This window comes from Paenibacillus ferrarius (assembly GCF_002027705.1).
In the GTDB taxonomy this organism is placed as follows: Bacteria; Bacillota; Bacilli; order Paenibacillales; family NBRC-103111; genus Paenibacillus_E; species Paenibacillus_E ferrarius.
Genome location: NZ_MBTG01000001.1, coordinates 167829 through 398514 on the forward strand (window position 1 = coordinate 167829; position 230686 = coordinate 398514).

251 protein-coding genes, 1 pseudogene and 1 riboswitch (2 of these 253 only partly in view) are annotated in these 230686 nt (G+C 43.3%); of the genes and pseudogenes, 230 read left to right on the plus strand and 22 right to left on the minus strand.

Annotated elements, in window-relative coordinates:
• The 39 genes from BC351_RS01130 to BC351_RS01310 form a co-directional block, all read left to right on the plus strand.
• A protein-coding gene (locus BC351_RS01130; RefSeq protein WP_079408872.1) for a hypothetical protein crosses the window boundary here: on the plus strand, nucleotides 1-144 show its 3' end. 243 nt of this gene lie to the left of the window's left edge; 144 of the gene's 387 nt are visible here — the last part of the coding sequence; its start codon lies off the left edge, out of view; it ends in the stop codon at nucleotides 142-144.
• Nucleotides 141-395: a hypothetical protein gene (locus tag BC351_RS01135; RefSeq protein ID WP_079408873.1), complete on the plus strand. Its 255-nt coding sequence runs from the start codon at nucleotides 141-143 to the stop codon at nucleotides 393-395. Before BC351_RS01130 ends, BC351_RS01135 begins: the two co-directional genes overlap by 4 nt.
• Nucleotides 396-716 carry a hypothetical protein gene (locus tag BC351_RS01140; RefSeq protein WP_079408874.1) on the plus strand — a complete coding sequence of 107 codons (321 nt, stop codon included), beginning with the start codon at nucleotides 396-398 and terminating at the stop codon, nucleotides 714-716.
• A 292-nt stretch (nucleotides 717-1008) separates the two neighbouring features.
• Nucleotides 1009-1332: a hypothetical protein gene (locus tag BC351_RS01145; protein WP_079408875.1), complete on the plus strand. Its 324-nt coding sequence runs from the start codon at nucleotides 1009-1011 to the stop codon at nucleotides 1330-1332.
• 3 nt (nucleotides 1333-1335) lie between these two features.
• Nucleotides 1336-1545: a hypothetical protein gene (locus BC351_RS01150; RefSeq protein WP_079408876.1), complete on the plus strand. Its 210-nt coding sequence runs from the start codon at nucleotides 1336-1338 to the stop codon at nucleotides 1543-1545.
• A 9-nt stretch (nucleotides 1546-1554) separates the two neighbouring features.
• Nucleotides 1555-1887, plus strand: coding sequence for a hypothetical protein (locus tag BC351_RS01155; RefSeq protein ID WP_079408877.1), 333 nt, complete (start codon nucleotides 1555-1557; stop codon nucleotides 1885-1887).
• Nucleotides 1888-2082: 195 nt separating this feature from the next.
• Nucleotides 2083-2271 carry a hypothetical protein gene (locus BC351_RS01160; RefSeq protein WP_079408878.1) on the plus strand — a complete coding sequence of 63 codons (189 nt, stop codon included), beginning with the start codon at nucleotides 2083-2085 and terminating at the stop codon, nucleotides 2269-2271.
• 149 nt (nucleotides 2272-2420) lie between these two features.
• The gene (locus tag BC351_RS01165) at nucleotides 2421-2648 is read left to right on the plus strand and encodes a hypothetical protein (protein WP_144028227.1); all 228 of its coding nucleotides are present in this window, start codon (nucleotides 2421-2423) and stop codon (nucleotides 2646-2648) included.
• 200 nt (nucleotides 2649-2848) lie between these two features.
• Nucleotides 2849-4348: a DHH family phosphoesterase gene (locus BC351_RS01170; protein WP_079408880.1), complete on the plus strand. Its 1500-nt coding sequence runs from the start codon at nucleotides 2849-2851 to the stop codon at nucleotides 4346-4348.
• Between the two features lie 47 nt (nucleotides 4349-4395).
• Nucleotides 4396-4632 carry a hypothetical protein gene (locus BC351_RS01175; RefSeq protein WP_079408881.1) on the plus strand — a complete coding sequence of 79 codons (237 nt, stop codon included), beginning with the start codon at nucleotides 4396-4398 and terminating at the stop codon, nucleotides 4630-4632.
• 186 nt (nucleotides 4633-4818) lie between these two features.
• The gene (locus BC351_RS41325) at nucleotides 4819-5418 is read left to right on the plus strand and encodes a hypothetical protein (RefSeq protein WP_144028228.1); all 600 of its coding nucleotides are present in this window, start codon (nucleotides 4819-4821) and stop codon (nucleotides 5416-5418) included.
• Between the two features lie 44 nt (nucleotides 5419-5462).
• Nucleotides 5463-5720, plus strand: coding sequence for a hypothetical protein (locus BC351_RS01185; protein WP_079408883.1), 258 nt, complete (start codon nucleotides 5463-5465; stop codon nucleotides 5718-5720).
• 45 nt (nucleotides 5721-5765) lie between these two features.
• Nucleotides 5766-6074 (plus strand): hypothetical protein, encoded by a 309-nt coding sequence (locus BC351_RS01190; RefSeq protein WP_079408884.1) that lies wholly within the window; start codon nucleotides 5766-5768, stop codon nucleotides 6072-6074.
• Nucleotides 6075-6123: 49 nt separating this feature from the next.
• Nucleotides 6124-6483, plus strand: a complete 360-nt coding sequence (locus BC351_RS01195; RefSeq protein ID WP_079408885.1) for a hypothetical protein — start codon at nucleotides 6124-6126, stop codon at nucleotides 6481-6483.
• 28 nt (nucleotides 6484-6511) lie between these two features.
• Nucleotides 6512-6832, plus strand: coding sequence for a hypothetical protein (locus tag BC351_RS01200; protein WP_079408886.1), 321 nt, complete (start codon nucleotides 6512-6514; stop codon nucleotides 6830-6832).
• A 41-nt stretch (nucleotides 6833-6873) separates the two neighbouring features.
• Nucleotides 6874-7353 (plus strand): hypothetical protein, encoded by a 480-nt coding sequence (locus BC351_RS01205; protein WP_079408887.1) that lies wholly within the window; start codon nucleotides 6874-6876, stop codon nucleotides 7351-7353.
• A 35-nt stretch (nucleotides 7354-7388) separates the two neighbouring features.
• Nucleotides 7389-7664 (plus strand): hypothetical protein, encoded by a 276-nt coding sequence (locus BC351_RS01210; RefSeq protein ID WP_079408888.1) that lies wholly within the window; start codon nucleotides 7389-7391, stop codon nucleotides 7662-7664.
• A 44-nt stretch (nucleotides 7665-7708) separates the two neighbouring features.
• The gene (locus BC351_RS01215) at nucleotides 7709-7951 is read left to right on the plus strand and encodes a hypothetical protein (RefSeq protein ID WP_079408889.1); all 243 of its coding nucleotides are present in this window, start codon (nucleotides 7709-7711) and stop codon (nucleotides 7949-7951) included.
• 38 nt (nucleotides 7952-7989) lie between these two features.
• Nucleotides 7990-8151: a hypothetical protein gene (locus tag BC351_RS42025; RefSeq protein WP_158081950.1), complete on the plus strand. Its 162-nt coding sequence runs from the start codon at nucleotides 7990-7992 to the stop codon at nucleotides 8149-8151.
• 26 nt (nucleotides 8152-8177) lie between these two features.
• Nucleotides 8178-8342 carry a hypothetical protein gene (locus BC351_RS42030; RefSeq protein ID WP_158081951.1) on the plus strand — a complete coding sequence of 55 codons (165 nt, stop codon included), beginning with the start codon at nucleotides 8178-8180 and terminating at the stop codon, nucleotides 8340-8342.
• Nucleotides 8343-8435: 93 nt separating this feature from the next.
• Nucleotides 8436-8603 carry a hypothetical protein gene (locus BC351_RS42035; protein ID WP_158081952.1) on the plus strand — a complete coding sequence of 56 codons (168 nt, stop codon included), beginning with the start codon at nucleotides 8436-8438 and terminating at the stop codon, nucleotides 8601-8603.
• Nucleotides 8600-8848, plus strand: a complete 249-nt coding sequence (locus BC351_RS01220; RefSeq protein WP_144028229.1) for a hypothetical protein — start codon at nucleotides 8600-8602, stop codon at nucleotides 8846-8848. Before BC351_RS42035 ends, BC351_RS01220 begins: the two co-directional genes overlap by 4 nt.
• Nucleotides 8848-9075 (plus strand): hypothetical protein, encoded by a 228-nt coding sequence (locus tag BC351_RS01225; RefSeq protein ID WP_144028230.1) that lies wholly within the window; start codon nucleotides 8848-8850, stop codon nucleotides 9073-9075. Before BC351_RS01220 ends, BC351_RS01225 begins: the two co-directional genes overlap by 1 nt.
• Before the next feature lie 46 nt (nucleotides 9076-9121).
• A complete protein-coding gene (locus BC351_RS01230; protein WP_079408891.1) occupies nucleotides 9122-9319 on the plus strand; it encodes a hypothetical protein in 198 nt (65 codons plus the stop codon).
• Between the two features lie 60 nt (nucleotides 9320-9379).
• Nucleotides 9380-9613, plus strand: coding sequence for a hypothetical protein (locus BC351_RS01235; protein ID WP_079408892.1), 234 nt, complete (start codon nucleotides 9380-9382; stop codon nucleotides 9611-9613).
• Nucleotides 9614-9646: 33 nt separating this feature from the next.
• Nucleotides 9647-9889 (plus strand): hypothetical protein, encoded by a 243-nt coding sequence (locus BC351_RS01240; protein WP_079408893.1) that lies wholly within the window; start codon nucleotides 9647-9649, stop codon nucleotides 9887-9889.
• 25 nt (nucleotides 9890-9914) lie between these two features.
• A complete protein-coding gene (locus BC351_RS01245; protein ID WP_079408894.1) occupies nucleotides 9915-10175 on the plus strand; it encodes a hypothetical protein in 261 nt (86 codons plus the stop codon).
• Nucleotides 10175-10546 carry a hypothetical protein gene (locus BC351_RS01250; protein WP_079408895.1) on the plus strand — a complete coding sequence of 124 codons (372 nt, stop codon included), beginning with the start codon at nucleotides 10175-10177 and terminating at the stop codon, nucleotides 10544-10546. The genes BC351_RS01245 and BC351_RS01250 overlap by 1 nt, the downstream gene beginning before the upstream one ends.
• Before the next feature lie 504 nt (nucleotides 10547-11050).
• The gene (locus BC351_RS01255; RefSeq protein WP_144028231.1) at nucleotides 11051-11317 is read left to right on the plus strand and encodes a hypothetical protein; all 267 of its coding nucleotides are present in this window, start codon (nucleotides 11051-11053) and stop codon (nucleotides 11315-11317) included.
• 70 nt (nucleotides 11318-11387) lie between these two features.
• Complete coding sequence (locus tag BC351_RS01260) at nucleotides 11388-12653, plus strand: ribonucleotide-diphosphate reductase subunit beta (protein WP_079408897.1); 1266 nt, start codon at nucleotides 11388-11390, stop codon at nucleotides 12651-12653.
• Between the two features lie 25 nt (nucleotides 12654-12678).
• Nucleotides 12679-14349, plus strand: coding sequence for a ribonucleoside-diphosphate reductase subunit alpha (locus BC351_RS01265; RefSeq protein ID WP_079408898.1), 1671 nt, complete (start codon nucleotides 12679-12681; stop codon nucleotides 14347-14349).
• A gap of 94 nt (nucleotides 14350-14443) precedes the next feature.
• A complete protein-coding gene (locus BC351_RS01270) occupies nucleotides 14444-14941 on the plus strand; it encodes a pyrophosphohydrolase domain-containing protein (RefSeq protein WP_158081953.1) in 498 nt (165 codons plus the stop codon).
• Between the two features lie 62 nt (nucleotides 14942-15003).
• The gene (locus BC351_RS01275; protein WP_079408900.1) at nucleotides 15004-15789 is read left to right on the plus strand and encodes a thymidylate synthase; all 786 of its coding nucleotides are present in this window, start codon (nucleotides 15004-15006) and stop codon (nucleotides 15787-15789) included.
• A 119-nt stretch (nucleotides 15790-15908) separates the two neighbouring features.
• The gene (locus BC351_RS01280; protein WP_079408901.1) at nucleotides 15909-16274 is read left to right on the plus strand and encodes a hypothetical protein; all 366 of its coding nucleotides are present in this window, start codon (nucleotides 15909-15911) and stop codon (nucleotides 16272-16274) included.
• A 277-nt stretch (nucleotides 16275-16551) separates the two neighbouring features.
• Nucleotides 16552-16860 carry a CPBP family intramembrane glutamic endopeptidase gene (locus BC351_RS44225; protein WP_425270896.1) on the plus strand — a complete coding sequence of 103 codons (309 nt, stop codon included), beginning with the start codon at nucleotides 16552-16554 and terminating at the stop codon, nucleotides 16858-16860.
• 393 nt (nucleotides 16861-17253) lie between these two features.
• Entirely contained in the window at nucleotides 17254-18012 is a 759-nt protein-coding gene (locus BC351_RS01295; RefSeq protein WP_279628292.1) for a metallophosphoesterase family protein, read from the plus strand.
• Between the two features lie 37 nt (nucleotides 18013-18049).
• Nucleotides 18050-18289, plus strand: coding sequence for a hypothetical protein (locus tag BC351_RS01300; RefSeq protein ID WP_079408904.1), 240 nt, complete (start codon nucleotides 18050-18052; stop codon nucleotides 18287-18289).
• 29 nt (nucleotides 18290-18318) lie between these two features.
• Nucleotides 18319-18465 carry a hypothetical protein gene (locus BC351_RS42040; protein WP_158081954.1) on the plus strand — a complete coding sequence of 49 codons (147 nt, stop codon included), beginning with the start codon at nucleotides 18319-18321 and terminating at the stop codon, nucleotides 18463-18465.
• A 264-nt stretch (nucleotides 18466-18729) separates the two neighbouring features.
• Nucleotides 18730-18936, plus strand: coding sequence for a hypothetical protein (locus tag BC351_RS01310; protein WP_079408906.1), 207 nt, complete (start codon nucleotides 18730-18732; stop codon nucleotides 18934-18936).
• 21 nt (nucleotides 18937-18957) lie between these two features.
• On the opposite strand, the gene BC351_RS01315 is transcribed toward BC351_RS01310, so the two are convergent.
• The 4 genes from BC351_RS01315 to BC351_RS01330 form a co-directional block, all read right to left on the minus strand.
• Nucleotides 18958-19545 (minus strand): hypothetical protein, encoded by a 588-nt coding sequence (locus BC351_RS01315; RefSeq protein WP_079408907.1) that lies wholly within the window; start codon nucleotides 19543-19545, stop codon nucleotides 18958-18960.
• 101 nt (nucleotides 19546-19646) lie between these two features.
• Entirely contained in the window at nucleotides 19647-19868 is a 222-nt protein-coding gene (locus tag BC351_RS01320) for a hypothetical protein (protein ID WP_079408908.1), read from the minus strand.
• 149 nt (nucleotides 19869-20017) lie between these two features.
• The gene (locus BC351_RS01325) at nucleotides 20018-20194 is read right to left on the minus strand and encodes a YjfB family protein (RefSeq protein ID WP_079408909.1); all 177 of its coding nucleotides are present in this window, start codon (nucleotides 20192-20194) and stop codon (nucleotides 20018-20020) included.
• Nucleotides 20195-20738: 544 nt separating this feature from the next.
• Complete coding sequence (locus tag BC351_RS01330; protein WP_079408910.1) at nucleotides 20739-21152, minus strand: hypothetical protein; 414 nt, start codon at nucleotides 21150-21152, stop codon at nucleotides 20739-20741.
• A 131-nt stretch (nucleotides 21153-21283) separates the two neighbouring features.
• Between BC351_RS01330 and BC351_RS01335 the strand changes: the two genes are divergently transcribed.
• Nucleotides 21284-21889 carry a Gabija anti-defense Gad2 family protein gene (locus tag BC351_RS01335; RefSeq protein ID WP_079408911.1) on the plus strand — a complete coding sequence of 202 codons (606 nt, stop codon included), beginning with the start codon at nucleotides 21284-21286 and terminating at the stop codon, nucleotides 21887-21889.
• Here BC351_RS01335 and BC351_RS01340 read toward each other — a convergent pair.
• Nucleotides 21886-22146: a hypothetical protein gene (locus tag BC351_RS01340; protein WP_079408912.1), complete on the minus strand. Its 261-nt coding sequence runs from the start codon at nucleotides 22144-22146 to the stop codon at nucleotides 21886-21888. The genes BC351_RS01335 and BC351_RS01340 overlap by 4 nt on opposite strands.
• Before the next feature lie 199 nt (nucleotides 22147-22345).
• Between BC351_RS01340 and BC351_RS01345 the strand changes: the two genes are divergently transcribed.
• From BC351_RS01345 to BC351_RS01365, 5 genes are all read left to right on the plus strand, one after another.
• On the plus strand, nucleotides 22346-26287 hold the full coding sequence (locus tag BC351_RS01345; RefSeq protein ID WP_144028232.1) for a PHP domain-containing protein: 3942 nt from the start codon (nucleotides 22346-22348) through the stop codon (nucleotides 26285-26287).
• Nucleotides 26288-26304: 17 nt separating this feature from the next.
• Nucleotides 26305-26550: a hypothetical protein gene (locus tag BC351_RS01350; protein WP_079408913.1), complete on the plus strand. Its 246-nt coding sequence runs from the start codon at nucleotides 26305-26307 to the stop codon at nucleotides 26548-26550.
• 346 nt (nucleotides 26551-26896) lie between these two features.
• Nucleotides 26897-27424, plus strand: coding sequence for a crossover junction endodeoxyribonuclease RuvC (locus BC351_RS01355; protein ID WP_079408914.1), 528 nt, complete (start codon nucleotides 26897-26899; stop codon nucleotides 27422-27424).
• 30 nt (nucleotides 27425-27454) lie between these two features.
• A complete protein-coding gene (locus tag BC351_RS01360) occupies nucleotides 27455-27775 on the plus strand; it encodes a hypothetical protein (protein WP_079408915.1) in 321 nt (106 codons plus the stop codon).
• A 66-nt stretch (nucleotides 27776-27841) separates the two neighbouring features.
• Nucleotides 27842-29533, plus strand: a complete 1692-nt coding sequence (locus tag BC351_RS01365; protein WP_079408916.1) for a recombinase family protein — start codon at nucleotides 27842-27844, stop codon at nucleotides 29531-29533.
• Here the strand turns inward: BC351_RS01365 and BC351_RS01370 are convergent.
• The gene (locus BC351_RS01370) at nucleotides 29514-30425 is read right to left on the minus strand and encodes a YifB family Mg chelatase-like AAA ATPase (protein WP_158081955.1); all 912 of its coding nucleotides are present in this window, start codon (nucleotides 30423-30425) and stop codon (nucleotides 29514-29516) included. The genes BC351_RS01365 and BC351_RS01370 overlap by 20 nt on opposite strands.
• A gap of 192 nt (nucleotides 30426-30617) precedes the next feature.
• Between BC351_RS01370 and BC351_RS01375 the strand changes: the two genes are divergently transcribed.
• From BC351_RS01375 to BC351_RS01890, 104 genes are all read left to right on the plus strand, one after another.
• Nucleotides 30618-30875, plus strand: coding sequence for a hypothetical protein (locus tag BC351_RS01375; protein WP_079408918.1), 258 nt, complete (start codon nucleotides 30618-30620; stop codon nucleotides 30873-30875).
• A gap of 373 nt (nucleotides 30876-31248) precedes the next feature.
• Entirely contained in the window at nucleotides 31249-32409 is a 1161-nt protein-coding gene (sucC, locus tag BC351_RS01380; protein WP_079408919.1) for an ADP-forming succinate--CoA ligase subunit beta, read from the plus strand.
• 48 nt (nucleotides 32410-32457) lie between these two features.
• On the plus strand, nucleotides 32458-33390 hold the full coding sequence (gene sucD, locus BC351_RS01385; protein ID WP_056832926.1) for a succinate--CoA ligase subunit alpha: 933 nt from the start codon (nucleotides 32458-32460) through the stop codon (nucleotides 33388-33390).
• 115 nt (nucleotides 33391-33505) lie between these two features.
• Nucleotides 33506-34597, plus strand: a complete 1092-nt coding sequence (gene dprA, locus BC351_RS01390; RefSeq protein ID WP_079408920.1) for a DNA-processing protein DprA — start codon at nucleotides 33506-33508, stop codon at nucleotides 34595-34597.
• A gap of 70 nt (nucleotides 34598-34667) precedes the next feature.
• Nucleotides 34668-36770 carry a type I DNA topoisomerase gene (topA, locus tag BC351_RS01395; RefSeq protein WP_079408921.1) on the plus strand — a complete coding sequence of 701 codons (2103 nt, stop codon included), beginning with the start codon at nucleotides 34668-34670 and terminating at the stop codon, nucleotides 36768-36770.
• A gap of 12 nt (nucleotides 36771-36782) precedes the next feature.
• Nucleotides 36783-38099, plus strand: coding sequence for an FADH(2)-oxidizing methylenetetrahydrofolate--tRNA-(uracil(54)-C(5))-methyltransferase TrmFO (gene trmFO / locus BC351_RS01400; protein ID WP_079408922.1), 1317 nt, complete (start codon nucleotides 36783-36785; stop codon nucleotides 38097-38099).
• Between the two features lie 193 nt (nucleotides 38100-38292).
• Nucleotides 38293-38847: an ATP-dependent protease subunit HslV gene (gene hslV / locus BC351_RS01405; protein WP_079408923.1), complete on the plus strand. Its 555-nt coding sequence runs from the start codon at nucleotides 38293-38295 to the stop codon at nucleotides 38845-38847.
• 80 nt (nucleotides 38848-38927) lie between these two features.
• The gene (gene hslU, locus BC351_RS01410; RefSeq protein ID WP_079408924.1) at nucleotides 38928-40325 is read left to right on the plus strand and encodes an ATP-dependent protease ATPase subunit HslU; all 1398 of its coding nucleotides are present in this window, start codon (nucleotides 38928-38930) and stop codon (nucleotides 40323-40325) included.
• A 38-nt stretch (nucleotides 40326-40363) separates the two neighbouring features.
• Nucleotides 40364-41149 carry a GTP-sensing pleiotropic transcriptional regulator CodY gene (codY, locus tag BC351_RS01415; RefSeq protein ID WP_079408925.1) on the plus strand — a complete coding sequence of 262 codons (786 nt, stop codon included), beginning with the start codon at nucleotides 40364-40366 and terminating at the stop codon, nucleotides 41147-41149.
• A gap of 230 nt (nucleotides 41150-41379) precedes the next feature.
• Nucleotides 41380-41787 carry a flagellar basal body rod protein FlgB gene (gene flgB / locus BC351_RS01420; protein ID WP_079408926.1) on the plus strand — a complete coding sequence of 136 codons (408 nt, stop codon included), beginning with the start codon at nucleotides 41380-41382 and terminating at the stop codon, nucleotides 41785-41787.
• A gap of 6 nt (nucleotides 41788-41793) precedes the next feature.
• Entirely contained in the window at nucleotides 41794-42243 is a 450-nt protein-coding gene (gene flgC, locus BC351_RS01425) for a flagellar basal body rod protein FlgC (RefSeq protein ID WP_079408927.1), read from the plus strand.
• A 20-nt stretch (nucleotides 42244-42263) separates the two neighbouring features.
• Complete coding sequence (fliE, locus tag BC351_RS01430; protein ID WP_079408928.1) at nucleotides 42264-42572, plus strand: flagellar hook-basal body complex protein FliE; 309 nt, start codon at nucleotides 42264-42266, stop codon at nucleotides 42570-42572.
• A gap of 43 nt (nucleotides 42573-42615) precedes the next feature.
• Entirely contained in the window at nucleotides 42616-44199 is a 1584-nt protein-coding gene (fliF, locus tag BC351_RS01435) for a flagellar basal-body MS-ring/collar protein FliF (protein WP_079408929.1), read from the plus strand.
• Between the two features lie 12 nt (nucleotides 44200-44211).
• Entirely contained in the window at nucleotides 44212-45228 is a 1017-nt protein-coding gene (gene fliG, locus BC351_RS01440) for a flagellar motor switch protein FliG (RefSeq protein ID WP_079408930.1), read from the plus strand.
• Entirely contained in the window at nucleotides 45221-46036 is an 816-nt protein-coding gene (locus tag BC351_RS01445) for a FliH/SctL family protein (RefSeq protein WP_079408931.1), read from the plus strand. The genes fliG and BC351_RS01445 overlap by 8 nt, the downstream gene beginning before the upstream one ends.
• A complete protein-coding gene (fliI, locus tag BC351_RS01450) occupies nucleotides 46036-47361 on the plus strand; it encodes a flagellar protein export ATPase FliI (protein WP_079408932.1) in 1326 nt (441 codons plus the stop codon). Before BC351_RS01445 ends, fliI begins: the two co-directional genes overlap by 1 nt.
• Nucleotides 47362-47370: 9 nt before the next feature.
• Nucleotides 47371-47814 (plus strand): flagellar export protein FliJ, encoded by a 444-nt coding sequence (fliJ, locus tag BC351_RS01455; RefSeq protein WP_079408933.1) that lies wholly within the window; start codon nucleotides 47371-47373, stop codon nucleotides 47812-47814.
• 23 nt (nucleotides 47815-47837) lie between these two features.
• A complete protein-coding gene (locus tag BC351_RS01460) occupies nucleotides 47838-48758 on the plus strand; it encodes a MotE family protein (RefSeq protein WP_079408934.1) in 921 nt (306 codons plus the stop codon).
• 33 nt (nucleotides 48759-48791) lie between these two features.
• On the plus strand, nucleotides 48792-50255 hold the full coding sequence (locus BC351_RS01465) for a flagellar hook-length control protein FliK (protein ID WP_079408935.1): 1464 nt from the start codon (nucleotides 48792-48794) through the stop codon (nucleotides 50253-50255).
• Nucleotides 50256-50289: 34 nt separating this feature from the next.
• Nucleotides 50290-50733: a flagellar hook capping FlgD N-terminal domain-containing protein gene (locus tag BC351_RS01470; protein ID WP_425270891.1), complete on the plus strand. Its 444-nt coding sequence runs from the start codon at nucleotides 50290-50292 to the stop codon at nucleotides 50731-50733.
• Nucleotides 50730-51116 (plus strand): TIGR02530 family flagellar biosynthesis protein, encoded by a 387-nt coding sequence (locus BC351_RS01475; protein ID WP_079408936.1) that lies wholly within the window; start codon nucleotides 50730-50732, stop codon nucleotides 51114-51116. The genes BC351_RS01470 and BC351_RS01475 overlap by 4 nt, the downstream gene beginning before the upstream one ends.
• Nucleotides 51117-51203: 87 nt before the next feature.
• Nucleotides 51204-52025, plus strand: a complete 822-nt coding sequence (gene flgG / locus BC351_RS01480) for a flagellar basal body rod protein FlgG (protein WP_079408937.1) — start codon at nucleotides 51204-51206, stop codon at nucleotides 52023-52025.
• A 60-nt stretch (nucleotides 52026-52085) separates the two neighbouring features.
• On the plus strand, nucleotides 52086-52307 hold the full coding sequence (locus BC351_RS01485) for a flagellar FlbD family protein (protein WP_079408938.1): 222 nt from the start codon (nucleotides 52086-52088) through the stop codon (nucleotides 52305-52307).
• Complete coding sequence (locus BC351_RS01490; RefSeq protein WP_079408939.1) at nucleotides 52308-52793, plus strand: flagellar basal body-associated FliL family protein; 486 nt, start codon at nucleotides 52308-52310, stop codon at nucleotides 52791-52793. It begins immediately after the preceding gene.
• A 35-nt stretch (nucleotides 52794-52828) separates the two neighbouring features.
• Nucleotides 52829-53827 carry a flagellar motor switch protein FliM gene (fliM, locus tag BC351_RS01495; protein WP_079408940.1) on the plus strand — a complete coding sequence of 333 codons (999 nt, stop codon included), beginning with the start codon at nucleotides 52829-52831 and terminating at the stop codon, nucleotides 53825-53827.
• Nucleotides 53817-55079, plus strand: coding sequence for a flagellar motor switch phosphatase FliY (fliY, locus tag BC351_RS01500; RefSeq protein ID WP_079408941.1), 1263 nt, complete (start codon nucleotides 53817-53819; stop codon nucleotides 55077-55079). Before fliM ends, fliY begins: the two co-directional genes overlap by 11 nt.
• Nucleotides 55080-55103: 24 nt before the next feature.
• Nucleotides 55104-55466, plus strand: coding sequence for a response regulator (locus BC351_RS01505; protein ID WP_028558282.1), 363 nt, complete (start codon nucleotides 55104-55106; stop codon nucleotides 55464-55466).
• A 47-nt stretch (nucleotides 55467-55513) separates the two neighbouring features.
• Complete coding sequence (locus tag BC351_RS01510) at nucleotides 55514-56143, plus strand: flagellar biosynthetic protein FliO (protein ID WP_144028233.1); 630 nt, start codon at nucleotides 55514-55516, stop codon at nucleotides 56141-56143.
• Nucleotides 56140-56913, plus strand: coding sequence for a flagellar type III secretion system pore protein FliP (gene fliP, locus BC351_RS01515; protein WP_079408942.1), 774 nt, complete (start codon nucleotides 56140-56142; stop codon nucleotides 56911-56913). The genes BC351_RS01510 and fliP overlap by 4 nt, the downstream gene beginning before the upstream one ends.
• 26 nt (nucleotides 56914-56939) lie before the next feature.
• Nucleotides 56940-57209 (plus strand): flagellar biosynthesis protein FliQ, encoded by a 270-nt coding sequence (fliQ, locus tag BC351_RS01520; protein WP_079408943.1) that lies wholly within the window; start codon nucleotides 56940-56942, stop codon nucleotides 57207-57209.
• Between the two features lie 12 nt (nucleotides 57210-57221).
• Complete coding sequence (fliR, locus tag BC351_RS01525) at nucleotides 57222-58022, plus strand: flagellar biosynthetic protein FliR (RefSeq protein WP_144028234.1); 801 nt, start codon at nucleotides 57222-57224, stop codon at nucleotides 58020-58022.
• Between the two features lie 14 nt (nucleotides 58023-58036).
• Nucleotides 58037-59131 (plus strand): flagellar biosynthesis protein FlhB, encoded by a 1095-nt coding sequence (gene flhB, locus BC351_RS01530; RefSeq protein ID WP_079408944.1) that lies wholly within the window; start codon nucleotides 58037-58039, stop codon nucleotides 59129-59131.
• Nucleotides 59132-59152: 21 nt separating this feature from the next.
• Entirely contained in the window at nucleotides 59153-61186 is a 2034-nt protein-coding gene (gene flhA, locus BC351_RS01535) for a flagellar biosynthesis protein FlhA (protein WP_079408945.1), read from the plus strand.
• Complete coding sequence (gene flhF / locus BC351_RS01540; protein WP_079408946.1) at nucleotides 61183-62502, plus strand: flagellar biosynthesis GTPase FlhF; 1320 nt, start codon at nucleotides 61183-61185, stop codon at nucleotides 62500-62502. Before flhA ends, flhF begins: the two co-directional genes overlap by 4 nt.
• Nucleotides 62499-63368 carry a MinD/ParA family protein gene (locus BC351_RS01545; protein WP_079408947.1) on the plus strand — a complete coding sequence of 290 codons (870 nt, stop codon included), beginning with the start codon at nucleotides 62499-62501 and terminating at the stop codon, nucleotides 63366-63368. The genes flhF and BC351_RS01545 overlap by 4 nt, the downstream gene beginning before the upstream one ends.
• A 48-nt stretch (nucleotides 63369-63416) precedes the next feature.
• A complete protein-coding gene (locus tag BC351_RS01550; RefSeq protein WP_079408948.1) occupies nucleotides 63417-64532 on the plus strand; it encodes a protein-glutamate methylesterase/protein-glutamine glutaminase in 1116 nt (371 codons plus the stop codon).
• Nucleotides 64533-64583: 51 nt separating this feature from the next.
• On the plus strand, nucleotides 64584-66659 hold the full coding sequence (locus BC351_RS01555) for a chemotaxis protein CheA (protein ID WP_079408949.1): 2076 nt from the start codon (nucleotides 64584-64586) through the stop codon (nucleotides 66657-66659).
• 27 nt (nucleotides 66660-66686) lie between these two features.
• The gene (locus BC351_RS01560; RefSeq protein ID WP_079408950.1) at nucleotides 66687-67148 is read left to right on the plus strand and encodes a chemotaxis protein CheW; all 462 of its coding nucleotides are present in this window, start codon (nucleotides 66687-66689) and stop codon (nucleotides 67146-67148) included.
• Nucleotides 67149-67184: 36 nt separating this feature from the next.
• Complete coding sequence (locus BC351_RS01565) at nucleotides 67185-67772, plus strand: chemotaxis protein CheC (protein WP_425270897.1); 588 nt, start codon at nucleotides 67185-67187, stop codon at nucleotides 67770-67772.
• Nucleotides 67769-68263, plus strand: coding sequence for a chemotaxis protein CheD (locus BC351_RS01570; RefSeq protein WP_079408952.1), 495 nt, complete (start codon nucleotides 67769-67771; stop codon nucleotides 68261-68263). Before BC351_RS01565 ends, BC351_RS01570 begins: the two co-directional genes overlap by 4 nt.
• 1 nt (nucleotide 68264) lies before the next feature.
• Nucleotides 68265-68696 (plus strand): hypothetical protein, encoded by a 432-nt coding sequence (locus BC351_RS01575; protein ID WP_079408953.1) that lies wholly within the window; start codon nucleotides 68265-68267, stop codon nucleotides 68694-68696.
• A 21-nt stretch (nucleotides 68697-68717) separates the two neighbouring features.
• A complete protein-coding gene (locus BC351_RS01580) occupies nucleotides 68718-69506 on the plus strand; it encodes a FliA/WhiG family RNA polymerase sigma factor (protein WP_079409189.1) in 789 nt (262 codons plus the stop codon).
• Between the two features lie 29 nt (nucleotides 69507-69535).
• A complete protein-coding gene (locus tag BC351_RS01585) occupies nucleotides 69536-70945 on the plus strand; it encodes a DUF342 domain-containing protein (RefSeq protein ID WP_079408954.1) in 1410 nt (469 codons plus the stop codon).
• Between the two features lie 19 nt (nucleotides 70946-70964).
• The gene (locus tag BC351_RS01590; protein ID WP_079408955.1) at nucleotides 70965-71288 is read left to right on the plus strand and encodes a hypothetical protein; all 324 of its coding nucleotides are present in this window, start codon (nucleotides 70965-70967) and stop codon (nucleotides 71286-71288) included.
• A 34-nt stretch (nucleotides 71289-71322) separates the two neighbouring features.
• A complete protein-coding gene (locus BC351_RS01595) occupies nucleotides 71323-71904 on the plus strand; it encodes a hypothetical protein (RefSeq protein ID WP_079408956.1) in 582 nt (193 codons plus the stop codon).
• Nucleotides 71897-72412, plus strand: a complete 516-nt coding sequence (locus BC351_RS01600) for a hypothetical protein (protein ID WP_079408957.1) — start codon at nucleotides 71897-71899, stop codon at nucleotides 72410-72412. Before BC351_RS01595 ends, BC351_RS01600 begins: the two co-directional genes overlap by 8 nt.
• 252 nt (nucleotides 72413-72664) lie before the next feature.
• A complete protein-coding gene (gene rpsB, locus BC351_RS01605) occupies nucleotides 72665-73363 on the plus strand; it encodes a 30S ribosomal protein S2 (RefSeq protein ID WP_056625008.1) in 699 nt (232 codons plus the stop codon).
• Between the two features lie 119 nt (nucleotides 73364-73482).
• Nucleotides 73483-74133, plus strand: coding sequence for a translation elongation factor Ts (gene tsf, locus BC351_RS01610; protein WP_079408958.1), 651 nt, complete (start codon nucleotides 73483-73485; stop codon nucleotides 74131-74133).
• Between the two features lie 91 nt (nucleotides 74134-74224).
• The gene (pyrH, locus tag BC351_RS01615) at nucleotides 74225-74950 is read left to right on the plus strand and encodes a UMP kinase (protein WP_079408959.1); all 726 of its coding nucleotides are present in this window, start codon (nucleotides 74225-74227) and stop codon (nucleotides 74948-74950) included.
• Between the two features lie 3 nt (nucleotides 74951-74953).
• Nucleotides 74954-75508 (plus strand): ribosome recycling factor, encoded by a 555-nt coding sequence (gene frr, locus BC351_RS01620; protein ID WP_079408960.1) that lies wholly within the window; start codon nucleotides 74954-74956, stop codon nucleotides 75506-75508.
• Nucleotides 75509-75572: 64 nt separating this feature from the next.
• Nucleotides 75573-76343, plus strand: a complete 771-nt coding sequence (locus tag BC351_RS01625; protein WP_079408961.1) for an isoprenyl transferase — start codon at nucleotides 75573-75575, stop codon at nucleotides 76341-76343.
• Nucleotides 76344-76431: 88 nt separating this feature from the next.
• Nucleotides 76432-77226 carry a phosphatidate cytidylyltransferase gene (locus BC351_RS01630; RefSeq protein ID WP_079408962.1) on the plus strand — a complete coding sequence of 265 codons (795 nt, stop codon included), beginning with the start codon at nucleotides 76432-76434 and terminating at the stop codon, nucleotides 77224-77226.
• Between the two features lie 23 nt (nucleotides 77227-77249).
• Nucleotides 77250-78395 carry a 1-deoxy-D-xylulose-5-phosphate reductoisomerase gene (locus tag BC351_RS01635; protein ID WP_079408963.1) on the plus strand — a complete coding sequence of 382 codons (1146 nt, stop codon included), beginning with the start codon at nucleotides 77250-77252 and terminating at the stop codon, nucleotides 78393-78395.
• Between the two features lie 268 nt (nucleotides 78396-78663).
• Complete coding sequence (gene rseP / locus BC351_RS01640) at nucleotides 78664-79923, plus strand: RIP metalloprotease RseP (RefSeq protein WP_079408964.1); 1260 nt, start codon at nucleotides 78664-78666, stop codon at nucleotides 79921-79923.
• Nucleotides 79924-79945: 22 nt separating this feature from the next.
• Entirely contained in the window at nucleotides 79946-81394 is a 1449-nt protein-coding gene (proS, locus tag BC351_RS01645; protein ID WP_079408965.1) for a proline--tRNA ligase, read from the plus strand.
• A 68-nt stretch (nucleotides 81395-81462) separates the two neighbouring features.
• A complete protein-coding gene (locus BC351_RS01650) occupies nucleotides 81463-85773 on the plus strand; it encodes a PolC-type DNA polymerase III (protein ID WP_079408966.1) in 4311 nt (1436 codons plus the stop codon).
• Between the two features lie 231 nt (nucleotides 85774-86004).
• On the plus strand, nucleotides 86005-86469 hold the full coding sequence (gene rimP / locus BC351_RS01655; RefSeq protein WP_279628294.1) for a ribosome maturation factor RimP: 465 nt from the start codon (nucleotides 86005-86007) through the stop codon (nucleotides 86467-86469).
• Between the two features lie 36 nt (nucleotides 86470-86505).
• Entirely contained in the window at nucleotides 86506-87603 is a 1098-nt protein-coding gene (nusA, locus tag BC351_RS01660; RefSeq protein WP_079408967.1) for a transcription termination factor NusA, read from the plus strand.
• 33 nt (nucleotides 87604-87636) lie between these two features.
• Nucleotides 87637-87954, plus strand: a complete 318-nt coding sequence (gene rnpM, locus BC351_RS01665) for an RNase P modulator RnpM (RefSeq protein ID WP_079408968.1) — start codon at nucleotides 87637-87639, stop codon at nucleotides 87952-87954.
• On the plus strand, nucleotides 87944-88273 hold the full coding sequence (locus BC351_RS01670; protein ID WP_244208849.1) for a L7Ae/L30e/S12e/Gadd45 family ribosomal protein: 330 nt from the start codon (nucleotides 87944-87946) through the stop codon (nucleotides 88271-88273). The genes rnpM and BC351_RS01670 overlap by 11 nt, the downstream gene beginning before the upstream one ends.
• Complete coding sequence (infB, locus tag BC351_RS01675; protein WP_079408970.1) at nucleotides 88263-91190, plus strand: translation initiation factor IF-2; 2928 nt, start codon at nucleotides 88263-88265, stop codon at nucleotides 91188-91190. The genes BC351_RS01670 and infB overlap by 11 nt, the downstream gene beginning before the upstream one ends.
• A 6-nt stretch (nucleotides 91191-91196) precedes the next feature.
• The gene (gene rbfA, locus BC351_RS01680) at nucleotides 91197-91556 is read left to right on the plus strand and encodes a 30S ribosome-binding factor RbfA (protein ID WP_079408971.1); all 360 of its coding nucleotides are present in this window, start codon (nucleotides 91197-91199) and stop codon (nucleotides 91554-91556) included.
• Entirely contained in the window at nucleotides 91553-92554 is a 1002-nt protein-coding gene (locus BC351_RS01685; protein ID WP_079408972.1) for a DHH family phosphoesterase, read from the plus strand. Before rbfA ends, BC351_RS01685 begins: the two co-directional genes overlap by 4 nt.
• Nucleotides 92551-93468, plus strand: coding sequence for a tRNA pseudouridine(55) synthase TruB (gene truB / locus BC351_RS01690; RefSeq protein ID WP_079408973.1), 918 nt, complete (start codon nucleotides 92551-92553; stop codon nucleotides 93466-93468). Before BC351_RS01685 ends, truB begins: the two co-directional genes overlap by 4 nt.
• A gap of 47 nt (nucleotides 93469-93515) precedes the next feature.
• Nucleotides 93516-94451 carry a bifunctional riboflavin kinase/FAD synthetase gene (locus BC351_RS01695; RefSeq protein ID WP_079408974.1) on the plus strand — a complete coding sequence of 312 codons (936 nt, stop codon included), beginning with the start codon at nucleotides 93516-93518 and terminating at the stop codon, nucleotides 94449-94451.
• Nucleotides 94452-94618: 167 nt separating this feature from the next.
• Nucleotides 94619-94888 (plus strand): 30S ribosomal protein S15, encoded by a 270-nt coding sequence (rpsO, locus tag BC351_RS01700; protein ID WP_029195252.1) that lies wholly within the window; start codon nucleotides 94619-94621, stop codon nucleotides 94886-94888.
• Between the two features lie 195 nt (nucleotides 94889-95083).
• A complete protein-coding gene (gene pnp, locus BC351_RS01705; protein WP_079408975.1) occupies nucleotides 95084-97186 on the plus strand; it encodes a polyribonucleotide nucleotidyltransferase in 2103 nt (700 codons plus the stop codon).
• Between the two features lie 151 nt (nucleotides 97187-97337).
• Nucleotides 97338-98390 carry a polysaccharide deacetylase family protein gene (locus BC351_RS01710; protein WP_079408976.1) on the plus strand — a complete coding sequence of 351 codons (1053 nt, stop codon included), beginning with the start codon at nucleotides 97338-97340 and terminating at the stop codon, nucleotides 98388-98390.
• 107 nt (nucleotides 98391-98497) lie between these two features.
• Nucleotides 98498-99754: a M16 family metallopeptidase gene (locus BC351_RS01715; protein ID WP_079408977.1), complete on the plus strand. Its 1257-nt coding sequence runs from the start codon at nucleotides 98498-98500 to the stop codon at nucleotides 99752-99754.
• On the plus strand, nucleotides 99741-100196 hold the full coding sequence (gene dut / locus BC351_RS01720) for a dUTP diphosphatase (protein ID WP_279628295.1): 456 nt from the start codon (nucleotides 99741-99743) through the stop codon (nucleotides 100194-100196). The genes BC351_RS01715 and dut overlap by 14 nt, the downstream gene beginning before the upstream one ends.
• A gap of 157 nt (nucleotides 100197-100353) precedes the next feature.
• The gene (gene dpsA / locus BC351_RS01725) at nucleotides 100354-101253 is read left to right on the plus strand and encodes a dipicolinate synthase subunit DpsA (protein ID WP_079408979.1); all 900 of its coding nucleotides are present in this window, start codon (nucleotides 100354-100356) and stop codon (nucleotides 101251-101253) included.
• Nucleotides 101250-101843 (plus strand): dipicolinate synthase subunit B, encoded by a 594-nt coding sequence (locus BC351_RS01730; protein ID WP_079408980.1) that lies wholly within the window; start codon nucleotides 101250-101252, stop codon nucleotides 101841-101843. The genes dpsA and BC351_RS01730 overlap by 4 nt, the downstream gene beginning before the upstream one ends.
• A gap of 35 nt (nucleotides 101844-101878) precedes the next feature.
• Nucleotides 101879-102916, plus strand: a complete 1038-nt coding sequence (locus BC351_RS01735; protein ID WP_079408981.1) for an aspartate-semialdehyde dehydrogenase — start codon at nucleotides 101879-101881, stop codon at nucleotides 102914-102916.
• A 46-nt stretch (nucleotides 102917-102962) separates the two neighbouring features.
• Nucleotides 102963-104180, plus strand: coding sequence for an aspartate kinase (gene dapG / locus BC351_RS01740; protein ID WP_079408982.1), 1218 nt, complete (start codon nucleotides 102963-102965; stop codon nucleotides 104178-104180).
• 26 nt (nucleotides 104181-104206) lie between these two features.
• Nucleotides 104207-105070: a 4-hydroxy-tetrahydrodipicolinate synthase gene (dapA, locus tag BC351_RS01745; RefSeq protein ID WP_079408983.1), complete on the plus strand. Its 864-nt coding sequence runs from the start codon at nucleotides 104207-104209 to the stop codon at nucleotides 105068-105070.
• A 169-nt stretch (nucleotides 105071-105239) separates the two neighbouring features.
• On the plus strand, nucleotides 105240-106916 hold the full coding sequence (locus BC351_RS01750; protein WP_079408984.1) for a ribonuclease J: 1677 nt from the start codon (nucleotides 105240-105242) through the stop codon (nucleotides 106914-106916).
• A gap of 190 nt (nucleotides 106917-107106) precedes the next feature.
• Nucleotides 107107-107841 (plus strand): ClpP family protease, encoded by a 735-nt coding sequence (locus tag BC351_RS01755; protein WP_079408985.1) that lies wholly within the window; start codon nucleotides 107107-107109, stop codon nucleotides 107839-107841.
• A complete protein-coding gene (locus tag BC351_RS01760) occupies nucleotides 107838-108074 on the plus strand; it encodes a YlzJ-like family protein (RefSeq protein WP_079408986.1) in 237 nt (78 codons plus the stop codon). Before BC351_RS01755 ends, BC351_RS01760 begins: the two co-directional genes overlap by 4 nt.
• Nucleotides 108075-108138: 64 nt before the next feature.
• A complete protein-coding gene (locus tag BC351_RS01765; protein ID WP_079408987.1) occupies nucleotides 108139-110697 on the plus strand; it encodes a DNA translocase FtsK in 2559 nt (852 codons plus the stop codon).
• A 124-nt stretch (nucleotides 110698-110821) separates the two neighbouring features.
• Nucleotides 110822-111610, plus strand: a complete 789-nt coding sequence (gene sleB, locus BC351_RS01770; RefSeq protein ID WP_079408988.1) for a spore cortex-lytic enzyme — start codon at nucleotides 110822-110824, stop codon at nucleotides 111608-111610.
• 101 nt (nucleotides 111611-111711) lie between these two features.
• A complete protein-coding gene (gene yfmF / locus BC351_RS01775; RefSeq protein ID WP_079408989.1) occupies nucleotides 111712-112992 on the plus strand; it encodes an EF-P 5-aminopentanol modification-associated protein YfmF in 1281 nt (426 codons plus the stop codon).
• 3 nt (nucleotides 112993-112995) lie between these two features.
• On the plus strand, nucleotides 112996-114285 hold the full coding sequence (gene yfmH, locus BC351_RS01780) for an EF-P 5-aminopentanol modification-associated protein YfmH (protein ID WP_079408990.1): 1290 nt from the start codon (nucleotides 112996-112998) through the stop codon (nucleotides 114283-114285).
• Nucleotides 114282-115037 (plus strand): elongation factor P 5-aminopentanone reductase, encoded by a 756-nt coding sequence (gene ymfI, locus BC351_RS01785; RefSeq protein WP_079408991.1) that lies wholly within the window; start codon nucleotides 114282-114284, stop codon nucleotides 115035-115037. The genes yfmH and ymfI overlap by 4 nt, the downstream gene beginning before the upstream one ends.
• Nucleotides 115038-115133: 96 nt before the next feature.
• Nucleotides 115134-115385: a DUF3243 domain-containing protein gene (locus BC351_RS01790; protein ID WP_079408992.1), complete on the plus strand. Its 252-nt coding sequence runs from the start codon at nucleotides 115134-115136 to the stop codon at nucleotides 115383-115385.
• 91 nt (nucleotides 115386-115476) lie between these two features.
• Entirely contained in the window at nucleotides 115477-116328 is an 852-nt protein-coding gene (locus BC351_RS01795; protein WP_079408993.1) for a hypothetical protein, read from the plus strand.
• Nucleotides 116329-116454: 126 nt separating this feature from the next.
• Complete coding sequence (locus tag BC351_RS01800) at nucleotides 116455-117198, plus strand: DUF3388 domain-containing protein (protein ID WP_373291262.1); 744 nt, start codon at nucleotides 116455-116457, stop codon at nucleotides 117196-117198.
• 49 nt (nucleotides 117199-117247) lie between these two features.
• Nucleotides 117248-118144, plus strand: coding sequence for a helix-turn-helix domain-containing protein (locus tag BC351_RS01805; RefSeq protein WP_079408994.1), 897 nt, complete (start codon nucleotides 117248-117250; stop codon nucleotides 118142-118144).
• Between the two features lie 140 nt (nucleotides 118145-118284).
• Nucleotides 118285-118776, plus strand: a complete 492-nt coding sequence (locus tag BC351_RS01810; protein WP_079408995.1) for a YajQ family cyclic di-GMP-binding protein — start codon at nucleotides 118285-118287, stop codon at nucleotides 118774-118776.
• 128 nt (nucleotides 118777-118904) lie between these two features.
• Entirely contained in the window at nucleotides 118905-120233 is a 1329-nt protein-coding gene (gene rimO, locus BC351_RS01815) for a 30S ribosomal protein S12 methylthiotransferase RimO (protein ID WP_079408996.1), read from the plus strand.
• The gene (pgsA, locus tag BC351_RS01820) at nucleotides 120230-120814 is read left to right on the plus strand and encodes a CDP-diacylglycerol--glycerol-3-phosphate 3-phosphatidyltransferase (protein ID WP_079408997.1); all 585 of its coding nucleotides are present in this window, start codon (nucleotides 120230-120232) and stop codon (nucleotides 120812-120814) included. The genes rimO and pgsA overlap by 4 nt, the downstream gene beginning before the upstream one ends.
• A gap of 91 nt (nucleotides 120815-120905) precedes the next feature.
• Nucleotides 120906-122156 (plus strand): competence/damage-inducible protein A, encoded by a 1251-nt coding sequence (locus BC351_RS01825; protein ID WP_079408998.1) that lies wholly within the window; start codon nucleotides 120906-120908, stop codon nucleotides 122154-122156.
• 174 nt (nucleotides 122157-122330) lie between these two features.
• A complete protein-coding gene (gene recA / locus BC351_RS01830; RefSeq protein ID WP_079408999.1) occupies nucleotides 122331-123374 on the plus strand; it encodes a recombinase RecA in 1044 nt (347 codons plus the stop codon).
• A gap of 74 nt (nucleotides 123375-123448) precedes the next feature.
• On the plus strand, nucleotides 123449-124138 hold the full coding sequence (locus BC351_RS01835; protein ID WP_079409000.1) for a regulatory protein RecX: 690 nt from the start codon (nucleotides 123449-123451) through the stop codon (nucleotides 124136-124138).
• A 387-nt stretch (nucleotides 124139-124525) separates the two neighbouring features.
• On the plus strand, nucleotides 124526-126067 hold the full coding sequence (gene rny, locus BC351_RS01840) for a ribonuclease Y (protein WP_079409001.1): 1542 nt from the start codon (nucleotides 124526-124528) through the stop codon (nucleotides 126065-126067).
• Nucleotides 126068-126180: 113 nt separating this feature from the next.
• The gene (locus tag BC351_RS01845; protein WP_079409002.1) at nucleotides 126181-126975 is read left to right on the plus strand and encodes a TIGR00282 family metallophosphoesterase; all 795 of its coding nucleotides are present in this window, start codon (nucleotides 126181-126183) and stop codon (nucleotides 126973-126975) included.
• A gap of 116 nt (nucleotides 126976-127091) precedes the next feature.
• Complete coding sequence (locus BC351_RS01850) at nucleotides 127092-127352, plus strand: stage V sporulation protein S (RefSeq protein WP_028558349.1); 261 nt, start codon at nucleotides 127092-127094, stop codon at nucleotides 127350-127352.
• Nucleotides 127353-127509: 157 nt separating this feature from the next.
• Complete coding sequence (locus BC351_RS01855) at nucleotides 127510-128451, plus strand: dipeptidase (RefSeq protein ID WP_079409003.1); 942 nt, start codon at nucleotides 127510-127512, stop codon at nucleotides 128449-128451.
• Nucleotides 128452-128658: 207 nt separating this feature from the next.
• Entirely contained in the window at nucleotides 128659-130407 is a 1749-nt protein-coding gene (locus tag BC351_RS01860) for a 2-oxoacid:acceptor oxidoreductase subunit alpha (protein WP_079409004.1), read from the plus strand.
• Nucleotides 130395-131261, plus strand: a complete 867-nt coding sequence (locus tag BC351_RS01865) for a 2-oxoacid:ferredoxin oxidoreductase subunit beta (RefSeq protein ID WP_079409005.1) — start codon at nucleotides 130395-130397, stop codon at nucleotides 131259-131261. Before BC351_RS01860 ends, BC351_RS01865 begins: the two co-directional genes overlap by 13 nt.
• Nucleotides 131262-131362: 101 nt before the next feature.
• The gene (pduL, locus tag BC351_RS01870) at nucleotides 131363-131932 is read left to right on the plus strand and encodes a phosphate propanoyltransferase (protein ID WP_079409006.1); all 570 of its coding nucleotides are present in this window, start codon (nucleotides 131363-131365) and stop codon (nucleotides 131930-131932) included.
• A gap of 194 nt (nucleotides 131933-132126) precedes the next feature.
• On the plus strand, nucleotides 132127-133551 hold the full coding sequence (miaB, locus tag BC351_RS01875; RefSeq protein WP_244208866.1) for a tRNA (N6-isopentenyl adenosine(37)-C2)-methylthiotransferase MiaB: 1425 nt from the start codon (nucleotides 132127-132129) through the stop codon (nucleotides 133549-133551).
• 38 nt (nucleotides 133552-133589) lie between these two features.
• Entirely contained in the window at nucleotides 133590-134054 is a 465-nt protein-coding gene (locus tag BC351_RS01880; protein ID WP_079409008.1) for a YlbF/YmcA family competence regulator, read from the plus strand.
• A gap of 149 nt (nucleotides 134055-134203) precedes the next feature.
• Nucleotides 134204-134938 (plus strand): phosphonate ABC transporter ATP-binding protein, encoded by a 735-nt coding sequence (locus BC351_RS01885; RefSeq protein WP_079409009.1) that lies wholly within the window; start codon nucleotides 134204-134206, stop codon nucleotides 134936-134938.
• A complete protein-coding gene (locus tag BC351_RS01890) occupies nucleotides 134935-135417 on the plus strand; it encodes a low molecular weight protein-tyrosine-phosphatase (protein WP_079409010.1) in 483 nt (160 codons plus the stop codon). The genes BC351_RS01885 and BC351_RS01890 overlap by 4 nt, the downstream gene beginning before the upstream one ends.
• 61 nt (nucleotides 135418-135478) lie before the next feature.
• Here BC351_RS01890 and BC351_RS01895 read toward each other — a convergent pair whose 3' ends face one another.
• Nucleotides 135479-135877: a hypothetical protein gene (locus tag BC351_RS01895; RefSeq protein WP_079409011.1), complete on the minus strand. Its 399-nt coding sequence runs from the start codon at nucleotides 135875-135877 to the stop codon at nucleotides 135479-135481.
• A 92-nt stretch (nucleotides 135878-135969) separates the two neighbouring features.
• The gene (locus BC351_RS01900) at nucleotides 135970-137217 is read right to left on the minus strand and encodes a sensor histidine kinase (RefSeq protein ID WP_079409012.1); all 1248 of its coding nucleotides are present in this window, start codon (nucleotides 137215-137217) and stop codon (nucleotides 135970-135972) included.
• Between the two features lie 216 nt (nucleotides 137218-137433).
• On the opposite strand from BC351_RS01900, the gene BC351_RS42045 reads away from it, so the two are divergent.
• From BC351_RS42045 to mgrA, 9 genes are all read left to right on the plus strand, one after another.
• Nucleotides 137434-137610, plus strand: coding sequence for a hypothetical protein (locus BC351_RS42045; RefSeq protein ID WP_158081956.1), 177 nt, complete (start codon nucleotides 137434-137436; stop codon nucleotides 137608-137610).
• Nucleotides 137611-137724: 114 nt separating this feature from the next.
• Nucleotides 137725-138735: a 2-oxoacid:acceptor oxidoreductase family protein gene (locus tag BC351_RS01905; RefSeq protein ID WP_079409013.1), complete on the plus strand. Its 1011-nt coding sequence runs from the start codon at nucleotides 137725-137727 to the stop codon at nucleotides 138733-138735.
• 34 nt (nucleotides 138736-138769) lie between these two features.
• Entirely contained in the window at nucleotides 138770-141073 is a 2304-nt protein-coding gene (locus tag BC351_RS01910; protein ID WP_079409014.1) for a thiamine pyrophosphate-dependent enzyme, read from the plus strand.
• Nucleotides 141074-141142: 69 nt separating this feature from the next.
• Complete coding sequence (locus BC351_RS01915; protein WP_079409015.1) at nucleotides 141143-141436, plus strand: hypothetical protein; 294 nt, start codon at nucleotides 141143-141145, stop codon at nucleotides 141434-141436.
• 172 nt (nucleotides 141437-141608) lie between these two features.
• Nucleotides 141609-142562 carry a C40 family peptidase gene (locus tag BC351_RS01920; protein WP_079409016.1) on the plus strand — a complete coding sequence of 318 codons (954 nt, stop codon included), beginning with the start codon at nucleotides 141609-141611 and terminating at the stop codon, nucleotides 142560-142562.
• 106 nt (nucleotides 142563-142668) lie between these two features.
• Nucleotides 142669-143262 carry a ribonuclease H-like YkuK family protein gene (locus tag BC351_RS01925; protein ID WP_244208851.1) on the plus strand — a complete coding sequence of 198 codons (594 nt, stop codon included), beginning with the start codon at nucleotides 142669-142671 and terminating at the stop codon, nucleotides 143260-143262.
• Between the two features lie 164 nt (nucleotides 143263-143426).
• Nucleotides 143427-143933, plus strand: coding sequence for an ADP-heptose synthase (locus tag BC351_RS01930; protein WP_079409017.1), 507 nt, complete (start codon nucleotides 143427-143429; stop codon nucleotides 143931-143933).
• A gap of 21 nt (nucleotides 143934-143954) precedes the next feature.
• Complete coding sequence (locus BC351_RS01935; RefSeq protein ID WP_079409018.1) at nucleotides 143955-144995, plus strand: phosphotransferase; 1041 nt, start codon at nucleotides 143955-143957, stop codon at nucleotides 144993-144995.
• Nucleotides 144996-145164: 169 nt separating this feature from the next.
• A complete protein-coding gene (gene mgrA / locus BC351_RS01940) occupies nucleotides 145165-146154 on the plus strand; it encodes an L-glyceraldehyde 3-phosphate reductase (RefSeq protein WP_079409019.1) in 990 nt (329 codons plus the stop codon).
• Between the two features lie 3 nt (nucleotides 146155-146157).
• Here mgrA and xerS read toward each other — a convergent pair whose 3' ends face one another.
• A complete protein-coding gene (xerS, locus tag BC351_RS01945) occupies nucleotides 146158-147240 on the minus strand; it encodes a tyrosine recombinase XerS (protein WP_079409020.1) in 1083 nt (360 codons plus the stop codon).
• A 148-nt stretch (nucleotides 147241-147388) separates the two neighbouring features.
• Between xerS and BC351_RS01950 the strand changes: the two genes are divergently transcribed.
• On the plus strand, nucleotides 147389-147643 hold the full coding sequence (locus BC351_RS01950) for a hypothetical protein (protein ID WP_079409021.1): 255 nt from the start codon (nucleotides 147389-147391) through the stop codon (nucleotides 147641-147643).
• 63 nt (nucleotides 147644-147706) lie between these two features.
• Nucleotides 147707-148387 (plus strand): DUF3892 domain-containing protein, encoded by a 681-nt coding sequence (locus BC351_RS43155; protein ID WP_244208852.1) that lies wholly within the window; start codon nucleotides 147707-147709, stop codon nucleotides 148385-148387.
• Between the two features lie 135 nt (nucleotides 148388-148522).
• Here BC351_RS43155 and BC351_RS01960 read toward each other — a convergent pair whose 3' ends face one another.
• Both BC351_RS01960 and BC351_RS01965 read right to left on the minus strand, forming a co-directional pair.
• Complete coding sequence (locus BC351_RS01960; RefSeq protein ID WP_079409022.1) at nucleotides 148523-148804, minus strand: hypothetical protein; 282 nt, start codon at nucleotides 148802-148804, stop codon at nucleotides 148523-148525.
• A 136-nt stretch (nucleotides 148805-148940) separates the two neighbouring features.
• Entirely contained in the window at nucleotides 148941-149804 is an 864-nt protein-coding gene (locus BC351_RS01965; protein ID WP_079409023.1) for an AraC family transcriptional regulator, read from the minus strand.
• A 148-nt stretch (nucleotides 149805-149952) separates the two neighbouring features.
• Between BC351_RS01965 and BC351_RS01970 the strand changes: the two genes are divergently transcribed.
• The gene (locus tag BC351_RS01970; protein ID WP_079409024.1) at nucleotides 149953-151137 is read left to right on the plus strand and encodes an MFS transporter; all 1185 of its coding nucleotides are present in this window, start codon (nucleotides 149953-149955) and stop codon (nucleotides 151135-151137) included.
• 173 nt (nucleotides 151138-151310) lie between these two features.
• Here BC351_RS01970 and BC351_RS01975 read toward each other — a convergent pair whose 3' ends face one another.
• Entirely contained in the window at nucleotides 151311-152042 is a 732-nt protein-coding gene (locus BC351_RS01975) for a YqjF family protein (protein ID WP_079409025.1), read from the minus strand.
• Between the two features lie 172 nt (nucleotides 152043-152214).
• On the opposite strand from BC351_RS01975, the gene BC351_RS01980 reads away from it, so the two are divergent.
• From BC351_RS01980 to BC351_RS02045, 14 genes and pseudogenes are all read left to right on the plus strand, one after another.
• The gene (locus tag BC351_RS01980; RefSeq protein ID WP_079409193.1) at nucleotides 152215-152418 is read left to right on the plus strand and encodes a YwbE family protein; all 204 of its coding nucleotides are present in this window, start codon (nucleotides 152215-152217) and stop codon (nucleotides 152416-152418) included.
• Nucleotides 152419-152441: 23 nt separating this feature from the next.
• Nucleotides 152442-152696: a YolD-like family protein gene (locus BC351_RS01985; protein ID WP_079409026.1), complete on the plus strand. Its 255-nt coding sequence runs from the start codon at nucleotides 152442-152444 to the stop codon at nucleotides 152694-152696.
• Between the two features lie 133 nt (nucleotides 152697-152829).
• Nucleotides 152830-153750 carry a tyrosine-type recombinase/integrase gene (locus tag BC351_RS01990; RefSeq protein WP_244208853.1) on the plus strand — a complete coding sequence of 307 codons (921 nt, stop codon included), beginning with the start codon at nucleotides 152830-152832 and terminating at the stop codon, nucleotides 153748-153750.
• Nucleotides 153751-154592: 842 nt separating this feature from the next.
• The gene (locus BC351_RS01995; RefSeq protein ID WP_079409027.1) at nucleotides 154593-155405 is read left to right on the plus strand and encodes an ABC transporter ATP-binding protein; all 813 of its coding nucleotides are present in this window, start codon (nucleotides 154593-154595) and stop codon (nucleotides 155403-155405) included.
• Nucleotides 155386-156201, plus strand: a complete 816-nt coding sequence (locus BC351_RS02000; protein WP_079409028.1) for an ABC transporter permease — start codon at nucleotides 155386-155388, stop codon at nucleotides 156199-156201. Before BC351_RS01995 ends, BC351_RS02000 begins: the two co-directional genes overlap by 20 nt.
• Complete coding sequence (locus BC351_RS02005) at nucleotides 156198-157070, plus strand: ABC transporter permease (RefSeq protein ID WP_079409029.1); 873 nt, start codon at nucleotides 156198-156200, stop codon at nucleotides 157068-157070. Before BC351_RS02000 ends, BC351_RS02005 begins: the two co-directional genes overlap by 4 nt.
• A gap of 82 nt (nucleotides 157071-157152) precedes the next feature.
• Nucleotides 157153-158220 carry an ABC transporter substrate-binding protein gene (locus BC351_RS02010; protein ID WP_244208854.1) on the plus strand — a complete coding sequence of 356 codons (1068 nt, stop codon included), beginning with the start codon at nucleotides 157153-157155 and terminating at the stop codon, nucleotides 158218-158220.
• 76 nt (nucleotides 158221-158296) lie between these two features.
• Nucleotides 158297-159670 (plus strand): aspartate aminotransferase family protein, encoded by a 1374-nt coding sequence (locus BC351_RS02015; RefSeq protein WP_079409031.1) that lies wholly within the window; start codon nucleotides 158297-158299, stop codon nucleotides 159668-159670.
• A gap of 6 nt (nucleotides 159671-159676) precedes the next feature.
• Nucleotides 159677-160948 carry a M20 family metallo-hydrolase gene (locus BC351_RS02020; protein ID WP_079409032.1) on the plus strand — a complete coding sequence of 424 codons (1272 nt, stop codon included), beginning with the start codon at nucleotides 159677-159679 and terminating at the stop codon, nucleotides 160946-160948.
• Nucleotides 160945-161834 (plus strand): annotated as a pseudogene (locus BC351_RS02025) (nitrilase-related carbon-nitrogen hydrolase). Before BC351_RS02020 ends, BC351_RS02025 begins: the two are co-directional and overlap by 4 nt.
• A gap of 18 nt (nucleotides 161835-161852) precedes the next feature.
• Nucleotides 161853-163217: an NAD(P)-dependent oxidoreductase gene (locus tag BC351_RS02030; RefSeq protein WP_079409033.1), complete on the plus strand. Its 1365-nt coding sequence runs from the start codon at nucleotides 161853-161855 to the stop codon at nucleotides 163215-163217.
• 56 nt (nucleotides 163218-163273) lie between these two features.
• A complete protein-coding gene (gene preA / locus BC351_RS02035; RefSeq protein ID WP_079409034.1) occupies nucleotides 163274-164569 on the plus strand; it encodes an NAD-dependent dihydropyrimidine dehydrogenase subunit PreA in 1296 nt (431 codons plus the stop codon).
• 2 nt (nucleotides 164570-164571) lie between these two features.
• On the plus strand, nucleotides 164572-166014 hold the full coding sequence (hydA, locus tag BC351_RS02040; protein ID WP_079409035.1) for a dihydropyrimidinase: 1443 nt from the start codon (nucleotides 164572-164574) through the stop codon (nucleotides 166012-166014).
• Nucleotides 166007-166222 carry a hypothetical protein gene (locus tag BC351_RS02045; protein WP_079409036.1) on the plus strand — a complete coding sequence of 72 codons (216 nt, stop codon included), beginning with the start codon at nucleotides 166007-166009 and terminating at the stop codon, nucleotides 166220-166222. Before hydA ends, BC351_RS02045 begins: the two co-directional genes overlap by 8 nt.
• Here the strand turns inward: BC351_RS02045 and BC351_RS02050 are convergent.
• Nucleotides 166219-167838, minus strand: a complete 1620-nt coding sequence (locus BC351_RS02050; protein ID WP_079409037.1) for a PucR family transcriptional regulator — start codon at nucleotides 167836-167838, stop codon at nucleotides 166219-166221. The genes BC351_RS02045 and BC351_RS02050 overlap by 4 nt on opposite strands.
• Nucleotides 167839-167962: 124 nt before the next feature.
• Here BC351_RS02050 and BC351_RS02055 point away from each other — a divergent pair, with 124 nt between their 5' ends.
• The 3 genes from BC351_RS02055 to BC351_RS02065 all read left to right on the plus strand — a co-directional run bounded on the left by BC351_RS02055 (nucleotide 167963) and on the right by BC351_RS02065 (nucleotide 173162).
• Nucleotides 167963-169405 (plus strand): CoA-acylating methylmalonate-semialdehyde dehydrogenase, encoded by a 1443-nt coding sequence (locus BC351_RS02055; protein WP_079409038.1) that lies wholly within the window; start codon nucleotides 167963-167965, stop codon nucleotides 169403-169405.
• 221 nt (nucleotides 169406-169626) lie between these two features.
• Entirely contained in the window at nucleotides 169627-171390 is a 1764-nt protein-coding gene (locus BC351_RS02060; RefSeq protein WP_079409039.1) for an ABC transporter ATP-binding protein, read from the plus strand.
• Nucleotides 171387-173162 carry an ABC transporter ATP-binding protein gene (locus BC351_RS02065; RefSeq protein ID WP_079409040.1) on the plus strand — a complete coding sequence of 592 codons (1776 nt, stop codon included), beginning with the start codon at nucleotides 171387-171389 and terminating at the stop codon, nucleotides 173160-173162. Before BC351_RS02060 ends, BC351_RS02065 begins: the two co-directional genes overlap by 4 nt.
• Before the next feature lie 283 nt (nucleotides 173163-173445).
• Here BC351_RS02065 and BC351_RS02070 read toward each other — a convergent pair whose 3' ends face one another.
• On the minus strand, nucleotides 173446-174072 hold the full coding sequence (locus tag BC351_RS02070) for a hypothetical protein (RefSeq protein WP_144028236.1): 627 nt from the start codon (nucleotides 174070-174072) through the stop codon (nucleotides 173446-173448).
• A 71-nt stretch (nucleotides 174073-174143) separates the two neighbouring features.
• On the opposite strand from BC351_RS02070, the gene BC351_RS41330 reads away from it, so the two are divergent.
• From BC351_RS41330 to BC351_RS02100, 6 genes are all read left to right on the plus strand, one after another.
• Entirely contained in the window at nucleotides 174144-174701 is a 558-nt protein-coding gene (locus BC351_RS41330) for a hypothetical protein (protein ID WP_144028237.1), read from the plus strand.
• A 267-nt stretch (nucleotides 174702-174968) separates the two neighbouring features.
• The gene (locus tag BC351_RS02080; RefSeq protein ID WP_079409042.1) at nucleotides 174969-175493 is read left to right on the plus strand and encodes a DinB family protein; all 525 of its coding nucleotides are present in this window, start codon (nucleotides 174969-174971) and stop codon (nucleotides 175491-175493) included.
• 43 nt (nucleotides 175494-175536) lie between these two features.
• Nucleotides 175537-175971: an SRPBCC domain-containing protein gene (locus tag BC351_RS02085; RefSeq protein WP_144028238.1), complete on the plus strand. Its 435-nt coding sequence runs from the start codon at nucleotides 175537-175539 to the stop codon at nucleotides 175969-175971.
• Nucleotides 175968-176762, plus strand: a complete 795-nt coding sequence (locus BC351_RS02090; protein WP_079409044.1) for a lipid II flippase Amj family protein — start codon at nucleotides 175968-175970, stop codon at nucleotides 176760-176762. Before BC351_RS02085 ends, BC351_RS02090 begins: the two co-directional genes overlap by 4 nt.
• 51 nt (nucleotides 176763-176813) lie before the next feature.
• A complete protein-coding gene (locus tag BC351_RS02095; protein WP_079409045.1) occupies nucleotides 176814-177692 on the plus strand; it encodes a radical SAM/SPASM domain-containing protein in 879 nt (292 codons plus the stop codon).
• Between the two features lie 141 nt (nucleotides 177693-177833).
• A complete protein-coding gene (locus BC351_RS02100; RefSeq protein ID WP_079409046.1) occupies nucleotides 177834-179789 on the plus strand; it encodes an ATP-dependent DNA helicase in 1956 nt (651 codons plus the stop codon).
• 10 nt (nucleotides 179790-179799) lie between these two features.
• Here BC351_RS02100 and BC351_RS02105 read toward each other — a convergent pair whose 3' ends face one another.
• Nucleotides 179800-181590: an ABC transporter substrate-binding protein gene (locus BC351_RS02105; RefSeq protein WP_144028239.1), complete on the minus strand. Its 1791-nt coding sequence runs from the start codon at nucleotides 181588-181590 to the stop codon at nucleotides 179800-179802.
• 147 nt (nucleotides 181591-181737) lie between these two features.
• Here BC351_RS02105 and BC351_RS02110 point away from each other — a divergent pair, with 147 nt between their 5' ends.
• The 17 genes from BC351_RS02110 (at nucleotide 181738) to BC351_RS02185 (ending at nucleotide 197519) form a co-directional block, all read left to right on the plus strand.
• Entirely contained in the window at nucleotides 181738-183240 is a 1503-nt protein-coding gene (locus BC351_RS02110; protein WP_079409048.1) for a DUF4153 domain-containing protein, read from the plus strand.
• 106 nt (nucleotides 183241-183346) lie between these two features.
• Nucleotides 183347-184900 carry an S-layer homology domain-containing protein gene (locus BC351_RS02115; RefSeq protein ID WP_079409049.1) on the plus strand — a complete coding sequence of 518 codons (1554 nt, stop codon included), beginning with the start codon at nucleotides 183347-183349 and terminating at the stop codon, nucleotides 184898-184900.
• A gap of 146 nt (nucleotides 184901-185046) precedes the next feature.
• Complete coding sequence (locus tag BC351_RS02120; RefSeq protein ID WP_208629554.1) at nucleotides 185047-185862, plus strand: helix-turn-helix domain-containing protein; 816 nt, start codon at nucleotides 185047-185049, stop codon at nucleotides 185860-185862.
• Nucleotides 185863-186046: 184 nt separating this feature from the next.
• Nucleotides 186047-187198, plus strand: coding sequence for an acyl-CoA dehydrogenase (locus BC351_RS02125; protein WP_079409050.1), 1152 nt, complete (start codon nucleotides 186047-186049; stop codon nucleotides 187196-187198).
• Between the two features lie 28 nt (nucleotides 187199-187226).
• On the plus strand, nucleotides 187227-188354 hold the full coding sequence (gene mmgD, locus BC351_RS02130) for a citrate synthase (RefSeq protein WP_079409051.1): 1128 nt from the start codon (nucleotides 187227-187229) through the stop codon (nucleotides 188352-188354).
• A 19-nt stretch (nucleotides 188355-188373) separates the two neighbouring features.
• Nucleotides 188374-189822: a bifunctional 2-methylcitrate dehydratase/aconitate hydratase gene (locus BC351_RS02135; protein WP_079409052.1), complete on the plus strand. Its 1449-nt coding sequence runs from the start codon at nucleotides 188374-188376 to the stop codon at nucleotides 189820-189822.
• 42 nt (nucleotides 189823-189864) lie between these two features.
• On the plus strand, nucleotides 189865-190773 hold the full coding sequence (prpB, locus tag BC351_RS02140; RefSeq protein WP_079409053.1) for a methylisocitrate lyase: 909 nt from the start codon (nucleotides 189865-189867) through the stop codon (nucleotides 190771-190773).
• 26 nt (nucleotides 190774-190799) lie between these two features.
• Entirely contained in the window at nucleotides 190800-191954 is a 1155-nt protein-coding gene (locus tag BC351_RS02145; protein WP_079409054.1) for an acetyl-CoA C-acetyltransferase, read from the plus strand.
• Between the two features lie 24 nt (nucleotides 191955-191978).
• Complete coding sequence (locus BC351_RS02150; RefSeq protein ID WP_079409055.1) at nucleotides 191979-192827, plus strand: 3-hydroxybutyryl-CoA dehydrogenase; 849 nt, start codon at nucleotides 191979-191981, stop codon at nucleotides 192825-192827.
• A 119-nt stretch (nucleotides 192828-192946) separates the two neighbouring features.
• Entirely contained in the window at nucleotides 192947-193141 is a 195-nt protein-coding gene (locus BC351_RS41335; RefSeq protein WP_144028240.1) for a hypothetical protein, read from the plus strand.
• 16 nt (nucleotides 193142-193157) lie between these two features.
• Nucleotides 193158-193868, plus strand: coding sequence for a class I SAM-dependent methyltransferase (locus tag BC351_RS02155; RefSeq protein WP_079409056.1), 711 nt, complete (start codon nucleotides 193158-193160; stop codon nucleotides 193866-193868).
• A gap of 297 nt (nucleotides 193869-194165) precedes the next feature.
• Entirely contained in the window at nucleotides 194166-195212 is a 1047-nt protein-coding gene (gene mreB / locus BC351_RS02160; RefSeq protein ID WP_079409057.1) for a rod shape-determining protein, read from the plus strand.
• A gap of 15 nt (nucleotides 195213-195227) precedes the next feature.
• Nucleotides 195228-195617: a hypothetical protein gene (locus BC351_RS02165; RefSeq protein WP_079409058.1), complete on the plus strand. Its 390-nt coding sequence runs from the start codon at nucleotides 195228-195230 to the stop codon at nucleotides 195615-195617.
• A gap of 41 nt (nucleotides 195618-195658) precedes the next feature.
• Complete coding sequence (locus BC351_RS02170; protein ID WP_079409059.1) at nucleotides 195659-195943, plus strand: hypothetical protein; 285 nt, start codon at nucleotides 195659-195661, stop codon at nucleotides 195941-195943.
• A 226-nt stretch (nucleotides 195944-196169) separates the two neighbouring features.
• Nucleotides 196170-196427, plus strand: a complete 258-nt coding sequence (locus BC351_RS02175) for a DUF2164 domain-containing protein (RefSeq protein WP_079409060.1) — start codon at nucleotides 196170-196172, stop codon at nucleotides 196425-196427.
• A 17-nt stretch (nucleotides 196428-196444) separates the two neighbouring features.
• Entirely contained in the window at nucleotides 196445-196864 is a 420-nt protein-coding gene (locus tag BC351_RS02180) for a GTP pyrophosphokinase (RefSeq protein ID WP_079409061.1), read from the plus strand.
• Nucleotides 196865-197051: 187 nt separating this feature from the next.
• Nucleotides 197052-197519 carry a CcdC protein domain-containing protein gene (locus tag BC351_RS02185; protein WP_079409062.1) on the plus strand — a complete coding sequence of 156 codons (468 nt, stop codon included), beginning with the start codon at nucleotides 197052-197054 and terminating at the stop codon, nucleotides 197517-197519.
• Here BC351_RS02185 and BC351_RS02190 read toward each other — a convergent pair.
• Nucleotides 197512-197856, minus strand: a complete 345-nt coding sequence (locus BC351_RS02190; protein ID WP_079409063.1) for a DUF1904 family protein — start codon at nucleotides 197854-197856, stop codon at nucleotides 197512-197514. The two genes, BC351_RS02185 and BC351_RS02190, sit on opposite strands and share 8 nt — an antisense overlap.
• A 220-nt stretch (nucleotides 197857-198076) precedes the next feature.
• Between BC351_RS02190 and BC351_RS02195 the strand changes: the two genes are divergently transcribed.
• The 8 genes from BC351_RS02195 (at nucleotide 198077) to BC351_RS02230 (ending at nucleotide 204291) form a co-directional block, all read left to right on the plus strand.
• Nucleotides 198077-198433, plus strand: coding sequence for a hypothetical protein (locus tag BC351_RS02195; RefSeq protein WP_079409064.1), 357 nt, complete (start codon nucleotides 198077-198079; stop codon nucleotides 198431-198433).
• Nucleotides 198434-198500: 67 nt separating this feature from the next.
• Nucleotides 198501-198917 (plus strand): Rrf2 family transcriptional regulator, encoded by a 417-nt coding sequence (locus BC351_RS02200; RefSeq protein ID WP_079409065.1) that lies wholly within the window; start codon nucleotides 198501-198503, stop codon nucleotides 198915-198917.
• Between the two features lie 103 nt (nucleotides 198918-199020).
• Nucleotides 199021-199887, plus strand: coding sequence for an SDR family oxidoreductase (locus BC351_RS02205; protein WP_079409066.1), 867 nt, complete (start codon nucleotides 199021-199023; stop codon nucleotides 199885-199887).
• A 138-nt stretch (nucleotides 199888-200025) separates the two neighbouring features.
• On the plus strand, nucleotides 200026-200589 hold the full coding sequence (locus BC351_RS02210) for a CBO0543 family protein (RefSeq protein ID WP_244208855.1): 564 nt from the start codon (nucleotides 200026-200028) through the stop codon (nucleotides 200587-200589).
• A 104-nt stretch (nucleotides 200590-200693) separates the two neighbouring features.
• On the plus strand, nucleotides 200694-201602 hold the full coding sequence (locus tag BC351_RS02215) for an S-layer homology domain-containing protein (RefSeq protein ID WP_079409067.1): 909 nt from the start codon (nucleotides 200694-200696) through the stop codon (nucleotides 201600-201602).
• A gap of 82 nt (nucleotides 201603-201684) precedes the next feature.
• Nucleotides 201685-202062: a hypothetical protein gene (locus tag BC351_RS02220; protein ID WP_079409068.1), complete on the plus strand. Its 378-nt coding sequence runs from the start codon at nucleotides 201685-201687 to the stop codon at nucleotides 202060-202062.
• A gap of 73 nt (nucleotides 202063-202135) precedes the next feature.
• On the plus strand, nucleotides 202136-203131 hold the full coding sequence (locus BC351_RS02225) for an aldo/keto reductase (RefSeq protein ID WP_079409069.1): 996 nt from the start codon (nucleotides 202136-202138) through the stop codon (nucleotides 203129-203131).
• Between the two features lie 212 nt (nucleotides 203132-203343).
• Nucleotides 203344-204291 carry an acetylxylan esterase gene (locus BC351_RS02230; RefSeq protein WP_079409070.1) on the plus strand — a complete coding sequence of 316 codons (948 nt, stop codon included), beginning with the start codon at nucleotides 203344-203346 and terminating at the stop codon, nucleotides 204289-204291.
• A 410-nt stretch (nucleotides 204292-204701) separates the two neighbouring features.
• Here the strand turns inward: BC351_RS02230 and BC351_RS02235 are convergent, their stop codons facing one another.
• Nucleotides 204702-206024 carry a voltage-gated chloride channel family protein gene (locus BC351_RS02235; protein WP_425270892.1) on the minus strand — a complete coding sequence of 441 codons (1323 nt, stop codon included), beginning with the start codon at nucleotides 206022-206024 and terminating at the stop codon, nucleotides 204702-204704.
• A 215-nt stretch (nucleotides 206025-206239) separates the two neighbouring features.
• A complete protein-coding gene (locus tag BC351_RS02240) occupies nucleotides 206240-206575 on the minus strand; it encodes a MarR family winged helix-turn-helix transcriptional regulator (protein WP_079409071.1) in 336 nt (111 codons plus the stop codon).
• A 171-nt stretch (nucleotides 206576-206746) separates the two neighbouring features.
• Here BC351_RS02240 and BC351_RS02245 point away from each other — a divergent pair, with 171 nt between their 5' ends.
• The 8 genes from BC351_RS02245 (at nucleotide 206747) to BC351_RS02280 (ending at nucleotide 213965) form a co-directional block, all read left to right on the plus strand.
• A complete protein-coding gene (locus BC351_RS02245) occupies nucleotides 206747-207202 on the plus strand; it encodes a GNAT family N-acetyltransferase (protein ID WP_079409072.1) in 456 nt (151 codons plus the stop codon).
• Nucleotides 207203-207427: 225 nt separating this feature from the next.
• Entirely contained in the window at nucleotides 207428-208330 is a 903-nt protein-coding gene (locus tag BC351_RS02250) for a polysaccharide deacetylase family protein (RefSeq protein ID WP_079409073.1), read from the plus strand.
• A 159-nt stretch (nucleotides 208331-208489) separates the two neighbouring features.
• The gene (locus tag BC351_RS02255) at nucleotides 208490-209431 is read left to right on the plus strand and encodes an ankyrin repeat domain-containing protein (protein ID WP_079409074.1); all 942 of its coding nucleotides are present in this window, start codon (nucleotides 208490-208492) and stop codon (nucleotides 209429-209431) included.
• Nucleotides 209432-209480: 49 nt separating this feature from the next.
• A riboswitch (cyclic di-AMP (ydaO/yuaA leader) is annotated at nucleotides 209481-209612 on the plus strand.
• A 5-nt stretch (nucleotides 209613-209617) separates the two neighbouring features.
• Nucleotides 209618-210268, plus strand: a complete 651-nt coding sequence (locus BC351_RS02260) for a CAP domain-containing protein (protein ID WP_244208856.1) — start codon at nucleotides 209618-209620, stop codon at nucleotides 210266-210268.
• A gap of 197 nt (nucleotides 210269-210465) precedes the next feature.
• The gene (locus BC351_RS02265) at nucleotides 210466-211716 is read left to right on the plus strand and encodes an SH3 domain-containing protein (RefSeq protein ID WP_079409075.1); all 1251 of its coding nucleotides are present in this window, start codon (nucleotides 210466-210468) and stop codon (nucleotides 211714-211716) included.
• A gap of 107 nt (nucleotides 211717-211823) precedes the next feature.
• Nucleotides 211824-212135: an ArsR/SmtB family transcription factor gene (locus BC351_RS02270; RefSeq protein ID WP_079409076.1), complete on the plus strand. Its 312-nt coding sequence runs from the start codon at nucleotides 211824-211826 to the stop codon at nucleotides 212133-212135.
• Nucleotides 212136-212210: 75 nt separating this feature from the next.
• The gene (locus BC351_RS02275) at nucleotides 212211-213377 is read left to right on the plus strand and encodes an MFS transporter (protein WP_079409077.1); all 1167 of its coding nucleotides are present in this window, start codon (nucleotides 212211-212213) and stop codon (nucleotides 213375-213377) included.
• 150 nt (nucleotides 213378-213527) lie between these two features.
• Complete coding sequence (locus BC351_RS02280; protein ID WP_079409078.1) at nucleotides 213528-213965, plus strand: small multi-drug export protein; 438 nt, start codon at nucleotides 213528-213530, stop codon at nucleotides 213963-213965.
• 74 nt (nucleotides 213966-214039) lie between these two features.
• On the opposite strand, the gene BC351_RS02285 is transcribed toward BC351_RS02280, so the two are convergent.
• Nucleotides 214040-214681: a TetR/AcrR family transcriptional regulator gene (locus BC351_RS02285; RefSeq protein WP_079409079.1), complete on the minus strand. Its 642-nt coding sequence runs from the start codon at nucleotides 214679-214681 to the stop codon at nucleotides 214040-214042.
• A 156-nt stretch (nucleotides 214682-214837) separates the two neighbouring features.
• On the opposite strand from BC351_RS02285, the gene BC351_RS02290 reads away from it, so the two are divergent.
• The 9 genes from BC351_RS02290 (at nucleotide 214838) to BC351_RS02325 (ending at nucleotide 223435) form a co-directional block, all read left to right on the plus strand.
• The gene (locus BC351_RS02290) at nucleotides 214838-215590 is read left to right on the plus strand and encodes an SDR family NAD(P)-dependent oxidoreductase (protein ID WP_079409080.1); all 753 of its coding nucleotides are present in this window, start codon (nucleotides 214838-214840) and stop codon (nucleotides 215588-215590) included.
• Between the two features lie 43 nt (nucleotides 215591-215633).
• On the plus strand, nucleotides 215634-216434 hold the full coding sequence (locus BC351_RS02295; RefSeq protein WP_079409081.1) for an SDR family NAD(P)-dependent oxidoreductase: 801 nt from the start codon (nucleotides 215634-215636) through the stop codon (nucleotides 216432-216434).
• A gap of 123 nt (nucleotides 216435-216557) precedes the next feature.
• On the plus strand, nucleotides 216558-216803 hold the full coding sequence (locus tag BC351_RS02300) for a hypothetical protein (protein WP_079409082.1): 246 nt from the start codon (nucleotides 216558-216560) through the stop codon (nucleotides 216801-216803).
• Between the two features lie 396 nt (nucleotides 216804-217199).
• Entirely contained in the window at nucleotides 217200-217556 is a 357-nt protein-coding gene (locus BC351_RS02305) for a hypothetical protein (protein ID WP_079409083.1), read from the plus strand.
• Nucleotides 217557-217579: 23 nt separating this feature from the next.
• Nucleotides 217580-217690, plus strand: a complete 111-nt coding sequence (locus BC351_RS44230; protein ID WP_425270893.1) for a hypothetical protein — start codon at nucleotides 217580-217582, stop codon at nucleotides 217688-217690.
• A 65-nt stretch (nucleotides 217691-217755) separates the two neighbouring features.
• The gene (locus BC351_RS02310; RefSeq protein ID WP_079409084.1) at nucleotides 217756-218553 is read left to right on the plus strand and encodes an SDR family NAD(P)-dependent oxidoreductase; all 798 of its coding nucleotides are present in this window, start codon (nucleotides 217756-217758) and stop codon (nucleotides 218551-218553) included.
• Nucleotides 218554-218903: 350 nt separating this feature from the next.
• Entirely contained in the window at nucleotides 218904-220475 is a 1572-nt protein-coding gene (locus tag BC351_RS02315; protein WP_079409085.1) for an extracellular solute-binding protein, read from the plus strand.
• 99 nt (nucleotides 220476-220574) lie between these two features.
• Nucleotides 220575-221594, plus strand: coding sequence for a response regulator transcription factor (locus tag BC351_RS02320; RefSeq protein WP_079409086.1), 1020 nt, complete (start codon nucleotides 220575-220577; stop codon nucleotides 221592-221594).
• A complete protein-coding gene (locus BC351_RS02325; protein WP_079409087.1) occupies nucleotides 221594-223435 on the plus strand; it encodes a sensor histidine kinase in 1842 nt (613 codons plus the stop codon). Before BC351_RS02320 ends, BC351_RS02325 begins: the two co-directional genes overlap by 1 nt.
• Here the strand turns inward: BC351_RS02325 and BC351_RS02330 are convergent.
• On the minus strand, nucleotides 223432-224406 hold the full coding sequence (locus tag BC351_RS02330) for an AraC family transcriptional regulator (RefSeq protein WP_079409088.1): 975 nt from the start codon (nucleotides 224404-224406) through the stop codon (nucleotides 223432-223434). The two genes, BC351_RS02325 and BC351_RS02330, sit on opposite strands and share 4 nt — an antisense overlap.
• Before the next feature lie 140 nt (nucleotides 224407-224546).
• Here BC351_RS02330 and kdgD point away from each other — a divergent pair, with 140 nt between their 5' ends.
• From kdgD to gucD, 3 genes are read left to right on the plus strand one after another with little or no spacing between them, the layout of a single operon-like run.
• Nucleotides 224547-225473, plus strand: a complete 927-nt coding sequence (kdgD, locus tag BC351_RS02335) for a 5-dehydro-4-deoxyglucarate dehydratase (RefSeq protein WP_079409089.1) — start codon at nucleotides 224547-224549, stop codon at nucleotides 225471-225473.
• 13 nt (nucleotides 225474-225486) lie between these two features.
• A complete protein-coding gene (locus BC351_RS02340) occupies nucleotides 225487-226488 on the plus strand; it encodes a sugar phosphate isomerase/epimerase family protein (RefSeq protein ID WP_079409090.1) in 1002 nt (333 codons plus the stop codon).
• 2 nt (nucleotides 226489-226490) lie between these two features.
• Complete coding sequence (gene gucD, locus BC351_RS02345) at nucleotides 226491-227948, plus strand: alpha-ketoglutaric semialdehyde dehydrogenase GucD (RefSeq protein ID WP_079409091.1); 1458 nt, start codon at nucleotides 226491-226493, stop codon at nucleotides 227946-227948.
• Nucleotides 227949-227955: 7 nt separating this feature from the next.
• Here gucD and BC351_RS02350 read toward each other — a convergent pair whose 3' ends face one another.
• Nucleotides 227956-229164 (minus strand): CapA family protein, encoded by a 1209-nt coding sequence (locus BC351_RS02350; protein ID WP_079409092.1) that lies wholly within the window; start codon nucleotides 229162-229164, stop codon nucleotides 227956-227958.
• Nucleotides 229165-229286: 122 nt separating this feature from the next.
• Nucleotides 229287-229772 (minus strand): hypothetical protein, encoded by a 486-nt coding sequence (locus BC351_RS02355; RefSeq protein ID WP_079409093.1) that lies wholly within the window; start codon nucleotides 229770-229772, stop codon nucleotides 229287-229289.
• A 164-nt stretch (nucleotides 229773-229936) separates the two neighbouring features.
• On the opposite strand from BC351_RS02355, the gene BC351_RS02360 reads away from it, so the two are divergent.
• A protein-coding gene (locus BC351_RS02360; protein ID WP_158081957.1) for an RCC1 domain-containing protein crosses the window boundary here: on the plus strand, nucleotides 229937-230686 show its 5' portion. 3747 nt of this gene lie beyond the right edge of the window; 750 of the gene's 4497 nt are visible here — the first part of the coding sequence; it begins with the start codon at nucleotides 229937-229939; its stop codon lies off the right edge, out of view.

Genomic DNA, 230686 nt, shown 5'->3' on the forward strand with positions numbered 1-230686 from the left:
GACTTCAGATACTTCATTGTCAAAGGAACACACTCGAATGGGAAGCATGGTTACGGTGGGCTACTAGGTGCTCATTGGGCTTACCCTGAAGAAGATATGAAAGCAATCCAACTACTCGCAAGAGAGTTGGGATACATACAATGACACAAGAGCAAGAGTACTTGTTTAAAGAAGGTCAAACAGTCAGATTGCTTAAAAACTTAGATGTTAATGTTCATGCTATATTACATCTACTCGGTCAAAAAGGTGTTGTTGAGCAACGCTACAGAAACATGATGCATAGAACAAATTGGTATAATGTTCGTTTCCCATCTGGTGAGATTGAGCCGTTTGAAGAAGACGAATTGGATTCTAGGTTTAAAAAAAGAAAACCATTGAAAGAGGATGAATTGTAAGTGGAAGTTAATGCGGATTTATACGATTTTCTAAAGGAGCATGAGACGGGTTTATACACTAAGGGATTTCATAAAGATAAGACAGTATACGCAATAGTCTTTGTTGATTTCCACGACTTAAAAAAATTTGTGGAGATTTTGGGTAGTTTTATATTCGAGGATGCAGGCTTGGAAGTAGTCATGAAAGAGAACTATATTTGCATTCCATTGAATGACATTATCGAGGGTGACTGTCACTATCTTTCAAGCTATAAAAATTGTTTCTCTGAACATGACTGGAAACATTACAAGGATATGATTGCTGAAATGGAAAGAGAGTAAAAGAGAGGGGCATAGAATGCATTTAATTCAAATGGTTAGAGATCCACATGGGTGCCATCAGGCCTTATATGTAGACGGTAAATTAGAATATGACGACGAAAGTATCCGCGGTGACCAATGGGAAAGTGTGATTCGAAGATATAAGATTTTTAGATGAGTTGAAAGTAAATATTTAACAACAGCCTATATGGATGAGAAGGGGTACTATTTTCCTCATAATTTCACTGACTATCTAAGAGAAGATTTCGAATTATAAAACCATTAAAAGAGTAGTTTTAATGGGAGGGATTAAATGTTAACAGAAGAGCAATTGCAGGAAATACCAGACATCTTAAGTACAGTATTTGATGGTTATACTATTGAACAGTCTAGCGTAAAACTTTTACAGCAACTTCTTAATGAGCATCAAGCAGCCAAAGAAGGGTTTGTACAACAAGTTAGCTTGGCATCCGAAGTACTGGGGAAAAATGAATTATTACGAAAACAAAACCAGAAACTTATAGAAGCTTTGCAGGAGTGTGCGGATCAATGCTTTCGCCAAATCAGTGGGCATGAATATAACGTTGTCAGGATTGCTTCTAATGCAATCAAAGAAATTCAAAGAGAGGTTGAATAATACTTGAAGCCAATTCAACGCGATTTAGCTGTTTTAGCAATGGTCAAAGACTACCTAAAAACTGACCTATCTACATTAATTCCACATCTAGACCGCGAAAAGCTATGGATAATTACTGAGAAGAATATCCCTGATGGAGATACATTACATAATGTTTTAAAAGAGATGGCTTTAGACTCGTACAATAGAATTAAGAAAAAATATTCAAAGTGAGTGATGCAAATGAAACCAAGTACTTATAAATTTGGTGAAAAAGTTAGGGTTAAAGACCATGGAGACATATTATTTGAGATCGAAAAAATAAAAGCAACAGCAGTCTTTTACATGGGTAAGATAACTGAAAATACATATTATGATGTTCGCAGCAAAACAGGGTTAACATTAATAAACATTCCTCATGTAGAAGTTATTGTTTCCAAAAAAGTACAGTCTATTGACGAGCTGCTAGACACTTATAATAGTTTTTTTATGCTAGAAGAGATCTATAAAGATGGCTATTATCGAGAAGAAGCAGAAATTGTGATGGAAAAGATTCATGAGATGTATTCGAGGTGAAATATGCACTGGGCAATTACCATTGTATTAGTGTTAATTGCATATCAAATAGGATGGTGGAATGGTCAATCTAGAGGTTATTGGACAGGTGAGAGATGCTATGCCAATAAATTTCCCAGACAATTAGATTTACCTTGTTTCTTAGACATTTTCATACAATAAAAGATTTATTTTATGAGAGAGGTGTGTCACTATATGGATATTCACAGTGGATTAGAGGTTGCAGCTTTGATGAAGCCTTTTGATAAAGCTATATGTATTATGGGCACATATAGGAATTGCGAGATAGAAATGAATCAATGGGGAGATGTCTGTTGGGCTACTAATGGTGTAGTTATTGGATTAGATCGTTATTTCCAAACTGGAAAATGGAAACTTATATAAAATAAAAATAACAATTGACATAAAATAGAATAACGTGTTACATTGGTAATGAAGATACTAGTAAAAATAATATTAAGTAAAGGGTGGTAAAAATATTGTCTCACAATTAGCATGATTAATCAATTCATTATAAGGGAGAGATGAGCATTTTGAATAATTTTATTGAAGTAAGATCCTATGAGGAAGCATCACACTTGGAAATTTTAAATAATAATTACCCAGACTTGAATTGTTTAACCATAGGAAATGTATATGAATTGAAATTCGGAAAGGTTGAAGAAGTGTTTGGTGATGATGAGTTTCATGTAATTGATGATAGAGGAAGACGAAATGCTGGTATTATTGCAGTAAAAACAAGAAAGTTGCTTTTGGTTTAATACATATATTATAAAGTTCATTATAGAGTAAAAATAATAATACTAGTAGGTGTATAATTCTGGAATGGAAAAAACGAAAACCTGCAAAAGAATTTAGTGAATTCGATGAGATTATTGAGCAATTAGCAGCAATCAATGGAGTTGACGATATTGATAGATTCATCAATCCAACAGAGTTTGAACTACATGATCCCAATTTATTGAAGAATGTTAACACTGCAACAGAACGAATCTATGAAGCAGTGGCGAGGCAACAAAACATATCAATAATGGCCGATCCCGATAGTGACGGTCTGAACTCGACAGCAATACTATACAATTACTTAAGTAAGATTACTGACAACATTACATATTTTTATGGTAGCAGGACACGTGGACATGGGCTTCACACAGTAATAGATGAGATTCCAAAGCAAACAAATTTATTAATTGTTCTTGATTCTTCGTCATCTGAAGCAAAAGAATGCAAGCATGTTCAAGATACAGGGATTGATGTGATTGTGATTGATCATCATTTAATTGAAAACCCAAATGACAATTGTATTTTAGTTAATCCACAACAAGAGGGCTGCTCCTATCCCAACAAAAATCTCTCTTGCTCGGCTCTTATCTGGCAAATATGTAGAGTATTAGATGATAAATTTAACGTTAATTATTCACAGGATTTGGTTGATATGGCTGCAATTGGACTTATTTCAGATATGATGTGCATGAAAACAATGGAGAATAGAGCGATTGTGAGTCTTGGTTTATCTAATGTTAAGAATATCGGATTGGCTGCAATCTTAGGATTCAAAGGTCTCAAAAACAAAGAGAAATTATCAACTGTAGATATTGGCTTTAATGTATCAAACCTGTTAAATGCGGTTGCACGAATGGATAAATTAGGCCTTGGTCTTGAGTTGCTTACAACAAAGACATACACAAGAGCAGATGAATTAGTGAAGGAAATAGAGAAATCAAATAAAGAACGTAAGAAGAGTCAAATCAAACACACCGATTTTGTTCAACACAAGATCGATGACACTCAAAAAATTATCATTATCCTTGATCACGAGAAAAAGATTGGTAAGAACTTTGCTGGATTGATTGCTAATGACATCACGAAGGAATACCAACGTCCATGCTTAATTCTCTCACCAGACGCAAAAGAAGGTAAAACATACGCAGGAAGTTATCGCTCTTATAACGGCTTCGATCTAAAATCATTCTTTGAATCTACAGGACTTGTAATGTATGCCGCGGGGCATTTGGGGGCTGGAGGGGTCGGGGTCTTCAAAGATAAGATTGAGCCTTTTATAAACAAAGTTCAAGAGCTTGCCAAAGACTTAGATTTCGAAGACACGATTGAATATGATTTAGAATTTGATTGTGATGAAATAAATGAATCAATTATTATTGAGATCAGCAAGTTTTACAGAATTACTGGAGCTAACTTCCCACTTGGTAAGTTTCTTGTGAAGAATCTATTTGTGAATGATGTAGAGGTTATGGGCAAGAACAAGGATACTATTAAGGTTTCTTGTGGCAATGTAACGCTAATGAAGTTTAGAACCAAAGAAACATATAAGGATAAGGTTCCAATTTTCTCTGGTATCAATGCTGTGGGCACCCTCAATACGAACTCCTACTATAATTTTCAGCAGAAAAAAATGATTAAAACCAATCAAGTCTTTATTGAAGATATTTTGATCGGTTAATAAAATAAAAATAATAATACATAACGAATGGAGTTTGGAAACTGATTATGCCGAAATTCTTTGGATTTGCAAACACTTCAAAAGGTCAACAAATTTTTGTTCCACTAACAGAAACAATCCGTCATCAAGCAGAAAATACTCTCGATGCTTTGTGTAAACGAGAAAAGTTAGGTTATGGTGGAGTTTTTCCTGACAAGAGTACTCTACGTCAACCGTCACCTATGCAAAAGAGATTTGCTAATGGAGATCTTACACCTCGTAAGAAAGGCCGCGGTAAACGATGAGCCAAATTGAAAGAGTAGAGAAAGCATACCGATTGTTAAGTGATTATATCCTACGTTTTGAAACAGAGATGTCATACGAACAAATGAGAGATTTAAGAGAATTAGTAGTGTTATTAGAAGATGGTTTAAGCCGATAAAAGTGGGCTTTCATTAGGTTTAAAAAATCATATCTGGGGGATGAGCAATATGTTAATTCTAGTTTCAGTAGTTGCAGTTTTGTTACTGATTGGGCTAATCGCACAAATGGTTAGCGTACATCAAATCAAAGAAACGAGTGAAAATCAAGGTGCAGTTATTGCCGAACTGAGGGAGGCAAATAAGCAACTAAGACAAGAAGTTAATGAATATAAGCAAATGATTAATACCTATAAAAAGCAGCAAACATCAAGTAAACCAGCTTTAACTTCAAATGAGCAGGTAGCAAACATAAAAAAAACAGAAGTTATTACTCCTCACAAGACAAGTAGGCAACCTGATGCAAAGTGGGAAACTGACAATTCTCTAACCAATCCTAACAACTTAACTAGTCCATTGCATCCACTAAACCAAAATCTCAGTTCAACTTCAAGTAAGCCAGTAGATGCTTGTGATGATTCAAGTAGTAAACATCATAGTGGCCATTCAAAAAGTAGTTGCCATTCACCTTCATCGAGCAACCATAGCCACAGCAATCACCACAGCGATTATTCAAGTTCACACTCGTCAAGTGATTATTCGAGCTCAAGTTCATCTGATAGTGGGTCAAGTACAAGCAGCAGTGACTCTGGAGGAAGTTGGGGCGATTAAACCCCTCTTCTTATAAAATTAGTGTTCAATAGAAAGGAGATTTTATGGCATCGATTAAAGATATTATCAATACTGCTCTTGAAAGAAATATTGTTTCTGCACAATTCATCAATGGAAGTTTGATGGAAATTAGTAGAGCAACTAAAAGAAAGCCTGCTTTTCTAAAAGTGGCTGTTGAAGAGGATACAGCAGCAGATTTTCTTGGTTATGGAGAAGCGAGAAAAATGGGGATTATGCTTTTCATTGACAGAGAAGAATGGAAAAAACTCAATAGGGAAATTAATGAAAAAGAAAATAACTAATAAAAGATGAGTTTTAACGTCTTATGAAAAATAAAGAGGTGTTAAATGGGAGTAGATTGGTATACATGTAATCATTGCGAAGGAACGTTTTCCGATGCTGGTCATTATGGGCAATGCAGCAATTGTGAAGATAGTTACTGTGGAGACTGCTATGACGAGTTCATTGAAAAGTATGGAACAATCGATAAAACTCATGAGCGCTACAGTATGTATGGATCATCATTAATCGAATGCGATCATTGCAATGGAACAGAAGTAAGTGAAAGTGAGTTACTTACACACGCCTTAATGAAACTAAATATCTCAAGAGATGAACTAAAAGAAGAATACGTAAAACTGCATTATGCAAAATGACCTATTGAAAGTCAACTTTCATTGGGATCGAAGAGGGAGACAATTTCAAATGAAAATGAGTGAACTGGAAGCACATGTTGCGAAGAAATCTGTTGAAGAATTTCGTCGTAGAACTCAAGAGAATATCAGAGTGGAGAAATTCTTGAAAACAAAGAAATTCTCACTTGGGACTTTTGTAGTTAAGAACAAGGGAAGTTTTATGGATGGTGTATTTGGAGTTAATGGGGATGATGTAGGGAAAATAGTGGGATGGGACTTTGAGAATAATTACTATCGTGTATACTATTCGCCTTACAATCCTTACATTGGAGTACGCGAAGAAAATTTAGAGATGTTTACTGGTGAAGCTCCTGAGCAATTAAAAAACCATAAAGAGGGAATTGTCAAACGTATTACTGTTGACCTGTAATAAAAGGTAATTTGGAAGGGAGAAAGAAATGAAACTTAAAGACATTTTCGAAGTTGAGAAGAATGATGAGCTGCATAAACAATATACTGATACATATGAAAAACTGAAAGAGCGATATCGTAAAACAAATGAAAATGGATATAACTTCTTTCCTAAAAAAGAACTAATTGGTGATTATACTTGTGAATCAGGATATGCACGAAATACTTATCGTGGAAGAATTCCAGAAGGTGTGGAGTTAAATGAATTAGAACTATCAATGATTTGTGATGATGGATTTAGCCATTTTGGTGGCTCTAGTAGCATATATAAAGATGGAACTTATACAGTTGTTATCTATATCGACTAATTTAAATAAAATTCTCGTTTCATTGGAGGTATAGAATAAAGATGAAAAGCGTTGTATTGCACAGTTTAATTAATAAAGAATATTTTCTCGGAGAATCTTATACACGTTCAATGTGGGATGAATGGAGAAGCTACGAAATAACAGTTGATTATAATGGTGAAGAAGAAGGTATTGTTGTAAGCAAAGAGACTCATGCTGCATGGAGTATCGAATTTGAAACAGATAAATTCACACGAGAGTTGAAAAAAGGTGAGTTAATACATATTGAAGGCAAGGACTATTGTATCAATAAAGTTGCTCATTCAGAAGATGGGAAAATTTTATATTACTTAGATAAAAAAGTAATTAATGAGGATTTAGCATCTAAGAAGAAAGCGGAGCAGGATCTTGAAACAAGGAAGCTAGTCTTAGCCGATAGAAAGAAACAGTTAGTGCTACAGGAAGAGAGAGAAGAAAATATTAAATCTGTCTGTGGCAAATATGCACATGTTAAGAAAAAATGGTATCAAATTTGGAAATGAAATAAGCACTTTATTTAGGAAAGGGCGAATACTAAATGAACGAATATCCAATATATGTTGCACCGAAAAAGCCCTTATTGGGGAAAGACGCAGCGGCTGATTATGAATATAGTGAAATGTTGTGGATTATTAACAGCAACTTTAAATCGAATGGTGGCATTCCAACAGTACTAGGCTTAGTTGAGTTGAAAAATGCAATTAGGTATAAAGTTGAATTTCCAAATGGTCTGGTTGATTATTTTAGATTAGATAGTTTCGATAAGTTTTATGAGCTAACAACTGAACGCATAAATCTTGATTATCATTTATAAAATACCATTTCAAAATGAATGACAATAAGAAGGAGTGTGATTGTATGAATTATGCATCGCCTGCACATTTAAATGCAATAACAGAGTTGAAAGAAAGAGCAAGTACTGTTTTCACTAAGATTGATGAAGGTATTTTCCTTGTAGTGAAAGATCGTTCCCATACATTTTCTGGTCGATTATATGTCAACTCTCGAGAAGTTATAGATGAATTGAACTGCAATCTGAAAGTTGCCATTTTGTCTAGAAGTCAAATTGGTGCACCAATTGTGTTACATTCAAATTTCTAAAATGAAATACCCATATCATTAAGAAGGAGGAAATAAATATGAGCAAAGAATTATTTATCGATGTAGGATCACCACATGAAACTGGCACTTACAACGTTATTAAACAAGCGTGGGATGAGATAGCTGGTTGGCATTGGACATTTGTAGATTCATTTGAAACTGAAGAAGAGGCAAATAAGTTCATTAGTGAAAGCGAATAAAACCATGTTTGAAAAGGAAAGGAGAGATGATGTTGGGCGGTTTTGATGATATAGCTACACAAGCAATTCTTAAAGTAGTAGGCATCATAATTGGAATATTGGGAGTAGGCTTTGTTATCGGAGCATTTGCTTGTCTACTATACTTTAAAATCAAATGGGGAATGCCTGTTTGGGAAATGATTGCTTCTTGAAATACCATATGTAGTGTATATCTGTTTCGATAGATACTACATATTGATTGGAAAAGCCAATGAAATTTACATTTTATTGGGAAGGGAGAGCACATGACTAGACATGGAGAACTGCTGGAAGAACTCGGAAGACTTCTAGGAGATAGAGAAGATCTTAGGGCTGATGAAAGACGTATTTCTGAAGACATCGAATATCTTACTAAGAAAATTGATGATATTAATATTGAGTTGGATGAAATAGAAGGGAAGGAAATGATTTGAATAAGCAGCAACTACTCTGCATCAAGGATGTAGTGATGCAAGAGGAAAATTACATAGCATTCACTAAGGGTAAAATTTACGAAGGATATGAAGCTAAACTTAAAGATCAATGGAGTTTTAAGAAAGTTATTAGAGCTGTCAATGATCAAAATGAACGGCATATCATTAAAGAAATTGAAACTGATAAACTAAATGAATTTTTTAACATGCACTTTGAAGAAGTCAAAAAATGTGGTGAATGTTAGTGGCATATAAGTACGACGAAGAGAATCATACATATTACAAATTAGAGATGTGTAGTGCTGAAGACGTTGCCGAGAATGGTGAGCAAGCTAAGTTTGTACGCGGTGAGTATGATAGGCTACCTTCACCAGATATCATTGCAGATCAAGCTAGAAGACTAGGTTTTGATACGTTTGAAGTTACAACTGTTACTGAAAATGTAAAAAGGTATTCAGTTGATTCACTATAAGAGAATAATTTCAAAGCAAATTAATTATTAAAGGAGAAATGAAAATATGAAAGAAACAATCGCGTTGCTTTTGGAACAAGTACAATTGAAGATTGATGAAATTGAAGAAGTAACAAATGAAGATTTTAACGCGTGTGATGCTTCAGGTGGAAATTTTGATGATGCGTATGAACTTGGGTATGACCATGGGTATGAATACGGTAAACGAGCCGCATTAAAGGAAATGCTCAGTAAGATGTCGTAGCTATAAGCCAATACAACAGTTCTTTCAATTGAATATAACTAGAAAAGGCAGGATTAATTTGTGAGCAATGAAAAAAAAGAATACTGGATTAATAGAATTTATGAAGAAATTTTAACTGGAAACGAAGAACTTTATGATGACTTTAGTTTTGATTTCAAAAACATTGAAACCTCTCCAACAAGTTTAATTGTAGATGTTCAACTGAGGTTTGGTTCTAAGACTACTAACCAAGATGATGCAATGAAAACACTTAACAAAGTAGGAAAGTTACTTGAACTATTATTAACTAAATAGTCCATAAAACACTGATTTCATAAGGAGAGCTACATGGGAGAAAAAGTACTAACTCTTGTCTCAGGCGATGACTGGGAAGGACTTTATTATGACGGGAAATTAATTGAGGAAGAACATACAATTCAACGTAAAACACTAGTGGATCAAATGAAGCACTACACAACATTTAATGTTGAATTCAAAACAATTAATAGTGTTGGTATGGAATGGCTACAAGATGAGGGTAGTCTTCCAGTGTATTTGGATCATATTAATAATGACTATTTCGAGCAATAAAAATAAAAAATAGAGGAGACATAATATGCATATTGATTTTCTAAATAGTGCTTTTGATACAGCTTCAACATTAGGGCATCGATTCATTGGAGTAAAGGTACATATGGAGGAATTTAAGAGGGATGAAATCATTATCAACGAGTGTGAAAATTTCACCTCTAAATTAGAATATTATCAAAAAGTTTACGATGAAAATCTAAGGCATCATTTTTCTAAAGGAATCAGCATTGTGGATGTTGCTTCAGGTAATTCTTTCGATGAGCTTCAAGCTGATTTGGTGGACTAATGAATCAAACTATACATAAGGTTTATAAGATTAGAGACAAAGAAACAGGGTTGTTTTCTAGAGGTGGAACAAGAGCATATGATATTTGGACAAAGGAAGGTAAGTCTTGGTCTACGATTGGACACCTAAAGAGCCATTTGACTCAATTTACTACCAGTTGGAATAAAGTTAAATATCCCTATGGGAATGCGGAGATCATTGAAGTTGAGATTAACTATGACCTTAGTTACAAGGTTAATGTGGCTACATTTTTAGAGGCAATTAACGCTAAGCATAAAAAGGCTGATGAAGATTATGAAAGTATAATAGTTAAATGGAAAGAAGAAGCTGAAAGAAAGCAACTTGAGGAATTGAAGAAGAAGTATGAGTAGTCAATAAATTTCAAGTTTCATCGGAAGGGAAGCAAAAGATGTGTAATTGCAACTACCCGAAAGGCATGAAATACTACGAGATGCCAACTGTAAAATATTGCGATAGTTATGACTCTAACTACTGTGAGAAGTGTGATGTTTGGATGCATTCAGCATGTTCATGTAAAGCTGATGAGTGTATGTTCACTGGAAGGCCAAATAAGCCAAGTGATCAGTACGGGTTTGATGAGAATTAAACGCAATAAGAGCTGTCTTTCATCGGTAAATAAAAGGAGGGACTTATATTCTTAAAACTGGATCAGTTGTTAAGCAGAAGGAAACAGGAAAACTTGGAACAGTCGAATATTCGCGATTTGGGTATAGTGTCCATACATATGAAAATGATATTGGAACATTGATTCTGAACAAGACATTGGCATTGAAAGAAGAGCATTTACTAGAACAATATGACATTGTTGATTTGCCTGAAGGCTATGTAATTGGTGAATATGGTGGAGTTTTGAAGTGGTAAATACATATGAAAAATTGGCAAGTGGATATTATGATTTCAACTTGAGAGGAGAACAAACTTACATGGATTTTAGAACGGCTTACAAAATGGTTATTAAAAATGAATTAGAAAATTTAATTGATGAAAATAGACTCAGTTTGGATAGTGAAAAACTTGAAGCACTAGTTAATGTTTTACATGAAGATGAAGAGTTTTTAAGAAATCTAAACAATAAAATTGAAGAGTATTTAGTGGACTTTGGAGACAACTATGAGCTCTAGTAGTCGATACAGCTGTACTTTCATATGTAACAAGTAAAATACATAATGTGTTATTTGAAAGGAAGAGAAGATGGGGTTGCCAAACTTAATTACGAAGCGTAATGGAACAGCAGTTAAATTTAATGTAGAGAAGATTACAAGTGCTATTGAGAAAGCAGGAACTCAAACAGGAGAATTTGATAACTCAGAAGCAGTGAGGTTAACTAAAGGTGTTTTTGAGTTAATAGAACACGGGGATTATGAAAAATTAACTGTCGAGATTGTTCAAGATTTAGTGGAAACGGTTCTACTGAGATCAGAACATAAATCTACAGCAAAAGCATATATTCTCTACCGCGAAAAACGAAATCAAGAAAGACGACCTGATATTTTCAAACATCGCTTAAATTTAAAGCCATATGAATATCCAGAACTTTCTGAATATAAAGAAGCCATTCAGCATTCTTATTGGTTACACACCGAGTTCAACTATACGTCAGACATTCAAGATTTCAAGATTAATGTATCAGATGTAGAGAGAAATGTAATTAAGAATACAATGCTTGCAATTGCTCAAGTCGAAGTTGCGGTTAAATCTTTTTGGGGTGATTTGTTCCGACGATTACCTAAACCAGAGGTAGGTTCAGTTGGATATACATTCGCTGAAAGTGAAGTACGACATTCTGATGCTTACTCACATTTGCTTGAAATCTTGGGTTTGAATGACGAATTCAAGAAGATTGATAAAATCCCTGCGTTGTATCAACGTGTGGATTATTTGACAAAAGGTGCAGCACTAGCGAAAACTCAGGACAATAAAGATTACACTCTATCAATTCTTCTGTTTTCACTGTTCATTGAACACGTATCTCTGTTCTCACAATTTCTAATCATCATGTCGTTCAATAAACACAAAAACATCTTCAAGGGAATGTCAAATGTTATTGAGGCAACATCCAAAGAAGAGCAGATTCACGGTCTATTCGGTATTGATCTTATCAAGATTATTCGCAGCGAACAGCCTGAATGGTTTGATGATCACATGGGACAGATGGTAATTCAAGCCTGTAAAGAAGCTTATGAATCAGAACAAATCGTTATTGACTGGATTTATGAATCTGGTGACTTAGACTTTTTACCAAAAGAGACTGTTAAAGAGTTTGTCAAAAATCGGTTGAACAACTCACTGGAGAGCATTGGTTATGCGCGTATATTTGAAACCAATGACAAACTTCTAGAAGATACTGACTGGTTTGATACTGAAATTGTCAGCACAAAACATGTGGATTTCTTCGTTAAACGCTCAATCAATTATAGTAAAAGAACACAAAGCATTACTGGTGACGATTTATTTTAATAAAACATTTGGAGGATATTATTACATGAAATGGTTAAACGAAAATAGCAGGAATTTTTTATCGCGTGGATACTTGACTGAAGGACAGTCACCAGAACAACGGATTCGTATTATTGCAGATACAGCAGAATCACTTCTCGGCATTAAAGGGTTTGCAGATAAGTTTTATGGATATCTGGAAAATGGTTATTATTCATTGTCCACTCCAGTGTGGGCAAACTTCGGAAATGATAAAGGACTTCCTATTAGTTGCTTTGGTTCATTTGTTCCCGATAATATGGGGGGAATCCTATACACTCAATCTGAAGTTGGAATGATGAGTAAGTTTGGTGGTGGTACATCAGGTTATTTTGGTGAGTTGCGTCATCGTGGAGCATCAATTACAGACAACGGAGAATCTTCGGGTTCTGTTCACTTTATGGAACTGTTTGAAAAGATGACAGATGTAGTTAGTCAAGGCAGCACGAGGCGTGGACGCTTCTCACCATACCTTCCAGTTGACCATCCAGACATTGAAGAGTTTTTGAGGATTGGCACAGAAGGCAATCCTATTCAAGAATTGACTCATGCTGTAACTGTAACCGATGAATGGATGGAAGCTATGATCGCAGGAGATCCAGACAAACGCGCTATTTGGGCAAAAGTTATTCAGCGTCGCGTTGAAATCGGATACCCATATATCCTTTTTTTAGACACGGTTAATAAAAATACAGTTGATGTTTATAAGGATAAAAACTTAAAAATTTATGCGAGCAACTTATGTTCCGAGGTTCTATTACCAAGCAACGATGAATGGTCGTTTGTTTGCAACTTGTCATCGATGAATCTTTTGCATTATGACGAATGGAAAGACACGGATGCAGTCGAAACAATGGTGTTCTTCCTAGATGCAGTCATGACTGATTTCATAGAAAAACTTGAAAACATGCGTGATTCCGAAAGCAAAGAGGATATGCTGGCATTTAGCTTTATGGAAAGGGCTTATAATTTTGCAAAAACTAATCGTGCATTAGGATTAGGCGCATTGGGATGGCACTCTTACCTACAATCTAAAATGATTCCATTTGAAAGTTTGGAAGCTTCTAAATTAAATTCTCGTGTCTTTAGTTTCATTCAAACAAAAGCACACAACGCATCTAAGGAATTGGCCATTATGTTTGGTGAGCCCGATCTGCTTAAAGGCTATGGTCGCCGTAATACCACACTGACAGCAATTGCTCCAACAACATCGTCTGCATTTATCTTGGGTCAAGTATCGCAAAGCATTGAACCTGTATGGTCAAACTGTTACGTGAAAGATGTTGCAAAAGCTAAAGTAACTATTCAGAATCCATACTTGAGAGAGGCTCTGAAGGCTTATGATAAGGATACACGAGAAGTATGGAATAGTATCCGAGACAATGACGGTTCTGTACAGCATCTTGAATTCTTAAATGATAATGAAAAAGAAGTATTTAAGACATTCTGTGAGATTGATCAGTACGTTGTATTGGATCAAGCATCTACCCGTCAATTGTTCCTAGATCAAAGTCAGTCGCTGAACGTGATGATTAATCCAAAAATGTCTGCAAAAGATATTAACGGATTGTATCTGTTCGCTTGGGAGAACAATATCAAAACTCTGTACTACCAACACAGCACAAACGCAGCACAACAATTCAGTAAAGATAAACTATGTTCTAATTGTGAAGCATAATACATTAAATAAGTTAAAAATTATTCACACAAACTTCTAGCTATAGTAACCACTGTATGGTGTGAAGTTTACAATGAAAGGAGTATTCAAAGGAATGCAAAATATAACACATTATGAAATGACAACAGAATTCCATAAAGCATTTAACCTAGCTGCCCCAAATAAACCCACTATCTTGTCCAAGGATCAAGTAATTAATCGTTCTACTTGGGTGTGTGAGGAAGTAATTGAACTCATTCATGCAACTGCTCAAAGTGATGAAGCGTTCAAAGAAATGTATGCACAGCTGCTTGCCAATATGAAAAATACATATGAACGACAACTTGAAAAGAAGTACCCTGAAGATGTGATGACTGCACAAGTAGATGCGAACTTAGATATTATCTATTTTGGTAATGGCAACTTTACTGAAATGGGAGTTGATCCAGAGGAACCATATAAAATTGTCCATGGAGCAAACATGGGCAAGCTATGGGAAGATGGGAAGCCGCGATATAATGAATTTGGGAAGGTTATGAAGCCTCCTACATGGCAACCACCTGAGCCATTTCTCGAAGCCGAGATCCAACGGCAAATTGAATCAGCACAATAATATATATCACTGGAGAGTGTTCATTCACTCTCCTTTTATAATCGAATTTAAGGGAGATATAAATGACTCAAGCAGATAAGCAATACCTAGAATTAGTAAGAGACATTTTAACATACGGTTACTACGATAATAATCGAACAGGAATCCCAACCAAGAAACTTTTTGGAAAACTATTTACGTTTGATCTTCAAAATGAATTTCCTATTCTCACAACTAAATTTGTACCTTTTAAAACGGCTGTAAAGGAGCTATTCTGGATATACGTTATGCAGAGTAATGATGTTCGCGGATTACAGCAAATGGGTGTCACAGTGTGGGATGAGTGGATGAGAGAGGATGGTAGCATAGGTAAAGCTTACGGTTATCAGATTGCCAAGTACAAACAGATCGATAAACTTATTGATGGATTAAAGAACGATCCTCAGTCCAGAAGGCATATTATGACTCTATGGAACTTAGATGACCTAGATGACATGGCACTTCAGCCCTGTGCGTTTCAGACGATCTGGGACGTTTCAAATGGACATTTGAACTGCACATTAGTTCAGCGAAGCGGAGATGTCGGACTAGGAATCCCTTTTAACTTCACCCAATATGCTGTATTAGTACATATGATTGCCCAAGTCACAAACTTAAAAGTTGGCACACTAAATCATTATATGAATAACGCACACATCTATGAAAATCACATTGAGCCAGTCAAAACTCAGTTGAACAGAGAATCATATCATGCACCAGATTTATGGATTAACCCTGATGTTAAAGACTTTTATGATTTCACACTGAACGATATAAAGCTTATTAATTACAAGTATCATCCAAAGATTGATATGGTAGTAGCAATATAGATATAAAGTAAAAATAACAGTGTACATTATAATATAGATGTGATAAGATGATATCAAGCCAAAGGAAATAATATCCTGAAAGCAAGATATCATCTTTTTTTACAAAGGAGGGAAAGGAAATGTGTTATGCATACAAATCATTATCAAATCAAATTCAGCAATTGCAGAGCGAATTGGGAATAATGAGTGAGGAACTATCAGTTCATGATAAGGCAATTTCAAACCTAACTCATGAGTTAGAGGACATGACTTTTGATGTATCAGATGGCTACAAGATTGCAAAGACTTTGCAAGAAATGCTACTGAAACGAAGACGAACTAAGTATGAAATTTCCCAAATTAGATCGTTAAAATCACATCTAGAAAGTCTTGAGTTTAAACTTAAAGATAACGAAAAGAAGCTGAAAAATTATTTGCCACATAACTGGGATAGAGTCATACATAGCAATAAAGAGGAATTTGGAAAGGACTTGGTTTCGCATTAAAAATAAAAACTTAATTTTCATAACATTATTTACTCTAATTAACGTAGTCTCATATATATGGCAAAGCCGCTACACTATCACATTATCACCTTTAATCATGTTAACATTGGCTATGTATATTTATCAGAAAGAATTTGAGGAGTTCGATCTTTCAATATTCAAACAACGTTCTATATATGAATTGGCTGGGAATGCTTTTGTAATCGCCGTTTTGTTACAATCAGGATTGAACCTTGCAGCTAAACTTTTTTTCAACACAGAAATAGCAAACATGTCAATGAAATTATTTAATATTCCCATCATACCAGTATCAGCCGTTTTATTTGCACCTATATTGGAAGAGTTGATCTTCAGGAAGATTATCTTCGGAACACTTGATAAACGATGCAATTTTTGGATTGGATCAATTATTAGCTCAATGTTATTCGCGGCAGCACACTTAAGTATTCAATTATTTCTAGGATATTTTGCAGTAGGTATGGTATTTTGTTGGTTTTATAAAAAGAGTAATAGCTTAATCGTTACAGTTTTAGCTCATACATATATAAACTTCTTAGTCATTATTTCTAAGTCGATTATAACATAAAAATAAAAGAATGAGGATGTGTAAAATGAGGAGTCAATTAAACATATATAGTTCAGATAGTGGAGTAATCCAAGCATTCTATGAATACGAAGATACATATAGAGACTTTAAAATTGCTAAGGTTGTATTCCCACATGATAATGACATTCGAACTCGTTACGATGAGTTATGCGGCAAAGTAACATACAAAAGAATCGAGGATCTGAATATTGGAGTACACTGAGGCAGCTAAGTTATTAATAAATCGATGTTTTAGAAATGGTGACATTAGATCAATTCATCTTAACTTTGGTGAAAAATATTCACTCGAAGATATACAAATAAAATTTACAGAAGAGTTGTACGAAATGATTGCTGCATCAGATCGAGTTAAAGTAACTCGCACATCGAAAAGTGCAAACATTACTGGAAGATTGGGGATGCATTAGACTGAGACGAACATTGGTAATTAGTGATATTCACGGGTGTCACACTAAATTCTTGAAATTGCTTGAACATGTAAAACACGACCCAGCAGAAGATAAGCTTATCTTGCTTGGCGATTATATGGATAGAGGGCTTAAAAGTAAAGAGGTTATTGAGACAGTTAAAAATCTTGTTGAACATCATAAAGTAGTTGCCCTGAGAGGCAATCATGATCAAATGTTTTTAGATGCCATCAATGGCCAAGATGATTATATATTCTTACATAATGGTGGGATTAATACAATTGAAAGTTATTGTGGGCTAAATTGGTTTGAGAATCACAGCGGCTTTGATTTCAACAGATATCTAGAAGCAAAAGACTTCATTAAAAGACATTATCATGAACATATTGCTTTCATCGACTCCTTACCATTTTACCATGAAGACGAATCACACATTTATGTTCATGCTGGATTAAGTCCATACTACACAGAAAAAGATTGGAAGTCTCAACCTACTGAAAACTTCCTTTGGATCAGAGATATCTTTTTAGCTAATAAAACCCCATTTAGCAAGACTATAGTCTTTGGTCATACCCCAACGATTAACCTACACAAGAAACCAGATATCTATTTTGGTGAAGGTAAGATAGGAATCGATGGTGGAGTATGCTTTGGATATCAATTGAACTGTTTAGAGATTATTGCTGGTGAATACAACACATATTCAACAAAAGAGATCCAATAAATCGAATATTTTATTAGGGAGAGGAAGTGAATAAATCTTGCTTTGGAGAAAAAAGAAGCAAATCTGTGAACACGAATGGTTCGACTTAGAGTCCAGAGAAGAATATGTTGACCATACAACATGTGGAATTCCAGTTGGGAGATTTGAAGATGTAATGCATATTTATTGTCCAAAATGCGATGCAAGAAAAATGGTTTCTGAACTAGAAGGAAGACTCATTATTAAGGCACACGAAATAAAAACACAATACAAAAACCGCTGTAATGAAATATATTGAAAGATGCATTTTTGTGGGGAGGAATTACTTTGGAATATGATAGATACGAAGTAGACAGGGAACTAACAAAAGAAAACTACTCTATTTTTGATACAAGCGAAGAGCGTTATATTGCTGAGAATCTAAAGAAGTTAGATGCTGAGTTGATTGCATTAGCATTAAACAAAAGCAATTGAAAGGCGACATTTATTGGGAAGGAGTGTGTTGAATGGAAATTATTAAGTGGGTTATAACAATTTATATGATGATGGGTTTTGTAACATTAAGATTCTACCTAGTAGACTTTAGGGATTCGAAAATGGATATTAGCAAATTCACTGTTTGCTTAATTGCACTATTCTTATTTCCGCTATTCTGGTTCCTAAGAAAACTCATAGCAGCTAATTTTAAATTATAGCAACACAATAAATGCTCCATTTTATCAAAAAGGAAGTGCTTAGGTGGCATTTAGAACAGAAGAAATAATAACCTATAAGAGTATTGTTATATGTGATGATTGCAAGAAAGAGACTGAATTATGTGAATCCGCATATCCTATTGGTTTTGATAATCGAATGAACAGAGCATTGGCAGCAGGCTATACATTTAAAGATACAGGTAAACAGTTTAAGAATTACTGTAAGGACTGTCGGACGACACGTGAATGAATAAGAAATAATACATTAATTTCATCGGGAATTATTCCAGACATTCCTGTCTTTAAAATCGCCAGCAACATAAAAGTTTCCAAACGTGTCCTGTGTTAAGTGTCCAATTGGATTTGCAGGGGAAACTGGTAGCTCATGTTGGCATCTATGACACCATGTCCTTATAGAACCTTCATAAACCCAATGGTTGCCTTTATTCCAACATGCATGGCATTTATAATGTAGTCTGTATAATTTTGTACCATCATCTCTAATTTTGATCCCAGTTCTTACGAAGTCAGGCTGATCATCAACTGTTTTATATGTATTCTCTAATTCAATCTTATCTTCAGTTAAACCTTGTATTAACTGTTCTCTAATTTCATTTTTATCTATATCTGTTTTATGGATTACCTCGTGCTCAATTGGTTGCACATCATTAAAAAATGAACTATATGCATCACCAATTTTAGAGTATGTATCAACCATTTCAAATACATCTGAGTCTATCCCAAATAGTCTGAACACTTTATCTATAATAACCAATTTACTTAAATTATCTGCTTCAGATATTTCAATCTCTGCTTTCTTACCTTTACCATCATCAATTGAGATTTTGACATTTAGCACCGCGACACCATCCTTTGATAAATAATCATATCGAAAAATGTATCAATTATCAATCGGGAGTTAAATAAAAAACCACTGCAAAGGATGCAGCGGCTTATGTATTAGCTTGCTTTTTTAGTGCCTTTTTTACCAGTTTCGGGGTTTACGTTCCCTTTAGTGCTCCAGTTGTTCTTTTTGGTTGAATCTTTATCAGTACGATTGTGTGGAGCAACATGTGTACCATTTTTCTTAGTGTAGCCTTTTACAGATGTTTTTGCGAATGCAGAAGTCCCAAAACTTAATACGAGTGCCATTGTTAGTAATGTAATAACGAGTTTTTTCAAAGTATTTCCTCCTTCCAAATTTAATAGGAACATTTTACCATTATTATAGGTAATTTGTCTCATAAAAGTTTGTGAAGGATTAAATGAAATTTGAATTTTATTAGGACAGGGGGTGAAGGAGAAAGAAAATTCTCTTCTTCATAATAATACTAGCCACTAATATCAAGATTTCCGCCTAAATGTGGTTGCACACTCTGTGCCATCATTTGAATCATTTGTTGAGCTTGCTCTGTAGACTGATCCTTAGCCATTTTAAGAACACTTATTCCAACAGCTTGACTTAAATTGTTCTGAGCTAAGGACATTGAATTAGCAGGGATGTCCATGAAACTTCTCCTTTATGAATGAATTATCTAACAAATTATTTATCGGAAAAAGCTAATAAAATTCTTAGCTTTCATTTTAAAGTATGGATGACACAGTAAAATTTTAGTTTTAATGGAAAAGGAGCGAATGCAATATGAGTTTTAAAGAAGGTCAATGGATGTTTAATTATACTAATGGAGATGTTTGGTATGGAGAGTATCATGATACAAAAGAGAAAGCGATTGAAGCTGCGAAGTCAGATGAAATTACGTAGGTCAAATTCAGAGTGCAAAGAATAACTTATATGTATCTGCTGAAAGAATCCTCGAAGATGTTGCAGAGGGGGTTTGTGAAGATGTTGGTGTTGTTGCTGAGGAATATTTAAGACATGTAAAGCAAGAACATGTGGGTATTTTAGAAAATCGTATTCGCGAAGTTATTGAAGTTTGGATGAAAGAATTTGATCATGAACCATCATTTTTTAAAGTAGTAAATATTGAAAAACTGCTAGTCAATGAAAACTAGATTTTATAGGAACCTAAGAAAATAAAAAAGAGTCTATAATTAGACTCTCGACATTTTCTTGAAGTTGACTATATCTTTTATTGTTGGATCTGTTAAGTGGATTATCAGACCACCATGCTCTTTCACAATTGAGTAGATATCTCCCATTTCTAAATTTTCTTTTGTTGGTGGATTGCTATACGATAATACGAGTGGCTGTTTATCAATTAGAATTTGAATTACTTGTGGGTTCAATTCAAAACCTAATACTAAGTCAAACTTGGTAATAAGTTGGGCACCATCTCTGATTTTAAATTTTAATTCTATTGCTTTCTGGCTACCGTAGTAATTGACGATGCAATCGAAGTCATATTGAGTATTAGCGTCGAGATTTCTTAATTCTTCGATTCCCCAGACCATCACATGTTTTTCATTATTCTCTAAAGTTTCATTTGCTTGTATTCTTCTTGGCATTTGTTCCTCCGTTAGTAGAAAGTGGTAGTTATCAATATCAATTATAGCCTGAATTTGTAAATTTGTGTATTATATTTCGAACTATAAAAGTATCAATCCATGGGGAATTAAAACAAATTAGGAGGTATTAAATGAATAAATATAATTTTAAAGAGTTCTTATCTAGATTTATGAACGATGTTGATGATCACGAGTTGTTTGCGGTTCTAAAGGGGTTGCCCGATTTCATCACTAATGAGATGTGGTTAGCTGGTGGAGCAATAAGAAGAACATTAATTGGTTCCGAACTATCTTCAGATTTCGATCTATTCTTTAAAAACGAAGCAATTCTAAAGCAATATGCCAAGAGTTTAGAAGGTAAAAAAGCTAAAAAGACAGCAGAAACTGAGCATCACATTACATATTGTCTAGATATCAAAGGGAATACAAGAATCATCCAGTTAATTAAGATTGGTTATTATGAAAGTCCAGAAGCAGTAATTGACACTTTTGATTTTACAATTGCTCAATTTGCTTATGATGGAACAGATCTATTTTGTGGAAGATATTCGCTTTGGGATCTATCAAGGAAGCGCCTAGCACTTCATAAATTAACCTATGGAGTAGCGACAATGCGTAGGTTAATCAAATACACCAAACAAGACTTCACTGCGTGTGCAGGTGTCATGCAATCCATTTTAGAGGCCGTAGTTAATGATCCTAAAGTTGTGCAGTCAAATATTCAATACATTGATTAACCCTCATAAGGATTTAGAAATTTTGCGAAAAAGTAAGCTCTCTTTTTTCTGAGATACCATTCAATTTTATCTTCATAATCATAAAACTTTAGGCAAAATGTTTTATGATTCAGCGGTTCAAGCGAAATCAAATCACCATTGATTTTATCAAGAACAACTAAAGCTGTATATTTATCCTTGTTTTTATAAGTGTAAACAAGTTCTGCTGAAATCCATGTGTCATTATCAATAATATATGAATTAATATATAAACTCATTGATCCACCTCAAGAATAATTTTAACACTAAGAAAAATATCAAGCAATTAATTGAGTTAATAGCAATGGTCAAAAAAAACGTATTAAAAAAACATTGATATATAAGGCTTTTTTTGAGCCGAAAAGGCAATGAAAGGTAAGTTTTATTAGAAATATACTTAATAAAATAAAAATAATAATTTAAGAAGGTGTAAACCTATTGTGTTTTATTAACTGTCATAATCACTCAGATTACTCGAATGTGAGATTATTGGATTGCACAAACTCAGTTGAGGATTTAATCCGCACTGCAGGAGAATTAGGCTATAAAGGCCTTGCTCTGACTGACCATGAATCTGTCTCAGCTCATGTGCAAGCCATTAAGAAGACTAGAGAATTAAAAGAGAAAGGTAAAATCCCATTAGACTTTAAGTTGATTTTAGGAAATGAATTGTATTTGGTTGATGATATTGAAGACACCAGAGAGAACTATAAATCAGGAGTCACAAAATTCCCTCATTTTTTAATTATGAGTAAAGATTCTATTGGTCATGAACAAATGCGTTATTTGAGCAGTCAGGCTTGGGATAATTCTTTCTATTCTGGAACAATGCTTCGTGTTCCTTCTGATAAAAAAACTGTGGAAAGGGTAGTAAAGGAAAATCCAAACCATTTAATAGCCACTACAGCATGTTTGGGATCAGAGGTTTGTATTCATTTACTAGCAATTGAACTTGCAGAAGCACAAAATGATCGAGAGAAAGTAAGATATCATAACGAAAAGTTACATGAATTTATTAACTGGTGTATTAATGTGTTTGGTCAAGATAACTTCTTTATTGAGTTACAGCCAGCATATTCTTCTGAGCAAATCTATTGCAATACTGAATTACTAAAACTTGCTGAACAGTATAATCTCAAATATATCATTTCTACGGATACTCACTATCTCCGTCCAGAAGACCGAGTTGTCCATAAGGCTTTTTTGAACGCAAAAGATGGTGATAGAGAGATTGATAGTTTTTACGAAGCTACATTTCTTCAAACTCCAGAAGAAATTTATGAGCGAATGAACTACATTGATAAAAATATTGTTGATATTGCTTTCCAGAATACATTACTTATTGGACAGATGATCGATGATTACACTATTGAGCACGAAACAGTAATTCCTAAAATCAAACTACCTGAATTCCAACTTAGACATTTTTTCAAACGAGTGTATAACCAATATACATATATCAATAACATGGCTCATGCCCCTGATGAGCAGGATAGATACATATTAAAACTGATTGAGGATGGCTTTAAAGAACATATTCCTTACAATGCAATTACCAAAGAAAGACTTCACGAAATAACAACAAGAATCGATGTTGAGCTGGGTGAGCTTTGGGAGATTAGTCAGCAGCTTAAGCAAACAATGTCATCATACTACATAACTACAGCGAAGATTGTAGATATCATTTGGCAAGATGATGAATGTGGAGGTAATAGCTTAGTTGGTTCAGGTCGTGGATCATCTGGTGGATTCTTAATTTGCTTTCTACTGGGTATTACACAAATTAATCCACTTGAGTATGGAATTGAAATGCCTCATTGGAGACACTTACATAGAAGTCGTCCTGATATTAGTGCATTAGATATTGATATTGATACTGAATCAAGTAAACGTCCAAGAATTGTTCAGGCATTGAAGAACTACTTTGGTGGAGATAAAGTTTTACAAGTATGTACTTTCGGTACTGAAGGGTCTAAATCAGCCATACAGACTGCTTGTAGGGGGTTGGGATTAGATTCAGATGTGGGTTTGTTCATTAGTAGCTTGATTCCATTTGAACGCGGAGAAAACTGGACTATTTCAGATTGTTTGTTTGGAAATGAGGAAAAAGAAAGAGAACCAATTACTGAGTTTATTAACGAAATTGGCAAACATGAAAACTTAAGGGAAACAGCATTAAAAATTGAAGGAAAGATTAATAAACGAAGTATCCATGCAGGTGGAGTTGTCGTTTTTAATGAGCCTTATTATAAGTCTAATGCAATGATGAAAGCTCCAAATGGTTTACCTATTACTCAATTTAACCTTGATGATAGTCAAGCAGTAGGTAATATCAAAATGGATCTTCTGACTATCGAGGCTTTAGACAAGATAAGAACGACACTCGATTTACTTCTAGAATACAAAGAAATCAAATGGCAAGGCTCACTAAGAAAAACATTTAATTCTTATCTTCATCCAAATGTAATTGAAAAAGAAGACTCCAGAATTTACGAAATGTTAGGTGAGGGTACAGTCCCAGATTTATTTCAATTTTCGACTGCAATTGGATATCAATCAGCAATCAAAGTAAAGCCTAGAAACCTACTAGAAACCGCGTCAGCAAATTCACTTATGCGACTTATGAGTGGCGATGGCGAACAACCAATTGATACATTCGTGAGATTCAAAAACGACATTCAACAATGGTATGAAGAGATGAAATCATTTAATCTCTCTGAAGATGAGATAAAAATTATGGAAAGATACCTTCTTAAGTTGAATGGGGTAGCAGATACACAAGAATCAGTAATGCTTATGTCAATGGATACGAAAGTATCAGGGTTTGATGTTAAAGATGCAAATAAATTAAGAAAGGCTATCGCAAAACGATCAAAAAAAGATTTAGATGAAATTCAAAAAACTTTCTATGAAAAAGGCACATCGTTAGGAACTAGTAAGAATCTACTTGACTATGTGTGGATGCATATCAAACGAATGTTAGGATATGCCTTTTCTATCTTACACACCTTAGCTTACTCAGTTATTGCACTACAAGAGTTAAATCTAAATTACAGATTCGATCCACTATATTGGAATACTGCAGTACTATCTGTAAATGCAGCTAGTAATGATGATGGTTCTGATTTAGATGAAGATGAAGAAAAGAAAAATAAATCAACTAACTATGGTAAGGTTGCAGCAGCCATTGGGATGATGCATTCTCATGGAATCAAAATTGGTCTTCCAGAAATAAATAAAGCACACTTTGGATTCAAACCTGACTTTACAGATAGACAAATCATTTTCGGATTAAAGGGTTTAGTTGGAATTGGAGATGATGCAGTTCAATCAATCATAACAAACAGACCTTATGATTCCTTTGATGATTTTTACGAACGTATGCATTTGACTGGACTAATAAAAAAAACACAAATGGCACAATTGATTAAAGCTGGCTGTTTTGAATCATTTGGGGATCGGTTAACCATTATGAAAATGTTTATTGAGAAACTATGTACACCAAAGACTAAATTAAATATGCAAAATTTTAATGCAATACTCGAAAACAAATTACTGCCAGATGAACATCAAAGTTATGCAAAACTATATAGTTTTAGAAAATATGTTATTAAAAAAGTTTATAAAACTGAAGGGAAAGAGAAGTATTATTTGTTAGATGAAAGATCCGCGGCATACTTCTATGACCAATTCTCTAATGATTCAATCTCAGAGTTTATTAAGGGGATGCCAGTTATTTCAGAAAAGCAATTTAAAAAAGAGTGTGACAACATTATGGATGGAATTCGAGAATGGGTATCAAGTGAAGCTGCCTTAAATCTTTTCAATCAGAAAATGTTTGAAAATGAATGGAATGATAACGCGGAAGGGAATGTCAGCAAGTGGGAGATGGATTCTCTCTCGTTTTATTATACTAGTCATGAACTTTTGAATGTGAATAACGAAAAATATGGGATCGTAAATTTTAATAATTTACCTGAAGAGCCAATCGTTGTTGGACAATATTTGAATAAAAATGGAAGCAGACCAAAATATAAATTGGTATGTATTGCAGGAACTGTTTTAGATAAAGACAAGAATAAACACACAGTTACACTTCTTACTGTTGATGGAGTTGTAACAGTAAAGTACTATGATGGAGCATTTGCACACTATTATAGACAAGTTTCTCAACCTAAAGCAGATGGTACAAAAGAAATACTTGAGAAAAGCTGGTTTACTCGAGGAAACAAACTGGTTCTCTGTGGCTATCGCAGAGGATCACAATTTAGACCATCCAGATATAAAGATACACCAGTGCAACACACAACGATGTTAATTAATGAAATTTGTGAAGATGGCTCTATTAGGGTTACATTAGATCGAATGAAAGCGAAATAAAGGAGAGTAAAAATAAAATGAATAAGTATTTCATTGAGTTAGAAGTCGCTTCTAATTTATATCCTATCACTCTTAGCACTAATTCAATTTTTGAAACGCTGGCACAATTACATAGCAATTATAAGTTTGACAAAATCAATTACATAGCTGATAAACACCTAAAGTATAGCAAGGATAAGGCGGTTAATTCAGCAGCAACTCCACATATTAGTAACTTCTTAGGTAATAAGACTAGTAAAACATATGCTGGCATGGAGGTATAGCATTGGATCGATTTCATGATAGAAATGATGAGGAACCCAAATTATTTTCTAACTGCTGCTCATGCGATTCAGAAATTCGTATAGGAGATTCATATATAGAATATTATGGGTCTGTGAGCTGTGACGAGTATAGGTGTGTATTGAAAATGGTAGATGCTCAGAGAAGGGTTGCTGAAGACGATGTGTAAGAATGAGTGTAAGTTAGTAGATGAGTTGACGAAGGAAGTTGAGGATTTGAAGAGTCAGGTAAGAGAATTAGAGAATCAGTTAATTGTGCAAAAAACTATGAGTGATAGTAAATGTTGAATTCACTTGTAAAGTAAAAATAATAAATAGGAGTGATTTATTGAGTCATTTATATGGTTTAGATTTATCTATGGAACAAACAGGGGTTACCATTTTTGATTTAAATGCTTTGCAGCCTATACATATCGGGTCAATCACAACTAATCAAAAACAATCACATGGCAAACGCTTATACATAATTGCAACAGAAATACTTTCACTAATAGAAAAGTATCCTCCATCCATTGTAACAATTGAACGTGGATTTAGTCGATTCAATACCTCGACCCAAGTTATATATAGAGTACACGGACTTATTAACTATCTACTTAGAGACTATGAGCAAATTTACTATCCACCCAAGACAGTTAAAGAAGCGATTATCCGCGGTGACGCAAGTAAGAAATTAGTCAAGGATATGATCGAGAGAAAGTTTCCAGATGTGGTTTTTGAGAACGAAGATGAATCAGATTCATTTGCAGTAGCACTTACATATCTTATTAAAAATAAATACATAGCTTGGGACAAAGACGGAATCAAGATCGCGAAAAAAGAAAGAGAAGGAAGCATAGGACAATCACGTAGATGAGTATTGTTTTAGAGTGGGGTGATTATATAAATGATTGATAAATTTATAGAAACAATTTGTGAAATTCATAATATTAGTAGAGACAAGATGCCCAATAAAGCCATTCCATATTTATACAACATGAAAGATATTGCTCTATTGAAAGAGATTCTATCTGATAATAGTGAAATGGACTACAGTATGCTATCTGAAATTTATAAATTTAACAAAGAAAATATATACAGAGTTATTTCAAAACACAATATTATTAATATCGAAGATAGAGTAATGTCAAGTTTATATTTAACTTTTGAAAACAAGGCTTTTTTTGACAGGTGTTTTCAAAAATTCAGGCTGTGCAATCATGCATAGCTTGTTTTGTTTTAATACCTATTTTATAATTGTATCAAATACTTATGTATGGGGTGGAGATAGCATTTGAGAGCAGTATATTATGCCCGTGTGTCAACTGATAGTGACGACCAAGTTAACTCACTTCATAATCAAATATCATTTTTTGCTGATTTTATAACAGAAAATAATTACTCAAAAGTTGATTGCGGCATATTAGCAAGAAAAAACAATGTATTTGAGTATTTGGAGGGTGGTTATGCTGATGAGGGTATCAGTGGTAAATCACTAAAAAAACGTGAAGCCTTTAAACAAATGATAAAAGATGCTAAACAAAGAAAATTCGATATTATCATCACAAAGAGCGTAGCAAGGTTTGGACGCTCAGTAGAAGACACTTCGAAAACTGTGAAAGACCTTAAAGAGTTGGGAATTGGCGTATATTTTTTAGATTTAAAAGTTAATTCCTTGGATAACAGTAAAGAATTTATGATTAATCTATTTGCTTCATTAGCCCAAGAAGAATCGAACAACAAATCATATATCGTACAGTTTGGAATTAGAAAAGCTCAACAAATGGGTAAATTTACTGGACATGCTCCCTTTGGATATGATGTTATAGATGGATATTTGCAAATCAATGAAAGCGAAAAAGTGATTGTAAAAAGAATATATGATCTATACTACAATCAGGCATTTGGGCATGGAAAGATTGCGCGGCTATTTAACAAGGAAAATATAAAAACAAAAAAAGGCGCACAATGGAGTCAAATTCAAATTTCACGAATTCTAGACAATCCAGTATATAAGGGATTGCAGATTCAACATATGACTCAAACGACTGATATCAATAGAGACATAAGAAAAGTAATACCAGAAGAAGAGTGGATTAAACATAATAAACCAGAACTTTTAATCATAGAAAAAGACTTTTTTGATATGGTTCAAATAGAGAAGCAACGAAGACTAGAGGAATTTGGTCATATCTCATATATTAAAGATAAATATATAGATGAAGAGGGAAACATTAAAATCGTTCAAAAGAGGAGGATTGCAAGAGGCGAAAAGAGACATAGTAGCGCTCATATTTTTTCCAACCTTTTGTTCTGTCAAAATTGTGGTTCTGGAATGAAGAGGAAAAAAAGAAAAGCCTATGTTCGGAATGATGGGACAAGCAAAGATCTTGGTTACGAGTGGTCTTGTACAAGCAACGATATGTATGGAAAGGAGAAATGTGCATACAGAAATGCCTATATAGAGTTAGATTTAATCAATTTTGCGAGAGACGAAATAGTTAACTATCGAAACAGTTCGATTATTTCAGACACTAACATCAATTTATATATTCAAAGGAATATGGATGCCAAAAATGATGAAGTAAGTATAGAAGATATTGAAGCAGAAATTGAGAAGATTAATGCCAAAGTTGAATTAAATTTCGAACTCTTATCAGAAGGAACTATTAATAAGGATGAGTATAAAAAGAGAAATGAAAAACAGCAAAGCGCATTGAAGATTTTGGAGAGTAATTTGAATAAATTAAAGTACGTTGAAACTGAAGTTGATGAAATAAGATTGAGGTACAATAATTTCAAAAAAACATTAGAAAATTTCAATCAAGAAGAAATCACAAACGGAGCTTTAAGAAGAATATTGAAAAGGATTAACATTTTTACTGATATCAACAATAAGAAAATACCATCAATTGAATGGATATTCATGGATACTACAAAAGATGCCCTCATTAAGGATGTTATGCTTAGCGAGAAGCCAATGTGACTATATGTATAGACTCCCCTTTAATAACTTTCTCAGGCGAAATCGTATGATGAGGGGCTCGAAAGGGTCTTGTTCGTATAAGTGAGGAGCGATCAACAAGTTTGCCGGAGGCGCTATAGATTTTCGTAACCTCTAGAGCTTCTATATCTGACATAGGGGGGAGAATGGAGGGCATGCGTTTCACAAGCATCGTTTTTCCTGTTCCCGGGGGACCGATTAATAAGATGTTATGCATGCCTGCGGCAGCGATCATCATAGCACGCTTGACCTGGTGATGTCCGTTGACATCAGCGTAATCATCGACAAAATGTTGTATCTCTGTGGATTTTGTCGATAATTTATGATGTTTATTATTAATGTTATTAAATATATATAAATGTTCGGATTCCTTTGTCAAGCATTTGAAATCAGTGAGGTTGTTGATGGCGCACACCTCAATACCGGCAATAAGTGCAGCCTCCGCTGCATTGGCCTGTGGCACATAAACGCGTTTGATGCCTAGTCTTTTGGCGGCGTGGGCCATAGAAAGGACGCCTGGAATAGGACGCAGTGAGCCATCCAAGGCTAGTTCACCGAGAAATAAAGTGTGCTGAAAGCAATCAAAGGGAATCTGACTGGTCGTTATGAGAATGGCTACCGCTATTGCCAAATCAAACGAGGAGCCTTCTTTGCGTAAATCGGCAGGTGCTAAATTTACGGTTATTCGGTCCATAGGGAAGCTGAAACCACCGTTTTTGATAGAAGAACGAACTCGCTCGACAGATTCTCTCACTGCAGAATCAGGCAGTCCAACCAAGTTAATCTGAGGGAGCCCGCTTGATATATCGACTTCCACTTCAATGATTTGTCCTTCAATCCCCTGGAGGCATGCGCTCATAACTTTGCCATACATACCAAAAAACACCTTCCTCTCTAATAGACGCAATTGCTCATGCAGCTGCGAGTAGGATAAAAGGTGCTTCCTTATCGATCCATTCATTTGCTCTTATTGTATATGAAAATGGTAAAATTACGCAATTCCTAATTGTGTTAATTACGTTTTAAATACACCCTTCATGCACATACTGGAAGATGAGGTGATGATATGCAGGAGAAACCATATTTTTGTCCCAATTGTCGTTCCAATCGCATTAAATTCAGTGTGATTACAAGTTATCAGCAGTCTTTTCTGAAGGATGCTCTTTCAGGAAGCATCACGGAGTTCAAGGATCCCGATGCGATAGCTGAGGCTGAACCAACCATTCAATGTTTAATCTGTCATTTCACAGGCAATGAGCTTAGGTTTATCAAACAAGCAGAGCGAGAGCCGCGGATGAATACACCAACAACGCCGCTTTACTAAAGGCAACTAAAGAAAGACGTATTTTTCAGATGATGGAAAATGCGTCTTTTTTAGTTGAGGTCCTATAGGCATGATTGCGTTGTTTTTATCAATATTGTATAAGCGTTATGGCATTAGAAGGTGTTTCGTTAGTAAACTTTGTGAGCTAGGTGATAGCTAAAGTTTTTCAGTGTGAAAGGAAACTTTGAATGGATTAACGAAAAAAATAAGGAAACTGTCGAAAATAAGTGATACAATGGTTAGGGCTTGCGAAGAAGTGTGATACTAATTCCGGCAGCAAGATTTATTTCGTGCGCAAAGCAAAGCAGGAAGTTACACTCTTCCCCTGTATAGCACGTATAGAAAGTCCATACTGATAGGAGGATTTTAGGAAATGAATATCCATGAGTACCAAGGCAAAGAAGTCCTGAGACAGTACGGAGTCAGCGTTCCTAACGGAAAAGTTGCATTTACCGTTGACGAAGCTGTTGAAGCAGCGAAAGAACTCGGAACATCCGTCGTCGTTGTAAAGGCGCAAATTCATGCCGGAGGTCGCGGTAAAGCGGGCGGCGTTAAGGTAGCTAAAAGCCTCGATGAAGTTCGTACATATGCTAGCGAAATTCTGGGTAAAGTGCTTGTCACACACCAAACAGGTCCAGAAGGCAAAGAAGTTAAACGTCTTTTGATCGAAGAAGGCTGTGACATTAAAAAAGAATATTATGTTGGTGTTGTTGTTGACCGTGCAACTGGCAGCGTAGTTTTGATGGCGTCTGAAGAGGGCGGTACGGAAATTGAAGAAGTAGCAGAACACTCTCCTGAGAAAATTTTCAAAGAAGTAGTGGATCCTGCAATTGGTCTTCAAGCTTTCCAAGCACGCAGACTGGCTTATTCCATTAACATTCCTAACGAGCTGGTTAACAAAGCAGTTAAATTCATGCTCGCTCTTTATAAAGCATTCGTTGAGAAAGACGCTTCCATTGCCGAAATCAACCCATTGGTTGTGACTGGTTCTGGGGATGTTATGGCTCTTGATGCCAAATTGAACTTTGATTCCAACGCTCTGTTCCGTCACAAAGATATCGTTGAGCTTCGTGATCTTGAAGAGGAAGATGCGAAAGAAATTCAAGCTTCCAAATATGACCTGAGCTACATCGCTTTGGATGGCAACATCGGTTGTATGGTTAACGGCGCTGGACTTGCTATGGCCACTATGGACATCATCAAGCACTACGGCGGAGACCCGGCTAACTTCCTAGACGTAGGGGGCGGTGCTACGAAAGAGAAAGTTACGGAAGCTTTCAAAATCATTTTGTCCGATGAGCAAGTTAAAGGGATTTTTGTTAACATTTTCGGCGGCATCATGCGTTGTGACGTTATTGCGGACGGCGTTGTTGCTGCTGCAAGAGAGCTTGGACTTTCCCGTCCGCTCGTTGTTCGACTTGAAGGAACTAACGTTGAGCTTGGCAAAAAGATTCTTAACGAATCCGGTCTGAACATTGTTGCAGCTGACTCCATGGCTGACGGCGCACAAAAAATCGTTGCACTTGTGAAATAATTAAACCCGTGCGGTTTTAAATAATATAGGGGATGTGAACAAAAGATCATGAGTATTTTGGTCAATAAACATACAAAAGTCATTACTCAAGGGATTACCGGCGCTACGGGTTTGTTTCATACCAAAGGCGGTCTGGAATACGGCACACAAATGGTTGGTGGCGTAACTCCAGGTAAAGGCGGTACAAAAGTAGATATCACTTTGGAAAACGGTGAGCTTGTTCAGCTTCCGGTTTTCAACACAGTTATCGACGCGAAAAATGCAACTGGTGCTACGGCATCCGTTATCTACGTTCCACCAGCTTTCGCTGCAGAGTCCATCATCGAAGCTATTGAAGCTGAGCTTGATTTGGTTATCTGTATTACGGAAGGTATTCCTGTTCTTGATATGGTTAACGTGAAACGTTACCTAGAAGGCAAGAAAACCGTTCTAATCGGACCTAACTGTCCGGGCGTTATCACACCAGGCGAGTGTAAAATCGGGATTATGCCGGGCTACATTCATACACCAGGTCACGTAGGTGTTGTTTCCCGTTCCGGAACATTAACTTACGAAGCGGTTCACCAATTGACAACTCGTGGTATTGGACAATCTTCTGCTGTTGGTATCGGTGGAGATCCAGTCAAAGGTTCCGAGTTTATCGATATCCTCAAACGTTTCAACGATGACCCTGACACTTATGCGGTTATCATGATCGGTGAGATCGGTGGTACAGCAGAAGAAGAAGCGGCTGAGTGGGTTGCTGCCAACATGACGAAGCCGGTTGTTGGCTTTATCGGCGGTAAAACAGCGCCTCCAGGAAAACGTATGGGCCATGCCGGTGCGATTATTTCCGGTGGTAAAGGTACAGCTGCTGAGAAAGTGGCTACAATGGAAAGATGCGGTATCCGCGTCGCAGCGACACCTTCCGAAATGGGTTCAACGCTTGTTAGCGTGCTCGAAGAAAAAGGTATGCTGGATAAAGTAATCACAAAAAAATAGTCTTCTTTTCAAGAAGGTAAGCAACCTTCCATCTCCCTGTTTCAGGGATTTGGGAGGTTTTTTGTTTTTCTAGATTTGCAAGCATTTGTCATTCGAGCGGGGAGTGTATATACTTATGGATAATCGATTGATTATATTCGGTCTTCATGAGCTGGAAGGAATAGGCTGGAAAACAATGCATCAACTAATCAGCCGCTTCCCTGAGCTTCATCATTTGTTTGATTTGTCGTCCGCAGAAATTGTCGCCAAGGGCATTCGTGCCTCTGTCGCAGAACAAATTGCCACGCGGTTTACTCCGGCTTTCATAGAGCAAAAGCTTCATATATATATGAAGCAATCCATTCAAATTCTGACGCTTCTGGACGACGAATATCCAGCCATTCTGAAAGAAACAGCACAACCGCCTTGGGTTCTTTATGTAAAAGGAAATTTGTCTTTGCTAAGTGGACGGCTTCTGGGTATGGTTGGGACACGCACCCCAACTCTTTATGGCAAACGGATTGCCGAAGAGTGGGCGGCAGCCCTTTCCAGAGCAGGTTTCGGCGTTGTAAGTGGTCTCGCTCGAGGCATTGACAGTAAAGCTCATTTGGGTGCTCTACAGGGGAAAGCGAAGACGGTTGCCGTGCTTGGCTGCGCCATTAATCAGATTTATCCGCGTGAAAACGCCTTATTATACCGCAACATTGAACAAGATGGGGTCATTATTTCCGAGTATCCGATTGGCACTGGAATGAGGCCGGGGATGTTTCCGCAGCGCAATCGCATTATAGCCGGATTGTCGCTTGGTGTTACGGTCGTAGAGGCCGCAGAGGATAGCGGGTCTCTGATTACAGTTGAATTTGCCCTCGATGAGTCGCGTGATGTTTTCGCTGTTCCAGGTTCCATTGATTCCAGACAGAGCAGCGGAGTACACAGGCTGCTCAAGGACGGCGCCAAATTAGTAACACAGGTCGAAGAGATTTTGGACGACTACAAACACATCATAAGTCCGGAGGATCGAGCGGCGATCGCTAAGCCATTTCCCGTGTTTACACTCACGGAGGAGGAAGGCGAAATCCTTCGAAAGTTGTCGAATGAACCAATCTCGATTGATAGCTTATTAGAGCAGTGTCAATTTACGTTTGGACATTTGCATGCAGTTCTGTTATCTTTACTAATGAAAAAGGCGATTAAACAGCTTCCAGGTTCTACTTACATCTTAGCATAGGCTAATCACGAAGTTTTGCTTCTCGCCAATAGACGTTACCTTGAAACCAAGAGGGGAGGAAGGACGATCCATGGCGGATTCTTTAGTCATTGTGGAGTCACCAGCAAAAGCCAAAACCATCGGCAAATATTTAGGCAGCAAATTTATCGTAAAAGCCTCGATGGGTCATATTCGAGACCTTCCGAAGAGCCAAATTGGCGTAGAAGTGGATCGTAACTTTGAGCCTAAATACATTACTATACGCGGTAAAGGTTCTATCCTGAAAGAATTAAAAGACGCGAGTAAAAAAGTTAAAAAAATATATCTGGCGGCGGATCCGGATCGTGAAGGTGAAGCGATTGCCTGGCACTTGGCTCATTATTTAGATGTTGGTGCAGACGAACTTTGTCGTGTTGTCTTTAATGAAATTACGAAAGATGCGGTTAAGGATGCTTTCAAAACGCCCCGCCGCATTAATCAAGATCTCGTTAACGCTCAGCAGGCCAGACGTATCCTGGACCGACTCGTTGGTTATAAAATCAGTCCTTTGCTATGGAAAAAAGTGAAAAAAGGGTTATCGGCAGGGCGCGTACAATCCGTAGCGGTTAAGTTGATTCAAGATCGCGAGAATGAGATTAAAGCCTTTGAACCCGAAGAATACTGGTCGATCACGGTCGTTTTGGATGCGGGCAAAACTGTATTTGAAGCTAAGTATCACAGTTTGAACGGCGAGAAAAAGGAACTACATTCACAAGAAGATGTTGATCTTATTTTAGCCGCAATGGGCAGTGAAGCGTTTACCGTGAAAGAAGTGAAAGAGAAGGAACGCGGGCGTAATCCTTCCCCTCCTTTCATTACAAGCTCCATGCAGCAAGAAGCAGCCAGGAAACTAAACTTCCGAGCGTCCAAGACGATGTCTGTTGCGCAACAGTTATATGAAGGAATTGACTTAGGCAAAGAGGGTACCGTTGGTTTAATTACCTATATGCGTACCGACTCTACTCGGATTTCACCGATTGCCCAAGAAGAAGCCAAAGAGTTTATTATGATGAAATACGGCCCAGCTTTTTATCCAGAAACGCCGCGTCTTTACACCAAGAAGAATGCCAACGCACAAGATGCGCATGAAGGCATACGTCCAACTTCTGTACTGCGCGAACCGGATCAGATGAAACCGTTTCTCAGCAAAGATCAATATCGCTTGTATAAGCTCGTGTGGGAGCGTTTTGTTGCAAGCCAAATGTCTTCAGCGGTACTCGATACGATGACGATTGATTTAACAGCTGGCGATACCGTGTTCCGCGCAAATGGCTCCAAGATGAAGTTTGCTGGATTCATGAAGGTTTACGTCGAAAGCAATGATGATGGCACTACGGAAGAAGACAAATTGCTTCCTCCTTTGACAAAAGGAGACTCCTTAGAGAAACAGAGCATTGAACCGAAACAGCACTTTACTCAACCGCCTCCAAGATATACAGAAGCTCGTTTAGTAAGGGCGTTAGAGGAAATGGGGATAGGTCGCCCAAGTACGTACGCACCAACGCTGGAGACGATCCAGAAGCGTGGTTATGTGGCGATTGAAGAGAAGAAATTCGTTCCAACTGAGCTTGGTGAACTGGTAATTCAATTGATGCAGGAGTTTTTCCCTGAAATCTTGGATATCGAATTCACTGCGCATATGGAAGAAGAACTCGATTTTGTAGAAGAAGGCAAAGAAGACTGGGTCCGTGTTCTGGATACGTTCTATACGTCCTTCGAGAAGCGGCTTGAGTTCGCTGAAGAGGAAATGAAAGAAATTGAAATCCAAGATGAGGTTTCCGATGAGATTTGTGAGAAATGCGGAAAGCATCTTGTTTATAAAATGGGTCGTTTCGGCAAGTTCCTTGCCTGCTCAGGCTTCCCGGATTGCCGCAATACGAAACCGATCATTAAAGATATTGGCGTCACTTGCCCAACTTGCCATACAGGGAAAATTGTCGAACGCAGAAGCAAAAAGGGCCGTGTTTTCTATGGCTGCGATCAATATCCTACTTGTGACTTTGTCTCATGGGATAAACCAGTCAGTAAACCATGTCCTGTATGCAGCTCGATGATGATTGAGAAAAGAAGCAAGAACGGCGTAAGCATTCAATGTACGCAGTGTGATCACAAAGAAGAAGTTAGTGAAGATAATTCAGACGATATGAAAGATTAGAGGTGTCCGATTTTGCCAGATTATCCAAGAGTAACAGTCATCGGCGCAGGATTGGCTGGAAGTGAAGCTGCCTGGCAGATTGCCCGTCAAGGCGTGCCTGTTACTTTATATGAAATGCGTAATGTTCGCAAAACGCCTGCACATATTACGGATCAATTCGCTGAGTTAGTGTGCAGCAACTCGCTTCGCTCCAATGGTCTAATGAATGCTGTAGGTGTGTTGAAAGAAGAAATGAGACGAATGGATTCACTGATTCTCTCATGTGCTGATGAGCATGCTGTGCCTGCCGGTGGTGCTTTAGCGGTTGATCGCGACGGTTTTTCGCAAGCCGTAACTTCTACGCTAAGGAATCACCCGCTCATTGAGGTCCGCAATGAAGAAGTTCAAACCCTGCCTGAAGGCATTACGATTGTAGCTTCAGGTCCGTTGACTTCTCCAGCGCTTTCAGCTGATCTCAAAACATTAATGGGCGAAGAATATTTATATTTCTATGATGCAGCAGCGCCGATTGTTGAGAAAGACTCGATTGATATGAACAAGGTTTATCTGGCTTCCCGTTATGACAAAGGAGAAGCGGCCTATCTGAACTGTCCGATGACGGAAGAAGAGTTCAATATTTTCTATGAGGCTTTAATCACGGCTGAAGTTGCAGAGCTTAAAGAGTTTGAGAAAGAGATTTATTTTGAAGGTTGTATGCCTTTGGAAGTTATGGCTAAGCGCGGCAAGCAGACGGTACTTTTTGGACCGATGAAACCTGTAGGTTTAATAAATCCGCATACAGGGAAAATGCCGCATGCCGTTGTGCAGCTTCGACAAGATAATGCCGCGGGAACGCTGTATAACTTAGTTGGCTTTCAAACCCATTTAAAATGGGGCGAGCAAAAAAGAGTGTTGTCTCTCATCCCTGGATTAGAGCAGGCGGAATTTGTTCGCTATGGTGTAATGCACCGAAACACATTTATCAACTCGCCGAAGCTGCTTGAGCCCACATATCAATACAAGCATCGTGAGGATCTGTTTTTCGCAGGACAAATGACGGGCGTTGAAGGTTATGTGGAATCTGCGGCGTCCGGTTTGATTGCTGGTTTGAATGCAGGACGATTAGCCAAAGGTCAACCTTGTGTAACGCTTCCGGCGGAAACAACGTTAGGCAGTATGGCGAATTATATTACGACAGCTGAGGCCAAACATTTCCAGCCGATGAATGCAAACTTCGGATTGCTTCCACAGCTGCCTGAGCGAATTCGGAACAAAAAGGAAAAATATGAGAAGTTGGCTAACCGCGCGTTGGAGAGTATTCAGAATTTTTCGAAAACACAAGTCGAATAAGTTGTAATCTCGGTATTCACTGTGGTACTATAATTATGTTTTGTGGCATTTTTCATTCGTTTCCTCATACATTTACCTCTAGATGCGGTCTTTTTTCGATTTGACCTCGCTAGAGGTTTATCTCTTTTAGGAGACCCTTACGGACACAAGGACTTACTTCATGGTTATGATTCCATTTGAGAGGTGAGATAAGATGGATTCCAGTCAAGCAACGTTTCATGCGACAACCATTTTTGCAATTCGTCATCAAGGTAAAGGTGCGATTGCCGGAGATGGTCAGGTGACATTCGGAAACAGTATGATTATGAAAAGCAGTGCCAAAAAAGTACGGCGTTTACATAGAGGCAAAGTTATCGCGGGATTTGCCGGTTCTGTTGCGGATGCAATTACACTTTTCGAGAAATTTGAAGGCAAGCTTGAGGAACACCATGGCAACTTGCAGCGCGCAGCGGTAGAGCTTACGAAGGATTGGCGTCAGGATCGCGTATTGAGACGACTTGAAGCAATGATGATCGTCATGGACGCTTCTGGTTTGTTGCTGCTTTCCGGCAATGGGGAAATCATTGAACCGGATGATGGCATTTTGGCGATAGGTTCCGGTGGAAGCTTTGCTTTGGCTGCCGGTAGAGCGCTGTATCGTCATGCACCAACACTCAGTGCCAAAGAAATCGCACATGCGGCTTTAACAACCGCTGCTGAGATCTGTGTGTTCACGAATCATAATATTATTGTCGAAGAGATCGAGTAATTTCGTTGTTGGTAGTTTTCATTTGAAATACTTACGATATTAGTTTTGCTCAAGGCAAAACTTTTAGGAGGGTATCCTACATGGCAAACAGCTCCCTTACACCAAAACAAATTGTCCAAGAACTGGATCGATACATTGTAGGTCAGAAGAAAGCGAAGAAATCAGTGGCGATCGCGTTGCGCAATCGTTATCGGAGAAATCTTGTTGATGAATCCATGAGGGATGAAATTGTTCCTAAGAACATCCTGATGATTGGTCCTACTGGTGTTGGCAAGACCGAAATTGCCCGCAGACTTGCGAAATTGGTTGGCGCGCCATTCATTAAGGTTGAGGCTACGAAATTTACGGAAGTTGGCTACGTTGGACGGGATGTCGAGTCTATGGTCCGCGATTTAACGGAGACGTCTGTCCGTATGGTGAAAGCTGAACGCATGGAGAAGGTGAAAGACAGAGCTGAGAAATTAGCGAATGAACGTCTAGTCACTTTGTTGGTGCCCAGCGCCACCCGTTCCAAGACGCAGCGTAATCCCTTCGAGATGCTGTTTGGTGGGCAGAATCAACCAGAGCAGGAAGAAAGCGCTCCTGACCCTTCTATCGCTTCTAAACGGGCAGAAATCGCAGAACAATTGACACATGGTAAATTAGAGAATGAGCTTGTGGAAATTGAAGTGGAAGATTCTTCTCCTTCGATGATGGATATGCTCGCAGGTCAAGGCAATGAGCAAGCTGGCATGAACATGCAAGAAATGTTCGGCAACCTGCTGCCCAAAAAAATGAAAAAGCGCAAATTGCCGGTCAAAGAAGCAAGGAAAGTGCTCACGCAAGAAGAGGCTCAGCGATTAATCGATATGGATGAGGTTATTCAAGAGTCGATTCATCGTGCTGAACAATCCGGCATTATTTTTATTGACGAAATCGATAAGATTGCAAGCAGCAGCCGCGGTGGCAGTGGACCTGATATTTCTCGGGAAGGCGTGCAGCGTGATATTCTGCCAATCGTTGAAGGCTCGACGATTGTGACGAAATATGGCCCTGTGAAGACGGATTACGTGCTTTTCATCGGTGCAGGGGCATTTCACATTGCCAAACCTTCTGACCTTATTCCGGAGCTTCAAGGCCGGTTTCCCATTCGCGTTGAATTAAGCGATTTAACTTTGGAAGACTTTGTTTCTATTTTGAAAGAACCCAAAAATGCTTTAACTAAGCAATACACCGCCTTATTGCAAACAGAGGGGATAACGGTTGACTTCGCGGAAGAAGCAATTTATGAAATTGCTCGTATCGCGGTCGAAGTGAATCAGAATACAGAGAATATCGGGGCTAGACGTTTGCATACGATTCTGGAGAAGCTGCTAGAGGACTTGTCCTTCGAGGCGCCTGAAATTACGCTGGAATCCATCGTAATTAACCCTGAATATGTGCGTGATAAGCTTGGCGATATTGTACAAAATCGAGATTTGAGTCAATACATTCTATAATGATTGAGTGCATGGTGACGTAAGTAGGAGGCAGTTACATGAGTTTACTAAACAAAACAAGAAGGCTTAATCGCTTGCTGCAAAAAGAAGCAGGCAATGCGGTTAGCTTTATGGATATGGCTGAAGTATTAAGGGATATTGTCATTGCCAACATCTATGTTGTCAGTCGTAAAGGCAAAATCCTCGGCTATGCAACAACGAATGATCCTGTCTCATTAGAGATGAATCAATCGATTCTGATTGAGCGCAGGTTTCCGATTGAATCCAATAATCTTCTGTTGAAGATTGAAGAGACATCGGCAATTGCTGAGCCTGACAGTCCGTACTTCTATTACACGGAGCAAATGAAAGATATGTTTCCATATATCCATACGACTTTAGTACCAATTATTGGTGGGGGAAGTCGCTTGGGGACGCTGATTCTAAGTCGCAACGAAGGTACTTTTATTGATGACGACTTAGTCCTGGCCGAATACGGTTCAACAGTTATTGCAATGGAAATTCTAAGAGAACGTGCGGAAGAAATCGAAGAAGAGGCAAGAAGCAAGGCCGTTGTTCAAGTGGCGATAGGCTCCTTATCTTTTAGCGAGATGGAAGCTGTGGAACATATTTTCGAGGAATTAGACGGCAAAGAAGGACTCTTGGTAGCCAGTAAAATTGCCGATCGAGTCGGCATCACGCGTTCCGTTATTGTAAATGCACTTCGCAAGTTAGAGAGTGCGGGAGTTATCGAGACGCGTTCACTTGGCATGAAGGGCACTTATATCCGTATTCTAAATGAACAATTAATGCAAAGCATTGAACAAATCAAGACCAAACTTTAAGTAAACATATCGAAAAGCCCTATCTGTTAAAAAGATAGGGCTTTTTTCTTATTGTAAGTTAGCCTAATATCTTAGATGATAAGAAATGTAACAAAAGGTTTTACATATTTCTACAATATGGAACTAATTCGAATTATTTTTATAAAAATAATGTCGAAATAAGAAGGATTACTCAATTCCAATGTTGAAATATAAAATTTAAATACGCTATAGAAAGGAGGGTAACTACTATGTCTTTGTTAGACAAGCCAAGTTGGAACTTAATGGAGCGTTCACTCGACGCATCAACCTTGAGACAAAAGGTGGTAGCGAACAACGTAGCTAATGTTGATACACCCTACTTTAAGCGCTCGGATGTACTGTTTGAAGATCTTCTGCAAGGTCAGATGAGTTCATCAACACCCTCTATAGAAGGTTATCGGACAGACAGTAGGCATTTCTTTATAGGGAAATCAACAAATTTGCCAAATACAGAAATAAAAACCGATGAATCGACTGCGATTAATAACAACATGAATAATGTTGATATGGATTACGAAATGTCTTTGATGGCTAAGAACCAGCTTAAATACAATACAATGATTCAACAGATGAACAGCGAATTCAAAAAAATGCGCACGGTGCTAGGAGGGAAATAATATCCAATGAGACTTACGAATGGATTTGATATCAGTTCATCTGCACTCACGGCTCAACGATTAAGGATGGATGTAGTCTCCTCTAACATCGCGAATGCGGATACAACACGAGCGAAGTTTGTTGATGGCAAATGGGTTCCATACACAAGAAAACTAGTTTCATTTGAAACAAAAGCTCAACCAACTTTTGCGCAGTCCCTTAAGTCTGCAATGGCGGATGGCACTGGAGAAGGCGTGAGAGTGAATAAGATCTTCGAGGATTCCTCACCGATGAAGCAGGTGTACAACCCTACACATCCAGATGCGGACGGTAATGGATTCGTTTATATGCCCAATGTCGACATTCTTAAAGAGATGGTTGATATGATGTCAGCAACAAGGTCGTATGAAGCGAACGTTACAGCACTGAATGCCAGCAAATCGATGATTACGAAGGCTTTGGAAATTGGTAGATAACCATAACAGGAGGTTGCATCATGATTGACAAAATCAGTTATAGTCCACTTAATATCATGAGCTCAGTCCAACCGAAGGATAATTCGGGTGAAGGGGCTGCTGACCTCGGGAAAAGATTTGGTTCGTTTTTGAACGACGCAATAACGAATTTAAACACACAACAACAGCAAGTTGACCAGTTGAATCAGAGTTTCATTAAAGGTGAGCTTTCCGATGTACATCAACTGACAATTGCCTCCGAGAAAGCATCATTAGGTCTGGAGTTGACTGTGCAAGTCAGAAATAAAGTCCTAGAAGCTTACCAAGAAATGATGAGGATGCAGCTGTGATTTCACAAGATGCTGCTAAACTTTGGTTCGATGAGGTGACAGAGTGAACGAGAACCTGCTCCAGTACTGGGAAAAGGTGAAGCAATATTGGAATCGATATAGTAAAACGACAAAGATCACTTTTGTTGCAACTGTGTTCTTATTGATTCTAACTGCCGCAATAATAAGTATTAATTTATCCAAGACAGACTATTCATTAGCATTCACTGAATTGCAGCCTAGTGACGCATCTGCCATCAAGGGTTATCTGGATACTGCTAAGATTCCATATAAACTTAGTGCTGATGGTAAAAGTATCGAAGTTCCTACGAATGAAGTAGCAAATGTAAAGCTAGGGGTAGAATCACAAGGCTTAAACAAGAATGGTTCCTTAGGTTTCGGTGCTTTTAGCAGCAGCAGCTCCTTTGGTATTACAGATAACGAATTTAAAGTGAAATATTTGAACGCAATTCAAGGGGAATTGCAGCAGTTGATTAATTCGAATCAAGCAATTGCAAGTTCAAAGGTGTTAATTTCACTCCCAGAAGAAGGTCCGTTCTTACAACAGCAACAAGAAAAAGCAACAGCATCCGTTGTTCTGCAAATGAAGCAAGGTTATACGCTGGACCAAGGCAAGATCGATACGATCTATAACTTAGTATCACACAGTGTGAAGAATCTTCCTGTAGAAAATATTACGATCTCCAATCAATACGGAGAGAGTCTGGTTTCTTCCAAAGCTGGCGGCACTTCTTCATCAAGTCTTGTCTCGAACCAATCCGATATTAATAACCAATTCCGAAATGATTTGCAAAAAAACATCAACAACATGTTAGGCACGATGTTTGGCCGGGATAAAGTTAATGTCAGTGTCTTCTCCACGATGAATTTTGATCAAAAGAAAAGTAAAGAACAATTGGTAAGCGCGCCAAACCAAGTCGATCAAAAAGGTTTGGAAATTTCTTTGCAGGAAGCTACGGAGTCTTACGTAAACAAGGGAGCAGATGCGACAAGCGGCGTTCCGGGAACTGGCGCTACCGATGTTCCAGGTTATCCGGGCTCAAGCGCATCAGGCAACTCTAACTCCGAAAAAAATAGCAAGACAGTGAATTATGAAGTTAACCGAATTACGAATGACATTATCTCTACACCATATGTCGTTAAAGATTTAAGTATTAATGTCGGTATCGAGCCGCCGGTTGCAGATGATCCCAATTCTTTGACGGCAGAAACCAAGGCTGCGGTTCAAAGTGCATTAGTGAACATTGTGAGAACGGCACTAGCTGACAATAAAGTTACTTATACAGACGAAGAATTGCAGAAAAAAGTTACAGTATTCGCTCATTCTTTTGTAAAACCTAAAGATACGCTTGCTTCCTCAACAACTAAGTATTTAATGTATGGCGGTCTAGCACTAGCAGCGCTTGCTATTGGACTTATTGCTGGTTTGGCAATTCGCAAACGCAGAAAAGCTGCACAGCAATTAGACCAAGATATGAACATCGCTGCAAGCAAAGCGGAACTACCAACCATTGATATTGAAAATGTAACAAATGACAATCAAGTGCGTAAGCAACTGGAAACTCTTGCGAAAAAACGTCCAGAAGATTTCGTGAATCTGCTTCGTACTTGGTTAGTAGACGAATAGAGGTGCACTTGTATGGCCAAAGCTGCTTTGCAAGGGTTAACCGGACGACAAAAGGCAGCCATTCTTTTGATCAGTTTAGGCCCTGAGGTGTCTGCTCAAATTTTCAAACACCTGCGTGAAGAAGAAATTGAACAGCTTACTCTTGAGATTGCAAACGTCCGAAAAGTTGATTCTTTTGAGAAAGAATCCATCTTATCTGAGTTTCATCAAATATGCTTAGCTCAAGAGTTTATTTCTCAAGGCGGTATAGCATACGCTAAGGATATTTTGGAAAAAGCGCTCGGAACTCAAAAAGCCTTCGATATTATCAATCGTTTGACGGCTACATTGCAAGTTAGACCTTTTGATTTTGCGAGAAAAGCGGATCCAGCCCAAATTTTAAACTTTATCCAAAATGAGAACTCTCAAACGATCGCTTTGGTATTGTCTTATTTGCAGGCTGAACAAGCTTCGATTATTTTGTCTTCATTGCCGCAAGAGAAGCAAGCAGATGTTGCTAAACGTATCGCGCTTATGGACAGTACTTCACCTGAAGTTATTAGCCAAGTAGAACGAGTTTTGGAGCAAAAGCTTTCTTCGACTGTTACGCAGGATTACACAAATGCTGGTGGTATTGCTTCTATCGTACAAATTCTGAATGGCGTCGATCGCGGTACAGAGCGTACGATTCTAGACTCGCTAGAAATTCAGGATCCGGAATTGGCTGAAGAAATCAAGAAACGTATGTTCGTCTTCGAGGATATCGTCAATATCGACAATCGTTCTATTCAACGGATTATTCGCGATATCGAAAATGCTGATCTGCAGCTTGCGCTCAAAGTGGCAAGCGAAGAAGTGCGCGATGTCTTGTTCAAAAATATGTCCAAGCGTATGGCGGAGACGTTCAAAGAAGAAATGGAATTTATGGGTCCCGTTCGTTTGCGTGACGTGGAGGAAGCTCAAACCAGAATCGTTGCCACTATTCGCCGCTTAGAGGAATCAGGCGAAATTATCATCGCGCGTGGTGGAGGAGACGATATTATTGTCTAATATCATTAAATCATTTGCATACTTTCCTTTAGATGATAAGAAATTAGTCGAGACTATCTTGCCGCTGCAGTTCATGCAGAACGAAGGATTGAATGAGCTAACAGCCGAGCAGCAACAGGAAATAACGGAAGCCACGTCGATGAAGGATCAGATCCTTCAAGACGCTGAGGCTTTTGCTAATGAACAAATTCACCAAGCTATGCAGGAAACTACTGCGCTTCGTGAACAAACAAATGAAGAAATTAACCATTGGTGGGAAGCACGCCGCGCTCAAGATGAAGAGCACATTGCTTTATCCAAACAAGCGGGCTTTGAAGAAGGCTATCAGCAAGGTATGGCGCAAGCGGAAGAAGTGCTGAGACAAGAGTATGGAGAAATGTTGGCTGAGGCTAAGGCAATTTTGGAGCAATCCTATAAGCTTAAGCAACAAATCATTCAAGAATCAGAACCTTTTCTCATAGAGCTTAGCACGTCAATTGCTGAGAAGGTGATTGGCCGCCAATTGACGCTGAACCCTGAATGGGTGATTGATTTAATTCAAACGGTTCTCTCACGTAGACGCGAGAAGGGAATTATCGCACTATGTGTTGCACCATCGCAGTTCGCCTACATACAAGATGCGCGTGAGGAATTACTTACTTCCATTGATTCGCAAGCAGAGCTGCAAATTATTCCGGATTCTACCGTGCAAGATCGTGGATGTGTGATTCGTTCGTCATTTGGTAGCATTGATGCCAGAATTGATACTCAGTTGAAAGAGATCAAATCAGCATTACAACAATTGGCCACTCAAAGCGAGGGAATCTGATGGAAAATACGCTACCCAAAGCAGACAAGTACAAAGAGCATTTGAACTCGATTGATCCGATTCGCGTCAACGGCAAAGTGACGCAGGTCATTGGTTTGACGGTTGAATCGGAGGGGCCGGATGTCAGTATCGGAGATCTCTGCTATATTTATCCGCACAAATCGAACAAGCCGCTAAAAGCAGAGGTAGTAGGTTTCCGAAGCAACAAAGTCGTGTTGATGCCACTTGGTGATTTGGATGCAATTGGTCCCGGTTGTGATGTTGTTGGAACGGGGAAACCACTTACGGTTCAAGTCGGTCATGAGCTGCTTGGTAAAGTATTGGACGGTTTGGGACAGCCATTAGACGGGTCATTTCTCCCTTCCAGAATGGCACAATACTCGACCAATAATACACCAGGCAATCCGCTTACGCGTCCCCGTGTTCTTCATCCAATTTCGGTTGGCGTGCGCTGTATTGATGGGCTGCTAACAATTGGCAAAGGGCAGCGTGTTGGTATTTTCGCGGGTTCCGGTGTTGGTAAAAGTACGCTGATGGGCATGATTGCCCGGAATACTTCAGCTGATGTTAACGTGATTGCTCTAATTGGAGAGCGTGGTCGAGAAGTTCTTGACTTCATCGAAAGAGATTTAGGCCCTGAAGGACTGGCTAGATCTGTTGTGATTGTAGCTACATCAGACCAACCTGCATTAATACGGATTAAAGGTGCAATGATTGCGACAAGCATTGCTGAGTATTTCCGAGATCGTGGCTTGAATGTCATGATGATGATGGATTCCGTTACCCGTTTTGCAATGGCGCAGCGTGAAGTTGGCCTTGCTGTTGGTGAACCTCCTGCTACACGGGGGTATACGCCTTCGGTTTTTGCCATGCTGCCGCGATTGCTGGAACGATCAGGAACAGGTCCTAAAGGATCTATAACAGCCTTTTATACGGTGCTCGTTGATGGAGATGACATGAATGAGCCCATTGCTGATGCGGTGCGAGGTATTTTGGACGGGCACATTGTTCTTAATCGAAGCATTGCGAATAAAGGGCATTATCCAGCAATTGATGTATTATCCAGTGTCAGCCGCGTCATGAAAGAAATTGTTCCTACTGAACATATGGAAGCTGCTGATCAATTAAAGCGACTTCTCTCTATATATAAAGATTCGGAAGATCTTATCAATATCGGGGCGTATCAAAAAGGTTCCAACTCAAATATTGATATTGCTATGGATAATATTGAGGCCATATGGGATTTCACGAAGCAAAAGACAAGTGAAAAGTTGACGTACGAAGAAGCTCAAGAACGTTTGATTCATGAATTTTATAAGGGATGAGGGTCCTGAATGAACTTTCGTTATTCTTTCCAACAAATTGTCAATTTAAAAAACAATGAAAGAACACAAGCAGAGTGGGTATTGTCTGAGGCAATGGGGCAATTACGGACGGAAGAAACGAATCTATACGGTTTATTCGAGCAAAAAGAATCTTTGCAAAACGAAATGACTCATGTGACCAGCAAGTCTGTTTCGATTTCTCAAATGCTTACGATGCAAAGCTATATGAATCATGTTGATCAACAAATTGCCCGTAAGCATCAAGATGTGAAGCAAGCTCAACACGTTGTACTGAAAAAGCAAGAACATCTCTCTGAAAGAATGATTGATGAAAAAGTGTGGTCCAAGGCGAGGGAGAAGGCATTCAACCAATTTCAATCGTTTGTCGCCAAAAAAGAGCAGGATGCGCTGGATGAAATGGCCACAAACCGTTTCAAGCGATTAACGTATTGAGGAAGTAAAGGGGGGAAGAGGAGATGGCTGATTCAAACATAGAGGGTACATCTTATAGTGCACTGGAGAGATTTCTGATATGGTTTGTCATCCCCTTTGTGTTTACGGCGGTTTTGCTCTTCGTGCTGTTATCAATTTTTGATTATGATATCAAGAGCAGTATTCAGAAGGCACTACATAATATACCGGTCGTAGGGACAATCGTTCCTGCTCCCAAGGAGAAAAGCGTAGTAAGCAGTTCTGGGAAAACACAAACTGCTGAGCAAAATGTTAAATCTAAAGATGACGAAATTACGAAACTAAATGCACGAGTTGCCGAATTACAAGCGGCTTTGCAAAAAGCAGAATCGACTTCAGGACAGAAGGATGAATCGATTAAAGATGCACAATCGAAGCTGGCTGAGCTTGAAGACAAGCTGAAGACGAAGACGCAAACCGAAGAAGAATACAACGCTCAAATTACGCAGTTAGCCAATATGTACGCCAAAATGACACCTAGCAAAGCAGCGCCAATCATCGAAGCATTAACACCAAAAGAAATGGTCCTCATTTTCTCGATGATGAAATCTGACAGCCGTGGAGCTATTCTCGAAAAAATGGATGCAGCCAAAGCGGCGGTAGCTTCCATAGGACTCAAAGATGTTGTTCCGGTCCGTGACAAAGAAATTGCAGCCTTACAGGAACGTTTAGCAACGAATGGTACTAAAGATACTGCGAAGGCTGCAACAACGACAGTCAGCAAAACAGATCTTGGTCAAACCTTTGCCAATATGACACCCAAAAGCGCTTCAGCGGTCTTGCTTGAAATGAATAAATCAAATCCTGATAAGGTTTTGGCTATTCTAAGTGGAATGGACAATGCCTCCCGATCCAAGCTTATGTCATCGCTCTCTGACGCGAATAAGGAAGTTGCAGCTTCCATATCAGCTAAACTTGTTCAATAGTGGATGTTGATTCCATGAAGGGAGGTGAATAAAATGGATGTTCAAGTAGCTACAGTACCAACAGCGAACAAAGCTGTCGCAGCACAGAACAAAACAGCAGCAACTCCGAATGGTAAAACAGCGGCAACAGGAACAGGAAGTACTTCCACAGATACGTTTAATCAAGTATTGGGTGGGCAGGTTGCAGCGCAGGATTCACCTTCAGAAGATGTGAATGCATCAGATCCAGCGGTTTCACTTGATATGCTGCTGCAGATGCTGCAAAGCCTAGTTATGCCGCTTCAAGGAGCTGTTCCACAGCCTAAACAAGGAACAGAAGAGCAGCCGCTTCCTGAAATGCTGCTGGAGGCAATGAATAGCAATCCAGCGCTTGCGCAGCAATTGCTGCAAGACCCAAAAGTTAGCAAATGGTTCGCAGACGCAAAGCAGTTGTTGCAAACGCTTGGAGACAATACAACAGGCGGAGCATTAAGCTTGCCCAATGCATTGAATTTACAAACTGCGGATTCGTTGAACCTGGATGCTCAGAATACATTGTTGACGCTAGCTTCCTTTACGAAACAACAGCCCGAAAACCCTATTGTGAAGTTTCTGAATCAAGATCTGCAGAATACGATTCAGCCCTTGCTTCCTGAACTTATGACGTCCTTAAGTGGTCCAACATCTAATGCGAAAAGTGTGAAAACGACGACGGATGCCGCTGCAGGTTTGATTGATGGCAACAAAGATGAAGTTGTTCCTATCGACCGATCTAATCATCACAAACGTGCAAGCAATCTTCCAGTTACGCCGAAAATGGTGGAAGATGCCTTCACACTTGTTCAAGCGCCAAAATCTAAATTAGAGCAGCTTGCTGTAAAGAATGTTCTTCTCGCGTCGACAATAGCAGCAAATACGGATTCAAAGGAAGCTTTAATTGACCTTGTGGATCTGCCAATCGAATCGGATGTATCATCGAACACGATTGTGACGATTGCTGATCTGCAGAAAGCGCAGATCGCGAATACAGCAGTTGCCAAAGCGCCTGTAACCATTAATGCTGCCAATTTTGCAGAAGAAATGACAGACCACGTTTTGAAGAACATGAAGATTACAGTGGCTGGAGGCTTTTCTGAAGCGAAGCTTTCCTTGTTTCCCAAAAACTTAGGTCAAGTTGATGTAAGAATTTCGATGCATGACGGTCAATTAATCGCCCAATTTGCTGCGGATTCCTTAGCTGGCAAACAAATGCTGGAAAGTCAACTGCCTTCTTTGAGACAAGCTCTTCTCATTCAAGGATTACAAGTCGAAAAGCTTGAAGTAACGCAAAATCAGAACATGCAATCCAGTATGTTCCAAGATCAGCGACAACAGCAAGCATTTGGTCAATCTCAACAACAGAATAAAAACCGTTCCGGCAATTTTCAAGAGGATCTGCTTGATTTTAATCAAGAAATTGAAAGTGTCGCACAAGCACGAACGGCAGTCAATGGAAATTCCTTCGATGTTATTGCCTAATCTAGCATGTATATGAAGCAGCGGAGGTGAAAGAGTGGCTACAACCCCGATTGTTGGTAATGTTACAGATTTAATCAATGCAGGTAACAATGCCAAAAACAAGGAAAAAGACAAGACGACGTTGGGCAAAGATGATTTCCTTAAGATTTTGATTACACAGCTTCAAAATCAAGATCCGACGCAGCCTTTGCAAGATAAAGAGTTTATTGCCCAGATGGCGCAATTTACTTCTGTTGAGCAATTGACGAATATGGCTGGCGAAATGAAGCTAATGCGTCAATCCCTAGGTTTTGTTTCAGGGTTAATTGGCAAATCCATTACTTGGACAGACATAGACTCATCTGGAGCTTCTGAAGAAAAGTCTGGTATCGTTGATTCCATCACATTTAAAGACGGTAATCAATACGCCAATGTGAAGGGAGTGGAAATTCCTCTTGACAAGCTCAAGAAAATTGAGAATGTCGGAGAAAGCAAATGACAGAGAGAATTTCCATAGGGCAGCTTTATCCTAATGCGGTTTCTCCTGCGACTACTAGACGAACACCTGTACAGCAGCCGGCATCAACACCCGGAATTCCTAATTTCCAACAACTTCTTCAGGATCAATTTGTTCGTTTCAGTCATCATGCAGAGGTTAGACTCCAAGAGAGAGGCATTCAATTAAAGCCTGAGCAATTGGACAAGCTTAGCCAAGCGATCGATAAGGTAGCTGCTAAAGGCGCCAAAGATGCGCTCATGATTCTAGGCGGGAATGCTTTAATCGTGAATGTTCCTAACCGAACTGTAGTGACTGCGCTTGACGGAAACTCTATGAATGAACATGTATTTACTCAAATCGATAGTGCAATTGTTATTGCTTAATGAACAGGCTCGACCGTGCAGGAAGCCTGGGGCTGTGGAACGAATGAAGCAGCTCATGATGTTTATAAACCGATTGGAGGCCCATAGATGTTAAGATCTTTATATTCAGGCGTTTCAGGTATGCGTGGTTTTCAAACAAAGTTAGACGTAATCGGTAATAATATTGCGAACGTAAACACAATTGGCTTCAAAGGCTCCCGTGTTATGTTCAAAGATATTCTCAGCCAAACAGTTTCAGGCGCAAGTGCTGCCGATGACAACCGTGGCGGCGTGAATGCACAGCAAGTTGGTTTAGGTGTTAGCTTGGCAGCCATTGATACGGTTCATACGCCAGGAAGCGCGATGACAACCAATGTAACGACTGATTTGCGTGTGAATGGAGATGGCTTCTTCGCTGTAGGTACTACAGCGCAAGTAGATGCTCCCTACTTAACAAGGTCTGGTAATTTCACATTGGATGCAAGCAGAAACCTTGTTAATGCGGAAGGCCTTCATGTTATGGGTGCTGAAGGTGCAGGTCCGATCGTAATTCCCGATGACATTGTCTCATTCTCTATCTCACAAAATGGAGACATTATGGGGGTTGACGCCACAGGTGCAACGGTAGCAACAGGTCAAAAAATTGGCGTTGTTAAAGTCGTTAATCCATCAGGTCTTGAGAAAATTGGCGGCAATTTGTATCGCATGACTGCCAATGCCAATCCAGATGGCGCTCTTACAGTTGGCGCTCCAGGCAATCCTGAAACAGGCACAGGCACTCTAATTTCAGGCCAATTGGAAATGTCCAACGTGGATTTGACTGGTGAGTTTACTGAAATGATTATTGCACAACGTGGTTTCCAAGCGAATTCACGGATTATTACAACTTCCGATGAAGTATTGCAAGAAGTCGTTAATCTTAAACGTTAATTTTCAGTAATGTGAAGTAGGGGAGCTAGCCTCCCCTAATCCTGATGAAGGAGGGGAAACATGATTTCTCTCACACGTTTAAACGGCAAGCCCATTTTCTTGAATGCCATTTTGATCGAACAGATTGAAGAGACGCCAGACACCATGATCAGTTTGACAACGGGAAAGAAAATCACAGTTCTCGAAAAGGCAGAGGTTGTGGTAAGCTTAGTGCGGACCTACATGCAGGAGATTGGCTCAGTTCGAGCGACAATAAAGTCCATGGATGCGGAGGGTTCGTAAGTGTTTAAGAACAAAATTTTCATACTCATTGTATCTATTTTAATTGCGATTACACTGATTTTGACAGCTGCTTTTGTATTGTGGAACTTTATGGAGAAAAACAATGAATCCAAGGATCCTGCAGTAAAAGCACAAGACGCAGTTGCCAGTGTAAAGCCAACGAAAGCCCCTTCCGCAGAAGCAGTCAAAGCCAACACGGCAATCATCAAAGATATTTTGACGAATTTATCCGGAAGTCAGAACTTCATTAAAATCAGCTTCGCTTTTGAATTGGAAAATGCCAAAGGCAAAGCAGAGTTTGACAGCTTGTTGGATTCCGCAGTTAAAGGAACAATTGTACAAGCACTAGGCGATTTAACCAAAGACCAGATTGAAGGCAGTAAAGGTTCCGATTCTTTAACTTCTACGTTAATGAACAAACTAAACCCATTATTACATGAGGGTAAAATCAAGCAAATTTGGATAACCGATAAAGTACTTCAATAACTCGCTTTTGATTTTGCTTAAAGGAGGTGACTCGAATGGTTGATGTTCTGTCGCAAAATGAGATCGATGCCTTGCTAGCTGCTTTGTCCTCAGGTGAAATGGATGCGGATGAACTTAAGAAAGAGGATACGCAGAAGAAGGTAAGGGCTTATGACTTCAAAAGAGCGGTACGCTTCTCTAAGGATCATATTCGAAGCTTAACCCGGATTCACGAGAACTTTGCGCGATTTTTAACAACGTATTTTTCTGCACAACTTCGTACCTTCGTACAAATTAGTGTTGTCCAGGTGGAACAGCTGCCTTACGACGAATTTATTCGTTCGATCCCGAAAATGACCATTTTGAACATCTTTGAAGCGGAGCCTTTAGAGGGTCGAATGGTGCTTGAGGTTCATCCCAATGTTGCTTTTGCTATGTTGGACCGCTTGTTGGGCGGTACGGGGACTACCCCAACCAAAATTAATGCTTTAACCGAGATTGAAACCATTGTTATGGAACGTATCTTTAGCAGAGCCTTCGATAGTTTGCAAGAAGCATGGAAGACAGTTATTGATATTCAGCCTCGATTGGAGGCACTTGAAACCAACCCGCAGTTTATGCAAATTGTTTCACCCAATGAAACGATTGCACTCATTTCACTCAGCACCAAAATCGGTGATACAACAGGGATGATTAACCTATGTATTCCTCATGTAGTCATCGAACCCATTATGCCTCGTCTCTCTGTCCATCACTGGTTTGTTTCCCAGAAAAAGACGAGAGCACCTGAAGAAGTGGAAGCACTTCAATCGCGCTTGGAAAAAACCAAGTTGCCTCTCATTGCAGAATTGGGTACATCTGAAATTACAATACGTGATTTTCTTGGCTTAACCGCTGGTGATGTTATTCCACTGCATAAATCCGTCGAAGATTCGCTTCAAGTCAAAGTGGGCGAGAAGCTGAAATATCTCGGAAGCCCTGGTACCTTAAAAGGGAAGATGGCTGTACAGATTACAGAAATCGTAAATGAAGGAGAAGAAGATTATGACGAATAACAGAGATTATTTGTCCCAAGAAGAGATCGATGCTTTATTGAGACATTCATCGGACGATAGTTCAGCCTCTTCTTATCACGGGCCTCCAAGAGTTGAAGATTATTTATCTTCGTTAGAGCAGGATGCACTTGGTGAAATTGGAAATATCACTTTCGGCAGTGCAGCTACAGCTCTTTCGACCTTGCTTGGCAAGAAAGTTGACATTACGACACCGAAAGTATCGGTGATCGGCAAAGAGGAATTGCAAGAACAGTTTCCTAAACCGCATGTAGCCGTACATGTTAATTATGTGGATGGTTTCGATGGCATTAATCTGCTTGTCATCAAAACTAGCGATGCCCAAGTTATTGCGGATCTAATGATGGGTGGAGACGGTACGGGCGGGGATGAACATCTCAGTGAGATTCATATCAGTGCCGTGCAAGAAGCGATGAATCAGATGATGGGTTCGTCAGCAACATCTATGTCTACGATCTTTAATCGATTTGTCAATATCTCACCTCCGGGAATCGACATATTAAATTTGTCGAAAGGAGAAGGAAAATTGCCTGATGAGGACGTATTTATTAAGATATCGTTCCGACTCATCATTGGCGATCTTATCGATTCTGTCATCATGCAATTACTTCCTGTTCCTTTTGCCAAAGAAATGGTTTCGATCCTAATGGGTGGAGATGGTTCAGATTCTGCGGTGGAAGCTGCACCAGCTGTACAAGCACCTGCTCCTTCCGCGCCGATGCAAGAGGTTCATACACCGCATCCTGCGTCTGCTCAGCCCGTTTATGAGCAGCCTATGTATCAACAACAGCAGCAGCCGATGTATGAACAACCAATGTATCAGCAACCGCCTATGGGACAGCCGATGTATCCACCTCAGCAGCCTATGTATCAGCAGCCTCCGGCAGCATACGGTGGGATGCCGAATCGTAATGTAAATGTCCAACCGGTTCAATTCGGGAATTTACAATCCGGTTCGATGTCACATGCAGAGGATACAAACCTTAATTTACTGCTGGATATACCGCTGAAGGTAACAGTAGAATTAGGCAGAACTCACAAGGTGATCAAAGATATTTTGGAGTTGTCACAAGGGTCTATTATTGAATTGGATAAGCTGGCAGGTGAGCCTGTTGATATCTTAGTGAATAATAAGTTAATTGCCAAAGGCGAAGTCGTAGTCATCGATGAAAACTTTGGGGTTCGTGTTACGGACATTGTGAATCAATGGGAACGAATTCAAAAGTTACAATAATTTAATTCTAGGGGGACTTTATTCATGGCTAACCGTATTCTTATTGTTGATGATGCAGCGTTTATGAGAATGATGATTCGTGATATTTTATCCAAAAATGGTTATGAGGTTTGTGGTGAGGCAAATGATGGAGCACAAGCGATTGAGAAATACAAAGAGTTAAAACCAGACCTGATTACTATGGATATCACAATGCCGGAGATGGATGGTATTCAAGCATTGAAAGAAATTAAGAAGATTGAACCTAATGCTAAAGTCATCATGTGTTCTGCAATGGGGCAGCAAGCTATGGTTATTGATGCCATTCAAGCTGGCGCTAAAGACTTTATCGTAAAGCCGTTCCAAGCAGACCGTGTTATCGAAGCTATCAAAAAGACTCTAGGTTAAACCGTTAGGTTCGATTGAGTCTTACATAAACCGAAAGGGATGTGATTATGAGAAGACTCCAATCGAAACAACTGTCAATGATGTTACTCAGTGTAGCCGCGATGTTGTCTACTGCGTCACCGAGCTTTGCCGAAACAGAGCCGGGACAAGGTCTCCCAGCATCAGATTTTCCGACTACCGACTCTTTTGATTCTTTTGGAATGATTGTCAAGGTCATTTTCTTTCTCGTATTGATCATTCTTTTGTTCTTCGTACTTATCAGATATGTTGCAAAGAGAAATAAAGGCACCATGTTTGGGAACTCGATTCGCTCTTTAGGAGGAGTTCCCCTTGGGCAAAATAAGTCGATTCAAATTGTTGAAATTGGACATTCGCTCTTCGTGGTTGGCGTCGGTGAGAACATTCAGCTGCTGGATAAGATCAATGACGCCGATGAAGTAGCCTACATTTCGGAATTGCTGACTTCCTCACAGGATGATCGCGTGGGGTTTGGGACACTGAGCCAATGGCTCAATAAGCTGTCAAACAGAAAGAAGGACATTGAAGAGGAAGTGGAGATCACTTCTTCGTTTCAACAAGTATTTCACGACAAGCTTCAACGTGTGACAAACCGAAATAAAGATGCCCACGAATGGCTTTCTGATCAAAAACAAACAGATCGGTTGAATGATGAATGAAGAGAAAAAAATTAGTACTTACCTTAATGATTGTGTTGATCTCTGTGTTTCTTTTATCTCTAACAGCTTCCGCTGCTGATACGGACCCTAATAATCCTATTCCAGGATTAAATGTAAATATTGGTACTGGAGGCACTGCCGCGGGCTCTTCAAATACGGTAACATTGTTATTATTGTTAACCGTTTTGAGCCTTGCACCTTCTTTTCTTATTTTAATGACGAGCTTCACACGTATTGTGATTGTGCTTGGTTTCGTGCGTACGTCACTGGGAACTCAGCAGATGCCACCCAATCAGGTTCTAATCGGACTCGCTCTGTTTTTAACCTTTTTTATTATGTCTCCAACTTTGGGTGAAGTTAATCAGACAGCTCTTCAACCGTACTTGAAGGGGGAAATTAATCAAACCCAGGCTTTTGAGAAGGCATCACTGCCCATGAAGAAGTTTATGTTCAAACATACGAGGCAGAAGGATTTAAAGCTGTTCTTGGATTACACCAAAGCCAAAGCACCTACAGGTGTTGAAGATATTCCTATCACTACGTTAGTTCCGGCTTATGCGATTAGTGAACTGAAATCAGCTTTCCAGATGGGATTTATGATTTTTATTCCGTTCCTAGTCATTGATATGGTTGTTTCCAGTACGCTAATGGCCATGGGGATGATGATGTTGCCGCCTGTTATGATTTCATTGCCTTTCAAGATTCTGCTGTTCATTCTAGTGGATGGGTGGTACCTTGTTGTGAAATCATTACTCCTAAGCTATGGTTGAGGATCAAGATATCGGAGGTTTACTTAATGGGTTCGGAATTTGTTATTCGAATTGCCGGTGAAGCAGTATATACCGTACTGAAAGCCAGTGCGCCAATGCTTGTCATTGGACTTGTTGTGGGTCTAATGGTAAGTGTTTTTCAAGCAACAACACAAATTCAAGAGCAAACCTTGGCTTTTGTTCCTAAAATTGTTGCAGTTCTGCTGTCCATTTTAATCTTTGGGCCGTGGATCATGAATACACTGGTTGATTTTACGTTTAACTTACTCAACAACCTTTACAAATTCGTTGGATAGGTTGTGAGCGATATGACGACCATGTTTTTCCAGGTTATTCCTATTTTTTTACTTATTTTTTGTCGAATTACATCATTCTTTGTCGTGGTTCCCGTGTTATCTTCCAAAAATGTGCCGATGATGTTCAAAATCGGTCTTTCTGTATTCATCTCTTTTATTATTTTTGCGAGCATGGGGTTGGATAAGCCGATACCCATGGACGGTGAATACGTTCTGTTGATCATTCGTGAAATGCTTATAGGCGTTTTACTTGGTTTTCTGGCCTATATTTTCTTTACAGCCGTGCAAGCAGCTGGTGCCTTCATGGACATGCAGATCGGCTTTAGCATGGCGAGTGTCATCGACCCTTTAACAGGCGTTTCATCTCCGATGCTGGGCAATCTCAAGTACATGATTGCGATCTTGCTTTTTCTGTCTTTTGATGGACACCATTTCTTGATTAGAGCTATTATTGAAAGTTACCGTTGGGTGCCGCTGGACAACCAATTGTTCGCTCATCTCTATAACGGTGAAATATCGGATTTTCTGTTGAAATCGTTGTCCAAAATGTTTTATCTTTCATTCCAACTTGCTGCTCCTATTATAGCAGCCCTTTTTTTGACAGATTTAGGTTTAGGGCTGTTAACCAGGGTGGCTCCGCAATTCAATATTTTTGTTATCGGCGCGCCTTTAAAAATGATTTTGGGTTTTTTCCTGCTAGTCTTGCTGTTTCCAGAATTAATTTCCCAATTTCAAAATTTATTTGCAACGATTTTTGATCACATGGAGAAGTTGCTCCAACTCATTAGTGGTACACAGCAACCATCTCCCTAAATAGGAGGATAGCCGTGTCCCAGACGTATCGCTTGCAGCTCGATTTACAATGGTTTGCTGGGGAGAAGACGGAACCTGCCACAGCCAAGAAAAGGCAAGATGCTCGTAAAAAGGGTCAAGTCGCGAAAAGTATGGAATTGCCTGCGGCAGCCATCTTACTTTTTTCCTTTTTATCATTTCTCGTGTTCGGTAGTTATATGAAGGTGAGGCTGATCAGCATTTTTCAAAATGTTTATCAGAATCAACTGAACATGGATATTACCATGGGGAATGTTCAAGTATTATTCCTGAACTTAGTTTCGCAAAGTATAGTTATACTGGCACCTATCTTCATACTTGTTGTGGTTATCGCCTTTATTGGAAACTATGCTCAAATTGGTTTTTTGTTCATCGGCGAACCATTGATGATGAAATTCAACAAGATTAATCCAATTGAAGGTTTTAAGCGGATTTTTTCCATGCGAACAATTATGGATTTCGTCAAATCTATGTTGAAAATGTCAATCATTGGCGTTGTCGTTTATACGACTTTGATGGGGGAAAAGGTTAAGCTGTTAGGACTTGGCCATACACCTCTTGAGAATACGTTCACTTTTATCGCATCGCTCACCCTAAAACTGGGGATTAAGATTGGCGCGATTCTCATCGTATTAGCCGTATTTGATTTTATTTATCAAAGGTATGAGCACGAGAAGAGTCTCAGGATGTCCAAACAGGACATTAAAGATGAATATAAGAAAAGTGAAGGAGATCCGTTGATTAAAGGAAAGATTCGTGCAAAGCAGCGACAGATGGCGATGCAGCGCATGATGCAGGAAGTTCCTAAGGCGGATGTTATTATTACCAATCCAACCCACTTTGCAGTAGCCCTGAAATATGATTCCAAAAACATGCAGGCTCCGACCGTTATTGCGAAAGGAGCCGATTATGTAGCTCTCAAGATTAAAGATGTTGCTAAGAAAAATGGCGTTATGACGATGGAAAATAAACCACTAGCTCGAGCGATTTTTGCTCAGGTGGAAATCGGGGAGTCCATTCCAGCTGATTTATTCCAAGCAGTCGCAGAAGTACTGGCTTATGTATATAAGATGAAGGGCAAAACGAATTAATGAGAAGGGAGGTACAATCTGATGAAAATCAAGGATCTTGTGGTTTTAGTAGGTATTATCTGTATTGTCTTAATGATGATTGTACCGGTGCCAATCCCTTTATTGGACTTTCTGCTTATTATTAATATATCGGTAGCGTTAATGATTATATTAGTAGCTATGAATACCAAAGAGGCACTTCAGTTCTCGATTTTTCCTTCCTTGCTTTTGATAACGACATTGTTCCGGTTGGCTCTTAACGTATCCACGACGCGGAACATTTTGTCACATGCTGAAGCAGGCGACGTGGTCAGAACTTTTGGATCTTTCGTTGCACAAGGCAATATCGTCGTGGGATTCGTTGTGTTTCTCATCCTTGTCTTGGTCCAATTCATTGTAATTACCAAAGGTTCTGAGCGCGTTGCCGAAGTAGCAGCAAGATTCACACTCGATGCGATGCCAGGGAAACAAATGAGCATTGACGCTGATTTGAACGCTGGGCTAATTAATGAAGTACAAGCACGAGAACGCAGAAAGAAAATCGAAAATGAAGCTGACTTCTATGGAGCGATGGATGGAGCGAGCAAATTCGTAAAAGGGGATGCCATTGCAGGTATTATCATCCTCGTCATCAATTTGATTGGCGGCTTTATTATCGGAATGACGATGAAAGGGATGTCTTTCAGTAAAGCTCTTGAAACGTTCTCGATTCTAACCATTGGGGATGGCCTCGTCAGTCAGATTCCAGCTTTATTAATTTCAACGGCTGCTGGTATTATTGTCACTCGTGCTTCCTCCGAAGGAAATTTGGGTCAAGATGTTACCCGACAGTTAACGGCACAGCCCAAACTGCTGTACATTGTTGCGGGAACATTAGTTGTACTTGGATTATTTACTCCAATTCACTGGTTTACTACGTTCCCGATTGCTGGGTTGTTAGTTTATGCAGCCTTTAAAATGCAAAAGAATTTGGAACGCGAAGCGATCAAAGAAGAGCAAATGGTTGAAGAGAAGCAAATTGAGGAAGTAAGAAGTCCTGAAAGTGTCATTTCGTTGCTGCAAGTTGATCCTATTGAATTTGAGTTTGGATATGGTCTTATTCCATTGGCTGACACACAGCAAGGTGGAGATTTACTGGATCGTATCATCTTGATTCGTAGACAATGTGCGCTTGAACTCGGGGTCGTCGTACCTGTGATCCGGATCCGTGACAACATTCAACTGCGTCCGAATGAGTATATCATCAAAATTAAAGGCAATACGGTTGCGCGCGGAGAACTACTACTTAATCACTACTTGGCAATGAGCCCAGGTATTGATGATGATTCCATTACAGGAATTGAAACAACGGAGCCTGCGTTTGGATTACCAGCAATGTGGATTGATGAGGTAACCAAGGAACGCGCCGAGCTTTCTGGCTATACCGTTGTAGATCCACCATCCGTAGTTGCTACACATTTGACAGAAATTATTAAGAAACACACGCATGAGCTGCTTGGCCGACAAGAAACAAAGGCGCTTATCGACAATGTGCGCGAAACGTATCCTGCGCTTGTTGATGATCTTATTCCTTCCGTGCTATCCATTGGTGATATTCAGAAAGTATTGGCTAAATTATTGCGCGAGAAAATATCCGTGCGCGACTTGGTTACCATTATGGAGACACTTGCTGATTATGGCACGTATACGAAGGACCCTGAGATTCTAACCGAATATGTTAGGCAGTCTTTATCCAGACAGATCACGCAACAATTCACCTCTTTAGGGGATTCTCTCAAAGTAATTACTGTAGGTCCTTCCGTGGAGAAGAAAATTGCAGATTCTGTTCAGCAATCCGATCAAGGAAGTTATCTAGCGCTAGACCCGTCTTCTTCTCAAATTATCTATCATCGTGTTAGCGAGCAAGTTTCCAAATTAATTCAGTCTGGTCAACAACCTGTCATCTTAACTTCACCTACGATTCGCATGTATTTAAGACAGCTGCTAGAGAGAACGCTGCATGATATTCCGGTTCTTTCTTACAGTGAATTAGAGCCTAGTGTAGAAATTCAGAGCATGGGGGTAGTCAATCTATGAGAGTAAAAAGATACGTTGTCGACTCCATGCCTGATGCTCTGCAAAAAATTAGAACTGATTTAGGCAAGGATGCTGTCATTTTGAACACCAAAGAAATTCGCACGGGCGGATTTCTTGGTTTATTTGGCAAGAAGAAGATTGAAGTTATTGCAGCCATGGATGCTACCAATTCTAATTCGGGTACAGGCGCGCAGCAGCGAGTTGCACCCACACAACTGCAGCCCCAAAGAGTCCAGCCGGCAATAAATCAGATACAGCCGAATACATCTCAAGCACATATGTCGGATTTTCCGGATGTGCCGGATGTGTTTGCTTCGGTTGTCGCTGCCAAAGAGCCCGCTGTTGCCAAAGTGGCTATCGAAACTCCAGCAATGCCGGCCTATGCACCTCAGCAATCATATTCACCTGTATCCGTCAATGCACCAAATAGGGCTATTCAGAAAGATGATCATTTGATTGAAGAGCTTAAGCAAATGAAGGAAATGATGCGGAAGCTGACACAAGCAGCCGATGCAACTAAACTTCCGGAGCCTTTGCAGAAGATTGAGCAGCGATTGTACGATCAAGAGGTTGATCCTTTGCTCGTTCGTCAAATTATTGATGAAACTTTAGCCGATTTTGAACTTGCAGATGAATCTGTTACTGATGAGTCCGCGCGGCAGTTGGTTAAAGCCAAATTGGGTCAAGTGTTTAACTCAGCTGCAAATAAACAAATTTCACCTGACACGCGGGTTGTTCATTTCGTTGGTCCCACGGGTGTCGGAAAAACGACAACGATAGCTAAATTAGCCGCTGAACAAGTATTGAAGTTCCAACGTAAGGTTGGTTTTATTACATCAGATACATATCGTATTGCGGCTATTGAACAGTTAAAAACGTATGCGACTATTTTGAACGTCCCGCTTGAAGTTGTTTTTTCTCCACAGGATTTATCCAAGGCTTTTCATCAATTAGAGGACTGCGACGTTATTTTCATGGATACGGCAGGGCGCAACTTTAGGAATGAGATGTATGTATCTGAACTGAACTCTCTTCTCAAGACACAAGGAAACAGTGAAACGATCCTAGTACTTAGCTTAACGACGAAATACAGAGATATGAAGGCGATTACGAATAATTTCAATAGGTTCAAGCTGGACAAAGTGATTTTCACGAAAATGGATGAAACAGATTCTTACGGTGCAATTGTGAACGTGGTTCATGAGTTCTCTCTTCAGCTTTCCTATGTAACGAATGGTCAAAGCGTACCGGATGATATAACGGAGTTGAATGAATGGCAAATCATAGATTTGTTATTGGAGGAACCTAGTGCATGAAGGATCAAGCAGAAGGGTTGCGGAACCTGGTCCAGATTCAGAATGATAAAGGCACAAAGGCAACCAGGATCATTACCGTGACTAGCGGAAAGGGAGGCGTAGGGAAATCCAACTTTACGCTGAACTTTGCATTAACGCTTAAGTCCCAAGGTTATAAGGTTCTTGTCTTCGACGCTGATATCGGACTTGCCAATATTGATGTGCTTATGGGGGTTTCCTCCAAGTACAACTTGTATCATCTTCTCAAAAAGGAAAAATCAATCTGGGAAATCATTCAGAAAGGCTACAATGATTTAGATTTTATTGCAGGTGGATCCGGATTCAACGATTTGCTCCGCTTAACAGAGGAAGAGTTGGATTACTTTGCTGAGCAGGTTATGCAGCTTAACGGATATGTGGATTTCATCATTTTTGATACGGGTGCTGGGTTGTCCAAAGAAACCCTCAAGTTCATTCTTGCTGCCGAAGAAACTTTTGTTGTTACAACACCTGAACCTACTTCAATAACAGACGCTTACGCGATTATCAAAATGGTGAATTCAATGGGACATGATGTTTCGTTTAAATTAATCATCAATCGTGTGACGGACATGAAGGAAGGCAAGCAAACCGCCGATAAAATTTCATTGGTAGCCAAACAATTTTTGAACATCCATATCCCTTCTCTTGGGTTTGTGGATGATGATGTATCTGTATCCAAAGCAGTAAAAAAACAGGTGCCTTTCACAGTTGCTTTTCCTAATTCAGCAGCATCCAGAAGTTTGAACATATTAGTAGAAAATTACATCAAAGGTTATCGCGTCATTGATACCCCAACTTCTGGGGTAAAAGGGTTTTTAAATAAAATGATGAGACTTTTGAAATAGGATTTTTGAAAATCATGTCGAATAAGCACATAAAGGGAGGCGAACATCATGGCACCTTATAACATTCTTGTCGTAGACGACTCTGTCTTTATGCGAAAAATTATTAGCGATCTGATAACTGAAAATCCGCAATACAAAATTATTGGTACTGCAAAAAATGGCCAGGAAGCGATTGAGCAAGTCAAGCTTTTGCGACCAGATGCCGTTACAATGGACGTTGAAATGCCAGTAATGAATGGTTTGGATGCTCTTCAACGTATTATGGCTGAGCAGCCCACTCCCATTATTATGCTTAGTTCCTTAACGGAAGAAGGCGCTTCTGAAACCATTAAAGCACTGGAGTGGGGGGCTGTCGACTTTATTCGAAAGCCTTCAGGTTCGATATCCCTTGATCTATATAAAGTGAAGCAATTGCTTCATGAGAAACTGCAAATGGCAGTTCGCACGAAGATGAGAACCTTTCAACCTCTGCAGGAGAAGCCTCTGCCATCTCGGCCAATTGCTTCACAAGTGCTGGAGAGAAGCAAGGTTGGAGTGCTTAAACCACCGGAGCCAAGGGCAACCACAGCTGCGGGTTCTACACATTTTGATCATCTTGTCGCCATTGGGACATCTACTGGAGGTCCTAGGGCTTTGCATCAAGTAATTTCTAATATTCCTGCAGGATTTCCTGCCCCAATTCTTATTGTTCAACATATGCCGCCTAATTTCACCAAATCACTTGCGCAGCGGTTGAATGACATTTCCCAGATTCGCGTCGTAGAGGCATCTGAAGGAGATGTGCTCCAAGCGGCAACTGCTTACGTTGCTCCTGGTGGTTGGCATATGATCGCATACAAAGATTCCAACAAGACTTACAAAATTCGATTAACCAAAGAAGAGCCTCGTTCTGGCCACCGTCCTTCGGTGGACGTCATGTTTGAGTCCTTGCTTGGTATGAGTGAGTTGAAGCGGCACATCGTACTGATGACAGGGATGGGAAGCGATGGAGCCAAAGGCATGCTTTCGCTTAAGCAGGCCGGTGTAGCGACTACCATTGCTGAGTCCGAAGAAACATGCGTCGTTTACGGCATGCCAAGGGCTGCCGTAGAGCTCCAGGCTGCGATGCATGTGCTGCCACAACAAGATATAGCTGCTCGACTAGCTCAATGCGTACTTAATTAGATCAACAATAGCAAGCAAGTTGAATGATGATTCTATTGGAGGTGTGTGGTTTTGGAACTTAGTCAATATTTATCCATGTTTATCGATGAGTCGAAAGAGCATTTGCAATCCTTGAATGAGAACTTACTAAGTTTAGAAAGCAGCCCTCAAGATATTAGTATCGTACATAATATTTTTCGATCCGCCCATACGTTGAAAGGGATGTCCGCGACGATGGGCTTTGAAGACATTGCAGCCCTTACACATGAGATGGAGAATGTACTGGATCTTGTTCGTAACAGCAAAATTGAAATGAACCCATTTATTTTTGACTGTATTTTCAAAAGCTTGGATTCCTTGGAGTCGATGGTTGAAGATATTATCCAAGGTGGGACCGGAAAAGCAGATGTTTCCCCGATTGTTGTTTCACTTCGTTCCATTGTGACGGGTGAGTACATAACGGAGCAAGCTCCAGTAGCGGCTGCAGCAGTTAAAGAACAAACAAAAGGAATTGAAGTGGATGAATTTCAATATTCCATTTTGCAGCAATCGATTGATTCTGGATTTCTAGTTTTTTATGTAGAAGTAACCGTGAATGACAACTGCGTGCTGAAAGCAGCTCGTGCTTACATGGTGTTCGATGCTTTAGAGAGAATGGGAGAAATCGTAAAAGCGACGCCATCTGTTCAAGAAATTGAGCAGGAGAAATTCGATCGTTCGTTCTCCTTGTATTTCATTTCTAAGGTTGATCAAGGAACTCTTGAAAAAGAGATCCTGAATGTTTCTGAGATACACTCTGCTGTGATCATCACTGTAGATACGGAATCATTAGCCGAACTATCCCGTCCCAGAACAGAAGTAGAGGCGGCCAGACAAGAAATTGCAGCTGCTGTTGCAGCTGTAGTTGCAACAGCTCCAGTAGTTGCAACTGAGAGTGCTCCTAAGGCTGAACCGGCGGCACCTGTAGCAAAACCAGCAGCAGGCGGGGCTCCGGTAGCTAGTCGAACAATCCGGGTTGATATTGAACGTCTCGATGCGCTTATGAATTTGTTCAGCGAGCTTCTGATTGACCGTGTGCGTCTTGAGCAATTAGCGTCTGAAGTTAAACGGAATGATCTAACGGAAACCGTTGAGCACATGTCTAGAGTTAGCAGTGATTTGCAGAATATTGTTTTGAAGCTCCGAATGGTGCCTGTGGATTCTGTCTTTAATCGTTTCCCTCGGATGATCAGAGACTTAGCCAAATCATTGGATAAGAAAGTAGATTTAATCATTACAGGGGCGGAAACGGAATTAGATCGTACCGTCATTGATGAAATTGGAGACCCGCTTGTCCATTTGCTTCGCAACGCGGTCGATCATGGCATTGAATCCATTAGTGATCGTCTAGCAGCTGGAAAAAGTGAGCAGGGGACGATCCAGCTTCGTGCATTCCATAGTGGAAACCATGTCTTTATTGAAATTGAAGAAGACGGCAAGGGTATTTATCGAGATAAAGTTCTAAAAACAGCGCTTAAGAACGGTCTTGTCACGGCGGAGCAAGCTGCGAAATTGAGCGATATGGAAGTTTACAATTTACTATTCGCTTCCGGTTTCAGCACGGCGGAGAAAATTTCAGATATTTCAGGCCGTGGTGTTGGACTTGATGTCGTGAAGACGAAAATCCAAATGCTAGGCGGACATGTCCAAGTAGACTCCAAACCAGGCTTGGGCAGTAAGTTTTCTGTTCAGTTGCCGTTGACACTGTCCATTATTTCGGCGATGTTGGTGCGTTTGGGCAGTGAGAAATACGCCATCCCATTATCATCTATCGTAGAAACATCTGCGATTCAAAAACAACAAATCCGCAACATTCATGGCAACAAAATGGTGGATTATCGCAATTCGGTTATCCCGCTCGTTTCACTTAGCACCTTGTTCAATGTGCCTGACTTCAATGAAGATCTGGAAGAAGAAACCGAAATCGTTGTTGTGCGCAAAGGCGATAAACAAGTTGCCTTAATGGTCGATGAATTTATTGGCCAGCAAGAAATTGTTCTCAAAACACTTGGTAAATACTTATCCGGACTTTTTGCCATATCTGGCGCTACGATTTTAGGGGATGGACAAGTAGCTTTGATTATTGACCCTAATGCATTGATTAAATAATCATTTAAATCTAAGGAGGCATTCACAATGGGAGAAGAGAAAAAGGTTATTGTCTTTGCACTTGGCACGGAAGAATACGGCGTGGAAGTCGAGAAAGTAAGAACAATCGAAAGAATGCAGCCTATGACACGTGTACCGAAAGCACCTGAGTTCATTAAAGGTGTTATCAATCTGCGCGGTGTCGTAATTCCTATTATTGATCTTCGTTCCAGATTTGGGCTTAGCGAGCTGCCGACGACAGATGCTACACGGATTATCATTGTTTCGGCTGGTGATTTCGAGGTTGGTTTAATTGTAGATTCCGCAAATGATGTTATTGATTTGGATACTGACAATATTGATAACCCACCAGAGATCGTTGGCGGCATTAAAGCCAAATATTTGGATGGGATTGCCCGTGTAGGCGAACAAAGATTGTTAGTTCTACTTAATTTAGAGCAGGTTCTGGATCGTAATGAACTTCAACAGCTGGAAAGAATAGAGGAATAGGTTGTGGATGTATTTAGTCATTTAGCCGATTTTCAAATGGACGTTCTTAAGGAAGTAGGCAACATAGGTGCGGGTCATGCAGCGACCGCCCTATCTACTTTATTGGATAAGCCAATTGATATGCTGGTGCCCAAGGTGCGAATGCTTCCATTCGAAGAGATATGTGAAAGTGTCGGCGGTGCGGAAACGGTTGTTTTAGCTATATTCTTGCGCGTGGATGGCGATGCTCCTGGGAACATGTTTTTTATTCTTGATTTGGATGCTGCCAAAAATATGCTAAGGGATCTGATTGGTCTAAATATTCAGGATCAGGAAGAGTACTCAGAGCTTGAGTTATCGGCCTTGAATGAAATTGGGAACATTCTTGCTGGTTCCTATTTATCTTCATTGGCTGATTTTACGAACCTGAATATGCAGCCGACGGTCCCAGCGTTAGCGATTGATATGGCAGGTGCAATATTAAGTTATGGCTTGTTGCAATTTGGTCAAATGGGAGATCAAGCTTTGCTCATTGATACCAAGTTTATGGAGGGGGATAATGAAGTACAAGGACATTTCTTCCTAATTCCTGATCCGGAATCGTTTGGCAAAATATTTTCCGCATTAGGGGTAGAGTCTTCATGATTCAGGATAATCTGATTAAAGTAGGAATGGCTGACCTGAATGTTGCACACCAATCGGGTGTGCTGAAGACAACAGGGCTGGGTTCGTGTGTAGGTGTCACTTTGTATGATAGCCGCGTAAAAGTGGCAGGTATGGCACATGTCATGCTGCCTTCATCTGAAATTGCCCGTGAAGGATCGCTGAACATTGCTAAATACGCAGATACAGCTATTCCTGAGTTAATCTCACGTATGGAAAAGCTCGGTGCCATGGTAAGCAGACTAGAGGCGAAATTAGCTGGTGGAGCGCAGATGTTTGCATTTGCTGGAAATAATGATACGATGAGAATTGGCCCGAGAAATGTAGAATCCTGTAAAGATATGTTGAATAAATACAAAATTCCGATTCTTGCTGAGGATACAGGGGCCAATTACGGTCGTACGATAGAGTTCCTTAGTGAGACTGGCATACTGGTTATTCGAAGTGTCCAATTAGGAGTGAAGGAAATTTAATATGATTGGAACCATGCGCATTAATCTCATTGTAGCAACCGTAGCAGGGTTATTTACATTTGCTTTATCCATTGGCAATAACTTATTCCTGTCCACCTGTCTCAAAAGTGTTTATAGCTTTCTTATTTTATTCGTATTGAGTTTTGGTTTTCGGTGGGTATTAGGGCTCATGATTGGAGCTGAGCATGCTGCAGTCAGCACGGCCCCAAGTTTACCTGCTGAGGATTCGCCTGTTGGTCAATCGCTTGATCTGACAACACCTGATTTAGACGATGAAACACGCCAGATGATGAAAGCCAATCTTGGCGACAACAACGTTTCAACTGCTGCTGATATGCAATTTTCACCACTGAATCCACCAAAGCTAGTCACCAAGAATAATTTAGACCCTGAACAACTGGCTGGTGCTTTAAGGCGAATGTCTGAAGATTAAGGATGGTGAAACAACAAAATGATGATTGAACAAAAGCAGTCGCAATTAGCTAATCTTGAGCTATGGAAGCAGTGGAAGGAAGAAGGCTGGGTGCCAGCTAAGCAGTCACTTATTGAAAGTTACTTGCCTTTAGTTGATTATGTTTCAAGCCGGCTTGCAATTGGACTTCCCAAAAGTGTTTCGAAAGAGGATCTGTCCAGCTTTGGTGTGATGGGACTTATTGATGCCGTTGAGAAATTTGATTATGCTCGTGGTTTACAATTCGAAACGTATGCTTCATGGAGAATCCGAGGGTCTATTATTGATGGATTGCGTCAAGGTGATTGGGTTCCGCGTTCAGTAAGAGAAAAGGCCAAAAAAGTCGAGGATGCTTATCAGAAGCTTGAGCAGCAGTATCTTCGTTCGGTAACAGATGCGGAAATCAGCGCTTATTTGCAAGTCAGCGAGACCGACTTTCAACAAATGCTTCAAGATATTTCGATTACAACGGTTTGTTCAATTGACGATCCTATTCGCGAAGAAGACTCAGAAACACGTCTTTCCTTGCTGGTTGATGAAAAGGCTAAAAACCCTGAATTTCAAGTCAATGAGTTTTATCTAAAGGATTCTTTGGCCAAAGCGATTGAGCGTTTGACAGAGAAAGAAAGAACAGTTGTTTCCTTATTTTATTTTGAAGAGCTTTCATTAAGTGAAATTGCAGAAGTGATGTGTTTGTCTCCTTCGCGTATTTCGCAATTACATTCCAAAGCGATACTTCGTCTAAAAGGAGTATTGGGAAGATTTAAAAATCAACTTTTTCAGGATTCATAACCAAATTTGTTGGAGAAAGGTGGTATTCCATGCTTGAGAGGAACATGCCTTTAGATTACTATATCAGTATTTCCGTCTCGGACGACAAGTTGTCTGCTCAATTGCTGATTAGCAATATAGATGACACTTTCAAATTAACTGTAGGTCAATTGGAAGACCTTATTCAAAAAAATCGTATCGTGTATGGCTTGGATAAGCAGCTTATTGCTCAAATTGCAGCAGATCCAAAACCGTTTTATCACCAAAAAGTAGTGATAGCAGCGGGTACGAAGCCACAAGAAGGACAAAACGGCGCTATTAAATATATTTTTGCGTTTGATCAAGATGAAAAAAAACCGCTTGAGCTGGAAGACGGCAGGGTCAATTATAAAGAAGTTGTAACACTACATAATGTAAGAAAAGGTCAACTGATCGGGCAGCGCCTTTTGGCGACGGAAGGTGTGCCTGGACGAGCAGTGACTGGTGAAACGCTGTTTACCAAAGCGGGCAAGGAAGCCAGATTTAAATTAGGTAAGAACGTTATTGTAGATGCGGAGCAAATGAGCCTCTATTCCGCTATTGACGGCATGGTTGTGAGAACCGATCGTGATAAGATCAACGTTTTCCCTGTGTATGAAGTCAATGGCGATGTTGATTATAGCATCGGGAATATTGATTTTGTAGGTACGGTTGTTATCCGCGGCAACGTGTTGCCGGGCTTCAAAATTCGTGCAGCTGGCGATATCCGTGTTACAGGTGGCGTTGAAGCGGCAGAGCTCGAAGCGGATGGTTCAGTTGAAATTAATGCTGGTATTGTGGGGCAAAATAAAGCCCATATCAAAGCTGGTAAAAATGTCAAAAGCTCTTTCATACAAGACGCAACCATTGAAGTAGCGGGAGAATTATTAGTGTCTCAAAGTATCATGCACTCAACGGTCAGAGCTGGCAAGGCTGTCATATGCAGTGGGTCCAAGGGGCTCATCGTCGGCGGCACCATTCAAGCCGGAGAGCGCGTAACTGCGCGTACGATTGGGAATACGATGTCTACGGCAACCGTTGTTGAGGTAGGTGTTCTTCCTGAGCTTCGCAATGAGATGATCACTTTGCGCAATCAACATCGCGTCTATATGGAAAACATGGATAAAACCGATAAAGCGCTTACCCTGTTGGATGCTTTAGCGGCTGCGGGGCAATTAACGCCTGATAAAGTAGCCATGCGGATTAAACTTAATCATACGAAAAAGCAAGCTTTGGAAGAACAAAACACGATCAAGGAACGAATCCTTGAGATTGAGAAATCCTTGGAAGATTCCGACAAGGCCAAAGTTGAAGTTTTATCAACTGTCTATGGCGGAACGAAGATCGTGATTGGCCGTTATACGAAATTTATTAAAGATCCAACGAATCGGATGACGTTCCGATTAAGCGATGGCGATATTACAATGAGTACCTACGTGTAAATGAAGGAGTGGGTAAGTGATGAGCTTTAAAGCCATTGATTTACAACTCGCTGTACACAAAAACGATGAAGCCGGTATTCGGCAAAACCAGCTCATGCAAAAGCCTAGGCAGGATGAAGCCATTTTAGAGCATCAATCTCTGATGAATACGGAGAAAGATCGTCATCGCAGCAGCAAACTTGAAAAGAGCGATCGCGCAGATATCAAAGATCAAGGCAGAGACAAGCAGCAGGCTTCCAAGCGGAAGTTCAAGAATAAGAATAATCTTGAAACCGTCAGCACCGAGTCTCACCATTCGCCGGATCACCCTTATAAAGGCCATCATATCGATTTATCTCTGTAACGCGCTATTTTACTAATAGAAAAAGGTGAACCCTATGGCTATGCAGCCGTGGATGTATGTCGTTCTTCTAGGTTTAGTCATCATTGTATACGCCCGTTTTCTCCCCAAGGAGCAAACGGCATTGTCGAACAAAACCAATGTCGTTCAAGAAATTGAGGAGACGATCGAGCACTTCGCTGCTGAAATGGATGAGCAAAATCAGTCTCTGCTTAATCTTTTTTCCAAAACAAAGCAAGATTATGAAGTTGAGCTTGCCAAGCTGGCTGGCAGATTGGAATCATTGGAGAAGCAAAAGCATGAGCTTTCTCAAGAACTGACGAAAGTACATGTAAATCAGCAAGTTAGTCAACAATTAATCAATTCTGATCTGCCCACTGCCGCTTCGTCTATACAGTCAGAACAAGTGGAAGCTTCTTTCTTGCCTGTACCCGCGGAGGAAATCGTGGAAGAGCCCATCTATATGGGATTAAGCATGAAAAGCAGGTATACGGAATTATTTGCTTTACATGACCGAGGGAAAAGTGTAGAAGCCATCGCCAAGCAACTAGGAATGAATAAAGGCGAGGTTAGTTTGATCCTTCAACTTGCGAAACAGGAGGAGAGGGCTCGTGTTTAAGAATCGTTCTATTATATTGGGCATAGGGATTGGCATTATTATAGGGGCTTTGCTTCTACAAGTGATGTCTGTTCGCGCAAGTGCTCCAGGCCAGGCTAAATTGGCGATGGAGGAGATGGATCCTCAGAAATTGAAGGATGAAACCTCGAAATACTATCAAGTATTTGATAAAAGTGCCAAAATGTACACCCAAGCGGAATTGGATGCGGTCGTTCAGCAGAAATTGAAGGATGAGGCGGAACGAATAGCAGCAGCTAAGCCCAAAGATCAACCCAAAACGACTGCCCCTGAAGGCAGCCCCAAAATCATTCTTTATGTGCAGCCTAATTTGGATGCAACTGCGGTTAGTGATTTATTAATGAAATCAGGCATAATAACGGATCGCAAAGCCTTCGTCACCGAATTGGAGAAGCAAGGCGGCAATACGAAGCTTCAAATCGGCTTTCACTCTTTTGAGGGCGTTATGGATATGTCCAAAATCGTTACAAATTTAATTACAGCTCAATAGCATGCTTACAAATGGATCTTCTTCTTTTAGAGGTCTTTTTTGTTCGTTCACGTACTTGAATGCCGCTTCAGTTGTGAGAAAATCCGTTCATGACAAAAGGTTGCATAGGGATTTGAGTTGTGGTATATTTATTCACGGTGTTAAAAACTCACGCCCGTCAATTTGCATAATGGTGCTTACTTAGGTAAGTTTTATGCAAAGATGCGATAGGCGGCGGATACCAAATAAACCATTTTAGAGGAGGGATTGGGGATGGCAGTTATCTCCATGAAACAGCTTTTAGAAGCTGGCGTACATTTCGGTCACCAAACACGTCGTTGGAATCCGAAAATGGACAAGTATATCTTTACAGAAAGAAACGGTATTTACATTATCGATTTGCAAAAAACGGTTAAAAAAGTTGAAGAAGCTTACAACTTTGTTAAATCCGTTTCTGAAGATAATGGTACGATTCTTTTCGTAGGAACGAAAAAACAAGCACAAGATTCCGTTGCGGAAGAAGCAGAACGTTGCGGCATGTACTTCATCAACCAACGTTGGTTGGGTGGTACATTAACAAACTTCCAAACGATTCAAAAGCGTATTGACCGTTTGAAAACTCTTGAAAGATGGGAAGAGGACGGCACTTTCGAAGTTCTTCCTAAGAAAGAAGTTATCATTCTCCGCAAAGAGAAAGAGCGTCTTGAGAAATTCTTGGGCGGTATCAAGAACATGAAAGGTCTGCCTAGCGCACTTTTCATTATCGATCCACGTAAAGAGCGTATTGCTGTTGCAGAAGCTCGTAAATTGGGTATCCCAATCGTTGGTATCGTTGATACAAACTGTGATCCGGACGAAATCGATTACGTGATCCCAGGTAACGATGATGCGATTCGTGCCGTTAAATTGCTGACAGCGAAAATTGCTGACGCAGTGATCGAAGCACACCAAGGCGAACAAACAACAGCTTAATCTATAGGAACGTGAAAAGGGTGGTTGGAAGGTGTAACAGCCTGTCACCACCCTTTTTTTAAAGAGTCAATGTGTGCTACATAGCATCATAAATAACAACTAACGGGAGGTTTCTTTCAATGGCAGTTACAGCAGCACAAGTGAAAGAATTACGTGAAAAAACAGGCGCAGGTATGTTGGATTGTAAGAAAGCACTAGAAGAAGCTAACGGCGATATCACAAAAGCCGGCGAATTGCTTCGCGAAAAAGGTCTTTCCGCAGCAGCTAACAAAGCTGGACGTATTGCTACAGAAGGCGCTGTTGAATCTTACATTCACGCTGGCGGTAAAGTAGGCGTACTTGTAGAAATCAACTGTGAAACTGACTTCGTTGGTAAAACAGATCAATTCAGAACTTTCTGTAAAGATATCGCTATGCACATTGCTGCAGCGAACCCAACTTATGTACGTCGTGAAGAAGTGCCAACCGAAGCTTTGGAGAAAGAGAAAGAAATTCTTCGCAACCAAGCGCTTAACGAAGGCAAACCAGAGAAAATCATCGACAAAATGGTTGAAGGCCGTATCGGGAAATACTACGAAGAGTTCTGCTTGATGGAACAACAATTCGTTAAAGATCCAGACAAAACCATTGACCAATTGCTGAACGAGAAAATCGCTGCAATCGGTGAGAACATCTCCATTCGTCGTTTCGTTCGTTTCGGTCTGGGTGAAGGCCTTGAGAAAAAACAAGAGAACTTTGCGGAAGAAGTTATGTCCCAAGTTAACCTATAATAGATTTTTAAAAAGTTGGAACACTTGGTGTTCCTTCTTTTTTAGCCAATAAGAGATTGTTGGTGCATGCATTGAAACGGGGGTAAACAAGTTGGGTCAACCTTTTTACAAAAGAGTAGTGCTAAAATTAAGCGGCGAAGCTTTGGCAGGTCAGCAGGGCTACGGCATTGATTCGGAAGTCATTACTTCCATTGCCCAACAGGTAAAAGACGTTGTGGAATTGAATGTAGAAGTAGCCATTGTTGTGGGTGGCGGTAATATTTGGCGGGGAATTGCCGGCAGTGAGAAAGGAATGGACCGTGCAACGGCAGACTATATGGGAATGCTGGCTACGGTAATGAATTCTCTTGCGCTGCAGGATGCTTTGGAGAATATCGAAGTGCCAACCCGCGTGCAGTCTTCCATTACGATGCAGCAAGTTGCTGAGCCATACATTCGTAGAAGAGCAATGCGTCACCTTGAGAAGGGGAGAGTTGTTATTTTTGCGGCAGGCACAGGGAATCCTTACTTCTCTACCGATACGACAGCAGCTTTAAGAGCAGCTGAGATTGAAGCGGAAGTTATTCTTATGGCCAAAAACAAAGTGGATGGCGTTTATTCAGCAGATCCATTCAAAGATCCAACAGCTAAGAAATACGAGACGTTAACTTATATGGAAGTCATCAGCAACAACCTTGGTGTCATGGATTCCACCGCTTCCTCCCTTTGTATGGATAACAACATCCCATTAGTGGTGTTTAACATTACAGAAAAAGGGAATATCAAACGAGTGGTCCTTGGCGAGAAAATAGGGACTACAGTTAAAGGGAGTGTCTAAATCATGCCACAAGCAGTGAAAAAGAATGCAGAAGATCGGATGGACAAAGCCATTGGTGCTCTTAAAAGAGACCTGACTTCGCTTCGTGCGGGTCGTGCGACACCATCGTTACTTGACCGTATCCAAGTAGAATATTACGGAGCGATGACGCCTGTAAATCAACTTGCGAATTTAACAACGCCAGATTCACGCACTTTGCTTATTCAACCGTGGGATAAAAGCTCCATGACTTCAATTGAAAAAGCAATTATGAAGTCAGATCTTGGACTAACGCCATCCAATGATGGGTTGGTTATTCGTATTGTGATTCCTGCTCTTACAGAAGAGCGTCGTGCTGATCTCGTGAAAATGACGAAGAAATTCGGCGAAGAAGCGAAGATCGCGATTCGCAACATTCGTCGTGATGCAAACGATGATATTAAAAAGCTTGAAAAAGCGGGGATTTCAGAAGACGAGTCCCGCAAACATCAAGAAGATATCCAGAAGTTTACGGATAAATTTGTAGCTGAGGTTGAAAAAGTTTTGGCTGCTAAAGAAAAAGAAATCATGGAAGTATAAGATAGATATGCCCCCGGGTATTCGCTGGGGGTTTTTCATCTTTCCCTAGTTGGGAGGAACAACGGTGTTCAAGCTAGTTAAGGAATGGTTAGGTGGAAATAAGCAGGCTTCTGCTGGATTAAAGGACATTGAATTAGACAAAGTACCTGCGCATGTAGCGATTATTATGGATGGCAATGGGCGTTGGGCAAAGCAACGAGGATTGCCTCGCGTAGCAGGTCATCATTCAGGAATGAAGAACGTTAAGAAAATCACAATGGCGGCGAATGAGATCGGTGTCAAAGTGTTGACGATGTATGCTTTTTCGACTGAAAATTGGAAGAGGCCCAAGGATGAAGTGGATTTTTTGATGAAGCTTCCCCAAGAATTTTTTCCACTTGAAATCGAAGAGTTGATCGAAAATAATGTTCGTATTCAGATGACCGGTTGGAAAGAAGGTTTGCCTGATTTTACGCTTAAAGCAATCGAGGGAGCCATCGAACGAACGAAGAATAATACAGGACTCATTCTGAACTTTGCCTTAAATTACGGTGGCCGCAAAGAAATGATTGCTGGTGTACAGGATATCATTCGTGACGTTCAAAGTGGAAAGTTGCGAGCGGAGGATTTGGATGAATCCAAATTTTCTTCTTACATGCTGACAGCTGATTTGCCGGATCCGGATTTATTGATTCGCACTAGCGGAGAATTGAGACTTAGCAACTTTTTGCTGTGGCAGCTAGCCTATTCGGAGCTTTGGTTCACGGATGCTTACTGGCCGGAATTCACAGAGTCGTTATTTTTACAAGCCATTGCTGAATATCAGCGCCGCGGGAGACGATTTGGTGGCATTTAAGGATGTAATCATACCAAGCTTCCTCCCGTCCAAGGCTAGATGTTGAGCTGGTTTAGCGATTGAGGTTGTTCATCTAGGGGGATTCAGCTTGAAACAAAGAATAGTTACTGGAGTCATTGCTGGCTTCTTATTTATAACATTATTGGTTTTGGGTGGCTATTGGTATGCTGGATTGATCGTATTGCTTTCGATTCTAGGCTATCGCGAATATATGCAGATGAATGGATTCACCAAGCATAAATTAACAGGTGCAGTAGGACTGCTTGCTTTGTTATATATAACGATTCCCTGGGAATTAACTGGTGTTTCTTTGCCTCTTTCATCGTCAGCCGTTGTTTGGCTGGGTATGTTCCTGCTGCTTTTCATTACAGTCGCATCCAAAAATAAAATAACGATTGATCAAGTATCGGTGATTTTATTGGGTGTTGTTTATATCGGCTTCGGCTTTTATTACATGATTGCCGCCCGTTTGGGTGAGCATGGCTTGTTCTGGACTATTCTTGTGTTTGTTTGTATTTGGGCATCGGACTCTGGCGCTTATTTCGTCGGTTCGAAACTCGGGAAACATCTGTTATGGCCTCAAATTAGCCCCAAGAAATCTATTGAAGGTGCTGTAGGCGGCGTTGTGATTTCGATGATTGTCGCTTTCGGGTTTGCTTGGTTTGCTTCTGATTTGCTCGGATTCGGACAAGCTTTGTTTCTCGGATTCGTCATTGCCGTTGTAGGACAAGTGGGTGACTTGATTCAGTCTGCCTATAAGCGAGTGAAAGGTATTAAAGATACGGGAACATTACTGCCCGGTCACGGTGGCGTACTCGATCGAATGGATAGCTGGTTGATCGTATTTCCATTTATCTATTTTCTCGGAATGATTCCCCACTAAATGCAGCTGTGAGGTGGAACACGATGAAACGGATTGCCATTTTGGGTTCTACAGGATCTATCGGTACACAAACGCTAGATATTGTGGCGCATGCCCCAGAGCAATTTCAAATAGAAGCCTTATCAGGTGGATATAATAGTCAATTATTAATTGAACAAATTCACAAATTTCATCCGAAGGTCGTTTCTGTAGCGACGAAGGAATTGGCTGAGAAAGTTTCTAGCCAAGTAAGCTCCGCGACCAAGGTCTTGTATGGTCAAGAGGGGTTGCTGGAAGTAGCTGCTTCTACAGATGCTGATTTCGTTGTGACAGCAGTGGTTGGAAGCCAAGGATTAAAGCCGACAATGGCTGCTATCGAGGCTGGCAAGCATATCGGGCTTGCTAATAAAGAGACTTTAGTTAGTGCAGGACATATCGTAACAGATGCAGCACGTAGAAGAGGGGTTGCTTTGCTGCCCATCGACAGTGAGCATTCCGCGATTTTTCAGTGTTTGAATGGCGAGAACCGTAAGCAAATCGCACAAATAACACTCACCGCCTCCGGAGGTTCTTTCCGGGATCGCTCACGTGCAGATTTGGAAGGCGTGACGGTTGAGCAAGCTTTGCAGCATCCGAATTGGTCTATGGGGGCCAAAATTACCATTGATTCCGCCACTATGGTTAATAAGGGGCTTGAAGTGATTGAAGCCCATTGGTTGTTCGGTCTTTCGTATGACCAGATTAATGTCCTTATTCATCCTGAAAGTGTGATCCATTCTTACGTTGAATTTGTGGATAACAGCGTCATCGCGCAGTTGGGTAATCCTGATATGCGTGTCCCGATACAATATGCTTTAACATATCCGGATCGATATCCGACGCCAACGAAGAAATTAGATTTGGCTGCGATCGGCAAGCTTCATTTTCGGGAAATGGACTTTGAACGCTTTCCTTGTTTGCGAATGGCTTTTGAGAGCGGCAAACAAGGCGGAACGACACCAACGGTGTACAATGCGGCGAATGAAATCGCTGTTGCTCGTTTCCTGAACGGTGAAATTACGTTTTTGCAAATTGAACAGATCATTGAGACTGTTTTGCAGAAGCATGATTCGATTCCAACTCCTTCATTAGATGCCATACACGAACAAGATTTATGGTCAAGAGATTGTGCGGCATCCATTCAATTCTAGGTCACTTGAGAGCTAAAGTCAGCGAGTTTGGCTCTGCTCTTTTTTTAATCAGCGATCTGGATACATAGGAACGTAAAGTCTAATTCAAACTTCTTGCTCGTATACTGTGCTAAATGGGCATAGCTTGTATTCAGCCGTTCAATAATGGTAATCTAAGAACATGCTGTCCATAAGTGGATGCTTAGAAGGCAGGTTTCCAATGAAAACATTATGCTTTATGCATACATAGGTAAGTTTTCTGGTGAAAACTTGAAGGAGGAATTACGACTTGTCAACCATAGAAGTTGGATTGAAGGTTATTTTGTTGTTTTTCGTTCTTGTCACGATTCATGAGTGGGGTCATTTTTACTTCGCCAAACGTGCAGGTATCTTGGTGAGAGAATTTGCCATCGGCTTTGGGCCCAAGATTTTCTCATATAAAAAAGGGGAAACCCGCTATACACTGCGGATTCTGCCGATAGGTGGGTTCGTTCGGATGGCCGGCGAAGATCCAGAAATCGTCCAAGTCAATCCTGGCCAGACGGTTGCCATTAAATTAAATAAACAAAACCAAGTGACATCGCTTTATCTCGATCAACTTGACCGTCGTTCGAATGTAATCCTTGGCGTCGTGGAGCAAATTGATTTGGAGCGAGCGCTCCAAGTTACTTTGGATGTCGATGGGGAAAAAGTCACATATCCGATTGAGCCGCAAGCTATGATGGTCACGAAAGGGACAGAAACGCAAATTGCTCCCTATGATCGCCAATTCGGCTCCAAAACAGTGGGCCAACGAGCAATCGCCATTGTTATGGGTCCAGTGATGAACTTTTTTTTAGCGATTGTTTTATTCTTTATCGTTGTGATTATGTCTGGGGTTTTCACGAATGTGAAGCTTGATTCAGTCGTTGCTGGGAAAGCAGGAGAGAAGGCAGGTCTGCAAAAAGGTGATATTATCATGTCCATTGATAATCATCCGATTGGAACCGATCGTGAGAAGCTGGTTACCTCTATTCAAGCTTCTGCTGGCAAGCCGATGACTTGGATCATCGATCGTGCAGGCAACCCATTAACGGTTCAAGTTACGCCTGAGATGGATGCAGGTTCCGGTAAGTTAGGTGTTGTAATTTCGGGTGATCGCAGGAGCGCAAGCTTCAGTGAAGTCTTAACGGGCACTTACGATCAGGTCGTTGGTACGACAATTGGAATCGTAACAGGGCTGCAAAAGCTCGTCACGCTTCAATTTAAGCTCGATGATTTGGGCGGTCCCGTAAGAACTGCTCAAGTATCTGCCCAATTTGCTCAAATGGGAATAACGGTTTTCCTCTCTTGGACAGCCACGTTGAGTTTATACCTAGGGATATTTAACCTTCTGCCGATCCCAGCTTTGGATGGAAGCAGACTTCTATTTATGGGATTGGAAGCACTGCGCGGCAAGCCCATTGATCCGAACCGAGAAAGCATGGTTCACTTTGTTGGATTTGCACTGCTCATGCTGTTGATGGTGGCTGTAACGTATAATGATATTTTACGCTTGATTAAGGGATAGTTCTAATGATCTGGGAGGGTTTATGTCAAACGATAAACAGTTTGTGAAAGAGATTACACCACAAGGGGAAGATTTCTCCCGTTGGTATATAGACGTCATTAAGAAAGCTGATTTAATGAGCTATTCCCCGGTTCGGGGCTGTATCGTGTTCAAACCGGATGGTTATGAAATTTGGGAGAACATTCAACGCGAGCTGGACAGCAAATTCAAAGAAACGGGTCACCGCAACGCCTATTTCCCTCTTTTTATTCCAGAAAGCTTTTTTCAGAAGGAAAAAGAGCACGTAGAAGGCTTTAATCCTGAACTTCCATGGGTTACGGAAGCCGGTGGGGAGAAGCTCGAAGAGCGTTTAGCTATTCGTCCAACTTCCGAAACGATGATTGGACACATGTATTCGGAGTGGATCAACTCCTACCGTGATTTGCCGCTTTTGATCAACCAATGGGCGAACGTAGTTCGTTGGGAGAAACGTACATTGCCGTTCCTGCGTACAACCGAATTCTTGTGGCAGGAAGGTCATACGGCTCATGAAGATGAGCAGGATGCGCGCCGCGAAACGATGCAGATGTTAGAGGTTTACCGCCAGTTCGCCGAGGAGTTCCTAGCGATTCCAGTTATCGTTGGACAGAAAACACCTTCTGAGAAATTTGCTGGTGCAATCGATACATTCTCAATCGAAGCGATGATGAAGGATGGCAAAGCGGTACAAGCCGGGACTTCCCATTACCTCGGCACCAACTTCGCAGTTGCTTTCGATATTAAGTTTCTGGATCGTGAGAATCAGCATCAATTCGCACATACTACTTCATGGGGAGTAAGTACGCGATTAATCGGTGCTCTGATTATGGTTCATGGCGATGATCGCGGCTTGGCTTTGCCGCCTAAAGTTGCGCCAACTCAGGTTATTATGATTCCGATTGGGCCTCCAAAAACGAGGGAGCAAGTCATCGGCCGAGTGGATGAGTTGTATGCTGAGCTCAAGAAAGCTGGCGTTCGAGTTAAAGTAGACGATCGTGCGGATCAAAGCCCAGGCTGGAAGTTCAATGAATATGAAATGCGCGGCGTACCGATTCGTGTTGAATTAGGACCTCGCGACATGGAAAATGGGCAAGTCGTTTTGGTTTCTCGTGTAAGCGGAGAGAAGAAAATTGTGCAGCAAGCTGATTTTGTGCAAGAAGTTCAAAATTTACTTGCTGAGATTCACCAGCAGATGTATGATAAAGCGAAGCAGTTCCGTGATGAGCATTATATCGCTGTCGACTCTATTGAAGAGTTCAAGACGTTCTTGGAGACGAAACGCGGATTTGCGCTGGCTGGCTGGTGTGGTTCCAATGCGTGCGAAGAGCACGTGAAGCAAGAAACAGGTGCGACAAGCCGCAATATTCCTTTCACACCTTCAGAAACGAAATCAACATGTCTCGTTTGCGGCGAAGCTGCTAAACATACGGTCGTTTTTGGCCGAAGCTATTAATTACAATCCTAAGGGCAAATGGAGGCAATAATTCCATTGCCCTTCGTATTTTTATGGGGAGGCTGTTCATGAGTATTTTGGCTGATAAACGGAATCGCTTTGAGCTTTTGATGCAGCAAGCCGAGATTCCAGCCGATGTGGTGCGCTCATTTTTTGCAGAAGGCTATATTGACCAAGTGGAGATCAGTCGCAAGAATCGCGATTGGACCTTTTATTTGGTGAAAAATGAAATGGTGCCTTTGAACACATACCGCTCTTTTTGTAAAATGATTCAAGAAAAGTTCGCTCAAATCGCGAAGATTCGCTTTATTTGGAAGTTTGAGCAAGCAGAACCGGCAGATTTGGTAGAAGAATACTGGAGTTTATTTTTGGAATGGCTGCAGCGTGAGGTTGCCTCGATTAATGGGTGGATGACCAAAGCAAAAGTCGATGTACAAGGGCATTCCTTAACGCTCGTGATGCTCGATCAAATTGGGCTTGAACTGGCGAAGAAAAAAAATATGGATATGTTTATCCGGAATTTCTTTCATAATTTCTTCCAAACTGAGCTGACTGTCAAGTATGCCATAAGCGACTCAACGGAAATTGAAGCCGAGTATGAGAAATTTGCTAAGCAGCGCGAGCAGGGCGAGAAGACGATTACGCAGGAAATTATGATGTCCATTGATATGGAAGAAGAAGTAGAATCTTCCTTGCCGGATGACTTGAAGCTCGTGATGGGCTATGAAATTAAAGAGGTGCCGACACCGCTTAAGAATATCCAAGAGGAAGAGAAGAAAATTACGGTTCAGGGAACGGTGTTTGGTCTTGACGTTAAGGAATTAAGAAACGGGAATACGTTGTTTACCTTTAACTTGACTGATTTTAGCGATTCCTTGGCGATGAAAGTATTTGCAAAAACGAAGGACGATGTGAAAATCCTCAGTCTTCTTGCGAATGGGACGTGGATTAAAGCGCGCGGCAAGGTTGAGTATGATCGATTTATGCAAATTCCTGAATTGGTCATGATTCCCAACGATTTGACAGAAGTAATGCCGCCTAGAGACCGTATGGATGACGCCGCAGAGAAGCGTGTAGAATTCCATTTGCATACGAACATGAGTACGATGGATGCTTTGACTTCTGTCGATCAATACGTGAAAATGGCCGCCAAATGGGGGCACAAAGCGATTGCGATTACCGACCATAGCAATATTCAGTGTTATCCTGATGCAGGTAAAGCTGCTAAGAAACACGGCATTAAAGTCATTTATGGCTTAGAAGCCAATGTTGTTAACGACTCGGTGCCTATTGTCATGAACGGCCGCGATTTGGATTTGAAGCAAGCTACTTATGTCATTTTTGACGTGGAGACGACAGGGCTTTCTGTAACGAACAATCGAATTATCGAGCTTGCTGGCGTTAAAATGCAGGATGGCAAAGAAATTGACCGGTTTGCAACGTTTATTGACCCACATGAGAAGATTCCTTATAACATTCAGCAATTAACGAATATTACGGATGATATGGTCGCGGGGGCGCCTGACATTGAAGATGAGCTTCCGAAGTTCGTTGATTTTATTGGCGATGCTGTACTAGTAGCGCATAATGCCCGTTTCGATATGGGATTCCTGCAAACCAATTTGAAACGAATGGGTCTGCCGGAAGTTACCAACGCGGTTCTTGATACGCTTGAGTTGGCTAGATTTCTTTTTCCTTCAATGAAAAATCATCGCTTGAACACCTTATCTGATAAATTTAAAGTCGGTCTGGACAACCATCACCGTGCGATAGATGACTCCATCGCTTTGGGTTATGTGCTTTATCATTTAATTAACGAGGCCAATGATCGACAAATTACGAGTCTCGTTAAATTGAATGATTACGTAGGTAAAGATTTGTCGAATCAACGCCCGTTTCATTGTTGTATTTATGCGCTTAATGCCATTGGCAAAAAGAACTTATTCAAACTTATTTCGTTATCCCATACGCAGTATTTGCAACGCTCGGCAACCATACCCAAGAGTCTCCTAGTCGCACACCGAGAGGGACTACTTCTTACTTCTGGTTGTGAAAAGGGTGAGTTTTTTGAGGCTGTTCTCAATAAATCAGTGGAAGAAGCGGAACAGGTGGCCGAATTTTATGACATTTTAGAAATCCAGCCCGTAAGCTATAACATGCATCTTGTTGAGAAAGGCCTTGTAGGCAGTGTCGAAGACTTAGAGAACGCAGTGCGCCGTGTTTGTGAAATTGGTTATAAAACAGGCAAACCAGTTATAGCGACAGGAAACGTTCATTATCTTAATCCTCGTGAGAAAGTGTGTCGGGATATTACGATTAACGGCATTACGGGGTTTAGTCCACTGAAAGCCATGAAGAAGCCTGATGCTCATTTCCGTACGACCAAAGAGATGCTGGAAGAATTTAAATTCCTGGGCGAAGAAAAGGCGATTGAGGTCGTTATTCGCAGCACCAATGATTTGGCGGATCGGTTTGAAGTTATTGAACTTTTCCCGGACAAGCTGTTTACCCCTATTATTGAAGGGGCGGACGAGGAGATTCGTGAAACCTGCTATACAACCGCTAAGAACATGTATGGCGAGGAATTGCCGGAGGTTATTGTGGCTCGTTTGGAAAAAGAATTGGTTCCGATTATTAAATTCGGATTCTCTGCCAACTACCTTATTTCCGAGCGTCTAGTCAAAAAGTCCAATGAAGACGGCTATCTCGTAGGTTCACGGGGATCTGTAGGGTCCTCTGTTGTTGCGATGATGTTAGGGATTTCGGAAGTTAATCCTTTGCCTCCTCATTATATTTGTTCAGCTTGCCAGCATAGTGAATGGTTCCTGGACGGTAGTGTCCCGAGTGGATTCGATTTGCCGAATAAGATTTGCCCGAATTGCGGGGGGCCCCTCAAGGGAGACGGTCATGATATCCCTTTCGAAACGTTCCTCGGGTTCAAAGGGGACAAGGTTCCCGATATCGATTTGAACTTTTCCGGAGAATATCAGCCGGTAGCCCATAATTACACCAAAGAGCTCTTTGGCGAGAAAAGTGTTTTCCGTGCAGGAACGATTGGTACGGTGGCGGAGAAGACGGCTTTTGGGTTTGTCAAAAAGTATGAAGAGGAACAAGGCGCGAAGTGGCGCGGAGCGGAGCTCAGTCGGTTGGCTTCGGGCTGTACAGGAGTTAAACGAAGTACGGGGCAGCATCCCGGCGGTATCGTCGTTGTGCCTGATTATATGGAAGTGGATGATATCACACCGGTGCAGTTCCCGGCAGATGATAAAAACTCGGAATGGATGACAACGCATTTTGATTATCATGCCTTTGATGCCAATTTGCTGAAACTCGATATTCTTGGACACGACGATCCGACGATGATGCGGATGCTGCAGGATTTGACGGGGATTGATCCAACGACAATTCCGATGAACGATGCGAAAGCGATGAGTATCTTTAATTCGACGGAAGCACTTAATGTAAGACCGGACCAAATCCGCTCTCCTGTTGCGACTTATGGGGTTCCCGAGATGGGAACGAAATTCGTTCGTCAAATGCTTCAGGAAACACAGCCGAGCTCTTTCGCTGACTTATTGCAAATATCCGGATTGTCTCATGGAACGGGAGTTTGGTTAGGCAATGCTCAGGAGCTGATTAAGAAAGGGATATGCAACATTAAGACAGTTATCGGCTGTCGGGATGATATCATGCTCTACTTAATCTATAAGGCTGGAATGGATGCAGGGTTGGCGTTCAAAATTACGGAAAGTGTTCGTAAGGGGAAAGGCTTGACAGATGAGTGGAAGGATGAGATGAAGCGCTGCAATGTACCGGCTTGGTATATTGAATCCTGCGAACGGATTGAGTACATGTTTCCAAAAGCACATGCTGCGGCCTATGTCATCTCTGCTGTTCGTACCGCTTATTTCAAAGTCTATCACCCGATTGCCTATTATGCGACTTACTTTAGTGTTCGTGCGGCGGACTTTGATCTTGAATTATTATGTCAAGGGTATGATGCGATTCTCAAGAAGCTGATAGAAATTGAAGAGAAAGGCTTCCAAGCGCTGCCAAAGGAAAAAGCGATGGTTTCGATTCTTGAGATGTCGCTAGAAATGACTTCACGTGGATTTAGCTTTAAGCCGATTGATATTTACCGCTCGGATGCGACGAGATTTATCATTGATGGAACCTCACTGATTCCTCCGTTTGCTGCTATGTCCGGTATCGGTGAAAATGCGGCTAAGAATATTGCCGCTGCCAAAGAAGAGGGAGACTTCCTTTCAATTGAAGATTTCCAGAATCGCTCCAAAGCTTCGAAAACGGTCATTGAGATGCTGAGTACAATGGGTTGTTTCCGAGGACTTCCAGAGTCCAATCAACTTTCCCTATTCTAAAAAGGGCCGCTGATCAGCCTGATTTGATGAAAGAAATAATTAGCTGTCAAGTGAAAATGATTAACAAGTTTGCTATTGTAATGCAAAGAATGGTTATGGTATAATTTTTATTGGCAATAATGAGGATATCATCTTGTGATTAAAGAGTGGGGAAACCCACTCTTTACATTTTGATATAGGACTTTTCGGTTTACGACAAAGGAAAGTCAATTTTAGGAGGTACATTTATCTGTGGTTACACAAGCACAAATCAAATCCGTCATTGAGGACATGCTGAAGGATTTCATTGAACAAAATGGATTTGAACTCGTGGATATTGAATATGTCAAAGAGGGCAGCAATTGGTTCCTTCGTGTCTATGCAGACAAGGAAGGCGGAATTGATATAGATGATTGCGGCCGTATCAGCGAATACTTAAGTGTTCAACTGGATGAGAAGGATCCGATCGCTGATGCCTATTTCTTGGAAGTTTCATCACCAGGAGCGGAACGTCCGCTCAAGAAAACTCAAGATTATCACAGGGCTGTGGACAGTCACGTATTTGTTACCACGTATGAGCCGATTGACGGTTCCAAAGAGTTTGAAGGATTACTGACTTCTTTTGACGAGGAAGACCTCGTAGTCGAAATCGGTAAAAAGAAAGTCATCATTCCGTTCACTAAAGTGGCAAGTGCTCGTCTTGCTATCGTTTTTTAGTGAACGTTACTTATTGAAGGGGGGGACTCAGTTCAAATGAACACGGATTTTATCGAAGCGCTGTCGGAAATTGAACGTGAGAAGGGTATCTCGAAGGAGTTACTTATCGATGCAATTGAGGCAGCGATGATTTCTAGTTATAAACGCAATTTCAACACCGCACAAAACGTGCGCGTCGATATCAATCGCCATACAGGCCTCATTAAGGTATATGCCCGTAAAACGGTAACTGAGGAAGTACTAGATCCAAGATTGGAAATTTCGGTGCATGCTTCTCGCGAAATTAATCCGAATTATCAATTGGAAGATATCGTTGAAATTGAAGTGACACCTCGCGATTTTGGTCGAATTGCTGCACAAACCGCTAAGCAAGTGGTGACACAGCGTATTCGCGAAGCGGAGCGTGGCTTGATTTATAACGCTTTTATTGACAAAGAGGAAGATATCGTTACAGGTATCCTACAACGTCAGGATCAACGTAATATCTATGTGGACTTGGGGAAAGTTGAGGCCGTATTGCCATTAACAGAACTCATGCCGACAGATAAGTTCAAGCAAGGTGATCGGATCAAAGCGTATATCACGAAAGTGGAAAATACGACCAAAGGTCCTCAGATCATTTTGTCCCGCACGCATCCAGGATTGTTGAAGCGTCTTTTTGAATTGGAAGTGCCGGAAATTTTTGATGGCGTTGTTGAGATTCGTTCGGTAGCCCGCGAAGCTGGTTTCCGTTCCAAAATCGCTGTTCACTCCCGCAATCATGAAGTCGATCCGGTTGGTTCTTGTGTAGGTCCGAAAGGGCTTCGCGTTCAAACGATTGTCAGCGAGTTGCGCGGCGAGAAGATTGACATCGTTCGCTGGATGGAAAGCGTTGAAGAGTACGTCGCTAATGCGCTTAGCCCGTCCAAAGTTCTTGAAGTACAAATTCATGAAAATGAAAAGATGGCGCGTGTCATTGTGCCTGATTATCAACTTTCTCTAGCTATTGGGATAAAAGGGCAAAATGCTCGTTTAGCTGCCAAATTAACAGGCTGGAAAATTGACATAAAGAGTGAGACACAAGCAGAACAAGAGTTTGGCAGAGTGAAAACATATACGGAAGAAATGCATCAAGATTCCGTTAGCATCGATTAATTCAGTTTTGGTTTGGAGCAAGGGGTGATCGGAATGAAGCAGAGAAAAATCCCTCTGAGAAAATGCGTGGCCTGCCAGGAAATGATGCCGAAGAGGGACTTGATCCGCGTCGTCAAAACGCCGGAAGATGACATTCTCATTGATCTCAAAGGGAAGAAGTCTGGGCGCGGTGCCTACTTATGCGGTAAAGTTGCTTGTTTTAAATTGGCAAAGAAAAGCAAAGCCCTGGATAGAGCCCTTAAGCATGCCGTAGGCGCTGATATTTATGATCAATTGGAGCAAGATTTTATTCGAGTTGAAGATGAATTCCTCTCTTCGAAAGAGGAGGAGTCTGAAGACGATGAATCCTAAATTTCTCTCCCAATTGGGCTTGGCGATGCGGGCGGGTAAGCTGGTTACCGGCGATGAAGGTGTTTTTAAAGCGATTCGCGCAGGTGAGGCTAAACTTGTCATTATGGCGGAAGATGCATCGGCTAATACACGTAAGAAATTTCAAGATAAATGCCAGTTTTATGGGGTTAAACTCATGGAAATCGGTACGAAGTATGAATTGGGTCGCAGCATAGGAAAAGAAATGCGTGTCACCATAGGTGTATTGGACGGAGGCTTCGCGCAGATGCTGCAGAAGAGTCAAGATAATCCTGCGGAGGTGAAACATATTGACCAATAAACAAGACAATAAGGACAAAACTCGCGTATATGAATACGCCAAAGCGCTCAATATGAGCAGCAAAGAGATTATTACCATTCTCAAACGTTTAAACATTCCTGTTAACAATCACATGAGTGTAATGGAAAATGATGCAGTAAGCAGTGTAGAAAAGTTTTTTCGCGATATCAAAGCCAATGCGGCTGCCAAACGAGCAGCTACGGACGGAGGAAATGTGAGTTCATCTACGACGAATCAGAACCCTGCATCGCAGGCTCCAGCACAAGAGAATAAAGGTGCAGCAACTCCGGCTTCAAGCCCAGTTGTTTCAGAACAGACTAGCAGCAGCACAACAACTAATGGTGCAGTGACACCACAGCAAGGACAATCTACGTCAAGCACGACGAGTCGTCCTGCACAATCGCAACGTGATCATCGCCCGAGCGGCCAAGGATCATCACAAGGCGGACAACGCCCAAGCAGTCAAGGCCAAGGCGGACAACGTACAGGTTACCAAGGATCCAATCCAGGCGGACAACGTCCAAGCGGTCAAGGCCAAGGCGGCCAACGTACGGGGTATCAAGGATCTAATCCAGGCGGACAACGTCCAAGCGGTCAAGGATCTAGTCAAGGTCAAGGCCAACGTACGGGCTATCAAGGTTCCAACCCAGGTGGCCAACGTCCTGCCGGTTCAACTGGCGGATACAACAGCCAACGTCCAAGCGGCGGTCAAGGCTACAGCCAAGGTCAAGGACAAGGCGGAGCTCCGCGCAGCAATAGCAATTATGCTGGAGCACGTCCAAGTCAAGGGACTGGCGGAGCGGGAGCTGGCGGCGGCCAAAGTGCAAACAGCAGCCGTCCACAAAATGCGGGTCCTAACCGCAGTGCTGGCCCAAGCCGTCAATCCAAGCCGTTTGACAACCGCAACAATAACCAAAGCGGAAGACCGGTTGTTCAAGAAGCTAAACCTCAGTTCCATGTAGGAGCTACAGCAGCTGAGTTGGATGAAGCAGCAGCGAAAGCTGGCGTTATTACAACGAAGAAATCCAAGCCTACGCCAAAACGTTTCGATGATAACCGTTCCGGCGGAAATCGCGGACCAGGCGGTAACAACCGCGGCAATCAACGCGGCAACAACCGTGGCAGATATCAACAAGAAACCGTCAAAAAAGAAAAAATCGACAACACACCTAAGAAGATTATCGTTCGTGGCAGTATGACGGTTGGTGAAACAGCTAAATTACTTCACAAAGATGCTTCTGAAGTTATTAAAAAGTTGTTATTCCTAGGTACAATGGCAACAATCAACCAAGAACTTGATTTGGAAGCCATTCAATTGGTTGCTTCTGAGTTCGGCGTTGAGGTTGAAATCAAAATCAAAGTCGAAGAAGACAACTTTGAGACTTTCGAAGAAATCGATGATGAGGCTGATCTGTTAGAGCGTCCACCGGTTGTTACAATTATGGGTCACGTCGATCACGGTAAAACGACTTTGCTCGATGCTATTCGTAAAACAAGTGTTACCGAAGGTGAAGCGGGTGGTATCACGCAGCACATTGGTGCCTATCAGGTTGAAGTCAACCATAAGAAAATTACGTTCTTGGATACACCTGGTCACGAAGCATTCACAACTATGCGTGCCCGCGGTGCGCAAGTGACAGATATTACGATTATCGTTGTTGCAGCTGACGACGGTGTTATGCCACAAACCGTAGAAGCAATCAACCATGCCAAAGCGGCTGGCGTTCCGATCATTGTAGCTGTGAACAAGATTGATAAAGAAGGCGCGAATCCGGATCAAATCAAGCAAGCTCTTACCGCTTATGAATTGGTTCCTGAGGAGTGGGGCGGCGATACGATCTTCTGTGAAATTTCCGCGAAACAACGGATCGGGCTTGAAAATCTCCTAGAGATGATCTTGCTTGTAGCAGAAGTTCAAGAATACAAAGCTAACCCGAACAAACGTGCAAGAGCTACGGTCATTGAGGCTGAGTTGGATAAAGGCAGAGGGCCAGTTGCTCGTATCCTGATTCAACATGGTACATTGAAAGTGGGAGACAGCTTCGTTGCCGGCGTATGTTTCGGCCGCGTTAGAGCGATGGTCAATGACAAAGGCAAGCGATTGAAAGAAGCAGGTCCTTCAACGCCGGTTGAAATTACGGGTCTTACCGAAGTTCCACAAGCTGGGGATCCATTCCTTGCTTATGAAGATGAGCGTAAGGCAAGAGACATTGCAGACCGCCGTGCCGTAGCACTTCGCCAATCGGAGATGACAGCTAATTCACGCGTGACATTGGATGACCTCTTCAAACACATTAAAGATGGCGAAATTAAAGATCTAAATGTGATTATCAAAGGTGATGTTCAAGGCTCCGTAGAAGCACTGAAAAGCTCCCTTGAGAAAATTGAAGTCGAAGGCGTTCGCGTTAAAATTCTTCATAACGGTGTTGGTGCGGTTACAGAGTCTGATATTATTCTGGCATCTGCTTCCAACGCAATTATTATCGGATTCAACGTTCGTCCAGAGCCTGCTGCGAAAGCAACAGCTGATCAAGAGAAAGTGGACATTCGTCTGCATAACATCATTTACAACGTAATTGAAGAAATCGAGCAAGCCATGAAAGGGATGCTGGATCCAATCTTCAAAGAAGTTGTTCTTGGTCAAGCTGAAGTTCGTAATGTGTTCAAAATTACGGGTTCAGGTACAATTGCTGGCTGTATGATCATATCAGGCAAAATTGCTCGTAACGCGCAAACTCGCTTGATCCGTAGTGGCATTGTTGTCCACGAAGGTAAAATCGATTCCTTGAAACGATTCAAGGATGATCAAAAAGAAGTTGCACAAGGTTACGAATGTGGTATATCTCTGGAGCGTTATCATGATATTAAAGAGGGCGACATTATTGAAGCCTTCATCATGGAGTCCGTTGAGAGGTGATGACAAATGGCTAGAGTTCGTGTAGGTCGAGTTGGCGAGCAAATTAAGAAAGAATTAAGCCAGATCGTACAATCCGAATTGAAAGATCCGCGTATTGGCTTCTTGACAGTTACCGGTGTAGAAGTAACGAACGATTTATCCTTAGCTAAAGTGTATCTTAGCGTAATGGGTACAGATGAACAGAAAGAGGGCACCTTGAAGGCTCTTTCTGTAGGCACTGGGTATATTCGTTCCGAGCTGGGCAAACGAATTCGTTTGCGCAAAATTCCGGAATTGCAGTTTAAGTTCGATGCTTCAATCGACTACGGAAGTCATATCGACAACTTGCTTTACAAGCTCAACCAGGAAGGGAATCCAAACGTATGAGCAGTGGAATGAAGCATGCCCCCGAATATAGTCAGCAGCTGGCAGCAGCCGCTGCATTTATCGAGCAGCATGATGATTTCTTGGTGGTATCTCACATCCAACCAGATGGAGATGCCGCCAGTTCCACGTATGCCATGGGATGGATTCTAAACCAGTTGGGCAAAAGCTTTACTATGATCAACGAGGGCGCCATGCCCTCCAAATTTTCCTATTTACAGGGAAGCGATCAAGTATTGAATTATAATCAAGAGCTGCCCGCAAGGCTTTATCAAACCATTATAAGTGTAGATTGTGCTGATTTCTCCAGAATGGGTAGGATCAGCACTCTTTTTGATGACCAAGTGCAGCTGCTCAATGTAGATCATCACCCGACGAACGATAGATTTGGTTCCTGTCATTTGATCAAGCATGATGCCGCGGCTACGGTTCAAATTTTATATGACTTAGCGATACAAATGGCGTTATTGCCTGATTTGGATTTCGGTGACTGCATCTATACGGGTTTACTGACGGATACAGGCGGATTTCGCTATTCCAATACATCACCGGAAGTGATGCAAATGGGCGCAACCCTACTGGCACTTGGTGTAAAAGGCGCTGATATAGCCGAACAAGTGTTGGAGAGAGTCACCTATTCGCAAATTGTACTTCTTCAAAAAGCGCTCTCTACCTTATCCTTTGCACATGATCGTAAACTAGCGTGGCTTGCTGTATCTCTGTCAGATTTAGAATTAACAGGAGCTTCAAGTGACGATTTGGATGGTTTAGTCAATTATCCGCGCAATGTGGAAGGTGTAGAAGTAGGGATGTTATTTAAGGAGAAGGCTGTTGGTGTAATTAAAGTAAGTCTCCGTTCTTCAGGGCTTGTTGATGTTGCAGCGATTGCGCAATCTTTGGGTGGAGGCGGTCATGTGCGAGCATCAGGCTGCACAATCCACGGTACGCTTGAAGAAGCCGTCACCCAAATGGTGCAGGAAGTAGGGAGTAAGCTGATATGACGTTAGAAGGTATTTTGCCTGTTTGGAAACCGGCCGGATTCACATCTCACGATGTTGTTGCCAAAGTCAGAGGGATTTTAGGTATCAAACGAATTGGTCACACAGGCACATTAGATCCTCAGGTTACCGGAGTTTTGCCGTTGTGCATTGGTAGAGCTACTCGAATGGTAGAGTATATTCAAGAGCTTCCTAAGGAGTATGAGGCATATCTTCACATTGGTCTTTCCACAGATACAGAAGATATGACAGGCACTGTGATTGAAGAAGTTGCTGAAGTTAAGCTGGATGAAGCGAGGATCCGCGAAGTTCTTCACACGTTTGTTGGAGAAATTGAACAAATTCCACCGATGTTTTCGGCTGTTAAGATAGATGGCAAACGGCTCTACGAAATAGCCCGCGAAGGCAAGGAAGTAGAACGGAAATCACGCAAAGCAACCATCCATCGATTGGATATTCTTCAAATGGACCTGCAGCAGAACCATCCCGAAATTCAATTTCGTGTTTCATGCTCCAAAGGTACTTATATCCGAACATTATGTGTTGATATCGGCAAAGCACTTGGTTATCCTGCCGTTATGAAGAGTCTGATTCGAACTTCAACAGGGAGTATTCGCCAAGAGAAATGCTTGACTTTTGAGCAGATCATTCAGTTGAAGAGTCAGGGAGATCTGCAGTCACATATGATTCCTATGGATGAGGCGATTGCGCATATTCCTGCTATTGAACTTTCCGCCCAAGAAGCTGTGCATGCACTGCAAGGAAAGAAGATTACAGGGCTAGCCAAACCTACAACGATTCTTGTAGATGCCTCGCAGCATATTGTCCGTGCTTACTCGCCGGATCAGCGTTTTCTTGGTCTGTTTGAATGGAAAAGTGCTAGCCAAACCCTGGTCCCGGTCAAGGTTTTTCTCTAGTATCAATGTTCAGGGACAGGTTGAAATGGGCAGGTGAATATAAACGTATGCAAGTAATTCCAATAACTTATCCCATTGATTTCGATGCTTCGAGCCTATTTGTAGGCGAGCAAGTCGTAGCAATCGGTGATTTCGATGGTGTTCATATGGGGCATCAAGAAGTCATCGGACGAGCTCTGCGTACTGCGAAGAAGCTGGGGTTACCAACAGCCATTATGACCTTTCACCCTCATCCCAGAGCGGTTATGGGTCAAGATAAATATGTGGATTTGCTCACGCCAATGAGAAAGAAAATGGAGATGTTTGCCTCTCTTGGCGTGAGTCATACTTATATCGTTACCTTCGATGCCTCGTTAATGCGGTTATCTCCTGAGGAATTCGTGGATCAAGTACTGCACCGACTTGGCGTTGACAGTGTGATATGTGGGTTTGATTTCACATTTGGTTATCAAGGCAAAGGCAACCCGGATACGCTCTGTGAGCTGAGTCATGGGAAATTTTCAGTAGAAGTGGTGAGACCCTTTCATATGGATGGCGAAAAAGTTAGCAGTACTCTCATTCGTGAATCATTACAGCAAGGGGATATTGACACAGTTACGAGACTTCTTGGACGTCCCTATAGCATTAGCGGCATCGTTGTCGATGGAGCCAAACGGGGAAGAACGATTGGATTTCCGACTGCCAATCTTCAATTGGATGAATCGTATGTCGTCCCTACCAACGGCGTTTATGCGATTAAGGCATCACTAAAAGGGGAAACCTACAAAGGTGTTATGAATATCGGTATCAAACCAACTTTCACAACAGGCGAATTAAAGCCTTCCTTTGAAGCGCATTTATTTGATTTCTCTGATCAAATTTATGGCGAGCATATGAGCGTGGAGTTAATCGCTTTTCTTAGACCGGAACGCAAATTCTCATCCATCGATGAATTGGTTGCTCAGATCAAGCAGGATGCAGAATTGGCAAAGCAGAAATTATAAACGTTCCTAGGAAACAAGCATTTACTTCTATTAGGCGATTATGATATACTGAATAACGTTGCCAAAAGAAACGAATCTTTCTGGCATGAACCTTAGCTTGGATAGACGCTATCATCGGCGATTTCTAGGCTTACGGGGATACAATAGAATTTAGGAGATGAACAATCATGGCATTAACACAAGAACGCAAAACGCAACTGATCCAAACTCACAAAGTACATGATACCGACACTGGGTCACCAGAGGTACAAGTAGCAATTCTTACTGAGAACATTGTCAACCTGACTAACCACTTGCGGACACACAAGAAAGATCATCACTCCCGTCGTGGCTTGCTCAAAATGGTAGGACAACGCCGTAAATTGCTAGCATATGTGAAGAACAAAGATGTGAGCCGTTACAGTGCTTTGATCGAGAAGCTTGGTTTGCGTCGATAAAACCGACAATGAGAAGCAACCTGTTGCTCCTTTGCTGGGCTTGATAAAGCTTCAGCAAAGAGTGACAACAAGGTTGCTTTTTCTTGTATTTTTAAAACGGAAAAAGAAGGAAATACTAGACAATGCGCAGAAATAGAGGATGACTGTGCAAGTTGTCAAACACATATGGAATGAGAAATTCCTTAGGAGGATTTTATGGAGAAAAGGGTACAAATGGAACTTGGCGGTAAACCGTTCATTCTGGAAACGGGCCGACTAGCCAAACAAGCCAACGCGGCAGTAACCGTACGATACGGTGATACGGTTGTGCTTAGTACAGTAACGGCGTCCAGCGGGCCGAAAGATCTGGATTTCTTTCCGCTCACGGTTAATTATGAAGAAAGATTATATTCCGTTGGTAAAATCCCAGGTGGATTTATTAAACGTGAAGGACGTCCAAGTGAGAAAGCTATTCTTGCCAGCCGTCTAACAGATCGTCCGATTCGTCCTTTATTTCCGGAAGGTTTCCGCAATGACGTGCAAATCGTTTCCATCGTAATGAGCGTTGATCAAGAATGTCCGCCCGAAATTGCGGCAATGATTGGTACTTCAGCAGCACTTGCTATTTCGGATGTTCCTTTCAATGGACCAGTAGGCGGCGTGATTGTTGGACGAGTTGATGGACAATTCGTCATTAATCCAACTGGAGAGACAGCAGAGAAAAGTGATATTCACTTGACGGTTGCTGGAACGAAAGACGCAATCATGATGGTTGAAGCAGGAGCGAATGAAGTTTCTGAGGATGTTGTCCTTGAAGCTATCATGTTCGGTCATGATGAAATCCGCAAAATCGTTGCTGTGATCGAAGAACTGGTCGCTCAAGCCGGTAAACCGAAAATGGAAGTTAAGCTACATACCGTTGATGCTGAGGTAAACCGTGCTGTTCGTGAATTCGCACAAGCTAGATTAGTGGATGCGATCAAAATTCCGGAGAAGCATGCGAGACAAGAAGCGATTGATATTGTGAATGCTGAAGCTGTGGAACATTTTACGGCACTTTATGAAGAAACACCTGGCCTACTGGGTGATGTGAAAGAAACGCTTTATGATATCGTCAAAGAAGAAGTACGCCGTTTAATTACGCATGATAAAGTAAGACCAGATGGACGTAAACCAGAGGAAATTCGTGCGATTGATTGCGATATTGATCTGCTGCCGCGTACTCACGGTTCCGGTTTATTCACGCGTGGACAAACGCAAGCGCTTAGCATTTGTACATTAGGTGCATTAGGGGATGTGCAAATTCTGGATGGGTTGGATCTGACAGAAACCAAACGTTTCATGCATCATTATAACTTCCCACCGTTCTCCGTTGGTGAAGCAAGACCGCTTCGTCCACCAGGCCGTCGGGAAATTGGACATGGCGCTTTAGGGGAGAGAGCTCTTGAGCCTATCATTCCTAATGAAGTTGAGTTCCCATACACGATTCGTCTCGTATCTGAAGTATTGGAATCGAATGGTTCGACTTCCCAAGCGAGTATTTGCGCTAGTACGTTAGCACTTATGGACGCTGGTGTTCCAATCAAGGCTCCAGTTGCTGGGATTGCTATGGGTCTGATCAAAGACGGTGACCACTTCTCCATTTTGTCGGATATTCAAGGAATGGAAGATCATCTTGGCGATATGGACTTTAAGGTTGCAGGAACAGCCGAAGGAATAACAGCTCTTCAAATGGATATCAAAATTGACGGTATCGATCGCAGCATTCTGCAGCAGTCTTTACAACAAGCCAAAGAAGGCCGTTTGCACATTTTAGGAAAAATGGTATCCCGTATTTCGGAGCCTAAGAAAAACCTTTCCAAATATGCGCCGAAAATTCTGACCATGAACATTAATCCGGACAAAATCCGTGATGTTATTGGAGCAGGCGGTAAAATCATCAACAAAATCATTGAAGAAACCGGCGTGAAAATTGATATCGAACAAGATGGCCGTGTATTCATCGCTTCATCCAATCAAGAGATGAACGAAAAAGCACGTTCCATTATCGAAGGCATCGTTCGTGAAGTGATCGTTGGCGAAACATACCTCGGTACGGTCAAACGCGTTGAGAAATTCGGTGCATTCGTCGAGATTCTGCCAGGCAAAGAAGGTTTGGTTCATATTTCGCAAATTTCCACAGAGCGTGTAGCTAAAGTGGAAGATGTTGTGAACGTTGGAGATCAAATCACAGTAAAAGTAACGGAAATCGACCAACAAGGAAGAGTAAATCTTTCTCGCAAAGCAACATTAACTTCGCAAGTCCCGGCCCAATCCTAAGCCGTGTGACTTGTGAAGTACCCTTCATAGTTTCGGACAAAGAGTCAGATCAATCTGTCTCTTTTTTGCGTTTACCTTGGGATAGACATGCTTGTTCTAATCTTGTCCTTTTCTGCATAAAATCAGGAAATAAGGATGGGGGGACCTCGACATGCTCTATAAAAAGTGGCTTCTACTTGGAAGTTTTTTTGCCATGGTTCTACTCGTCATTCAGACTATTCCTGATATAGGAACATATATTCTCAGTGTGAAATATAAGCCATCTTCCTATGTAACGAAGACCAACTGGCAGGATGAAGAGACGCTTCCTGTATTTGCTGCGAGTTCTTCCAAAGGAGAAAAGTTAAACAAATTAAGTCCCTCGCAATTAATGGATATAATTCATAAAGAAGCAGAAAACCGCAGGATTGCCCCGATAAATGCACGAATTGATCCAGTATGGAAAGCGATACCTGGTTATAATGGACTGGAAGTCGATATCGATGAAACGCTTAAGCTGGCTGAGCATCATCTCACACCTGGCAAGATCAACTATGTGATGAAGGAAGTTGAGCCGGCCATTCAATTGAGCGATCTTGGTCCTGTCCCTGTGTTTAAAGGAAATCCCAAAAAGCCGATGGCGTCATTGATGATCAATGTGGCTTGGGGCAATGAATATTTGCCGAGCATTTTAGAAACACTTCGCAAAGAAAATGTACACGCCACTTTTTTCTTCGATGGCTCTTGGTTGAAGAAAAACGTAGAAATGGCCAAAACGATACAGAGCGAAGGTCATGAAATATCGAATCATGCGTATTCGCATAAAGATATGAGAAATATAAGTCGCAGCAAAGCTGTAGAAGAGATTTCCAAAACAGAAGATTTGTTGAAGCAGCAATTAGGTGTGAAAAATACGCTGTTTGCACCGCCTTCCGGATATTTTAATCAAGAAACCGTTCAAATAGCCTCTGAATTTCATCTGCAAACCGTACTGTGGACCTTCGATACCATCGATTGGAAAAATCCTGGAGCAGATCGAATTATTCAACGCCTTACTACGAGCATTGAGCCAGGCACTTTAATTTTGATGCATCCAACCTCTTCATCCAAAGAAGCACTGGCTGGAATGATCCGTGTTATCAAGAATAAAGGATTATCCATGGGGACAGTATCGGAGCTATTATCCTCTAAAAGGATCCCTGATGGGGGTCAACTGACGAAATAAACTCGTGATTTGGGCACAAAGTTGAGTCGCTGGCACATTTTTGTTAGACTGAGTAAGTATAATTGGGGAACAGGATTTTACGTGCTACATTTTGAGGAGGAACCTTGGTGATTAAATACCGCTTACATAATGGATTGCGAGTCGTCATGGAAGAAATCCCTACATTTCGATCGGTTACTTTCGGAATTTGGGTAAAGACGGGCTCACGCAATGAATCTCAAGAATTGAACGGCATCTCGCACTTCATTGAGCATATGCTGTTTAAGGGGACAGAGCGTCATTCAGCGAAAGATATTGCTGAGATCTTCGATGGTATCGGAGGGAATGTGAATGCATTCACATCGAAGGAATACACTTGCTATTATGCCAAAGTGTTAGATGAACATCTGCCGCTTGCGATGGATGTGCTCTCGGATATGTTTTTCCATTCCTCTTTTGACGAAGGGGAGTTGGAGAAAGAAAAGAAAGTCATTTACGAAGAAATTTCCATGTATGAAGACACGCCTGACGATTTGGTTCACGATTTATTGGCGAAGGCTTCCTATGGATCACATCCGCTAGGCTACACCATTCTTGGGACAGAAGAGAATCTGTCGAAAATGAAATCCGATGATCTCCGAAACTATATGAGACAGCATTACAATACAGAGAATACAGTACTCAGTATTGCTGGAAATATTGACGATAGCGTTCGGGAATTGATCGAGAAGCATTTTGGCGAATTCGCAACCACAGGCATTGAAACGAGCTATGATGCGCCAGATTTCATTGGTGACTTGATTTTCCACGCGAAAAAAACAGAACAAAATCATATTTGCCTCTCTTTGCCGGGACTTTCACTGCAAGAGGAGAATTTGTATCCCATGGTGCTTCTCAATAACGCGATTGGCGGAGGCATGAGTTCCAGGCTGTTCCAAGAAATCCGTGAAAAACGCGGGCTCGCTTATTCGGTGTATTCGTATCACTCCTCACATATCGATAGTGGGATGTTTACAATCTATACGGGTACAGCACCAAAGCAAACACAAGAAGTGCTTGAAGTGACGATGGAGCTTCTCCAAGATATTGCGCTGAAAGGCATGACGGATTCCGAGCTGAAGAAAGGCAAAGAACAGCTGAAGGGCAGCTTGATTCTTAGCTTAGAGAGCACGAGCAGCCGGATGAATCGTTTCGGGAAAAATGAATTGATGACAGGCAAGCATTATAGTCTTGACGAAATGATTGAGCGAATCGAAAGCGTTCAGATGGAGCATATTCGCGCATTAACGAAATCCTTGTTCGCGACACCATTTGCGTTATCCATGGTAGGAAATTCGGATGATGTCATCAACGGCTTCAGGAGGGATCAGCTTGTCTCTCTCTAAGTACGAAGTCCAAATTAAACGCGTTGCCGGTCAAGAAGATATTCTTCTGCCCCAAAAAATGTCCAAAGCAGCCAGTGGATATGATCTGCATGCCGCCGTTAGTGAGCCAGTTGTATTAGCTCCGGGAGAGCGTAAGCTGATTCCAACCGGTTTTGCGCTCAGCATGCCGCCGGAATTGGAAGCGCAGATCCGTCCGCGAAGCGGCCTTGCTTATAAACACGGCATTACGACGCTGAATTCTCCGGGAACCATCGATGCTGATTACCGCGGCGAAGTGAAGGTATTGCTGATTAACCACGGTCAGGAGCCATTCACGATCGGCCGGAATGAACGTATTGCTCAGATGGTATTCCAGCTTGTACCCCAAATCGAGCTTGCCGAGGTTTCTGAATTAACAGAAACGGTGCGTGGAGCAGGCGGCTTCGGTCATACAGGACGTTAAACCGAGCTTGTAACATAGACAAAGAAACAGAGGCCATCTTCCAGCGGAAGGTGGTCTTATTTGTTGTCAATCAAGTATCGAAAGGAATAGCACCCATCTTTAGGCGAACGCATACTATAACGTATCGAAACGGACCGAGAAAGGGGTGTAAGCAAGAATGCTTACTGGGATTTCGGTTGCATTTATGGGTGGGGACGCCCGGCAACTAGAAGTAATTCAGAAATTTACGGAGTTAGACGCAACAGTGACATTAATCGGCTTTGATAATCTCGGGAGGCAATTCAGCGGCGTCTCCAGTGCGAAGCTTAATCCTGATCTGCTTCAAACAGTGGACGTACTGATATTACCTGCTGTAGGTACGGATGATTCAGGACAAGTGGAATCTGTGTTCTCAACTGAAGAGCTGAGGCTGACAGGCGATCACATGGCCTCACTGCCTAAACATGCCAAGGTGTATACAGGGATGGCCAAAAGCTTCCTGAAGAAGCTTTGTACTGAGCATAACATTGAACTCGTAGAGTTATTTGAACGGGATGATGTAGCGATTTACAACTCCATTCCGACAGCTGAGGGCGCGCTTATGATGGCGATTCAGAATACGGATATTACCATTCATGGGTCCGTTTGTATGGTGTTAGGTTTTGGGCGCACCGGTTTTACAATGGCCAAAACATTGCAAGGATTAGGGGCAACCGTGAAGGTTGGCGTGAGGAAGCCAGAGCATTTTGCAAGGGCGTGGGAGATGGGTTTTCAGCCTTTTTATACAAAAGACTTGTACCCGGAAGTGGGGAATATTGACTTGCTTTTTAACACAATTCCGACTATGATAGTCACAGCGCAAGTTATTACCAATATCCCACATCGCGCGCTCATCATCGATTTGGCTTCCAAACCCGGCGGAACGGACTTCCGATTTGCCGAGAAAAGAGGCATTAAAGCGATGCTGGCGCCCGGTTTACCTGGCATCGTCGCCCCCAAAACAGCTGGCCGCATCATGGCGAACACGCTTAGTCAGCTGATCGAGGAAGACTTCAAAGACAGGAGCGATGTGGAATGAATTGGCAAGGGAAAACGGTCGGTTACGCGTTAACCGGTTCTCACTGTACGCTGGAAGAAGTCATGCCTCAGATTAAGAGATTTGTAGATGCAGGTGCTCGTGTGATCCCCATTGTTTCCAATACGGTAATGACAACGGACACACGTTTCGGCAAATCTGCCGATTGGCAGCAGCAAATCAAGGATATTACAGGGAATGATATTATTTCTACCATTGTAGCTGCGGAACCTTTAGGGCCATCCAAGCTGCTTGATGTTATGGTTATTGCGCCATGCACAGGGAATACGACTAGTAAACTAGCGAATGCAATGACAGAAAGTCCTGTATTGATGGCAGCCAAAGCGCAAATGAGAAATTTGCGGCCACTCGTTTTAGCTATTTCCACCAACGATGGACTTGGCCTTAACGCGATGAATATTGCAAAGCTTCTTACCACCAAAAACATTTATTTTGTTCCATATGGTCAAGATGCCCCAGGAGCGAAGCCAAATTCGTTGGTTGCTCGGATGGACTTGATTATGGAAGCTTGTGAAGCGGCTTTGGAAGGTAAGCAATTGCAACCCATGATTATTGAGAGATTTCAATATTAATGCATATATAATTCTTGAAGGGGAGAAACCAGCATATGTCCACCCAGAAGCTTTTTAATGTTGCCGTTGTAGGCGCTACAGGCGCTGTAGGGGAACAAATCATCCGACTATTAGAAGAACGGAATTTCCCCATTAAGGAATTAAAATTACTTTCATCGGCCCGTTCAGCTGGCGTAAAGCTGCCTTTCAAAGGTCAAGATATTGTCGTACAAGAAGCAACTCCAGAGAGCTTCCAAGGCGTAGACATTGCGTTATTCAGCGCTGGCGGGGATGTAACGAAGGCATTAGCACCTCATGCTGTTGAAGCAGGTACGATCTGTATTGACAATACAAGTGCGTATCGTATGGATCCAGATACACCTTTGGTTGTCCCAGAAGTCAACGTCGAGAAAATCAACGAGCACAAAGGAATCATTGCGAATCCGAATTGCTCCACCATCCAAATGGTAGCCGCTCTGAAGCCGTTATATGACCGTTACGGGATTTCTCGGGTGATTGTTTCTACGTATCAAGCCGTATCCGGTGCTGGTGCCAAAGCGATTAACGAAATGTTGAGACAGTCCAAAGAAGTGTTAGCGGGCAACGATGCCAAGCCTGACATTTTGCCTGTAGGCTCATTGCCGGTGAAACACCAAATCGCATTTAATGCAATTCCGCAAATCGACAAGTTTCTAGATAATGGTTTTACAAATGAAGAAATGAAAATGATTCTTGAAACCAAAAAGATTATGGGCGATGAGTCCATTGAAGTCACAGCAACTTGTGTTCGGATTCCGGTTGTATACGGACATTCCGAATCGGTTTATGTGGAATTAATAGAAGATTTCGATATCGAAGAAGTCAAAACGCTGCTTGCCAATGCGCCAGGAATTGTTCTTGTTGACAATCCGGCAGAGCAGCAGTATCCTCTTGCAACGGATGCAGCCGGTAAATTGGAAACTTTCGTTGGACGTGTACGTCGTGATCTAAGCAACCCTAAAGCGCTAAATATGTGGATTGTTTCAGATAATTTACTAAAGGGTGCAGCTTGGAATGCTGTACAAATTGCTGAATATATTGCTATAGAGCAATAATCAGCATACTGCGATGTTCAACATGCAGTGAATATGGGGGAAACTCATGCGAATCCTTGTTCAAAAATTCGGAGGTACTTCGCTTTCCACCGCATCAGCTAGAGAACACGTTATTGGACATATTCAAGACGCACTAAGCCATCCCTATAAGTTAGTTGTTGTGGTATCTGCGATGGGAAGAAAAGGAGAACCCTATGCAACGGATACGCTCCTTGATCTAGTTCGAAAGAACGGAGAGGGGCTGCCGGCGAGGGAACTCGATATGCTCATGGGCTGCGGAGAATTAATCTCTGCAGTGCATTTGTGCAGTCTTTTGCAAGCAAGAGGCATTCGATCAACGGTTTTGACTGGTGGGCAAGCTGGCATTCAGACGAATGAAGAATACGGCAACGCCAAGATTATCGCGATGCAGCCTAATCGGATTCTTGAATTATTGGAGCAAGATCAGGTTGTTATTGTTACCGGGTTTCAAGGCAAATCAAGCCAAAATGAGCTGACAACCTTAGGCCGTGGAGGTAGTGATACTTCGGCTACGGCTCTTGGCGCGGCGCTTAAGGCTGAGATTGTTGATATTTTTACAGACGTGAATGGGATCATGACAGCGGATCCAAGAATTGTAGAAGACGCCAAACCTCTGGTTCGGGTGAGCTTTGCAGAAATTTGCAATATGGCTCATAATGGGGCGAAGGTCATCCATCCTCGTGCTGTTGAGGTTGCGATGCAAGCGAATATTCCTATACGTGTTCGCTCCACATTTTCCAAAGAAGAAGGGACCTTGGTCACCGCTTCTGACAGTATGCCGAGCGAACCCAACCAAGTAAGAGACCGCTTCGTAACAGGAATTGCTCATTTTACGAATATCACACAGATTCAGGTGGCTGCTGTAGAAGGTCACTTCGACCTTCAGCTTCGTGTATTCAAAACGATGGCTCAGCACCAAATCAGTGTTGATTTTATAAACGTGAACCCCTCCGCCGTTGTATATACGGTGTTTGATTATGAAGCAGACAGAGCGCTTAAGCTGCTAAGGAGTCAAGGCTACGAACCTAAGGCATTGAGTGGTTGTGCCAAAGTATCTGTCATTGGCGGTGGAATGAACGGCGTTCCAGGGATTATGGCTCATATTGTTGAAGCTTTAACTGTAGAAGATATCCGTATCCTTCAGTCAGCCGATTCCAATACGACGATTTGGGTGCTTGTTCAAGGCGAAGATATGATTAAATCTGTTAAAGCATTACATCATAAATTTAATTTATCCAAGTAAAACAGAAGATTCTGGAGGTGTAAACGGTGGATTTTGGAAGAGTAATCACAGCAATGGTCACTCCGTTTGATGAGCAATTGCAAGTCAATTGGGACCAAGTAGAACCACTTATCAACTATTTGATTGAAGAACAACAATCAGATAGCCTTGTTATTTGCGGGACCACTGGAGAGGCGCCTACATTAACAGACGATGAGAAACTTAAACTTATTGAATTATCCGTTCGTTACACACGCGGCCGCTGCAAAATTATCGCAGGAACTGGAAGTAATGACACCGCACACACCGTACATTTTTCTCAAAAGGTAGAGAAGCTGGGTGTCGATGGCCTACTCATCGTTGCTCCTTACTATAACCGTCCGTCTCAGGAAGGGTTATTCCAACATTTCAAAGCAGTGGCTGAGTCTGTTCAGACAGCTGTTATTTTGTATAACGTGCCTGGACGCACAGGTGTCAATTTGGATGCGGAGACGACAGTTCGTCTTTCTCAAATTTCCAATATTGTTGCAACCAAAGATTGCGCCAATACGGATCAGTTGACTCGCATAGTGGCTGAAGCCGCTCCTGGATTCCTTGTCTATAGCGGGGATGACAGCAGTGCATTGCCAGCTTTAGCGGTTGGCTGCCAAGGAATTATCAGTGTTGCAAGTCATGTGATTGGAAAAGAAATGCAATCTATGATAAAGTATTATTTAGAAGGCAACGTTCAGCAAGCTGCTGAACTACATCGTAAGCTTCATCCTGTTTTTACTGGCATTTTCCGTGTACCGAGTCCTGCGCCAATTAAGCATGCTCTTGCACTGAAAGGCATTCAAACAGGAGGCGTAAGACTTCCGTTGGTTCGCGTATCCGAGCAAGAAGGACAATTCATCCAATCACTTTTTGTATGATAACGCCTAATGAATCGGTGCTTCCGGCATCGGTTTTCTTTTTTTGGGGAAACTAATGTAATCGGTATTAACTTGTATTTGTAGTTTTTTTTCATGTATAATGGTTGCAAGTGACTAGTTCGGTTTTTCATTTAAAATTCGTCGTCCAATCTAAGAAGGAGGTATATTCTTGTCCAAAAAAAATATTGATAAACTTTTGATCTTCGCTCTTGGCGGCGTGGGCGAAATCGGAAAAAATATGTATTGCGTTCAGTATGCGAACGATATCATCGTCATTGATAGTGGATTGAAATTTCCAGAGGAGGACATGCTGGGGATTGACATTGTCATTCCGGATATCGGGTACTTAACAGAGAATCGGGATAAAGTACGCGGAATCATTATCACGCATGGCCATGAAGATCACATCGGCGGCTTACCTTATGTGTTGAAGCACCTTAATGTTCCCTTGTATGCCACTAAATTAACCATGGGACTTATCGAAGCTAAACTGAAGGAAGCGAATTTGCTCGGAACTACGAACCGCATTCTGATTAACTCGGAATCCGTTCTTTCCTTAGGTGTTCTTACAGCATCTTTCTTCAAAACGAATCACAGTATTCCTGACTCTGTTGGGGTGGCTCTGGATACACCAGAGGGGGTAGTTGTTCATACTGGAGACTTTAAGTTTGATCAAACCCCTGTGAACGATCAATACGCTGACTTGCATCGCATGGCAGAAATCGGGAAGAAGGGCGTACTTGCCTTGCTTTCAGATAGCACCAATGCGGAACGTCCTGGTTACACAGGATCCGAGCGCAGTGTAGGGATTGAAATTGAAGAAGTATTCCGTAAAGCTAAGCAAAGAGTTGTTATTGCGACATTCGCATCGAACATTCACCGTGTTCAACAGGTGTTTGATGCTGCCGCGGCAACAAATCGTAAAGTAACCGTAATTGGTCGTAGTATGGTTAATGTCGTTTCCATCGCTAGCGAGTTAGGGTACTTGCACATTCCGGATGGTATGCTGATTGAGCCAGAGGAAGTAAACAAGCTTGCTGCTGACCGTGTTGTTATCCTTTCTACAGGAAGCCAAGGAGAGCCAATGTCTGCTCTCACAAGAATGGCACGTTCCACTCACCGCAAAATTGATATTTTGCCAGGTGATACGGTCATTATTGCGGCGACTCCAATTCCGGGTAACGAGCGTTATGTAGGTCGCACAGTTGATGAGCTATTCCGAATTGGCGCTAATGTCATTTACGGCCCAGGTTCGGTTACTGGGGTTCACGTATCGGGTCACGGCAGCCAAGAAGAATTGAAATTAATGCTCAATCTGATAAAGCCTAAGTATTTTATTCCGATTCATGGCGAATATCGCATGCTGCGTCAACACGCCATTCTTGCCGAATCTGTCGGTATTCCTAAAGAAGATATTTTTATGTGCGATATTGGCGACACTGTCGAAATTCAAAATGGCGCTGCTCGTAAAGGTTCCAAAGTTCAAAGCGGCAATATTTTGATCGATGGACTGGGCGTTGGAGATGTAGGCAACATTGTGTTGCGCGATCGGAAGCTATTGTCGCAAGACGGTATCCTTGTGGTTGTCGTTACACTCAGCAAACAAGATGGCAAAATTTTATCCGGACCGGATATCATCTCACGCGGATTCGTCTATGTACGCGAATCTGAGGGCCTCTTGGAAGAAGCCAATCGTATCGTAACGAATACATTAACGAAACTTATGAATGAAAATGTAAATGAATGGGCATCTTTAAAAACAAATGTCAAAGATGTTCTCGGACGTTTTTTATATGAACAAACCAGAAGAAGACCAATGATCCTTCCAATTATCATGGAAGTCTAGGCTCGAACAGTCACTTGAACCTATGCAAATAGTAAAACCCTCTCCTTTGCTGGAGAGGGTTTTTTTCATTTGTTTTGAGGCGGTATTTCATGCATGAAAGCTGGCAAATTTATTCATACTATGGGAGATTATGATCCGTACATGCTGATGAAACCAGTTTACAATAGCAGTACGATAAGGGGGACTAACTATGGCAGAGCCAACAGGACCGAAACAGCAGGAACCGGAAACAGAGGAGGGGAAAAAGAACCCTATCCTTGAGAATATTCAACAGTTAGGTCAAACCAATACGCTTTCAGGCGAATCTAATATTTTCTGTCTAACCATTATTGGACAAGTGGAAGGGCACATCGTACTGCCGCCGCAAAATAAGACGACCAAATACGAGCATTTGATTCCTCAACTCGTGGCTGCAGAACAAAATCCGAAAATTGAAGGTGTCATGATTATCCTCAATACAGTGGGAGGAGATGTTGAAGCGGGATTGGCGATAGCGGAAATGGTAGCGACACTGTCCAAACCTACGATTGCCTTGGTACTAGGAGGAGGTCACAGTATAGGGGTGCCGATTGCTGTATCAGCGAATTATTCCATCATCGCGGAAACCGCGACGATGACCATCCATCCCATTCGATTAAATGGTCTCATTATTGGGGTGCCGCAAACATTTGAGTATTTGGATAAAATGCAGGAACGTGTCGTTCGATTCGTTACGAAGCATTCGAATGTCACCGAGGAGAAGTTTAAAGAACTCATGTTCAAGACGGGGGAGCTAACAAGAGACATCGGGACAACCGTAATTGGCATTGATGCAGTGAAATATGGTCTGATTGATCAAGTAGGCGGCATTGGAGATGCCATTCGTGAACTGAATAAACGGATAGAAGACAAGAAAGCTTCTTCAGGAGGAGGTTTGGTACAATGATTCATTCGGTCGTCCCCATGGAAGTTATTTTTGATGGGATGGAAACGTACGCTCCCAAATATCTTGAGGTCCAGCAGGGGGGGATTTCCATGCAGATAGAACCGATCGACGGGTTTCAGGCACGGATCATCCGATTGTACAGCTGCAATCCTCAGGATTATTTGAACAATCAATATGCCCCTGGCACTATTATTTCTTATAGTCCTGTGGCTGAGAAGCATTTACCTATTTAAAGCGCTGTTCCTGTATCATCCCTCAAGTCCAATATGGTATAATGTGGACTCGGGGGTGACAAGCGTGGCGAAACGCAAGAAAAAAGGCAAGCCTATAAAAACGAGCTTGTTATTCGAATTATACGGTATTCTCATTTTGATTTTCTCTGTAATTGCACTTGCTCATCAAGGGCATGTTGGGAATTCGTTGATTTATCTTTTCCGCTTTTTTGTGGGAACGTGGTACTCGTTAATTCCGTTGATTTTCATATATGTAGCCCTGTATGCAATGATTAAGAGAGCGTGGCCAGAATTCGTCACGGTTAAGAAAGCGGGCATCTTACTGTTTATTCTTGGTCTCTTGATCAAAAATCAAATTGATTTATTTGCTCAGCTGTACCCTGATGGCGGTTTTGCATCAGGTAAGATCATCTCTTCGACCTGGGAAGCCATGTTGGAAGGGCTGAATCCTACAGAGGCTGGAAGAGCGGCATTGGAATATGGAATCGGCGGCGGAATGATAGGAGCTTTGCTGTATAGCATTTTGTATTTCTTGTTTGATTATTTAGGTGCAAGATTGATTCAATATGCTTTATTTGTTATGGGGTTTATCTTGGCAACGGGGATTTCTTATGTAGATATCGGCAATGTCATTAGGGGCCGCTTCAGCAATGTCGGTCAGAATTTTAAGGACAGGATGAAAGAGTGGCTGCAGGATCGTGACGCAAGACAACCTCAGGCAGCTACAGCCGGTGCAAGTGAAAGGAAAACAAAGAAATCCGTTTACATACCCGTTGATGATGAATTTGATGAAGAAGTGTTCCAACCTGTAAAACGAACAAAGAAATCACCGATATTAATGGAACTGCTTCGTCCGATCAAAGAAGGTCGGAAGAAATCAGCGGCTGCAAAGAACGATTCCGAGATGGATACTGATTTGAATGAAGCGAATGATGAGGGTGCGGAGGAGAAGGTTGTTTACCAAACACCTGGCGCACAAGCGGAATCGGCAGCTGAGCATGAGGATCAACCTGTCACACCAATTATTCGGGATTTTCAAGAACAAGTGTTTCAAGAAGCGCAACAGGTTGTTAAACCATCGGCAGCTTCAATACCAGATCAGCCTGCCAAGCCCCAAACAGCCAAAGGTGCTGTAGAAGGACAGGATGATGAGCCAGTTACGTTGGAATTTCAAGAGAATGCGCCAATTGTCCAAACGCGGCCATACGAGATGCCTTCCCTTGATTTGCTTGCTAAGCCAGCCGTTGGCAAAGGCAGTGAAATGTCAGACTACAAAGCAAACGCGAGAAAACTTGAAGCAACGTTAGAGAGCTTTGGCGTTCGTGCTAAGGTGCTCGAGGTTGTCAGAGGACCGGCAGTCACACGCTACGAGATACAGCCTGACGTTGGGGTGAAGGTCAGCCGAATTGTATCTCTGACGGATGATATTGCTTTGGCGCTGGCCGCTAAGGATATTCGGATGGAAGCGCCGATTCCAGGTAAAGCTGCCATCGGCATCGAAGTGCCGAACCTGGAAGTTTCCGTTGTAACGATGCGTGAGGTTATGGAAACGTCAGCATTCCAAGAATCAAGCTCCCGTCTGTCGGTCGTCTTAGGGCGTGATATTTCTGGTCAACCGATCGTCGGCAACTTGGCGAGAATGCCCCATTTGCTTGTAGCCGGTGCAACGGGATCAGGTAAATCCGTATGTATTAACGGGATCATTACGAGTATTTTGTATAAAGCAAAGCCCAATGAAGTGAAATTTCTCATGATCGATCCGAAAATGGTAGAGCTGAATGTTTATAATGGCATTCCGCATCTATTGGCTCCGGTTGTGACTGATCCACGCCGAGCATCGCTTGCGCTGAAGAAAGTTGTCGTCGAGATGGAAAAGCGCTATGAGCTCTTCTCCAAGAGCGGCACTCGGAATATCGAAGGTTACAACGCAATGCTAGTAGAGAGCGGGACAGCAGCTCCATTGCCTTACTATGTCGTCATTGTGGACGAGTTGGCTGATTTAATGATGGTTGCGGCGAATGACGTGGAAGACTCGATCTGCCGTCTCGCCCAAATGGCGCGTGCTGCAGGTATCCACTTAATAATTGCCACCCAACGACCTTCCGTTGACGTTATCACTGGGGTCATCAAAGCCAACATCCCTTCACGTATCGCTTTCGGAGTATCCTCTCAAGTGGATTCACGAACGATTCTGGATATGGTTGGCGCAGAGAAGCTGCTTGGCCGAGGCGATATGCTTTACTTGCCTGTAGGCGCATCCAAACCGGTTCGGGTGCAGGGGGCATTTTTGTCTGACCAAGAGGTTGAGCACGTTGTAGGTTTTGTACGTACCCAAGAGCAGGCTAACTATCAAGAAGAAATGGTTCCGCAAGTGGAAGAAATGCCGGAGCAACAGAATGAATTTGAGGACGAGCTGTATGATCAAGCTGTCCAAATCGTGCTCGAAGCCAAACAAGCTTCTGTTTCACTGCTTCAGCGGCGAATGAGAGTTGGTTATACACGTGCAGCGAGACTAGTGGATGCAATGGAAGCTAAAGGCGTTGTAGGTCCTTATGAGGGAAGCAAACCCCGTGAAGTCCTGATGTCTATTGAGCAATATCACCATAATCGCATGAGTTCTTAACTTAAATACGGCTGAATAAAAACACTCTCCTCAGGAGAGTGTTTTTATTTGTATAATCCGAGACTCCCTTTCTCATAATAAGCAAGAAAAGGCTGTAATTTGAAAAGTGAGGTTGAGAAGGGGAATGAATAAACGATTAATTGTACTTACCTTTTGTATTGTTTTCGTACTTGTTGTCGCTTTTCAGTTGAAGGGAAAATTCAATCCGCCAGCAGAAGAAACGTTTAGCAAAAATGAAGTACGTTATGGTGCCACAGGGTCAGACGTCAATGAGCTGCAAGGAAGATTGAAGTTTATTGGCTTTTATAATGGCAGTATAGACGGCGATTATGGGTATAAGACGTTAACGGCTGTGAAACGATTCCAAGGCGAGTTCGGGATGACAGTTGATGGCATTGTAGGTCCCAAAACAAAGCTTCGGCTATGGGAGGCTACGAAAAATTGGAGGCCGACGGCTCCGACTACTGGCGGTAGCGGCAGTTCTGGCAACAGTGGCTCTAATCAAACAGCTTCTGATCAAAAACCGGCTAATCTGGTGCCCTCGAATAACTTAGGTTTGTCCGAACAAGATATTAATCTCATGGCTAATGCGGTTCATGGGGAGGCTCGTGGAGAGCCATATGTAGGACAAGTGGCGGTAGCGGCGGTTATTCTGAATCGTGTGAAATCGGCGAGCTTTCCTAACACGGTTTCGGGCGTCATTTTTCAACCAGGCGCCTTTACGGCAGTAGCCGATGGTCAAATTTGGTTAACTCCGGATGAATCAACGAAAAAAGCAGTGAGAGATGCTTTAGGAGGCTGGGACCCAACGGGAGGCTGTATTTACTACTTTAACCCGGAGACAGCGACTTCGAAATGGATCTGGAGCAGACCACAAGTCAAGAATATTGGCAAGCATATTTTCTGTAAATAATTTAATGGTGGACAAGGAGAAGGAACCAGCTTTGGTTGCTTCTCCTCTTCGTATAGGAATATAATGGGTGTATATCATGGAAGTAGAAGGGAGACAGACCTTTGAAGCATAACCAATTTGAGCGCCGTACATGGAATCACATTCGGTTGCATGTACTGCCGACAGATCGATTCAAAACGTTTGCGATTTCTGTGTACATAGGTCGTCCCTTAGAGGAAGCAACAGTTACGAATACGGCGTTAACGCCTTTTGTCCTGCGTAGAGGCACAGAATTACGACCGGAAACGAAGCAATTTCGAGAGCATTTGGATGATTTATATGGCGCCGGCTTCGGTTTTGATATTTACAAGCGTGGGGATTATCAAATTGTGCAGCTGCGCATGGATATCATCAATGACCGGTTTGTGAAGTCAGCACAATCCCTGTTGCAGCAAGGATTAGATTTTGTTGGAGAAACATTGACGCGCCCGGCCCTTGAGAATGGGCATTTCCGCGGGAAATATGTAGATGCCGAGAAACAGACGCTGCAAAAGCGGATTGAATCTGTTATTAACGATAAAATTCGTTACGCGGCAGAACGCTGCATAGAAGAAATGTGCAGCGATGATCCATATCGCTTGCATCCTCTCGGTAAAATTACAGACCTCGACCATATCAATCCGGAGCAGCTTTACGAACAATATAAGCAGTGGCTTCAGACTGCTCCTCTAGATATTTATGTGGTTGGGAATACAACCCTATCTGAGGTTGAAGACATCGTGAAGCGGGCATTCTCGATTGAACGCAAAGAGGATGTTGCTTATGTAACTTCGGCGCCGCGTGGAGCTGCTGGTGAAGTAAAGACCATTGTAGAACGCTTGGATGTTAATCAAGGGAAACTAAACATGGGCTTGCGTACGAACCTTTCCTATCGGGATGAGAAGTATCCAGTAGCACTTATGTATAACGGAGTCCTCGGCGGATATCCGCACTCCAAATTATTTATTAATGTTCGTGAGAAAGCCAGTTTAGCTTATTACGCCTCTTCACGTTTTGATGGACATAAGGGAATTTTGACGATTCAATCAGGCATCGAGATGGCGAATTATGAGAAAGCGGTAGATATCATCCGTAAGCAGCTTACAGCTATGGAACAAGGGGATATCAATGAGATTGAACTGAGCCAGACACGAGCGATGATATCGAATCAGCTTCGTGAGATTCAAGATTCGGCATTTGAACTGATTTCTTTTGACTTTAATGCGATTTTGTCAGGTAAAGAAAGAACAGTTCCTGGTCTGATTGAAGCTGTGGAGCAGGTGGATGTTGCCGCTATTGCCGAAGCCGCCAAGCGCGTTCAACTGGACACGATATACTTCTTACGGGATCAGAAGGGAGAGTAGACCATGCAGGTAATTCCTTATCCACACTTGGGTGAAACGATATATCACGAGAAGCTTGATAATGGGCTACATGTGTTTGTTCTTCCAAAGGAAGGGTTCCAGAAAACATATGCCACTTTCACAACGCAATACGGTTCGATCGATAATTATTTTCAGGTTAAAGGCAAGGACGCGGTGCGAGTACCAGATGGCATTGCTCATTTTCTGGAGCACAAAATGTTTGAAGAACCGGAAGGAGATATCTTCGCTACATTTGCTTCCAACGGGGCTTCGGCCAATGCGTTTACAAGCTTTGATCGGACCGCTTATCTGTTTTCTTCCACCAATCACTATCTAGATAATTTAACGACATTAATTAATTTCGTGCAAAACCCTTATTTTACAGATGAAAATGTAGAAAAGGAAAAGGGCATTATTGGTCAGGAAATCAAAATGTACGAGGATAATGCCGATTGGAGAAGCTATTACGGGTTGATTGAATCGCTGTACGCCAAACATCCTATCCATATTGATATTGCCGGAACGGTGGCCTCTATCGCCGAAATCACCAAGGAAACGTTATATGAGTGCTATCACACTTTCTACCATCCAAGCAATATGAGCTTGTTTGTTGTAGGCGGAGTAGATGCCGAAGAGGTGCTATCCTTAGTCAAAGCCAATCAAGCGGCCAAAAGCTTTGCTCCACAAGGCAGCATCGAGCGCTTTTTCCCGGATGAGCCACTGGAAGTGAATGAAGCTCGAAGAGTTATCAACTTGCCCGTATCTATGCCCAAGTGTCTTATCGGGTTCAAGGAAGAAGCTCCTAATGTCAGCGGCAAAGATCTGTTAGTCAAAGAGCTTACAACCAAGTTAATGCTGGATATTCTCTTTAGTTCCAGCTCTTCGATTTATGAAGCGCTGTATGATGAGCAGTTGATTTCCGATAATTTTGGGCATGAATACAACTGCAGCGAGGGCTATGCCTTCTCGATGCTGGGTGGCGATACCAAAGATCCCAATCGACTTGTTGACCGCATTCGTGAAGAAGTGGAAAAGCGTAAAGACATCGGTCTGGATGAAGTAACTTTTGAGCGGAGTCGGAAAAAGAAGATCGGTAATTTCCTTAGGATGATGAACTCACCCGAGTCTATTGCGAATGAATTTACCAAATACCGTTTCAAAGGGATTGATTTGTTCGATATTTTGCCAGTGTATGAGCAGCTCACGCTGGAAGATGTGAATCGCCGGTTCCGTGAGCATTTCAACTGGAATCAGCTAGCTGTATCTATTGTGCAAAGTCGTGAGTTGTCGTGAGTCTAGCGAAGCCATTCAGTGAACAAACGGTTCTCATCACAGGCGCGAGCCGGGGGATTGGCGCAGCCGTTGCTGAACGTTTTGCCGCGGTAGGGATGAATGTTGTTATCCACTACCGCGAATCCCATGAGGCTGCGAATGAAGTGGCTAGGACCTGCATGAAGCATGGGGCAAAGGTATTGACGGTATCGGCAGATGTGAAGTCACGCGAACAAATCATCAAGATGCAGGAAAAGCTTGAGCAGAAAGAGATGATACCGGATATCATCGTCAATAATGCCGGAATAGCGCATTACGGGCTGCTTGCTGATGTGAGCGAAGAAGATTGGGACTTGGTTATGGATGTGAACTTAAAGGGAGCTTTTCTGTGCTCGCAGACGTTCATGGGCGCTATGGTTAGGCAGAAATACGGCCGAATTATCAATGTTTCTTCCATTTGGGGCATCTCTGGCGCTTCTTGCGAAGTTGTTTATTCAACAGCCAAAGGGGGGCTCAATGCCTTCACCAAAGCATTAGCCAAGGAGCTCGCTCCATCAGGAGTGACGGTGAATGCGGTAGCACCCGGTCCTGTACATACCGAAATGATGGCCGGTTTCCAGCCGGAGGAGCGGGAAGCGATTGAAAATGAAATTCCGGTTGGCCGCTTTGCTTTGCCGGATGAAGTGGCTTCACTTGTTTATTTCCTGGCATTGCCTGAGTCCGGCTATATTACAGGTCAAATCATAAGTCCCAATGGCGGTTGGCTAACTTAAGGATGGAGTGAGATGCCAAGTGCATAATTTTTGAGCGAGAAGCGAATATTACGTATGTAATGACCATTTCTCATAACTCAAAGGAGGCTTCTTACAATGGCTACAGTTCTTAAGGTATTTGATAAGTGGAAAGAGTTTCTTGCTGAACGTGTGAGTCAAGCGGGGCATGCAGGAATGAGTGAAGAGACCGTTTCTAAGCTCGCTTTTCAAATCGGTGAATTTCTAGCTGATAAAGTGGATCCGGAAAATGAGCAAGAGCGAGTGCTCAAAGAGCTGTGGGATGCAGGAGATGAGCAGGAAAAACGTACAATTGCCCGTCTCATGGTAAAATTAGTAGACAAAGGCTAATAACCGTTTTACAATTCAATAAGGTACTATGTGAAAGCCTCCTCTTTCGGAGGCTTTTGCACGCTTTTAAGGAAGAAAGGAATCGAATGGCATGGCTATCAAGCGATTTATTGTTTTGTTAGTAGGTATCCTTCTGGTTGTAACCGGTTGTGGAACACGCGGAATTCCGGTCATTAAACAGGAACTTATGGATAAGAAGCTATCCGTCTTAATGTTGTCGAGCAGCAGTTTGCCAGATACAGCCAAGCAGTCCATCGATCAAGCGCTCCAGACGTGGAGAAGTGAACATTTCATTGCCTATGATTGGGTCAAAGATTTGAATACCTTAGATGATCAGGTAACGGCTAAGCTGAAGGCAAACCCCTATGATTACATATATGTCATTGGCAATGAGTTGATTGCTTCCGCAGATGGTTTAATGGGACAAGGTCTGTCGACAGGGAAATGGACGCTGCTGCAAAGTCAATTAGACAGCAGTGGCACCGCAAGCACATCAAGCGATCAGGCAGCTTTCCTGAAAATCGATGCTCAGCAGATTGAAGATTTGAAATCCAACTGGCTTCAAAATTTGCTCGCAACCAATGTGGCCGTAGAATGGGTTACAAGAAGCGATCGGCCGATACCATCGGCTTGGGCGCCTTCTGAAGAAGCGGATCATATTGTTTTACTTGATAATAATGAGCAGTGGTTTCAGCAATTATCCTTTCAATCCAAACAGCATGCAGCCAAGTGGATTATTTTTTATTCACCAGCAACTGCCGCACAAGTACAGAAAGCGAAGACGCTTAATATTTCTGTCATAGATATGTCAAGTGCCTTATCAGCCCAGTTGAATTGGACGCAAATTCTGGACGATCGCCTAGCCGCCATGACGAATCATACGTGGCAAAAAGGCAGCCTATCTTACAATGAGAAAGAGCTTTTAGAACTAAAAATTAAATAAATTTTGTGTATTTTTATGAGTCTTAAGAAGGATATTGACGAAAATTGTAGAAATTAAAGTAGGTAACAAGTAATTTGTTGCTGATATCATGATGAGGTGGAATGATTGGACGTTAAAGAGTGGTATATGGAATACAAGATTCATAAGAACCGTCCTGGTTTATTAGGGGACATTGCTTCCTTGATGGGGATGCTGGATATTAATATTGTAACCATTAACGGGGTAGAAGATCGTACGCGCGGTATGCTTCTGCAAACCAATGATGAAGAAAAAATTGACTTAATGGGTAAAATGCTGAGAAAAGTAGATAATATTACTATTACCGCATTAAGACCTCCCAAGCTGGTGGATATACTAGCTGTTCGCCACGGTCGTTATATCGAGCGTGATTCCGATGACCGCAAAACGTTCCGTTTTACACGTGATGAATTAGGGCTGTTAGTTGATTTCCTAGGCGAGATTTTCAAGCGTGAAGGGAATCAAGTTGTCGGACTCCGCGGCATGCCGCGTGTTGGCAAAACAGAATCCATCATTGCGGGCAGCGTATGCGCTAATAAACGTTGGACATTCGTTTCCTCTACCTTATTAAGACAAACGGTTCGCAGCCAATTGTCTGAGGATGAAATGACCCCGAACAATGTCTATATTATTGACGGAATTGTCTCGACCATTCGTTCCAATGAAAAGCATTACAGCCTGCTGCAGGATATTATGGGAATGCCTTCAACCAAGGTTATCGAGCATCCAGATATATTCATTCGTGAATCAGAATACACATATAATCACTTCGATTATATTATTGAGCTTCGAAATAGCCCGGATGAAGAAATCAATTACGACTCATTTACGTATACTTCCGAACCTTTTTAATGTTTTAAACGTCATTAACTAATAGAGAGTTCCGCGGGGAGGTGACCATATGTCTGATCTAGGATTCATTTTACGCAAAACACGTCTGGAAAAAAAGATATCGCTTGAAGATCTCCAGGAAGTCACGAAAATTCGTAAACGCTACTTAGAAGCTATTGAGGAAGGGAATTACAAGGTATTGCCTGGCAGCTTCTATGTGCGAGCTTTCATCAAAAGCTACGCAGAAGCCGTAGGTCTTGATCCAACTGAAGTGCTGAATATGTATCAATCTACGAATCCTTCACCCGTAGTGGAGAAGCCAGTCGTTGAAAATATTCGCAAGAACAGAACGAGTGTTCGCAACACCGAAAAATTAAGCCGATGGGCTTCAAGTGTGATGTTTATCTGTTTCATTCTGCTGATCTTTGGAATTGTGTATTACTATACGTATAAGAATTACAAGGGAACGCCAGCGGATGAAAAACCGTCACAAACGCAATCATCGAGGATAACAACATCAACAAGTCCTGCGACAGGTACGAATGCCAACAGCATACCTAATGCATCCAGTGATGGTAAAGTGGCACCTCTTTCGACTGCGACGCCGATACCGACGCCGATACCGACGCCGACACCGACGCCACCTGCGGTTCAAGTTAAGTTCAGCAGCACCGAGAAGGGTGTAGATAATTACACGATTATTGGCACAGCAAATTTGGATATCCAAATGAAAATAACAGGTCCTTGTTGGATAGGTGTTGATACAATTTCTGAAGGCGGCGGCAAAAAGACGCTTAGCCAGAAGTTGTACAACTCTGGTGACACGGAGGCATTTAATGTAGCAGGTTCTGCCTATTTGAATGTGGGCGCAGCTAGTGCTTTAGAGCTTACTGTGAACGGCACTGTCGTTCCAGTAGGGGATACGCCAAACCCCAAAAGAGTTCAGCTTAATTTGCAAAAAAGCTAGCATTTTGGCGGTTCCTGCGCTTTCCCGGGTAATGATTGCTGTTCCGAAACATCCTAAGCCAAGGGGCTTTAGGATGTTTCTTTTTTTTCGGCTTCTTGCTATAATGCTAATGTAATTTGATGGAAAGGGTGTTTGTCTACATGAGTACAGAAAGCTCGTTCGATATCGTATCCAAAGTGGATATGCAGGAATTAACGAACGCCATTCAGCAGGCGGAAAAGGAAATTCTTACACGATTTGATTTTAAAGGCAGCAAAAGCAGTATTAAATTGGACAAAGATCAATTGGTCGTCACTTCGGATGATGAATTTAAGCTGCAAAATGTGCTTGATATTATGCATGCCAAAATGACGAAACGCGGGATCTCGATCAAAAATCTCGAATACAGCAAGGTAGAACCGGCAGCTGGCCAAACAGTTAGGCAGAAAATCAGCATGAAGCAGGGCGTCGATCAAGAAAACTCCAAGAAAATTAACATTTTGATTCGTGATTCCAAGTTAAAGGTGAAAACGCAAATTCAAGGAGATCAGATTCGTGTAACAGGGAAGAGTCGCGATGATTTACAAGCGGTTATTGCTCTATTGCGCAAAGCAGAAATCCCGCTTGATTTGCAATTTGTTAACTTGAAATAGGTATACATACGACGTTTAATTGCCAAAAACCCTCTAGTAATAGGGGGTTTTTACATTTTGACACCCCTTAGGGCTTGTATTATACTGGTAAGGAGTGTTTTTTAGGACTATTGGAGGTTGTTTCTTTCATGACAGAAAAGGTTAAAGTAGTGACTCTCGGATGCGAGAAGAATATGGTTGATTCCGAGATTATGTCTGGATTAATACATGGACGTGGTTTTCAACTTGTAGACAACAAAGAAGATGCCACAGTCATTATCGTGAACACTTGCGGGTTCATTGATGCAGCGAAAGAAGAATCAGTGAATACAATTTTGGATATGGCAGAATTGAAACAAACAGCGAATCTCAAGGCGCTTATCGTCTCAGGATGTTTGACACAACGCTACAAGAAGCAGCTGATGGATGAAATGCCTGAGATAGATGGCATCGTGGGAACCGGTGATTTTGATAAAATCAATCATATTGTTGATGAAGCGCTTCGCGGCAAGAGACCGGTCCTAGTCGGGAATCCGGTATTTAACTATGATGCTGACCTGCCAAGATTGGTGACGACCCCTCGGTACACGGCATATGTGAAAATTGCGGAAGGCTGCGACAATGCGTGCACATTCTGCAGTATTCCGATTATGCGCGGTGCATTCAAGAGTAGAAGCATGGAGTCCATTGTGGCGGAAGTCGCAAACCTGGCTTCACAAGGCGTCAAAGAAGTCAGTCTGATCGCTCAAGATTCAACGAATTACGGAACGGATTTGTACGATAGCTTCATGCTGCCTACTTTATTGAATAAAGTGAGCGAAGTAGAGGGAATAGAATGGGTCAGACTTCACTATGCTTATCCAGGTTTCTTTAGCGATGAGCTGATTGAAGTCATGGCATCGAACCCGAAGATATGCAAATATATCGATATGCCGCTTCAACATAGTGAAGATTCGATTCTGAAAAGGATGCGCAGACCAGGGCGTCAGAAAGATACGCGTGAACTGGTTCGCAAAATCCGTGAAGCGATCCCAGATGTAGCCCTTCGGACATCCTTGATCGTAGGCTTCCCTGGAGAAACGGAAGAAGACTTCGAAGCGCTAAAACAATTTGTACGCGACGTTCAATTTGATCGTCTAGGGGTATTCGCTTACTCCAAAGAAGATGATACGCCAGCGGCTCGTCTGCCAGACCAAGTTCCCGATGATGTCAAAGAGTACCGTGCGAATGCGATTATGGAAATTCAACGTGAAATTTCAAATATTCGTGGCGGACGTCGAATCGGACAAGAAATTGATGTGCTGATTGAGCGATACGATGGCCGTAGTGATGTCTATATCGGTCGTTCCCAATTTGATGCTCCTGAGATCGATGGGGAAGTATTCGTTTCCAATGGGAATTTGAGCATTGGCGAATTGGCAAAAGTTCGTATTACCCACTCCTATGAGTTTGATTTATCCGGGGAGGTTATTGCATGAACCTAGCCAATCGCATCACCGTAGCGAGGATTTTGTTAGTACCTATCATCATGTTCTTCTTGTTGATTAAGGTGAAATTTCCACATATACGGATAGAGGAATTCAGTATTACGTATAATCAAATTATTGCTGCTACCATCTTCATTATTGCAGCGAGTACAGATAGTTTAGATGGTTACATTGCCAGAAAACGCAATCTTGTAACCAATCTTGGCAAGCTGCTTGATCCGTTGGCGGATAAGCTGCTTGTTACAGCTGTTCTCGTTTCTCTTGTTGAGATGGGTAAAGTAGATGCTTGGATTGTCATTGTCATTATCAGTAGGGAGTGGGCAGTTACTGGACTACGCCAAATCGCCCTATTGGAAGGCACCGTGATGGCGGCCAGCAAGTGGGGAAAGGCAAAGACGGCAGCTCAAATCACCGCCATCATTGCATTACTTATCAATAATTTTCCGTTTACGTTTGTGGATTTCCCTTTTGATGTAATAGCTAGTTGGGCAGCAGCAATTATTACGGTTTACTCAGGAATAGAGTACTTTGTGAAGAATAAGCATGTCATCGATTTTTCTGAAAAAGCTTAATAGGGCAACCTATTATTCACCTCTAAACACGGTTGCTCTTCATTGATCAGCCATGGGTAGGGGTTTTCTTATTTAAAGGAGGAATTCCAATATGAAAGCTGAAATTGTTGCTGTCGGTACAGAGCTTTTGCTTGGCCAGATCGTAAATACGAATGCTCAATTTATATCAAAGGAATGCGCGGCAATTGGTGTTGATATGTACTTTCAAACCGTTGTTGGCGACAATGAGCAAAGATTGCTCGATACGTTCCGATTAGCGGCTTCCAGAGCGGACGTCGTCATCTGTACGGGAGGACTTGGACCCACACAGGATGATCTAACGAAAGACGTGCTAGCCGCCTTTGTAGGCCGTGAGCTGGTTCTGCATGAGCCGTCCATGAAGACGATCACGGAGTTGTTCGAATCTCGCGGAATACATATGGTCGAGAGCAACAGAAGACAGGCGCTGATGATTGAAGGCAGCGATCCATTGCATAACGAAACAGGACTAGCCGTTGGGAATGCTTTTACCTATGAAGGTACGCATTTCATCCTTCTGCCCGGTCCTCCCAAAGAAATGAAGCCTATGTTTACGAAATATGCAGTGCCATGGCTGCAAGCTGTGATGACAGATGCGGTACCTCTTTATTCGAAAATGCTCAAATTTGCCGGGATTGGAGAATCCAATCTGGAGCATCAGCTGCTGGATCTGATTGAAGCTCAGACCGATCCTACGATCGCTCCATACGCCAAAGAAGGCGAAGTGACCATTCGCCTGACGACTCGTGCACAATCGCAGGAGGAGGGCGAGAAGCGGCTGTTTCCGACCGAGCAAGCGATCAGAGTACGTCTGGCAGATCATCTTTATGCTGATCAGGATGTTCCGATCGAAAACGTCGTCCTGCAACTGCTTGAGCAAAAGCAGCTAACGCTTAGCGTGGCTGAAAGCTGCTCCGGAGGTTTATTGAGTGACTTGCTCACAGATGTACCAGGAAGTTCCAAGTCATTCCTTGGTGGAATAGTTTGTTATTCCAATGCTCTGAAGCATAAACTTCTAGGCGTGCCCATGGAAATTCTGGAAGGAGATGGCGCGCCAGGCGCAGTCAGCAGTGAGACGGCGGTTCTACTGGCTGAGAATTTGATTGCCACCACGGGCAGCGACTTCGGTATCTCCATTACCGGTGTGGCCGGACCTAGTCCATCGGAAGGCAAGCCGGTAGGGCTGGTGTATGTTGGATTTGCACAGAGGAATGCAGAAACGGCTGTATTCACGTTGCAACTGTCCGGCAATCGGGAGTCCGTTAAGCATCGGGCAGCCAAAAGCGCACTCTATCAATTATGGAAACAGTTGAAAGATCACTAGGGTTCGCATATAATAAGGTGAGTGTTAGCGGAAGAACCGTAGCAAAGCGATAACTTTGTTGCGGTTTTTTGTTTGTTCGCTAAAAAGTCGAATGTATGTTCGAAAAAATACTTGGCAAACACCCTGAAACAAGTTATCATATACCTATAATGATAGAAGAAGGAAGTGAGTGTTTTGACAGATCGTCGCGCAGCACTTGATAACGCACTACGTCAAATTGAGAAACAGTTCGGTAAAGGCTCCATCATGAAACTTGGAGAATCTACGCATATGCAAGTCGAAACGATTTCAACAGGAGCGCTTGCACTTGATATTGCACTTGGAATAGGCGGATTTCCCCGCGGAAGAATTATTGAAGTATACGGTCCTGAGTCTTCAGGTAAAACAACAGTAGCCCTTCATGCGATTGCGGAAGTACAACGAGTGGGCGGACAAGCTGCTTTTATTGATGCGGAGCATGCCTTGGATCCTTCTTATGCAAGCAAGCTTGGGATTAATATCGATGAGCTTTTGCTTTCCCAGCCAGATACGGGTGAGCAAGCCCTTGAGATCGCTGAAGCACTTGTGCGCAGTGGCGCTGTAGACATTATCGTTATTGACTCCGTTGCAGCACTCGTTCCTAAAGCTGAGATTGAAGGCGAGATGGGGGATTCTCACGTAGGTTTACAAGCACGCTTGATGTCTCAAGCACTTCGTAAATTGTCCGGTGCGATTAATAAATCCAAGGTTATTGCTATCTTCATCAACCAATTGCGCGAAAAAGTCGGCGTCATGTTCGGTAACCCGGAGACAACACCAGGGGGCCGCGCATTGAAGTTCTATTCCTCCGTGCGACTTGATGTTCGCCGTGTTGAAACCATTAAACAAGGTAACGATATGGTCGGTAACCGGACGAGAATTAAGGTCGTTAAGAATAAAGTAGCACCTCCGTTCAAACAAGCGGAAGTTGATATTATGTACGGTGAAGGTATTTCACGCGAAGGCAGTATTATCGATATCGGTACGGAAATGGATATCGTGAACAAAAGCGGAGCGTGGTATTCCTATGAAGGCGAAAGACTGGGTCAAGGCCGTGAGAATGCGAAGCAATTTTTGAAAGACAACAAAGCTATTTCAGAAACGATTGAGCTGAGAATTCGTGAGAACAGCAATTTAATTAAAGCTGTTGGTCCTAACGTGGATGAGGACGAGGATGAGTTGGAAGTCGCTTTCGAATAGCATTTAAATTATACATTGGAAGCACCTTAAACCTTGTGTTAAGGTGCTTTTCGTTTTAGGGGAGCTGGTTTGAGTTGAATACGGAAGAACAGTCAATAGCAATTATCACGTTGGTCGAGAAACAGAAGCGGGGCAGGCACAGGTACAATATTTATATTAATGAGGAATATGCCTTCTCGGTACATGAAGATATCTTAATTAAACATCGACTGAACAAAGGCGAGACAATTGACCATCAAGCCATTGAGAAAATTACGATAGATGAAGAACGCAATAGTGCCTATTTGAAGGCTATTCGAATCATTGGCCGCCGTCCTCATTCAGCGATAGAAGTAAAGCGCAAGCTCAAAGAAGCTGGTTATGAGGCGCCTGTCATCGATTGGGCTTGCGAGAAGCTTATTGAGCATAAGTATCTCAACGATGAAGAATTTGCTCAAATGTGGACCGATAGTCGGATTATTTCTCAGAAGAAAGGTCGGAATCTCGTTCGACAAGAACTTCAGCAAAAAGGAATTAATAAGGAATTGGTAAAAAATGCGATGGACACTATTAATCCTGATGATGAATTTGCCGGAGCGATGAAGATTGCGCAAACGAAATGGAAACAAACGTCAGGGAAAACGATTGATCGCAAAAGAAAAACAGGGGCTTTTTTAATGCGGCGTGGATATACGGGCTCTATTGTTAGCAAGGTTTTGGCGCAAGTGAGCAGTGAACCCAACGAGGAAGAGTTTGAAGTTTTTGATGACTCATTCGATAGTTAATGTCATTAATTAATTTTCTTGATTAGTTAATGACATTAACCATTGTTTGGGTATTCAGCAACCGAGTATTCGCTTATCGATGACAATCGCTTGACAAGCTTCTTCGACAAAAGATAAAATAACAATGTATATTTTCATAATTTGTTCAAAATCATACTTCTATCATTGATTTTGAGGGAACAGATGTAGAAACCGCCAATTTTTACACTGTTGATTATGGATTATTAGCACTATAGTGCCTCTAACGCACAGTGCGCATTCATTTAAAAGCCATACTCTTTTCGTCACAGGGTATGTATGACTAGTCAAACAATTAAATATCGGATTAAAAAACCGAACGGAATCCCAAGCTAACACCTTGGAGAAACCAACGAGGAGGTGAACAAGATGATGACTTTCATCTGGGTCGCGATCATTCTCATTGTTGGAGCTGCATGCTTAGGGATTGGTTATTTTATCCGTAAATCTCTTGCAGAAGCGAAAATTTCCAGTGCTGAAACAGCCGCTGAACAGATTAGAGAATCTGCCAAGAAGGAAGCGGAAGCACTGAAAAAAGAAACGGTTCTGGAAGCAAAGGACGAAGTGCATAAGCTGAGGTCCGAAGCTGAAAAAGACATTCGTGAACGTCGGAATGAAATTCAACGACAAGAAAGACGATTGTTGCAAAAAGAGGAATCGCTGGATAAAAAATTAGAATCTCTCGAGCGTAAAGAAGAGCAAGTTGCCAACAAAGAGAAGCGGATCGAGGATACACAAACACAAATTGATCAGCTGTACAAGAGCCAAGTTTCGGAGTTAGAGCGGATTTCCGGTCTTACAATGGAGGAAGCGAAAAGCATCATCCTCACCAATGTAGAACAGGAAGTACGTCACGAAACGGCACAGTTGATTAAAGAAATTGAACAACAAGCCAAAGAAGAAGGCGATAAGAAAGCACGTGAAATCATCACACTCGCCATTCAACGTTGTGCGGCAGATCACGTTGCCGAAACGACGGTTTCCGTTGTTTCATTGCCAAATGAAGAGATGAAAGGCCGGATCATCGGTCGTGAAGGACGCAATATCCGTGCACTTGAAACATTAACGGGTATCGACCTTATCATTGATGATACGCCAGAAGCTGTTATTTTATCAGGATTTGATCCAATCCGCCGCGAAATTGCTCGTACCTCTTTGGAGAAACTAGTTGCTGATGGACGTATTCATCCAGCACGTATCGAAGAAATGGTGGAGAAATCCCGCAAAGAAGTGGATGAGCGTATCCGAGAATACGGTGAGCAAGCCACATTCGAGGTTGGAGTCCACGGTTTGCATCCGGACTTGATCAAAATTTTGGGACGCCTGAAATTCAGAACAAGTTACGGTCAAAACGTGTTGAAACATTCCATGGAAGTAGCTTATCTGGCTGGTCTGATGGCCGGGGAGCTCGGGGTAGACGTAACTTTGGCGAAACGTGCCGGGCTGCTTCATGACATCGGTAAGGCGTTAGACCACGAGGTCGAAGGATCTCATGTGGAAATCGGTGTTGAGATTGGCAAGAAGTACAAGGAGCATCCAGTCGTCATTAATAGTATTGCCTCCCATCATGGCGATGTGGAAGCGACGTCTGTCATCGCGATGCTGGTTGGAGCTGCTGATGCTTTATCCGCGGCTAGACCAGGAGCACGCAGAGAGACGCTTGAAACATACATTAAGCGTCTGGAGAAACTTGAAGAGATATCGGAATCCTTTGAAGGTGTTGAGAAATCATACGCCATTCAAGCTGGTCGCGAAGTGCGTGTAATGGTTCAACCGGAGAAAGTGGATGATACCGAAGCGTTCCGCCTGGCCCGTGATATTACTAAGAAAATCGAGGGTGAACTCGATTATCCAGGACATATCAAGGTTACGGTAATTCGTGAAACTAGAGCAGTAGAATACGCTAAATAAACAATAATGCGAAAAGTGGCTGCTATAGCCACTTTTCCTTATTTTCAGGACGATTGATGACTTCATCACCCGAACTGTGCATCTAAGGAGTATAAAGGAGCTATAAATCGGTTATGAAAATTGTATTTATTGGAGACATTGTAGGTTCTGTCGGAAGAAAAGCATTAAAAAGTATCATGCCACGCTTGAAGCAAGCACATCCCCATGCAGTCTTTATCGCCAATGGGGAGAACGCAGCGGCTGGGAAAGGGATAACATCAGCCATTGCCAAAGAAATCTATGAGATGGGCATTCAGGCCCTTACAATGGGCAATCATACATGGGATCAAAAAGAGATCTTCGATTTTATTGATCGTGACGAGAAAATGGTTCGGCCCGCTAACTTTCCTCCAGGTACGCCAGGGAGAGGGCATACAGTCATTAAGGTCAAAGATCAAGAACTGCTTATTATCAATTTACAGGGACGGACTTTCTTGCCGCCAATTGATTGTCCGTTTCGTAAAGTCGATGAGATTCTTGAAGCAGATAAGAAGAAGCACAAATTTGTGTTCGTCGATTTTCATGCGGAAGCAACCTCAGAGAAAATTGCCATGGGCTGGCATTTAGACGGGAAAGTATCAGCTGTAGTTGGTACGCATACGCATGTTCAAACCAACGATAACCGAGTTCTGCCGCAAGGAACTGCTTATGTTACCGATGTAGGAATGGTAGGACCTCGAGATGGAATCCTTGGCGTTGAAAAGAATGCGGTGCTTCAGAAATTTAAAACACAGCTTCCGGTACGATTCGTAACAGATGAAGGGAAATGGCATTTCCATGCCGTAGTCATCGAATTAAACGATCAAACGGGATCGGCCAAAAGTATCAATCTGATTCGTTATGATGAAGATCAAGTATTCATGGATTAAAGTGTTTCATTCAGAACATTTCGAATGTTCAAATTTAGTGAACTGACATGTTTGGTGCTTCTCGCGAATAGAATGGTTAATGGAATCTATCCATCATTCCCGAGGAGGTACTATTCATGGATGTATTAAAAGTTTCAGCAAAATCCAATCCAAACTCCGTAGCAGGTGCACTGGCAGGCGTTTTGCGTGAGCGCGGAGCTGCAGAGCTCCAAGCCATCGGTGCAGGAGCCCTAAACCAGGCCATCAAAGCAGTAGCTATCGCAAGAGGATTTGTGGCGCCTAGTGGAGTTGACCTAATCTGTGTACCAGCATTCACAGATATCGTGATTGACGGAGAAGATCGGACGGCCATTAAATTAATTGTTGAGCCTCGTTAAGACAACGACAGCATACATAAAGCAAGATGCCTGTTTACCATGTAGACAGGTTTTTAGCTGTTGAGCTGTATGAAAAAGTAAAGTGTATTCAAATTTCTCAGAAACCTCTTCGCAGAGGTTTTTGTCTTGTTTGGACGTATACGAGGAGGCTGGATGGATGAGAATCATGGATGGACATTGCGATGCGCTTACGAAGCTCTATGTAAATCCCAAGCTTGAATTCGGGAGAGAAGAACAGGAACTTGATGTGAGTTATCCAAGATTGAAACATGCTGGAGTGAAGGTGCAGTGTTTCGCTATCTACTTATCTGATTCCATTCAGCAGCCTACTTTTGAACATATTTTGCAAATGGTTGATTTATTTTATCGTCAGATAGGCCGCCATCCAGGGATGCATGTTATTCAGACCACAGAAGATTGGCATCTTGTAGAGGCAAGTGAGCGAATTGGGGCGATTTTAACACTTGAAGGGTTAGATGCGCTTGCTGGCAACATGATGCATGTGCGAATATTGCAGCAACTTGGTGTTAGAAGTATTGGACTCACATGGAACTATGCGAATTGGGCGGCTGACGGCGTGATGGAGCCTAGAAAAGGTGGTTTCACAAGAAAAGGGAAGCAGATGTTAAAAGATTTAGAAACAATGGGTATAATAGTAGATGTGTCACACTTGTCTACAACGGCTTTCTGGGAAATGGTCGAGCTGTACAACAAGCCTTTCATTGCCTCTCATTCGAATGCCCAAAAAATATGTCCCCATCCAAGAAATTTATCAGATGAGCAGATTAAAGCTATCATTCAATGTAAGGGAACAATTGGAATCACGTTCGTCCCTTACTTCGTAGACAGTGCGAATCTGACGGTGCCGATCTCGGCATTGTTAAAACACATTGATCATGTATGTTCATTAGGAGGAGAGGGACAACTTGGATTCGGATCTGATTTTGACGGGATTGAGCAGTGGATCAAAGGGCTGAGACATGTAGGGCAATATGAAAATATAATAGAAGCTTTATGTAAAAACTATAGGGAATCACAAGTCGAGGCATTTTTGTATGGCAATTGGCGCAATTTCATGCTCACGAGCCTACCGAAATGAATGATTCACAACCGATCTAAAATTGATATGGATTCGATCTAAAAACTCTATCTGTTAGAATTGTTTGTACCCCTTGCAATTTGATCCATAAAGGCATAGAATTTGGTTGACAAGTGAAAGAAAATTTTTATTGCATCATCTTCATTTACTACACAATTAGCTTATCAATGTCTTCATGCAGCTACAATTAAAAGGAGTGGACGTACGGTGATTAGTCAGTTATCTTGGAAAATCGGAGGTCAGCAGGGTGAAGGGGTCGAAAGTACAGACCGCATTTTCTCTACTGCATTGAACCGTCTCGGTTACTATTTGTATGGGTACCGTCATTTCTCTTCACGGATTAAGGGGGGACATACGAATAACAAGATTCGCATCAGCACTAAACCGATTCGCGCAATTTCAGACGATTTAGACATTCTGGTTGCTTTCGATCAGGAAAGTATCGACTTCAATGCTCACGAGCTTCGTGACAATGGTGTTATCGTAGCAGATGCTAAATTTAACCCAGTATTACCTGAAGGAATCAAAGCACGTCTGTTTCCAGTTCCGATTACTGCAATCGCAGAAGAGCTAGGAACATCCCTATTTAAGAACATGGCCGCATCTGGTGCTTCCTGGGCACTGCTCGGATTGCCAATTGATGTGTTTAATAAAGCTGTTGAAGAAGAGTTTGGCCGTAAGGGCGCAGCTGTCGTTGAGAAGAATATTGAAGCCGTTCGCAAAGGTGCTGAATCCGTTCTTGAATTAGCAGGCGGACCTATTCTTGACTTCCAATTGGAACCAGCTGATGGCAAACAAAAATTGTTCATGATCGGTAATGATGCAATCGCTCTTGGAGCAGTTGCCGCAGGTTGCCGCTTTATGCCAGCATACCCGATTACACCTGCTTCAGAGGTAATGGAATATCTGATCAAAGCACTTCCGAAATTAGGCGGTACTGTTATCCAAACAGAAGACGAAATCGCAGCATGTACAATGGCAATCGGCGCTAACTACGCAGGTGCTCGTGCGCTGACAGCTTCTGCGGGTCCTGGTCTTTCCTTGATGATGGAAGCTATTGGTCTGGCTGGTATGACAGAAACACCGGTTGTTATCGTAGATACACAACGTGGTGGTCCAAGTACAGGTCTTCCAACGAAGCAAGAACAATCCGACTTGAACGCAATGGTTTATGGAACTCACGGTGAGATCCCCAAAATCGTATTGTCCCCAAGCACGATTGAAGAGTGCTTCTATGACACGATTGAAGCTTTCAACCTTGCTGAGAAATATCAAGTTCCTGTTATCTTGATGACGGATCTTCAACTTTCTCTAGGTAAACAATCCGCAGAAATGCTGGATTACAACCGCATCGTGATTGACCGCGGAACTTTGGTAACTGAAGCTCCAGAACAAGAAGCGAACCAATTGTTCAAGCGTTATGAATTCACAGAAAACGGTGTATCACCGCGTGTAATTCCTGGCGTTAAACATGGTATTCACCATGTTACTGGGGTTGAGCATGACCAAACGGGTCGTCCATCCGAGAGCACGGAAAATCGTCAACGCATGATGGATAAACGTCTTGAGAAGTTGAAACACATTCAAGTAACAGACGCTGTGAAAGTGGATGCTCCTCACGAAAACCCAGATCTTCTGATTATCGGTATGGGTTCAACAGGTGGAACCATTGACGAAGCTCGCCGCCGCGTAGAGTTGGAAGGCATCAAAACGAACCATGCAACAGTTCGCTTGATTCATCCATTCCCGACTGAGCAATTGCGTCCATATATTGAAAAAGCAAAAACGGTTATCGTTGTTGAAAACAATGCAACTGGCCAATTAGCTGATCAAATTAAACTGCATGTTGGTCATGCAGATAAAATTAAAAATGTCCTTAAGTACAACGGTAACCCGTTCTTACCGGCAGAAATTGAACAAAAATGTAAGGAGTTGACTTTAGCATGGCAACATTAAAAGACTTTCGTAACAATGTAAAGCCAAACTGGTGTCCGGGGTGCGGAGATTTCTCCGTACAAGCGGCCATTCAGCGTGCAGCAGCTAATGTTGGTTTAGAGCCTGAAGGATTGGCAGTTGTATCGGGTATCGGTTGTTCCGGCCGTATCTCCGGTTACATCAATGCTTACGGCTTCCATGGTATTCACGGTAGATCTTTGCCAATCGCACAAGGTGTGAAAATGGCTAACCGTGATTTGACAGTTATCGCTTCCGGCGGTGACGGTGATGGCTTCGCAATCGGTATGGGACATACTGTCCATGCGATTCGTCGTAACATCGACGTAACTTACATCGTAATGGATAACCAAATCTACGGTTTGACGAAAGGTCAAGCATCTCCACGTAGTGCGGAAGGCTTCAAAACGAAAAGTACACCACTGGGCACAATTGAGTCCGCAATTTCTCCTTTGGAAGTTGCCATGGCGGCAGGTGCAACTTTCGTAGCGCAATCGTTCTCCAGCAACTTGAAACAGTTAACAGCTGTTATCGAAGCTGGTTTGAACCACAAAGGTTTCTCTTTGATCAACGTATTCAGTCCTTGTGTAACTTTTAACAAAGTGAACACATATGACTGGTTCAAAGAAAACATCGTGGATCTGGATGAAATTCCAGATTATGATTACACGAACCGCGTGATGGCAATGACCAAAATCATGGAAACAAACTCCATGTTGACAGGTATCATTTACCAAAACAAAGAGAAAAAGAGCTACGAAGATTCCATTCCTACTTTTGCTAAAGAAGGACTCACGAAACAAGATCTTCATATTTCAGAAGCTGATTTCAACAAAATGCTTACTGAGTTCAAATAATAAGTGTACAACGCTTAAGGGCATATGGAGAAAATCCGTATGCCCTTTTTGCTGAGCGGCAATACTGACAACTATACCAATCATAAAGGATGGATATATCTATGAAAACTGTGCCAGTAGGAGTTTCGGCTAGACATATACACGTATCACCAGAGCATATTGAAATTTTGTTCGGAAAGGGTTATGAATTAACGAACTTTAAGGATCTTTCACAACCAGGCCAATTCGCTGCGCAAGAAACAGTGACGATTGTAGGTCCTAAAGGCAAATTCGAAAAAGTGAGAATTCTTGGCCCAGCTCGTCCAAGCACGCAAATCGAAGTGTCACGTACGGATTCCTTTGCATTGGGCATTAAACCACCTGTACGAGAGTCTGGGTACATAGAAGATACGCCTGGACTTCGTGTCATAGGTCCAGTGGGGGAAGTAGAACTGGAGCGGGGCGTTATTGTCGCGGCTCGTCATATTCATTTTCATACCTCGGATGCTGAAAAGTGGGGGATTCAAGATAAACAGAAGCTTAGAGTTAAATTGCATGGTGAACGTCCTTTGATCCTTGAGGATGTGATTGCACGGGTTTCTGATCAATATGCGCTGGACATGCACATAGATACGGATGAGGGAAATGCGGCAGGAGTTAACACAGGCGATCTGGCAGAGCTGCTGGAGTAAGTGCAATATGCCATGTTTTCACACATAAGCCAATTTACTTTTGTACTAAGTAGGCTTGAGATGCTATAATAAAAGTTGCGTATTTATTTGTAAGCTGGGTAAGTTTTCATCAAGCAAAACTCTTAGGAGGAAAGAAAGTGGCTAACCAAGTAAAATCCGATAAGGATTATTCCCAATATTTTCAGCCTCCTTCACTGACTGATGCTAAAAAGCGCGGAAAAGAAGAGATCGCCGTACATTATGATTTCATGATTCCTGAGGACATGCAGGGGTTCGGCAAAGATAAATATTATTTAATTCGCACTTACGGATGTCAGATGAATGAGCACGATACCGAAGTTATGAAGGGCCTGCTTGAGCAAATGGGCTATCAGACGACGGAAGACAAAAATCAAGCAGATGTCATCTTACTGAATACCTGTGCAATTCGAGAGAATGCGGAAGATAAGGTGTTTGGTGAATTAGGACATTTGAAAGCTTTGAAAGCACAGAAACCTGGTCTTGTTCTTGGTGTGTGTGGATGTATGTCTCAAGAAGAAGCGGTTGTAAACCGGATTATGCAAAAGCATGCTTTTGTTGATCTGATATTCGGAACACATAATATTCATCGACTGCCAGCCTTATTGAAGGATGCCTTTTATAATAAAGAAATGGTTGTAGAGGTATGGTCAAAAGAAGGCGATATCGTTGAGAACTTACCGAAGAAGCGGGAAGGCATTCGGGCATGGGTAAACATCATGTTCGGCTGTGATAAATTCTGCACCTACTGCATTGTTCCGTATACGCGCGGGAAAGAGAGAAGCCGGAGACCGCAGGATGTACTTGCAGAGGTTAGAGATTTGGCCCGACAAGGATTTCAAGAAATTACATTGCTTGGACAGAACGTCAATGCTTATGGCAAAGACTTTGAAGATATTACGTATTCCTTCGCTGATTTGATGGATGATATTCGTAAAATTGATGTGCCGCGCATTCGCTTCACAACCTCACATCCACGGGATTTTGATGATCAGTTGATTGAAGTATTGGGGAAACGCGGTAATCTTGTTGAACATATTCATTTGCCGGTCCAATCAGGGAATACCGAAGTTCTTAAACGAATGAGCCGGAAATATTCCAGAGATCATTACTTAACACTCGCCCGCAAAATCAAGGAAACACTTCCTGACGTTGTTCTGACAACGGACATCATCGTTGGTTTCCCTGGGGAAACCGATGAGCAGTTTAACGAAACGATGTCCCTGTATGAAGAAATTGGCTTTGACTTCGCCTTTACTTTCATATACTCGCCGCGCGAAGGAACACCTGCCGCTGGCATGGAAGATAATGTTCCGATGGAAGTTAAGAAACAAAGGCTGTACCGCTTGAATGAGCTGGTTAATGCACACAGCAAGGCAAGTAATGATAAGCTGCTTGGCCAAACTGTAGAAGTGCTTGTTGAAGGCGAAAGCAAGAATAATGCTGATGTATTGGCAGGACGCACGCGTACGAATAAACTGATTCATTTCACCGGCTCCAAGGAGTTAATCGGTCGAATGGTTGAAGTTCATGTAACGCAGGCGCAAACTTGGATTTTAAAGGGTGAAATTGTAGAAGAGCCCTTGAAACTTTCCATTTAAATATAATTCGGAAGTCAAATTGACAGGAGTGTGCTGAGATGTCGCAATGTGACCATAATCATCATGATAACGAGCCTCATGCTTTTAAAGTAGAGGAGTTTACCAATACAGAAATGATCGTACGTGAAGATATTTTATCTAAAGCCAAAGAATTAGCCAATTTGTTGACGACTTCAAATGAAGTTCAGTTTTATCAAAAAGCTGAAAAGCAAATTTCCAATAATCCAGATATTCAAGTGCTGATTAGTGCGATTAAGAAGAAACAGAAAGAAATCGTTGCGTTCCAAACTTTTCAAAATGCAAAAATGATTGAAAAGATCGAGAACGAAATCGAAGTGCTGCAGGACGAACTAGACGGCATTCCGATTGTAAACGAATTTAAACAAACACAGGATGATATTAATTACTTATTGCAGCTGGTTATGTCCGTGATTCGAGATACAATTTCCGATAAAATCAACGTGGAAGCGGGCTCAGCAGAAGCACCAACCTCGTGTGATTAATAAGCTGGTGTTCGTGTAGACATCCCAAATCGCCCTCTACTCAGGCTACGGCTTGATAGGAGCGGCGATTTTTCTCAAATGAGCTGATGAGAGCGAAGTCATGATATCGGAATGACCGAAAGAATATGCTATCCGGAGGGGACATTGTCATGCTTACCGTTCGTAATTTAAGTAAAGTATATCCGCCAGACAATCAGGTTCTTTCGCAAGTTAGCTTTCAAGTAGATGAAGGCGAATTCATTGCTGTCATTGGGAGCAGCGGAAGTGGCAAAACAACATTATTGCGATGTATCAGTCATCAAGAGAAATGGACAAGCGGCCAGTTAATCTATAAATCCGACGATATTTCCAAGCCAGGACCCTGGGAACGGTTTAAATTAGGCAAAGATTTCGCTTATCTCGAAGAGAAGCCTGCATTGAATCGAAATAAAAGCGCTATCAAAAACGTCATGATGGGGAAAGTCTATAAAGCGCCTTTACGTATCCTAACCGGTATGACGTCACGCGATGAGCATGTTGTTGGCATGGACTATCTGGAGAAAGTCGGGCTTCTGGATAAAGGCGACAAGAAGGTCGGTCAGTTAAGCGGAGGCGAGCAGCAGCGTGTTGCAATCGCTAAGGCTTTAATACTTGGACCGAAGGTCCTCGTTGCGGATGAGCCTGTATCCGGTTTGGATCCTAAGTCAACAGAGTATATCATTCAGGATTTGAAGTCCTTGTGTAAAGACCGCAACATGAGTGTCATTGCTACTTTGCACCAAGTAGAGCTTGCGGAAAGATACGCAACACGTATTTGGGGGCTGTCTGAAGGGAAAATCGTTCTAGATATTCCAGCCAGATCACTAACGCTCCGTGAAAAAAAGCTAATTTTTGGTGAAGTATGATCCAGGTCTTATTCGTTTGTTTAGGAAACATATGCCGATCTCCAATGGCCGAAGCTGTATTTCGTCACCAAGTCAAGCAAGCCAATCTTGAATCTGTCATCAAAGTAGATTCAGCGGGAACAGGTGATTGGCACATAGGCCACCCTCCGCATCAAGGGACAAGAGACATACTGGACCTCTATCATATTGATCATCACGGCTTACGGGCGAGGCAAGTACAAGCGGCTGATTTTGTTAATGCGACGTATATCATAGCGATGGACGATAGCAATGTTCGTAATTTGGCTGCTTTTGCACCGGACCCTGTAGAGGGTGAACAGCGATCATCGATTCATAAATTACTTGATTTTGCTCCTAATCGTATGATCAAAGATGTACCGGATCCTTATTACACCGGCAACTTCCAAGAGGTATTTGAAATGGTGGAGGAAAGCTGTGAGCGATTGCTGGCTTACATTCTCGAAAAGGAACAACAATGAAAAAGCAACGGTGAGAAAGAAGCTTTCTCTCTCCGTTGCTTTTTTGCTGTCTTGACATGTGCTATATCGAAGTAAGCCCGACTTTATGCAAGCATTCGGCAATGATTTTCAACATTGTGGGGTGGATAGGGATGATAAGATCGGTGGGGCCGTGTTCGAACAAGCCGCTTCGATTATGCAAGACTAGGGCTTGGACATAGATTCGGAAGTATTCTGAACCGGGAACGCTGTGTATAGATTCTTGATTAGCGGCTCGGTAATTGACGAAAGTGACAGCTTTGAGCGTACGTTTATCATAGGGCAGGATGCTAATTATGTGCTCTAACTTAACATAATAATTGACGTGAGGTTTATGAAGAATCAATTCTTTCGTCGAGACAGATAGACCGAAATCCTTCGTCTTATGCGACATTTTCAAGTCGCCTTCCAGAGATTTAATCTGGAGGAAATCTGAATTCATAGCAAAAGCCCTCCTTCACATGTGTTGTTGATCGCTTGTCTTAACAGAATAACACAGATCAGCATGCAGGATAAAGGAAGGCTGCGGGTGTATCAATGCTGTTTAAACAGAAGGGAGCATTGCGTGCCTTGATTTAAATGACTGGAGAAAGATATGGTTCCATTCATCATTTGGATAATGCTCATAACAACGACGAGACCTAGGCCGGTTCCATGTTCTTTGGTTGTATAGAAGGGCATGCCGAGTGAATTCAATTGTGTTTTGCTCATCCCGACACCTGTGTCAATGATAGATACCTGTACGGCATTTGGCAGCTTGCAGGTGGTTAATGTGATAATGCCGCCGTCAGGCATGGACTCGATCGCATTTTTGATGAGATTAATGAGGCACTGACGTAATTTTTTGGATTCTCCCAGAATATAGAGGGGGTCTTCATTCTCGTGTAGGATATCAATCACAACCTGATGATCCGTAGCAAAGGGCATAATGAAGCGCAGCATGGCTTCTACTTCTTCTTTAATATCCAGTTGCTCGTGCAAACCAGATGAGGGTTTGGCATAGTTTAAATAATCGTTGATGATCGTATTCGCCTGGTCTACACCGGATAATGCGAGCTCGATATAGCGCTTCTGATCATAATGCGTGAGCTCTTTTTGATTAAGGAGTTGAATGAAGCCTCGTGTTGATGTCAGTGGATTACGAATTTCATGGGAGATTGTCGCAGCGAGTTGTCCGAGCATTCGATCTTTCTCAAGAGCTATAAGGCGTTGTTTATGAACTTCATGTTTCTTGACATAAAAGAATAGAAATGTAATTACCCAAAGAGAAATAATTGTGAAAATTAAAGTATATACGACATACATAGTAAATTGGAATCGTATGTAGAAGGATAGTGAAGCATACAATAGTTCGTATACGATCAGCAGTCCTGTTGCATAAAGCAGTTTAGACTTGAGATGCTGTGTATACGTCTTATTTCTAAGCACGTAACCAATAGCCAGCAAGACAGTGCTGCCAAACAGAGCGGGTTGCCAAAAATAATTCAGGATCATTAAGCAGCCCAGATTAAAGATTAGCCAAGTCATGCATGCCGGAATGAAACCAGCGAACAGAATGGCTGCGATTAGGCAAATAGGGAAGAAGTGGAGCGAATAGACAAGAGGATCGACATCTTCATATCTCCAGTAGAGAAAGATTAATGCCATTAATATAACTGCGAAAAGAAATTTACGCTGCGGTTCTTTGTAGATGAAAATAGGCGCAAAAACTAGATGGATTAGTATCGCACTCATGAGGTATAAGAGACCATGCAGTTCATAAGAAACGATTGATTGGAGCAAATGGATGCCGTCCTTTCCATTTTATACGACAATATCTTGGTGTTTTCTACATTATCTCACAGAATTATGACAGATCAAGAGAAATGACATATTTTGAATGCTAAAGATTTGATAAAGACTTATGGTGTTAACCCTAGGAAGGGCTGTATAATAAAGGAGATCCACATTTGCAAACGTTTACATATTCATTGGGTTTAAAAACGAGGAGAGATGAGGATGAAGGCGTGCTCACAGGTTTGCGGCGTTGTTTTTAATCCGATTGACGAAGATTATGTGAATATATGTGAGGATTGTGAGGACGCCGACAAGGAAAATTGCGGTAAGGAGGATAAATCAGCGTTGACTAGTTATTATCTGGGCAGCTGCGGTCTCATTATTGATTACTTGTTGTGAATGGCACGAGTTAAAAAAAGGTTGATAACCAGAAATTTCTTGTTACAATGAAAGTAGATTTACTATTCATACTATTTATTCTTTATGCTGTTCATTTTCGAAAGGAGACCTGGCATGGTAACTTTACCTAAATTGAACGATCTCGGTTTTTTCGAGATTAGACTGGAATCCATCGGTGGACTTGGCGCCAATCTGGCAGGAAAGATGCTGGCAGAAGCGGGAGTTGTAGGTGTGGGTTTGAACGGAGTAAGCTTTTCTTCCTATGGTTCTGAGAAGAAAGGATCTGCAGTGAAGGCGCATATTAGATTCTGTGACATGGATACGAGAATACGGGACACTTCACCCGTAGAACGACCGCACGTTGTTGGTGTTTTTCATGAATCGCTTTCCAAAACTGTAAACGTTATCAGTGGCATCTATGAGGATAGTACCGTATTAGTGAATTCAACAAAAACACCTGATGAACTGAAGGAGAAAATGAAGCTTAGGGGTGGAACCATAGCGGTAATTGATGCTATTGGAATTTCACTGGAGGAAAAAAATCGCGTCAATATGGCCATGTTAGGCGCATTGTTCCGGTTATGTGATTTTCTTGATCCGGAAGTGATGCGAGGCGTTATTCGCAAATCGTTGGAGAAGAAATATCCCCTGGCTGTCGCACCTGCGTTACGTACCTTTGACCGCGGATACAATGAAGTAGTGTTTCAAACGTATGCGCTTCCAGAAGGCGAAACGATGCCTGATTTTATTCGCTTTGATACACCCGTGCTGGGGTATGAAACCCAATCTATCGGGGGCGTTATTACGAACCCAGGCAACAGTATTTTGAAAGATCTAAGTATTTCACGTGCGGGGATGATGCCGCATTTTCATGAAGATAAATGCATTCACTGTGCTTCTTGCGATAACGTGTGCCCGGATTTCTGCTTTGTGTGGGATGAGCTCCCTGACAAGAAAGGACGTCCTCAAATGTTCTTGCAAGGCATTGATTATCAATACTGCAAAGGCTGCCTCAAATGTGTACAAGCTTGTCCGACCGAAGCGCTCGCAAGCGAGCGGGAAGAAGATGGTTATGCGGATCTTCATCGCATGCCGCATCGTTTCAATCTAGCTATAAACTCTTAGAGAGTATTTATGGGAGAAGGGTGGAACTACTCGCATGTCCATTGATATCAAGAAGGAACTGGGGCAAGCCAAGGTGGAACAACGCATCGTATACGAATCAGGCAACGAAATGGCAGCTTATGCAGCGCATCAAATCAACTATCACGTCATGGGGTATTTTCCAATATCACCATCTACGGAGGTTGCTCAATTTCTAGATCTCATGAAGTCCAATGGACAACATGATATCGTTCTAATTCCCGCAGACGGAGAGCATGGCTCTGCAGGCATATGTTACGGCGCATCAACTGCTGGCGGCCGCGTATTTAACGCGACAAGCGCTAACGGTTATTTGTATATGCTGGAACAAATGCCCGTTCAATCCGGGACGCGCTTCCCGATGGTCATGAATCTGGTATGCCGCTCTGTATCCGGTCCTTTGAATATACATGGGGATCACTCCGATTTGTATTATGCTTTGAATACAGGATGGCCTATCGTGATGTGCCGTGATCCGCAGGCCGTCTACGATATGAACATCATCGCCTTGCGATTGGCTGAAGACGCAGCTGTTCGGTTACCTGTCTTGGTAGCCTCCGATGGTTATTTCACCTCGCATCAGAAGCGGAGGGTACAAACGTTCGCACATCGAGAAGATGTGCACGCCTTTATTGGCGAGCAGCCGCAAGGCTTCCCTGATACCTTGGACCGCAATAATCCGATTACAGTCGGACCTTATATGAATGAGCCGGATTATATCAATAACTGCTACCAGCAATCCATGGCTATGTACAATGCAGGTGAGGTGTACGATCGCATCCGGCAAGAATATGCCGATCTGACGGGTCGTGATTATCCGATTCTGGAGCAATATCGGATGGAGGACGCGGAGGTAGCGGTATTCCTGATGAATTCGGCTTCCGAAATCATCAAGGACGTCGTCGACCAGCTCCGCGAGAAGGGCATTAAAGCCGGATCCCTCGCACCGAATATGATCCGTCCTTTCCCTGCCAAGCAGATTGCTGAGGCTTTGCAGCACGTCAAGGCGATCACCGTAGGCGATCGCGCAGATTCTTATGGCGGCCATGGCGGCAATATGGTCAACGAAATTAAAGCGGCACTGTTCACGCACGGGAACAGAGATACGCTTGTCATAAGCCGAATCTACGGCTTAGGTGGCAAGGACTTTTATGCCGAAGACGGGCATCATTTGTTCCAGTTTGCCATTGATGCTGTACAAAGCGGCAAGGTAGAGGTGCCCTTCGATTATTATGGGCACACGCCGGGTGATCCATCGAAAGCGCCGAAGCGGGTGCTGACACCGATGAACTACGAGGATTTGAAGACAGGTCTCATCACCGTTACACCGGATGAGGATACGGGCAAGCTGAACGTGCGGATTCCGCCGCTGCGCGCCTTGACCAAGAAGCCCAAACGCATCGCACCAGGACACGGCGCTTGCCCGGGCTGCGGCATTTTCTCCGGCTTGGAATTGTTTTTCAAAGGGATTGAAGGCGATATCGTCTCCATCTTCCATACGGGTTGTGCGATGGTTGTAACGACCGGATATCCGTATTCGGCGCATAAGGCAACCTATATTCACAACTTGTTCCAAAATGGCGCAGCAACCCTCTCAGGCGTTGTAGAAATGTTCTGGGAACGCAAGAGACGCGGGGAGTTGGATCATCTTGGCTTGAAGGATGATTTCACCTTCGTCATGATTACTGGCGATGGCGGAATGGATATTGGCATGGGGCCGGCAATAGGTGCGGCACTGCGCAACCACAAAATGATCATTCTGGAATATGATAACGAAGGTTACATGAACACCGGAGCGCAGTTGTCTTATTCGACACCGATGGGACATCGGACTTCAACATCCAACGTAGGGAAGCATCAAGGCGGCAAGGTGTTCCATCACAAGGATACGGCGCAGATTATGGCAGCAACGCATATCCCTTATGTATTCACTGGTTCAGAGGCTTATCCGCAGGATCTGGTGAAGAAAGCCGCGAAAGCCCAGTGGTATGCGCAGCATGAGGGGCTAGTCTATGGGAAAATTCTCATTGCATGTCCGTTGAACTGGCTGTCGGATGATCAGGAAGGCTCCAATATTGTAGGGGCAGCTGTAGATTCCTGCTTCTTCCCTCTCTATGAGGTCGAGCATGGCGTCACGACGATTACGTACAATCCGGAGGACAAGAGCAAGAAAATTCCGCTGTCGGATTGGCTCAAGACGATGGGGAAAACCAAGCATATGACGAAGCCGGAGTACGAAGGTTCACTGAAATCGTTCGAGACGGAAGTCGAGCGCCGTTGGAACCGTCTGAAGGCGAAGCACGAGAATGCTTACTTATAAGTGAATATAATAAAATCAAGGCACATTCATCCTTGCGATGAACGTGCCTTTTTATCGGAGGAATGAACAATGCCATATGTACTGAAACATACAGGGACTGATCAGATTTTCACATGTACACTTACGAATCATTATGGATTAGCTTATTATGGGGTTAAATTTTGGATGGAGCTTGAAGAAGCTGAAGCGCAGTATGCTGCTTTTTTACAAACCCACAGCACGTCTGAAGCCGATCAATGGCAGATTCTCGCACTTGAGGAGGGAGAGATGAAGCTCTGTAATGTGAAGCTCAAAAACGATCCTTATATGCAAGTTTTTTGGTCCCATACTCGAAAACCGGACGTTCGTAAACTGGTAAATTAAGCCGTAGCGTCAATAGGCATCAAGCCTCTAGGCATTCGACAATAAACGCATCCTTTCGCCTATATTCGATAATCACCCCCACAAACTATAATGAAGTTACGATAGACCTAGGTTGTCAAATTAGTTAGATGCCGCACACAGCTAGACCACACAACTATTGGAGGTAAAAGCGATGAGGAAATGGACGATGATTTGGGGAATGCTCGTATTGGCGCTTACATTTGTTTTTCCAGCAGCAACAATGGCGGATGAAGGAATTACAACCAAAGCTCAAATTGTATCAGGGGTTAGCTTCCGAGATCAAGCCACAACGTCTAGTAATGTCATTCGTTTATTGAAATCTAAAGAAATTGTCACAGTAACAGACTTTGTTACAACGAATTGGTACAAAGTGAAAGATGCTCAAGGCATCAGCGGATATGTGTCAACGAGCAGCAAATACATCAAAATAATAAGCAATGCAAAAATAGTTTATGGCGTTAATTTTCGCACACAACCGACTTCAGACAGCAGTTCGAAAGTAATTCGGATGCTGAGTAAAGGGGAGGAAGTCCTCGTTACGGATAAAGTGAATGACAGTTGGTACAAAATCCAAGATGCAAATGGTGTAAGTGGATATGTTAGTTCAAGCAGTAAGTACATAAGCACTGATTTTACGGTTTTTACTCCTAATTTACCGCTAGCGGATGAAATCGAAGCTGTTATTGCAGCAGGTAACGCCTACTTAGGCACACCTTACGAATATGGCTCGGTTCGTGGAGACTCCTCAACCTTTGATTGCTCTGATTTGATCCAAACGATGTTCTGGGATGCGCTGCGCTTCTCCGTTCCAAGCGATTCTCAAGGTCAAGGCAACTATGTTAGATCGCTTGGTCCAGTGACTATGGACTGGACCAAATTGAAACGAGGAGATTTGATGTTTTTCAGCAGTTACAAAGGAAGTAAAGCATCGGATTATCTTAACATCAAACCGCTGAGCGAGCCCATTACCCATGTTGGGATTTACTTAGGAAACGGCAGCGTACTCCATACATATTCGGTTGAATCCGGCGGAGTTCGTGTCGATACGATTGATGGAAAACAATGGGACAATCGCTTTTTGTTCGGTGGCAGTGTAATTCGCTAACGGATGGTTCGATCTAGGGAATTTTGCCATATACTATAGATAGGGGCGGATGCAGCCTTCAGCATCCGCTCTTTCTCATTCTAAGGAGAAAGGAAGAATCCTATCTTTGAAACCTTCGATGATGAGCCATCCCATGGAATTTCGGAACACGACGGAAAGAGGGCTTGACTTAGTAACGGTACATGAACGTATTCTTCATTTCATGCGTTTGGAACCCGCAGCCACATACAAGTTCATTATCGGCACGGATTGTCAGGTACACAGCGGACATACGAAGTTCATTACCGGTGTGGTTATCCAGCGAATGGGAAAGGGAGCGTGGGCGTGTTATCGTCAAGTCATCGTTCACAGAGCCTTGCACTCAATTAGAGAAAAGTTGTCCATGGAGACTGCTCTAAGTGAAGAGATTGCCATGTACTTCGATGAGACTAAGCGACAAGATATGGAAAATATTATACTTCCTCATCTTTACCAAGGGGCCTCGTTCGATATGTACATTCATATTGACGCCGGAGATGATGAGAATAAGAATCGGACGGCCAAATTCGTCCAAGAGATGGTAAGGCGCGTTGAATCCGTCGGAATGGTCCCTGTCATTAAACCGGATTGTTATGTAGCTTCTGCTTATGCCAATCGTTTCTCCAAGAAGCCCTATCAGCCCCCTTATGAGGAGGGTGAGGTCCTCGATGGCATTCAATAAGAGGCTTGTGCCGTTAGTTCATCATGGTCAATTGGATCATGCGAACTAACGGTTTTATTTTCCTTCTCACAGATTTGCCAATTGAAAGCAGAGAATAAAGGATTTCCGGGGTTTTTTATCGAAATATTGCAAGATCAGCCTTAGAGAGAAGGGAGCAAGACACAATGAGCAAAACATTTATTATAGAGGCCGTTATGTTAGCTGTTCATGGTCAATTAATGCTGCCAGGACAGCCAGTCACTTATATAATCCCATATACAAGCATTCAGGAGCTATATGAGCTTCAGACAGGCAGTGAGCCTATTATGCTAGAGGAAGAAGACGATGGGTTTGTGAAGGAAATGATTGGTGAGTTGATCGCTTTCTTCGAAGAATCCTTTAATAAGAAAAAGATTGAAAAGGCGCTAACGATGCCTTGGCGAAAGAGTCCTCCGCTGCCGATCAATGACAATGTTACTTTAGAAGTTGTATTTGCAATTGATAATGAGGCATATGGCGAGCAATTTGACCCCATTGAAACAGAATTAATTCTTACGGCGATCAAGGAACAGGCTGCTCTTCTGACTGATCAATTAGAACTGATTGAGAGGCTTATCGAAGCTGGAATCCCGGTTCAAGCATTTGATGTCGCAGATTTTGAGTTTGCTGTAGAAGATGACCATCAAGTATAGAAGGAGTTGAAAAGTGTTATTATGCGTGTCAAAGATCAAGAGGAGTTATTAGCCTCGCTGCCAGCAAACTGGTTTCCCGGTCAAAAGTGGACCTTGCGTGTCGGTGAAGGAGGCATGAATAATACAACTCGTTTTGTGGATGTGAATGGTACTTCCTATGTCCTCAGGCTGTATGAGACACACCGGGATATGGATAAAATTAAATATGAACATGCGATTCTACTTGCCCTTGCTAAGCACAAAGCTCAACTCTCCTATCGGATCCCTGTACCTATCGTGCTTCCAGAAGGAGGGACGATCGTGCAGTTGGAGGAGTTGGAAGGAAAAGGCGGGAAATTAGCCGCTTTGTTCACTTTCACGGATGGCTGCAACCCAACATGGGCAAATACTGAACAAATAAAGAATTTCGGTCAAGCCGTAGGTCAGCTGTCTCGCGTACTCGCTGCAATTTCTGTGGATTTAGCGCCTGTATATCCGCCTTATTACGAAATTGAGAATATTCACCCTCGTTGTACGCCGGAGGCAATTCGTGCCTTCTGCCTGCAGCCGTCTGAACTATTTTGGGCCCAGAAGAGGCAGCTCTCTTACATCTATGAGCGTTTTGCCGCCTTTTACCAAGCAATTCCAGATTTGCGTCAAAAGCCTCACCAACTTGTTCACGGTGATATTAATGGCTCCAATCTGCTGGTTGATTCGGAAGGAAAGATAACCGCTGTCCTCGACTTTGAATTTATCACGATGGATGTGCGTGTGATGGAGTTAGCTGTGTGCCTATCTGATCTGATTGATCCGAGTATGTCTGGCGTCGAGCTAAGGAGCAATTGCGCGGCTTTCTATGAAGGATACTCTTCGTTCGTTCAGCTGGAGGAAGACGAAATTCAGCTGTTGCCGCTGCTCATTGAGCTGCGCAGGCTGGATGTGTTTATCCATTTTCTGGGCAGATATATAGATGGGGTGGATGCCCAAGGTGTATTGATCGATATCATCGATAATACGTTTGCGAAAACGAAGTGGCTGCAGGAAAATGCTGCTGAACTTGTCCGTTTTTTGCAGGTAAAATAGGGTGACTAACCAAAAGGTAAGTAAGACACGTTTATTTCAGTTCTTTTTTTGTTGCTTGGCATCGCCTATACTAGAACACAGGATACTTAATTTTATCAAGTAAGTTTCTAGGAAATCTCGGTGAATGGTTACAAGCAAGCATTCCACGATAATTTTGAGGAGGACAATCATGGTCTATCAAGCAAGTTCAACACGCTATGCAGAAATGAAATATAATCGTTCGGGCAAATCCGGTCTTAAGCTTCCGGCGATTTCGTTAGGATTGTGGCACAATTTTGGCGGCTTGGACATTCATGAGAACGGCAAGGCTATGCTGCTTCGTTCCTTTGACTTAGGAATTACGCATTTCGACTTAGCGAATAACTACGGACCTCCTCCAGGATCGGCCGAGGAAATGTTCGGCAAAGTATTGAAAAGCGATTTAGGCGTTTATCGCGATGAATTGATCATCTCGACCAAAGCTGGCTATCACATGTGGGAAGGGCCATACGGGGAGTGGGGTTCCAAGAAATATCTTATCTCCAGCTTGGATCAAAGCTTGAAGAGAATGGGTCTCGAATATGTAGATATTTTCTATTCACACAGACCAGATCCGAATACGCCGTTCGAAGAAACAATGGCGGCATTGGATCAAATCGTTCGTCAAGGCAAAGCCTTGTATGTGGGACTCTCCAATTATACAGCTGAGCAAACAAAAGAAGCGGCTTCCATTCTCAAAGGTCTGGGTACGCCGTTGTTGATTCATCAGCCTTCCTACAGCATGCTGAACCGCTGGATCGAGAATGGCTTGCAGGATGTTCTGGACGAGTATGGCGCAGGCAGTATTGCGTTCTGTCCACTTGCACAAGGGTTGTTGACAAACAAATATGTCAGTGGGGTTCCAAGTGATTCTCGCGCTGGAGGGAAGAGTCAATTCCTGAATTCGAAAGATATCACCGAAGAAAAGCTCAACCAAATTACCCAATTGAATGAGCTGGCAAGCAGCCGCGGACAAAGCTTAGCGCAAATGGCGCTTGCATGGGTGCTGCGCGGAGAGCGCGTGACTTCGGCATTGATTGGAGCTAGCCGTGTGTCTCAAATCGAAGAGAACGTAGCTGCATTGAAAAACCTTGAATTCGCACCAGAAGAGTTAGCGAAAATTGAAGAAATCCTGAAGTAATCTTCAGGATTCCGCTCGTTTATCAATAGCTTCGGACATCGTTCTATCCGTAAGATGCGCATAAATTTGTGTGGTTTCCGGTGAAGCATGTCCAAGCTGCTCTTGCGTTTTGTACAAGTCATTCTGTAAATAGTAATCCGTGGCGAAGGAATGCCGCAGCTTATGGACAGACAGATAGGGCTTGCCGAAACGCTTGGCATATTTGATAACAAGTTCTTGTATCGCCCGTTTCGTCATACGTTCGCCTTCTTTTTTGCCATTCGCGATGGCAAGGAAGAGGGCTTTTTCTTTTTTGACGGGCTTATATTGCGTTTGTCGGATAGTCAGGTAATCCGTGAGCGCTTGAATCGCTTCATTGCGGAAATAGACAGGTGTTTTGAACGTATCATCGTTCTTCCCTTTGCGGTAAACGTAGGTCAACTTCTTTTTCAGATCAAAATCATCGACATTTAAATTAAAAACCTCCGATACACGCAGGCCCGAATTCAGAATGAGTGTAATGATGCAGGCGTCTCTGACTTTATTTAATTCATAAGAGTAGAGCGCTTGCTTGTTGGTTGCCACGTCATGCTCATACCCATGCTTCACATAGTCGATAAACTCAGCGATTTCCTCTTCCTGGAGCAGCTTGCCTTCAAGCTTAGCCGCGGTGTCCTTCGGCTTGTGCGAACGTTTGATTTCTACCTTGGCCATCACATTGCGTTTCAGAAGCGGATAGAAATTCTCGTCTTCCGCGATTTGGCTTAAATAATGAAACAAGGAACGCAAAGCGGAAAGCTTACGGTTAATCGTCGTCTTCATATTGAGTTGTGCTTTCCGAGTAGCTAAGAACATACGGAAATTGTCCACGCTGTCCATATGTAATTTCTCTAAGTCTTCCAGCGGAACTTGATTCATCGAGGAGGCTGAGCTTAGTCCTTCAGCCAGCAGCCAAGACAAGAAAATCTCATAATCACGAACATATTCCAAAAGCGAAGATGGCGAAAGGTCCGGCAGCTTATAATTGATAAATTTCTCTATATACCATGGCATAGTTGGAATTCTTTTCTCTAATTCTTGCCGATCTTTCACTTTAATAATATTCAATGGTGTCATCACCTCATTAGCTTCTATCTGCTGTAAGTATAGCAGTGGGGACGCTAAATTGGTAGAAGAAGGTCGATAGTCATGAATAAAATAAGCCTGTTTTACTAAAATTAATCGGGTATGGAAAATTCAGCTGGGGGTATTTCAAATGCCACAAGAGGATCATCAAAATGCAGAGCAATCGGAGCAAAGCTTTGATCAAATCAAAGAGGTTGCCTTAAAAGCGGAGCAAGCTGCTGAACAAACGCTTCAGGCTGCTCAGCAGCTTCATTCACAAGCCGCCGCTGCGGCTCTTTCGGAAACTGAACAACAGATTGAAGACCTTCAAAGCCAGATTAAGCAAGCCCAGCAAAAATCGGAAGATTTGAAGCAGGAATTAGAATCGACGGAACAGTCCAACTAGGCATGCAAAGAGGAACCCTCGGGTACTCAACCCCAATATGCACAACAAAAGGAGCCGATTACAATGTCGCGACGCCGACGTGGGCAACAAACTAGTATGCAAAGTCAGCCATTTGGCAGCATGGGCATGGGCACGGGCACACCCCAAGCAAATGACCAAAAGGAGTCAAATTCCTACACATCCGCCCAACAGACGAATGTGGTGTGGAATGGACAACCGATACCGAATTATGCTGGTTATCAACAAACGAATCAAGGAAATCAGGGCCAAGCAGATTTTATGCCGCAAGCACGTAATTATACGAATCAAACGTACCAAGGTGGAAGGCCCGTTCCTGGATCTTCGGGGAATATGAACGCAGAGTACGGTGCTCGAAATACGGGCATAAACCATGCTGACGCGCGAAATGTAGGCTTCCAAGGCGGATATACCGGTTATGGCCAGAATGGTCAACCAACCCAATATGGCACGTTCATGCGTGATGGCACGCAGTATGGGGCTGGTCCACATACGATTGATCCCAATAAAGCGATCATTCAAGCCGTACATTATGGCGATGGCGGTATCAGCGCTGTGCAATTTCAGGACGGCAGGGTGGTCGATATTGCCAATGCGATTGCTATGACAGAAGCAGGTTATATTGAAGATGTGAATATCGGTAGGAATCGCGAGGGTGAGAAAACGCTAAGGTCATATCCGGATGGTGATCCGAGCAACAATTTATCCAATTTGCCTCGCTTTTAGCTCTACATTCAGCAGCTTGCCTTGTGCAGGCTGTTTTTTTAATTCCATCATGAAAAAAAGCCGCCAATTGTCGTTGGCAGCCTACGATCTATAAGCAAAGCTCAAAAATTAGCATTCTTTGAATACGATTACAATTTACTTTTTTAAGCTTGCCAAATATTTAATTGCTACACCGAGTGCACCAATGTAATAAGCAATCAACAATATCCAGCCTGTAGGATCCATCGACTTCATATTAGCAAGTAAAAATAAAGGAAATACATAAAACAATAAGTCTTGGAGATAGTTCAGAATCAAGGTGTAAGAGAAGGTACCTGCTTTGAGGGATTGATATAAGCCAACAAGAAAGCTAATCCCCATTAAGCCAACAACGACATACATGGCATAGAGCATCAAACCAGTAAGTTCAAGTGTCATTTCGATTCACCTCCTTCTAGGAAGCTTCACTACTGCTATATCATATGCGGCAGCATGACAAGTCGTACATGGAGGGAGTGCTCATTTTTTAAGATAGGTGCTGTTTGTTTACATAATATTAGTTATGTAACTAAACTTAAAGCTGCATTTTGTTTCGATAAATGTGCGGGGAATCACCGACGTACTTTTTGAATAAACGCGAGAAGTAAAAAACGTCTTTGTACCCAAGCGAATCAGCGATTTCCTTAATGGAATTGTTTGTATTCAGCAAAATGTTTTTGGCTTCCGCCATTTTCAAGCGGTGGATATAGGCATTGAGCGGGTAACCCGTATATTCGCTAACGACTCTGCGCAGCGTGGATACGGAGATATGATGCCGTTTGGCAACGCTAGCCGCGTCGAACGTTTCAAATAACGAAGCGCCTAAATCATCCATGAGCGTGATGACTTGCTGGGTTTTTGTCGTTTCAGCGGGCACCTGCGCTTTCAGAATAAATTCAAACAGCAGGGACTCGAGCAGCAGTGCCGCGCGATCGATGTTGTCTGCCAAACCGCTTTCCATGAGTAAGAAGATTCGCTCAATCCGGTTGAATTGGGTAGCGTCTTCTGAGCCGACCTGTTTGGCGATATCGACGTCGGTGAGCCAGCTGTTCAGCCATTCCTCAATGCGGCTTCCTTCGAATGTAAAGTAGTATTCATCCCAGTAGCCATTGGCATCAGGTCCATAATTATAAGGCACATCTGGACGCAGGAAGAGTAAACTGCCTCGTTCCACGCGTTGAACAATACCGCCATTCACTTGATAGGTGCCTTTGCCGCCAGCTAAGTAGATGAAAGCCCATTTTGTGAACTTCGAATCATGTCGAAAAGAGGTGCGGCCTGGCAAATGGCCAACATTATGGATGAACAAGGATTGCAGTTTAAGCTTGCTCGGATCGATAGGAATTGTAATGATTCTAAGTGGATAGGGACTGATCATATAGTCTATGTATCTTGGCATATCGTGCATTCCCTTCGTCATTACTCCGTGGTATCGTTGATTATGTGTTTTTTAATCACATTAATTAATTCTTATTGTATATGATTAGACAATCCATGGAAAGACCGATAAGTCGATTTGGAGATAGCCAAGAAAGAGAGCGGTAGGAATGACAATCGCATTGAAACGTTTATTAATGATGAACGTAAGTTCCAGTATTATTTTTAACTACATGGGCATTTTTATTAATTTGTTCATCTGGGAGAAAGGGCAGCAAATCTTCGATGTCGCCTGGTTTAATTTGGTGATGTTCATCGCATGGGGACTGGCATTCATGTATGGGGCCAAGCTTTTGGCAAGGTTTTCAATTGGATCGATCATGCGAATATCGGCGATATGCGCAGGAATTACCTTTGTCCTTCTTTCCTGGGTGCACGTGGAGCCCAAGCTTCTGTATTTGTCCTTGATCGCGCTGCCTGTGGGCATAACCAATGGATTTTATGCTTCCGCTTCGAATATCGGCATTTCTTTATTCGGCAAAGGCAAAGAATTTACGGCGTTTTTTTCAGCTACCAATGTCATTGGGCAAATTATCGCTTTCGTTAACCCGCTATTATTCGCTTTGATTATCAAATGGATTGGCTTTTCAGGATCATTTGTTGTGATGTTTCTGTTTATTGGAACGATGATTCTGGTCTCTTTTTTCGTTCCGCACATTTCGCTCAAAGAGGCAGACGAGGCTGTATTTAAGAACTTTTCGATTCGTAAGGTATTCGTCACGCCAAGTCTGAAATGGATGATTCCTTCCCTGATTGCTGGCGGCTTTTTCATTCAATTTCAAGGCATATTCTCGTTGATATTTACCTTTTCTGTGACGAAGGACAAACTTGCTATTGCGCTGCTGCAAATTATGTACACCGCGTTTACGGTAGCATCAGTCTACATCTATCAAAGATTTAGCCGAACACGAAGCATATCTGATTCGCGGTGGCTCACCTTCGGCATGCTGGCGGCCGCTACAGGCTTCCTACTAGCTTTGTTCCCAACGCCATCGATCTTAATTCTCTCTAATATACTGACGACAATTGGACTGTTTTTCTTCTTCACAATTTGGAGCTCGCGTCAATTTATTGCAACCAATCATTTGGAGCCTATTCAACAAGCAAGGTTTCTAGTGTGGCGGGAGCTTATTCTTATCATTTCAAGAATTTTCATGTTGGCGCTCATCTTAGGCATAACAGATTTCAATGGCTTCGTATTTAAAGCCGTGATGGTTTTTAGCTTCTCTAGCGCATTATTGATTCCATACTTCTCAAGTAAAAGTGACGCGTCTGTGAAGGGAATTGATTGTTAAGAAAGAGCGGGAGAAACTGTGCACTGGCAGCGAAAACTTAACAGTAGAATCGTCAGATCCTTCATAGGAGATGGCGTTTTTTTATGTGAAAATAGCGCTTTTATTTAATTAACTGTATTAAATATTAATGATATAAATAAATATTATGAGCTTTTTTAGTCGTAATTTCACTGTTAGGAGAGATTTAATGGATCAAGCAGCCAAATTTTCACATCTATTTTTTTGGAAAAATGAAGGATTGGAGAAATATTCGGCAACTCGATCCCAAACGATTGAGCTAAAGTATTAACTTCAATGGATGCCTCAGCTGATTGCAAAGGCCAAGGCTGATGGTCAATTTCACCTCGGAACACTTTACCTTGACGATCAACGCAGTACAAACAATAACGCTCTGTTAGCCAGTAGTCCAGCGTACCAGGCGCAGCTAGCCATATCTCAGAGGTAGGGCGATACACACCAATGAAATCACCTTGATTAGCTCGTTTATCTTTGCGAATACTCCGGTAATGAACGGTATGACGATCTTGAACTTGCACTTCGATGTGAGCATACAAATAAGGCAGATGGAAAGCGAAGCGGGCTGATTCTACGGCTGCACGATGAAACGCGTCCAAACTGAAAAAAAAGACACCAGATTTTCCATTGATCGAGACATAAGTCCTCAAGTTAATTTCAGGAAATGCAGAGAAATAAGGTAAGGATGGGGTGCCTCTAGCTCTTACGCCAGACATATGAAAGGGAACAACGCCAATCCAGGCAGACCCGTTGAATGTATCGATGGGAAGCTGGGGAGGAAGGAGCGGCCTCAGCAGTTCAACAGGGATAGGCCAATGAGCAAAAAGCAAATCATTCCAGGTTTGGTGCATGATCCATGGTTTATCAGGCAGCGGCCAAGGTCGGCTCATCGTACAATCTTCTCCTATCTGTAGTGGGTATAGGGCTGTTTTACATCATCGTATTGATTCATGAGGCTGTTGTAAAGGATTTTATCGATGGATGCAGTTAAGATGGGGAATACTTCGAATATATGGTATAATGAAGCACACTAACTGGTCAGAAGGCAGGCGATTACACAGCATGAATGGACAAAATCGAAAAGATGTAGTGCCCGGAATGGAAGTTCATATTGTTCTAAAACAAGATCAACGTAGTGGGAAGTTAACCAAGGGAATTGTGAAAGACTTATTAACCAATTCGCCAACACACCCTCATGGGATAAAAGTACGGTTAGTCGATGGGCAAGTTGGGCGAGTCAAACAAATTTTATCGCCGGCTAGGTGATCTAGAAATCAGGGGGAACAAGAATGGCCAAACCAAAGGTAGCAAAGAGACCAACTCGGGATGAGTTTGTGCTCGAAGAGATTGGGAATCAGTTGTCTGAAGCTAAAATGGAGAATTCAGAAATCGTTCTTACTGTATGGGGACGAGAGGAAGCTGTTCGCGGTCTCATCAAAACGATGGATTCTCGAACAGGACGCGTACATATGGAAACGAGCAATGGAGAATTAGATAAAGTACCTTTTATGGATATTATGAAAGTCGAATACCCGCGGGATTAAAAAGCCGGGAAGACACTTATTCCGTTTGCAGGATAACGGGATAAGTGCTTTTTAGCGGATTTAACCCGCTCGAAAAATTGCACTAAATCTATATTTAACGCAACTTAGATTGTAACGAACGGAGTGAACGCGATTGGGGCAAGAATACGAGTACGATGATGAGTATTTGGAGCTTTTTGACTCCTGGATGAAGGACCAAGGATTCACCAAAAGAACGCAACGAGCTTATCTTGGAGATGTGCGGTTATTTTTAGGTTCAGTAGAGAAATCATTGGCGAACCTTGAAGCTTTGGATGTTATGCGGTTTTTGACGAAAATGCGCCAAGGCGGCGCGGGGGATTCTGCGAGGAATCGCTATTTGTCTTCGATTCGGACATTTTTCTCAGCGTTGATCGAGCTTCAAATTGTGCAGCATAATCCTTCTCTGAATGTGAAGAAATCCAAGGTTGAGAAAAATCAATTGCCAACCTTTCTGAGTGAGCAATTATTGGCTGTATTTTTGCAATCGATTGAAGGGAAGTATCAGATTCGGAATGTAGCCATGTTCCTTTTGATGAGCTATGCGGGTTTAAGGGTCAGTGAATTGCACCGTTTGAACATCGCAGATTTCAATCGTTCAACTAACACCTTGCAAGTATTCGGCAAAGGACGGAAATGGCGAGCCATCCCGCTCCCTAACGAGCTGGTGAAGGTATTGAACAGAGCACTATCTGAGCGGATCGACACAAGGAGTGCGGCAGAACAGCCATTTTTTGTTTCTCAATTCGGCCGGCGTATTAGTATTCGAATGATTCAGACGATCGCAGAGAAATATTTCGAGGAGCTGAAGAAGCAATACGTTGAGCTCCAAGGCAAGTCAGTCTCGAGTCATAAGCTTCGCCATACCTTTGCTACCATGCAGGTTCTGGCCGGAACCGATATCCGTACGTTGCAAGAGCTGCTTGGCCATGCAAGCATTCAAACCACGCAAATATACACGCATGTCGGAGATAAGCAAAAGCAGGAGGCGATGAATCGGGTTTCTGCGTTTATTCCTGTTGGGATGGGGATTTAATTGGGGATGCTGCATGCTGTGGACTGGAGATTGCAAAGGGAATATCATTTGTTTACATAATAAATAATATGTTAACTAAATGCATACATCGAATATCACGGCTGACCCTCCCGACAAATCATTGAAGCGCTGCTTTGTGACTTACACGAAGGAAGAAATTTGAGTACATTATATTGTCCAGAGACTAAGGTTAAAGGGGGAGTGGAAATTGTCATCGCGAGCCCACAAAGTGAAAGCTTAGCGAGCTTTAAACAATTTGTTCTAGAACAAACAGAGGAACCTTCAAATCCATGAAAATGGAGTGAGGGTCCTTTTGTTTGTCTAGGCATCTCGTTTTTGGAATGAAAGGGAACTGAGGTACGCTAAAACGTGAAAAGAAAGGTGAATGACGATGAAAGGGAACTGAGATCCGCTATTTATTCAAAAAGTCACTTTATTGCGGGAAAAGTGAAGGTATAAGATCCTGTAGTTCCGCTTGGGCTTGGAAACCAGTCATTTTAGTGAGAATAACGCCCTGTAGTTCCGTTTCGATCATAAATGAGTTCTTTTCTGGCTCTTGCTGTGAGAGGAGGAGGCACGAACTGTATGAAAATGAAGTGTTACACTAAATTTACGGGTAGATTAATCGTAAAGAATACCTAGATCAGCATATTGTTTACATAACATTTAATATGTTAACAAAATTTCGCAACCACCATTTTACATAATGTCCATAAGCAAATAGCATTTCAGAACACTTTGTATAATGAAAATCTCGAATAGAGTTATATAATATAACATATAAAGTAATTATTAATGACAATTACATAACGCGAACGTTGTTTTATATGAGGAGGGGTACCATGAGTTCAGATCTTTCCCAGCAGAAAGTGGAAATCTCGGTAGATGGCGTCTCCATGATATTCGGCAAGAAAGGGAAACAGGCAACTGTGCTTCAGGACATCTCCTTCGATGTCTATCAGAATGAATTTGTTTCCCTGCTTGGACCCTCAGGGTGCGGCAAATCGACGCTTCTAAGGCTGATGGCCGATTTGTTGCAACCATCCAGCGGGCAAATCATCATCCAGAAGGAGCATCCGCGAGAAGTGCGCCTGCGTCGAAAGTTCGGAATCGTCTTTCAGAATCCAACCCTGTTCGAATGGCGAACAGTACGGGAAAACATCGAACTGCCCTTAGAGGTAATGGGTCAAGATCGTTCAGTGTACAGGACGGTGGTTGACCAATTACTTGAAACAGTAGGGTTAATGAAATTCAAGGATTATTACCCGTGGCAATTAAGTGGAGGCATGCAGCAAAGAGTGGCAATTGCCAGGGCCCTATCTTTGGACCCGCCTATCTTATTTATGGATGAACCGTTCTCTGCGTTAGATGAATTCACGAAAGAGAAGCTGCACTACGAGCTGCTTGAAATCAAAAGGAAAACGAATAAAACAATCGTTTTTGTTACTCACAGTATCCCGGAAGCTGTGTTCTTATCCAATCGGATTCTGGTATTATCGGCACATCCCGGCCGCATTCACTCGATTCATCCTGTCGAATTTGGCGAAGAACGTTCTCTGCAATTGCGGGAATCTGCAAGCTTTCATGCTATGACAGCCTCCATTCGAAATTGCTTCTATGAGGAGAGTGGCACGAATGAACATCAAATGGGCTAAACCTGCTCATCAAGGCGCGGTTGTTGCGGTGTGGATAGCACTACTGCTGCTCCTCTGGGAATTTATTGCTTGGCTGCTTCATGCCCTTATGCTTGTTAAACTGCCGGATTCGAAGCTTCCTTATTTGCATAAAGTCATCATCTCCTTACAAGACAACCTTCCAGTTTTAATCAAGCAAGGGCTATTAACATTTGGAAATGCGGGCATCGGTTTCCTGATAGGATCAGCTATCGGGATTAGCTTGGCGATAATCATGAGCCTCTCGAACACAGTTGAATTAACATTGACGCCGTATATGGTTGCTTCTCAAATGATACCGATCATCGGTCTTGCGCCAATTCTGTACGGCATCCTTCATGATCCTGATTTATCTCGCATAATGATGGCAGGATATGTGACATTCTTTCCGGTTGCGATCAACATGCTTCGGGGACTACATAGTGTCCAACCTGAACAAATCGAGCTTATGCGTTCATTGGCTGCTTCGACATGGCACAGCTACCTGAAGCTCAAATTGCCCTCCGCCATGCCAGGGCTATTCGCAGGTCTCAAAATCTCAGCCCCGCTCGCAATTACAGCCTCGATCATTGTCGAGCTAATGGGAGCACCGAATGGAATTGGGGTACTTATGATTAGCTCGCTTTATTATGGAGCTGCTCAGGTGTACATGTTCTGGAGTACGGTCCTTGTGTCCATAGCGATCGGTCTTGTTTCGTTCTACCTGCTTGTTCTTCTGGAGCGGTGGCTTACACCTTGGCAGCCTGAATTTAGAGAAAGCGGGAGTGGAGGAACATGAAGGAAGTTTTGCTTAAAAAGGACCAATCACCTTTGTCTTCTCGATCAACCGTTGAATCAGCACCTCTCGGGACACTTAGCAACAGCGGATTTATCCGCTCAACCACACTTTTCGAGATTATCTCCAAGAGTTTTCCTTTTTTATTCGGATTATTTTTTATTTTCGTTTGGCAATTCCATGGGTATCATTTCTTGTTTCGCTTGGAAAGGTATCAACTGCCGATTCCTTCGGACATCGTTAGGTCCATAAGCGATAATGGTGAAATTTTGCTTATTTATACATTGTATACAGGGATCGAAATCGTTGGCGGATTTCTAATTGGCTCGTTGTTAGGCTGGCTTGCTGCGGTCGCGGCTTCCTATCGGCCTCAAGCTGGAGCGGGGGGGATTACGATCTTGGCTTCCATGAATGCAATTCCAATCGTTGCACTTGCTCCTATCATGAATAATTGGTTGGGAGATGGAGTTGCCTCCAGAATAGGTATCGTGTCAGTGATGACAATGGCTACAATGGCTGTCAGTACATACAAAGGGCTGCAATCCATCGAGTCGACGTATCTGGAATTAATGACTTCCTATGCGGCAAGCAAAGGGCAGATTTTTCTTAAATTGCGCTTGCCGAAAGCATTGCCGGCTATTTTCTCAGCCCTAAAGATTAATATGTCAACCAGCATAATTGGTGCCATTGTGGGGGAGTTTTTTATTGCTTCACGCGGCTTAGGTTATTTGCTATCGGACCAAATTCGCCTCGCGAATATGCCTTTAGCATGGGCGTGCATCGTCATTGCGGCAATTGCAGGTATCTTTTTATACACGATCATTCAACTCCTGGAACGAACTTGTATGCCTTGGTCAGTCACAAGACGCTGATTTAAATTGATATTTAACACAGCATCAAGGGATGTCTCCATCTATATACACATAGAAATAAAATAGGAGAGGATTGGTACGTTTGAAAAAGAGAATACCGACTGTCGGAGCTGCTGTGCTTTTAAGTATCGTGGTCAGTTTAGTTAGTGCTTGCGGTTCTGTTAAGTCAGTTTCTATGTCGCCCGACACTTCAGCCGCAGCCAGTACATCAAGTACAACCAAGAATGAACCGCTCAAAAAGCTGAAGATCCAGCTGAAATGGGTGCCGCAGGCTCAATTTGCGGGGATTTATGCAGCTAAGGAGAAGGGTTTCTACAAGGATGAAGGGATTGATGTCGACATTGTGCCCGGTGGACCGGATGTGATTATCGAGCAGCAGGTCGTCAATGGTGCGGCGGATCTAGGCGTATCCAGCTTCGATTCCTTGCTGGTGAATCGTGACAATGGTTTGCCACTCGTTTCGGTCGCACAAGTAACGCAGAAAAGTTCCTATCGCTTGCTGTCCAAGAAATCAACGGGTATTGATACGCCTGCCAAGATGAAGGACAAAAAGATCGGGACATGGATGGGAAGCCAGCAGTTCCAAGTGTTAGCTTTCATGGAGAAAAACGGGCTTGATCCAAAGAAGGATATTCAATTGGTCAAGCAAGGCTTTACCATGGATCAGTTTTTTGGCGATCAACTGGATGTGGCGACGGCAACTATTTATAACGAATATTATGTCGTGCTTGAAAGCGGCGTAAAAGAAGAAGACCTCAACGTATTTAATTTCGACGATGCGGGCGTTGCGATGCTGGAAGATACGTTGATTGCGAAGAAAGATTGGGTCGACAAGAACCGCGACCTCGCGGTAAAAGCGGTAAGAGCAACGATGAAGGGCTGGATCTATGCCATCGAGCATCAAGATGAAGCTGTTGATATCGTCATGAAGAGCGTAACCGCTGGCAGTACAACGAAGCAGCATCAAACGACCATGCTGAAGGCGATGGCTAAGCTTGTGAAGCCGGAAGGTTTTACCAACGACCAGGTGGGATCATTTGTTGATGAATCGGTGAAAAGAACGGCAGATATCGCGCTTCAATATGGTTTGATCAAGAAACCGGCTGATCTTAAGGCGTCGCTGGATACAACGATTTTGGCCGCGAAGTAAAGTGTTAAAGAAAGGCGGATCGTGGGTAACGAATAACTGCGGTCCTGCTTTTCAGCATCTGAGGAGGGAAGCTGCAATGTCTGAGAAGGATACCGGTGAAATGGCGTCAAGGGAGCAACTGCTCGAGAAGGATCGCAAATATGTTTGGCATCATATGACGGCGCACAATGAGAATCCTATGATTATTGCCTCCGGAGAAGGCAGTTGGGTGCAAGATGTGGATGGAAATCGTTATTTGGACGGGATGTCTGGTTTATGGTGCGTGAATGTGGGGCATGGACGACAGGAAATTGCCGATGCTGCCGCTGAACAAATGATGAAAATTGCCTATACCACACTCGTTCAATCGCATATTCCAGCAATTGAACTAGCGGCCAAATTAAATGAATGGTTGGATGGCGAATATCGGATCTTCTTTTCGAATTCGGGGTCGGATGCCAATGAAGTCGCTTTCAAAATTGCCAGACAATATCATCATCAAAACGGCAAGCCGACGAAGCATAAATTCATCTCCCGGCACCGTGCTTATCACGGGAATTCGATGGGAGCTTTAGGCGCTACGGGGCAAGCGCAGCGCAAGCTCAAGTACGAACCGTTAGGCGTAGGATTTCAGCATGTGCCCCCGCCGTATTGTTATCGCTGTCCATTTGGCCAAACCAAGGCAACCTGCAGCTTGCAATGCGCCAAAGCTATCGAGGATGCGATTGTATGGGAGGGAGCGGATTCGGTTGCTGGTGTTGTTATGGAGCCTGTCATCACGGGAGGCGGGATGCTTGTTCCACCGGACGAGTATTTGCCGGCGATTCGCAGCATATGTGATAAGTATGGCGTTCTGCTCATCGTAGATGAGGTGATTTGCGGATTCGGTCGATCTGGCGAGAAATTCGGGCATCTGAATTACGGTGTAAGACCAGATATTGTGACCATGGCAAAGGGAATGACAAGCGCATATTCGCCTCTGTCGGCAACTGCTGTTTCAGCTGAGTTGTATGAAACTTTCAAAGTTCATGAGACAACGAGCCACTTCCGGCATATTAACACTTTCGGCGGCAATCCGGTTTCATGTGTTGTGGCATTGAAAAACATCGAGATTTTGGAAAAAGAAAATCTAGTTGCACGCTCTGCCTTCATCGGCAACATGTTTCAAGAGCGATTGCAGCCGCTGCTAGAACACCCGAATGTGGGAGAAATACGGCGATTTGGATCTGCTCTGGGGATCGAGCTCGTCGAAGATCAAGCTTCGAAAATTCCGGCCACAGCCGAACGCGTAATGTCATTTATAGCAAGCTGCAAGCAGAAAGGGCTCCTGGTAGGCAAAAACGGAGATACGGTTCCTGGCTTTGCAAATATTCTTACACTAAGTCCGCCGTTATCTTCAACGGACGAAGATATAGCTTTCATCATAGATACCTTACTTGCCGTGTTTGATATCAATCAAGAGAAAGGATGAAGCGTCTTGCCGACTTTACCTCACACACAAATTAACGCGGAACGATTGCATACACGCATTCAGGAACTTGCGCAGATCGGTAGAATCGGGGAAACAGGCGTATGCAGACTCGCGCTGTCCAAGGAAGATCGTGAAGGCGTTGAGCTTGTGAAATCGTGGATGGAAGAGGCGGGAATGGAAGCGTTCATTGATCCCTTCGCTAACCTTGTAGGCGTAAAGCGAGGGAGTCAACCGGAGGCTCCCGTCCTGATGTTAGGGTCCCATATTGATTCACAGCCTTATGGCGGCCGTTATGATGGTGCGATTGGCGTGCTTGGAGCCATTGAGGTCGTTCAAAGATTATCAGAGCAAGGATTTTCTCATGCGGGTGATATTGAGGTTGTTGCTTTCTGCGATGAAGAAGGCTGCCGGTTCAACAAAGGATTGTTTGGTGTACGGGGGATGACAGGGAAGCTGGAAGCCGATGAACTGGACCGGGCGGACAAAAATGGCCTTACACGCCGGGAAGCTTTGATTCAGTTTGGATGCGATCCAGCTGGCTTTGAGGGCTACTCGTTTCGAGAAGGCCGTATCGGCGCGTTTCTGGAGCTGCACATCGAACAAGGACCCGTCCTTGAATCGCTGGATGAGCCTATCGGCATTGTCACTGGCATCTCAGGCCCCTTATGGCTCACGGTTGAATTGACTGGCTTCGCGGGCCATGCGGGCTCGGTTCCCATGTCCATGCGGCATGACGCGCTTCTAGGCAGCGCCAAAATTATCGTGGCACTGAATGAACTCGTGCAGCGGAATCCAGGTGCACCCACCGTAGGGACGGTTGGCTCGCTTGCTGTGTTTCCAGACTCCCGCAATATCATTCCGGAGAAAGTTAGCTTCACTGTTGACTTGCGTGACATTGATTTGATGCGTAGAAATGCGCTTGAAGCTGAGCTGCTAAGCGTGATTGAGAACGTATCCATGGAGCATGGTCTGACCTATACCATTCGTGAGGACACCAACAGTGAACCCCGCTACTGCGCAGAGTGGATTAAAGAGACTCTGCGTGAAGAAGCCAAGGAGATGGGGGTAACGCCTCCGGAGCTGATGAGTGGACCTTTTCATGATTCACTAACGATGTCCTACGTATGTGATTATGGCATGATTTTCGTGCGATGTCTGGAGGGCATTAGCCATAATCCCAAAGAGTATGCTAGTCCTAATGACATTACACTGGGAACGGAACTATTATACCGCGCAGCTAGGCGGATCGCTGCGCTAGAAGGAGGCTTTCCGCTATGAGCAAGGTGAAGATCGGTCTCATTCAAGCTTCCAACGATGTACATGGAGACGAATCCGTAACCAAGCACAAAGAGCAAGCGATTCAGAAACATATTGCGCTGGTTCGCGAAGCTGCCTCCCAAGGCGCTCAAATCATCTCTTTGCAGGAAATTTTCTATGGTCCTTACTTCTGCTCCGAGCAATCAATAAGATGGTACGATGCGGCAGAGGAAATTCCGAATGGGCCAACAACGCTGCTGTTTCAAGCGGTTGCCAAAGAACTGGGTGTTGTCATCGTCCTGCCGATTTATGAAAGAGAGGGTATTGCAACGTACTACAATACGGCTGCAGTCATTGATGCGGATGGTGCTTATTTAGGCAAATATCGGAAGCATCATATCCCGCACGTAGCGGCAGGCGGCGGTTCTTGCGGATTCTGGGAGAAGTTTTATTTTAAACCTGGCAATCTGGGATATCCCGTATTTGATACATTGATACAGCTTTTGCTAAAGTTGGCGTATACATCTGTTATGATCGTCATTTTCCGGAAGGCGCACGTGCGCTCGGTTTGGGTGGCGCTGAGATCGTTTTTAATCCTTCTGCTACGGTGGCAGGGACTTCCGAATACCTCTGGAAGCTGGAACAGCCGGCACATGCCGTTGCGAATGGGTATTATGTGGGGGCCATTAATCGTGTGGGATTCGAAGCTCCTTGGAACATGGGAGAGTTCTATGGTCAGTCTTATTTGGTCGATCCGCGGGGAGCGATTGTGGCAATCGGAAGCCGGGATCAAGACGAAGTGGTCATTGGTGAAATGGATAAAGATTTGATTCGTGAAGTACGTCATGCGTGGCAATTTTATCGGGATCGCAGACCAGAAACGTATGATCAAATTACTAGTCTATAACTGCGGAGGTGGAGGAAGATGGGGACGGCATTTATCTCTTTGACAGATCTGAAACGAAATTTCGCCGAGGTCAAAGCGGGCATGAAGCCCAAAGAGGCTATAGAAGAATCCAATCGTTGTTTGTTTTGTTATGATGCACCTTGCGTTCGTGCCTGTCCGACAGGGATTGAGATCCCTTCTTTCATTAAAAAAATTGCCTCTGGCAATCTCAAAGGCTCTGCTCGGACGATCATGGAGGCCAATCCGGTTGGAGCGACTTGTTCACGCGTATGCCCAACGGAGGAACTGTGTGAAGGGGCTTGTGTCCTCAATCATTCGTCCAAGCCTATTCTGATCGGACAGCTTCAGCGCTATGCCACAGACTGGGCAATCCAGAATGAACAGTTATTGTTTAAGGCAGGTGCGAGCAACGGGAAATCCGTCGCTGTCATCGGAAGCGGGCCAGCAGGATTATCCGCAGCTCGCGAGCTTGCCCGTTTTGGCTTCAAGGTTACTGTGTTTGAGGCAAAAGAGCAGGCCGGTGGATTAGACACCTATGGGATCGTTTCGTTTCGCTTGCCTCAAGAGATTTCACTCTGGGAAGTGGAACAAGTCCGGCAACTAGGCGTAGAATTCCGAATGAATACGAAGGTCGGCGTGGACATCCAAGCGGATGAAATCCTTCGTGAGCATGATGCCGTTGTACTTGCCTTAGGCATGTCCAAAGTGCCAAACCTCGGTATTGAAGGCGAAGACTTGCACGGCGTTTATGATGCGATTGATTTTGTAGCGTCTACGAAAACCAAGGCGTTGCTGGATACTTCGCTTATTGGCAAACGAGTGGCGGTCATAGGCGCAGGCAATACAGCCATCGATGCGGCAACTTGTTCCGTTCGACTAGGCGCAGAGAGTGTGCAAATCGTATATCGGCGCACCCAAGAAGAGATGACTGCCTACGATTTCGAGTTCGATTTCGCCAAACAAGATGGTGTGGAATTTAAGTGGTTAACGGCTCCGAAACGGATCGTCGGAGATGAAGACGGTCATGTTGCAGCGTTGGAATGTCTCCGAATGGAGTTGGTGGAGTCAGAAAGCGGACGTAAACAACCTATCCCCATCCAAGGCTCTGAGTTTCTTCTCCCGATTGATGCGGTTATTAAAGCTATTGGGCAAACGCGGCACCTTTCTTTAATAGAACAATTTGAGCTTGCCCATATTCGCGGGACTGTGAAAGTGAATCCGGAAACAGGGCAAACCTCCAATCCGAACGTTTTTGCCGCAGGAGATATCATATTTGGAGAAGGCCAGGGAGAAGCCATGGTTGTCTCAGCTGCTCAGCAAGGAAAGCTTACGGCCTATGCGATTTATAAGCAATTGCAAAATCTACAAGATGAATCGGCATAACCGATTGCTTGGGAATTGCCTAAAACGACAGCTAAATGAAACTGGAGGGATGCAACATGGCAGATCTTCGCATCAATCTTGCAGGTATTGTTTCACCTAACCCTTTCTGGTTGGCATCGGCTCCACCAACGAATACGGGATATCAGGTACAACGGGCGTTTGAGGCTGGCTGGGGCGGCGCTGTTTGGAAAACGCTCGGGGATCCGATTATTAATACGTCTTCACGTTTTGCAGCTATTCATTTCAATGGGCAGCGGGTTGCCGGTTTCAATAATATTGAGCTGATTACAGACCGACCCCTTGAGGTGAATCTCCAAGAGATTTATGAAACGAAGAAGCGATTTCCGCATCATGCGATTGTGGTTTCCCTCATGGTTGAACCAAAAAGGGAGAAGTGGCACGAAATTGTGAAAAGGGTTGAGGCGGTTGGTGTTGATGGTCTGGAGTTGAATTTTGGTTGTCCGCATGGGATGGCAGAACGTGGAATGGGCGCGGCTTCCGGACAGCAGCCCGATCTGGTTGAAGCGCAAACCATGTGGGCGAAGGAGGCGGCGGCAACGCCTGTCATTGTGAAACTGACCCCAAACATCACAGATATTACGACTACTGCGAAGGCGGCAGTACGAGGCGGCGCAGATGCAATTTCTTTAATTAATACGATTAATTCCCTTGCCGGCGTAGATATTGACACATGGAACACAATTCCTCATGTCGGTGGAAAGGGATCGCATGGCGGGTATTGCGGACCCGCGGTTAAGCCTATTGCGCTCCACATGGTAGCGGATTGTGCAAGAAACCCTGAAGTCGGTGTTCCGATTTCGGGTATTGGCGGAATATCCAATTGGCGAGATGCTGTAGAGTTTATGCTGATGGGCGCGACAGGTGTTCAAGTATGCACGGCAGCCATGCATCATGGTTTTCGTATCGTCGAAGACATGATTGACGGCTTGAATAACTATCTAGATGAAAAAGGTCTTGCTAGTGTCTCTGAGCTGGTTGGGAAATCTGTTCCACGTTACTCCGATTGGGGGAACTTGGATTTGAATTATGCGGTCGTTGCACGAGTTAACAACGATACTTGCATCAACTGCAATAAGTGCCATATCGCTTGTGAAGACACGTCTCATCAATGCATCGACATGCTGACGACAGACGACGGTCAGTCTTATTTGCAAGTTCGTGAAGAGGATTGCGTAGGGTGTAACCTGTGCGCGATTGTTTGCCCCGTAGAGGGGGCGATTTCCATGGTGGAAGTCGCCGGAACGGAGGCGCCTATGACTTGGAATGAGAGACAGGAGGCTATTAGCCAGCTGTCGGAAAGTAAAGAAGCCAACAACAAGGAGGCGGTCTAGCCATGGCCAAACTCATTAAGAACGGAATCATTGTAACGGCAGCTGATCAGTATCAAGCTGACATTCTTATTGAGAACGGAATCGTCACACGGATCGGTCAGAGCCTCGTGCATGAAGGAGCTGAAATCATAGATGCTGAAGGGAGATATGTGTTCCCTGGTGGTGTTGACCCCCATACACATCTTGACATGCCCTTTGGCGGAACGGTTACCGCGGACGATTTCGAGACAGGTACAAGAGCTGCCGCTTTCGGCGGGACGACAACGGTCATTGATTTTTGCCTGACGAATAAAGGCATTCCGCTCAGTCAGTCGGTTCAAACCTGGCACGCTAAAGCCGCTGGCAAAGCCGTGATCGACTATAGTTTTCATCTGATGATTGCTGAAATCAACGACGATGTACTTGCAGAGCTGCCGACTATGATTCATGAGGAAGGGATTACTTCTCTCAAAGTATTTATGGCTTATAAAAACGTCTTTCAAGCCGATGATGGAACGCTATATCGAACGCTGCTCGAGGCCAAACGGCATGGGGCGCTTGTTATGGTGCATGCGGAAAATGGCGATGTGATTGACTATTTAATTAAAGAAGCGCTTGAAGCAGGAAACACAGACCCTATCTATCATGCCTTAACGCGTCCATCGTTGATCGAAGGAGAAGCTACAGGGCGTGCCGCCAAGCTGACTGAACTCGCCGGATCTCAGCTGTATGTCGTGCATGTAACTTGTGAGGAAGCGGTGGCCCGAATCGCCGAGGCGCGTAATCGAGGGGTCGATATTTGGGGGGAAACGTGCCCGCAGTATTTGGTACTGGATCAGAGTTATTTGGAGAAACCTCATTTCGAAGGTGCGAAATATGTGTGGTCGCCGCCGCTCCGGCCGCAATTTCATCAAGAGGCGTTATGGACGGCTTTGAGAAATGGGCAGCTTCAGACACTGGGCTCTGATCATTGCTCTTTTAATTTTATCGGACAAAAGGAGCTAGGTTTGGAGGATTTCAGCAAAATTCCGAATGGAGGCCCTTGTATTGAGGATCGTTTCTCCATTTTATATTCGGAAGGCGTGGCCAAAGGGAGAATCACATTGAATCAATTCGTGGATATTGTGTCTACGCGAAGCGCAAAGCTATTTGGCTTATTCCCGAAAAAGGGCACCATCGCCGTCGGTTCAGATGCGGATATCGTCATATTTGATCCAGCAGTGACCCGGATTCTGTCAGCCGAATCGCATCATATGCAAGTCGATTACAATCCTTTTGAAGGCCTGGAAGTGAGGGGAGAGCCAATAACGGTGTTGTCTCGAGGTGAATATGTGATTGAGAATAAACAGTTTGCTGGAAACCCTGGCGCCGGACAATTTATTAAACGAAAGACGTATCAGTCAGCATCACGGGCAGCTCGGCCGGAGATAGCGGACATAACTGATAAGGGGGCGGCCCATGTCTGAATATGAACAATTCAAAGCAGAGAAACAAAAGCTGGATGAGTTTGTAGCCCAGAAGTTCAAAATCGTCCGTGTTAAAGAAGATCTCAGCGGTGCTTGGCTCGACTTTGAACATCCGGGCGGCGAACAAGCGCAAGTCCATGTGACGACGGCAAATGCAAGGAAATACTATGCGACTTTGCTTATTGCTCAGGAGACTGAGCAGATTTAATCCGTCAGCTCTGGTCCATGCAGGTATTCGTAGCCGTATAGAGCAAGTTCAATGGCCATTCGTTTATGCGGCTGCATATAATCATCGCCAAGCAGGACAGCTATTTTATCCAGACGATGGTAAAGGGTTTGCCTCACAATGAACAATGCTTTGGCAGTTTCTTGTTTGGACCCGCTTAATGCCAAGTAAACTTTTAGTGTCTTTAATAATGGGCTGCTTTTTTCCTGATCATAAGTCAGCAAGCTGCCGATATAGTCGTCAATAAAAGCTTCCAAGGCGCCGCTTTGTTTCATTTTGATCAGAATTTTATACACATGCAGCTCATGATAAAAGGGCTTCGCCAAAACGCCGATATCCCTCTGGATGGCAATGGTTTCTTTGGCTGACTCGAAACTCTCCTGGGCACGCAGTGGATCGCTTATTGCTTTGCCGATACCGTAAATGTAAGAATACACAGTCGTTTCCTGATGTATTTCTGTCTTTTGAAGGCGTTGAATGGCTCTGGCTATTCGATCCTGAAAAGGGGCCGCAGAAAACTGATCAATGAGAACAAATACAAGTAGATCGTTGATCACGGTTGGCATCAGATGAAAGCCTTCGCTCTCGAACAGTGCTCTTGCGACCATTTGTTTTTGCAGCAGATGCGTTTCCTGTTCTTTGAAGGCGGATCTGCCTGTGAGGCTGTCAAAGACACAAACGATGAATTGGTTTAACTTCATAGTGGGCTTGAGTGCCAGCAGATACTCGCGTATTTCAAGCGGCGTATGTTTACCGCTCAACCAATCGGCAATCCAGAGATCTTGCTTGTGGCGTGTTTTCTCTTCCAAATACCTTGTTCGCATCATTTCTTGCGCAATCGCGGTGGCGAATCGGTCTAGGGCAAGGACTTGATATTCGCTAAGCTCTTGTTCGCCATATAAGAGCAAATCAGCGAAAAGTCGTTCCAAGGCAATAATTGGGCGATGTGCCAGCTTTTTTTGAATATCAGGAAGTTGGAACAACTCTCCGCAAATCCATTTCTCATAAAAGGCTGCGGCTTGTGTCGTAGGCATCGGAGGGACGAATTGAGCGGGCTCGCCACTCGGGAAGAAGGCAACTTGCGATTGTGTTGTCTGATGCAAAAACGTGAGAAGCGGATGCAACCCTTTGCCTGATAGCAGGAGCTGATTCAGCTGGGTAGAGAGGGATTCTAGTTCGGAGACCATTTTGTGATGTTGATGGATAAAATAAGCGTGCAAATCCTGGGTAATGTCGATATATCGTACTTCTTCATGAAAAAAGATGAGGGGAAAGCTTTCGCGTTGAGCCAATGCCTTCATGCGTTCAATAGGCTGCTTCGTGTAGGTGCCTAGTTCAATGCATAATCCCGAAGCGCCGCTGTCGATGAGCTGTTGCAAGAAAGAGATGCTAAGTTCCTCGTCATCATGCCAACCGATTCCAGTGTGAAGAATAAGCTCATTGCCGTTGAGTAGATGACCGACTTGAGGCACTTCCATTATGTGGACCCAACGAACCGTGCGATTTAGAGCTTCTTCATTGGCGATTGCTTCTGCTTTGTGAAACAAAGGACGCTGCAAAATATCTCGGACCGTTAATTGGAGAAGTGTCTGAACCATAGGCATTCACCACCTTAATGTTAAGAAAGTTAACGTCACAACTAGGAAAAGGTAATTTCACCTATTATACAATGTGTCTAATGACTTGTGTGGAAATTTTGTTTCAGCTAGGAGATGAACAAGGATGAAGGTCTTGCAGAATCTGATTAATGGGGTTTGGCGCGATTCAACGAGTGAAGTTACGAATGATGTAATAAATCCAGCAACAGGTGAAATTTTGGCAAAGGTCCCCTTGTCATCCGTTGAGGATGTGGACAATGCGGTCAACGCAGCGCAGCAAGCCTATGAGGATTGGAGCCGGACACCTGTACCCAAGAGAGCGCGTGTATTATTTCGCTATTGGCAGCTCTTGCAAGATCATGAGCGAGAACTGGCGGAACTCATTACGGCAGAGAATGGGAAGAGCTACAAAGAAGCATTGGGTGAAGTTCTGCGCGGAATCGAGTGCGTGGAGTTTGCGGCAGGCGCACCTTCGCATATGATGGGAGCAACTTTAGCGAATATTTCGGCTGATATGGATTCGGAGTTATTTCGTGTGCCGCTAGGTGTAGTTGGTGGCATTACACCTTTTAATTTCCCTATGATGGTACCTTGTTGGATGTTTCCATTAGCTATCGCGTGCGGAAATACCTTCGTATTAAAGCCATCAGAGCGAACGCCGCTAACGGCAATGAAGCTGGCCGCTCTGTTTCAGGAAGCGGGACTTCCGGATGGCGTACTTAATGTAGTACATGGTGCGCACGATGTCGTGAATACGCTAACAACAACATCAAAGGTAAAAGCGATTTCCTTTGTAGGCTCGCAGCCCATCGCCAAATATGTGTATGAGAAGGCCTCCTCCGCAGGCAAACGGGTGCAAGCATTAGCAGGGGCAAAGAATTATCATATCGTCATGCCCGACGCTCATATCGAGAAAACGGTTGAGAATATTATCATGTCTTCCTTCGGAAGCGCTGGAGAACGCTGTATGGCCTGCTCGGCTGTAGTTATAGTCGGTGAGGGGGAACCTCTCGTAAAGTCACTTCAGCAATCTGCTGCTGGAATGGTACTTGGCAGTGGCATGGCCGAAGAAGTAACGCTAACGCCAATTATTCGAAGTGAGCAGAAAAGTAGAATCGAGGCTTTTATTGACAAAGGTGTGGCAGAAGGGGCGGAGCTGCTTCTGGATGGGCGAAAAGTTGAAGCGTACACAGGAGAAGGCTATTTTCTTGGAGCCACCATTTTCGATCATGTAGAGCCGGAGATGACGATTGCGAGGGAAGAGATTTTCGGACCCGTCTTATCACTCTTTCGAGCCGCTGATTTAGAAGAGGCGTTGGCTTTAGTGAATCAGTCGCGATTCGGCAATTCGGCTGTCATCTATACAGAGAATGCCAAAGCCGTGCGGAAATTCCGCGAGGAAGTTGAAGCGGGGATGCTGGGTGTGAATGTTGGCGTACCGGCTCCTATGGCTTTCTTTCCATTCTCAGGCTGGAAGGATTCCTTTTATGGTGATCTGCACGCCAACGGCAAAGATGGTGTGGAGTTTTATACGAAGAAAAAAATGATCACATCACGCTATTTTTAACATCAAATAGGGCAAAGGGAAAATAATGAGGACCGCGGGCAGCTGCGGCCTTTTTGCTATTTAATCATTATAAGTAAATCTTACATTGTCGGTTTTGTGACAATTTAGTATGATTGACTGTACGACTGGAAAAGGAGGGAATACCTTGTATTTTCATCAATAAATCAATTTAACTGCATAAATATTTAATGTCATAAATTATATCTGGAGGACCCTGCATAATGAATTACAAAACAAGTAAGAAGAATACGATGGGGCAATACTCTGAGCTGCTAAGCCGATATTTGTTCCCTCAGAAAGGGACGCTCGTTCTCTTAACGATTCTGCTTTTTGCTTCGATCGGATTACAGCTCATAAACCCGCAAATCATTCGCTATTTCATTGATACTGCACAATCGCAAAGCTCGCTGCAGCCGCTGATTTCTGCCGCTGTCTTCTTTATCGGATTCTCGCTTGTTCAACAATTGGTTTCTGTAATCGCTACCTATTTCAGTGAAAATGTTGGATGGAAAACGACAAATAATCTGCGTGTCGATTTGGCCGCGCATTGTTTGTCACTTGACATGTCTTTTCATAAATCGCATACATCCGGATCACTCATTGAACGTGTGGATGGGGATGTTAATGCGCTGGCAAATTTCTTTTCAAGTATGATTATTCATTTATTAGGAAATCTGCTGCTGATGGCCGGCATTATTGTTTTATTGTTTCGGGAAAATTGGTTGATTGGGTTAGGCATGGCTTTTTTCGTCGTTTTTGCCGTCTTTATGATTCAGTGGATCCGCAAATTTGCAGTTCCCGTATGGGCCAAATGGCGGCAGGCCAATGCTGAATTTTATGGCTTTATCGGGGAACATTTGGAAGGTACGGAGGATATCCGTGCGAATGGTGCCGTAGGGTTCGTTATGAATCGGTTCTATACGATGCTTAGGAAAATGCTGCCGCTCAGAGTTAAGGCGTTTCTTGGCTTTTGCGCGATGTGGAATATGTCGATCTTCGTCTTTGCACTCGGGAATGCGATGGCTTTCGGGATTAGCGCGTATTTGTGGCACAACCAGCAAATCACTCTCGGAACCGTCTATCTTATATTCTTCTATACGGAGCTATTAGCCAAGCCAATCGAGAAAATCCGCACACAAATGGAGGATTTGCAAAAAGCAGATGCGAGTATTTCGCGCATTCGTGAGTTGTTTGCTACCCAATCCGAGATCGTGGATGGTCCTGGTGCGTTAATTCCTGAAGGAGCGCTTAGCGTTGAATTTCGCGATGTAACGTTTAGCTATGATGGTGATCAGCCAACGCTCAAAAGCTTGAATTTCGTATTGAAACCTGGTGAAGTTCTTGGCTTACTTGGAAGAACGGGGAGTGGGAAATCAACGATGGCTCGCCTGCTGTTGCGTTTCTATGATCCACAATCCGGAGTTATCGCCCTAGGTGGGACCGATATCCGAAGCGCCAAGCTGCCGGATCTGCGCAAACGCGTAGCTTTGGTGACACAAAACATTGAAATTATGCAAGGGACCATTCGGGACAATCTAACGTTCTATGATGAGTCGATTTCCGATGAAGCGATTATTGAAGTGTTGAAGGAACTTGGACTTGGTGCCTGGTATGAGGCAATGCCAGAGGGTTTGGATACGAATTTGGCCTCAGGTGGAGGAAGCTTGTCAGCCGGTGAAGCTCAGCTCTTGGCCTTTGCGCGGGTATTTCTAACCAATCCTGGTCTTGTCATCATGGATGAAGCATCCTCCAGATTGGACCCCTTGACCGAGCAGCGCATTGAGAAAGCTGTTTCCAAGCTGCTGACGGAACGCTCCTGTATCATGATTGCGCATCGCTTGGCAACGGTACAGCGGGCTGACCATATTTTAATTCTGGATAGTGGCCACATTCTAGAGTCAGGTAAACGGGCAAGCTTAGCCGCAGATCCGAACTCGCGCTTCAGCCAACTGCTTGCCACCGGGCTAGTGGAGGTATTGGTATGAATACGTATCAGTATTTATGGCGGCTTATCATGTATCGCCCCATGCGGTATTTCATTAATGCGATCGCCTGGACGATCATTTACTTAGCTCCAATAGCCCCTGGACTTCTGACTAAAGAGTTTTTTGATTCTTTAACGGGGAATTCCAAGCTGGGCTATGGGGTATGGGGGTTGATTGCACTTCTTATGGCTGCCGCTGTTGGAAGAATTATCCTCATTATCATAGGTTTTATCACTGATGTAAATTTCCGCTTTCGGATGGGGATGCTGCTGCGACGCAATCTGCTCGAGCATGTGCTGAAGCAGCCGGGGGCTCAGGCCATTCCCGTGTCTCCAGGTGAAGCTATCAGTCATTTCCGCGATGATGTGGATCAGTCGGAAGAGGCGGCAAGCTGGTCGGTAGATGTGTTCGGCATGACATGTTTTGCGCTAGTATCCGGTTATATTTTAATTCGCATCGATGCCCAAATGACGCTGCTCGTGTTTATGCCGATCGTCTTCGTTATCACGGCTGCGCAGCTCGCAACGGTACGTCTGCAGAAGTATCGCGCAGCGAGTCGGGAAGCGACCTCCAAAGTAACTGGCGAAATCAGCGAGATGTTCGGCAATGTTCAGGCGATTCAAGTAGCTGGAGCAGAGGAACGCGTCATCGCACGATTCCGCAGTTTTGGTGACAATCGAAGAAAAGCGATGCTGAAGGATCGCTTGATGACTGAAGTGCTGGATTCGATCTTCTCCAATTCCGTCAATCTGGGAACAGGGCTCATTCTCTTGTTAGCTGGGACTAAAATGAGAGCTGGGACTTTCACCGTCGGCGACTTTGCTTTGTTTGTTTATTACCTAACGTTTGTGACACAGTTCATTTCGAATGTGGGCAAATTTATTACGTATTTTAAGCAGATGAGCGTATCGTTGGAACGGCTGACCTTCCTATTGCAGGGCGCATCAGCCAAGGTTCTTACGATGGTAAATTCTTTGCATTTGAAGTCAGGAAGCCCGCTTCCGGCAATGGCCGAGGAGGCAGATAAGCGTGAAGATCATCTTCAGCAGCTGGATGTGCGAGGGCTGACGTACGCTTATGCCGATACAGGCAGAGGGATTTCGGACATCCGCTTTAGTTTGAAAAGAGGATCGTTCACGGTAGTCACCGGAACGATCGGGTCAGGCAAAACCACGCTGGTCCGCTCGCTCCTAGGGCTGCTGCCCAAGGGTGAGGGGACGATCGCGTGGAATGGCGTGCCCGTCGAAGACCCGGGCACCTTCTTTACACCTGCGCGGAGCGCCTACACCGCGCAGGTGCCGCGGCTATACAGCGATACGCTGCGCAACAATATTTTGCTCGGGCAAGCGGAGCAAGGCGATAGCTTGCAGCAAGCCCTTCACGCGGCGGTCATGGAATTCGACGTCGCGCAGCTGCCTGGCGGGCTGGACACCGTCATCGGTCCGCGTGGGGTGAAGCTCTCCGGCGGCCAAGCGCAGCGGACGGCGGCAGCGCGCATGCTCGTGCGCGACGCCGAGCTGTACGTCTTCGACGACCTGTCGAGCGCGCTGGACGTCGAAACGGAACAGCAGCTCTGGGAGCGAATGTTCCAGCGTCGAGCCGATGCGACTTGCTTGGTCGTATCCCATCGCAAAACAGCGCTGACACGCGCCGACCACATCATCGTGATGAAGGATGGCCGCATCGAAGCTGAAGGTACCTCGGAGGAGCTGCTGCTCCGCAGCGAGACGTTCCAGAAGCTGTGGTACGGTGATGAGCGTCAGATGGATTGAAAGATGAGGGCAGCTCACAAGTAGAAAAACTACTTGAGGGCTGCCCTCATTGTTTTTCACCATGTGAAGTACTCGAGGAAAGAGTCATTTGGGAGGACAGTTGGTGTAATATGTCCTGTATTTGTTTTTATAGGTTTTTGGGTTGAAGTGGAAGGTGAGCGGACGGAAGAAAAGGGCTTCAAAGTGCGGATAGGCGGAAGAGGGCAGATAACTGTTTCGTAAGGGATAGAATACAACGTGACGTGTTTAATGTGATTGCAAGCATGAGCTTTGGCTTGATGAGTTACTGCTGTTGTGGAGAAGAGTTGCTGCTGTAGTGAAGGAGAGCTGTTGCGGTTGTGAAGAAGAGTTGCTGCTGTAGTGAAGGAAAGCTACTGCTGTTGCGGTTGTGAAGATGAGTTACTGCTGTTGTAAAGAAAAGCCTGCGATTGTGCATCTTTTTTCGCTCAATTTCATCTGTTGGAGGCATATTCCTGCGATAATGCATCCTTTTCCGGCTTATTTCCCATTTCAGGCTAGAGTTGCCTAAAAAGCCTGCACAATCGCATCTTTTTCCACTTTTCAAGGGATTATTTAAGAGAAAGCCTGCACTTTTGCAGTTTTTATGGGTTGGATTGGGAGCCTGTGGCGGCATGAGCTTTAGCTTGATAAGATGCTGGCGGTTGTGAAGAAGAGCTGCTGCTGTTGTAGAGAAAAGCCTGCGATTGTGCATCTTTTTTCGCTCGATTTCATCTGTTTGAGGCAAATTCCTGCGATAATGCATCTTTTTCTGGCTTATTTCCCATTTTAGGCTCAAGATGCCTAAAAAGCCTGCGCAATCGCATCTTTTTTCGCTTTTCAAGGGATTATTTAAGAGAAAGCCTGCATTTTTGCAGTTTTTATGGGTTGGAGTGGGAGCCTGAGGCGGCATGAGCTTTAGCTTGATAAGATGCTGGCGGTTGTGAAGAAGAGCTGCTGCTGTAAAGGATAGCTGTTGCTGCTGTGGTTACTGCTGTGGTTACTGCTGTGGTTACTGTTGTGGTTGCTGTTACTGTTGTGGTTGCTGTTGCCGTTGCTGTTACCGTTGCTGTTGCCGTTGCTGTTGCTGCTGTGGTTACTGTTGTGGTTGCTGTTGATGTTGATGTTGATGTTGCTGTTGCTGTTGCTGTTGCTGTTGCTGTTGCTGTTGCTGTTGATGTTGATGTTGTGGTTGCCGTTGATGTTGCCGTTGATGTTGCCGTTGATGTTGCCGTTGATGTTGCCGTTGATGTTACCGTTGCTGTTACCGTTGATGTTACCGTTGATGTTGCCGTTGATGTTGCCGTTGCTGTTGCCGTTGCTGTTGCCGTTGCCGTTGCCGTTGCCGTTGCTGTTACTGTTACTGTTACTGTTGCTGTTGCTGTTGCCGTTGCCGTTGCCGTTGCCGTTGCCGTTGCCGTTGCTGTTGCTGTTGCTGTTGTGGTTGCTATTGATGTTGATGTTGTCGTTGCAGTTGTGAAGATATGCTACTGCAGCTGTGAAGAAAGCCTGCGATTAAGCATCCTTTTTCGCTTAATTTAATCTGTTTGAGGCAATTTCCTGTAATTGTGCATCTTTGTCTGCTATTTCATCTGTTTCCTACGATAATCCACCTTTACCTACTTCAAGAGACGTCCCCAACAAAAGACATTCAGTAAGCTGATGAAGGCTACAAAGATTCAACTGTACAGCCGCAGAGAGATTTCATGCTTAATCGAAATTATTTATAACCCGAAAGGAAATTTATGGGTTCTCCGCGAATGTTCATACAGAACACTCACAAACTTCTACATAGGGAGACGAACACTTATGAACCTCACACCAGATACATTAATTACTGAAATTCCAGGCTACACACCGCAAATAAGCAGATTGATGTCCATGATGAATTACGCTAGGTATACAACGCTCCAAAGTGTGGAGGGGTTAACGACGGAACAACTGGATTATAGAGTGGATGAGACGAGCAACTCAATAGGAGCGCTGCTGCTGCACTTCGCGGCTGTTGAGTATGCTTATCAGTTGGAGACGTTTGAGCATCGCGAATTGAATGAGGAGGAGATGCGGATCTGGGGCGCTGCACTTGAACTGGGAGATGCGGCGCGTGAACAGATAAAGGGTTACAATCTTGATTTTTATCTCAACCATTTGAGTGAGATTCGCAATAAAACATACGAGGTTTTCAAGACGAAGTCGGATGAATGGTTAGATGAAGAATATCCGTTCTGGTACGATAAACCAGCTAACCATTATTTCATGTGGTTTCACGTGATGGAAGATGAAATCAATCATCGCGGGCAAATTCGGTGGATGAGAAAACGAATCCCAGGGTAAGTAATTTTTTTATTCCATGAAGAGGTCATTAGGAGGAGATCAGATGAGTGCGCAGCGAGTAGTTGGTCAAACGGCAACGGCAGGGTTTCAAATCGGGGTTAGAAGGACGCTCCCTTTGTTTCAAGAGGAGGCATGGGCCCTTTTACTTTCGCCTCAAGGGCGCAAGCTTTGGCTAGGGGAGATTGCGAACGTTGAGTTCAGCCAGGGTTCCACTTTTGAAACAGAAGAAGGGCATTCTGGGGAGTTTCGTGCGGTGAAGCCGCTGGAACAGCTGCGATTGACTTGGCAGCCTGCTGGCTGGCTGGACGCCTCGACCTTGCAAATTCGGTTGCTTCCTACGGCTCACCCCGGCAAAACGACAATAAGCTTTCATCAAGAAAAACTTGATAATGCAGAACGCAGAGAAGTGATGAAAACGCATTGGGAAGACGTTATTACGGGTTTGCAGGCCATTGCAAATAATGGATCTACACGATGACAGGAACACTTATTCTTGTTTTCATTTTGACAATGATTATTCATACGGCAGAGACGTTGTCTTACTCGATTCGCTATGCTGGTGTACGAGTGAACAAGCTTGCGGTGGCACTTTCTCTGGTAGGTATCGTTGTCCTTGTATCCCGAACGGCGAATTTAATTCAGGCGCCAATGACGGCGCATTTTGTTGATTTTGCTAAGGTGGAGCCGGCGTTTGACCTGGAGAGAACTTTGCGCATCAGTTTATTCGCCTCGTCGATAGGCACGTTGATTGCGATCGCCTTATTCCCCTCTTTTATCAATTTCAGTGTTCGGATTATTGCCCGTTTGGAAATCGCGGGTTCCATTCCTAGGCTGATTTCGAGCGTGACGGTAGATCAGCTGAAGAATTCGAAAAGCTATTGGAAAAAGCCGCGAGTTAAATTAAGCCAATTTCGCTATTTGGGCGTTCCGAAACGACTTTTGCTCATTAATATTGTGGTGACGGCGTTTTACTCTGTTGGGGTGCTTTCTTCTTTGTATGCAGCGCATTTGGTGCCTGAATCAGCAACGACTGCTTCGCAAGCTTCCGGTTTGATTAATGGCATAGCAACGATTCTACTAACGATATTCATAGATCCGCAGCTAGGCCTTATTACGGACAAAGCACTCAGAGATGAGACGCAGCGCAGACAGCTTGGTAAAATTTATGCACTGCTCATGACTTCAAGGTTTTTGGGTACTCTGCTTGCCCAAGTGTTTCTCATTCCGTCAGCGCATTTTATTGGCTGGATGGTCAAATTGTTTTTCTAAATGGTATAATAGCTACAATCAACGTAGCGCAGCTAGAAACGGAGCCATAGAATGAAGAAGTTTAAGAAATTTTATATTGAAATTACAAGTGTTTGCAACTTGGCTTGCACTTTCTGTCCACAAACCAAACGACAAGCCAATTTTATAAAAATGGACACCTTCACGAATATATTGGATCAAATCAAACCGCATACGGATCATATTTATCTGCATGTCAAAGGGGAGCCTTTGCTGCATCCCAAGATTGATGAGCTGCTGGATGTAAGCCATGACAAAGGCTTTAAAGTGAATATCACTACGAACGGTACGCTGATTAACAAAAATAGACATAAGCTGTTAGATAAACCAGCGCTGCGGCAGATGAATTTCTCTCTGCACAGTTTCGATGGACATGAAGGCTCCGAAGATAAGGAAGGGTATGTAACGAGCATTCTGCGGTTCGCCAAAGAAATCGTGGCTAAGTCCAATGTGATTATCTCGTTCCGCTTATGGAATCTGGATACGGATAACCAGACGAACTTGGAGCGTCAACGAAACCGCGAAGTACTGGATCTGCTGGAGCAAGAATTCAATCTGGATTACAAAATTGATGAGAAGTTCGTGAGAGGCACCGGTGTTAAACTAGCGGATCGCGTCTATCTGAATCAGGATCATGAGTTCCAGTGGCCCGATCTCAAAGCGGAGGAGATTTCAGGACCAGGTTTCTGTCATGCCCTGCGCAATCAAGCGGGTATTCTTGTTGATGGCACCGTCATCCCTTGCTGCCTGGACGGGGAAGGCGTGATCAATCTGGGCAATATCAATCATACGCCTTTCTCCGAAATCGTCGAGGGGGAGCGGGCTAACCGCTTGTTTGAAGGATTCTCAAGGCGGGAAGTTGTTGAGGAATTATGCCGCAAATGCGGCTATCGTGAACGGTTCAGCATGTAAATATCCTAAAGCTGCTTGATCAGTTAACAGACTGAGAAAGGGGCTTTTTTTCTTATTGGTTTTGATTTCGTCTTTGCTTTTACCTATCATTCATGAGATAATACAAGTTTGATTCGATTCTAATTGTTGGGGGCACAAACTGTGGGACGTTATCCATTTGCATACGATCATGCACAACCATACATGCAGCAGGTCTCTGACTGGATTGCTGATATATTTTATGAAATTTTGCCTGAAGCCGGGTTTGAGGTGAGGGATGAGCAAATTTACATGGCGTTTCAGCTCGAGCGTGCGTTTGCCGAAAAGCAGACGATTTTCGCGGAAGCGGGAGTTGGCACAGGGAAGACGCTTGTTTATTTATTATATGCGATTTGCTACGCACGATTGACGAAGAAACCGGCCATTATCGCCTGTGCGGACGAGTCTTTGATTGAGCAATTGGTTAAGCCGGGCGGCGATATTGAGAAAATTACCCGCCATCTGGATCTTGTTATTGACGCAAGACTTGCCAAATCACCGGATAAGTACGTTTGTCTGGTCAAATTGGATGAGGCACGGTTCGGGCATGAAGATATCGGTTTATTCCGCGAGCTGTATGAAGGACTTCCTGATTTCGTTCATACGCGCGAAGCGATGCAATCGTTTTATGCTTATGGGGATCGTAAGAACTACCCGCATCTGAATAACGAACAGTGGGACAAGGTAAGCTGGGATGCTTTCCAAGATTGTTTCGTCTGTGATAAGCGGCATCGCTGCGGTCAAACGCTTTCTCGGGAATCCTACCGACGTTCGACGGATTTAATTATCTGCTCGCACGATTTCTATATGGAGCATGTGTGGACGTATGAGGGAAGAAAGCGTGAAGGACAGCTTCCTTTGCTGCCGGAGCATTGTACGGTTGTTTTCGATGAAGGTCATTTGATGGAATCTGCTGCTCAGAAAGCTTTAACTTATAAATTGAAGCATATTGTATTTGAAGAATTAGTCGTTCGCCTGTTAAAAGGGGAAGTTCGCGAGTCGTTAGCCGTATGTATCGATCAAGCGATTGAACAAAGCGAGCTGATGTTCGATATTCTCGAAAGCTGTTGTCAGCCGATCCCCGGCTCAGACCGCAAACAGATCGTGATGAACGAACGATTGCTGCGCGAAATTCATCGCCTCTGCGATATTTTGTCTGAGATTGAGGAAGAGCTTGTATTTGAAAGCGAAATGTTTACCTTGAACGACTACCAGCTTAAAATTGTTGAGGAGCATCTGGAAATGATGCAAAAGGCGCTAGCTTTGTTCCGCAACGATCAAGCGTTCATCTGCTGGGCAACGGAGAGCATTACGGGCTTAAGTCTGGTCATTATGCCTAGAACCGTGAAAGAAGTGTTGAGGGAGCAAGTATTCTCATCCAAAATGCCAATCGTTTTCTCCTCCGCTACGCTTTCTGTCGAAGGTTCTTTTGACTATGTGGCGGATAGCTTGGGGCTCGATAAGTATCTGTCTTTCTCCGTCGCATCCCCTTATGATTATGCAGAGCGGATGGAAGTGATCGCACCCAAGTGGGCGTCAGGCGGTACCTTTGAAGAGAAAATGGACACAGCCGTTCACTTGTTAAAAAGAACAGAAGGTAGGGCTCTGATCCTGTTTCCGACGTATGAAGATTTAAGACAGTTTAAACGTGAGATTCAGAGCCGATCTGATTGTGCGGAACTGCGTTTCTTATTCGAAGGAGATCAAGAAATCAGTCATTTGATCGAGACTTTCCAGGGAGATGAACATACAGTTTTAGCTGCTGTCAGTCTTTGGGAAGGTCTGGATGTCCCTGGGCCATCCTTGTCGAACGTGATCGTCTGGGCGCTGCCTTTTCCTCCGCAAGACCCGGTGTTTATGGCCAAAAGACAAGCCGCGTCCAACCCGTATGAAGAGGTAGATATTCCATATATGCTGCTCAGATTGAGGCAAGGGATTGGCCGGTTAATTCGGACCCGTGAGGATAGCGGCTTAATTGCAATATTCAGTGACGATTTGCACCATAACACACAATTACGGGAACATATCGTAAGAATTCTGCCAGACGGCGTAACGTTAAAGCAGGAAATAAATGGATAGACATCATTGATTAGGTAAACCAAATGTCGCGAAATCGCACCCATCCAAGGGAATCAAGAGAGATTCCTCGAATGGAAGGATGGAAGGCGGTTTTGAGATGCTTCCGATATAGAAAAAGCAGGCTATGGCGCTGCTTGAGCTGGGATTCCAACTGCTCAAGCAGCGCTTTTCTGTGCTGCGCGTCTGCTTCGAATCGAAGCTTGCGCAGGCTGTCATCAATCAGCAGCTGGATTTCGCTGGACGCATGCTGACGCATACTCTTGTACATATCGTAGAGCCGCAGCTCACGATGTTCATCTAACATGATCGCGAAGAGCAGCAAGTCTGCCGTCATGCGCTGCTCGCCTTTGAATTCTTCGGCGGGAATGAGCATAATGTCCAGATGGATGCCGGCTTCGGCGTACATCTTCTGCAAAATCAACGCATCCTTTTCATATTGTGGAATGGTTGCGAGTTTAATCGTTTCACCCTGATAACCTGCCGCATGGAGCATGGCTTCCAGCTTGCCAACTTCTAATAATCCGGCTTGCTGTTGATCGTCTCTATCTTGCTGTGACTGAGGGAAGAAGCTGTTTGCTGCCTCAATGACATCGCCGGACAGCTGCTCAAGCAGGATGCAACGATTCAATGCTACATGCAGCGCTTCGCGCATAAGCGGATTCCTTAAGGCACCTTCTTTCAGTTCATTCACAGTCAGAAATTTAGTCGTCATGCCGGACTGCCTGACTTGCTGCCATCTTTCTGCATCCATGTCCGATATTCTTACATTATGCATAACTTGAAAAGGCTGCCTTGTATCCGATAATTCCGTATGCTCCTTCTCCGGCAATGTCCAGACTTCAACGCGATCCAGAAATCCTCTGCCCTGAAAATAAGCAGGGAATGCTTCCAGAATCCAAATCCCTTGATCTTGCCCGGTTAAACGGAAAGGGCCTGTCCCCACTGGGCTCTTATGCATCAGGCCGCCTGACTTTTCGACAATGTCGGCAGGTACGATGGAGGCGCGATTCGTAGTTAGAAATCCCAGAAACAATTCATTTCGTTCCGCTAGTTGAATACGAAGGGTCGTTTCATTGGGAGCTTCGATTTCCACAATATTTGCATAAGCCCAGCTGTAAAGGCCGCGCGGCGCTAGCCGCTGAAGCCGTTCAAGCGAATATTTCACATCACTCGCGGTCATTTCACGGCCGTGATGAAACGAGACGCCTTTGCGCAGATAGAAGGTCCATAGCGTGCGTGAGTCATCTACATCCCAAGCATGCGCAAGATGCGGCAAGATCTGTTCGCCTTTGGCATCCATTCGGACAAGGCTGTCGAACAGCTGATTGACCAAATGAGACTCGCCTGAATAATGAATGGCTGCCGGGTCCAAGTCATGTATGGCTTGCGTTAGAGGGAAACGCAGAACGTCTGTTCTGTGTTGTCCTTGCAGTTCTGAACGAAACCCGAATTGGCCGGAGAGCCAATCTTGAAATTCCCGCAGAGAAGCGGAATGTTCAGAAGCTTGCAGCAAATCCAAGGCGGAGTGCAAGTCCTGCTTGGCTACTAATTCTTTGGCTTCTTCCATCAGCATATCTTCTTTGCGTACGTGAAAGATTAAGGTCGAGCGGTTGCTGCGGCCTTTTTTGGGCAGCCAAGTAAGCCATGATTCCTGCTGCATGCGCTTAAGTACCAGCACCATATTACGGTGCGTACATTCCAAATAGGCGGCCAGTTCCTCTATGGTAATTTCCATCGGGGTTTCTTCCTGAACATGAGGGAAAGAACGCCGAAGCGTTAAGTAATGCTTGCGAATTTTCAACGACAAGCCTCCATTTGTAAAATATGAAATTCTGAAAAGTAAACTTACACTTTTTGTTCTTGTTTTAAAGGATACAATAAAAGGCAGGAACTAACAATGTTTTGCAGACGGCTGACCCTAAGTTATTGAATAAAGGAGAGAACGTTCATGAGAGATCCCGCTCCATGGCAAAAGAAATATGGCATGATGCTTGGTTATGCCTGTTTGTTTGGCTTCATGATGCAATATTTATTTGTTGGCTACGCGCCTGGTATATCGGTTTTATTGAGTGTAGCTGGCTTTTATGGTCTATATTTTTATGCAATTAAGGGGAGATTAGGCGGATTCGAGCCATGGGAAGGGCAGAGTAAGGCTGGTTGGCTGATGCTCGTGCCCGTAGCATTAATTACTCTTACATACGCATTGTTTGCGAATAGCTTCTTCCATGCACTGAATGTGTTAGCACTTCCTATTCTCATTGTGATGCAGACCATTGTGTTATCTCGCAATAGCAAACATGCGTGGTATCATGCCACGTTTTTGCAAGATATGGGGAGACATGTTTTTGGCAGACCGTTTGGATATGTGTCGGTTCCGCTAGAGATGATCAGAGCTTGGCTGCCAGCCAGAGGCAGTGCTGAGAATTCACGTTGGGGGAAGATCGGGAAGATTGGGGCAGGCTTGCTGCTGGCATCGCCCATTCTATTCGTCATCATAGGGCTGTTAGCCTCGGCCGACCGCATTTTTCTGTCATGGCTGGCTGAAATCCCTCATTGGCTTGATGGGGGAAATATGGTTGAAGGCATCTTGCGGATCGTAATGGCTTTATGTATAACGGTCTATACCTTTTGTTATATGTGGGGCCTCCTATTTCCCAATGTGATGGAAGCGGCTGCTCCGCCTTCTGAGGATAACCAAGAGCGCTTGGCAGCTAGCGGCAAGATTCAGCTTGATCCCGTAACGGCAGGTACTTTGCTCGTATGTGTCAATGTGGTCTATGTATTGTTTGCGATCATTCAGTTCAGTTACTTGTTTGGAGCTGCCGATGGCATGCTGCCCAGCGGCGTGGCTTATGCGGAATATGCCCGGAGAGGATTTGCTGAGCTGGTTGCTGTCGCGTTAATTAATGTGTTCCTGTTGTTCCCAGGACTTCACTGGATTCGCCGGAGTGGTCAAACAGGGGAAATCACACGCAAAGTTCATCTTACTATGCTAGTTGCCTGTACGATCGTGATGCTTGCATCTGCCTATAGCCGATTGTCTTTGTATGAGGAAGCCTATGGCTTTACCCAAACAAGGCTGCTTGTTCATGGCTTTATGATATTCTTGGCGATCATGTGCGTCATTGCTTTATTTCGAATATGGGTCGAGAGAATTTCGTTATCCAAAGCTTATATTACAACAGGGATCTTAGCTTATCTGGTCATGAATTATATCAATATGGATGAACGCATCGCCGTAAACAACATGGACCGTTATGAAAGAACAGGAATAATTGACCTTGATTACCTAAGTCGACTTTCAACAGACGTTGTTCCCACTTTGCGAGTGATGCAAACACGACATGCCAATATGACAGAAATTCAATCTGTAATTGATCATATCAATGCTAATGATAGCCATTCGTCATGGCCTTCCTGGAACTTGTCCAGCTATCGGGCGAGGCGGTAAAAAGAATAATTTGTAAAGAAAATTAAAGCCTTGAGTTTCGAACTCCAAATTGCTGGGTATAAATTCCTATCCATACATAACCCCAACATTTAGGAGGAAACAAACTATGAAAAAAACATTATCAATCGCACTTACTTCGGCAATGGCAGTATCCATGTTCTCATCTGTCGCATTCGGCAAAACATCATCTGATTATTCCGATTTGAGTCAACTGGATTCCGCGACCAAAGCGAAATTCGATGCAATGATCAGCGCAGGAATCTTCGATGGCATGACAGAAACGACGTTCGGCTTGAAAAGCCAAATGAATCGCGCACAGTTCGCAAAAGTAGCCGCACTGCTGTTGAAGCTTCCGGTGAATTCCGGACTAAGAGTATCCTCATATACGGATGTGAGTACATACGATCAAGCGAATGGCTACGCACTTCCTTATATTGAAGCCTTGAAAACAGCCGGGATTACCGAAGGCACAAGTGCATGGACATATGATCCAGCAGGCCAAGTGACGAAGCAGGAATTAGCTGCTTTCCTAGTAAGAATCTTAGGTAAACAAACAGAAGCGGAGTCCATGACATTAACGGATGGTTCTGTATCGAATTGGGCGAAAGGGTATGTAGCTTTGGCGCAGCAGTTGAAATTAGTGCCTGAAACCGTTGGTGCGTTCGAGGGCCAAATGCCGGCAACACGCGAATTGCTTGTAACAGGCGCCTATGAAGCGAAGCAGCAATATGTACCTGACAAAGTTTCCTTAATCGGTGCTCAAGCCATTGGAGCAAGCAAGGTGAAGGTGTGGGTGAACGACATCCTCGATACGAAAAAAGCAACATTTATGTTAAGCAAAGGAACGATGAGTGTACCTGTACAGGCGACTTGGTCGGATGATGGGAAATGGGTAATCTTAGAAGCATCTTCTCCTTTGAGCGAAGGCGATTACACAGCTGAAATATCTGGCATAGACACCACTTCCGTGTTAAGGAAAGATGTTCATTTCAGTGTGCAAAAAGAGCAGGTAACAGAGCTCAAATTCGTTAATCCAAGTGATACGATTGCGAGCAGCGCTTCTGCTTCTATTAAAGTAAAAGCCTTGAACCAATATGGAGAAACGGCTACTCAGGATGCTTCCAGTTTCACAGCAACGGCAGCAGGTTCTGCGCCAACGGATATCACGAAGGACGAGTGGGGCAATCTAGTTCTTGTAGTTAATTCGCAAATGAAGGATTATATTCCTGTCACGGTGTATCTGAAAAATCAAAATCTTAATGTTTCCAGAAGCTTTAAAGTTGGAAATGCGCCTATTTTAAGCTACTTGGAACCTAATAAGTTAACTTACTCTGGTGGCAAAACGCGGCTGATCAATATTGGGGATACGGCTACGGTTACCCTAAATTTATTCGACCAGTATGGCAATCCCGTTACCAAGAAGCAATGGGATAACGGTGAAGTCACAGCGAAGAGTCTGCTCCCGGATATCATGCCGGATAATCCGAACCTTGAGATCGTCAAGGCAGGAGCTGATTTAAGCCCTACGGATCTCTTTGATACCAATGGAAATCCCCGTTTCGAAGTGAAATTGATTGGGAAGCCAGATATGCAAAGTACGCACCAAGTCACGATTTATAGCGAAAACGCCTATGCAACTGTCAGTGTGGATGTGGACTAAATATAGGCAGCAATGCTGCTCATTCTCTAGCGATAGGGAATGGGCTTTTTTTTGTTCCAAAAAAGGGGATTCCATCCAGTGGGGAGATGTGCTAAAATAAATGAGAACAATTGTTCTGTTCGGTGAAAAGTGCCATTTTGGAAAGAATGAAGGATGGTGTTGAAGCGTTGACTGACAAATATGCAGGGATGGATGAGTTAATTGCGTATATTCATCAACATTTGTATGATCCGCTACCGCTTGCCCAATTAGCAGCCTATGCAGGCTATAGCCCTTATCATTTTATCCGTATTTTTAAGGAGAAAACAGGACTTTCACCCCTATATTATGTTTCTTCCCTTCGCTTGCAGAAGGCCAAAGACTTATTGCTGCGCACGAATCTTAGCATTCGTGATATTGGCTTAGAGATCGGGCAGCAAAGTCTTGGCACCTTCACGACTCGATTTACCTCGAGAGTCGGGGCGACACCCTCCGATTTCCGCAACTCAACCCTGCAAGCTGACAATTATTTGCGAGCTCTGCAGAAGCTCCACCACTGGCATTCAGACCAACCGGTTCAGCACCAGCATACTTGTATCCATGGGACGATTCAAACAGAAATTCCTTTTCAAGGCTTTATTTTGCTCGGTTTGTTTGCCAAACCCATTCCAGAAGGCATGCCGCTCTATGGCACTCTAGTTGCTTCTCATCAGGATTATTGCATTCAGGATGTAAAGCCAGGTATTTATTACCTCATGGCCACCTCTGTTTCATGGGACATGCAAGCCTTGGATGTTCTGTTGCCCTATACAACTCTGCGTACGCGCTCGAAGGAGCCCCTGATTATTCATTCGCATACAACAACCCTGCACCAGCAAGTTACACTCCATGTTTCACGCCCTGATGATCCTCCAATTCTGATTTCCCTGCCTTTGTTAATGAACAATTTCCTTAATCGGACTGCCCGGCTAAGCCAGCGATAAGCAATTGCCTTCGCATCTGTCGAAATTTCAGGCTTTTCCCAAGGTATAAGCCCTCGAAGTGGGGTGTATATATAAATTATTACAGCGAAAACGGTTGCAACTTGTCCGATACTATGGCAAATGACAGAGCTTGTCCAAGGCAGACCCTGCAGGTACAGTCAGCCATGTGGAAGGTGGTGGGCGCATGCAAATGTCCTACACGGAGGAACAGGTCATGGTTCGTTCTGTGGTACGCGAATTTGCCGAGAACGAGATAGAACCATCGGCTGCGCAGCGAGATGAGGAAGAGCGATTTGATCGCAGCTTGTTTGACAAAATGGGGCAGCTCGGCTTAACAGGTATCCCATGGCCGGAAGCTTATGGCGGGCTTGCTTCTGATTTCATGACATATGCCATCGTGGTTGAGGAGATTTCCCGCGTGTGTGCGTCTACCGGCGTTATGTTATCCGTGCATACCTCACTTACTAGCTGGGCGATCTACAAGTATGGAACGGAGAACCAGAAGATTAGGTATCTGCGTCCTTTAGCGGAAGGTAAGAAGCTAGGAGCTTACAGTTTGACTGAAAGCGGTTCAGGTTCAGATGCCAGTGCGATGCGCACAACCGCGAAACAAGAGGAAGACAGCTTTCTCCTCAATGGCTCGAAGCTGTTTGTTACGAATGGCGGAGAAGCGGACGTGTATGTTGTTTTTGCGATGACGGATCTGCTGCAGCGGCAGAAAGGATGCAGTGCCTTCATCATTGAAAAGGGCACTCCCGGCTTTATTTTCGGCCATAAGGAAAAAAAACTGGGCATCCGTTCCTCTCCGACGATCGAAATGAGATTCGACAACTGCCGTATTCCAGCCGATAATTTGCTGGGGCAGGTTGGTGATGGATTTCAGATCGCCATGAAATGCCTTGAAGGAGGGCGTATCGGTATTGCTGCGCAGGCGCTAGGAATTGCCCAAGGAGCCATGGATGCTTCGGTTGCCTATGCCAAGGAGCGGAAGCAATTTGGCAAGTCGATTAGCAAGCAGCAAGCGATCTCTTTTAAGATCGCCGATATGGCGACGAAGATTGAAGCGGCCAGACTGCTTACCTATCAGGCGGCATGGAGGGAAAGCACGGGCCTGCCCTATGGCAAGGAGGCTGCGATGGCAAAGCTTTTTGCCAGTGATACGGCCATGCAGGTGACGATTGAAGCCGTACAAATATTCGGAGGATACGGCTACACGAAAGAATATCCAGTTGAGCGCTATTTGCGCGATGCGAAAGTAACGCAAATTTATGAAGGGACGAACGAAATACAGCGAATTGTCATTTCCCGTATGCTGCTTATGGATGAAACCAAATAGCTGAAGTAGAGAAAGGGAGTGCGATGAAATGAGTGATTTGCACCGACCTGGACTTGAAAACGTCATAGCCAGTGAAACGGCAATTTCTTATTTGGATGTGGAACAAGAAGAGATTGTAATTCGTGGTTATGATCTCATCGAACTAGCTCAAAAGGTCACGTATCTCGATATCGTTGGACTGCTGCTTGAGGGCGTGTTGCCCACGTTAAGCGAACGGCGAGACATGGAAATGAGAATACAGGAGGCTTATGGACTGCCAGAGAACATACGTTCTATAATCGAACTTCTGCCAGAACAAGCCAATGTCATGGATAGCCTTCGTACTGGCATATCTGCTCTAGCCAGCTATGAACTAGAGCTGGATGATCGGTCTCAAGAGGCCAATGATCGCAAAGCGATTCGACTGCTGGCAAAAGTGCCGCAAATTGCAGCCTATGCATATCGTTCCAAGATGAAACAGCCATTTATCGAGCCGGATATGGATTTATCGTACAGCGCTAATTTCTTGTACATGATAACAGGGCAAATACCAACGCAATTAGAGGAAGATATTTTTGATCAATCCTTGATTGTATACAGTGAACACGAAATGCCAAACTCTACGTTTGCTGCGCGTGTTATCGCCTCAACACAATCAGATCTGTATGGCGCGCTGACCGGAGCTGTGGCTTCCCTGAAAGGCACATTGCACGGGGGCGCCAACGAAGCGGTAATGATGATGCTTCTGGAAGCGGGTTCCGAAGAAAAACTGGAAGCCCATATGCTCTCGAAGCTGCATAAGCGTGAACGGATCATGGGCTTCGGCCATCGCGTTTATATGAATAAAGCGGACCCCCGCGCCCTGCTGATGAAAAAGGCATTAGCCGAGCTCGCAATTATTAAGAAACGACCTGAGCTTTACAATATGTGCGTATTAGGCGAAGAAGTCATGCTCAGGGAGAAAAATTTGCACCCGAATTTGGATTACTATGCTGCACCAGTATACTATTTGCTGGGTATTCCGATTGATTTGTTTACGCCAGTCTTTTTTGCAGCTCGAACGGTAGGGATTAGCGCGCATGTCATTGAACAGCATAATCACAATCGGCTTTTTCGACCTCGTGTTCATTACACAGGACCTCGAGATCTACATCCTGCTGTCAGTGAGAGTCACTAAGCAGAAAGGAGGAATGCGAATGAGCGGTTCGGGTTCCCCCGTTAATAAGGCAGTGCCGTTTGACTCATTAATTGAGGAAATTGCCGATTATACACTTAATACGGACATAGAGAGTGAGGAAGCGTATCGAATTGCCCAGTTTGTGCTGCTTGATTCCATAGGAACAGGATTGCTTGCCTTGCGTTTTCCCGATTGCACCAAACACTTGGGACCGATTGTACCGGGGGCTACATTACCGGGAGGAGCACGTGTGCCAGGAACGAGTTATGAGCTGGACCCCGTTCAAGCGGCTTTTAATATTGGCTGTATGATCCGCTGGCTTGACTACAATGATACGTGGCTTGCAGCCGAATGGGGGCATCCTTCAGATAATTTGGGCAGTATTCTCGCTCTCGCTGACTATATTAGCCGCAGCAGGGTGGCCGTAGGCAAGAAGCCGCTCTCGGTCAAAGATGTGCTTACGATGTCTATCAAAGCTCATGAGATTCAAGGTGTGCTGGCTCTGGAGAACAGCTTGAACCGGGTTGGTTTAGATCATGTACATCTGGTGAAAATCGCATCAACTGCCGTAGCAACCGCCATGCTTGGAGGAAGCAAGGAGGAGATAGGCAACGCCCTTTCTAATGCATGGATTGACGGTGCTAGCCTTAGAACCTATCGGCATGCGCCAAATACGGGCTCGCGCAAATCATGGGCAGCCGGAGATGCAACAAGCCGAGCAGTGCGATTGGCGCTTATGGCTGTTGGAGGAGAAATGGGGTATGGATCGGCGCTTTCCGCTACAACATGGGGATTTCAGGATGTTTTATTCAGAGGGAAGCCGCTTACCTTAGGACGGCCGCTGGGCTCCTATGTGATGGAGCATATTTTATTCAAAATATCATTTCCCGCTGAATTCCATGCTCAAACTGCAGTTGAATGTGCCTTTGAGCTGTATCCTTTGGTGCAGCATCGATGGCAAGAGGTCGCTACCATTACGTTGACAACCCATCAATCAGCGATGCGAATTATTGATAAGAAAGGACCGCTGCATAACCCTGCCGATCGTGATCATTGTTTGCAATACATGGTTGCTATTGGACTTCTATTTGGCACGTTGACTGCGGAGCATTATGAAGACTCGGTCGCGAAGGACCCGCGAATAGATGAGCTAAGAGAGAAAATGGTTGTCGTTGAAGATGAGCAGTACAGCAAAGACTATTTGGACCCGGATAAACGATCGATTGCGAATCGGATTCAAATCCAATTCAAAGATGGCACGATGACGGAGAATGTGGCTTGTGAATATCCCCTTGGACATCGCAAACGAAGAGAAGAAGGCTTGCCGAAAGTAAGAGACAAGTTTGAAGCCCATCTGTTGACCCGCTTCCCGCAGAAAAGAACAGCAGAAATTTTAGATAAAACCCTGAATTATGAACGCTTGATTCAAACGCCTTTTCATGAATTCATGTCTCTGTTTGTAGGTTGAGCTTCCACCATGTTAATGAAATCTAGCTTCAGGGAGGTTACTATGTCATGGCTGATTGAAAATGAACCCAGTCAACAGCAGTTGGCAGCCTCGTTTCGTCAGCTTATTGAAGCGGGTCCAATTGTCAAAATTCCTGGAACACATGACGGCATGGCTGCTAGGTTAGCTAAGCAAGCTCATTTCAAGGCTATCTATTTATCAGGTGCAGCGTATACGGCTAGTCGAGGATTGCCTGATCTTGGCTTAATTTATTCCAATGAGGTCGCCGAACGTGCGCGTGATTTGATTCGAGCTTCTGGACTTCCTCTGTTGGTTGATATTGATACGGGCTTCGGAGGAATTCTTAACGTGGCGCGAACCGCGAAGGAAATGGTGGAGGCGAAGGTTGCTGCCGTTCAGCTTGAGGATCAAGAGCTGCCGAAGAAATGTGGACACTTGAGCGGCAAGAAGCTTATTTCCACCGAAGAAATGATCCAAAAAATCCAAACGATCAAAACGGTCGCCCCAACGTTATATCTGGTTGCACGCACGGATGCCAAAAGTGTGGATGGGATAGAGGAAGCTATTATGCGTGCGAAGCAGTATGCGGCCGCTGGCGCAGACGCTATTTTTCCGGAAGCGCTGGAGCATCCAGCCGAATTCCAACGGTTCGGCCTTGAAGTGAACTGTCCGTTACTTGCCAATATGACAGAGTTTGGAAGAACTCCCTATTTGACAGCCGAACAGTTTGAAAGTTGGGGCTATCGGATGGTTATCTACCCCGTCACTTCCTTGCGAGTTGCTGCCAAAGCTTATGAGAAAGTTTTTGATGAAATTCAGCAAACAGGTACACAGCAAGCCTCCCTTGAATACATGCAGACTCGTCATGAATTATACGAGACGATTCGATATTTCGATTATGAAGCTTTGGATAAGCAGATAGCGAAATCTGTTCTACCTGACAAGGAGTAGTGTAGGACGAGACGGAGGACTGCGTCATGAGAGAAAGTGTCATTGTAGGAGGTGCCCGCACGCCATTCGGTAAATTTGGAGGGGGACTGAAAGAAATTCCTGCTTCTGTGCTTGGTGGAACGGCGATTCAAGAAGCAATCAAACGTTCTTCATTGGATCCCATTGAGATTGATGAAGTGATTATGGGGATGGCGCTCCAAGGAGGAACTGGCCAAATTCCTTCACGACAAGCGGCTCGGTGGGCAGGCTTGGATTGGTCTGTCACGACGGAGACAATAAACAAAGTGTGCGCTTCAGGAATGCGAAGCGTGACTTTAGCGGACCAAATTATCCGCGCGGGAGATGCTGAAATCATTGCTGCAGGCGGAATGGAGAGTATGAGCAGTGCCCCGTATTTGCTGCCAAGCACTCGGTGGGGGGCACGAATGGGGAATGAGCAGATCATTGATCTGATGATGCACGATGGTCTCATGTGCGCTTTTCATCATGTGCCTATGCATGTTCACGGGAACCATGTGGCTAATGAATTGGCAATAAGTCGTCAAGCCCAGGATGAGTGGGCGCTGCGCAGCCATGTGCTTGCTAATGAGGCAGCCCGCAAAGGATATTTGGCTGAAGAAATTGTTCCAGTTCTTGAGATAAAAAGGGACGAAGGTCCCCGTCAGGATTCAAGTCTTGAGAAACTGGCTGCATTGCCATCCTTAATGATTGACGGCACGATCACTGCTGGAAATGCTCCTGGTGTGAACGACGGAGCAGCAGCTCTGATTATGATGTCCAGTGAGAAGGCGAGAGAACGAGGAATAACACCACTTGCAACGATTGTTGGGCATGCATCTGTTGGTGAACGTGCGCCATATATTGCGACTACACCTGCGATAGCTATTCAGAAGCTGCTGCACAAAACAGGCATCCAACTTCATCAAATTGCCAGATTTGAAGTCAACGAGGCATTTGCAGCGGTTATGTTAACCTGCGAGCGAATGCTTGGTTGGGATACAAATCTTGTCAACGTGAATGGGGGAGCGATTGCCTTGGGTCATCCTCTTGGTGCTAGTGGTACACGCATCATTTTGACCCTAGTCCACGAACTTCGCCGAATTGGCGGGGGTTATGGAATTGCGGCGATTTGCAGCGGAACTGCTCAAGGGGACGCAATACTTATTAAAGTGGATCAGTAATCCCACTGGCTGGAGGTAGATTCGATGAGCATTCAGACCCTGATGGTTGTTGGTGCAGGTCAAATGGGAAGCGGGATTGCACAGGTTGCTGCGGTTTCAGGAATTAGGGTGCTTTTGCACGATAATTCCTTGGATATGCTGAACAAAGGAATGGCGTCAATCAACACGCATCTTTACCGGAGTGTGGAGAAAGGGAAGCTCACAGCAGATAGGATGGCAGAAATTTTGAGTCGCATCCAGCTGACTGAATCTTTAGAGCTTGCAGAGCAAGCAGATCTTGTTATCGAAGCAATTTCCGAGAATATGGCTTTGAAAGCCCTCTTATTTCATAGGCTGGACAGCATTTGCCGCCCATCAGCTATTCTGGCATCGAATACGTCCTCACTTCCGATTTCGGAAATCGCCGCTGTGACAGAACGTCCTTCCCAAGTAATCGGCATGCATTTTATGAACCCTGTACCTGTTATGCCCTTGGTTGAAGTGATTCGAGGGCTTGAGACCTCGCAGGAGGTATTCGAGGAGATCTACCACTTGAGCGAGAGAATGGGGAAGACTCCTGTGGAAGTGAATGATTTTCCTGGGTTCGTCTCCAATCGTATTCTGATGCCGATGATTAATGAGGCTGTTTTTACGGTATATGAAGGCGTTGCAACTGTGGAGTCGGTTGATAAAGTCATGAAACTTGGCATGCATCATCCGATGGGCCCTTTAGAGCTGGCGGATTTCATTGGACTGGATACTTGTCTTTCCATCATGGAAATCTTGTATGAAGGCTTTAAGGACCCCAAATATCGTCCTTGTCCATTGCTGCGCAAATATGTGAAGGCAGGAAGGTTAGGACGGAAGTCAGGGCAAGGATTTTATTCCTATTAAATTTGTAGATGAGACAGTCTAGATTCAATGAGGCTGTCTTTTTTTAATCAAAAAAGAGGAATATTATGGTATTTGAAGAAAGAGTTAGTACAACTATGCTGGCAAAGGACTGAAATGATGTGAAACGATCCTACACGATCGGATATATGTTTGTATGTATTTGGCTGGTCTGTGTGATGTATGGCTTTATAACGTATAATGAAGTGCAGGGTGATCTTCGCATGTATTGGACCATTTGGATCATGTTCCTTGGTTTAATCATATTTCCGATTTATTTTGTATTGATTTATTTGCTTGGAAAGAAAGCCAGATAAAAAAGGAGTAGTTCGGATGGATGCTCGAATTAAACAGATAAGAGCTGCTGAAAAAAAATATCATGAAGCTTGCTATGATCAGCATACTCTCTTTGAAGCTGGGTCTTGGTTGAACAAGCCTGTCAAATCAGTTATGGATACGCTATCTGCTTTTGATGCCTATAAGCAATTGAACGTGCTTGATCTTGGATCAGGCATCGGACGAAATAGTATTCCTATTGCTGAAACGTTGAAAAATCGTAACGGACAAGTAGACTGTGTCGATATTCTTGCTTCTGCACTAGTGAAGTTAAGAGAGTACAGTGAGAAATATGAGGTAAGTCCGTATATAAAAACGTATGAATCGGATATTGGGGATTATGTGATTTCAAAGGAAAAGTATGACTACATTATTGCTGTTTCTTCGCTTGAACATGCGGAATCTGAAAGGAAATGCAACCAAATCATAAGGAATATGGTGCAAGGAACGAAAGTTAATGGCATTAATTGTATAATAATCAATACAGAAGTCAAAGAAACAGAAGTTTTGACGGGGGCAAATTTAGCACCGATGATGGAAGTGAATTTGAGTACTGAATACACAGAATTATTGCTTTCAAAAGCCTATGAAGGTTGGGAAATCTTGCAAAATCTTGTTAAGCCTTTAACTTTTACCATTGAGAGAAATGAGCGTAAAGTGCTTTTATACAGTGAGTGTTTGACCTATGTGGCTCGCCAAATTTCATGATGTGAAGAAGAGTGAGTGGAATGCTTACTGAAATCAGAGTTGCTCATTCGGATCAAATTGAGATTGATTCAAACGGAGGGAGAGTATCCTACACAATTAGTCGATTCGTTCAATTCCAGAAGAAAATAAGGTTTATTTGAAACGGGCTGCTTACCGCTAGGTGGGCAGCGCTTTTTGTCATACCCCCGCAGAACGGCTGTTAGGTGCGAACAACTATTAAGATGCAGTCAAGTCATAATCAACTAATATACACGCTACTATGGGCAACGTCTATTGAACAGCGAGAAGGAGCGAGTCATGTTAAAGAGAATGGAAGAACTGTTCGGTGTTGATCTGGGCACGTGTAATACGCTTATTTATCAACAGCGCAAGGGTATTGTTCTGCAAGAGCCATCTGTTGTCGCCATTCAAACGGATACGGGGGAAATTAAAGCCTTTGGTCAGGAAGCCTATGAAATGATTGGAAGAACGCCAGCGAATGTGGAGGTCGTGTATCCTTTGAAGGATGGCGTTATCGCCAATTTCGATATGACGTTAGCGATGCTTAAATATTTTATCGGCAAAATAAAAAGTGGGTTCAATTGGTTCCGAAGCTTCCATGTATTGATTTCAGTGCCTTGCGGTATTACGAATGTGCAGAAACGCGCTGTGGAAGAGATGATCGTACACAAAGGTGCGAGAAGATCGCTTACGGTCGAAGAGCCTTTGGCAGCTGCTATGGGAGCTGGGTTGCCTGTTGCAGAACCCATCGGCAGTATGGTGCTTGATATCGGTGGTGGTACTAGTCAAGTCGCGATCATATCTCTTGGAGGTATCGTTGTGAGCGAATCCATTCGGCGCGGCGGCATGTCCATTGATCAAGATATTATTGAGTATGTAAAAAGAACCCACAACATGATCATTGGAGAGCGGACGGCGGAAGATATTAAAAAAAATGTCGCAGCTGTCATGAAGCCTGTTAAAAATGTTCAAATGAACATTCGTGGTCGTGACCTTATGGAGGGACTTCCCCGAAGCATCACGATTTCTTCCGATGAAATTTATGAGATTCTGGACGATTTCATGCAATCTTTGGTGGAATGCATTCGACTGACGATGGAGAAATGTCCGCCTGAGCTTGCTGGTGATGTGATGGAACAGGGAATTCTTTTATGCGGCGGAGGATCATTGCTCGAAGGATTAGATAAACGGCTGCAACAAGAGTTAGGTGTGCCGGTTCATCTTGCCGAACATCCGATGGCATGTATTGCCCTGGGCACGGGGAAAATGCTAAACTTCAATGGGGCGATCATTGAGCGGTCTACTACCATAGAGATACCGGAAGATCGTGAAAGCGTCCAATAAAGGAGGCTTTTGGCATTGAAATTTAGAGCCGTTTCGGAACAAACGAAAATGAATTATTTGATGTGGAGCATTAAGAGGGAAATTCTGAAGGAAAATGCGTATTTGAGCACTCTTTCTTACGATCCGACACCGATTATGCAGATTGTGAAGCACTATTTTGACGCATGGGACCCCATTGCTTTATTGGATGCCAATTCTTCTGATGATGAGTATGAAGGAGAAGCGCGCACGCTTACCATTTACATAACCAAGCATCTGGCTGATTTAGAGATAGCTTCGCTTAGTACAGCTATTCGCAGCGTATTCCGCAAATCGTTTCTGGATGAATTTCGGGGAGATGATGCCTGTGAGGATATCGCTGCTGCGATCATACATTCCTTGCAAACCATTGGATTGCTAGGGTAACCCTGTTGCAATAACTCGTCATTTATAAGAGAATAGAGCGAGTGTTAGAGAAATGGGGTGTTGCAATGAGCGAAATGCTGAACAAATACTGTGCGAAGATATTCGGTAAAACCGGTGTCATCATTGAAATTGGCGTCGTTAAAAAGGTGACGAATCGAACTGTTCATGTAGATTGGGGAAAGAAAACTTGGATCTATCAGAATAAAGATTTCAAGTGGGTACCTCTGTCAAAAGAAGATTTCGAGCAACGATATAAGAAGCCTAAGTTTTCGGATGGTGCTTTGCTTCGTGCTGCGGAGCTAGAGTTGAAAATTACGTATAACTAAGACTAGGTAGGAAAGTGGCTGTCCGATAAGTAGATAATCTACTTGGGGGCAGCTTTTTTTATATGTTGCCTGCCAAAAAAGCAGGCTCAGCCTCAGAAGCAGGCCGCTTCTCCTTTTGCACTACACTTGGCATTTTACGGATATTCCGAAACTTGGTAAACTGATTAGTGAGGCTCCATCATTCATGTTTCACTTTTGTCAATTTCCAGAGGAAGAGGATGTTATCATGTTAAAGTTGAAATTAGAGAAGGAACAAAAAAACGAGCTCGTAAGCCGAGTACAGGACTATTTTTACAAAGAGAGATCAGAAGAGATCGGGGAGCTTTCTGCGGAGTTCCTGATTGATTATATGATTGCTGAGCTCGGCCCTTATATCTACAACCAAGCTATTCAGGATGCGCTGAAACTGGTTGGCGATAAAATGGTTGCTCTGGAAGATGATCTCCATGCGATTGAGAAGCCTATTACCTTCAATCGACGATAGATAAGGAGTCTTCAGAAATGAGCACATTAACCAAAGCTATTCTCATCGCGGCCAAAGCCCATGACGGTCAAACAGATAAAGGCGGAAATGCGTATATACTACACCCGATTCGGCTGGCAAGCAATGCAGAAACTACGGATGAATCCATTGTAGCCGTGCTGCATGATGTCGTTGAGGATTCCAGTATGACCTTGTTCGACTTGAAAAAAGAAGGATTCTCCCAGCTTATTATTGAGGCGCTTGATTGTTTGACAAGAAGAGCAAATGAATCCTATGAGGCTTTTATCCAGAGGATCAAATTGAATCCGTTAGCGACGAAAGTAAAGCTTCTGGACTTAGAAGACAATAGTAATATCAACCGAATTACGAATCCAACTGAGCATGATTATGCCAGAATAGATAAGTACAAGAAAGCCATACAAGCATTGAAATTTTAACAACGAAAAGAAACAGACAGATCAGGACTGGATGCTATCGAGTCTTGACTGTCTGTTTTGGCCTCTTGAGGTATGAGGTTGATTGAATGACATAAGTCACCCGATTTAGGTTACTATATGCACTGTTAGATGAATCCTAAATCAGTGATACTTAGGTTATTCGATAAACACTTTAGGAGGAAATAACATGAACGCAACCGTATCGCTATGTATTTCAATTTTGATTTTTCTGATGATCCTGCGCGGATTAATGCGAGGGATGCACAAGCCGATTAAGAAAACGGGCAGCCCTTTATTATTGCCGATTTTGTACATTTCAACGTCTTTATTTCAATTGTTCGATCCCAAGCTGCATATCCAAGGAAATCAAGCCATCACAGCCATCTTAATCGGGCTTGTCGTAGCGGTCCCGCTTATTATAACGACCAATTTCGAAGTTCGGTCAGACGGTACTTATTTTAAGAACAATAAAACGGTAATCATTATCTTGATTGGTATCTTTGCACTTCGTTTTGTGTTCGTTGAAACCATAACGAGTATGGATGCTTCAACGCTTGCTTTTTTCTTTAACTTAGTCACTTTTAGCTACATTGTTGTATGGCGGCTAGTAAGCTTCACGAAATTCCGTCGCATGTCTCAACGACTGCTTACGTAATGGTCAATGACTCGGACTGAATTGTTTTCAAAGGCTGACCTTCCTTATAGTACAGATGAGGGGATAGAAGGATAAAGAAGATATGGACATCGCCAAAGCCATGCGCATTTAATAAGTCATAGAGTGCTTGGACAATACGATCGTGCATCTCTTGTTCTCTAGGAAACATAAGAATTTCTAAGGATAACGGAGAATTGTTCAGCTGTTCAATGAGAAGAAGCTCGATTTTCACTTTTTCTTGAACAACCCCTGTAAGTTTGGAGAATTCTTGGATGATGTCAGGTGAAATGGAAGCAATGAAATCCTTTTGAAAACCTTTGAATCTGAGAAAAGGCATATAGTTTCCTTCTTTACGATGTGTTTAAAGAGCGAATTTATTCATTCTAAAGAATTAACTTGTTAAAAACAAAATCGATATTAGATGAAATCAATCTCATTCTTAGATAGATATGCTGTGAACGATATGAAACTCTCGGACGTATTATAGGTGTTTCCAAATGAATGTGGGAACATACAAGGGGATTAACCCCGACAATCTTACAAACGGAGGTCGTTCAATGTCGAGAACAATTGAGTTTACGAAGGATATGCTCATCCTGCATTTAGCGGGAATTGTCAGTGCAGCCGCGTTAAAACGCCGAGTCGAGATTCCCTATTCGAAGATTTCGCGCGTATCTGTGGAAGATTATAAGGTTTCTATGTTTCAAATCCGTGTTGGCACTTCGATTGGAGATATTCGAGAAGGGCGCTTTCTCATTGGGAACAGATGGTGCTTTATTTCCTATGAAAATCATAATGATGTAGTATCACTGGAGCTGGATGACCATGAGTTTGCCAAAGTCATTTTTCAGATTGAGAACCCATTGGAAATCAGAGATCAAATTCAGGAGCAATTAAATCAAATAGCCAACTAATAAAAATATGGAATTGACATTTCTTTTCGTTAGAACTATACTGGTTACAACCGGTGGGTGATAAACAATGAAACAAATCAGCAGTCGATTTTCAATTGCCGTCCATATTTTATCTCTGGTCGCGACAGTACCATCTGAGTGTACAGGTGATTTCATTGCCGGCAGCGTGAATACGAATCCTGTGATCATTCGCAAAATTATCGGTCTCCTGAAGAGAGCCGGACTTGTTGAAGTCCGAGCTGGCGTTGGAGGTACGAGGTTGACGAAGGACATAGATCAGATTACTTTGCTTGATGTCTATCGTGCTGTAGAAGTTATTGAGAATGGGGAATTGTTTAACTTCCATAACCATCCTAATCCGCTTTGTACGGTAGGCAAAAATATTGAGTCAGTCTTGCGCGCAGAATTGCGTGAGGCTCAAGATGCGATGGAACAGAAGTTATCTCAAGTTTCCTTGCAGCATTTGATCACGAAGTTTGAATAAAAAAAGCTCTTCAATGAGCTATTTTTTATAAATTTGTTGTAACCAATATAGTTACAACAACAATGATTCTAACCAAATATAATAAACGATGGAGGTTATTTAGATGAAAATTTTAGTAACGGGTGCGACAGGACAATTGGGTTCGAAAGTGGTTGAGGCATTGCTTGCCTCTGCGCCAGCAGAACAGTTAGCAATTAGTGTGCGGGATACGGATAAAGCGAGTGATCTGCGTGCGCTTGGCGTGGATGTACGCCATGGTGATTTTGATCAACCAGCAACATTAGCAGAGGCTTTCCAAGGTGTTGATCGCCTGTTGATCGTTTCGACTCAAGGGGATAATGAAACTCGGATTCGCCAGCATCTGGCTGCTGTTTCTGCGGCGAAACAAGCCGGCGTTGGTTTTATCGCCTATACAAGTGTTACAAATGCGGAAGAAACGGAACTGTTCCTAGCACCGGTTCACCGGGCGACAGAAGAAGCAATCCGAGGTACGGGCATTCCTTATTCATTCTTACGGAACAACTGGTACATTGAGAATGAAGTGGGTGCGATCCAAGGCATTTTGGCAGGAGCGCCACTAGTCACTTCCGCAGGGCAAGGAAAAGTTGGCTGGGCATCCCGCGGGGACTATGCGCAAGCGGCTGCTAATGTTTTACTGGGAAGCGGTCATGAGAATACAATTTATGAGCTTTCCGGCGTGCCGATCACGTATGCTGACCTCGCAGGGATTGTGTCTGAAGTGCTTGGTCGCGAGATTCCAGTGCAGCAGGTTGATGATGAAACTTACGCGAAAATCATGGTTGGTGCTGGTGTTCCTGAGCAGGTCGCTCCTATACTTGTCGCTATTCAAAGTGCGATTCGCGATCAAGTTCTGGATGTGACAAGCAGCGATTTACAGACCCTTCTTGGCCGTGAGGCAACTCCATTGCGTCAAGTTCTGAAAGAGATTATTGCTGGGTTACAGGCATAATACAATCTCGTAAAGTAGAGAGGCCAATTCTTGGTCTCTTTTTTTTTGCATTGAGCATTCTTTTTTTGGAATCGTGCGGGTGACTACGGGGAACATTAGGTAGGAAGCAGGCAGTGACAACATGAAGGAGGCACGAAGGTGGAAAAAATATTGCTAAGATTGCTGTTCATGGGTTCAGTGGCCGCAGCGCCATTTATATTAAAACGAAAAAATTTACTGATGAACTTAACGATTTTTTTCGCAAAAGGGGTTCTTTCCACTACGATGGACTCGTATTTTATCAAGAGAAAGAGAATTGCCTATCCGGTTCGTCCTTTTCCCAAAACGTTTGATACCAATGTGTTGTACGATTTATTGTTTTATCCGCTGTTAAGCGTCATTTGGGTCAGATGGACCTATCAAAGCAAACCCTTAGAGATGATTACTCGCAGCTTATATTTCAGCGTGCCAATGTCTATTCTGCAGTGGGCATTTGAAAAGAAAACAAGATTATTTAAATGGAATTCATGGACGATCCTGCATACCTTTGCCTCAATTAATTTTACGTTGTTTACCATACGCGGATTTGTGGGGCTTGTACGAAGACTCGTGTCGCTTCAAACTTCTCATTATGCAAGAATAGAGCCACCAGCATCAGCTATACCTGCTGGGATTGTAATGTCAACTACGAATACAGAGCAATCTTATCAAACTCACTCTTAGCGTTTTTTTTGGAAACTTATGCAACATTTTATATGATCAGCCCGTTAATAAGTTAACTCGGTACGAGTAATTAAAAATAACTTATTAAAAGGAGATTAGAAACTATGAATAAATTAGCTACATTGACTTTGTCGTCTATCTTACTGGGAAGCTTGACGTTTAACACGGCTTTTGCCTTTTCGGATGTGGAAAGCGGACAAGCAGAAGCGATCTCAGCCCTATATAAGCAAGGTGTCGTCAGCGGGGTAGACAGTGATCATTTTGTGCCAAAGGGTAAAATTAGTTATGCGCAAAGCGTGCAGCTTATTGTGAAAGGCTTGGATTTAAACCTGGAACTGATTGATTTCGTGAAACAGCCGCTGGCTTCAGATACTTTTAAAAATGTGCCGGATGATGCTTGGTTTGCCAATGCCTTCGTCATCGCCCAATATAACGGAGTAGATATTCCGAAAGATGTGAACCCGAATGCAACAATTACGCGTGAACAGTTCGGACATATGCTGATGCAAGCTTTAGAGAAGAAAGGCAACTTTCCTATGATCAACATCAAACTCGAGGTCAAGGATGAAGATCAAATGACTCCTGAATTCCAAGGTACTTTACTGCGCATGATCCATTACAAAATTACTTCGCTTGATAAAGATGGCAAGTTGAATCCTAAGGCCGAGCTTACGCGCGGCGAAGCAGCGACATGGGTGTACAATGCAGCGAAAGTACTCGCAGCCCATTCTGAGCAGCCGGTAATCAAGGAGAATGTGACGGTATCTGTTGAAAAAGTCAATGATGACGTTAATAAAATAACGCTCTCCCGTGAATCCAAGCCAAGCTCCGGTTATGAGATTGCTATCACGGGCATCAATTTCAATGAGGATGGAAATGCGGTCATTTCTTATACATTGACAGATCCTAAACCGGATTCCATGAATGCGATGGTCATTACGGAGCCTAAAGCTGTTACTTATGTTTCGTCCAAATATAAAGCCGTTGCAGAACCGGCCGCTGTTAACGAATAGTTTTCTAAAAGTGGTGTTTTTCCAATAGGGGAAAACACTGCTTTTTTGTCTCAATTGATAAATCCGCGTAGAGGGTGATGCCATGTATTTAGACAAAATCAATCAACAATGGGTGAGCCATTTGAAAACGAATGGTTTTCAGGAGCATATAACAATAACAAATACGACAAAGTTGAACGTGAATGCTCGGTTATTTATGCTAGAGCTGCAATTTAACGTGAAAAGATATCATTTATATCACTGCTTGGATGAAGACATGTATGAATTGCGACAACTGGATGAAGCATATACGCTTATTAGTGCTGAAGAAGCATTTGGGTTGACCTTGGAAAGGTCGAAAGACTTCGAGGAGGCTGTTCATTCCTTCATGCTGCAGCATTACGATGGGATTCAAACATCCGTTGATTGTAGACAGGGTTTAGAGAAAGCTAAACTAGCTATTCAAAGAGTCCGTTTGTAAATATGCCAAACTATCCTTATCTCTTCTGCCTGTGGTATGATTTAAATAACCAAATGTAGGGAGGAATAGTCGGATGCAATTTAAAATGCTTGGACGAAGCGGACTTGCCGTATCAGAGCTTTGTCTGGGGACAATGACTTTCGGAAATACCACCAGTGAGAGTGATTCAATTCGGATGATTCATCAATTCAGGGAGCAGGGCGGCAATTTTCTGGATACGGCGAATGTTTATGTATCAGGCCGCTCCGAAGAAATTGTAGGGCAAGCAATCAAGGAATGTCGTTCTGAGGTTGTTTTGGCCACCAAAGTGCGAATGAATACAGCAAATCATCCAAATGGCGCAGGTGTTTCACGCAAGCACATTATGCAAAGCGTGGAAGAAAGCCTTGCAAGGCTGAACACGGATTATATTGATTTGTATCAGGTCCATGTATGGGACCATCTAACACCAATTGAAGAGACGCTGCGTGCTCTGGATGATCTAGTCACTTCGGGAAAAGTCCGATATATCGGATGTTCCAACTTTTTTGCTTGGCAGCTGATGAAATCCCTTGCTTGCAGTGATGCCAATCGGTATGTCCGATTTATTTCGATTCAACCGCAATATAGCCTTGTCAGCCGTGAAATGGACCGCGAAATGATGTCCTTGTGCTTGGAAGAGAAGGTAGGGGTTATCCCTTGGGCGCCGCTTGGAGGCGGATTTCTTACGGGGCGTTATACGAAGGAAGAACCAACAACGGGACGCTTGACGTCAAAAGTCGGCGAGAGCTCCTGGGCACTGCGTGGAACTGAGCGGAATTTCGCCATTCTGGATGCCGTACATACTGCAGCACGAGAACTGAATAAAACACCGGCCCAAGTTGCTCTTGCTTGGCTTTTGCAAAGAGATGGGATTACTTCGCCCATTTTCGGAGCCAGTACACTTGAGCAATTTAACGATAACATGGGGGCTGTAGGCTGGACAATGCCCAAAGAAATATGGGATTTGTTAGACGAAGCGAGCGCTCTCCCTCCTGAATATCCGAACCGCTTTATCGCCAAGTTTGCGCGGCCTTATTCTTCCAATTAATCAAACCTAGTAGGGACTTGCCCGAATTGGGAACAACAAAAGCGCAGCTCTTTTCTAGAGACTGCGCTTTTGTTGTTCTTTCCTAAATTGAAGAAGATCACTACTAAATTCTAGTAAATTTACAATTGATTATATTTAATAACTCATGTTAAATTGGGATGGACTCGAAACGTTTATTAATTCTTATCCAAAAGCAGGAGGTCATACATTCGATGAATGCAATAGAAGCTCGAATTCAGATGCTGCATCAATATAGGCCTGAACTAACGAAACCAGCGGATTTTGAGGGTTTTTGGGATCGAGTTCAACTGGAAGCTGCTGAATCCGTCCGTTATACACGCAATCTGGTCGATTCACCATTCCTTCAGGCTGAAGTTTATAAAGTTGTGATTGAAGGGGCAGCGAATACGTCGCTCCACGCTTGGTACATGCTGCCATCCGCTCAGTTGGATCAACCGATCCCGTGTGTAGTCATTTACCATGGCTATACTGGTTCTAAGGGAGAACCAGAGGATCACGCAGCTTGGCTGCTTATGGGGTATGCGGTACTTGCGATTGATGTGCGCGGACAAGGAGGGGAAACCGGCAACGGATTACCCCAGCTTAATGGAATGACCAAAGGATGGATAACACAAGGGATCCTTGATCCAGAGACATCCTATTATCGGGCTTTAGCTATCGATGGGTTATGTGCTGTAAGGTGTGCGATGGATATGCCGGAGATCGATCCTGACAAAGTTTTTGTTTTTGGAGCGAGTCAAGGCGGGGGCTTGGTGCTTCTAGTCTCAGCTCTTGAGCCTAGAATTCGGGCGGCAATTGCTCATATCCCGAATATGTGCCATATGGATTTGGGCATGCTTCAGTCGGTGAGTTCGCTCAGCGAAGCCGCGGAATTCGTAACCCGCTTCCCCCACTTCCAGAAGGAAGTGTTCCAGACACTGAGCTACTTCGATATTATGAATTTGGCGCACCAAATCAGTTTGCCTGTCCATGTATCGGTTGGGTTGAAAGATACGACCTGCTTGCCAGAGACCGTTTTCGCCGCCTATAATCGGATCGCTTCTTCGCAGAAATCGCTCGAGGTTCATCCATTTATGGGGCATTCTATGCCTGTTGGCTTTCACTCGGCAGGACATTCTTTTTTCTCACAATGGCTTTAAAATGACAAAAACGACTGAGCTGCGTTGCTCGTTGAGTGCGAATACCTGCGATTGTGCAGGCTTTTTCAACGAAATCGAGTGAAAAGTAGTAATACCTGCAAATAAGCAGGCATTTCTTGATTTTCCACCCGAAAATCAAGAAAAGGTCACGAAAACCTGCAGAATTGCAGGGAATTAATGATCTTGGCTATTCCGAACAGAATAAAGATGCAGAATCGCAGGTTTTGGAAGGCGAGCTTAAATAACGAAAGGGGCTGTCTCCAAGTAGAACCATCTACTTGGCAGCGCCTTTTTCTGTTTTTCAAAGCTTGGCAAAATAGGAAAGGGCTGCCCACTGGTCATGCGACCAGTGGGACAGCCCTATTGATTTTCGTCCAAAGACGGCGAAATTGAAAAGTAGAAAGATGCGCTTACTTATCTTTTGCTTTGTTTTTAATTGACGCTAGCGTTGCGTTGGCAGGTAAGAAATAAAGCTTAGATTTCGACACCCCAATTTGTTGTGAAGTGTAAATACCAGAATGACCTGAAAATAAATAACTAATGATGCAAGCAATGAACAGATAGACGGCGCCTTCCGAGCCGAAAAGCTCAATTCCCATAATAAAGCAGGCGAGAGGCGTGTTCGTTGCACCACTGAAAACAGCAATAAATCCAAGGCCGGCCAAAAATGGGGCAGAGACATGCAAAATACTGGATAGAGAATTTCCAAGCGTTCCACCGATAACGAAAAGAGGTGTGACTTCGCCTCCTTGAAAGCCCGCTCCAAGTGTCAAGGTCGTAAATAGGATTTTCCAAAGAAAAGCCAAGGGCGCGACTGGTTGTTCAAATGCGTCCTGGAGCAACGGAATTCCCAATCCCAGATAGTCTCTCGTGCCAAAAATAACCACTAATGCAATAATGACTAATCCGCCCACGAAGGTCTTTATGACAGGATTTATAAATAGCAGGGTGTAGATTTTTTTCAACCAATGTGTGAGCTCGCTGAATAAAAGACTTGTCAATCCAAAGAGAATAGAAGCGATCACTACTTTTACTAGGAGCATTGTGGTGAATGGAGGAATGGTTCCGATATGATAATGGATATGCTGAATGCCCCATGCCGTAGTCATCAGATTGCCCACCAAGCTTGCGATGAAGCAAGGGATGAGTGCTTGATACCGGACAAGACCTAATGCAACAACTTCCATGCCGAATATCGTTCCTGCCAGAGGGGTGCCAAATATGGAGCCAAATCCGCTGCTAATGCCACACATTAAAAGGATTTTGCGGTCCGTTTCATCCACCTTGAATACTCTGCCAATGAGTTCAGAAAAGCTTCCGCCCATTTGTACCGCAGTGCCTTCCCGGCCTGCTGAACCGCCAAATAAGTGAGTCAAGATCGTTCCAAGCAGGACCAGTGGAGCCATTCGAAACGGGATTGTTTCTTGTCCATGTTGGATTTGTTCTAAAATCAGATTATTGCCTTTTGCTGAATTTTTGCCGTATTTCACATATAAATAACTCATAAATGCCCCGCCGAGCGGCAAAAGAAATAACAGCCAGGGGTGACTTTCACGCTGAATCGTGGCTGCGTCAAGGCTTGCAAGAAATAGAGCAGAGGCGGAGCCGGTCAGAATGCCTACTAGACTGCCATAGAATAACCATTTCAGCAAAGCACCAAATAAAGCAACATGCAAATACTTCTCGGCATAGGCAATAAGCTTGCGTTTTGGGGTTTCAGATCCATTTGTCACGTTCAATTAAGCTCCTAACCTTAAATAATTAGAGGAGGGTTATGCCAAAAGGGTTGCCGAAAGGCAGCCTTATCTGTGGTTTAATAGTGCGCTCAGGTCTTAGCGACCGAGGTAGACTCCGCATGGATGCGTGCTAAGCCTTTTTGAATAATGCGCAGTTCATCTTCTTCTAAATGACGGACGAAATAGGAAAGAATCCCTTGTTCATATATTGGTCAGGCTTTTAAAAAGGCACGTTTGCCTTCGCGTGTGAGCACGGCATAAGAGCCGCGGCGATCCTCCTCGGTCCGCTCTCGACGGACATAGCCCTCTTTCTCCAAGCGTTCAACTAACCGTGTTATGACGCTTGGTGTCAAAACGACCTTATCGGCAAGTTCGCTCATTCGCATCTTTCTCGATGGTGTTTGATACAGGGCGACCAGCACATCATACCAAATTAGCGGGACCTGATCTTGGTCAAGGAGATCTTTCTCAATTAATCGGATGACCGTAGAGTGGGTATTTAAAAAGGTTCGCCAAACCGCAAGCTGATCTTCCTGCAATTTCTTCATGAAATTGTACTCCTTCCGAGCGATCTTTGTCTTTACATGATACCGAAATATATTTGACTGTGCAAATAAATGGGGGTATAGAAATCAGTCTTATTTTAAATGCACATCGACGTAGGGTTAAAGGACAAGTATACTATTCATGTATACTATAGAGACAGTGGAGTGATTAATATGGATATTAAAATTGATGATTTAACTGGATCCAAAGTAATTGCATTAATAGGAGAGCATTTGCAAAGTATGTCCGCACAATCTCCGGCAGAAAGTATGCATGCTTTAAATCTGGACGGATTGAAGAAACCTGAAATTACATTTTGGAGTGCTTGGGAACAAGATGAATTGATGGGCTGCGGGGCACTTAAAGAACTTGACGATCAGCATGGAGAGATCAAATCAATGCGCACTTCAACTCTGCATTTAAGAAAAGGTGTCGCTAAGCAGCTCCTCTTGCATATTATTGATGAAGCCAAAAGGCGTGGCTACCAGCGTCTTAGCTTGGAAACGGGCTCCATGGCATCATTCGACCCAGCTATTAAGCTGTATGCGAGTCTGGGGTTTGAATATTGCGAGCCATTTGCTGACTATAAGGAAGATCCGAATAGCGTATTTATGACCAAAGGTTTGTAAGTCTCGTTGGCGGGTCATGTAACGAGCGACGTAAGGTTACCGATTTCATCGGTAGCCTTTTTGTGTATGGTGAAGAGGATACAAATGTGAATGATCATAATAAACTTTGAATATATTCCCATAAGAAAGCATAATTAATACCCGATCAATTCCGATTAAGATAACGACTATTAGGGTTATCCTGTTTGGCGATATGGGCATCAGATAGAGGAGGAGTCATACCCATTGAAAGAGTTGGTCGTCTGCTTGTTTCTTATTCTAGGATCATGGATGAGCCCCGAATATCAGGAAGATAGTCTGAGTCAAGTTTGTTCCTCCAAAAATGAAAGCGCAATCATTATACCTCCGGTAGATACGAAGGTCATCCATTACACCAACCAGGCTATTTTCCTTGTATACCACCATCTAGATGAACAAGAATCCTTCGTGACGATTTCCCCGGCGAAATTTAATCAGCATTTGCAAGTATTAAAGGAGAATCACTATAATGTGATTTCGATAGAAGATTACAGCTGTTTTCAAGAACACCAGAAGCCCATTCCACCGAATGCTGTCGTGATTACTTTCGATGATGGTTATCAATCATTCTATGAGAAGGCATATCCGTTACTTAAAAAGGCAGGGTATCCGGCAACAAATTTTGTCGTAGTGAGTTATGTGGATACTGATTATCCAGCACTGCCTTTCTTGACTTGGAAGCAAATGAAGGAGATGAAAAGTGATGGGTTCAGCTTTTATTCGCATACATTTAACCTACATCAGAAGAAGCCGGGTGAGGGAGGCAGCCTGGTGCCGGTTATGACGAATCCTATTTATTTAGAGCAAGCTAAGCGTCTAGAAACCGAAGAGGAGCGAAGACAAAGAGTTCGCGAGGATCTTACGATGGCCGAGTTACTGTTAAAGAGTCAACTGGGGAATAAGCTTTCCATGTTATGTTTCCCTTATGGAGATTATAAGCAGTCCGTGATGGATGAAGCTCAAGAGCTAGGTATTCGCTATTTTTTTACAACCAAAGAAGGTATTAATTCAGGGGATAACCGTGAAATTTACCGCTTAAATGTGGGCATGCCGTATATAACGGCTGAAGCTTTTATGAAAAAATTGCAGAGCTATGATCGTAAGAAGTGATTGGTTGCAAATAAAATTAAACTTCAGGCTTACTGGAAAGTATTCGATCATCTGTTCGAATGCTTTTTTGTTATTATTAAAATAGCCGTAGAAAAAGGAAACTTTTTACAGTGCGAAAGAGTCTAAACTATATACGAATTTCTCACTGGGAGGAAATTGATGAAAGCGAGAGGTTTAGTTCTATTAAATGTGATGTTCCTACTACTTAGCTCTTGTACGGGCAAAGACAATAGTTCTTTTACGATAGCTGCAACACCAACAACCAGTGTGCCAATAGCAGTCGTAGAGCCAAGTCCGACCAACAAGATCGAGGATCTGGAGAAGATAGCAAATCAAATTTTAAGCCCTGCTGTAAATAATAATAACACGGAAATTGCTAGATTAATGGACTCAGTAAACAGCCCTGCAGCCCTGAATTCTCTGTTTTTTCAAGTTATTTTAGAACGGATTAAATATCATATAGATCTGGATGTTGAACCAATCGTTCAAATGTTTCAAAATCACAAAGCGGATGTTAACGCAATAGATGCCAGAATGAAACAATCATTGATTGTAGCCTCGGCATGTACGGTAGGCGATTTTGTGAAGCCGCTCATATTGGCAGGTGCTGATGTGAATCCACCAGCAGATCCTTACAAACCTACTCCCTTGAGTTGTGTATCAAGTAGAAGGAACCCTGAGCTGGTGCGCTTCTTGCTAGAGCATGGGGCAAGATTGGACATTCCAAATCCTTTGCTTTCGGCCATGAGACCATTTGGTCACTCAAATTTTCAAGAAGAAAATATAGAAATAGTCAAATTACTAATTGAAGCTGGTGCCGCTGTTAACGACAAAGATAACAATGGTAATACTCCTCTTGCCCTAGCAGCAATGTACAATCAAAAAGAACTGGTCACGTATTTGATTGATCATGGTGCACACGTGAATGTAAAGAACAATGATGGAAGGACGCCGTTAATTGAAGCTGTTGAAGCCGTAGAAGGAGCTAAGTCGGAAGACGATGTGCTTGAAGTCGTGAAGATCATGCTACAAGCAGGTGCAGATCCTAAAACTATTCCGGATCGAAATGGTAACACGGCTTTGGAAAATTTTGCACCATGAATTCATGGAGGTCACGTGTTATACTTTATGAGATCCCTTGTGGATCAAACAACTTAGAAGGCCGAAGCTTTTATGAAGCACGGGGGACCCACTATTAGGGGTGAAGCCGCAACAGCGGCCGGGTGATTACTCTTTGATCCGAATCCGACAGCTAACCTCGCAGGCCGCAAAAAGGAGAGGTTTCTTTTGAAAAGATACAAAAAGCTTTTGGTAACCAGCGCATTAGGACTAAGCGTCCTTATAGGTGCAAATGCAGCAATGGCCGCAACGGCCACTCACACGGTATCAGGCAACGATACGATGTGGGTCATTTCCAAGAAGTATGGGGTCAGCCTTACATCGCTTATTCAGGCGAATCCTCAGGTCGCGAATCCCAATGTGATCTGGTCTGGCATGGTCTTGAATATCCCAGGCAGCACGAACACGAATGCAGGATCCAAAACGCCGGTTACGACTCCTCCGTCGCAATCAGCATTTGCCAGCCAAGTGGTTAGCTTAGTTAATCAGGAGCGAGCTAATGCAGGTCTCCGCCCATTAACAAGCAACAGCGCACTGACCGCTATGGCATTGGATAAAGCCAAAGATATGTACAACAATGGCTATTTTGATCATACGTCGCCGACCTATGGGTCTCCTTTTGATATGATGAGCTCTTATGGCATTAAATATTCCTATGCGGGTGAAAACATTGCTAAAGGCCAACAAACGCCTGAAGCCGTTATGCAGGCATGGATGAACAGCGCGGGTCACCGTCAAAATATTCTAAGCCCCAACTATACGCAAATAGGCGTAGCCTATTACAACGGTGAATGGGTACAGGAATTCATCAGCAACTAAACTAGCAGTGTAAAGAAACAGGGTTGTTTCTCACAGGGAAACCTGAGGGGAGCAACCCTTATTTGTCATTTATACCTATTACATATTGTTCCAATCAAGGATGGGAAACATTGTAACTTTTTGAACATCGTAGCGTCTAAGTTATTGGTGAAGAGTCCGTAGATTACCCAGTCTTTTAAAGGGAGAGGGTTTTAACAATGGTTGGGATTAAAACTTTTGCAGCTTTATTAGGTGCTGTCACCTTGTTTTCTTATTTTCCTACTGTCGATGCTGAGGAATGGTCGCCTAATTTGCCACAGAAAATAACGCTTTTGCATGAAACAAAATTGTATGCCGAAGCAAACGAATCATCCGCTTCCTGGGCGACGTTGTCCCCTCAAGACGTTCAAACGGCAGGTGCCGAAAAGGATTGGTATAAGCCGATGTTTGGTGAGAAAAAGTGGGTGAGAATTCATACAAGTTGGATGGGAGATCAATGGGTTCATATTGATTGGCACGAAATTGGATGGTTGGTGCCCAAGGATGAATTCGCAGATGTTTCGGGAGAAATGCCCTTGTATAATGAGCCTGAATACGGGTATACAGGAGCAACGATCACAAGCCAAATTGTTCATATGAAGGGTATATTTTATAGACCTATGCAAATGCCTACTTATCTCGTCGAATCTTGGATTGGCGACAAATGGTTCACACCCTATAACGTAAGAGTCATCGAGGGTGTCATCCCAACCGAGGAAAAGGTGAATATAGAAGGCGAAGGTTCTTTTTTTGATAATCCAAGCAATCAGCCGCTTTTCAAATACAACACCCTAACATTTAAACCCCAAGAGTTCACGGCAACTGCTCGTTATGGCGATTTCTATAAAGTAAAAACAGAAACTGGTCAGCATGCATGGGTTAGCCCCCGGTTCTCACAACCTGCAGTGACGACCCCAGTCAGCGAGGATATTGTGTTAACAGAGAAAACAGCGATCTACAGTTATCCGAACCTTCAAAGTTTCTTAGATCCCTTGGCAGCTCAGACCGTTCATGCGAATGCAAAATTTCAAGACATATGGGAGAACACTTGGTATAGAATCAATACTTGGCTTGGAGATGCATGGATTATACGGAATAATAGCGGTGTCATAAATCCTAGCACGCATATCGCAGCTGATTTAGATGGCTACATTCAAATTTTCCCAGTAGTGATTGCCGGCAGCAGTCATACTGTTTCAGGGCGTCTGTATGTTGCAAACATGCCTCAATATATTGATTACAATGATGTGAGCTTCACATTGCAAATGATCGACGAGAGAGGGAATGTTCTTACGAGCGGAGAAGGTTTTATCCCAGGAGTGAGGCAAAACGACGAAGTAGCTTTTACCGTTGTTCTCGGCCAAATGGATACGAGCGTTACAAACTTCTCGTTTCGCGTGTCGGAGGTTCAATTTCACAATCCTTTGTAGGAAGCAATGATAAAAGTGAAGGGATGATATGCGCGGAGGATTAATGAAAAGTCGCCGCGTTGTCGTTTCGTATTTACAAATCTATAAAAATAGATATAATAAAGGTTATGGAACCTTTAGCGATTTATAAAGCTTTGTCGAACGAGACGCGTAGTCAAATTATGCTATGGTTAAAGAATCCAGAGGCGTACTTTGATGAAAAGCCCTATTTGCAGCAAGGGCTTAATATTCGAATTGGTGTATGTGTGGGAGATATTCAGGCTAAGTCGGGGCTTGCACAGTCGGTTATCTCGAGTTATTTATTAAGTATGCAAAAAGCTGGTTTGTTGGAATCTGAACGAATCGGGAAATGGACGTATTATCGTCGGAACGAGAAAACCATTCAGGAATTTTCTGAGTACATCCGAAAGGAATTATAAAGGGAGAGGAGCAATTTTTTTATTTTATCAAATCTATATATCTGTATATATAAATATGAATGGAGATTTTAAAGTATGATGAAGGTTAATTCTGCACTTATTATTATTCTGGCATTAGGCGTATTTGGTATTATTACAACGGAAATGGGGATTATTGGGGTTCTGCCGCAGGTCACTCAGAAATTTCATATTTCCGCATCAGAGGCAGGAGGGCTTGTAAGTATATTTGCTTTGGTTGTTGCGATTTCGGGTCCATTCATGACCTTGCTTGCTTCCAGTATGAATCGGAAAGTTATTCTTTTGGCTGCCGTACTTATTTTTGCTATTTCAAATATTGTTTATGCGTATACAGCGAAATTTGAGGTTATGCTAGCTTTCCGTATTCTTCCTGCGATTTTCCATCCTGTCTTTTTTTCAGTCGCGCTTGTAACTGCCGCTAAGCTTGTCCCTGCCGATAAAAGCAGCAAAGCAGTAACCAATGTTTTTGCCGGAATCACAGTCGGATTTGCTTTTGGCGTGCCGTTGACTTCTTATCTTGCGGAACAGTTTTCGTTGGAAGCCGCTTTCTTGTTTGGAGCATTGGTAAGCGCGATTGCTTTCTTAGGGATACTAATTGGACTGCCCTCAATGCCTGTTACGGATAAAATGTCTTATGGCAAACAGCTTGGCATATTACGCAAGCCTCAATTGTGGCTCAATATCGTAACGGTTGTTTTCATCTTTGCAGCCATGTTTACTGTATACAGCTACTTCGCTGAATATCTGGGACAAGTTACACATATGGACGGATCGGTCATTAGTCTGATGTTGATGGTTTTTGGTCTAATCATGATTTTGGGAAATTATATTTTTGGGGGATTATTGCATAAAAGTATGACGAAGACCGTCATCCTGTTTCCACTGCTGTACGCGGCAGTCTATTTAATTACTAATTATTTGGGTTCTTATTTCATTCCGATGGTTGTTGTTGTGTTCATATGGGGTGCCGTGCATTCTGGCGGTCTTATTGTCAGTCAAACATGGTTAACCACGGAGGCAAAAGAAGCACCCGAATTTGGCAACAGCTTGTTCGTCTCCTTTTCCAATCTTGGCATTACGTTAGGGACATTTGTCGGTGGTTGGTTTATTTCTCACTTAGGTATACATCAACTCATTTGGAGTGGCATTGGTTTCTCACTACTTGCTTTTTTATTCATTATGATAAAAATAAAAGCTTTCAAAGGTGCTGATTTTCGGGGGTAAATCACCAGGTCCAGCTTTTGTTTGCTGGATTTTGTAACTTTCTTGCTGTAAGAACGTATAGTACTTCTCAAAGGTACACATACATACAGTACGAGAGGATGGAAGGAATTATGAAAAATATCAAAACGAACAAGGTGAATGGTGATTTGAATGCCTAGTTTATTAGCATGGGCTTCAGTCCTTGGGACCGGGATTCTAGAATTATGGGCAGCGATCCCCCTCGGGTTTACCCTTAAGCTTCATCCATTACTCACAGGTATTCTAAGTGCAGCCGGCTCGATGCTCAGCTCAATCATCGTGATTTTCTTCGGTGCATCGATTAGGAATTGGCTTGTACGCCGAATGCAAAAGAAAAGTGGTGGAAGATCAAGCCGCATGAGTCGCATTTGGGACAAATACGGCATCCCTGGCATCGGATTCTTATCGCCGCTACTTACAGGAGCGCCACTTGGTGCTGCCATTGGTATTTCTTTCGGAGCAGACCCACGCAAATTGTTTATTTGGATGACGATCGGTATCGTCTTCTGGAGTGCTGTTCTGACGACAGCCGCTGCGTTAGGACTGAATGCTCTTAACATTGGCAAGTAGAATTCTCTATTCGATAATAGTAAAAAAGAGTCAAATTCCTCAAAGGAGGCGTTTGGCTCTTTTCGTTATTTATTTCAGGCCTTCAAATAATCCAACAGAATTTTTTTGAGGATGGCAAGCTGATAATCGGTTTCTAAATCGGATTCAAGCAGCAAAATATTTTTCTGTAAGGATAATTTTTTGGAAAAAAGACCAAATGTGTTGATCACCGTGGTTAAGGTGTCTTTGACGGAGATGCCCGATCGGATGGAGCCGTCCTCGATACCATTTTGAATAATTCTCGAATACTCCCGCGATATTTTACGATTCAATGAGTTGAAAGTAAGAATATCCTCCAGCGGCTCCGACGAGTGAGAGGCATAGCTCTCGAAATCAACCATAAATTTGACGCTCAAATTGTTATGATCTTCGATAAAGAAGTCAAATAGCTTCTCAAGCTTCTCAAGGCAGGATATCGGGAGTTCAGCGACATATTGGAACCGTTCGAGCAAGGGTTCAAGCAGCTTGGTCGCGAGTGCAACGATCAGCTTCTCCTTCTTTGGGAAATATCTGAAAAGGGTAGCAACCCCGATATTCGCGTCATTCGCGATATCCTGCATGGTCGTCTTCTCGATACCTTTGAGAGTAAGCACGCGTTCTGCCGCCTCAAGAATAATCAATAGCCGTTGCTGTTTGCCGTCCAACCGTTCTTTCTCGTATCTTTTTTTGGGGTCCATAAGAGGATAAACCTTTCAAATTAGCGATTTCAATTATTAGTATTATATCGACCGATGGTAATTTAAGCAAGGAATTGAATTAGCAAAAGCGATCTGATATAGTTAATATCATAGTGATAGTTACACTATCATTTTAAAAGTAAAGGAGAAATTAATATGACTCGTTTAATAGATAAAGTCGCAATTATTACTGGAGCAGGCAGTGGTATGGGGCGCGAAGAAGCACTTTTGTTTGCAAAAGAAGGAGCAAAGGTTGTTGCAACAGATATTAATGAAGCCGCGGTACAAGCGTTAGTGAAAGAAATTGAAGCCGCAGGTGGAGAGGCTACAGCCTACGCACACAATGTTGTTGTAGAAGAAGATTGGATCAAGGTTGTCACTGGAGCGGTTGAGCGTTACGGCAAAGTTGACGTTTTGGTCAACAATGCGGGGATTTCCCTTGCCGTGGGACTGCTGGATACGACGATTGAGCAATGGAATAAAGTCATTAACATCAACCTGACAAGCACTTTCCTTGGCATGAAGCACGTTATTCCGAACATGCAAGCAAATAAGGGTGGTTCTATTGTCAATATTTCTTCGATTGCTGGATTGACCGGCAGCAGTGGGGCAGGAGCCTACACAGCTTCCAAAGGCGGAGTTCGGATGCTGAGCAAAGCTGCTGCAGTTGATTTTGGCAAAGATCACATTCGCGTCAATTCCGTTCATCCAGGCTTTATTGAAACGCCGATGAGCTCAGAATTTGTAAATAACAAACAGATGCTGCAATGGTTTTTGTCTCAAACCGCATTACCGAGAGTAGGACGTGCTTCAGAAGTAGCAGAAGCCGTGCTGTTCCTCGCCTCAGATGAGTCAGCCTATATAACAGGTGTTGAACTGCCTGTTGATGGCGGAGTTACAGCCAAATAATGTCTCATTGCAAGGTAATTTTGGATAGAAGGAGTGAGTGATCATGGGTAGGGTAAGCGGTAAAGTAGCATTAGTAACGGGAGGAGCTTCCGGTATTGGCTTGTCTGCTGCCAGATTAATGGTCAGAGAAGGTGCTAAAATCGTCATTGCAGACTATAATGTGGACGCGGCGAAAGAAGCAGCTGAACATATTGTACATGAGGGCGGAGAAGCTGAAGGCCTATTTCTAGATGCCTCACAAGCGGATTCGATCAAGGATGCGGTTGCTTATACAGTAGAGCGATATGGTTCCTTGACTATTTTATTTAACAATGTGGGCGTCACTAACTTGAAAAAAGACCTTGATGTTGTAAATATCGATTTGGATGAATGGGATCGTCTCATGAATGTGAACACTAAGAGTGTTCTACTGGGCTGCCGATTTGCTATTCCGCATATGGTGGAATCAGGTGGTGGTTCAATAATTAATACAGCCTCCATGGCCGCGTTCGCCGGAGACTCCGTTCGTTCCGCCTACGGTGCCTCCAAAGCAGCCGTTGTGAACCTTACGCGCTATATCGCTGCGCAATACGGCAAAGATAAAATTCGCTGCAATGGCGTAGCCCCAGGGCTAATCTTAACCCCAGCCGCGAAGAATAGTATGCCGCCAGCCGTTTTGGATATTTTCGCGAAATACAATGCGCTTCCGTATCATGGCGAAGCGGATGACATCGGAAACACGGTTCTAATTCTAGCCTCGGATGAATCCAAATTCATTACAGGACAGACCATTCAAGTTGAAGGCGGGCACTATATGGCGAACCCGAGTATCGCTGATTTTAATCAATTTTTGGCACAGGCCTAATAGAAACATTGTTCAAGCTTAGAGTTGATGACTCTAGGCTTTTTTGTTTTCTTTAATGAAGTAATACCGATATAATAAATATTGGAAATGTAGAGGGTTCTGATAGAGAAAGGATATTTGCCAATGAAAACAACATGTACAATTACGATAATCATAGCTTTTGTCATTCTACTCGGAGCCAATCTATCCGATTTAGTGCCAGGAAAGTCTCAGACTTTTGTTATTTTTGGTCAAAATATGAACGCTGAGCTGCATGAAGCCTTAGTTAGCCGTCTTGAAAAAAACAAAATCGATTATCAAATAGATAAGCAAGGTAATGTGACTATTGCTGAAAAGGATGTTCAGAGAGCAGTTATATGCTGCTCTTGAAATTCTTATGGGAACAGGTGAAGCAGCCGATCAGGTAGTAAATCATGTAGGATTTCGGGTTCCAGTCAGGTCGGTCAACGGACGTAAAACCTGTAAAAGTACTGGTATTTTCGGGCGATTTGGGTAAAAAAGTGGAAATTCCTGCAATTGTGCAGGTATTTTCATCTTTTCTAGCCTTTCATCCGAGAAAGGTGGCAAATACCTGCATAAACGCAGGAATTTCATGATTGAGGTCATGACAGGAGTAAAAAAGATGTATAATCGCAGGTTTATTACAAAGTAGCTGGAGCTAGAGCAGGACACATGAAGGCGCTGAGGAAAGTGTCAGTAATACGAGGGCTATCTTCAAGTAGTATTAATAATACAAGACAAATCCGCAATAGGAGTTTTTACATTATGAAAGCCGATGCCAATATTCGTTTATTTTCATTATTCTTGATTTTATTTTTTTCAGTATCCCCATTGATCATAAACTCCCTAAATCTCTTCGTGACAGGTAATTCAGCCGAATATAGTGCTGACTCACACTTTATTTTCAGCATTATATGGGAAGTGTTATCGTTAGGAATACTTTACTTTGTCTTAAAAAAACAAGGGCGAAATTTGCAGGGAATTGGTTTTGAGTTCCGGAAAACGGATATATGGCATGCGCTAGTGCTTTATGTTGGCATTTATTTTGTTTACATGATTGCAATCGCTATCTCACCGAATTTCTCGCAGGCACCTCGGAACGTTGATTATATCAGGGATTAATACCTGCCCTCTATGTAGGGATCATGTTTTTTATCTTTTCCATTTATTTTGTTAAAAGTAAAAGAATCGTACCTGTTATCCTCATACACTTATTCTTTGATCTCTTGGCAATGTTTAATTTGGGTAAGAAATAATAGCAATCCAGAAGAAAGCATCATCTGGAAAAAATGATATAGTTTTGAAAGAAGGGAGGATGAACATGATACTTAAGAACAAAACAGCTGTAATTTACGGTGGAGGTGGGGCGATTGGCAGTGCAGTTGCACGAGCTTTCGCCCGAGAAGGAGCGGTGGTATTCCTTGCAGGGTTAAAGCTGGAAAAGCTAAATGCTGTAGCTGATGAAATTATCGCTGCTGGAGGAATGGCTTATACGGCTCAGGTTGATGCTCTTGATGAACGGTCAGTGGAAGAGCATGTGAACGATGTTATGATAAAGGCTGACAGAATCGACATAACTTTGAACGCTGTAGGCTTTACTCATGTACAGGGTGTACCATTCGCAGAACTGTCCCTTGAGGATTTCGAGTTCCCAATCGCCAAATATGTACGTACGAATTATGTGACTGCGCAGGCCATGGCGCGGCGTATGACTAAGAATCATAGTGGCGTTATCCTTACGCTATCAACGCCTGTTTCTTTGATGCCGGGACCAGGATTTATGGGGCATAGTGTTGCTTGCGCTGGAATCGAAGCATTCTCGCGGCATCTGGCAGGTGAGCTTGGACCCACCGGTATTCGCGTAATCTGTCTCAGGTCGCATATGATTCCTGAAGCAGTGGCTGCAGGGTCCCATAGCAGGGAACTTTTTAGCCTTAATGCAGAGAAAGCTGGCATTACGTTAGAGCAGATGTTGGCCGGTGCAGCAGAAGGTACGCTGCTTAAACGCCTGCCAACGCTTTCGGAAGTAGCGAACACAGCAGCTTTCATGGCCTCGGACCACGCAGGAGCAATGACTGGTACAGTTGCTAACTTAACATCTGGGTTTATTTTGAATTAATCCATTGACTTCGCACCCTTATAGAAGAGCCACGCAATTTGCATTTGCGGGCTCTTTTTTCATTGTCTGAAACGGAGCCAGTAAGGAAGCAATATCATAAATTACGCCAATAAGGCAAAAAGAATTGACATGTTCGGATACAGACCATCATAGTAAAATCAACAGTAAGTTCAGGAAGGGAGAGAATGTCTCCCTGTACTCGGGTCCGTGACAACCACGCCATTAACAAGGGGGAGTTAGTTTCTGACCTGTTGGCTTTACAATAGGCAGCTATCGTGTTACTTTAGCCGATGCGAGTAGTCGCCGACTCGGTCAAGTTATAGGTTCACGAAATAAAGGGAGGGCTTTATATGAAAAAGAAGGTTGTCATGTTGACTTTGGCTGCTGTTCTAACAACGACTGCCGTTGCCGGCTGCTCCAATGGAAATCAGGCTGCAGTTTCATCTTCCGCAAGTGGTAAGGCAGCTGAAGCGCCTAATAGCCCAACTAAATTCTCGATTTCCTTCCCAACGACAATCAGTACCGGCTACCACACTAAAGTTGATGTTAATAAAGATAAATGGACGCTGAAGCTGGAGCAATTGACAAATACGGATCTTGATGTCAAAGTTTTAGAAGATTCAAAAATGAGCGTCTTGTTCGCCGGTGGCGACATTCCAGATGTCGTAGGGAGCGTGGGCACGCCAACGAGCAAATCCATGTCTGGCTCTGTGGAAGCAGGTGTGTTCATGCCTCTGGATGATTTATTGAAGACGTATGCGCCAAATATGATGAAAGCGATACCCAAATCAGCCTGGGATGCCGTGTCGTACAAAGGCAAAATCTATGGCTTGCCTGAATTTCTCACCAATCCATCCAGACGCGCTACGTTCATACGGATGGACTTGCTGGAGAAGTCTGGGCTGCCCGCTCCGCAAACCGTAGAAGATTTCTTAAACGTGCTGCGGGCATTCAAAAAGATGGGTGTTGAAAACCCCTATCAAATGAGGGACAGTTTTAAATATTCGGATATTCTTTTCGGTGCGTATGACGTACTTCCTTACAAGGATCAGTTCGAGGTCGTAAACGGGCAAGTCGTTCCGAAATTTTTCGATGCAGAGAATATGCAGAAAGCGCTTCAAGGCTATAAAACTATGCTCGATGAAGGTTTAATTCCCAAAGATTTCGCCTCCGTTTCCTCGACTGATTATACTAAAAATATTAACGGGGCCCGAGCAGGCAGCTGGTCAGGGAATGTGAGCGGACTGCCAGGCTATCGAACGAATGTGAAGCAAATCGTACCTGATGGCAAGGTCGAAGTCATCACTTCTCCCAAAGGGCCGGAAGGCAAAGGCGGATATTTATTCTACGCACCGATCGTCCGCGCCTTTTATGTGAATAGTAAAGTGAAGCCGGACACGGCTATTAGCATTATTAAGTTTTTTGATTGGATGCTTACACCAGAAGCTGCGAAGTTCTTCACCTTCGGAACGGAAGGAGAAACGTATACGGTAGATAGCAGCGGGAAAATTACGTACAAGTTCCCAATGACCAAGGAAGGAAATGACGAGGAAGGCTGGCGCAGCGGTACATTATGGGCTATTCACGACTCTACGATCAACAAAATGAAAATGGAGCTGGACCCATCTGGCCAAGATACGGTGGCAGCGCTAGAGAACGTAGTGTCGAAGGAAGGACTTCCAGGAATCGGATTTTATCCGGACTTGGCTGCATTCTCGAAATTCCCTGATCTTGTGGCGCAAGGGGACACCGGACCTAAGTTGATCATCGATCATATGGTCAAAATGATTTACGGCAAAGAGCCCATTACGGATTGGCCCAAGGTCATTGATGAATACAAGCAAAAAGGTGGCAGCGAAGTCATCAAGGAAGCCACGGAGCGTTACAACAAAAAAGACGGCGTCATTGTGATGACGAAATAACACGAACGATGCAGCGGCATCGCTCATCAACGGGTTGCTCTTATTAGGAGCAGCCCCTTTGCAATAAGTGCAAGTTATTACGCAAAGGAGAGGTTCACCATGCATTTGCTTATTGTAGATGACGAACGTATCATCCGTCTCGGGCTGCAAAAGATGGCTGAAGCGTATTCCCCAACTTTTACAGATATTCGAACTGCCGAAAATGGCATGGATGCATTGGACAAAATAGCAGATTTGGAACCGAATATTGTCATTTCAGATATCCGCATGCCCAAGATGGACGGCTTGGCCCTGTGCCAAACGATTCATAACCAGTATGCCCACATTAACATGCTCGTTGTTTCCGGATATAACGATTTTGAATATGCCCAGAAATGCATGTCTTACGGAGTTAAGCATTATTTGCTTAAGCCGGTGACAGAGGCGAGTTTGTATGAGGTTTTCGATACGATCATCAAGAGAGAAACGCCAGGTTATATTCCCGTTACTCGTTATGTGCAGTGGATTGATCGGATGGAACAGTGTATCTGGTCATTGCAAATAGATGATTTGAATGGGTTGATGGAACAGTGGCAAGCCTATTGCCTCAAAGCAAGCCTCTCTTTCTATCAGCTCCAAGAATTGCTGGAAGAGTGTACGGATATGCTGCTGCAAAGATTTCAGGAGCGGCACTTTGTGCCAACGATTACAAGGCAGGAGGTTCCAGAGGGTAACGTCAAAGCTGCCTTAGATGCGTTTGATGATCATTTGCGGCAAATCGTGAGCGCCTTGCTGTTATCTCGTAAAGGCAATTATAAAGATCCCATGCAGGAAGCAAGAAGTTATATGGATTGTCGGTTGTCTCAAGAATTGTCTCTGGACGAAGTGGCGAATATGGCAGGGCTTACCCCGACTTATTTTAGCCTCCTTTTCAAGAAGATGACGAATGAAACGTTTGTCCAATACCGTATTAACAAAAGAATGGCGAAGGCCAAAGAGCTGCTTGGCGTACCGCATCTGAAAATTGTCGATATTGCGGATGAAGTCGGTTACCTCGATTATTCTCATTTTACAAAAACGTTCAAAAAAATAGTCGGCATTTCTCCGTCAGAATACCGCACTTCCTTGGGGATTAAGTAATGGCCGGAACCTTATATCGCAAGCTGTTTATTTATTTTTTGGTCGTTATCGTTTTGTCGCTCGTCAGCGTCAGCTTGTTCTCTTATCGCAAATCATCTGCTGAGCTGGATGCCATGGTGCAGCACCAAATGTCTCAAATGATTAATAATGCAGCCTACCAAACGGATTTATATTTGAAAATATATGAACGCGCGTTTGTAGCTCTATTGCAAGGCGACGACATTCGACATCTGCTTGAATTGCCGTTTGACGGGGATGCCTACGAATTTCATCAATACCGCAAAAAAATTAAGGAAGAGAGCATCAATCCAATTTTCATTCGGAATCCAGAAATTGCTGCGGTTTATGCCATCAGTCAGAACAGCCATGCCACTTACTACTACAACGAGGTAGAAGGGAAGCAGTTCAAAACGGCCGATATTCAGAATCAAGTGGCTTTTTTTCTGAAGCATACGACTCCCGATGGGAAAGTAAGCATCTTAAACAGCAGTATTTTGGACAATAAAAACGATCAGTTATTCACGTTAGTCCGTCAAGTCCGCGGATATACACATCCAGAGACGATGGGCATTCTTGCACTCGAAATTCGCGCAGCGGAGCTTTCAGCTTTGTGGAAAGGGATGGAACTCGGCGACAATGGCTATTTCTTTATCGTTGATGCGCAAGGCCGTTTCATCTATCATCCGGATAAGCAAAAGCTTGGAACCTTGGTGCAAGAAGATTTGGCGCAAAAAGTGTACGAATCGAACCTGTCCTCTTTCGAAAAAATGGATGGCAATGTGCTGCGCATGTATACGGTCAAGAAGTCCGATTATTCAGGTTGGAGTCTCGTTGTTTCGATGCCGGTCCAAGATTTGCGAAAGCCTATATCGAGTATCAGAACGTCTACGCTTTTTGTAGGGCTGTTTACGTTCATCGTCGCTCTGTTTCTGGCCTATCGCTTCGGTAAATCGATCACGGACCCGATCAAGGTATTGAAGAATGGTATGCAGGAAACAGGGAAAGGGCAGTGGGCGATCATCCCGATCCCCGAGCGCAAAGATGAAATTGTCGAGCTTATGGTACGTTATAACGTCATGGTTAACCGGCTCTCGGAATTGGTCGATAAAGTATACCAGGTCGAGCTTAACAATCAGGAAATCGAACTCGAAAGACATAAAGCAGTCATTCAATCCTTGAAGCTGCAAATCAATCCGCATTTTCTATACAACACGCTGGAGACGATCGTATGTTACGCTTTTATTCAGAATTCTAAAGAAATTTCGGAGATTGTTGACGCTCTAGCGCACATGCTGCGATATTCGGTCGGAACCAATTTAGAGGAAACGAAAGTAGCGAACGAGCTCAAGCATTTGCTGCACTATCTGGTTATCCTTCGCCACCGGGTTAATCCTGAGTTCGAAATTGATGTTGCCATCAAACCGGAATATTTGTTGCGCGACGTCGTTTGTCTCACCTTGCAGCCATTGGTGGAAAATATTTTCCAGCATGCTTTTGCCGATGGGGTGGAGGATTACCACTTCATCCGGATAGACGCAGGCGAAGGTGATGGGTTCTTCTGGATGAGCGTAGAAGACAATGGGGCCGGAATAACTGCTGACAAGCTGGCTGAGCTTCATGAGAAACTGAGTGCCAACCGGCTGGGAGACGAGAACGACGGCAAGAAAGACGGTATTGGCCTTCTCAACGTACATCGCAGAATTCAAATGGTATTCGGGGAAGCGTACGGTCTGCGGATCGAAAGTGAAGTGGAAAGAGGGACGAAGATTATGCTGATTTTCCCGCTCTCCATCCCATCTCATAAGGAAGATGCCATGATCTTGAAATCACAGGGATTTTAATCAAGTTTTACCTCTTGCTTGTTCTTTTGATAACGAGTGGCAACTTGCTCTAAATATTTATGAATCCCAGCATCGACGGATTCGGTGTTGAGACCTTTTTTGCGGAAGGTGCTTGGCGTGGTGCCCATTTCTTTGGTAAAGACTTGTGTAAAATAGTGGATGCTTTCAAATCCGGTATCTTCAGCAATCTGTTTGAGCGGAATGTCCGTATAACCGAGTAAATAGGCGGCTCGTTTGACCCTTTCCGTCTTCACGACCGAAGGAAAAGATTGTCCAAGCTCTTCGGAAATGAGGCGAGAGAGCTGCCGTTCAGACAAGTGCAAGCTTTGAGCTACCTCAGCAAGCGCTATTTTACTCGTCAGATGTGTTTGGATATATTCTTTGGCCTGCTTGAGCGTTCCTTGCAAAGGAGAAATCGTTGTGGAGGTGGCCGTGTCACCAGAGAGGCAATAAAGTTGAAATAAGCTGAAACAACTCATGATAAGCGTGTAGGCCAGGTGTTCAATCGATTCTGGATAACGGATTTCGGCTTCAGCAGCTTGCATAAGCAGAGCTTGCCAAATCAGCGCGGGCGCCGTCTGCTCCGCATTCGGGATGAACAGGTGCGGATAAGCGCATAATTGATGAAAATCTTGCATAAAAGCTTCGCTGGACTTGGAAGCAATGGGTTCAATAGCAAAAAATAGAAGCAGCATGCCTTGATTGCTTTGAATATAGTGCCGGCTCTCCGGCTTGGAACAATACAGTGTTCCTGCGCGCAGCGGATAGGTGATTCCATTTGCCGAATATATGCCTTCGCCTTCGACGACATAGCATATTTCAAAGAAAGAATGTGCATGAGGGCTATTTCCCATATGCTGCGGCTTCGCTCCCCAGTAGTGAACAAAGATGGAGGCGCATGCCCCTTGCAGCTGAGCTAGATGTTGGTTGAGGTATAGATTGCTTCGAGAATAAATGGCATGACTCAGCACGAAAGTGATCTCCCCTCTAGTTGGCTGTCCTTTATTATATCACGGAATTTTTTAAAGAAGCGGCGTGTTTTTATAAAGACCAGACCTGCGTTCATTTCCTATAATGAGGTGGAAGATAACGTAAAGGAGCTGCTTTTAATATGGGGAGCGATAAGCATGTATCGTTAGCAGGTATCATGGGATTTCCGGTAACGCCATTTGATCATAACGATACCGTAGATGAGAAAGCGTTTGAGGCCAATCTCCAATTTCTATTGACGAATGGATTAGATTCCGTGTTTGTCTGTGCGGGATCAGGTGAATTCCAATCTTTGGCTATCAACGAATATGAGAGGCTTGTGACTGTCGGGGTCGCTGTTGTCGCAGGGAAAGTACCGGTGTTCGCAGGTACCGGAGGCAACCTGAAGGAATCGGTAGATCGTGCCCAATTGGTAGAAAGGCTTGGAGCGGATGGTCTGCTGCTGCTGCCGCCATATCTCATCATTCCGGAGCAGGAAGGGCTTTACCACTATTATCGGACGATCGCACAGAGCACGAAACTGCCTGTTATTATTTATCAGCGGGATAATGCCATATTTACGTTAAGCACGTTGGATAAATTGGCTGCACTCCCCAATGTCATCGGGTTCAAAGACGGATTAGGAAATTTCGAGCTTAACATCGAATTCGTGCAGTCCATAGGCACTAGACTTCAATGGATGAACGGGATGCCGTTAGCTGAGCTGACGATGCCGGCCTATAAAGCTCTTGGATTTCATTCTTACTCATCTGCAATTTCCAACTACATTCCACAAGTTTCGAGAGCTTATTACGAGAGCCTGCTGGCTGGCGATGAGCAACGGATGCAAGCCATTTATCGCGAAGTGATATTACCGATCCACCGCATCCGGCAGCTTCGCAAAGGATATGCGGTTTCCTTAATTAAAGCAGGTATGAACATCGTCGGATTGCCGGTAGGTTTGCAGGTGCGGTCACCGCTGGTTCAAGTGGAGAAAGAGCATTATAAGCAGTTGGAATTAATTATTAAGAAGAGCATAGACCTTCTCGCTGCTACCAATAACGTTTAGGGGGAAATAAACCATGATGAAGGTATCCATTCAAGTTCCTACATGTGATCTGTCAGATAGCGATTTAAAGCAAATGTGTCAGCTTGGCGTTGACTGTCTTGATCTTACTCGAGGCTCATCGTTTCCAGGGGTACTAGAGCAAGGATATCCGGATCTGGACCAGCTTATTAAGCTAAAACGCAGAATTCGCTCGCACGGGATGGACATCAATCGCGTTACGCTGCCCGACATATCAAGAAGCTTTATGCTGGATGAGCCAGGTTCTGAGATTCAATTGGACAACGTCAGCAACGCGATCAAAGTTTTTGGCGAGGCTGGTATTACGCTTGTCCGCCAGCGGTTCGCAGACGATGTGTTTCCATATATGTCAGAGGAATACACAGCCGTACATCGGGGAGGGGCGCTGGTACGCGGAGAATCACTAAGACGAAACCCTGAGCAGCAGCCTCCTACCGTGGAACAATTGAACGCATGGTGGAAGCGATTCGATCTTGTTTTCGGAAAGCTAGTTCCGCTGGCGGAAGCCTATAATGTCAATCTGGCTGTTCATCCATCGGATACCCCGCATCATAATACGCCATTCGGCGGTCTTGGTATCCATCGGGTTATCGATGCTTTCCCGAGCAGGAACGTTGGGCTGGTGTACTGCGTAGGTACACGCGGCGAAGCAGGGGGTACACCGTTAGTTCTCGATGAAATTTATCAATATGGGCGCAAGGACCGGATTTTCTTGGTTCATTTCCGCAACATCAGAGGCAGTCTGGCAACAGCAGGAGCGTTCGAAGAAGCTTTGCTCGACGAAGGTCACATGAATATGCCCAAAATCTTATTAGCTCTGCATAAAGTCGGCTATAACGGGTGCATTAACCCTGATCATATCACTTCGCTTGAAATGGACAGAGCTCCCCATAATCCCTCGAAATCGAGTATGGGCTGGGTAGGCTGGGCTTATTCGATTGGTTATGTGAAAGCGCTTCTAGCGGCATTAACCGAATTTCGCGGCGGGAGGGATTAAAAGTGGCTGCACCTAAAACGTATCTGAACTATGTGGGCGGCGAATGGAAAGCGGTTTCCAGTGAGTTGGTTGAAGCGAGTATCAATCCTGCTAACCGTCATGAAACCTTAGGTTATCTCCAACTATCATCGGTTGATGACCTGAATGAAGCCATTGCGGCGGCCAAAGATGCGAAGCTGGCGTGGCGCCGATTATCGGCTCCGGCACGCGGCGAGTTCCTGTTCAAAGTCGCCAATCATATAGAGCGGCGGTTGGATGAAATTGCCGAGATGATGACCCGCGAAATGGGGAAAACGCTGCTGGAAGCAAAAGGTGAAACGGCGCGCGGCGTTGCGATTCTGCGATATTATGCAAGTGAAGGCATGCGCAAGATCGGTGATGTGATCCCGTCTACGGATAGTGCTGCCTTGATGTTTACGACACGGGTGCCGCTTGGTGTCGTTGGCGTCATCACGCCATGGAATTTCCCGGTGGCCATTCCGATATGGAAAATGGCTCCTGCCTTAATTTACGGTAACACGGTGGTGTTTAAGCCTGCACAAGAGACGGGGATTACCGCTGCTTTGATTATCGAGTGTTTCCATGAAGCTGGCCTCCCTGCCGGTGTTGTTAATATGATAACGGGCGATGGCGGAGTGATCGGGCAAGCTATGGCCGACCATCCCGACATTCATGGCGTTACATTTACGGGTTCCAACACGGTGGGCAAAAGAGTCGGACAAAGCGCTCTGGCAAGAGGAGCCAAGTATCAGCTCGAAATGGGAGGGAAGAATCCCGTCATCGTAGCGCAGGATGCGGATCTTGATCTAGCGGTGGAAGCGACAATTAGCGGCGGGCTCAGGTCCACAGGGCAGAAATGCACGGCTACAAGCCGGGTCATCGTGCATAGCGAAGTCTATGAAGCTTTCAAGATGAAGCTGCTGCAGAAGATTCAAGTGATTCGCGTAGGCTCTGGCTTGGAGGCGGTTACTTGGATGGGGCCTTGTGCAAGCGAAAAGCAGTTCCGTACTGTGCTGTCCTACATTGCCAAAGGCGTTGAAGAAGGCGGAACTTTGTTGTGCGGAGGAGGCGAAGGCAGGGGGCAAGGATTGGAAAATGGCTTCTTTGTTGAGCCTACCGTCTTCGAAAACATTTCTAGTTCCATGACCATTGCGCAGGAAGAAATTTTCGGACCTGTGCTTGCGCTCATCAAGGTGGATTCCCTGGAGGAAGCGCTCCAAATCGCTAATGATATCAAATTCGGACTAAGTGCATCCATTTTTACACGTGATATTTCCACAATGCTGACATTTATGAATGAGATCGATGCCGGTATGGTTCGGGTCAATGCGGAAAGTGCGGGAGTGGAGCTGCATGCTCCGTTTGGAGGGGTTAAGCAGTCAAGCTCCGGTTCACGGGAACAGGGGCAGGCAGCGATTGAATTTTATACGGATATTAAAACTGTATTTATAAAATCGTAATAGGCGTTTAAGGCACATTGGATGAAAGAAAATGGAGCTCCTGCATATAAGTTTGCATATGGTTTTTTATCTTTTCATAGTGCGCGGCAGCATGTGGCAGCTGTTCATTCGTTATTCTATCCATTGAAATAATGCGGAATTGATGCCCATTGTGACTGTGTGTATAAGTAGGGAGAAAGCTGGGGTTTTGTAACGCAATTGAAGATTGGTTTTTGCCTGTGGTTTTCGTAACCTCAATCGTGGCCATTCCGCCAATTTGTTTATATAAGTCTTTTTGAGCGGAAATGAAATTTCCAAGCGAGTATAGAACGAAAGATCGGTGTCCATTTTTACCGTATACCCAAGCTGGCGGCTGTAAGACATGCGGGTGGTTTCCTATGACGATATGAACGCCCATATCCGCAAGCTTTTGCGCAAGATTGAATTGATCGTGGTCTGGAAACCGTTGATATTCCTTGCCCCAATGAAGAGCAACCACAACAACATCCGACATCTGTTTGGCTTGAATCACATCCTGATGGATTTGATTTTCATCGATTCTGTTGACTAGAAACGGTTTTCCATTTGGCGTAGTGATGCCATTGGTCCCATAGGTATAGCTCAAAAACGAAAAAGTAATCTCGTTCTTCGTCATCGTCCTTATTTGGTCTCTGTCATTTTGCGATTTGAACGTGCCTGTATAAGGCATACCAAGGGTATCCCAATAGGTAAGGGCGCTCTGAATGACCTTCTCGCCTCTATCCAGGGAATGGTTGTTTGCAATAGTGACCATGTCCACCCCTGCATCTTTCAGTGCATCGCCTACTTCATGCGGGCTGTTGAACGCGGGATAATTGGAGAGCCTCAGTTCCTTGCCTCCGATCATGGTTTCTTGATTGGCTATTAGAATGTCAGGACTTTCTAAAAAGCGTTTCACTTCTCCAAACATAGGCTTAAATTGATAAGTTCCGTCTTTCTGCTCGGCGTCCTTGTAAATTTGATCATGAATGAGCACATCACCGATCGCTGCCAGCGTAACTTTCGTTAATTGAGGCTTGAGAGGCTCCTCTTCCATAGAAGACATGACGAGAGGTTTTGTTGGCGTCGGCGGTGCCGTTGATTGGACATTAGGTATAGGATGGTTGGGTTCAATGGGGATCTCATTAGGCGTTGCAGATATGTGGAAGCATCCAGCAGTTAGAAGCAATGTAGAAGCAATCGCAACAGTTCGTTTCACGATGAGGTATCAACTCCCATGCCTTATAACTCTTAAATTACCCCAATAGTATTCCCGCAAAAAAATCTCTCATCAATGAGAGATTTTTCTAATTTTCTATTCATTTGTTATCGACATTGATCCTAAATCAGACTGACCGTGAAGGGAGCTTGTTTATTCTTTTTGATAAAATGTATCTGCAATGAACCGAAAAACACTTTTCCTTGGTTGTATTGTAGTTCGCATTTGTACCCATGTGAACAGGATATGGATTGCAGAGCTTTAAAACCAGGGAGTGCTTTAACTAAAGAGGTGATTTGTTGAATGACATAGTTTGGCAATTCAGAATACCTCGTCGCATTAATCCCATCGACAACGGATATAAAGCTAGGAAACGCAGCCTTGTTGAAATAGGAAAGATTGACACTTTCTTGAGCAATTTCTAATATCTCTTTATTTAATCGGTTTAGATTGATGGTAATATTTTTGTAAAAGTAGATACCAAACCCGATTTTATTCGTTAAGGGATTTAAACGTTTTTTCCATTTCAAGATCGTCGCTTCCCAATAAGTTTCCAGCTGATCTTTAAATTTGTTCCTTTGAAATAGGGATGTGAAAAATTTTTTCATGAAAGAGCTCCTTCTTTTAAAATGTACCTATTTGAGACGTCCGAAGTAAGCAGATTGTTCATTAATATTACCTCCAAATCATATAAACAGAATTCTTGTGAGAATTTTGTGAGAGAGCTTTGCTAGGATGATATGTAATGCTTACTAAGGAGGAAATTATAGGAATGAATTGGAGACGTAGGAATCAGCTTGCAGGAAAAATGTTCGCATGGTGCATGGTCATCTTCATGATCTCAACGACCCTATTTGCAAATTCTGTACATGCAGCTAACGGGTGGAGTCAATACGGTAAGATCGGATCAGAACATGGCAGTGGGTTGGGGGAGTTTGGGTACCCGCTCGGTGTGGCAACAGATAGCCAAGGCAATGTATATGTCGCCGATTACGATAACAATCGCATCCAGAAGCTCGATGTATCTACTGGCGTTTGGAGTGCGTGGGGCAAGGGAGGCGTAGCAGCAGGAAGTGGTCTTGGAGAGTTTAATAGTCCATCCGGCATCGCTGTAGACAGTAATGACAATATATATGTGGCCGATAAACTTAACCATCGCATCCAAAAGCGGGATGCCATCACAGGAACTTGGAGCAAGTGGGGCAAAAACTACAACGGTCCCAATGTTCTGGATTACGGTTGGGGAACAAACCCTGGTGAGTTTCACCTTCCAACCGGCGTGGCGGTTGATCATGATGGCAATGTGTATGTGGCCGATACGACGAATCAGCGCCTCCAGATGCTCGATGCAGCCACAGGGAAGTGGACTGCATGGGGGAAAAGCGGTCAATCGACAGGAAACAAACTCGGTGAGTTTAAGCAGCTAACCGGTGTGGCCGTGGACAGCAAAGGAATTGTATATGTCGCGGATTATGAAAACCATCGCATTCAGAAGGCAACGATAGAAAAAAGTGTAATAAAC

Coding starts and splice junctions, on each gene's coding strand:
- BC351_RS01135 (WP_079408873.1), top strand. CDS start 141: ATGACACAAGAGCAAGAGTACTTGTTTAAAGAAGGTCAAACAGTCAGA.
- BC351_RS01145 (WP_079408875.1), top strand. CDS start 1,009: ATGTTAACAGAAGAGCAATTGCAGGAAATACCAGACATCTTAAGTACA.
- BC351_RS01155 (WP_079408877.1), top strand. CDS start 1,555: ATGAAACCAAGTACTTATAAATTTGGTGAAAAAGTTAGGGTTAAAGAC.
- BC351_RS01160 (WP_079408878.1), top strand. CDS start 2,083: ATGGATATTCACAGTGGATTAGAGGTTGCAGCTTTGATGAAGCCTTTT.
- BC351_RS01175 (WP_079408881.1), top strand. CDS start 4,396: ATGCCGAAATTCTTTGGATTTGCAAACACTTCAAAAGGTCAACAAATT.
- BC351_RS41325 (WP_144028228.1), top strand. CDS start 4,819: ATGTTAATTCTAGTTTCAGTAGTTGCAGTTTTGTTACTGATTGGGCTA.
- BC351_RS01185 (WP_079408883.1), top strand. CDS start 5,463: ATGGCATCGATTAAAGATATTATCAATACTGCTCTTGAAAGAAATATT.
- BC351_RS01190 (WP_079408884.1), top strand. CDS start 5,766: ATGGGAGTAGATTGGTATACATGTAATCATTGCGAAGGAACGTTTTCC.
- BC351_RS01195 (WP_079408885.1), top strand. CDS start 6,124: ATGAAAATGAGTGAACTGGAAGCACATGTTGCGAAGAAATCTGTTGAA.
- BC351_RS01200 (WP_079408886.1), top strand. CDS start 6,512: ATGAAACTTAAAGACATTTTCGAAGTTGAGAAGAATGATGAGCTGCAT.
- BC351_RS01205 (WP_079408887.1), top strand. CDS start 6,874: ATGAAAAGCGTTGTATTGCACAGTTTAATTAATAAAGAATATTTTCTC.
- BC351_RS01210 (WP_079408888.1), top strand. CDS start 7,389: ATGAACGAATATCCAATATATGTTGCACCGAAAAAGCCCTTATTGGGG.
- BC351_RS01215 (WP_079408889.1), top strand. CDS start 7,709: ATGAATTATGCATCGCCTGCACATTTAAATGCAATAACAGAGTTGAAA.
- BC351_RS42025 (WP_158081950.1), top strand. CDS start 7,990: ATGAGCAAAGAATTATTTATCGATGTAGGATCACCACATGAAACTGGC.
- BC351_RS42030 (WP_158081951.1), top strand. CDS start 8,178: ATGATGTTGGGCGGTTTTGATGATATAGCTACACAAGCAATTCTTAAA.
- BC351_RS42035 (WP_158081952.1), top strand. CDS start 8,436: ATGACTAGACATGGAGAACTGCTGGAAGAACTCGGAAGACTTCTAGGA.
- BC351_RS01230 (WP_079408891.1), top strand. CDS start 9,122: ATGAAAGAAACAATCGCGTTGCTTTTGGAACAAGTACAATTGAAGATT.
- BC351_RS01240 (WP_079408893.1), top strand. CDS start 9,647: ATGGGAGAAAAAGTACTAACTCTTGTCTCAGGCGATGACTGGGAAGGA.
- BC351_RS01245 (WP_079408894.1), top strand. CDS start 9,915: ATGCATATTGATTTTCTAAATAGTGCTTTTGATACAGCTTCAACATTA.
- BC351_RS01250 (WP_079408895.1), top strand. CDS start 10,175: ATGAATCAAACTATACATAAGGTTTATAAGATTAGAGACAAAGAAACA.
- BC351_RS01260 (WP_079408897.1), top strand. CDS start 11,388: ATGGGGTTGCCAAACTTAATTACGAAGCGTAATGGAACAGCAGTTAAA.
- BC351_RS01265 (WP_079408898.1), top strand. CDS start 12,679: ATGAAATGGTTAAACGAAAATAGCAGGAATTTTTTATCGCGTGGATAC.
- BC351_RS01270 (WP_158081953.1), top strand. CDS start 14,444: ATGCAAAATATAACACATTATGAAATGACAACAGAATTCCATAAAGCA.
- BC351_RS01275 (WP_079408900.1), top strand. CDS start 15,004: ATGACTCAAGCAGATAAGCAATACCTAGAATTAGTAAGAGACATTTTA.
- BC351_RS01280 (WP_079408901.1), top strand. CDS start 15,909: ATGTGTTATGCATACAAATCATTATCAAATCAAATTCAGCAATTGCAG.
- BC351_RS44225 (WP_425270896.1), top strand. CDS start 16,552: ATGAAATTATTTAATATTCCCATCATACCAGTATCAGCCGTTTTATTT.
- BC351_RS01325 (WP_079408909.1), bottom strand. CDS start 20,194: ATGGACATCCCTGCTAATTCAATGTCCTTAGCTCAGAACAATTTAAGT.
- BC351_RS01330 (WP_079408910.1), bottom strand. CDS start 21,152: ATGCCAAGAAGAATACAAGCAAATGAAACTTTAGAGAATAATGAAAAA.
- BC351_RS01335 (WP_079408911.1), top strand. CDS start 21,284: ATGAATAAATATAATTTTAAAGAGTTCTTATCTAGATTTATGAACGAT.
- BC351_RS01340 (WP_079408912.1), bottom strand. CDS start 22,146: ATGAGTTTATATATTAATTCATATATTATTGATAATGACACATGGATT.
- BC351_RS01350 (WP_079408913.1), top strand. CDS start 26,305: ATGAATAAGTATTTCATTGAGTTAGAAGTCGCTTCTAATTTATATCCT.
- BC351_RS01360 (WP_079408915.1), top strand. CDS start 27,455: ATGATTGATAAATTTATAGAAACAATTTGTGAAATTCATAATATTAGT.
- BC351_RS01370 (WP_158081955.1), bottom strand. CDS start 30,425: ATGTATGGCAAAGTTATGAGCGCATGCCTCCAGGGGATTGAAGGACAA.
- BC351_RS01375 (WP_079408918.1), top strand. CDS start 30,618: ATGCAGGAGAAACCATATTTTTGTCCCAATTGTCGTTCCAATCGCATT.
- sucC (WP_079408919.1), top strand. CDS start 31,249: ATGAATATCCATGAGTACCAAGGCAAAGAAGTCCTGAGACAGTACGGA.
- sucD (WP_056832926.1), top strand. CDS start 32,458: ATGAGTATTTTGGTCAATAAACATACAAAAGTCATTACTCAAGGGATT.
- dprA (WP_079408920.1), top strand. CDS start 33,506: ATGGATAATCGATTGATTATATTCGGTCTTCATGAGCTGGAAGGAATA.
- topA (WP_079408921.1), top strand. CDS start 34,668: ATGGCGGATTCTTTAGTCATTGTGGAGTCACCAGCAAAAGCCAAAACC.
- hslV (WP_079408923.1), top strand. CDS start 38,293: ATGGATTCCAGTCAAGCAACGTTTCATGCGACAACCATTTTTGCAATT.
- hslU (WP_079408924.1), top strand. CDS start 38,928: ATGGCAAACAGCTCCCTTACACCAAAACAAATTGTCCAAGAACTGGAT.
- codY (WP_079408925.1), top strand. CDS start 40,364: ATGAGTTTACTAAACAAAACAAGAAGGCTTAATCGCTTGCTGCAAAAA.
- flgB (WP_079408926.1), top strand. CDS start 41,380: ATGTCTTTGTTAGACAAGCCAAGTTGGAACTTAATGGAGCGTTCACTC.
- flgC (WP_079408927.1), top strand. CDS start 41,794: ATGAGACTTACGAATGGATTTGATATCAGTTCATCTGCACTCACGGCT.
- fliE (WP_079408928.1), top strand. CDS start 42,264: ATGATTGACAAAATCAGTTATAGTCCACTTAATATCATGAGCTCAGTC.
- fliG (WP_079408930.1), top strand. CDS start 44,212: ATGGCCAAAGCTGCTTTGCAAGGGTTAACCGGACGACAAAAGGCAGCC.
- fliI (WP_079408932.1), top strand. CDS start 46,036: ATGGAAAATACGCTACCCAAAGCAGACAAGTACAAAGAGCATTTGAAC.
- fliJ (WP_079408933.1), top strand. CDS start 47,371: ATGAACTTTCGTTATTCTTTCCAACAAATTGTCAATTTAAAAAACAAT.
- BC351_RS01460 (WP_079408934.1), top strand. CDS start 47,838: ATGGCTGATTCAAACATAGAGGGTACATCTTATAGTGCACTGGAGAGA.
- BC351_RS01465 (WP_079408935.1), top strand. CDS start 48,792: ATGGATGTTCAAGTAGCTACAGTACCAACAGCGAACAAAGCTGTCGCA.
- BC351_RS01475 (WP_079408936.1), top strand. CDS start 50,730: ATGACAGAGAGAATTTCCATAGGGCAGCTTTATCCTAATGCGGTTTCT.
- flgG (WP_079408937.1), top strand. CDS start 51,204: ATGTTAAGATCTTTATATTCAGGCGTTTCAGGTATGCGTGGTTTTCAA.
- BC351_RS01485 (WP_079408938.1), top strand. CDS start 52,086: ATGATTTCTCTCACACGTTTAAACGGCAAGCCCATTTTCTTGAATGCC.
- fliM (WP_079408940.1), top strand. CDS start 52,829: ATGGTTGATGTTCTGTCGCAAAATGAGATCGATGCCTTGCTAGCTGCT.
- fliY (WP_079408941.1), top strand. CDS start 53,817: ATGACGAATAACAGAGATTATTTGTCCCAAGAAGAGATCGATGCTTTA.
- BC351_RS01505 (WP_028558282.1), top strand. CDS start 55,104: ATGGCTAACCGTATTCTTATTGTTGATGATGCAGCGTTTATGAGAATG.
- BC351_RS01510 (WP_144028233.1), top strand. CDS start 55,514: ATGAGAAGACTCCAATCGAAACAACTGTCAATGATGTTACTCAGTGTA.
- fliP (WP_079408942.1), top strand. CDS start 56,140: ATGAAGAGAAAAAAATTAGTACTTACCTTAATGATTGTGTTGATCTCT.
- fliQ (WP_079408943.1), top strand. CDS start 56,940: ATGGGTTCGGAATTTGTTATTCGAATTGCCGGTGAAGCAGTATATACC.
- fliR (WP_144028234.1), top strand. CDS start 57,222: ATGACGACCATGTTTTTCCAGGTTATTCCTATTTTTTTACTTATTTTT.
- flhA (WP_079408945.1), top strand. CDS start 59,153: ATGAAAATCAAGGATCTTGTGGTTTTAGTAGGTATTATCTGTATTGTC.
- flhF (WP_079408946.1), top strand. CDS start 61,183: ATGAGAGTAAAAAGATACGTTGTCGACTCCATGCCTGATGCTCTGCAA.
- BC351_RS01545 (WP_079408947.1), top strand. CDS start 62,499: ATGAAGGATCAAGCAGAAGGGTTGCGGAACCTGGTCCAGATTCAGAAT.
- BC351_RS01550 (WP_079408948.1), top strand. CDS start 63,417: ATGGCACCTTATAACATTCTTGTCGTAGACGACTCTGTCTTTATGCGA.
- BC351_RS01560 (WP_079408950.1), top strand. CDS start 66,687: ATGGGAGAAGAGAAAAAGGTTATTGTCTTTGCACTTGGCACGGAAGAA.
- BC351_RS01565 (WP_425270897.1), top strand. CDS start 67,185: ATGGACGTTCTTAAGGAAGTAGGCAACATAGGTGCGGGTCATGCAGCG.
- BC351_RS01570 (WP_079408952.1), top strand. CDS start 67,769: ATGATTCAGGATAATCTGATTAAAGTAGGAATGGCTGACCTGAATGTT.
- BC351_RS01575 (WP_079408953.1), top strand. CDS start 68,265: ATGATTGGAACCATGCGCATTAATCTCATTGTAGCAACCGTAGCAGGG.
- BC351_RS01580 (WP_079409189.1), top strand. CDS start 68,718: ATGATTGAACAAAAGCAGTCGCAATTAGCTAATCTTGAGCTATGGAAG.
- BC351_RS01585 (WP_079408954.1), top strand. CDS start 69,536: ATGCTTGAGAGGAACATGCCTTTAGATTACTATATCAGTATTTCCGTC.
- BC351_RS01590 (WP_079408955.1), top strand. CDS start 70,965: ATGAGCTTTAAAGCCATTGATTTACAACTCGCTGTACACAAAAACGAT.
- BC351_RS01595 (WP_079408956.1), top strand. CDS start 71,323: ATGGCTATGCAGCCGTGGATGTATGTCGTTCTTCTAGGTTTAGTCATC.
- rpsB (WP_056625008.1), top strand. CDS start 72,665: ATGGCAGTTATCTCCATGAAACAGCTTTTAGAAGCTGGCGTACATTTC.
- tsf (WP_079408958.1), top strand. CDS start 73,483: ATGGCAGTTACAGCAGCACAAGTGAAAGAATTACGTGAAAAAACAGGC.
- frr (WP_079408960.1), top strand. CDS start 74,954: ATGCCACAAGCAGTGAAAAAGAATGCAGAAGATCGGATGGACAAAGCC.
- BC351_RS01635 (WP_079408963.1), top strand. CDS start 77,250: ATGAAACGGATTGCCATTTTGGGTTCTACAGGATCTATCGGTACACAA.
- proS (WP_079408965.1), top strand. CDS start 79,946: ATGTCAAACGATAAACAGTTTGTGAAAGAGATTACACCACAAGGGGAA.
- BC351_RS01650 (WP_079408966.1), top strand. CDS start 81,463: ATGAGTATTTTGGCTGATAAACGGAATCGCTTTGAGCTTTTGATGCAG.
- nusA (WP_079408967.1), top strand. CDS start 86,506: ATGAACACGGATTTTATCGAAGCGCTGTCGGAAATTGAACGTGAGAAG.
- rnpM (WP_079408968.1), top strand. CDS start 87,637: ATGAAGCAGAGAAAAATCCCTCTGAGAAAATGCGTGGCCTGCCAGGAA.
- BC351_RS01670 (WP_244208849.1), top strand. CDS start 87,944: ATGAATCCTAAATTTCTCTCCCAATTGGGCTTGGCGATGCGGGCGGGT.
- rbfA (WP_079408971.1), top strand. CDS start 91,197: ATGGCTAGAGTTCGTGTAGGTCGAGTTGGCGAGCAAATTAAGAAAGAA.
- BC351_RS01685 (WP_079408972.1), top strand. CDS start 91,553: ATGAGCAGTGGAATGAAGCATGCCCCCGAATATAGTCAGCAGCTGGCA.
- truB (WP_079408973.1), top strand. CDS start 92,551: ATGACGTTAGAAGGTATTTTGCCTGTTTGGAAACCGGCCGGATTCACA.
- BC351_RS01695 (WP_079408974.1), top strand. CDS start 93,516: ATGCAAGTAATTCCAATAACTTATCCCATTGATTTCGATGCTTCGAGC.
- rpsO (WP_029195252.1), top strand. CDS start 94,619: ATGGCATTAACACAAGAACGCAAAACGCAACTGATCCAAACTCACAAA.
- pnp (WP_079408975.1), top strand. CDS start 95,084: ATGGAGAAAAGGGTACAAATGGAACTTGGCGGTAAACCGTTCATTCTG.
- BC351_RS01710 (WP_079408976.1), top strand. CDS start 97,338: ATGCTCTATAAAAAGTGGCTTCTACTTGGAAGTTTTTTTGCCATGGTT.
- dpsA (WP_079408979.1), top strand. CDS start 100,354: ATGCTTACTGGGATTTCGGTTGCATTTATGGGTGGGGACGCCCGGCAA.
- BC351_RS01730 (WP_079408980.1), top strand. CDS start 101,250: ATGAATTGGCAAGGGAAAACGGTCGGTTACGCGTTAACCGGTTCTCAC.
- BC351_RS01735 (WP_079408981.1), top strand. CDS start 101,879: ATGTCCACCCAGAAGCTTTTTAATGTTGCCGTTGTAGGCGCTACAGGC.
- dapG (WP_079408982.1), top strand. CDS start 102,963: ATGCGAATCCTTGTTCAAAAATTCGGAGGTACTTCGCTTTCCACCGCA.
- BC351_RS01755 (WP_079408985.1), top strand. CDS start 107,107: ATGGCAGAGCCAACAGGACCGAAACAGCAGGAACCGGAAACAGAGGAG.
- BC351_RS01760 (WP_079408986.1), top strand. CDS start 107,838: ATGATTCATTCGGTCGTCCCCATGGAAGTTATTTTTGATGGGATGGAA.
- sleB (WP_079408988.1), top strand. CDS start 110,822: ATGAATAAACGATTAATTGTACTTACCTTTTGTATTGTTTTCGTACTT.
- yfmH (WP_079408990.1), top strand. CDS start 112,996: ATGCAGGTAATTCCTTATCCACACTTGGGTGAAACGATATATCACGAG.
- BC351_RS01790 (WP_079408992.1), top strand. CDS start 115,134: ATGGCTACAGTTCTTAAGGTATTTGATAAGTGGAAAGAGTTTCTTGCT.
- BC351_RS01795 (WP_079408993.1), top strand. CDS start 115,477: ATGGCTATCAAGCGATTTATTGTTTTGTTAGTAGGTATCCTTCTGGTT.
- BC351_RS01800 (WP_373291262.1), top strand. CDS start 116,455: ATGGAATACAAGATTCATAAGAACCGTCCTGGTTTATTAGGGGACATT.
- BC351_RS01805 (WP_079408994.1), top strand. CDS start 117,248: ATGTCTGATCTAGGATTCATTTTACGCAAAACACGTCTGGAAAAAAAG.
- BC351_RS01810 (WP_079408995.1), top strand. CDS start 118,285: ATGAGTACAGAAAGCTCGTTCGATATCGTATCCAAAGTGGATATGCAG.
- rimO (WP_079408996.1), top strand. CDS start 118,905: ATGACAGAAAAGGTTAAAGTAGTGACTCTCGGATGCGAGAAGAATATG.
- pgsA (WP_079408997.1), top strand. CDS start 120,230: ATGAACCTAGCCAATCGCATCACCGTAGCGAGGATTTTGTTAGTACCT.
- BC351_RS01825 (WP_079408998.1), top strand. CDS start 120,906: ATGAAAGCTGAAATTGTTGCTGTCGGTACAGAGCTTTTGCTTGGCCAG.
- rny (WP_079409001.1), top strand. CDS start 124,526: ATGATGACTTTCATCTGGGTCGCGATCATTCTCATTGTTGGAGCTGCA.
- BC351_RS01845 (WP_079409002.1), top strand. CDS start 126,181: ATGAAAATTGTATTTATTGGAGACATTGTAGGTTCTGTCGGAAGAAAA.
- BC351_RS01850 (WP_028558349.1), top strand. CDS start 127,092: ATGGATGTATTAAAAGTTTCAGCAAAATCCAATCCAAACTCCGTAGCA.
- BC351_RS01855 (WP_079409003.1), top strand. CDS start 127,510: ATGAGAATCATGGATGGACATTGCGATGCGCTTACGAAGCTCTATGTA.
- BC351_RS01865 (WP_079409005.1), top strand. CDS start 130,395: ATGGCAACATTAAAAGACTTTCGTAACAATGTAAAGCCAAACTGGTGT.
- pduL (WP_079409006.1), top strand. CDS start 131,363: ATGAAAACTGTGCCAGTAGGAGTTTCGGCTAGACATATACACGTATCA.
- BC351_RS01880 (WP_079409008.1), top strand. CDS start 133,590: ATGTCGCAATGTGACCATAATCATCATGATAACGAGCCTCATGCTTTT.
- BC351_RS01885 (WP_079409009.1), top strand. CDS start 134,204: ATGCTTACCGTTCGTAATTTAAGTAAAGTATATCCGCCAGACAATCAG.
- BC351_RS01890 (WP_079409010.1), top strand. CDS start 134,935: ATGATCCAGGTCTTATTCGTTTGTTTAGGAAACATATGCCGATCTCCA.
- BC351_RS01895 (WP_079409011.1), bottom strand. CDS start 135,877: ATGAATTCAGATTTCCTCCAGATTAAATCTCTGGAAGGCGACTTGAAA.
- BC351_RS42045 (WP_158081956.1), top strand. CDS start 137,434: ATGAAGGCGTGCTCACAGGTTTGCGGCGTTGTTTTTAATCCGATTGAC.
- BC351_RS01905 (WP_079409013.1), top strand. CDS start 137,725: ATGGTAACTTTACCTAAATTGAACGATCTCGGTTTTTTCGAGATTAGA.
- BC351_RS01910 (WP_079409014.1), top strand. CDS start 138,770: ATGTCCATTGATATCAAGAAGGAACTGGGGCAAGCCAAGGTGGAACAA.
- BC351_RS01915 (WP_079409015.1), top strand. CDS start 141,143: ATGCCATATGTACTGAAACATACAGGGACTGATCAGATTTTCACATGT.
- BC351_RS01920 (WP_079409016.1), top strand. CDS start 141,609: ATGAGGAAATGGACGATGATTTGGGGAATGCTCGTATTGGCGCTTACA.
- BC351_RS01930 (WP_079409017.1), top strand. CDS start 143,427: ATGAGCAAAACATTTATTATAGAGGCCGTTATGTTAGCTGTTCATGGT.
- BC351_RS01935 (WP_079409018.1), top strand. CDS start 143,955: ATGCGTGTCAAAGATCAAGAGGAGTTATTAGCCTCGCTGCCAGCAAAC.
- mgrA (WP_079409019.1), top strand. CDS start 145,165: ATGGTCTATCAAGCAAGTTCAACACGCTATGCAGAAATGAAATATAAT.
- BC351_RS01950 (WP_079409021.1), top strand. CDS start 147,389: ATGCCACAAGAGGATCATCAAAATGCAGAGCAATCGGAGCAAAGCTTT.
- BC351_RS43155 (WP_244208852.1), top strand. CDS start 147,707: ATGTCGCGACGCCGACGTGGGCAACAAACTAGTATGCAAAGTCAGCCA.
- BC351_RS01960 (WP_079409022.1), bottom strand. CDS start 148,804: ATGACACTTGAACTTACTGGTTTGATGCTCTATGCCATGTATGTCGTT.
- BC351_RS01965 (WP_079409023.1), bottom strand. CDS start 149,804: ATGCCAAGATACATAGACTATATGATCAGTCCCTATCCACTTAGAATC.
- BC351_RS01970 (WP_079409024.1), top strand. CDS start 149,953: ATGACAATCGCATTGAAACGTTTATTAATGATGAACGTAAGTTCCAGT.
- BC351_RS01975 (WP_079409025.1), bottom strand. CDS start 152,042: ATGAGCCGACCTTGGCCGCTGCCTGATAAACCATGGATCATGCACCAA.
- BC351_RS01980 (WP_079409193.1), top strand. CDS start 152,215: ATGAATGGACAAAATCGAAAAGATGTAGTGCCCGGAATGGAAGTTCAT.
- BC351_RS01985 (WP_079409026.1), top strand. CDS start 152,442: ATGGCCAAACCAAAGGTAGCAAAGAGACCAACTCGGGATGAGTTTGTG.
- BC351_RS01995 (WP_079409027.1), top strand. CDS start 154,593: ATGAGTTCAGATCTTTCCCAGCAGAAAGTGGAAATCTCGGTAGATGGC.
- BC351_RS02000 (WP_079409028.1), top strand. CDS start 155,386: ATGAACATCAAATGGGCTAAACCTGCTCATCAAGGCGCGGTTGTTGCG.
- BC351_RS02005 (WP_079409029.1), top strand. CDS start 156,198: ATGAAGGAAGTTTTGCTTAAAAAGGACCAATCACCTTTGTCTTCTCGA.
- BC351_RS02015 (WP_079409031.1), top strand. CDS start 158,297: ATGTCTGAGAAGGATACCGGTGAAATGGCGTCAAGGGAGCAACTGCTC.
- BC351_RS02030 (WP_079409033.1), top strand. CDS start 161,853: ATGGGGACGGCATTTATCTCTTTGACAGATCTGAAACGAAATTTCGCC.
- preA (WP_079409034.1), top strand. CDS start 163,274: ATGGCAGATCTTCGCATCAATCTTGCAGGTATTGTTTCACCTAACCCT.
- hydA (WP_079409035.1), top strand. CDS start 164,572: ATGGCCAAACTCATTAAGAACGGAATCATTGTAACGGCAGCTGATCAG.
- BC351_RS02045 (WP_079409036.1), top strand. CDS start 166,007: ATGTCTGAATATGAACAATTCAAAGCAGAGAAACAAAAGCTGGATGAG.
- BC351_RS02050 (WP_079409037.1), bottom strand. CDS start 167,838: ATGGTTCAGACACTTCTCCAATTAACGGTCCGAGATATTTTGCAGCGT.
- BC351_RS02055 (WP_079409038.1), top strand. CDS start 167,963: ATGAAGGTCTTGCAGAATCTGATTAATGGGGTTTGGCGCGATTCAACG.
- BC351_RS02060 (WP_079409039.1), top strand. CDS start 169,627: ATGAATTACAAAACAAGTAAGAAGAATACGATGGGGCAATACTCTGAG.
- BC351_RS02065 (WP_079409040.1), top strand. CDS start 171,387: ATGAATACGTATCAGTATTTATGGCGGCTTATCATGTATCGCCCCATG.
- BC351_RS02070 (WP_144028236.1), bottom strand. CDS start 174,072: ATGCCGCCTCAGGCTCCCACTCCAACCCATAAAAACTGCAAAAATGCA.
- BC351_RS02080 (WP_079409042.1), top strand. CDS start 174,969: ATGAACCTCACACCAGATACATTAATTACTGAAATTCCAGGCTACACA.
- BC351_RS02085 (WP_144028238.1), top strand. CDS start 175,537: ATGAGTGCGCAGCGAGTAGTTGGTCAAACGGCAACGGCAGGGTTTCAA.
- BC351_RS02090 (WP_079409044.1), top strand. CDS start 175,968: ATGACAGGAACACTTATTCTTGTTTTCATTTTGACAATGATTATTCAT.
- BC351_RS02095 (WP_079409045.1), top strand. CDS start 176,814: ATGAAGAAGTTTAAGAAATTTTATATTGAAATTACAAGTGTTTGCAAC.
- BC351_RS02110 (WP_079409048.1), top strand. CDS start 181,738: ATGAGAGATCCCGCTCCATGGCAAAAGAAATATGGCATGATGCTTGGT.
- BC351_RS02115 (WP_079409049.1), top strand. CDS start 183,347: ATGAAAAAAACATTATCAATCGCACTTACTTCGGCAATGGCAGTATCC.
- BC351_RS02120 (WP_208629554.1), top strand. CDS start 185,047: ATGAAGGATGGTGTTGAAGCGTTGACTGACAAATATGCAGGGATGGAT.
- BC351_RS02125 (WP_079409050.1), top strand. CDS start 186,047: ATGCAAATGTCCTACACGGAGGAACAGGTCATGGTTCGTTCTGTGGTA.
- mmgD (WP_079409051.1), top strand. CDS start 187,227: ATGAGTGATTTGCACCGACCTGGACTTGAAAACGTCATAGCCAGTGAA.
- BC351_RS02135 (WP_079409052.1), top strand. CDS start 188,374: ATGAGCGGTTCGGGTTCCCCCGTTAATAAGGCAGTGCCGTTTGACTCA.
- prpB (WP_079409053.1), top strand. CDS start 189,865: ATGTCATGGCTGATTGAAAATGAACCCAGTCAACAGCAGTTGGCAGCC.
- BC351_RS02145 (WP_079409054.1), top strand. CDS start 190,800: ATGAGAGAAAGTGTCATTGTAGGAGGTGCCCGCACGCCATTCGGTAAA.
- BC351_RS02150 (WP_079409055.1), top strand. CDS start 191,979: ATGAGCATTCAGACCCTGATGGTTGTTGGTGCAGGTCAAATGGGAAGC.
- BC351_RS02155 (WP_079409056.1), top strand. CDS start 193,158: ATGGATGCTCGAATTAAACAGATAAGAGCTGCTGAAAAAAAATATCAT.
- mreB (WP_079409057.1), top strand. CDS start 194,166: ATGTTAAAGAGAATGGAAGAACTGTTCGGTGTTGATCTGGGCACGTGT.
- BC351_RS02175 (WP_079409060.1), top strand. CDS start 196,170: ATGTTAAAGTTGAAATTAGAGAAGGAACAAAAAAACGAGCTCGTAAGC.
- BC351_RS02180 (WP_079409061.1), top strand. CDS start 196,445: ATGAGCACATTAACCAAAGCTATTCTCATCGCGGCCAAAGCCCATGAC.
- BC351_RS02185 (WP_079409062.1), top strand. CDS start 197,052: ATGAACGCAACCGTATCGCTATGTATTTCAATTTTGATTTTTCTGATG.
- BC351_RS02190 (WP_079409063.1), bottom strand. CDS start 197,856: ATGCCTTTTCTCAGATTCAAAGGTTTTCAAAAGGATTTCATTGCTTCC.
- BC351_RS02195 (WP_079409064.1), top strand. CDS start 198,077: ATGTCGAGAACAATTGAGTTTACGAAGGATATGCTCATCCTGCATTTA.
- BC351_RS02200 (WP_079409065.1), top strand. CDS start 198,501: ATGAAACAAATCAGCAGTCGATTTTCAATTGCCGTCCATATTTTATCT.
- BC351_RS02205 (WP_079409066.1), top strand. CDS start 199,021: ATGAAAATTTTAGTAACGGGTGCGACAGGACAATTGGGTTCGAAAGTG.
- BC351_RS02215 (WP_079409067.1), top strand. CDS start 200,694: ATGAATAAATTAGCTACATTGACTTTGTCGTCTATCTTACTGGGAAGC.
- BC351_RS02220 (WP_079409068.1), top strand. CDS start 201,685: ATGTATTTAGACAAAATCAATCAACAATGGGTGAGCCATTTGAAAACG.
- BC351_RS02225 (WP_079409069.1), top strand. CDS start 202,136: ATGCAATTTAAAATGCTTGGACGAAGCGGACTTGCCGTATCAGAGCTT.
- BC351_RS02230 (WP_079409070.1), top strand. CDS start 203,344: ATGAATGCAATAGAAGCTCGAATTCAGATGCTGCATCAATATAGGCCT.
- BC351_RS02240 (WP_079409071.1), bottom strand. CDS start 206,575: ATGAAGAAATTGCAGGAAGATCAGCTTGCGGTTTGGCGAACCTTTTTA.
- BC351_RS02245 (WP_079409072.1), top strand. CDS start 206,747: ATGGATATTAAAATTGATGATTTAACTGGATCCAAAGTAATTGCATTA.
- BC351_RS02255 (WP_079409074.1), top strand. CDS start 208,490: ATGAAAGCGAGAGGTTTAGTTCTATTAAATGTGATGTTCCTACTACTT.
- BC351_RS02265 (WP_079409075.1), top strand. CDS start 210,466: ATGGTTGGGATTAAAACTTTTGCAGCTTTATTAGGTGCTGTCACCTTG.
- BC351_RS02270 (WP_079409076.1), top strand. CDS start 211,824: ATGGAACCTTTAGCGATTTATAAAGCTTTGTCGAACGAGACGCGTAGT.
- BC351_RS02275 (WP_079409077.1), top strand. CDS start 212,211: ATGATGAAGGTTAATTCTGCACTTATTATTATTCTGGCATTAGGCGTA.
- BC351_RS02280 (WP_079409078.1), top strand. CDS start 213,528: ATGCCTAGTTTATTAGCATGGGCTTCAGTCCTTGGGACCGGGATTCTA.
- BC351_RS02285 (WP_079409079.1), bottom strand. CDS start 214,681: ATGGACCCCAAAAAAAGATACGAGAAAGAACGGTTGGACGGCAAACAG.
- BC351_RS02290 (WP_079409080.1), top strand. CDS start 214,838: ATGACTCGTTTAATAGATAAAGTCGCAATTATTACTGGAGCAGGCAGT.
- BC351_RS02295 (WP_079409081.1), top strand. CDS start 215,634: ATGGGTAGGGTAAGCGGTAAAGTAGCATTAGTAACGGGAGGAGCTTCC.
- BC351_RS02300 (WP_079409082.1), top strand. CDS start 216,558: ATGAAAACAACATGTACAATTACGATAATCATAGCTTTTGTCATTCTA.
- BC351_RS02305 (WP_079409083.1), top strand. CDS start 217,200: ATGAAAGCCGATGCCAATATTCGTTTATTTTCATTATTCTTGATTTTA.
- BC351_RS44230 (WP_425270893.1), top strand. CDS start 217,580: ATGTTTTTTATCTTTTCCATTTATTTTGTTAAAAGTAAAAGAATCGTA.
- BC351_RS02310 (WP_079409084.1), top strand. CDS start 217,756: ATGATACTTAAGAACAAAACAGCTGTAATTTACGGTGGAGGTGGGGCG.
- BC351_RS02315 (WP_079409085.1), top strand. CDS start 218,904: ATGAAAAAGAAGGTTGTCATGTTGACTTTGGCTGCTGTTCTAACAACG.
- BC351_RS02320 (WP_079409086.1), top strand. CDS start 220,575: ATGCATTTGCTTATTGTAGATGACGAACGTATCATCCGTCTCGGGCTG.
- BC351_RS02325 (WP_079409087.1), top strand. CDS start 221,594: ATGGCCGGAACCTTATATCGCAAGCTGTTTATTTATTTTTTGGTCGTT.
- kdgD (WP_079409089.1), top strand. CDS start 224,547: ATGGGGAGCGATAAGCATGTATCGTTAGCAGGTATCATGGGATTTCCG.
- BC351_RS02340 (WP_079409090.1), top strand. CDS start 225,487: ATGATGAAGGTATCCATTCAAGTTCCTACATGTGATCTGTCAGATAGC.
- BC351_RS02355 (WP_079409093.1), bottom strand. CDS start 229,772: ATGAAAAAATTTTTCACATCCCTATTTCAAAGGAACAAATTTAAAGAT.